Raw genomic sequence first — 221,539 nt, 5'->3', positions numbered from 1 at the left:
CGACCAGCATGTCGTCGTCCAGTTCCACGCGGGTGGAGCGGGAGCCGTCCGTCAGCGATTCATGGAACAGGTCTGAGAGTTGCAGGTTGTCTTTGAGCCACTTGCTGCTGGCGGTGTGCGACAGGTTGAAATGCAGCCACACAAAGCCGCCCGGTACCGTCGGTGGACTCTGCAGCCACTGCAGTGCCTCGTCGCTGCCGGTGGGCGTACCGGCACCCTCGGCATCAAACACAAATCCGTAAATCAGGCCGCTGGGGTCTGCACCGTAATTCTGGGAGGGGTGGTTCATCGGTGGGCGGGGCGTGGGGGCTTCAAGTGGCGAGCGCACATGGTAGCGCCTCTGTGTTTCACAACAGGCCCAAGCCTTGGGCCAGCGAGGCCACGGCATCTTGCGTGAATGCGCCGGCTTCTATTTGTGCCAAGGTCTGCGCAGCGTTCATGCACACAAAGCCAGTTACTTCACCGTCCTGGTTGGCAGGCTCCCAGCCGTCCGCGCACGCCCAGTTGTAGACCAGCAGGGTTTCGTCATGCCAGCCGCCGGCGTCCATGCGAGCAGTGCGCACCAGCCCGGCGTCGTGCAGGGTGTGGGCGTCTTCCAAGACGGCGCCTGCTTCTTCCTGCAACTCGCGCAGGGCACAGCCCAGGGGCGATTCATCGGCCGGCAAGCCGCCAGCGGTCACGTTGTCCAGTAGTCCCGGGTCGGTGGCTTTGGTGAGTGCGCGGCGCCCGCACCACAGGCGGCCGTCCGGGGTGAAGCCGTTGATATGCACCGCATGGCTGCGCATCCCCAGAAAGCGAAAACCCGCGCGCTCCACCGCCAGCAGCGGCGGCTGTTCATCATCGGGCGGCATCAGACAGTCGTGGTGCCAGAAGGCAAAGGCTTCCTTACGCCAGCCGTGCACCAGGCCGCGCGCATGGCATTGCTCCAGGGCGGCTTGCAGCAGGGTGCTGCGTTCATTTGCAGGCAAGGCCAGCACCTGCCAATGAAGGCCTGCGGTTTCGCCGTCAGCCTGAAAGTGGCAGTCCGGCAACAGGGTGGCGAGCAGAGCGGCCCGTTCCGGTTCCACGCGTCCCAGTTGCAGCGGCTCTGCAGGGCCGCCGCCGCTGATCCAGAAGGTGTTCAGATGAAGCGGTGGTTCGGCATTGGCGCGCCGTGCAGCGTCCGCCAGAAACTCGCGCTGGGTGGACGTAAGAGCGTCGGCAAAGGCCCGCGCTCCCCGCAGGCTCATACCTTGCAGGGTCAAACCTGCGCCCCTTCGACCAGAAAGCGCACGCGGCGCACGCCGTTCCACTCGTCCGCATCCAGGCGGAAAGCCAGTGTGACCTTGGGTGGCAAAGGCTCGGTGTGCCCGAACCAGATGCCGTCCACCGGCTCGCCCTGGTGCTTGAGTTTGAGCGCGAGGTGTTTTTCACCCACCAGGCGCTGGGAGACGACTTCGACCTCTTCGCTGAAGGTGGGGGCGGCAAAGCCCTGGCCCCACACCTCTTTGTGCAAGGCGTCCACCAGATCCACGCGGCGGTATTCGGCAGCCAAGGGGCCATCGGTTTCCATGCGGCGGGTCAGCGTGGCGGCGTCCAGCCATTCTTGGGCCACCTCGTTCATGCCGTTCTCAAAATCGTCAAAAAACTCTTCCGCCACCGTGCAGCCTGCGGCCATGGCGTGGCCGCCGAAGCGCAGGATGACGCCGGGGTGGCGCTTGGCCACCAGGTCCAGCGCGTCACGTAAATGGAAGCCAGGAATGCTGCGGCCAGAGCCCTTAAGTTCGTGCTCTTTGCCTTCGGCGGCGCTCGCGGCGAATACGAAAGTGGGGCGATGCAACTTGTCTTTGATGCGGCTGGCCACAATGCCCACCACGCCTTCGTGGAAGTCGGGGTCGAACACGCAAATGGCGGGTGGAGGCTCATCGCCTTCGTCGAACAGGCTCTCGGCAATCATCATGGCCTGTTCGCGCATGTCGCCTTCAATTTCGCGGCGCTCACGGTTGATGCCGTCCAGCATCTTGGCCAGCTCATCGCCGCGCCCAGCGTCGTCCGTCAGCAGGCATTCGATGCCCAGAGTCATATCGCTCAAGCGGCCGGCGGCATTGATGCGCGGCCCCAGTGCAAAGCCGAAATCGAAGGTGGTGGCCACTTCTGCTTTGCGTCCCGCTGCTATAAAAAGACTAGCTAGTCCCGCAGGCATGGCGAGCGCCCGAACCCGTTTGAGCCCTTGGGCTACGAGGCGTCGGTTGTTGGCATCCAGCTTGACCACATCGGCCACCGTACCCAGCGCCACCAAAGGCAGCAGGGTGTCCAGTTTGGGTTGTGTGGCGGCATCAAACACAACGCGGTTGCGCAACTCAGAGCGCAGCGCCAGCAGGGTGTAGAACATGACGCCCACCCCGGCCATGGACTTGCTCTCAAACGTGCAGCCCGGCTGGTTGGGGTTGACGATCACGTCCGCATCCGGCAACTCACTGCCGGGCAAATGGTGGTCGGTGACCAGCACTTGCAGGCCCAGTGCCTTGGCACGGGCCACGCCGTCCACGCTGGCGATGCCGTTGTCCACGGTGATTAGCACATCGGCGCCGGATTTCTTGACCCGCTCGCTGATGGGGGCTGTCAGGCCGTAGCCATCTACCACGCGGTCGGGTACCAGATAGTCCACATGGCGGGCGCCCAGCAGGCGCAGTCCGCGCACGGCCACGGCACAGGCGGTGGCTCCATCACAGTCATAGTCCGCCACCACACAGAGCTTTTTGTCTTGCGCAATCGCATCGGCCAGCAGCACGGCTGCACGGTCGGCACCCAGCAAGCCTTGCGGTGGCAGGAGTTTGCCCAAGGCGTCGTCCAGCTCGTCTTTGCCGGTCACACCGCGTGCGGCATACAAGCGGGCCAGGAGCGGGTGCAGGCCGGCTTGCTCGAGGGCCCAGGCGGCGCGGGGGGGAATGTCGCGGGGAACGATTTTCATAAGCTCAAAATTCTCACGCTCAGAGTGTGGCCAGCAATTCAGCCGGCGTGGGCGTGGTGAAGCGGCGCTGAATGCGGTTCCACCAGGCCGTGTTTTGCAGCACAAAGCTGGCGGCCATGCGCTCACCGCACAGAGTCAGTTCAAAGGCTTGGCCCGCTTTGGCCTGGCGCAGCAGGGTTGAAAGCAAAGTTGCATCCAGCGTTTGCCAGGCTTGTGTCCAGGCGTGAGCGTCGTCGCGCAGGGCGGCCGCTTCGAGGCTGTGCTGCACCGACATGGTGTCGGACTTTTCCAGGGCACTCTGGGGCAAAGCGCCGGTGCCGCTGATCCAGAAGGAGTTGACCGTGAGCCGCCGCTGGGCCGCTCGCGCGTCGTTCACCGGGTGGCGGTAGAGCAGCATCTGCATTTCGTTTTGCAGGCGGCGCAGGCTGCGGGCCTGCGGGGCGCGGGGCATCCATTGGTCCACCCGTGGGCCACAGGCCCGGGCCAGCGAGGCCGTGGGCAGCTCGCGCAGCAGCTCGCCCTGGGCCAGCCAGGTGCTGTGGTTCAAGGCATGCAGGGTGATGCCGTCTTCGGCAAAGTAGGGCTGCATGGCAGCGCGCAGGGCATCAATCTCGTGGACGTCCAGCGCCAGGGATTCGGGGTGGTCCATGGCCACGTGGTCGGCGTTGATCTGCCAGTGGCAGGGCGTGATCCAGGCCCAGCCCGTGTCGCCGTGGGTGCGGGTGAGGCCCAATTGGCGGGCATCCAACGCAGCCCAGGGCAGCAAACCGTCAGCCCCTTGCAACCCCAGGCTTTTGGCATGCACCCGCTCAAACAAGGGAGAGAGTGAGTCTTCTGCACCCAGCAGCGGCGGGGTGGGGGTCAACAATTCGAGCAATTCGGCCAGATACGGGAGCTCCAGGCGGGGCAGGGCTTCCTGGCACTGCGGGCCGGCCGGTGCTGCGAAGGGAATAAGGGTGTGCATACACAGGATTGTCCTGCATGGATGCCACAATCCGCCGGTTGAAGCACTTTGTAACCTTCCATGCAACTCCCTTTTGAGCTGACGATTGGCTGGCGCTATACCCGCGCCGGTCGCGCCACCCGGCGTAACGGCTTTATCTCTTTCATCTCCGGCGTGTCCATGCTGGGCATTTCGCTGGGCGTTGCCGCCCTGATCATCGTGCTCAGCGTGATGAACGGCTTTCAGAAAGAAGTGCGCGACCGCATGCTCGGTGTGGTATCCCATATCGAGGTGTATGCCGCTGATGGGCAAGCCTTGCCCAATGTGGCGACCACCATGGCCCAAGCCAAAGAGAATCCTCAGGTCATAGGCGCGGCCCCCTTTATTGCGGCGCAAGCACTGATCGCGCGCGGGGAAGAAATGAAGGGCGCCATGGTGCGCGGCATAGACCCGGCCCTGGAGCCCCAGGTGAGCGACTTTGCCACCGGCGCCCAGCAGGAGGCACTGGCCTGGCTGGTGCCCGGCGAGTTCGGGGTGGTGCTGGGCGGCGAGCTGGCCCGCAGCATGGGTGTGCGGGTGGGCGACAAGGTCACCCTGGTGGCGCCTAATGGGCAAGTTACACCGGCCGGTGTGGTGCCACGCTTGAAGCAAATGACGGTGGTGGGCACCTTCGATTCCGGCCACTACGAATACGACTCGGCGCTGGCCCTTTTGCATTGGGAAGATGCCGCCCGCATCTTCCGGCTCGAGGGCCCCAGCGGTGTGCGCCTCAAACTCAAGGACCTGCACCAAGCGCGTGAGGTGGCCGACCAGCTCGCCCGTAGCCTCAGTGGCGACCTGGTGCTGCGCGACTGGACGCGCCAGAACCGAAGCTGGTTTGCGGCTGTGCAAGTCGAAAAACGCATGATGTTCATCATCCTCACCCTCATCGTGGCAGTGGCTGCGTTCAACCTCGTATCCACCTTGGTGATGACGGTGACGGACAAGCGCGCCGATATTGCCATCCTGCGCACGCTTGGCGCGAGCCCGGGCAGCATCATGGGCATTTTTGTGGTGCAGGGTGCCATGGTGGGCGTGATCGGCACCTTGGCCGGTCTGTTGCTGGGGCTGGGCGTGGCTTTCAATATCGATGTGATCGTGCCCGCGCTGGAGCAGGCGCTGGGTGCGAGCTTTCTGCCCAAAGACATTTACCTGATCAGCCGCATGCCGAGCGAGCCGCAGCAGGGTGACATCGTCCCGATTGCCGTGATCTCCTTGTTGATGGCCTTTGTGGCCACCCTGTACCCGAGCTGGCGCGCCAGCCGCGTGAACCCGGCGGAGGCCTTGCGTTATGAATAAGCCCGTGTCATCGGTAGAACAAGCACTGGCTGCGGCCCAGTACCAGCAGGTGGCGGAGTTGACGGCTCCCGTCCCAGTTGTCCCTGGCGGTGAGGTGGTGCTGCAAGCACGCGGCCTGACCAAACGCTTTGAAGAAGGCCGCCTGGACGTGACCGTGCTGCAAGGCGTGGACTTGCAGGTGCACCGCGGCGAAACGCTGGCGATTGTGGGCGCCTCCGGCTCCGGCAAAAGCACCTTGCTGCATCTCATGGGCGGGCTGGACGCGCCCAGTAGCGGCAAGGTGGAGCTGCTGGGCCAGTCGCTGGCCAGCCTTACGGCCGCTGAGCAAGGGCGCTTGCGCAACCAACACCTTGGTTTTGTCTACCAGTTTCACCACTTGTTGCCTGAGTTCAGCGCGCTGGACAATGTGGCCATGCCATTGACAATTCGGCGTCTGGCGCCCGCCGAATGTGCGCAAGCAGCTATGAAAATGCTAGCGCTGGTGGGGCTGGAGCACCGCCTGCACCACCGCCCGGCCGAACTCTCGGGCGGGGAGCGCCAGCGTGTGGCGATCGCCCGTGCACTGGTCACCCGGCCCGACTGCGTGCTCGCCGACGAGCCCACCGGCAATCTGGACCGCAGCACGGCAGACGGCGTGTTTGAGCTCATGCTCCAGCTGGCGCGCGAGCAGGGCACCGCGTTTGTGCTGGTCACGCACGATGCTACGCTGGCGGCGCGCTGCAGCCGGCAGCTCAAGCTGGTCTCCGGCCGTCTGGTGGACTAATTTGCAGGCTTGCAATTTGCTGACGTAACCGGTTTTTCCCCTGTGCTTCTGAGGGTTCACGCGCATACGCGCTTCAATCCGCCCGGCCTATGCTCCCGCCACATTTGCCGGGGGACACTATGAAACAACGTTGGAAGCGGCAGGCACTGATCTGCGTGGCGGTGGTTGCATGTTTGTGGGGTGCGAGGTCTGAGGCTGATACGCCCAAACCTTTGCGCATAGGCCTGATCGGTCCGTTCAGCGGGCCGTCTTCGGACTTTGGCATTCCCATGATGAACGGCGCCAAACTGGCTGTGGATGAAATCAATGCCGCCGGCGGCTACCTTGGCCGGCCGATTGAGCTGGTGATCAAGGACGACACAGCCAACCCGGATGTGGGTCTGCAGCTCTCGCAAGAGCTGATGCGTGAAGGTGTAGTGGCGACGGTGGGCTTTTGCAATACCGGCGTGGCCATGAAGTCGCTGGACGTGTACCAGCAAGCCCGTTCTCCCTTGATCGTGCCTTGCGCCACCGGCTCTCCCATCACCGCCAAGTTCCCGGCGCCGGACAGCTATATCTTCCGCACCTCGGCACGCGATGCCATCCAGGCCCCGTTCGTGGTGAACGACATCGTGTCCCGCGGCTGGAACCGGGTGGCCATCCTGGCCGACAAAACCGCCTACGGAGAAGGAGGCATGAACGACGTGACCAAAGCGCTGGCGGCCAAACAGTTGACGCCGGTGTACGTGGGCCGCTTCGACACGGGAGTCAAAGACTTGCAAGCCGAGCTCAAGGCTGCGCAGGCCGCCGGTGCGAATGTGGTGTTCAGCTACACCGTAGGTCCAGAGAACGCTGTCATTGCCAAAGGCCGCCAAGCCCTGAAGTGGAATGTGCCGCAGGTGGGGGCCTGGCCTCTGTCTTTCCCGTTCTTTATCGACGGGGCCAAGGATGCCGCCGAAGGCGCACTCATGGCCCAGACTTTTATTGCCGAGCCCAGCAATGAGCGACGCATCGCATTTTTGACCGCCTGCAACCGCAAGTACGGCACCAAGAAGATTGCTGTGCCCATGGCCGCCGCGCAGGCCTATGACTCGGTCTACCTGCTTGCGTACGGGATACTGTCCATCCGCAATGGCGATCTGTCAGGGCCATCGGTCAAGATGGCGCTGGAGAACATTCCCCGGGTGTATTACGGGGTGACGGCTACCCACGAGCGGCCCTTCAGCAAGGACGACAAAGATGCCATCACCAGCAACATGCTGGTGATGGGCCTGATCAAAAACGGGGCCGTCACCTTCGCGTATCCTGAAGACCGCACCCGTAATCTTTTCGTTCAACGCAAGCAATGACCTTTTCCGGAGTTCCATGCGCTGGGTAGATACCCATGTCCACCTTGATGCGCCCGAGTTTGATGCTGACCGCAGCGCGGTGCGGCAGAAAGCCCGTCATGCCGGTGTAGCACATTGCGTGATACCGGCAGTGGAGCGCAGCAACTTCGATACCGTCCGCACGCTGGCCCACGCAGAAGGCGACAGCTATTGCCTTGGTATCCATCCTTTGTATGTAGCCGGTGCACAAGATGCGGACCTGGTCGCGCTGGACGAAGCACTCACGGCGCATGCCGCCGACCCGCGGCTGGTGGCGGTAGGCGAGATTGGGCTGGATTACTTTGTGCCCGCCCTGTGCAAAAGCCCCTTGCGCGAGCGACAGGAGTCCATCTACCGTCAGCAGCTCAAGCTGGCCCGCAAACATGGTCTGCCCGTAGTGCTGCATGTGCGCAAATCGTCTGACCGGGTGCTCAAGCACCTGCGTGAAGTCGCCGGCCCGAACGGCCGCTGGCAGGGCATAGCCCATGCTTTCAATGGGAGCGAGGTGCAGGCCGCGGAATTTATCAAGCTCGGGTTCAAGCTGGGGTTTGGCGGCGCGGTTACGTTCGACCGCGCGCTGCAACTGCGCCATCTGGCCAAAACGCTGCCGCTGGACGCCTTGGTGCTGGAGACCGATGCGCCCGATATCCAGCCGCATTGGATATACACCACCGCAGAGCAGCGGGCCGCCGGCCATCCGCAAGGCCGCAATGCACCGGCCGAGCTGCCCCGCATTGCTGAATGCATCGCAGAGATCAGAGGCATCAGCGTGGACGCATTGGCTGCGGGAGCTTTACACAACAGCCTGCAAGCCCTGCCGAAGCTGGTGGCGCTGCTGGTATAAATCCCCATGGCAAGAAAAGCACCGATTACCCTCCCCGAAGTCAATTTCTCTGAAGAAGGCCCCATCCGTCATCTGCACCTGGGCAGTGAATGGATACAAGGCTCCATGCTGGTCGATGCACCCACGGTGCTGGTGCATGAATATATCCAGCGCATGATGGCCTGGATGCTGTTCATGGACCCCCACACCTTGAACAAGCGTCAAGCGTTGCAACTGGGCTTGGGCGCAGGTTCGCTCACCAAGTTCTGTCACAAAGAACTCAAGATGAAAACCACCGCCATTGAACTCAACCCGCAGGTGCTGCACGCCTGCCGCGGCTGGTTCAAGCTGCCGGCCGACAACAGCCGCATGCAGGTGGTTCTGGCCGATGCGTCGGAAGAAATCAAGCAGGACAAATGGCTGGGCGCTGTAGACGCCTTGCAGGTCGATCTGTACGACGAAGAGGCCGCTGCCCCCGTGCTCGACAGCGCCGAGTTTTACGCCAATTGCCGCGCCACTCTGACCGAAGAAGGCTGCATGACCGTCAACCTGTTCGGTCGCTCGTCCAGCTTTGACAACAGTGTCGACAAAATTGCCGAGGCCTTTGGTGAAGAAGCCATCTGGGCCTTCAAGGCCACCCGCGAAGGCAACACGGTGGTCATGGCCCAGCGCACGCCCAGCCGCCCCAAACGTGCCTTGATGCTGGAGCGCGCAGAGTTCATTCAAAGCGAGTGGGGCCTTCCTGCCGACAAGTGGGTCCGCGTTTTCAAACCGGTGAAGTCATGAGCCCCCATTCCAAAAAGTTGCCCACCTCGCAAACCTACAACGGCTCGCTGGATTGGCGCCTGCTGGTCGAATGGCTCAAGCAAGACAAAGTCATTTCCGAAGATGAGGCGGTGCGTACGATTGCGCGCTGCTCCCAAGCAGAAAGCGCGCAGCATCCGCTGGTGCGACTGGCTGCGGTATCCATGCGGCGCGCAGCGGACCAAAAGCCTTTGGATATCGAGATATTGACCCAATGGCTTTCGTTGCGCGCCGGGCTGGACTATTTGCGGATTGACCCGCTCAAGGTCGATGTGGGCAAGGTGGCCGACGCCATGGGCGCAGCCTACGCTGAGCGGCACAAGATATTGCCGGTGGTGGTCACGCCCAGTGAAATCACGGTGGCCACGGCCGAGCCATTCATCACCGATTGGGTGTCCGAAGTGGAGCGCCAGAGCCGCCGCAGCGTCAAGCGCGTGGTGGCCAGTCCGCAGGAGATCACCCGCTACACCGCCGAGTTTTATGCGCTGGCCAAGAGCGTGCGCGCCGCCAGCAAATCCGGCGTGAACAACGGTGCCAGCTTTGAACAGCTGGTGGAGCTGGGCAAGAGCAACAAGCAACTCGACGCCAACGACCAGGGTGTGGTGCAGGTGGTGGACTGGCTGTGGCAATACGCCTTCGACCAGCGTGCCAGTGACATCCACTTGGAGCCCCGGCGCGAGCAGGGCGTGATCCGCTTCCGTATCGACGGTGTGCTGCACCCGGTGTACCAAATGCCCATGGGCGTGCTCAATGCCATGACGGCGCGTATCAAGCTGTTGGGCCGCATGGACGTGATTGAAAAGCGCCGCCCGCAGGACGGCCGCATCAAGACGCGCAACCCGCGTGGCGATGAAATTGAAATGCGTATCTCTACCTTGCCCACGGCGTTTGGCGAGAAGATGGTGATGCGTATTTTTGACCCCGACAACGCAGTCAAAGACCTGGACGCCTTGGGCTTCAGCAGCCACGACGCCACCCGTTGGGAACAGCTGGTGAAGCGTCCTCACGGCATCATTTTGGTGACCGGCCCTACGGGCTCCGGCAAGACCACCACGCTGTACTCCACCCTCAAGCGTGTGGCTACCGAAGAGGTGAACGTGAGCACGGTGGAAGACCCTATCGAAATGATTGAGCCGTCTTTCAACCAGACGCAAGTGCAGCCGCAGCTGGACTTCGGTTTCCCGCAGGGCCTGCGCGCTCTGATGCGGCAGGACCCGGACATCATCATGGTGGGAGAAATCCGCGACTTGGAGACGGCTGAAATGGCGGTGCAGGCCGCACTGACCGGCCACTTGGTGTTTTCCACGCTTCACACGAACGACGCGCCCTCTGCCGTAACGCGCTTGATGGAGTTGGGCATCCCCCCGTATCTCATCAACGCCACACTCCTGGGGGTGTTGGCGCAGCGCTTGGTGCGCACGCTGTGCAAGCAATGCAAGGTGCGCGACGAAGAAGCCACGCGCGAGGCCCTGAGTGACATGGTCAAGCCTTGGCAGATCAACGGTGGCTACAAGCCGTACAAGGCGGTGGGCTGTGTGGATTGCCGCATGACCGGCTACATGGGGCGCATGGGTTTATACGAATTGCTTGTGGTCACAGACGGGTTCAAATCGCGGGTCAGTGGCGAGCCGGGCATTGACGCCCTGCGCCGTCAGGCGGTCACAGACGGAATGCGTCCCCTGCGCCTCGCGGGGGCACTACGTGTGTCCGAAGGGCTCACGGTGATGGAGGAAGTCATGTCCGCCACGCCACCACTCACCGGCTAAGCCCGCGGATCATGCAAAATAGTTACTATTTATAACTAGGAGACAAACAGTGAATATAAAAAGTCAAAAAGACTTCTTCTCGGGCCTAATGTTCATGGGCGTAGGCGTTGCCTTCGCTTGGGGCGCCAGCACCTACACCATCGGCAATGGCGCCCGCATGGGCCCCGGCTACTTCCCGCTGGTACTCGGCGTGTTGCTGGCCATTCTGGGCATTGCCATCACTTTCACTGCCCTGGTGGTGGAAACTGAAGACGGCGACAAGGTAGGCAAGTTCGCCTGGAAGCCCCTGTTCTTCATCATTGCTGCCAACCTGGTGTTCGGTGCATCCATCGGCGGCCTGCCCTTGATTGGCTTGAAGCCCCTGGGCCTGATCGTGGGCATCTATCTGCTCACCTACATCGCCAGCCACGCAGGTGAAGAACACAACTTCAAGGAAGTCGCCGTACTGGCCACCATCCTGGCGCTCTTGAGCTACGTGGCCTTCATCGTTCTCCTCAAGCTGCAGTTCCCCGTTTGGCCTGCTTACTTCACTGCTTAATCACCGCCTACTGAGACTGCAACATGGAACTCTTTGAACACCTCTCCTTAGGTTTCGGTGTGGCCTTCACCGGCCAGAACCTGATTTATGCCTTCATCGGCTGTCTGCTGGGTACGTTGATCGGGGTACTCCCCGGCATCGGCCCCTTGGCCACCATTGCCATGCTGCTGCCAGCGACCTATGCGCTCCCGCCGGTAGCTGCCTTGATCATGCTGGCCGGTATTTACTACGGTGCCCAGTACGGTGGATCGACTACTGCCATTCTGGTGAACCTGCCCGGCGAGTCTTCGTCGGTGGTGACCGTCATTGACGGTTACCAGATGGCCCGTAACGGACGCGCAGGTCCTGCACTGGCTGCAGCAGGCTTGGGTTCTTTCTTTGCCGGTTGCGTGGGTACCTTGATCCTGGCGGCCTTTGCAGGCCCCTTGACCGAGCTGGCCTTCAAGTTCGGCCCTGCCGAATACTTCAGCCTGATGATTCTGGGCTTGATCGGTGCGGTGGTGCTGGCCTCAGGCTCCCTGCTCAAGGCCATTGCCATGATCGTGTTGGGTCTCTTGCTGGGCATGGTGGGCACGGATGTGAACTCCGGTGTGGCCCGTTTCAGCTTTGATATCCCTGAGCTCACCGACGGTATCGGCTTCATCGTGATCGCCATGGGCGTGTTCGGCTACGGCGAGATCATCAGCAACCTGGCCAAGAGCGAGAGTGAACGTGAAGTCTTCTCGGCTTCTGTGTCCGGTCTCTTGCCTACCAAACAGGACTTCAAGGACATGTTCCCCGCCGTGTTGCGTGGTACCGCTCTGGGTTCGGTGCTGGGTATCTTGCCCGGTGGTGGTGCGGTGATGGCGGCCTTTGCGGCCTACACCCTGGAGAAGAAGACCAAGCTGCGTCCCGGTGAAGTTCCTTTCGGCAAGGGCAACATCCGTGGTGTGGCCGCTCCCGAGTCGGCGAACAATGCAGGTTCGCAAACGTCTTTCATTCCCTTGCTGACCCTGGGTATCCCACCGAATGCGGTGATGGCTTTGATGGTGGGTGCGATGACCATCCACAACATCCAGCCCGGACCGCAGGTGATGACAAGTAACCCCGAGCTCTTCTGGGGTCTGATTGCTTCCATGTGGATCGGCAACCTGATGCTGGTGATCCTGAACCTGCCTTTGATCGGTATCTGGATCAAGCTCTTGACCGTGCCTTACCGCTGGTTGTTCCCTTCTATCGTGCTGTTCTGTGCGATCGGGGTGTATTCGACCAACAACAACACCTTCGATATCTGGATGGTGGGTCTGTTCGGGGTGATCGGTTATCTGTTCATCAAGCTGGGGACGGAGCCTGCACCGCTGCTTCTGGGTTTCATTCTGGGGCCGATGATGGAGGAGTATCTGCGCCGGGCGCTTCTGCTCTCCCGTGGGGACTGGAGTGTGTTCGTCACACGACCGCTCTCAGCCAGCCTGTTGGTGGCGGCTCTGGCTCTCTTGGTGGTGGTGATGCTGCCTTCCATCAAGGCCAAGCGGGAAGAGGCGTTTGTGGAGGATTGATTTGCTCTGAAACGCTTTCCAGCAAAAGGCACCTTCGGGTGCCTTTTTTCATGGGGCCAGGAAGTGCCCTAACGTTTCACTGGGTTAAGCCACCGCGCAGGTACTGCAAGGAAAGCACAGGAATAGACTGGTCCCACCGGTTACCGGCATCCTTCCTGGCAGGGGGTTCTATGGCTAACAGCGTGATCCGTTTTCTTCGTTCTGTGTCCCGCGCGGTAGCGCTATGGGTTTTGTTTGCTTTGAGTAGTGCGCTACCTGCGCACGCCGAGGCTGACAAAAACGAAACCGCAGTGATCACGGTCATCCAGCAACAGTTGGACGCATTTGCTGCGGACGATGCCGAGCAGGCGTTCAAATACGCAGCCCCCGGCATCAAAGCCATGTCGGGCAACGCGCAGAACTTCATGGCTCTTGTGAAGACCCGCTACAGCGTGGTTTACCGCAACTCCAATGCTGCATTCCTGAAGCCTGTGATCCATGGCAAGGCTGCTCTCGTGAGGGTGCGCCTCACCGATGAGAACGGCGTGAATTGGATGGCGGCCTACACCCTGGAGCTACAAAAAAACAAGGAATGGCTGATCAGCGGCTGCCAACTTCAAGGCGAGCAGGGTACTTTCGTGTGAATTTATGCGGGGGCTAGTGCCTCCTTCGGGGCTCTATGATCCGGTAACGCTGCAATGCAGCATGCCTTCATCGAAGCCGCCATGACACAGCTACCTCCCCAGCACCGCCTGCGCCTTTCGCTGCACAACGAAGTGCATGCCCGCCCGCCCGAACCCATGGGCATGCCCATGGCGCTTTCGCATGTCGTCATGGCCTGCAACACCGAGCAGCGCGATGCCAGCCGCGCGCACATGGCTGCATTGGCACGCGACCACCACCTGCCGGCGCCAGAGGAAGGCTCCATCCATATGCGCATGGATTTCGGCCCCTTCAAAGTGCGCTGGGAACTGCACACCGAGTTTGTGACCTGGACTTTCATGCGCAGCATTGCCGCCCAGGGCGGCACGGAGCGGGACCCTGAAGTCGCGCTGGACGCAGTGCCCCAACAGTGGTTTGCCGAGCTGCCCGGCGAGTGCTTGGCGTGCCTGCACTTGTGGGTGTTGCCCGCCAAGGAAGAAACCGTGATGCCGTGGCTGCGCCATGTGCTGCACGAAGAAACGCTGGTGGCCTCCACGGTGGCCGATGGCTTGGGCGAGGTGTACACCGACTTTTCGGTGCATGCCGATGGCTTCTCTCGCATGGTGCTACTGGCCGGTGGCATGACGCCACGCCGCTTGGGTCGCTTGGTGCAGTGCCTGCTGGAAATCGAGACCTATCGCATGGCCGCCTTGCTGGGCCTGCCCGCAGCGCGCGAAGCCTCGCACGTGCTGGCCAGCGCGGAACGTGAACTTGCGGAATTGGCCGAAGCCATACGCTCCGCCACCCGCAATGACGAACCCATGTTGCTAGACCGGCTGACCCGCCTGGCAGGGCAAGTGGAGAGCCAGCACGCTGCCACCCATTCGCGCTTTTCGGCCAGTGCGGCCTACTTTGAATTGGTGGACAAGCGTATTGAAGACATTGCCGAGTCGCGCCTGGCGGGCATGCAAACCATCCGTGAATTCATGGACCGGCGCCTCACCCCCGCGCGCAGCACCTGTGCGTGGTCCAGCCGGCGGCAGGATGCTCTGTCGCAGCGCGTGTCCCGCATCAGCAACCTGCTGCGTACGCGGGTGGAGATCGAGCAGCAGCAAAGCAGCCAGGCGCTCCTGGCCACCATGAACACCCGCCAGGGCCTGCAGCTGCAGTTGCAGTCCACCGTGGAGGGGCTTTCGGTTGCGGCCATCACCTACTACATCGTCGGTCTGGTGAGCTACATGGCCAAGGCGGCCTCTCACCACGGTTGGCCCTTGAGCCCTGAGATAACGGCTGCAGCCGCCATTCCGGTGGTGGCAGGCAGCGTTTGGTGGTCTTTGCGGCGCTTGCACCACCGGCTGTTCACATCGGTGTCATAAGCCCATGGAAGATTCCTATGGGGTGTGGGGCAGGCTTATAGGTTTTGCCAATCTACTCCATTGGATCAATCAACCCTGAACATGGCAAAGAAGGCCTAAGATTCACCCCGTTCACTTCACGAACAACCTATTTCTACAGGAAGTCACCATGTCTTTGATCAACACGCAAATCCAAGCTTTCAAGAACGAAGCTTTCCACAACGGCAAGTTCGTCACCGTGTCCAACGAGTCCATCAAGGGCAAGTGGAACGTGTTCATTTTCATGCCTGCCGCTTTCACCTTCAACTGCCCCACCGAAGTGGAAGACGCAGCTGACAACTACGCTGAATTCCAAAAGGCCGGTGCCGAGGTTTACATCGTGACCACCGACACCCACTTCGCACACAAGGTGTGGCACGAAACCTCCCCCGCAGTGGGCAAGGCCAAGTTCCCCCTGATCGGCGACCCCACACACGCCCTGACACGCGCTTTTGACGTGCATATCGACGAAGAAGGCCTGGCACTGCGCGGCACCTTCATCATCAACCCAGAAGGTCAGATCAAGACCATGGAAGTGCACTCCAACGAGATCGCACGTGACGTCAAGGAAACCCTGCGCAAGCTCAAGGCTGCCCAGTACACCGCCGCTAACCCCGGCCAAGTGTGCCCAGCCAAGTGGAACGAAGGCTCCAAGACCATCACTCCTTCCCTGGACCTGGTCGGCAAGATCTAAGCCAACGGCTCTCAAGGTGGAGCGCCCGGTGCGCTCCCCCGGCCGGACAGCGTCCTTGTGCATGTGCGCGAGGCCGTCCGGCTTTTTTTTACCCGAAATATGGCTCTAGCGCCCATAAAACCGGCGCGAACAGCTACGAAATTGATAGTAAGTAAGACGAGGAATCACCATGCTTGACGACACACTCAAATCCCAGCTCGGCGCCTACCTGGAACGCGTGACGCTACCGATCGAGATCGTGGCGTCCCTCGGTGAGGACGACAATTCGGTGGAAATGCGCGACCTGCTGCAAACCATCCAGAGCTTGCGTGCCGACAAAATCTCGGTCGCCTACGACGGCACCGATGCCCGCAAACCCTCTTTCAGCCTCAAGCGCGGTGGCACTGACACCAGCCTGCGCTTTGCCGGCTTGCCTTTGGGCCACGAATTCACCTCGCTGGTGCTGGCCCTGCTGTGGACCGGCGGCCACCCGCCCAAGGTCGAACAAGACGTGATCGACCAGATCAAAGGCCTGGACGGCGACTTCAATTTCGAGGTCTACATGTCCCTGACCTGCCACAACTGCCCGGACGTGGTGCAGGCCCTGAGCCTCATGGCCATCCTGAACCCCAAGGTCAAAACCACCGTGATCGAAGGCGGCGCCTTCCAGGAGGAAATCAACGCCCGCGAAATCATGGCGGTGCCCAGCGTCTACCTGAACGGCGCGCTCTTCGGCAACGGCCGCATGCTGGTCGAAGAAATTGTGGCCAAGCTCGACACCGGCGCGGCCGACAAAGACGCTGCCAAGTTGAGTGCCAAAGAAGCGTTTGACGTGCTCATTGTCGGCGGTGGCCCCGCAGGTGCGGCTGCTGCGGTGTACGCCGCCCGCAAAGGCATTCGCGTGGGTGTGGCGGCCGAGCGCTTTGGCGGCCAGACCAACGACACCATGGCCATTGAGAACTACCCCTCGGTGCAAGAAACCGATGGCCCCAAGTTCGCCGCCGCCCTGGAAGCCCAGACCCGCTCGTACGGCGTGGACATCATGAACCTGCAGCGCGCCGACAAAATCGTGCCCGCCGCGGAAGCCGGTGGCTTGACTGAAGTGGTGTTGGCCAACGGCGGCACGCTCAAGGCCAAGACGGTGATCTTGTCCACCGGCGCCCGCTGGCGCAATGTAAACGTGCCCGGCGAAGCCGAGTACAAAAACAAAGGCGTGGCTTACTGCCCGCACTGCGACGGCCCCTTGTTCAAGGGCAAAGACGTGGCGGTGATTGGCGGGGGCAACTCCGGCATCGAAGCCGCTATCGACCTGGCCGGCGTGGTGAAGTACGTGACCGTGATTGAGTTTGCCGACCAACTGAAAGCCGACGCCGTGCTGGTCAAAAAGCTGCACAGCCTGCCCAACGTGACCGTGCACACCAACGCCCAAACCACCGAGATCACCGGTGCCGACGGCAAGGTCAACGGCCTCAAGTACAAAGACCGCGCCACTGGCGTGGAGCACCATGTGGCGCTGGAAGGCGTGTTTGTGCAAATCGGCCTGGTGCCCAACACCGAGTTCCTGAAGGGCGTGGTGGACCTGAGCAAGTTCGGCGAAATCGTGGTGGACGCCAAGGGCCACACCAACGTGCCCGGCGTGTTTGCCGCAGGTGACTGCACCACCGTGCCCTACAAGCAAATCGTGATTGCAGCCAGCGAAGGCTCCAAGGCCGCGCTGAGTGCGTTTGATCACTTGATTCGGCACTGAGTCTTAGAGCCAGTGTTTGAATGAAAAGGGCGCAGCGGCGCCCTTTTTTATTGCGTTCCCACGGTGATATAAATTTCGCCTGAGGGAGTGGCTACGACAATGGAGACCGACAAGAACTCGACATGGCATTCTGAGAATGAAGCTGAGACTGATGTCAAGAAATATGTACCTAATGAAGTTCCGCTAAAAGAGCGCTGGTTCAATTTGCTATCTTCAGTTGTACTCCTCTCCTATGGGACTTATGGGGTTTGGATCAACGATCTCTACATTCCTGCCAAAAGAGGCGGTGGCGTCCATCTTCATGATCTCCCTGCGTGGGTCATGTTCGCGGCGTTCTTTAGCGCTGTTGTCGTCATGATTTCCGAGTGCATCGATCATTACGACAGGCGTAACAACGAAATCAGATATCAGTGGTTTGCTCGTGTAGTAAAGCTGGTTGGATGGTGCTTTTTTTGTCTTTCGTTCAGCATTCAGGTTTCGGGCTACGTAGGCGGATTGAAGGGGCTCGGACTTATGTCGGCAGTCTTCTCTGTGTCTATGGCTTTTGTATGCTGGCTTGGCTTTATGTTTTTGAAAAGAGACAGGGAAAATATTGCTCGGATAGCGGATTGGAGAACCGATGAAACCACGGCGCTGGCTATGACGAGTGGCTATCCCGGAGCTGAGCGATTTCATAACAAAGCTGAAACCATGCAGTACACAGAGGAACCCCGCTATAACGAAAGCACGCTCCAGTCTTTGGTGATTAAACGGATACTGAGAAACGCTTCTGGCGACTATTTCTTTTGGATGTGGAGCTCAGATAGTCCGCAGTACTTGAAGCAAATCACCCAAGTAAATGCAAAGATTCTTTTGAAGCAGAAATATGCAGAGCCCAAATAGCGCTAATCCGCGCTGAGTAACACTTCTATAGTGAGATTCCCCATGCCCAAACTCCGCGTAGAAAGTTTCACCATCTCCCTCGACGGCTTCGGTGCCGGGCCTGACCAGGATTTGAACAATCCTCTGGGCATTGGCGGCACGACCTTACACGGCTGGGCGATTCCTACCAAGACGTTTCAGAAAAACCTGTTCGGCAACGACAGTGGTGAGACGGGGGTTGACGAAGACTTTGCGGCACGTGGCTTTCAGAATGTGGGCGCCTGGATTCTGGGGCGCAACATGTTCGGCCCGGTGCGCGGGCCATGGCCGGACGAGAGTTGGCGCGGGTGGTGGGGCGACAACCCGGTGTACCACGTGCCGGTGTTTGTGCTGACGCACCATGCGCGCCCACCGCTCGTCATGGAAGGTGGCACCACCTTCCACTTCGTGACCGAAGGCCCTGTGGTTGCGCTGGAGCGCGCCCGTGCGGCAGCGGGTGGCAAAGACGTGCGCGTGGGCGGTGGCGTCAACACCATTCAGCAATACCTGCGCCTCGGCTTGATTGACGAGATGCACATTGCCATTTCGCCCGTGCTGTTGGGCGCTGGCGAGCGGCTGTTTGAGGGCGTAGACCTGCCTGCATTGGGTTACACCTGCACGCAGCATGTGGCGTCAGCCCGGGCGACGCACATCGTGTTGTCCAAGCAGTGAGCTGGCCTGTGGCGCGCTTGGGTCCAAGTGCAATGGTTCTGCTGCTGCCGGCCTTCAGCATCGCAGCACCCACCCATTGCACGCCCGCCGAAGAGGTGGTGTTCAGCTGCCAGCTGCAGCGCACGGCCAAGGTGGTGTCGGTGTGTGCGTCGCCGCGCTTGCTGGCCAGCCCAAGCAAGGGCTATCTGGTCTACCGCTTTGGCAAGCTGGGGGCTGTGGAACTGCAATTTCCCAAAGACAAGGCGGGCTCGCCCGCCAAGTTTGTGCACTCGCATTACTTTCGCGCCCAGACGGACCGCACGCAGCTGCGGTTCACCTCGGGCGATTTCATCTATGAGCTGTTTGACGAATACGAGCAGGGCGCAAAGCCGCCCAGCGCGGTGGGCGTTCGGGTCATCCAAGAACGCACGGGGCAGGTCACCCAGCTGGCCTGCGGCAAGGGCGTGACCGCGCACTGGAACCTGATTGACGGCGCTGTACCCGTGAATGACGACTAACGCCACGCGCAGGCCCGAAATTGGAATGCGGTGACAATGCGCCCCTGATTCCCCCAGAGCCGCATCTCACCATTCCAGTGCCCGTACGTATCTACCTCGCCCCCATGGAGGGGCTTCTCGACTTTGTGTTGCGCGACATCCTGACCCGTGTGGGTGGGGTGGAGAAGTGCGTGTCGGAGTTCATTCGCATCACCCACTCGCTGATGTCTGAGAAGGCGCTCCTTCGTACCGTGCCCGAGCTGGAGTTCGGCGCGCGCACCTTTGCAGGCGTGCCGGTGTGGCCGCAGCTGCTAGGGTCGGATGCACCCTGCATGGCCGAGAACGCAGCGCGCCTGGCCGAAATGGGCTCGCCCGGCATTGACCTGAACTTCGGCTGCCCGGCCAAGGTGGTCAACCGCCATGGCGGTGGCGCCACGCTGCTGCAAGACCCCGAGATTCTTCACACCATCGTGGCCGCCGTGCGCGCAGCGGTGCCGGCCCAGATTCCCGTGACCGCCAAGATGCGCTTGGGCTACAACGACGACAGCCTGGCCCTGGACTGCGCCCGTGCACTGGAGGCCGGGGGTGCTGCCGAGATCGTGGTGCACGCCCGCACCAAGGCCCAGGGTTACCGCCCACCCGCCTACTGGGACCGCGTGGCCGATGTGCGGGGTGCGGTGCAGGTGCCGGTGGTGGTGAATGGTGAAATCTGGAACGTGCAAGACGCCCAGGCCGCCGTGTCGCAAAGCGGTTGCAACGCGCTGATGCTGGGCCGCGGCATTGTGGCCCGCCCGGCTCTGGCCCGCAGCATTCTGGCGGCCATGGGCACCGCAGAGGGCAGCATGGCCCAGCCGGGGGACGACTGGACGTGGCAAGACCTGGGCCCGCTGATGCACGCTTTCTGGCAAGTGGCCAGCACGCGCCTGGAGCAAAAGCAGCAGGCCGGTCGTGTGAAGCAGTGGCTCAACCTGCTGCGCCGCCACTACCCTGAAGCGCAGGTCGCGTTTGACGAAATGCGCACGCTGGTCAAGCCCAGCGATGTGGATGCATGGATACGCAGTAGAGTCCCGCAGATATGAATATTCATCTCGGTTACCGCCCCGGTTGTATCGGCCGCATCGTCGAGTTGCACGCCGGCTACTACGCCCGCACCGCAGGCTTTGGTGTTTCCTTTGAAGCCAAGGTGGCCTCTGGCTTGGCGGCGTTTTGCGTGGACTACCAAGAGGGCCGCGATGGCCTCTGGCTGGCCGAGCAAAACGAGGTGATTCACGGCTCCATTGCCATCGATGGGTCGCACCACGAAACCAAGGGTGCGCATTTGCGCTGGTTCATCACCTCAGTCGCTTCACGTGGCCAAGGCATAGGCTCGCAGTTGCTGACGGCTGCGCTGGAGTTTTGCGCGCAGCGGGGCTACCGGCAGGTGCACCTGTGGACGTTTGAAGGGCTGCTGGCGGCCCGACATTTGTATGAGAAACATGGCTTTGAACTAGCCCAAAGCCAGCCGGGGTCCCAATGGGGCAAAGAAGTGACCGAGCAGCTGTTTATAAAGAAAATAGGCCTCTAGCGCCCGTGGAATATGCGCGAGCAGCTTCTGATTTTGTAGCAATCTGCGCGGCACTCAACTCCACAAACTCTCCAGCGGGCCTTCGGGCACAAAGCGCTTGTTGCGCACCACCATGCGGGTAGGGCCGGGTAGGGCGCGCGCTTGCACCGAGTGGCGCGGGTCACCGGGGTAGCTGAGGATGACGGTGCCGTCTTCCTCAAAATTTTCAGGGCAGATGCAGGGTGGCACTTGTGCCCGGGCTGCAGTCATTGCCTCTGCCGCTGTGGTGTAACGTGCCAGGTGGCCGAGGCTCATGATCTGGGGCGGAGCCATTTCGATCTCGCCCCGGTGGTAGCGCTGCAGGGCTTCTACCGGCGGCAGCCAGATGCTGGCGGTGGTTTCATAGTTGTCGTGGCTGGCGATTTGGTCACTGGGGGCCAGTGCGAGGAAGAGGCGTGTGTCAAACCGCTTTTTACTCAGCGCCGCCATGCGGGGCGTGATCCAGCGGCTCCAGGGCACCAGTGCGCTGGCTGCAAGCTGAGCGGCAGACGCGTCCACCCAGGCCTGCCAGTCGGCACTTTGCAGGCTGGCCGGGCGGCGCTCGCCACGTGCCAAGAGCACACCGGCCTCTTCGTATAGCTCGCGCAGGGCCGCTACATACAAGCCGGCAGCCAACTCGGGGCTTTGGTCCGCCTCGCCCAGGCGCTGCGCCAAGGCGGTGGCCGGCTCGTCCAGAGCTGCCAGGGCGGCAGGGCTGCTGTCGTGCGCGTCCAGCTTGCCACCCGGGAACACATAGGCCTCGCCAAAGGTGTCTGAGAGGCCGCTGCGCTTCATCAAAAACACCTCGAGGCCGTGACGGGCATCGCGCAGCAGCACGACGGTGGAGGCATCGCGCGGCGTGCCGCTGGCGGGGGCGAGGGTGTCTTGCATGGGACTGTTATTTCTGTTTTGTTTTTTGGTGAGCAACTGCTTGAATTAAAGTACCTGCAGCTGACTGGGGGCCTACGGACTTGCCCTTGGTCGGAACCCACAACCCGAGGAGACGAGTCATGAATCTAGATTTCAAAGGCCGCGTGGCCATCGTAACGGGCGCAGGCGGCGGCTTGGGTCGCCAACATGCGTTGGCCCTGGCCGCACGCGGTGCCAAAGTGGTGGTGAACGACCTGGGCGGCGCGCGCGATGGCTCCGGTGGCTCGCTCTCCGCAGCCGAGTCCGTGGTGGCCGAAATTCGTGCGGCCGGTGGCGAGGCCATGGCCAATGGCGCATCGGTCACTGACTTTGAGGCCGTGCAGGCCATGGTGCAGCAGGCCATGGATGCCTGGGGCCGGGTAGACATATTGGTGAACAACGCCGGCATCCTGCGCGACAAGAGCTTCGCCAAGATGGAGATTGCCGATTTCCGCACCGTGGTGGACGTGCACCTCATGGGCGCAGTGCATTGCTGCAAGGCCGTGTGGCCCCACATGACCGAGCAAAAGTACGGTCGCATTCTCATGACCACCTCCAGCTCCGGCCTGTACGGCAACTTCGGCCAGAGCAACTATGGCGCTGCCAAGCTGGCGCTGGTGGGTTTGATGCAAACCCTGGCACTGGAGGGCGCCAAAAATAACATCCACGTCAACAGCCTGGCTCCCACGGCCGCCACCCGCATGACCGAAGGCTTGATGCCGCCCCAAGTGCTGGCAGCCCTCAAGCCCGAAGCCGTGGTGCCCGCCATGTTGGTGCTGGTGTCTGAGGACGCGCCCACCCGCACCACGCTGTGTGCTGGTGCCGGCAGCGTGGAGGCCGCGCACATCACGCTCACCCAAGGCGCGTGGATTGGGCTGGATGCGCAAGCGCCAGAAACTTTGGCCGCGAACCTGCGGCAAGTACTGGCCCGTGCTGGTGACATGGTGCCGGAGAGTGGCGCTGCGCAAGGCAGCCAGGAAGTGACTCGCGCTTTGTCCCACCTGGCCGGCAAGGCCTGAGCATGGAGCACGCTGCCCCTAGCGCAAGGGGGCAGCGGCGGTAGATGCAGTTGCAGAGTCCATCTCGGGCAGCATTTCGCCGTTGATGTGGGCCAGTGCGCGCTGCTCGGTCTCGTCCAGCACTTCCTGAGGGCGGGCGGTGCCTGGCACCAGCCGCGAGATGCCCACGCCGTATTGCGGTTGGAAGTGGTGCATGCCTGCACGCGGGTCAGACACCATGAGCGGCTTGTTGAGCAGGGCACGCATACGGAAGATCAGGCGGTCCACCTCTTTGGGGTTGGGGCCTGCCGATATGACCACCACAAAGCAGCGCGGGTGGTACAGCCCCACCACGTAGCGAAAACCCACTGCACGTCGCAAGCGCGCCGCCATGGCCGACAAAATTTGTTGGTCTACCGTGTGGCCGGCGGCCTCGCTCATGGAATAGAGGTTGCGCAAGTGCAGGGCCACCACAGTGCATTGGGCATGGGCACGCTCAGCGCGCCAGAGGGCGTCATCTACCTTGGCCAGTAGCACAGAGCCTGTGGGCAGGCCGGTGGCGCGGTCGAAACCCTTGTCGTCCCCTGCCAGCATCTTGAGCCTTCGGTTGTGCCGGTTGCGACGCGCCGTGAGGGTAATGCCCACCAGAAAGTGCGCCACGGTGCCTACCGCAATCAAGGCCTTGGCGGGCAGGCTGATGGCGTCTGGCCACAGTGCGCAGGCATACAGGCCCAGCACCATCACGCCCAGGAAAGCGCAGGCCAGCACCATCCAGCGGGCGAGGTCGTCACCCAGCATGCTGGCGCGCACACAAGCCTGAAAGGCCAGCAATACGCCCAGCGCACTCACGCAAGCAGATACCAGCAGCGGGTTCAAGCCCGACAGCTCCAGCCAGCCAGCGCCGACTATCGCCAAATAGCCCGACACCACTACCAGCAAGGTAGCGCCCCACATGATGGTGTTGTGCACCAGGCGGTCCACCAGCGCGACACCCAGCCACAAGCCGAGGTAGCGCAGCACCAGTGCGCCGCTCAAGGGCCCGAAGGTGGATTGCAGCAGCAACAGCGTATGGGCTTGCAAGCCCGGTATCAGGGTCATGGGCAGGCCCGACATCAGCACGCAGCTGCTGCCCATGACCAGCACATAAGCCAGCCCGCGCCAGGAGGCGATGGAGTTGTGGACCAGGATTTCGCTCAGGGCTCCGCAAGCCAGCGTGATCAAACCGCCCAGCATGCACGACCAGATAAAGACTTCCATGGCAACCATGCGCCCATTATTTATGTCTGGTCTGTAAATTGAAACCTTGAAAAACCCTGTATTTGCACCAAATGAAGGCCAATGCGAAGGGAAAGCCGGCGTCCTGCACGTTTCATCCGCCTGTGGTACCTTTGCGCCCCCGTCAAAAAGTTAAGGGCCATTGGTAATGGACAGAACACAAGAGGCCCTTAGTGCCCTGACCCCCGAGCGTCTGCGCGGCATTCGCCGGGGTCTCGAAAAAGAAAGCTTGCGCGCACTCCCCGGTGGCAGTTTGGCCATGACGCCGCATCCCCATGCAATGGGCTCGGCTTTGACGCATCCGCACATCACCACCGATTTCAGTGAGTCGCAGGTGGAGCTCATCACCGGCGTACACGCCCAACCTGAAGACTGCCTGCAAGAGCTCACCGATGTGCAGCGCTTCACCCTGCAAAGCATGGGCGAGGAGCGCCTCTGGGTGTCCAGCATGCCTTGTTGTCTTCCGGATGACGACGCCATTCCCCTGGGGCAATACGGCAGCTCCAACGTGGGCCGCTCTAAAACCGTGTACCGCATGGGCCTGGGCCACCGCTACGGGCGGCGCATGCAAACTATCTCGGGCATTCACTACAACTGGTCGTTGCCGGATGTGTCCAGCGAGGCCTACTTCGGCCTGATCCGCAACTTCCGTCGCCATGCGTTTTTGCTGCTGTATTTGTTCGGTGCATCACCGGCGGTGTGCTCCACCTTTGTGGCAGGTCGCCAGCACCAATTGCAGCCCCTGAGCGACGGCACCATGTATTTGCCCTATGCCACCTCCCTGCGTATGGGCCGGCTGGGCTACCAGAGCGATGCGCAATCGTCGCTCGCAGTGAGCTACAACAGCCTGGAGGGCTACGGCCATTCCTTGCAGGGTGCGCTCACGCAAGCCTACCCCGCCTACGAGGCTATCGGCGTGCAAGGCCCGGACGGTGAATACCGCCAGCTGGCGACCAGCTTGCTGCAAATCGAGAACGAGTTTTACGGCACCATCCGCCCCAAGCGGGTCACTTTTCCGGGCGAGCGCCCCCTGCACGCATTGCGCGAGCGCGGTGTGGAGTATGTGGAAGTGCGGCTGATGGACCTGGACCCCTTCGAGGTGGTGGGTATCAACAGCAGCACCATGCGCTTTCTGGATGTGTTCCTGTTGCACAGCCTGGCTGCAGCCAGCCCGGACGACACCCCTGCCGAGATTGCTGCCTTGGCCCGCAACCAGCAGGACGTGGCCGAGCGCGGCCGCCAACTCGGCTTGCAATTGCAACGCAACGGACAAGCAATATCGTTGGTGGACTGGGGGCGCGAGCTTCTGGCCCAGATGCAGCCGTTTGCGCAAGCGCTCGATGCTGCGCATGGCAACACTCTGTACACCCAAGCGTTGGCCCATGCGGTTATCGGCCTGGAGCAGCCGGACACACTGCCATCCGCCCGCGTGCTGCAAGCCATGCAGCAAGATCACCAAGGCTCGTTTGCGAAGTTTGTGTTGGCGCAAAGCAACCGCACCCGCGACGCCATGTTGGCGCAGCCTTTGGCGGCAGAGGTGCAGGCACAGTTTGAGCAGGAATCGGCGCAATCCTGGGAAGCCCAGCGCGCCATTGAGGCGGCAGACACCATGCCCTTTGGTGTCTACCTCAAGGAGTTTCTGGCACCCCACCGCTTGGTGGCGGGGCGCCGCACCGTGGCTGCCTAAACAGCTATTAAACGGCTACGGTTGCTTCAACAGCGGCTGCAGCCTTGCGCACGCGGGGCGCAGCCTTGCGGGCTGTCTTTTTCACAGCGCGCTTGGCGCCAGCCACTTTGGCCTTGACCTTGGAGCCTGCAATGCGGGCCACCAGATCGCCGCTCTTGGCTTCCAGCTTGGCAGCCACTTTGTTCACAGCCACCACAGCGGGCACGGCGGCGTTGGCCACAGTGCTCAGGGTGTTCAGGCCGGTGCTTTGCTTAAAGCGGGTGGCGTTTACGGCGGCTTGTTCCAAGCCCTTGCCGGCCAGCTCAACGGCTTTGTTGACAGCGGTGTCTGCGGTGTCGGTGGTCAAGGTGACGCCTTGCACGTAGTAGCCGGTGATTTTCTTCTGAGCGCTCAGGGCGTTGGTACGCACTTCGCTGCTGATGCGCTTGCCGGCTTTTTGCACGGCGGCAGACCAGGTCTTTTCCACGTAGCCGGCAGCGCGCTCGTTGCCCAGGCGGTAGGCGTTGATCACGTTCTTGGCCGTGTTGCCGTAGCTGGCGATCAGGTCATTGGTAGCGCTGGTGAGGGTGGTGCTCATGGAAAACTCCTGTGGAAAGATGAATCAATAGGTCTATGGCTGGATTCTCAAGAAGCCCCCTAGTGAAGACACCTTAAATCCGGCCTCTTTCCTAGGGGCGGCTGTCTAAGCGGTGCATGCGGGCCACATACGGGACAATGCAGGGTTTAGCGCAGCGACAGAAAGACATACGGCATGGCAATTCAGTGGTTCCCGGGGCATATGCACCTGACCCGCAAGGCAATTCAGGAACGCATCAAGGAGATTGATGTCGTCATTGAGCTGCTCGATGCACGCCTGCCCGGGTCGAGCGCCAACCCCATGCTGGCTGAGCTAACGGCGACCAAGCCCGCACTCAAAGTGCTTAACAAGCAGGACTTGGCGGACCCTGAACGCACCGCGCTCTGGCTGGCGCACTACAACGCTATGCCCGGCGTGCGTGCGCTGCCGCTGGATGCCAGCATGACCACCCCTGCCAAGGCGCTGGTGGCCGCCTGCCACGAACTGGCCCCCAACCGGGGCGGTATGGCTAAACCCATGCGGGTGCTGATTTGCGGCATTCCCAACGTGGGCAAGTCCACGCTGATCAACACCCTCAAGGGCAAGCGCGCTGCCAAAACCGGCGACGAGGCCGGGGTGACCAAAATCGAGCAGCGCATCACCATTGCGGACGACTTCTACCTCTACGACACCCCCGGCGTTCTGTGGCCCCGCATCATCGTGGCCAAGAGTGGCTACAACCTGGCGGCCAGCGGTGCCATCGGCAAAAATGCCTTCGACGAAGAAGAAGTCGCCCTCGAACTGCTGGACTACCTCCGTCAGCATTACGCCGGCACGCTGGAGGCGCGCTACAAGCTGACCGGTGTGGCGGGTCAAACCGACGAACAGCTGCTGGACGCCATTGGCCGCAAGCGCGGTGCCTTGCAGTCGGGGGGGCGCATCAACCTGAACAAGGCTGCAGAGATCGTGATCCACGATTTCCGCAGTGCGGTGCTGGGCCGCATTACCTTGGAGACGCCGGAACAATTTGCCCAGTGGCTGGCCGAGGGCAAGCAAATCGACGCAGAGCGCCAGATGAAGAAGGACGCCATCGAGATGGCCCGCCTCATCCGCCTCAAAAAGGTGAAGCGCCCTGATCAACCCCGTCACAGCGATGCCCGTGAGGCTGCGGCCGACAAGCCCGCTCCCTCAGACGAGGAATAGAGAAAAAGTAGCCGTAAGCGCCCGTCGAATATGCGCGAACAGCTCCTGATTTCATAGCGTTGAAGCCATGTGCACCAACTTCATCCCTTCTGCGCGGGTCGATTTTCTGGAGCAACGGCTGGGGCCTGTGGCTTCTTTGCCTGTGGGGGCTGCAAGCTGGCCTGCTGAAACTTTTCCCGGCTATGCCGCACCTGTCGTGGCACGCAGCGGGCAGGGCAGAGTGGCCTTGCAAGTAGCCCAGTTCGGGCTTATGCCCGCCTGGAGCAAAGATGCGCAACATGCCCGTGAACTGTCCCGCGGCACCTACAACGCACGCAGCGAAACTGCAGCCATCAAACCCAGCTTCCGCCATGCGTGGGCTGCCCGGCAGTGGGCGCTGGTGCCCATGGAGTGTTTCTTTGATCCCTGCTGGGAAGATGCAGCTGCAAATGGTGGCCGTGCGGTTCGCTGGCGCATTTCCATGCCCGACGGTGAGCCTTTTGCGGTGGCGGGTTTGTGGGAGCGCTGGACGGACAAGGCCAGTGGCGAGCAGGCGGACAGCTTTACCTTGCTGACGGTGAATGCTGATGGTCACCCCCTTATGGGCCGCATGCACCGACCCGGCGATGAGAAGCGCATGCCGGTGATCGTGCCGCCCGGGCGCTACGCCGATTGGCTGGATGCCAGCCCGCAGCAGGCCATGGAGTTCATGCAATGCTTTCCTGCGCAAGAGATGCGGGGCGAGCCCGCACCCTTGGAGCGTGCCAACAAAACACCACGCGCTGTGACCCGCAGCGACAGCCCACCGCCGCCCGAGAACCTGTCCTTGTTCTGAGTCGCGTTCAGCGCAGCTCGGCTTCCAGGTTGTCCCATAGCTCCTTGTCTGCCAAGGGTGTCTCTTTGGACAGCGTGGGGTTGGCAATGCGGATGACTCTGCGGCCCGAGAGGTTGATATCCGAAAGAATGCTTTTCTTGAATTGCAGGTAACGCTTCTGGAACTTGCCATTGCGCACCAGTAAGCGTATTCCCTCGTCAGCGCGCTGGGCCAGCTTTTCACCTTCCGGCGTTCTGGGGAAAAAGAAATAGCGCGGTAGTGGGTAGTACAGCACCAGCTTTTTCTCCACCGTCAGGTCGGGGTAGGCCGGGATGTTGCTGGCGAGTTCTGCGCTGATTTCGTTCACTCCGCGCGAGAACAGGTCAAACCTTCCTGCGTCCAACATTGGAAACAGGCTTTCGTAGGTGGGGCCGGTCACCACGTCCAAACCGGCGTAGCGCAAGATGTCCACATCGATCCAGCTTGCCGCCTGTCCGATGCTGAATTGCCGGAGTTCGCTCGTGCCGCGTATGCCGCTGAAGGCGGCCTGGTTGATGCCCTTGATCAAAAACAGGCGGTAGCCGGTGAGCCCCTTGTCGAGCGGAATGCGGATCGGGAGCAACTTTTTCTCCCTTTCCATGCTGGTGGTGCGGGCCATGACGCTGATGTCCTGGCTGTTGCCCAACTGCATTTCGGCGCGGGCGGGTGTCATCACTTTGGGGCTGGGCTGCAGTTCGTACGGGCCCCACTTGCTCTGGGTTTCGTCGAGCGCCAGTTGCAGAATGTCCCAGTAAAAATTCATGCGCACATCCGCTCCGCTTTCGGGTGGCGGATAGATGTATTGCATGGGTGCAGCCCACGTGCTGACGTGCAGCAGCGCAGTCAAAATCAGGCCAACGACGGCGTTTCTCTTCATGAGTCGCAGCATCTCTGCTCTCGGTTTATTTGGAGCCGAGTTTAGCGCTGCGATATGACAAGGCGAAGAAGTCTATTTGCCCATGGCCTTGCGTGAGCCGTCCTCAAACAACTCGTCGTCACTGCGCAGGGTGCCGTCTGCATCCCACACGCGTTGGCGTTTGATGTTGCCTTGGGTGTCGTAGGTGTTTTCGAGTTCGGTTTTACCGTTCTCGAAGAAGCTCAAGTGCACGCCGATTGCCCGTTCGCTGTAGCGACCATCCGTTACAAAGCTGCCCTGGAAGCGCAGCTTGCCGCTGTCGGTAAAACGCTGCCATTCGCGCACTTCGGTGCTGCCTTCAAGCGTAAACTTTTCTTTGCTTTGGGGTTGGCCATTCAGGAAGTAGCGTGCGTCCAAAGCAAGGCGGCTGCGTTTGCGGCCGTTGCTCTCTGCCAGGGTGTACAGCCGCTCCCGCACCAATGTGCCAAAGGCGTGGAACTCGGCATCACGCAGCAAGAGTGCAGGGCGACTGCTTTCGTCCCACAGCTTTTCGCGACGCTTGATGCCGTCCTCGGCGTAAAAGCCTTCTTTGACTTGGGTACCGTTGCGTTCCAGGTCGTCCGACGGCTTGCCACTGGCGTAAAAGCGGGTGGACTTTTGCACCACGCCGGCTAGGAGGGTCTGGGTGCCACGCAGGGTGCCGTCGCTGCCAAACGTGGAAACGGTAGATGCTTTTCCACCAAAGCCGCACAGGGCAGCATCGTCCACATGGGGCGCCAACAAGGGCTTGGGGCCACAGCGCAATTCGCTGAGCTGCTTGTTGGCCGTGAAGTGGGCCGCTGCGCCCTCCCGCTCGGTATCCGCCACGAACTCCACGCGTTTGGGTGCGCCACTGTCGTACCAGCTGCGCCGCAGGCCACGGGCGTTGCCGTTCACGTTGGTGAACTCTTCGATGAGCTGGCCATTGGCGGCCCACTCGCGCTCCAGACCCACATGGGGGCCATTCGGTGTGGTGGTGAATTCCTTGTTCAGCTTGCCGTCGCGGTAGTAGCGCATCAGGCCGTAAGAGTCGCCATTGCGCAGCTCGTATTCGCGCTCCAAGCGGCCCGTGTCCCGGTCTTTGCAGCGCACCATGCCGGTTTTACCGGCGGTTTCCGCGCCATTGTTGGTGTTGATGGATTGGCCGTTGAACTCACAGTCCTGCACCGCAAAGGCAGCAGGGGTGATGCAGATCAAAAGTGTGGCGAGGAGGCGGTGTCGCATGGTCGTGCTGATGATGTAGGTCAAGGAATGTAGCGCAGTGGGCGCGCACAGTGGTGGCATCCCAATACAGGAGGACACCATGTTCAAACACATTCTGCTGGCCACGGACGGCTCGGCCTCTTCAGAGCACGCAGCCCAACTGGCTGTCAACCTCGCCCGCACCCACGGCGCCAAACTCACGGCCCTGTATGTGGCTGACCCATACCCCTATATTGGCATCGGCGAAATGAACCCTGCGGGTCTGCAGGCCTATGCATCTGCCGGGCAACAACTGGCAGCTCAAGCGCACGCGCATGTGGATGCTCTGTGCCGCAACGGCGCACCTGTGGAGCTCGAAGCCCGCTTCGTGGAAGATGCGACGGCGGTCAACGGCATTGTGCAAAGCGCGCAGACCGTGGGTGCAGATCTCATCGTCATCGGTTCACACGGCCGCTCCGGCGTGGCGCGCCTGGTGCTGGGCAGTGTGGCCGCCAAGGTGGTGGCGCAAAGCCCCGTGCCTGTGCTGGTGGCACGTTAAGTCCCACGCGTCTGTGGGCGCTTGAAAAAGGCCGCAGGGCCTCCAGTTACAGTGTTCATGCAACGCCGCTAACGGGAGACCTGTGGCCTTTACTTTGTTTTGTATCGCCGCATTTGCGCTCTTGGCCGGCTTCTTGTGGTACCCGCGCTGGTTGGCTTGGCGGCGCAGCCGCCTGCAGGAACAACCTTTTCCGGCGGCATGGCGCAAGCATTTGCGCAAGCGGGTGCCCCTGTTTGCGCGCCTGCCGGCTGACTTGCAGCTGCAACTCAAAAAGCACATTCAGGTGTTTGTGGCGGAGAAGGCGTTCATCGGATGCGACGGCCTGCGCGTCACCGACGAAATGCGGGTAGTCGTGGCCGCCCATGCCTGCCTGCTCCTGCTCAATCGCACCCGGGGTGTGCCGGCGGACTACTTCGCAGGGGTTCGTCAAATCCTGCTGTATCCGGCGGCGTTTCTGGTAGACCGCAGCCACACCGATGCTGCCGGCGTGCACCATGCCCAGCGCCAGGCGCTGGCAGGCGAATCCTGGTCGCAGGGGCAAGTCATCCTGTCCTGGCAAGACGTATTGCAGGGTGCTGCCGACCCGCAGGATGGCCGCAATGTCGTGATTCATGAATTCGCCCACCAGCTGGACCAGGAAAACGGCCAGGCCATGGGTGCACCTTTGCCGTTGGCGGGCGACGCCAGCTACAACCCCCAGCGCTGGAAAGCCGTGTTGAGTGCGGCCTTTGATCGCTTGCAGGGCGAAGCCTTTATGCACCAGCAAGTGCTGCTGGACCATTACGGTGCGCAGGACCCTGCAGAGTTTTTCTCTGTTGTGTCAGAGGTGTTTTTTGAGCAGGGCTCCGCATTGCTCGGCTATGACGCGGCGCTGTACCGGGAGCTGCAGGGCTACTACAAGGTGGATCCGGCCAGCTGGTAAGGCGCGCGTCAACCGCCGTGGCCCGGCGGGCGGCACAATGCTTGCTCCGTCCGGTTCATGTCTTCTTCCATGCCTCTATCCCCTTCCGACAAGCCCGCCAGCGGGCCGGTTGATCTGCCTGCCGCCTTGCAAGGCGATGTGCAGCAGCACACCTTGTTTGAGGATGCGCAGGCCATCTTTACCGGCACCTTGTTTGTGAGCCTGGCGCTCATCCTGTTCGGGCAGGCCGGCTTGCTCACTGGCGGTACGGCCGGTGCGGCTTTTGTGCTGCACTACGCGACCGGGGTGAGCCTGGGCAAGCTGTTCTTTTTGATCAACCTGCCGTTTTACTGGTTTGCCTGGCGGCGCATGGGGCGGGAATTCACGGTCAAGACCTTCGTGGCCATCACGTTTTTGTCGGCCATGGCCGAATGGTCTCCACGCCTGTTTGCCATTGAGCGGCTGCATCCCGCCTATGCGGCCGTGCTGGGCGGCCTGCTGCTGGGCTCGGGGTGCTTGTTTCTGGCGCGGCACCGTGCCAGTCTGGGTGGTGCCACCATCGTGTCGCTGTACCTGCAGCGCGCGCGTGGTTGGCGCGCCGGCATGGTGCAAATGGGCATGGACTGCACCATCGTGCTGCTGGCGCTGACCGTGGTCGACCCGGTGCGGGTGGCGTACTCGGTGTTGGCGGCGGTGGTGATGAACCTGTTCATCGCGGTCAACCACCGCCCCGGCCGCTACGCAGTCCTCTAACGCCTTCAGTTCACACCCAGAAACTCGGCAAGTGCCGCGGTCTCCATGGCGCCTGCGTTGGTGACTACCTGGCCGGATTTGATGTTCTTGGCCACCACATAGGGCACAGACTCCACCGCCAGCTTGTTGAACAACTCGGTATTGGCCTTGATGATGGCTTCCACCTCTGGCGCTACAGAGGTCGGCAGAGGTGTGCCGCCTGTGCCGGCGAGGATGGAGGTTTCATGGGCTGCCATGAATTCAGCCGGGTTGGACGCACTCAGGATGGCCGCGCCTTGAGGTGCGCTCTTTCCGTTGATGAAGGACACGGGGATCCACACAAACTTTGCCTTGGGCAACAAGGCCTGGGACGATTGCCACAGGTGGCCGCAATGCGGGCACTGGGGGTCAAACAACACATACACCGGGTTGGCAGCCATCATGGCACCCACGGTGAAGCCTTTGCCCTCAGCGGCGATCTTTTCGTAAGCCTGTGCAGGTGCCAGGGCCGAGGCTTTCTCCGCAGGCTTGGCACCGGCTTCTTCTTGTTTGCCGCAAGCGACCAAACTGCCCAGCGCTAATGCCATGGGCAGGGCCAACAGGCGAAGGCGGTTGCGATCAGGAGAAGCCGGGTGGGCGATAGGCAAAGACGTCATGGACATAGGTGTTGCAGGTTGTAAAAGTGTCAGCGTGGGTAGAGTCGGTGAAAGCGGCAATGGTTCCCACAGTGGCTACTTTACAGGCACCCTCTGCAAAGCCCCTGTTGGTGCGGGTTTTGGGGCTTGTAAACATAGTTATCCACAAAGTGGCGCACAGTTTTCGGGGGTAATGCGGTGCAGACTGAAGTCGTTTTCTTCAGCTACACCGAATTTCAAAAAGTGCTAACACAAAACTTTCCCTCATTGACAAATCACAGATTTTTCATTTTGGAGAGACGTGAATTTGCCTAAATATTAGGCATCGTGTCGCAGCCCAATACTGGCGCGGATTTCGCGGCTTGTACCTTGTGTTATCCACAGCGTGGCCCACACGGGAATGGGGTAAGTTTTTTGGGCTCTGGTTGTTACGAATCGGTCCTTCTGCCATAGTGGCATCGGGGAAGGTTCAAAAACTACAGAGGCAGGTACAACATGCCAAACCAGTTACGGGTCCGTCGCAGTGTGTCGCTGCGGCGTGCCTTGCGAATGCTTGTGGTGTTCAGTGTGCTACCCACGGCCATCGTGGGCATGTTGCTGGCGTACGCCAACTACCGGCTGCAACGCGAAAACGTGGAGCAGCAAACGGTGTTGGTCGTCAGGGCCATCCAGTCAGACCTCGAGCGGGAGATGGCGGCCATCGAATCGGCACTCAAAACACTGGCTACCGCCCCGGAGTTGGGGAATGGCAATCTGCCGGGCTTTTACCATCGGGCCACCCAGGCGCTGGGTTCAGGATCGGTCCTGAACTACATCCTGACGGACCGTGAAGGCCGGCAGGTTCTAAACACCTTGCTTCCATTCGGAACCGCCTTGCCAACCCGCGGTACACCAGCCCAACTGGGTAAAGTGTTCGATTCACAGACCACTGTGCTGACCGACATGTTCACGGGCGTGACTACCAAGGCGCACATCATTGCCATGGGAGTGCCGGTGGTGTCAGGCGGCAAGGTGATTTACAGCCTCAATATCGGACTCACGCCCGACCGGATCAACAACATCATCGCCCGCCACCCCATGCCTGAGGGGTGGCTGGTGGCGGTGCTGGACAGCAGCCGCACGATCGTGGGGCGCTCCCGCGAGCCGGAGCGCTTTGTGGGCCAAAAGGCGGTGCCGGAGTTGGTCAACACGCTCGCGCAGCGCGACTCCGGTTTCATGGAGTCCGTCACCAAAGAAAACATTCCAGTGTTTACCGCTTTCAGCACCTCACCTTTGTGGGGCTGGACAGTGGTGAGCGGTGCTCCCAAGGCAGAACTGCACCGCGAATTGCTTATTCAGCTCGCCCAGGTGATGGCGGGCCTGTTGGCTGCGCTCATGCTGGGGCTCTGGTTGGCCCGCCGCGCCGGTCTGAAAGTGCTCTCTTCCGTCGGTGAACTGAATGATGCAGCCCTGGCGCTGGGGCGTGGCGATGACATCACCCTGCCGACCCTGGAGCTGCAAGAAGCCCAAGCCGTGGGCACGGCGATGCTGCAGGCGGCTGACGCCATGCGCAAGGTGAAGTTCTTTGCCCAGCACGACGCGCTGACCGAGCTGCCCAACCGCCTGCTGTTTGATGAGCTGGCACAGCGCAGCATGTCCATGGCCCTGCGCCGTGACAGCGAACTTGCCTTGCTGGCGCTGGACTTGGACGGATTCAAGGCCGTCAACGACAGCTTGGGCCATTCCATGGGCGACGAGGTCCTCAAGACCGTCGCCCTGCGGATCGCTCAAACCATTCGTGGCTCGGATGTGGCGGCCCGCATCGGGGGGGATGAATTCATCATCCTGCTGTCCGATGTATCTGCCGAGACGGCCATGCAAAGTGCTGAGCGCTTGGTGGAAGTGCTGTCAGCGCCATACCCCGGGGTCGGGCTGCCGCTGGGGGTGAGCATCGGGGTGGCAATGTTCGCGCGCCACGGTACCGAAATGAAGACGCTCATGCTCGCTGCAGACCGGGCGCTGTACGCAGCCAAAGCGGGTGGCAAGGGGCGTGCAGTTCTGGCGTCGGGTTAATGCCTGCTAGCACAGAAAAACGGCTACAAAAACAGGGTCGTCCGAACTGCCTGTTTTTTGAGCATCGCGTCCAAAGCCAATGCGGGCGAGGGTTTCAGGCCTTGTGAACACGCTTATCCACAATGCAGTCCACATGCGAGTGGGGTAAGTTTTTTTCAACTTTTTTTGCCCCGCGCGCGCTCAAGCCATGGCTGGTTTGTGCTAGACCGAAATCACTCTTCCAGGAAGTTGGCAATCGTCGACCCGGCAGCCGGATCGCGAGGCTTGCGCACACCGTGTTTGGCCAGAATCTCGATATAGAACTGCTTGCCGCCTTCTTTGGCGATGGCGTCGACCAGGCCGATCAACTCGGCAGAGTGGGCCACCACAGCGTCCTGTTCGGTCGCGCCGAAGCGGCAGTCAAAGTCCCAGAAGTCCACGCCTTCGGGCAAGGCGCGGTTGCGTTCGCGCTTCATGTATTTGCGGATTTCGTGCTTGGTTGCATCCAGCAGGCGGTCGGGGTGCTTGCCTTCAACGTGAAGGGGGAATGTTTTTTTCATGGGGAAATCCTGGAGCGTGCGGCCGCTGAAATGCAGCCGGCAGGTCGTTGAGGCCAAAGGGTGGCAGGTGGGCGATGATACGCCCCATGCAACATCACCCTCGCGAACAGCACCCCACGCCCGACAAAGACGCCATTGCCCTGCTGCCCGAATTCGGCCGCTTGGGTCTGGACCGCATCACGCTGGTTAGCACCGGTCCGCAGGCACTGGCGGCGCTAGACCAGCTGCGTTCTGCCCGCGCCTGGGGCTTCGACACCGAGTCCAAACCCACCTTCAAGGTTGGTGAGTTGTCAGATGGCCCGCATGTGCTGCAGTTGTCCACGCCACAGCGCGCCTGGGTGTTCCAGTTGCATGACCCCGAATGCAGGGCGGTAGCTGCGCAGTTGATGGCCTTGCCCGGGGTGGTGAAAGCAGGTTTTGGCTTGGGGGATGACCGCAAACGCATCCTGCACAAACTGGGGGTAGAGCCGGTGGGTGTGCTGGAGTTGAACCACGTTTTCCGCGAGCAGGGCTACCGCAAGGACATGGGCGTCAAAGGCGCCGTGGCGGTCTTGTTCCACCAGCGGTTCATCAAGAGCAAGAAGGCCGCAACCAGCAACTGGGCTGCACCGCGTCTGACAGAGGCACAGCTGGTCTACGCCGCCAATGACGCGTATGCCGCTATCCGGGTGTACGACGCGTTGGGTCTGTGAGGCCCCACACCAGCAGCAGGTTGTTGGCCGGCATCTCGTGGCGTGCCTTCAGCCGCAGGCCGGCTTTTGCAGCCTCGGCCTCAATGTCGCTCAGCTCTCGGATACCGAAGCTCGGGTCATGGGCCCGCAGGCTGGCATCAAACTCGAGGTTGCTGGTGGTCGGAGCGACCCCAGTCTCAAAGTAAGGCCCGTACGTGACTAACACGCCTTCGCCGGCAAGATGCTGCGCTGCGCCCCGCATGAGTGCACCGCAAGAGGCCCATGGCGCGATGTGCAGCATGTTGATGCACAGCATCAGGTCATAGGGACCGGTAAGTTCGGAATCGGTGTCAAACCAGGGCTCCTGGCATACATCCAGCTGCTGCGCGATTTCAATATTGCTGAGATCTGCCTCGCTGGCACGTACTTCAATGTTGTAAAGCGCGCCGCGGTGCACCTCAGTAGGCTGCCAGATCCACTGCGGCAAGTGCCGGGCGAACCAGACCACGTGTTGCCCGGTGCCCGATGCAATCTCCAGCGCCCGCCCGCTGGGGGGCAGTAGGGATTGCAACACCTCCAGAATAGGTTGCTTGTTGCGTTCGGCAGAGGGGCTGTGGTCCGGTTGAGCCATGGCGCTTGCAGCGGTGGGTGTGGGCTTAGTGCGTGACGAATTCATAGCTGACTTCTTCGCTCTCGACCATATCGAGAATGTCGTTCAGCTCGTCTTCGCTTTCGGTGCTGCTCCAGGTGTCTTCCGGGTCAGCGGCAAACAGGGGTTCGATGGCGATGTCCAGAAACTGGCCATTGGGCAGGCTCAGCACCGGGGTGCCTTCCGAGGTTTCGACCAGCGACCAGTCGTCCGGTACCGACATTTCCAGTTTGATGGTGACGTTGAGTTTTTTCATGGAAAAGTCCTATGGGGGTTCATTGTGTGAGCCGGCGAGGTTAACCGACTTGGGTGACGCAAGCCAATTTGCCACTTTGCGAATACCCCTTACCACAGGTTTTTGAGCCTGCAAGCGAGTGCTTTTGCACTGCCTGTTTTTTAGGCGCGCTTGTCAAACCCAATGCCGGCGCGGATTTCGCCGCTTGTAAACACGCTTATCCACACAACAGCCCACAGGCGCTTGGGGTAAGTTTTTTTCAACTATTTTTGCACCGGCATGTGCATCTTGACCCAGCGCAGGATGTCGGCCTGGCCCATGGCGCCGGGTTGGCGGGCGACCTCGCTTCCACCCACAAACAAAGCCAGCGTCGGAATGCTGCGGATCTGGAAGCGCGCGCCCAGTGCCTGCTGGGCCTCGGTGTCTACCTTGGCCACGCGGATGTGCGGCTCCAGCTGCGCCGTAGCTGCTGCATAGGCCGGGGCCATGGAGCGGCAGGGGCCGCACCACGGGGCCCAGAAGTCCACCAGCAGCGGTATGTGGCTGCGGTTCAGGTGTTTATCAAAGGTGGCCGTGGTCAGGTCCAGCGGTTTGCCGGTGAACAGGGCGCCTTTGCAGCTGCCGCAGTCGGGGGCGCTGCCGAGCTGGTCGGCAAGCACGCGGTTGGTGGTGTGGCAGTGGGGGCAAACGATATGGAGTGCGTCAGTCATGCCGCTTAGCTGGCGGCATGGGCAGCTTTCTCAAGGCACGGGTGGGCAGGACTTAGGCCTTACTCCCTAAGAAACAACGGGTATTAGGGTTAACCCTTGCATTGCATCTAGGGTTAACCCTATACTGCGGTGCAACATCACACGGTTTTACTTAAGGAGTCCACCATGACCAGCACGACACTCAACGCAATCTCTCTGCCCCAGAACGCACAACCCACCGTGGGCGCTTCCTTGCAGGCGCTGTGGGTGGCCGGCAAGAATCTGGCGGTAGCCCTGTGGCAAGTTTCCTTCGGCACGGGCCAGTCGCAAGCCACGACCCGCTTTGCAGAAGCGGAAGAGCTGCGTACCTTTGCTGCCAGCATCCAGAAGTCGGACCCTTCGTTCGCGCTGGAGCTGTTTGCAGCCGCTGACCGTCACGAAGGTCTGTAAACCCGGCCTTCCAAGGCACCCCCCGGCCGTGCTGACCGGGTGGTGCCTGCCTGACGATTACATCGTCGGGTAGTCGGTGTAGCCCTGTGCACCTGGTGTGTAGTAGGTGCTGCTGTCAGGCGTGTTCAACGCCGCACCGGCTTTCACGCGTTCCGGCAGGTCCGGATTGGCAATGTATGCGTTGCCGAACGCCACAGCATCCAGTTTTCCGTCCTTGATCGCTTGCTCAGCCTCTTCAGCGCTGTAGCCCATGTTGCCGATCAACACACCCTTGTAGTTCGTACGTGCCACGGTCACCACGTCGGCCTTTTGCACGCCGAAAAAGTCCGCACGCATCAGGTGCAGGTAGGCCAGCTTGAAGTCGTTGAGCTTTTCGGCCAGGAAAGCGGTCAGGCCCACGGGATCGCTGTCGACCATGCTGTTAAAGCTGTTCAGGGGCGACAGGCGCAGACCCACGCGGTCGGAGCCGATGGCTTCGCTTACCGCCGTCAGCACTTCAAACAAGAAGCGCGCGCGGTTTTCCAATGAGCCGCCATAGGCATCGGTGCGCTTGTTGCAGCCGTCACGCAGGAACTGGTCAATCAAATAGCCATTGGCGCCATGCACTTCCACGCCGTCAAAGCCTGCAGCGATGGCATTTTTTGCGCCCTTCGCAAAGGCAGCCACGATGTCCTTGATCTCTTCCACACTGAGTGCGTGCGGCACCACGTGCGGCACTTTGCCCGCGGGGGTGTGGATCTCGCCGTCAATGGCCAGCGCGCTGCTGGACACGGTGCGCACACCGCCATTGATGCCGGGGTGGGCTGCACGGCCTGCGTGCCAGATCTGCATGAAGATGCGGCCGCCCTTGGCGTGTACGGCATCGGTGGTTTTTTTCCAGCCGGCAATTTGCGCTTCAGAGTAGACGCCGGGCTCAGCCACGAAGGCAGAGGTACCTTCCTGCACCATGGTGCACTCGGTGATCAGCAGGCCGCCGCTTGCGCGCTGGGCGTAGTACTCGGCCATCAAGTCATTGGGCAGGTGCTCCATGCCCGCGCGGGTGCGGGTCAGTGGCGCGAGGACGAAACGGTTGGGCAGAGTCAGCGCGCCGACTTGGAGGGGGGTGAAAAGCATGTTCAAAACCTGTAAACGTAACAACAAGGGGCGCGAGTGTGGCACCGGGCCAATAAGCCCGGTGTGGTGGGGTTACTCGGTTTTGGGTTAGGCCAGCGGCACAGTCGATCAGCTGCAGCTCAGTGTTGCCAGGTTCTTGCCCACACCAACCACTGCTGCCAGGTTGGCTTTGACGCACGCCGGTGTTTGCGCCGTATAGGTGTAAGGCAAAGTCAGCGGAAATGCTTTGGTGCTCGTCCAGCTGTCTGCGTTGATATAGCCGGAGCCTGTGGTCCACGTGATGTTGTAGGTGGCGTTGTCCGCCGCACTTTGGGTGTTGTTACCACGCAGATCCCACCAGCCGCAGTTGCTGGAGTCGTAGCGGCAGGTCACGGGGTTCTTGGCGTTTTCGAACCAGTTTTTTTCAATCAGTGCGTATCCGGCTTGGCGCACGTTGATGCCGGAATCGGTGATGCCGGTGTACAGGTTGTTGTACATGTGCGTCCAGCCACCACGCTGTAGCGGCAAGCGGGCGTTCACGTTGCTGTAGATGTTGTGGTGGTAAGTGATCTCGCGGCCGCCGGCGATGTCCGTGCTGGAAGACCCGTCCAATCCCACCTTCTTGTTGTCGTGGATGTAGTTGTACGACACCGTGATGTTGTGAGAGTCCTTCTTGATATCGATGGCACTTTCGAACGTCAGGTCGCCGTCCGGTGACCCATTGCATTCGTTGTTCACTGCAAACAGCTCGTTATGGTCTATCCAGACATTGGAGGAGGTGTCGATGCGCAACATGTCCGCGTCGTTGGCAGCGCCGGCCAGCGCACCGATCTTCATGTTCCGCACCACCACGTTGTTACTGCGGATCAAGGTAATGCCGAAGTTGGCCGACGAGCCGTTGGCTCCCAGGATGGTCAGCCCGACGTTGAAGTCTTTGATCTGCAACTCGCGGTAAGGGTCGTTCCAGTGCGGGTTGGGGCAGTTGTGATTGGCATCCACCGTGTGGTCACTGATGATTTGGGCAATCAATGTGTCTTCGTTGCCGGTGTAAGTCAGTATCAGGGGCTTCCCGGCGGCCTTGGCCGCCGCCACCTCGTTGATCATGTCTTGCAGGGTGGCCGCACTTCGCACCAGGGCGCCTGTCACATTGCCGCCGGATGTGGTGGCAAAGCCGCCCGAGCTGCTGGCCACAGTACCTGAGGTGGAGCCTGAGCTTGAACCGGTCGATCCTCCGGAAGTAGCGCCTGTGGAGGGGTTTGCAGTCACTCCACCAGTAGATGCCGAGCCAGAGGCCCCCGAGCCGGACGATGCCGTGCTGCTGCCACTGTCCCCGCCACCGCCTCCATCGCCCCCACCGCAACCGCCGGCAGCCAGCAAAACCACAACAAAAAGGAAGCAATAGCGACGCAGCACAGGGAGCATGGGAGTACAAAAATTAAACAGGCCTACATAGAGCCCCGAAAATTCTACGAACGACCGTTCGCTTTACGCCTTGGAAATTGTCAAAGGCCTGTTTGGTTTGTATGGAGATGTAAGGCTGCCTGGCCCTTAGTACGTAGCCAGAGCTGCATTGCGCACGCGGGCCAGCAGCCGCTGCCGGATTAACCCGCTCACCGGGCGTATCAGCCACCAATAGGGCGTGAAACGGCGCAACGAAGCGTGGTCGTTACAAAACACCCGCGTCTCGGTGTGCAACCAGGTGCCACCCTCTGCGGCGGGGCGGGTGCTGAAGTTGAGCACGAGTTTGGCAAAGCCCGGCTCGTTGAAATTGGCAAACTGGTCCGGGCTGGCCATACGCACCTGACCGTAGTCCGCCTGCCAGAACTTGCCCACCAGCCCGAGCGCGATTTCACGGTCGCCATCGCGGCCCAGCAGGATGAAATTGTCGATGCCAAAGGGCGCTTGGGTCGCCAGACGGCTGCGTCCACCCAGTGCACCCCGCAACCGGTCCGGCAACTCACGCAGTTGGATGAAGCGGCGCGCCCAGGGGTCTTCGCTCACGCCCGGCTGCAGCACCGCGTCCAGCAAGGCGCCGGGCTGGGCCGGCGTCAGCAACTGGTGCTTTTCGCTGAACTGGTACTGCGGCATCAGCCGCTCCATCAACTCCATGCGCTTGCTTACTTGGCCGCGAATTGGGCGTAGTAGGCCTTGATGGCCGGTGTCTCGGCAATGCGCTGCATGTGTGCATTCAGCGCAGGGGCCACGCGCGCTACCAGGTCAGTGGGCACATGGTCGAAGCGGCCGGAGTTCAAGGCACGCACATCGATAAACACTTTCAGGTCTGCCACGGTGAGTCGGCCGTCGGCAAAAAACTCGCCGCCTTGTGCATGCAAGCGCTGCTGCAGCCAGCCCAAATACACGGGCATGGAGCCATTCACCAGCGCTAGGCGTGCAGCCTTTTGCTCTTCGCCGCTCATGCGGAACGTGGGGCCCATCTTGACGCCTGCGTCTTCCACCACATAGGTCACTTCATCGCAGTACAAGGCTTGCAAGGGGTCGGTGGGGTACAGGCCGGCCAGCTTGCCCGCAAAGCGCAAGAGCGCATCGCTCTGGGTGAACTGGGTGCCATCCACATCCAAAGTCGGCACTTGGCCGAACGGAGTGGATTTGCGGATTTCTGCAAACTGAGGGAAGGTAAAGCGATGGTCATCAAACGCCACACCGCCCAGGTGCAGGGCCAGGCGCACAGGTTCAGCGCGGCCGCCGTGCATGTCAAAGTAGCTGAGTTTCAATTGGGGCATGGTGTCTTCCTTCTAGGCTGTTGTTTCGGGTCCGCACTTCGGGTGTGCAGGGCGTAGCGCATTCTATGCAGGCGGGCCTCTGCGCATAGCCCATGCATAAAAAGCCCTCTAGCGCCCGAATAATGTGCGCGAGCAGCTACTAAAATCGTAGCAAACAGATCGCGCTAAGAAGCTACATTCATGACTATCCCCCGTTTCTATCCTCTCGGCACCCCCGGCCAAGCCTGGGGCCCCGCCGAAGTTCAGCAGTGGCGCGCCCGCCAGGTGCGCCAGCGCAGCTATGCCGACGACGTTCTCTCTGCGGTGGAGCAGCTGCGTGCGCAGTGGGACGTCGAAAGCTATGGCGAAGTCGTCTATGCGGATTCCGTGCACAGCGAAGAGCGCTTCCCGCTCATGGCCTTGCGCAGCCATAGTTGGAGCAGTGCGTTGCCCACGGTGTTGGTCACGGGCGGAGTGCACGGGTACGAGACCAGTGGCGTGCATGGCGCATTGCGCTTTGCGGCCGAGCACGCTGCCGCCTACGCCGGCCGCGTGAACCTGCTGGTGGCGCCGTGTGTGAGCCCCTGGGCCTACGAGCGCATTCAGCGCTGGAACTTTGACGCGCTGGACCCCAACCGCAGCTTCCGCGCCAACAGCCCCTCCCAAGAGAGTGCAGCCCTCATGCGTTTGGTGGCACCCCTGCTGGGTCAGTTTGCCGCCCACATCGACCTGCACGAAACCACCGACACCGATGAGAGCGAATACCGCCCCGCTGTAGCCGCGCGCGATGGCAAACCCTTTGAGCCCGCCACAATTCCCGATGGCTTCTATCTGGTGGACGACACCGGCAACCCCCAGCCCGCATTCCAGCAAGCCATCCTGCAGGCGGTAGAGCGTGTCACGCACATCGCGCCCACCGACGGGGAGGGCGGCATCATCGGCACACCTTTGGTGGCGCGTGGTGTCATTGAGTACGACATGCGCGGCCTGGGCCTGTGCGCCGGCATCACCGGCGCGCGCTACACCAGCACCACCGAGGTCTATCCCGACAGCCCCCGCGCCACGCCCGAGCAATGCATTGCCGCGCAAGTGGCAGCGGTGTGTGCAGCTTTGGACTTTGTGGGCTGAATCGATCGTTAGAATTTCCCCAAACAGGGAGATTCAACAATGAGCCAAGACACGGCGGGCACTTGGACGCCCAAACAATCTGCGCAACTCGCGCAGGCCATCGTTCACAACGTCGAAAAAGTGCTTCAGGGCAAGCGCCAGCAAGTGGAGCTGGCCCTTGCTGCCGTGGTGGCCGGCGGTCATGTCCTGATTGAAGACGTGCCCGGCTTGGGCAAGACCATGCTGGCCCGCGCGTTGGCAGTGTCCGTGGGCCTGTCGTTCAAGCGCGTGCAGTTCACGGCCGACTTGATGCCTTCCGACATCGTGGGCGGGCCCATCTACAACCCCAAAGACGGCAGCTTCACCCTTCGCCCCGGTCCGGTGTTCGCCAACATCGTGCTGGCCGATGAGATCAACCGTGCCAACCCGCGAGCGCAGTCCGCGTTGCTGGAATGCATGGAAGAAGGCCAGATCACCCTGGACGGCCAGACGCTCCCGCTGCCTGCTCCGTTTGCGGTGCTGGCGACACAAAATCCCATCGACATGGCAGGCACGTACCCTTTGCCCGAAGCCCAGCTGGACCGGTTCCTGATCCGCCTGTCTTTGGGTTACCCCGATGCCAGCGTGGAAGCCGATTTGGTGGCCTCGCAGCAGTTTTCGCACCCTATTTCCCGCTTGCAAACCGTGTGTGCTCCCGGCGTGTTCGCCCGGCTTGCCGCCGGTGCGCGGGAAGTGACAGTAACCCCCGAGGTTGCGGCTTTTATGGCCTCCATCGTGGGGGCTACGCGCAAGCATTCGTCTATTCGTTTCGGTGCCAGCCCACGTGGCACATTGGGCTTGGCGCGCATGGCCCGCGCATTGAGCTGTGTCCGTGGATTGCCGTATGTGGACCCCGCCATCGTGCGTGAAGTGGCAGTTCCCGTGCTGGCGCACCGCATCATCGTGCAGACGCAGGGTGCCAAGGGCAAGAGCGCGGAAGCCCTGATCCAGGAAATTCTACAGACACAAGCCACTCCGCAATAAGTCACGCCATGGAACGCTGGCTTACCAAGTCGAGGGTGTTGCTCGGGCTGTGCGGCGTCTTGCTGATTGCAGCCTTCAACCGCCACGACCCCATGGTCTTCGGCATGTTCCTCATGCTCGCGGTTGTGAGCATGTTGGGCTTTCTGGTGCCTTGGTTGTCGCTGCGGACCATGAGCATCCAGTTCGCGGGCGAGTTCGATCAAGAAGTGCAAGAGGGGGAGGCGTGCGACATGGGCCTGCTGGTCCGGCGTACAGCGCCTTGGCCGGCCTTCATGGTGGACATTGAAACCGAATGGGAATGGGCTTCCAGGCGCCTCATCCTTAAGCAAACGGTGCCTGTCATCCGTGCCAAGCAGGCGCCGGCCTTGGGCCAAATGGTGCGCTTTCCCTGCCGGGGGCATTACGAATTGGTGGCCGTGAGGATGTCCAGCGGCTTCCCGCTGGGTTTGATGCGTGCGCAGCACAGTCTGTCGCGTCCGGATGTTCAGGTCCGGGTGCTGCCACGGGCGCAAGCTGTGCAGTGGCCGCTGCCTTGGGATGTGGCGGACGACCCGCTGGGCGAGCTAACCACCCGCCGAATGGGCCAGTCCTTTGAGTTGGGCATGCTGCGCCCTTACCAACACGGAGAACCGGTCGGTCGCGTGAGCTGGCGGGCATCTGCCAGAGCCGGTGAACTGGTGATTCAGCACTTTCAGCAAAGCGGCTCCATCCGCCTGCGCCTGGTGATGGATCTGCCCCGCGAGCCGGTGCTTGGCGATGCCGAGTCGCCCGGTGAAAACGTGGTGCGTGTAGCCATCGGTGTCGGTGATACCGCGCTGGCTCACGGCGCGCAGTTGTTTTTGTATCTGTCGCCTGAGGCCATGAAAGTCGACGATGGTGTGGCTCTGCGCCATGCCTTGGCCGAAGCCGTGCCCAGTGTGAGTCTGCAAACCACGCTGAACCAGCTGGCGCAAGAGGTTGCGCCGGGCGAACAGGTGGCAATGGTCGTGGCCTGCGACTACCCGGCAGCCCAGCTGTTGGCGCATTTGCAGCCCATCGCGGCACGCGGTTGCCATGCGGTGGTGTGCATTGCCTTGGGGCGCAACCCTTCTGGCATTCAAATGCCCCAAGCGCTGGCACTGCAAAAGGCCATGACCGAAGCAGGTTTTGCCACGGTATTGGAGTCCACATGGCGTTAATCGCATCCTCTTTACCCGCAGCGGCGAACGACTCCCCACCGCTGCAAAGCCGTGGTGTGCTCGTGCTTACGGGGCTGTCTTATGCGTGTGTGGGGTTGGCTTTTTCTTATCTGGACAGACGCTACGGCCACTTCGGTTTGGAGGGCACGCTCTGGGTGCTGTGGGCTTTTTTCGGGTTTGGTGCAGGTGCTTTGCATGTGCTGAAGCCACAGGGCAAAGGCGGGCAAGTCCAGTGGGCTGTCATGGGGTCTGTGGGCGGCTTGCTGGCTGTGTTTCCGGGCTTCCTCATGTTCAACTTGCTGCGCTGGATCTGCCTGCTCATCATGGTGGTTATGGGTGCGCGCGCAGCGGTCATGCGCACCCGGCGCGACTTCTACTTCACCCTCATGGTGATCTTCTCGGTGAGTTTTATGGCCGGTACCCATGGCAACGCCGACTGGACGCTTTGGATGTACCTCGGCCCCGCTTGGGCCTTTGGCGCGTTGGCCTTGGCGTGGGAGCACGCAGCCGGTAACCCCATCTCACGGTGGACCAAGCTGCTCATGACTGGCGGCTTTCTTGCCACTGCACTGCTGCTGACTGCCTTGTTGTTTTTGTTCATGCCGCGCCCATCCACACTGGGCTTTGGTTTCCTGCCGCCGGGTACCGATACACCGGGCATGTTCACGACGCCTGCGGGTGGCGGCAACCAGGACGGCAACCAGGGCGGCGGCAACGGCGCTGGCAGTAACGCTTCGGCCGGATCGTCTGGCGCATCCGGCCAGCCACAGCCGGGCGGCACCTTGGGCCGTTGGCAGGGCATGCTCAAGGAGATGCGCTCATCGCTCAAAGATGCGTCCATTCCTCAGTGGCAGCGCAATGCACTGGGTAATGTGATTGGAGCCGGTGAGTGGGTGCTGAGCGCTTTGGGTGATGAGCCGGGCAATGAGGTCAAAGGCCCCAAAAACTCAGACTTGAACCCGACCATAAAAGTCCAAAAATTTCAACTCACTGCGCAGCAATTGTTCGACTGGCTCACGGCGTTGCTGCTTGCATTGGTGCTGTGCCTGCTGGGGTACTGGCTCTGGCGGCGGCGCTACCACGTGGGCATGGTGCTTACCTTGAACGCGGCGCAACTGCTGGCACACCGTTATCCCATGCGATCCATCCAGCTTTCGGCCTGGGCGCTGAAATGGAGTCTTCGTGTTCATGGTCATCACCAGAAAGCCGGGCAGTCCATCCGCGAGTACGTGAGCACTGCGCGGGGCCTGCCTCCGCTGGCGAAAAAATGGATGGGTTACGCAGTGGAAGACTACTGTGCCGTGCGATTCGGCGGAGTCCCGGCGACGCCCGCACGTGCCACTTGCATGCAAGAGTCTGTTCGGGGTGCCTACGAAGTCGCCACTGGCTTGATGCCGGAGCTCAGCAAATAACTGTAAACATGCAATAACAAGGGAGAAGCATGAACAAAGGACTGCCCCAGTGGCTGCTGATAACACTGGTCTTGGCATTTGCCGGGCTTGGTCTGATGCTTTTCGATGCGCGCGAGGATTTGCATACCTACCAGACCTACTTCCGCGACAAATCTCCGGATGTCAGCTTGCGGATCGGTGAACTGTCTACCCGCATGGATGAGGCTGCCTTCCGCAAGCACTTTGAAAGCGTTCCTATCCAATGTGTTGCAGAACAGAGTACGCTGGGCGACCGCCTGTGCTACAGCTCCATCGATAGCGCCGATGGTCTTCCCGCCCTGACACTGCTCGCCTTCCTGAACAAAGGAAAGCTCGCATTCGTGATTGTGCAAGTGCCTTGGTGGCGACATGGCGCCTGGCTGAAATCACTCAAACTGAAGTTCGGGTCTTTTCAAAAGGCAGGTGTGACCGGGGACGAGCGGGGCGCTGTGTTGCGTTGGGCATTGGACAACGGATTCTTGGAAATGAGCCAGAAACGCGCTTTCAATCCACTGGCTTGGAGCACCGTGATGTGGACGGGCACTCCGAGCCAGTGAAGTGATTCAAGACAAGCGGTAGGCACCAGCGCTAGCAATACACCGCTGATTGATCTCGATTAAACCGGCGCGGCCGTGCGCGGCCAACAATGCTTCTATCAACCTTGGAGGCATTCATGACCCGCACCGCCGAACAGCCCGCTTTTGACGCTCTGGACGTTTGCCACCGGCAGATTCAGGAGTATCTGTTGGCCCTGAAAGGCTTGTCTGCGCGATTGGCCACGCATGGGGTGGACGATGTGGTGCGCGCCCAAGCCGGGGCCATTGAGGCGTTCTTCTCCAGCACCTCGCGCGAGCACCATGCAGAGGAAGAAGCCAAAGTCTTCCCTGCGCTGCTGGCCAGCGACAAGCCCGAGCTGGCCACGGCCGTGCGCACTTTGCAGCAAGACCATGGTTGGATCGAAGAAAACTGGCTGGAGCTGGCCCCACGCTTGCGGGCCATGGCCTCAGGCCAAGGGTGGATCGATGAGGCCGAGTTTTTGAACTACGCCGACGTTTTTGTGGCCCTGATGGAAGGCCACATCGCGCTGGAAGAAACGCTCATCTACCCCGAATCCAAAGCCCGCTGGGCACAAGCCGTGGCCGGCCGGCTGAAGCGGCTGGATGCCGCGCAGGGCGCTTAGCCGCGCTCCAGGTCCTGAATCAGGGTCTTGACCTTGGTGGTGATGATGTCCACCGCGGGGTCGTTGGCGCCGTGGGGCAGGATGACGTGGGCGTGCCGCTTGGTGGGCTCGATGAACTGCTTGTGCATGGGGCGCACGGTCTCCAGGTACTGCGCGATCACGCTCTCGGTGCTGCGGCCGCGTTCGGTAATGTCGCGCTGCAGGCGGCGGATAAAGCGAACGTCGGCGGCCGTATCCACAAAGATCTTTAGCGACATCATCTTGCGCAAGTCGGGGTCAAACAGCGCAAACAGGCCTTCAATCACGATCACCGGCGCCGGGTTCACCACCACGGTGGTGGGGGCGCGGTTGTGCTTCACGAAATCGTAGGTGGGCATATCAATGGCTTCGCCGCGGCGCAGTGACTGCATGTGCTGCACCATCAGGGGCCAGTCGAAAGCGTCGGGGTGGTCGTAATTGGTTTTGACGCGCTCCTCGGGCGAGAGGTGCGTTTGGTCGCAGTAGTAGTCGTCCTGGTACACCACCGAGGCCATCTCGGGGCCGATGGACGCCAGCACCTGGCGCGTGACGGTGGACTTGCCACTGCCACTGCCCCCGGCAACGCCGATCACGAAAGGTTTGTTATTGGTTTTAGGCATGGGGTGTTCCGGTTCCGTGACGACAAAGCGCGCTATTTTACGAGCGGGGCCTATGGGCCCACTGCAAGTAGTCGCGCGCTTACCTCGGTGGCATCGGGCGCGGTGAACTGCATGTTGTGTTGATCGGTGAGCGGGCCCCCACCGGGCTCCATGCCGCCGGCCGCGTCGTAGCCCATGGCCTTGAACTTCCAGACAGCGCCAATCTTCTTGAGCGAACCCACATGCGCGCCATCGGCCGTGTGCACGGCCAGCACGTCGGCGTTGACGGGCAGCAGCTGCAAAGGGCCGGCCACAGGGCCATCGGGCAGGTGGATGAACTTGGGGGTTAGAGCCATTACTCGGTGTTCGCTACGGATAAAAAGCAGTGCTAGCGCTCGTGGAATATGCGCGAATAGCTACAAAAAGCGTAGCGCTGGCTACTGGAGTTCGTCCAGCAGTTTTTGCACTGATGCAAGCAGTGGAGGCAGAGCGTTCTGCGAAATGTTCCACACGGTGCTCACGCTGACCGTGGCATAGCCATGGATCAGCTGGTTGCGGAAGGCCACGATTTGGGGCAGATCGGGAATGCGTGAAGCCAAGGCTTCATCAAGTTTGGACAACTGGTTCAGCGCTTCGCCAATGATTTCAAACTTGCGCTCCACCGCAGCCTGTGCCATTGCGTTGCCCATGTAGGCGGCAACATCCAACCCGGCAGTGAATGACTGAATAGCCAAGGCAGCTTCGCGGACGTCCCACAAGAAGGCGCGCGGGTCACGCTGCATAAATAGCTTCGCGATTTCCGTTAATGCTGGCCAGCACGTAGGGGTTGCGGATGGCGCTAGGTTCTACCAAGTCCACCCCGCGTCCTAGCAAAGCTTCCAGGTCTGCCTTAGCGCCGTAAAGCGCCCTAAGCCCTGGCTGCACACCCGGTGCGAATTCCACCAAAAAGTCTGCGTCGCTGCTTAAGGGGTCAAAGTCCACCTCGCGCGCTGCCGAGCCAAACACCTCCAGGCGCTGAATCTGATAGCGCTGGCAAATGGCGGAGATGCCGGTACGGTGTTGAGCAATAGCGGGATGCATGCGTGGGAGTTTACTGGAGGGACCTAAGCCTGCCAAACCCCGAACCCGGCGGATTGCAGGTCTATGGCGACTTCTATTTCTTTGTCTACCGCGTCGTCGTAGCTCATGGGGTTAAAGCCCTCGTACAAGTCGGGCAGCAGGCGCAGGCCGTATTGCTGGGCGAAGCGGTTGGCCTGGATGCCGGCTTTGTGTTTGTCGAAGCGCACATCCGGGTCCAGCCCGGTCATGCCCACGTACACGCAGGGCTTGCCGTCCACATAGCCCGGGTTGTTTTTGCGAAAGCGGGGCTCCAGCAGCACGTCTTTGTGCAGCTCAATCACATAGACGTGGTGGTGCTTGCGGCGGGCCATGGGGCGTGTTGCTTTTGCGCCGTTACAGCACCCAGTGCGTTTGCAGCATCTGTGCGGGGGTGCGGGGCTCGTCGGGGTCGGTTACCAGGGTGATCTGCCAGCCACCGTCCGCGGCTTGGGCGGCAATGCCTTCGACCTTGGGGGCGCCTGCCAGCAGCTGCAGCTTTACCTGCCCGTCGGGGGTGACGATGCCAATGGCGGAGCCCACGCAGGCGCCGTCGTGGTAGCTGTCGTCGGTGCTTTCGGCCACGGCGCAAAAGGCCCAGGCGCCGCCGTGCAGGGGCGTGCCATCGGTCAGGCTCAGGGGCACACCGTCCACCTCGCCCAAGTCCATGGTCTGCACTTCGTGGGGGGAGGGCGGCTGGGGCTGCAGGCCTGCCAACCAGGGGGCAATGTGGTTCCACTCGTAGCGAATGCACGCGCTCAAGGTGTTGCCCTTGTTGCCCCGCTGCAGCAAGAGCAACTCGTTGCCCAGCAGGAAAGCGCCCTCAATATTCAGGTCTGCAAACCGCTCGCGCAGCGGCGCATACAGCGGCGCCAGATCGACGGTGTCCACCTGCCCAAGCGGAGTTCCCTGCGCATCCAGCGGCAGCAGCACAGCGGTTTCACGCTGCGGCTTGGAGCCAGACCCCAAGGCCAGCAAGGCCCCGTGGGCGTGGCCGGGCAGGGGCAGCAGTTGGGCCAGGGTTTCGAAGTCGGGTTTGGCTTTTTTGCGCGCGCCCTTGTCGTGCGGCAAGTCGCCGTCCAACAAGCGCAGCAGCGCGCCGGGGGCGTGAATGGCGCTGCTGTCAAACACGCCCAGGTGCACCTCGTCGTCGGCCACCACATACAGGCGATCACCCACGCGCACCAGGCCGCTGGCCGCACTCAAGTGCGCCACACCGCGCGGGTGGTCTGCCGGGTTGAGCGTTAGCTGGCGCAGCAGCTGTGGGGTGAGGATGGGGTGGGCTTGGGGCATGCGGCAGTATAGAGCGCGAGACGGCCTTTTCTAGGCGAAATATGCCTGTAGCGCCCGTGGAATATGCGCTAGCAGCTACCAAAAGCGTAGCAAAACTGCTGCAGAAAATATTTGGCGAAACCCCGGTCTGCTGACCGCGAGCCCAGATTTCCTTGTGGCTTGCAGCGCCGGCTTCTTAACGACCTGCCGTTTGCTGGGGACCCGAGCGGATTCGCGTGCCGCTAGACAAGCGGAATAAATATTTGTATGATGAGCATCATGCGAAACGAAAGACTCAACGCCAGAGCTGCCGCCAAAGAAGAAACCCACGCCCGCATTGTGGCGGTGGCCGCGCGGGCCATTCGTCGCAGTGGATATGACGGCACGGGCGTTGCAGACATCATGAAGGAAGCGGGTCTGACCCACGGCGCTTTCTATGCGCACTTCGACTCCCGCGAGGCCATGTTGGCCGAAGCTGCGGGCCAGGCCTGCGCCGAGTCGGCTGACGCTATTGCCGGGGTGGTGGGCAGCGTGCCCGCTGACAAGACTGTGGAGGCCATGTTGCGCGCTTATCTGTCCAAGGAGCACTTGGACAATACCGAGGTCGGCTGCCCTCTGGCGGCATTGGGGTCCGAGACCTCGCGCCAGGCGCCCGACGTACGCCGGGTGACCACCCGGCACATCAAGGCAATGGTGGACCTTGCCGCCCGGCAATCCCCTGACTGGGGCCAGCCCGCTGCACATGAGCGCGCCATGGTCACTGTGGCCACCATGGTCGGCGCCTTGCTACTGGCGCGCGCGGTGGACGAGCCTGCGCTGTCTGACAGCCTGCGCGAAGCCGCGCTCCAGCATTTGCTCACCACCACCACGACCACTTCCTGACAGACACAAGGCACAACCATGACCCGCATATTTTTCGCCTTTACATATGACGACCGTCATGTGAAATGAATTTCAACCCACTCACCACTCACCTATCCACAAGGAATAACACCATGACTCTCCAGAAAAAAATCGCGCTGGTTACCGGCGCTTCATCCGGCATCGGCGAGGCCACAGCGCAGCAGCTTGCGCAGGCCGGCTACCAGGTGTACGGCACCAGCCGGCGGGGTGGCACTGCCAAAGGCGGGTCGTTTGCCATGCTGCCCCTGGATGTGACCAGCGATGCGTCGGTAGACGCCGCTGTGCAGCAACTGATGAAGCGCGAAGGCCGCATCGACTTGCTCGTCAACAACGCGGGTTTCGGGGTCGCGCCCGCTGCGGCTTAAGAAAGTTCGCTCGACCAAGCGCAGGCCATCTTCGACACCAACTTCTTTGGCATCGTGCGCATGACGCGCGCCATGGTGCCGCACATGCGAGCGCAGGGCAGCGGCCGCATCATCAACATCGGCTCGGTACTGGGCTTTTTGCCCATGCCTTACATGGCGCTGTATTCCGCCACCAAGCACGCCGTGGCGGGCTACTCGGAGGCGCTGGACCATGAGCTGCGCACGCTGGGCATCCGCGTCTCTGTGGTGGAGCCGGCGTATATCAACACGCCGTTTGAAGCGAACCTGATGCAACCCGACTCGCCTCTGGAGGTGTACCGCGCCGTTCGAACTAGTGTGGACAAGCGGGTGAAACAGGTGGTGGTTAACGCAGACGGCCCCGAGGTGGTGGCCGAGATGGTGCTCCAAGCTGCGCAGGCCGCCCGCCCTAAGCTGCACTACACCCCGGGCCTTGCCAAGCGCATGCAACTGCTGCGCCGATTCGCCCCCGCCAGCGTGCTCGATGCCGGTGTGCGCAAAGACCTGCGTTTGCCCGCCTAACCCTAAAGACCCACACAAGGAATCACCATGAAAGCATTTGTTCTCAACGGCTATGGAAAGAAACGCGCCCTGAGCCTGGCCGACATACCGCCCCCGGAGTTGCGTGACGACGAGGTGCTGGTGCAGGTGCACGCTGCGGGCGTCAATCTGTTGGACTCCAAGATCCGCGATGGCGAGTTCAAGCTCATCCTGCCGTACCGCATGCCGCTGGTGCTGGGGCACGACGTGGCCGGCGTGGTGGTGAAAGTAGGCCCGCGGGTTCGGCAGTTCAAGGCGGGCGATGCAGTCTATGCACGGGTCGATGACTTCCGCATCGGCACCTTCGCCGAGTTGGTTCCGGTCAAAGAAACCTCACTGGCGCACAAGCCCGAGGGCCTCACCATGGAAGAGGCGGCGTCCATCCCCCTTGTGGGCCTGACCGCCTGGCAGGCGCTGGTCGAACGCGCCCAACTGAAGAAAGGGCAGAAGGTCTTCATCCAAGCCGGTTCTGGCGGCGTGGGCACCTTCGCCATCCAGCTCGCCAAGCACCTAGGCGCCACAGTGGCCACCACCACCAGCACGTCCAATGTGCCCTTGGTGAAGGGGCTGGGCGCAGATGTGGTGATCGACTACAAAACGCAAGACTTCGAAGACGTGCTGAGCGACTACGACGCGGTCTTGCACAGCCAGGACAGCAAGGCGCTAGAAAAATCCCTTCGCGTGCTCAAGCGTGGCGGCAAGCTGGTGTCCATCTCCGGGCCCGCCGATCCTGCGTTCGCCCAGCAGATCGGGGCATCAGCGCTGGTCAAGCTGGTTATCCGCATGCTCAGCGCCGGTGTGCGGCGCAGGGCCCGCGCACTGGGTATCGACTTTTCGTTCCTGTTTATGCGAGCCAGTGGCAGCCAGTTGGGTGAGATCACCCGCCTGATCGACGCGGGTGCCATCCGACCGGTGGTCGACAAGGTATTTCCGTTCGAGTCCACGAACCAGGCCATGGCCTACGTGGAGTCAGGGCGCGCCAAGGGTAAGGTCGTTATCAGCGTTAAATGATGCCGAGTCGTTGCTGGTAGTTCTAGGCCATTTATGCATCAAACCGGCACTTAGCGCCCGTCGAATATGCGCGAGCAGCTACCAAAAGCGTAGCAAACCTGCCGCCGCAAACCTAGAACGAAGACCCCGGCTCACTCAAGAAAGCCAGCTCCTCAGGCGTGGAGGTGCGGCCCAATAGGGCGTTGCGGTGGGGGTAGCGGCCGAAGCGGTCGATGATCTCTTTGTGGCGCAGCTCAAAGCGCAGAGTGTCTTCCATGCCCGGCTGCGAAAACAGGGCCACGGCTTGCGCGTGCACCAGCGCGGACTCGCTGTGCATGTAGGGCATGTAGGCAAAGCTGCGCTGCGCCAGGGGCAGGCTGCGGTCCTGCCCGCTGGCCACCAGCTCTTGCGCCAGCACCAGAGCCAGCGCGTCCTGCGCAAAGGCGCGGGCGGTGTCGCGGTACACATTGCGCGAGAACTGGTCCAGCACCAACACCTCCGCCAGCCGCCCCTCGGGCGTGGCGCGCCAGGCAAACAGCTCACACCGCGCCGCAGCCTCCAGCGTGGCGCCAAAGCGGGTGTGGATGGCTTCGTCCAAGGCAGCGTCCTTTGCGAAGTGCTGCTTGGGGGTTAGCTCGGTGAACCAGAAGTGGAGGATGGATTGGTGTTGCATAGATCAAGTGTCACGTGCAATTGCGTTCTAGCCAGCCAACTAAGTGAAAGCGAAATAAGCGTAAAGGTCGGCCTTACTCGGACTCTTTTACGGTCTGGCGTTTGACCTCGTCTAAAGTTTTTCCCCTCGAGTCTTTCCACTCGACCCAACCGTTGGCCGAGCGGCCTTGGAGCGCTACAGCCGCCAAACTGGGGCTTGAAAACAAGTAATCGCGAGTAAGGAGCACTCCATCACCTTCAACAATGAGGATGCCTTCATCTAGTAGCTTTTGTCGAAATCTCTCGTTGGATCTGCCTTTGATCGAAGCTACGTTTTCAATGCGACCGCGAGAGCCTTTGTGAACTACGAAACCTTCTGATGTGTATTCGCCTACGCCATCCGCTCCAGAGCCCCTGCAATAAAACAACTCTTTCTCGCCTTTTGCACTGGGGGCATTGGTCAGGGGTTCAAAAATAGGTTGCCCCAGAGTCGCGAGCAAAGTCGCAGCAGTCTCATGTATTTCGTGGCAGTCAGCCTGAAGCGGCGCAGGCGTATAGGGTTGTGAACCGGTGTTTCCGTTTTCTAGACTGTATCGTCCAGCCTTGGTTGCCTCTGCTATGGCGATCCATTCAAGAAAGAGCGCATGGGTTTGCGTCATGCTATTCGTTAGCGATATGACCACCATGGCCCGGTTCCAAAAGTCCTTCCCTTGGTTGTGCTGCACCAATCTGTTGCCAACGTTGCCCGACTGGCCGATATAGGCTCGTGGCAATCCAGCCTCTGACAGCTCACCCATTAAAAAATAAACACCTACCTGCTGCGCCTCTGGCATTTTCAGGAAGTCGGCAAGTTGGCTACGCGGCACTTCGATCACCCGGACGATGCGCGTTGTAATTTCAGCCACCCTCATTCCGCGTGGATCGCCTGCAGGAAGAAAAATTTGGATAGTTTGGGGACGCATCGATGGGTAAGTCACAGTTTGTTGGAGATCGTAAGTGAAACTGGCATGTGATCGCTGGAGTTGAGCCAAGCGCTTGAATCGCCTACGTCTAGGCGGGCTTGGTCCAATAGGTCATCAGACACGAATACATAGTCGATGTGATAAGCCTTCTCAACGTTGCGGTGGAGAAAGAAGGTTGGCGTACTCTCCTGTCCTTGAGCCTCACCAGTTTGTCTGTGATACGCGCTTTGCAGTCCGATAGCTCTTAATTCCTCAACCACGTCTGAATGGTTCCACCAACGATCTGGCTTGTCCCAAATACTGTTGCTATTGAGGTCCCCAAGCAAGATTGTTCTTTCTTGTCGGAGCTGGGCTCTGTGAATCTGCAGGTATTTCCAAAGTTGACCGATGTAACTAAATACATCGGCTCCTTCTGCCTTTGTCCAAATCCCCAAAAATTTGAAATCTTCGTTCAGAGTGAACGGAAGGAACAGCTTGAGGTCCGCAGTTGACCAGCTTGTTGACGAATTGCTGTTGATGACACCTGCTTGCTTAAAAGTTCCAAACCACTCTGTCAATTTCACGGTGTTGCCCTTTTTGGGGAAGACGCCTAAACCCTTGTTCTTTGACGTTCCAACCCAAAGGTACGAACCGGCCCATTCTCTGAAGACATCCGTTGACTGAGCAGGATCCTCGCACTCCTGTATTACATAGACATCCGCATCAAGTGTGTCCAGTTGCTCTGTTTTCTTGCGAAGCGCCCCATTGCAATTCCAAGTGACAATTTTCATGGGGCTTTAAAAGGGTCTGTTGAGGTTCACTTCCCCCAAGAATCCTTCAACCCCACCGCCAAGTTAAACACCGGCTTGTCCGCCTTGTGATCCACGCGGTCGGCCACAAAGTAGCCGTGGCGTTCAAACTGGAACTTCTGGTCGGGCTGCGCGTTGGCCAGTGATGGCTCCACGATGGCGGTTACCACCTTCAGGCTGTTGGGGTTCAGGCTTTCCAGGAAGTCTTTGCCGCCCGCGTCGGGCTGGGCGTCGCTGAACAGGCGGTCGTACATGCGCACTTCAGCGTGCACGCCGTCGGCCACGCCCACCCAGGTGATGGCGGCTTTCACCTTCACCAGGTCGGCGCCGGGGGTGCCGCTCTTGGTGTCGGGCACTACGGTGGCCAGCACTTCGGTAATGACGCCATTGGCGTCTTTGGTGCAGCCGGTGCACTCGATCACGTGGCCGCCCTTCAGGCGCACCTTGTTGCCGGGGAACAGGCGCTTGTAGCCCTTGGGGGGCACTTCTTCAAAGTCTTCGCGCTCGATCCACACTTCTTTGCCGATGGTGAAGTGGCGTACTGGTGATTCGGTTCCCTCGGGCGGCTGGGGCAGGGCGGGCATGCTGCACGCGTCCAGATAGGCGTCGCCACCTTGGGCGGCAAACACCTCGCCCCAGTTGGTCAGCACCAGCTTTACGGGGTTCAGCACGGCCATGCCGCGGTGGGCGGTGTTTTCCAGGTCTTCGCGCAGGCAGCCTTCGAGGGTGCTGTAGTCGATCCAGCTGTCGCTCTTGGTCACGCCAATGCGCTCGGCAAACAGTTGGATGGCGGCGGGTGTGTAGCCACGGCGGCGCAGGCCCACGATGGTGGGCATGCGCGGGTCGTCCCAGCCGCTGACCTTGCCTTCGTTCACCAGCGCGGCCAGCTTGCGTTTGCTGGTAATCACATAGGTGAGGTTCAGGCGGGCAAACTCATATTGCTTGGGCGCGGGGGCAGCCAGCAGGCCGCTCTCGCACAAGCGGTCCATCAGCCAGTCGTAAAACGGGCGCTGGTCTTCAAACTCCAGCGTGCAGATGCTGTGGGTGATTTGCTCCAGTGCGTCCTCAATCGGGTGCGCAAAGGTGTACATGGGGTAGATGCACCAGGTGTCGCCCGTGTTGTGGTGCGTGGCGCGGCGGATGCGGTAGATGGCCGGGTCGCGCATGTTGATGTTGGGGCTGGCCATGTCGATCTTGGCGCGCAGCACCATCGATCCATCCTCATGCTTGCCGTCGCGCATTTCGCGAAAGCGGGCCAGGTTTTCAGCGGGCGTGCGGCCCCGGAATGGGCTGTCCACACCGGGCTTGCCGAAGTCGCCACGGTTCACGCGCATTTGCTCGGGCGTTTGCTCGTCCACATAGGCGTGGCCGGCTTCAATCAGCGCCTCGGCGGCGCGGTACATAAAGTCAAAGTAATCGCTGGCCTGGTAGGGGGCCACGCTGTAGTCGCCGTGGCTGCCGTTCCAGTCAAAGCCGAGCCACTTCACCGCGTCGATGATGCTGTTCACATACTCGGTGTCTTCTTTTTCGGGGTTGGTGTCGTCAAAGCGCAGGTGGCACACGCCACCATAGTCGCGCGCCAGCCCGAAGTTGATGCAGATGCTCTTGGCGTGGCCTACGTGCAGGTAGCCGTTGGGCTCGGGCGGAAAGCGGGTGCGGATTTTTGCGGGGTCGGGCTCGCCGGAAGCGTGGTGTGCGGCGTCGCCGGGGGTGCCGGCCCAGCGGCGTTGGGCGTAAGTGCCTTTTTCCAGATCAGACTCGATGATCTGGCGCAAAAAGTTGCTGGGCTTGACGGAATCAGTAGCTGTGTTCGCGGGGGTGGGGGTGCTCATTCGGTGATTTTAGACGCCGCATCTGCGCCGCCTGGGTTCCGCCGTGCGGCAGGGGTGTGAAGTGTCGGGGTGGATGTCTAAAATCGGCGCCACAACAATGATTTCTGCCCTCACAAGGGGCGCAACGTATGGCACACATCTCGGGTATCGCGGACAGCGTTTCGCTGGTGGCGCATTTCGCAAGCTTGTATGAGCATTCCCCCTTGCATGTGGTGCTGTACGACCCGCAAGACATGGTGCGCTATGCCAACCCCGCGCATTGCACCGATTTCGGCATGGCAAGGGATGCGGTGATGTCGTGGTCCGACATGATGCGCCACAGCTACCAGAACCAGGTGGGCGCCGCCATCAACACCGACGACCTTGAGGCCTGGCTCGTGTCTGCCAAGGCGCGCCGGGGCAAGCTGCCGTTTCGCACTTTTGAGACGGACCTGCGCAACGGCCGCTGGATGTACATCACCGAGACCATGGACGACCAGGGCTGGATGCTGAGCGTGGGCTTTGACATTACCGCCCTGCGCGCCAACGACCGGTCTTTGCGCCAGGCGCGCGATGGTGCTTTGCGTGCCGCGCAGGTGGACACCCTCACCGGGGTGAGCAGCCGCGCACACGTGCTGGAGCAGCTTGACTTGCGACTGAACCAGCTGCGCAGCACCCAGCAACCTTGCGGGCTGGTGCTGCTGGACCTGGACTACTTCAAGAAGATCAACGACACCTACGGCCACACCGCGGGCGACGAGGTGCTGCAACGCTTTTCGCGCCTGGTGGTGGGCACGCTGGGCCGCAACGATGGCTTCGGGCGCATCGGGGGCGAAGAGTTTTTGCTGCTCTTCCCCATGGTGACTGCACCCGAGATGGAGGCCAAGGTGCAGGGCATTCTGGAGCTGGTGCGGGAGTCTTCCCCCCTGCCCGAGGTGCCGCGCTTTCACCATACCTGCTCTGCCGGCCTGGTGATGCTGGACCCGGCCCTGAGCGCCATAGAAAACATGCGCAACGCTGACCGCGCACTCTATGCCGCCAAAGGCGCAGGCCGTGACCGGCTGATCTGGGCCTGAGTCCGGCCCGGTGATCTGTCGGCCGCTCAGGGGGCGGGTGGAACAATCTCACGCACGGAGGGCAGTGCAAAGTCCATGCTGCGGTAGCCATCCATGCGCAGGGTGGTTTGCCAGCCGCCCCAGTCGGCCAGGGTGTCGTAGTGGCGGCCGGTGCGTTTGCCTTGCACATCGGTGTATTCGCTGAGCAGCTGCCAGCCGTTGGCGGGGCGGCCTGCCGCGTCAAAAGGTGTAGTGTCCAGGTAGAGCTGGTTCAGCACTTCGCCGGGCACGCCGGGGCGGCTGTAGCTGATGAGCTTGAGGCCATACCACTGCCCGGGCTGCAAGGCCACGTCCAGCAGGGGGCGCAGCACCACGTAGTCGTACAGCGGGTGGGTAAGCTCTTTGGCAAAGCGGGTGATGCCGCTGGGCCCGCCGGGGCCGAAGGTCATCATGGTGCAAGAGGCAGCGTCGCCATCTTTCTCGCTGTGGTGGCCACCGCGGATCTTGAGGGTGACTTGCGCATTCAGCGGCGTGAGCGGCTCATGCACCCGCACATACACCGTGAACTCCTGGTTGCGCACGTCTTGCGGGCTGCTGAGGTAGCCACGCTGCGTTTTCCAGTTGAACTGTTGTTTGCCGCCGCTGGCAAACAGGTGCAGGCGCGCGGTGTAGCCCTTGCCGCCGCTGCTGTAGGTGAGCGGGGTGGCAGGCAGATTCCAGAAACGCAGTTCACCCTCTTGCGCGGCGGTGGCGGCTGCTTTGTAGTCAAAGCCGAAGCGCTTGTCGGTGTTGGGGTTGCTGCCGCCGGGCTGGGTGGGCAGCAGGGATTGCACACCATCTGCATCCAAAGCATTGCCATGTGCGGCTGCGCTTGCGCCCAGCAGGGTGGCTAGCAACAGGGTGGCAATTGCAGGGTGGTGGCGCATATCAGGTGTGGTTCCAGCCGGTGAGCTGCACCAGTCGCTCCAGCGCAAAGGCGCCCAATACCGAGTTGCCTTTGGCGTCCAGCTCAGGCGCCCACACGGCAATGGTGCCCACGCCGGGGGCTATGGCGACAATGCCGCCGCCCACACCGGTTTTGACCGGCAGGCCGATGCGGTAGGCAAAGTCGCCGGCGGCGTCATAGGCGCCGCAGGTGAGCAGCAAGGCATTTACGCGGCGTGCGTCGTCAGCGCTCAAAAACTGTTCGTCGGGCCGGCCATCGCGGCCCAGGTCGCGCCCGCCATTGGCCAGAAACATGGTGGCTTGGGCGAGCTGGGCGCAGTTCATTTCGGTTGCGCACTGGCGGCAGTAGTTGTCCAGCACCAGCTCGGGCGGGTTGGCGAAGTTGCCGTGGCTTTTCATGAAGTAGGCCATGGCCATGTTGCGGTGGGCGGTGTCGCGCTCGCTTTTGGCCACGGCCGCATTCCAGCTCAGCTCCGGGTCGTCGGTCAGGCGGCGCAGGGCGCCGAGGAGCGCGTAGTCCAGGTGGGCGTAGCGGGTGGTGAGGATGTCGGTAATCACCAGCGCCCCCGCGTTGATGAACGGGTTGCGCGGAATGCCGTGCTCGGTTTCCAGCTGCACCATGGAGTTAAACGCTGCGCCTGAAGGCTCGCGGCCCACGCGCTTCCACACGTCGTCGCCAATGGCTTTGAGCGCCAGCACAAAAGTAAACAGCTTGGTAATGCTTTGCAGCGAAAACGGGGTGTGCGCATCACCCACTTGGTAGGTGCTGCCATCCACCAGCGCCACGGCCATGCCGAACTGGCGCGGCTGCACTTGCGCCAGTGCCGGTATGTAGTCAGCCACCTTGCCTTGGCCGAACAGGGCGCGGGCTTCGGTGTCGATAAGGGCTAAGGCCGCATGCAGCGATTCGGCAGCCGGCAGACCAGTGGTAGTGCGGGGGGTAAGCATGGTTTCATTCTAGAAGCGGCCCTGTGGTACATATGCAGCCAAACGACAGCGGGGATGCGCAATGGACATCAAGGACTTCACCGACACCAGCAATTTGACGTTTGAGCTGCGCCTGCAGGACCTGAAGCAGGCCGCACGCGATGGCCTGATCACCGAGCAGCAAGCCCAAGCCCTGTGGCAGCGCTGGAGCCAGGGGCAACATTGGCAGGCCACACGGCCTGTAGACCCCAACGCGTCCCAGTCCGCTCAGCCGGCCGTGGCGGCTGTGGCGGCCGTGGCGGCCGTGGCGGGCGGCCCGCGTTTCAGCTTTGTGAATGTGTTGTATTACTTTGGCGGCCTGCTGGCCATTGGCGCCATGACGCTGTTCATGACACTGGGCTTCCAGCAGATGGGCCCGACTGCACTGATGGTGCTGGGAGCCTTGTACCTGTTTGCTGCGCTGAAGGTGGCGGACTATTTCAAGGCGCGCAGCCTGCCGGTGCCGGCGGGTTTGATGGCTACGCTGGCGGTGTTTCTGGTGCCGCTGATTGTGTGGGGCGCACAGCACCTGATGGGCTGGTGGCCACCGGGCGGGCCGGACTCGCTGGCCAGCTACCACACGCGCATTGACTGGCGGTGGATCACGCTGGAGTTCGCCACGCTGCTGGCCGGTGTGCTGATGCTGTGGCGCTACCGCTTGCCCTTTATGGTGATGCCGCTGGCGCTCACCCTTTGGTACATGAGCATGGACGTGGCCAACATGCTGCTGTTCGACCACCGCTGGGAATGGGAGTTCATGCGCGACATGTCGCTGGTGTTCGGCATAGGCACCGTGGCGGTAGCCATGTGGGTGGATGTGCGTACCCGCTTGTCCAAGACGACGGAGTGGCGGCAGGACTTTGCCTTCTGGCTCTACATCTTCGGTACCACCATGTTCTGGTGCGGCCTGAGCCTGAACGACTCTGGCTCTGAGCTGGCCAAGCTGGGCTACTGCGCGCTGAATGTGTTGTTGGTACTAGTGGGCGCGGCCATCGGGCGGCGCGTGTTCACGGTGTATGGCGCCTTCGGGGTGATGTTCTATTTGGGCCACCTGTCGCATGAGGTGTTTCGCGAGAGTTTTATGTTCCCGTTTGCGCTTACGTTACTGGGCTTGGGCCTGGTGGCGCTGGGCGTGTGGTGGCAGCGCCATGAAAGCGCCATAGCGGCACATTTGAGCCGCTATGTGCCGCAAGGGTTGCAGCCTCGGGCCTGAGAGTTACATGCCGCATGAAAGCGGCGCACATAAAAAAAGCGCACTGCATGCAGTGCGCTTTTTTGTCGTCTGGCAACTTGCGTTGCCGAGAGACCTGCGGTGATTAGCGGATCACAGCGATGTCAGACAGCTTGCCGCCCTTGACGGTCTTCAGTGTCAAAGCGCCGTTCAGGATGTCGCCCTTGTTGTCAAAGGAGATGGTGCCTGTCACGCCCTTGTAGTCCTTGGTAGCTGCCAAAACAGGCAGGTACTTGGCTGGGTCGGAAGAACCGGCCTTGACCATGGCAGCGACCATGACCTTCACGCCGTCGTACACGTAGGGTGCGTACACTTGAACTTCAGTACCGAACTTGGCCTTGAACTTCTTCTTGAAGTCTTCCATGCCGACCTTTTGTTGGCCTTCCACGCCACCGGCTTCCGCGCAGTAGACTTGGTTGTCAGCAATCGCGTCGCCACCCAACTTCACCAATTCGGTGGAGCAGATGCCGTCGCCGCCCATGAACTTGGCGTTGATGCCCAGGGACTTCATTTGACGCAGCATGGGGCCTGCAACAGCGTCCATACCGCCGAAGAACACGACGTCAGCTTTCTTGCCCTTGATGGTGGTCAGGATAGTGGAGAAGTCAGTTGCCTTGTCGGTTGTGAATTCCTTGGCAACCACGGTGCCGCCGGCAGCTTCAACAGCCTTGGTGAATTCTTGAGCAACGCCTTGGCCGTAAGCAGTACGGTCGTCGATCACGGCGATAGCTTTGCCCTTCAATTCCTTGACAGCGTACTTGCCCAGTGTGCCGCCCAATTGAGCGTCGTCAGCCACCAAACGGAAGGCTGTCTTGAAGCCTTGGCGTGTGTACTTGGGGTTGGTCGCGGAAGGAGAAATCTGGGGGATGCCTGCATCGGAGTAGATGCTGGAAGCAGGGATGGTGGTGCCGGAGTTCAAGTGACCGATCACGCCAGCAACTTTGGCGTCAGCCAGCTTCTGGGCAACAGCAGTACCTTGCTTGGGGTCAGCTGCGTCGTCTTCAGTCATCAGCTTCAGGGTGACTTTCTTGCCACCGATGGTCACGCCAGCTGCGTTGAGTTCTTCCACGGCAAGGATGGCGCCGTTTTCGTTGTCCTTACCCAAGTGGGCGATAGCGCCACTGGTGGGGCCAACGTGAGCGATAGTGACAACCGCGTTTTGTGCGAAGGCCATACCGGTAGACAAGGCGATGGCTGCGGCTGCAACAATTTTCAACTTCATAAAAACTCCAAATTAAAAAAGTGTGAATAAATTTCTCACCGGGGCGAACATTAGCGCAAGTCTTGAAAGGTGAGCATCAGGCTTGTACTGATATGTTACTAGTATTTAAATCTCTAATGGGCCATGAATTAGATTGCTCCCAAAACAGGGATTTCCCCTCTGGAGAAAGTCTTTATTTGGTGCCATGAGAATACAAATGCACAGTTCTAGTGCGTGTAAACCACTAGAAATTGACCCCGGGCAAAACGGGGAGTGCCGGGCAGGGAGGCTCAGTCGAGCAGGGTGCGCGCAAAGGCGTTGATGGCGTCCACATCCGGCGCTAGGGATGTGAAGTGCAGGCCTTCACTGACCAGCGTGGCACGCAGGCCGCGGTCGACCTCGCGGGCCTGTTCTTCATCCTGGAAGCGGCCGGTGTGCACGTATTTTTTCTCGCCGCGCTCGACCAGGATGTTGATGTTGTTGTGCTGCTTGTACCACTCCAGAATTTGGGCGCGGGTCTTGCCCACATCGCAAATGTTCTCGGGGTAGTGCTCGTTGTAGTAGAGCACCTGGGGCAGCGAGCACTCGGTGATCAGGAACTGCACCTGCCCGTCGAGCAGGTTGAGCATCTCGAACTGGCGCTGAGCGATGAAGTACTGGTTCTTCAGCACCTCGAAGTTTTGTTGCCAGACCAGGGACTTGGCGTAGTCCGGAATGGTCTCCACGGTTTTGTTGTGGAGGTTGAGGAACAGGATGATGGCTGCGGAGAACAGCGACTTGTCGCTACCCGGCCCGCCGATGATGTTGATCACCTTGGTGGGGTACATGCGCATCTTGCTCTCGGGCAAGGTGTTGGGCACGGTGGTATAGCGCAAAGTCATACTGTTCTCCTCAGTGGTCTTTGCCGGGGCGGTTTACCAGCTGTCGGACCGCATTTGGGATTCCCAGAGCCCGCCATTGGCACTGTACACCCCGATCACGCCGTATCGCTGCTCGCCCTTGTCGTCCCATTTCATGGAGCCGGTCACAGGCGCGTAGCCGTCGATCTTCTTGAGCATGGCCACGATGTCTTTGGGCTTGGCCGATTCCGCACGGCGGATGGCAGCAGCCACCACGTACATGGCGTCGTAGGTGTAGTGGCCGGCGTAGGCGGGGTCTTTTTTGAACTTGGCGCGGTACTTGTCCAGGAAGGCGGCGCCTGCGGTGAACTCGCGGGCGTCCAACACCGGAGAGGTGGCGTACAGACCTTTGACCACGCCAGTGCCTTTGAGCATGTCGGTGGTCTTGATGGTGTCGGCACCCAGGATGGTGATCTTGGTGTAGTCGATCTTCTTGAGTGCCTCGATGAGCGCGATGATCTGGAAGTCGCTCACGGTCGTCACCAGCACTTGCACGTTCTCGGCCTTGAGCTTGGCGGCAAAGTCGTCAAACGCGACGGTTTTGTCGTCAAAGCTTTGCTTGACCAGAATTTCGCGCTTAGCAGCCTTGAGCTGCACTTCGGCACCGGCAGCCAGGTCTTTGCCGTACACGGTGCCGTCGTCCTGCAGGGCGTAGCGTGTGCCCGGGAACTGCGAGGACGAGTAGCTGCCGATGGCTTTGGCCTGCAGGGTGTCGTTCGCCACCAGGCGGAAGGTAGTGGGCAGACCCAAAGCCGTGAACTTGGGGTTGGTGGAGATGGCCAGCTGCGGGATGTCCTTGTCCGCGTAAATCGGGGCCGCGGCAATGCTCTGGCCGGAGTTCAAATGCCCGATAACCGCGACCACACCCGCATCCACCAGTTGCTGCGCCACTTGCTTGGCAGTGGCTTCGTCGGCCTTGTCGTCCACAGCCACGATTTCAAATGTGACGGTTTTCCCCTTGACCTTGTAGCCTTCCTTGTTGAGCTCTTCCACCGCCAGCGTTACGCCGTTGAGCAAGTCCTGCCCCAGTGCCGCGAGGTTGCCGCTCAGGGGCTGGGCCACGCCGATCTTGATGACGGAGGGGGTGGAGTCGCAGCCTTGCAGCAAAGCGGCAGGGGCGGCAGCGCCCACGGAGAGCAGACGCAGGGTGTGGCGACGCGAGAGTTTCAATTGCATGGAAGGGGTCCTGGTGAATCGATGGCGCATTGTAGGGACCAATGCCCCGCAACACCCATGCCAGCAGCCACTGGTTTACCCGATGTGTCTGCCTGTGGCTACGCGCCTTACATGGCTTTGAAGCGCTGGGCGTAGAGACGGCTGACGGCGAGTTTGTCGTCCCGGTTACGCAAACTCAAGGTGAGGCGGCCTGCATCGTCACGGCTGACGGTGTCGATGGCGGTGGCACGCACCACCGTGCCCCGGTGCACCTGCCAGAAGACGTGCGGGTCCAGTTGGGGCAGCAAGTCTTTGAGGGCGGTGCGCAGCAGGTGCTCGCGGTCGCGGGTGAGCACCCGCACGTATTTGTCGGCCGCCTCAAAGTACAGCACTTCGTCTATGGGCACCATGCGTATCTGGCTGCCTGCGCTCACTTGCAGCACCTGCAGCAGGGGTGTCGTGCCGCCCGCGTCCGCCGCTTGCGCCGGCATACCCGTATGGGCTTGCAGCAGGCCGCGCAGCTGGCTGAGGGCGGCTTCCAGCGCCGGGTCCGTGGCCGGGTTTGCTATGGTTTCAGGAGCTGCCCGCGCAGATTCGGCGAGCGCCAGCTGCAGTTTTGACACGGTTTTTTGCAGGCGTGCAGGCTGCACGGGTTTAAGCAGGTAATCCACCGCTTGGGCCTCAAAGGCCTGCACGGCGTATTGGTCATAGGCCGTCACAAACACCAGTGCCGGGAAGGGCTTCTGCGGGGCGTGGGCGGGCGGCCACAGGTCGGCCAATTCGAGGGCGGCATCCAGACCGCTCATGCCCGGCATGCGGATGTCAAAAAACAGCAGTTGCGGCACCAGCTCCAGCGCGGCCTTCACGGCGGAGGCTCCGTCGCCCACGGTGCGTAGCACCTGCAGTTCCGGCCACGCACGGGCCAGCTCGGCTTGCAATGCTTGGGCCAGCAGGGGTTCGTCTTCTGCGATCAGAGCGGTGGGCATGGTGTGCTTACGCTTTCAAGGGAAAAGTGATGCTGGCGCTCATGCCACCTGCGGGAGCAGCTACCAAAACCATAGCGCCACGCTCGCCGAAGGCGGTGGCCAACCGTTCGCGAACCTGCTGCAGCCCGAAACCGTGGCCGGTGGTATGGGGGGCCGGAGGCAGCAGTTCGGCAGGGTCTGCGCCCAAGCCGGTGTCTTCCACATCGAGCCTCAGCACGCCGTCGGATGCAGAGGCGGCAATGCGGATGCTGCCGCCCTCCACCTTGGGCTCCAGCCCGTGCTGAATGCTGTTTTCCACCAGCGGTTGCAGCAGCAAAGGGGGCACCGGTTGGGCACGCAAGGCTTCCGGCAGGTCCAGGTTGAATTGCAAGCGCGGGCCCATGCGGATGGCCATGAGCTCCAGGTAATCCTGCAGGCGGGCGAATTCGTCGGCCAGGGTGTGGGTGTTGCCGCCTGAGGGTGCGCGTGAGGCGGACAGCGTTGCGCGCAGGTAGGCAATCATGTGGTCCAGCATGGTCTGGGCCCGTTGCGGGTCTACCGCAATCAGGGCGCGCAAGTTGGCCAGGGTGTTGAACAGCATGTGCGGTTCCAGTTGCGCTTCCAGCAGTTTGAGCTGTGCCTCGCTGGCCTGGCGGCGCGCGACTTCGAGGTTCTGGCGCTCGGCAGCCAGTTGTTCACGGCTCACGAATACCCAACAAATGGTGCCTCCGGCGACCAGGCTGACAAACAACATGCCAAAGGCCATGCGAGGGGTCTGTTTCCAATACTGAAACGAGGTGGTGCCCAGAATCAGGTCGGTCAGCAGGTGGCCGCTGAAGTAGCCCAGCACCACCGCCACCGGCACGATGTAGAGCAGACGGTGCAGATGCATCTGCCAGTTGCCCACAAAAAAATGGATCGCTCCTTCGATGAAGGCCCAGATGCTGATGCCGATGCAGTGCGAATACACCAGGTTCAGGCCGAAGGAATGGTTGTCAAACAGCGTGATGGCAATGGCGATCACGGTGTTGAGCGCTAGGACTTTCAGGCCGCGCAGGACCATCGCGTGGGAAAAAAAGGAAGGCATAGAGCCCGCAGTATGCCGCGCTTACCAGGGGTCGCGCAGGGTTTCGAGGCGCTGGCGTTCGCGCTGCAGCAGGGTGTGAAAGAGGCTGAAGTTCTGCAGGCTCAGGTACACCACCACGCCGTGCACCGCAAGACCCAGGCCCCAACCCATGGCGGGGAACACCGCCCAGTGCTGGCCTTGCAGGGCCGACAAGGCCGCCAGTCCGGCATTGACCAGCACGAACACCAGGGCATGGATGTACCAGCCCATTTTGGCGCCGGCGCGTTTGCGGGCCAGGCGGTCGAGTTCAGCGGGGGAGAGGTGGGTGAGTGCGTTCATGGTGTGCTCCTTGAGAGATGCGGTGGGTTACAGGAGACCGAGCCACTGGCCCCAGACCAGTTGGCCCAGGTAGCGGCCGGGCAGCAGGGTGAAGGCACCTGCGCCTATGCAGGCCCCGAAATAAAGGCCTTGCATGATCTTTTGGTGGCGGCTGATGTCTTTCAGGTACAGCGCGCGGAAAGCCCCGAACAGACCTGCCAGCGTGAGCGGCACGAACAGGTGGATCCAGGTGTAGCCCGCGATGTTGAACTGCAGGTAATCGCGGATGAACAGGGCGCTGAGCGCGGTTGCCAGCATCAAGGTCACCCAGGCATAGCCAGCGGCACGGTGCAGATGAGTGCGCTGCACGCGGCCTTTGCGGGCCCAGAGGGCAACGGGGCCGATGGCCAGTGCGGCCAACGCGGCAGTCATGTGGATGGCGATAACGGGCGTGAGTTGCATGGCGAGGCTTTCGTGGTCTGGTGGCGTGACTGTGCCGGCAGCACTTCGCCCTGCCCACCGGTTTGCGACGGAATGCAGAGCGGGAGGAGCGAAATGCAGCCGCGTGGCGTGAATGGCAGCCGGAAAAAGGGGGCTCTGCCGGCGTGCCACGTGCGTGCCACAGGGGCTTTCTAGAATCGGGGCATGAATAAACAACGCATAGGAGCCGCCGCTGTCCTGGTGGCTCTGCTGGCCGCCGGCGCTTGGTGGTGGACCCAGCAGTCCGGCACGGGCCGGGTGGAATACCGCACCGCCGCCATTACGCGGGGCAACTTGCAGGCCACGGTGGCCGCCAGTGGTGCTGTCAGCCCCGTATCGCAGGTGAGTGTGGGCACCCAGGTCAGCGGGCAGATCCGTGATGTGCTGGTGGATTTCAATAGCGAAGTCAAAGCCGGCCAGTTGATCGCCCAGATCGACCCCGAGACCTTTGAATACCGTGTGCGCAGCGCGCAGGCCGATGTCGATGCCGCCCGCGCCGCCGTGCTGACCGCGCAGGCCAACGCGCTGGCCGCGCAAACGCAGGTATCGCGCGCACAGGTGGACCTGGACGAAGCCCGCCGCGACTCCGACCGCAAACAAAGCCTGGCTGACAAACAGTTCATCGCCACTAGCGAGGCCGACAAGGCCCGTGCTTTGGTGAACACCAGCATGGAGGCCATGAAGAGCGTGCAGGCCCAGGTAGGCGTGGCGCAGGCGCAGGTCAAAACTGCGCAGGCCAATGTGGCCCAGCGCGAGGCCGCTTTGGCGCAGGCACGTATCGATCTCGCCCGCACCCGCATTACGTCCCCCGTGAACGGCATTGTGATCAAACGCACCATCGAGCGCGGCCAGACGGTGGCCAGCAGCCTGCAGGCGCCTGAGCTGTTTGTGATTGCCCAGAACCTCTCGGACATGCAGGTGGAAGCTGCGATTGACGAGAGCGATGTGGGTCGCCTGCAAACCGGCCAGAAGGCCAGCTTTACCGTGGATGCCTTCCCCGGCCAGACCTTTGAGGGCAGCATCCGCCAGGTGCGCAAGGCGGCCACCAATGTGGCGAATGTGGTGACCTATGTGGCCATCGTCGGTTTCAAGAACGAAGGCGGCAAGCTGCTGCCCGGCATGACGGCCAATGTGCGCGTCATCACTGACCAGCGCGACAAAGCGCTCAAGGTACCCAATGCTGCACTGCGCATGCGCATCGAGGGCGTGGACGCCCCGGCAGGCGCGCGTGGGCAAGGCAAGGGCCGGGTCTACACCCTGGGTGCGGATGGCAAGCCCCAGGCAGTGGCCGTGCGCATTGGCGTGTCAGATGGCAGCAGCACTGAAGTGCTGGAGGGCGGTGAAGGCGGCCCGGCATTGGCAGAGGGCACCGAGGTGATCACCGGCATCAAGACCGCGGCGACGGCCAAGGCCGGTGGTAGTGGCCCGCGTCCGCCGTTCTGAGGCGACAAGCATGTTGATTTCGGCCCGCGAGCTGACCAAAACCTACGCCATGGGCGACCAGACGGTGCACGCCCTGCGCGGCGTGTCGCTGGACATTGCCGAGGGCGAGATGGTGGCCATCATGGGCACTTCGGGCTCGGGCAAATCGACCTTGATGAACATTCTGGGCTGTCTGGACCAGCCCGGCAGCGGCAGCTACCTGTTGGCCGGCGAAGCCGTGCAGGGCATGGCGCCGGATGCGCTGGCCTCCATCCGCAACCGGCGCATCGGCTTTGTGTTCCAGCAGTTCAACCTGCTGGCCCGTACCAGCGCGCTGGAAAACGTGGAGCTGCCCATGGTGTACGCCGGCGTCAAGGCGCCCGAGCGCCATGCCCGCGCGATGGAAGCGCTGCAGCGCGTGGCCTTAAGCGAGCGCGCGCACCACACACCCGCCGAGCTGTCGGGCGGACAGCAGCAGCGCGTGGCGATTGCGCGTGCGCTGGTGAACCGGCCGCAGCTCATCCTGGCCGATGAGCCTACCGGCGCGCTGGACTCGGAGACCAGCGAAGACATCATGCAGCTGCTCACCGACCTCAACCGCCAGGGCATGACCGTGGTGTTGGTGACCCACGAACCGGACATCGCCGCCTGGGCCCGCCGCAAGCTGGTCTTCAAGGACGGCCGCATGGTGGAAGACACGGTGCAGGCGGGGGCTCCGAAATGAATTTTTTTGCCGCATTGCGCAGCGCCTGGCGGTCCCTCGCGGCCAACACCCTGCGCAGCTTTTTGACCATGCTGGGCATCATCATCGGGGTGGCGGCGGTGATCACCATGATTGCGGTCGGCCGGGGTGCGACCGACCGGGTGCAGGAGCAGATGAAGGGGCTGGGCTCCAACATCATGCTGGTGCTGCCCGGTGGCGTGTCTCAAGCCGGTGTGCGCCTGGGGGCACAGACCCGCCAGCGACTGACCGAAGAAGACGCCACCGCCATCGGACTCGAAATTCCCGAGGTGCAGGTGGCAGCACCCACGTCGCGCACCAGCGGGCAGCTGGTGTTCGGCAACACCAATTGGAGCTCCACCATCTTCGGGGTAAATAATGACTATCTGGAAGCGCGCGACTGGCCGCTGGCCACCGGCCGCATGTTCGATGCAGGCGAGCTGGCCGGCTCCGCCAAGGTGGCCTGGATAGGCAGCACGGTGGCGCGCGAGCTGTTCGGCGACCAGGATCCGGTGGAACAGGTCATCCGGGTGCGCAACATCCCGATGACGGTGATCGGCGTGTTGGCGCCCAAGGGCCAGAACTCCATGGGACAGGACCAGGACGACGTGGTCATGGTGCCGCTGGGGACGCTGCGCAACCGTATCTGGGGCGGCGACGCCACCAGCCGGCTCAAGCGCGTGGGCAGCATCAGCGTGAAGGTGCGCGAAGGTCAGGACATGCGGGCGGTGGAAGACAGCATCAAAGACCTGCTGCGCCAGCGCTTCAAGGTGCAGGAAGGCACGGACGATCCCTTCGTGGTGCGCAACCTCACAGAGATCTTGCAGGCGCAGGAGGAGAGCAGCCGCGTCATGACTTTGTTGCTGGCGGCAGTGGCGGGCATCAGCCTGGTGATTGGGGGCATCGGCATCATGAACATCATGCTGGTCAGCGTGACCGAGCGCACCCGCGAGATCGGGCTGCGCATGGCGGTGGGTGCGCGGGGGCGCGACATCCTGGCCCAGTTTTTGATTGAAGCCGTGACTTTGAGCCTTTTGGGTGGTGCCATCGGGGTCGCGTTCGGGGCGCTGGCTACCTGGGGTGTGGGACACTTCGCGGGTTGGCAAGTGAGCTTAAGCGCCGGCTCGGTGCTGCTGGCCGTGGGCTTCTCGGCGGCGGTGGGCGTGTTTTTCGGCTACTACCCGGCGCGGCGCGCGGCGGGGTTGCTGCCTATCCAGGCGCTGCGCTACGAATAATTGCTATCAAAAGGTGAGCTGCTCGCGCATATTCGATGAGCGCTAGCGGCCGATTCGGCTTGTATTTCAGGGAGAGTTGTTTTGGATATTGTGTTGTTGATCAAGGCCGCCATCATGGGTGTGGTGGAAGGGCTGACCGAGTTTTTGCCGATTTCCAGTACCGGCCACCTGATTCTGGCGGGCTCGCTCCTGGGTTTTGACGACGAGAAGGCCAAGGTGTTTGACATTGCGATCCAGACCGGCGCCATCTTTGCCGTGATTCTGGTGTACTGGCAAAAGATCCGTGACACGCTGGTGGCCCTGCCCACCGACAAGGCAGCCCAGCGGTTTGCGCTGAATGTGCTGATCGGATTCTTCCCCGCTGTCATTCTGGGCCTGCTGTTCGGCAAGGCTATCAAGGCGCACCTGTTTACACCGGCCGTGGTGGCCACTACGTTCATCGTTGGCGGCTTCATCATTCTGTGGGCGGAACGCCGCCAGAGCGCGGGCGGCAATGCCGTGCGGGTGCATAGCGTGGACGACATGACCGCCTTGGACGCTCTCAAGGTCGGTCTGGTGCAGTGCCTGGCCATGATTCCGGGGACCAGCCGCAGTGGCTCCACCATCATCGGGGGCATGTTGCTGGGCCTGTCCCGCAAGGCGGCGACCGATTTTTCGTTCTTTCTCGCGATACCCACCCTGATAGGCGCGGGTGCCTACAGCCTCTACAAAGAGCGCGCGCTGCTGTCGATGGCAGATGCGCCCATGTTCCTTGTGGGGCTGGTGTTTTCGTTTATCAGTGCGTGGCTGTGCGTGCGCTGGTTGCTCAAGTTCATCTCCACCCACAGCTTTGTGGGCTTTGCGTACTACCGCATCGTGTTCGGGTGCGTGGTGCTGGTTACCGCGTGGACCGGGCTGGTAGTCTGGGCGGAATAAGCCTCAGATCACGGGGTCGCTGACAGCCGGGTAGGTCGCAAATCCGGCAAACGCGGTGGCAGCCTGATCGGCGGGCACCGGTTTGCTGAACAGATAGCCCTGCACGTCCTCGCAGCCCAGAGCGCGCAGGAATTCCAGCTGTGCGATGGTTTCCACGCCTTCGGCGATCACGGACATGCCGAAGCTGTGGGCCATGGCCACGATGGCGCGGGTGATGGCCATGTCGCCCTGGTCCTGCGGGATGTTGCGCACAAATGCCTGGTCGATCTTCAGCGCATCCAGCGGGTAACGCTTGAGGTATGACAGGCTGGAGTAACCGGTACCGAAATCGTCCATCGCCAGCTTCACGCCCAGCGACTTGCAGTCGTGCAGGATGGCCAGGGTGGTGGCTACGCTGTGCAAGGCCAGGCTTTCGGTCACTTCCAGCTCCAGCATGTGGGGGGGGCAAACCGGTTTCTTTGAGCACGGTGTCCACCAGCTGTGGCAGGTCCTGCCCCACGAATTGGCGCACTGAAATATTGACCGCGATGCGGAAGTTGCGGTGCCCGCGCGCGAGCCACTGGGCTGCCTGACGGGCCGCGGTGTGCATCACCCATTCACCGATCTGCACAATGATGCCGCTTTGCTCTGCCACCGGAATGAACTCGGCAGGCGAGATCCAGCCCATCGTTGCGTGCTGCCAGCGCAGCAGGGCTTCAAAGCCCACCAGTTCGCCGGTGCTGATGCGCACCTGGGGCTGGTAGAACAGCTGCAAATCGCCGTTCTCCAGCGCGCGGTGCAATTCGTTGTGAATGAGGAGTGAGCGGGCCACGCGGCGGTTCATGGCCGCATCGAAGTACACATAGGTGCCCGGTCCGTCGGGCTTGGCATGGTGCAGGGCTGACTCTGCATTGAGCAGCAGCGCGTGCACGCTGTCGGCCTGCTCGGGGTAAGCGCTACCGCCAATGCTGGCCGTCAAAAACAGGGTGTGTCCGGACACGTTGTAGGGCTGGGATAAGGCGCGCAGCAGGTTGCCCGCGTGGGCGGCCAGGGCTGCCGAATCGGGCAGGTCCGCCAGGCACACCGCAAACTGGTCGCCACCCAAGCGGCCTACCGCGTCATAAGGCCGTGTGCGATCGCTTTGCAGGGTGCACTGATGCAGGCGCTTGCCCACCTCGCGCAACACCAGGTCACCCACACCGGTGCCCAAGGATTCGTTGATCTTGGAAAAACCATCCAGCCCGAGGCACAGCAAGGACACGGTGGGACAGGCATTGAGTGCGTTGTCCAGTTGCTGCTCGAACAGGTCACGGCCAGGCAAGGCGGTGAGCGTGTCGATTTGCATGGCCTGGCGCACTTCCATTTGCATGCGTTGTGCGGCCAGTTGCTGGATGCGGCTTCGCTCCAGCCGGGCGTGCACCGCCTCCAAAAGCTCTTCGCGCCGGCAGGGTTTGGTGAGGTAGTCGTCCGCACCCAAGTTCATGCCGGTGCGGGTGTCGGTCCGGTCCGCCCGCGCGGTCAGCATGATGATGGGCAATGTCGAGCTGCCGGGGTTCTCGCGCAGCGCCTTGACCAGGCCGAATCCATCGAGCCCGGGCATCATTACATCCGTGAGCACCAAGTCCGGCTTGTGGGTTTGCGCCATCGCCAGGGCTTCCAGCCCGTCGCAGGCGGCCAGCACCTCAAAGCCTTCGAGCTCCAGCATCCATTGCAGGTTCTCTCGCAGGGAGGGCTCGTCTTCGGCGATCAGGATCTTCACGGGACACTCTCCTTGGGCGCTGCAGGGGCGGTCAATACGACGGTGAAAGTGCTTCCCTCACCAGGCGTGCTCTGCAGAGAAATGCTGCCGCCATGGCACTGAACTGCATCCCGCACGATGGCCAGACCCAGGCCCGTGCCCGAGATATTGCCCACATTGCTGGCACGGTGAAAACTCTCGAACAGCTGCGGCTGATCCGCAAGGGGAATGCCAATGCCCTGGTCTGACACGGTGATCACCAGTTCACCCGGACGGGGCCTTACCCGTAAGGTGACCTGTCCTCCATGGGGCGAGTACTTGATGGCGTTGGACAGCAGGTTGCCTACGATGTTGCGGATCAAGACCTCGTCGACGAGGTAGGCGTCCGTATCCCGTGGCAGATCCATCGCCATCTGAATGCGGCGGAAGGGTTCCGCCATGGCGCTGCGCAGCTCGTCGACCAGGCTTTTGCAGAACACCGCCACCTGAGAGGGCTGCGGCTTGAACTGCAGGCGGCCTGCGTCCGAGCGACCGATGACCAGCACGTTTTCCAGCATGTGGGTCATGCGCTCTACCGCATCGTCAATCTTCAGAAGGGTCAGGCGCTTCTTGTCCACGGGCATGCGGTCGTCGTAGTGCATCAGCAGGTCGACGGAGCCGTGGATGGTGGCTAGCGGCGTGCGGAACTCATGCGACGCCATGGTGATGAAACGGCTCTTGAGGTCGTTGAGCTCAATCTGTTGTTGCAAGGCGCGCTTCTGGTTTTGCTCCGCCTCCACCCGGGCCGTTGCGTCCACAACGAACAGCAGGGTGGCGTCTCTATGGCCCCATTGCAGCAGCACAGCTGACAAGTCCAGGGTGCGGACCTCGCCCTTGTCCGTGATGATGCGGAAGCTGTACATCTCCTCCACCGGCTCCCCGCGCAAACGCCGCTGGTGCCGCTCCACCACAGCCGGTACATCGTCGGGGTGGATGGTGCCGGTGAAGGGCATAGCCATCAGGGCTTGGGTAGAGTGCCCCACGATGCGCTCCATGCTGGGGTTTACAAACACCATGCGCCCGTCTTGCACGACCACCACGCCGACGCCCACGTTTTCAATCACCGAGCGGTAGCGGGCTTCGGACTTGCGCAGTTCTTCAATGGCCTGGTAGCGCTCAATGGCTGCGCTCACGTGGTTGGCAAAAAAACCGAGGATGTTCACGTCATCCTCGTCGTAAATCACATCCGGTGTGTAGCCCTGCACCACCAGTACACCCCCCATGCGGCCGCGGATTTGCATGGGTACGCCCAGCCAGGAGCTGAATGTCAAATCGCCGGTCGCCTCGGCCATAAATCCGCTTTTGCGCAACTCCAGGAAGCGGTGCGTATCCATCAACTGCGGCTTGCCGCTTTCCAGCACAAATTCGGTCATGCCCCGCTTGTAGGGGACACCTTCCCGTTGCATGATGTCGCCGTCTTTTTCGTCGACGTAGTAAGGGTAGTCCATCAACCCCCTGTCGTGGTCGTGCAAGGCGACGTAGAAGTTGTCGGCAAACATCAACTCACGCAGCAACTGGTGCACGACCCGCAGAAAGTCATAAAACGACAAGCCGGCCGTCGCGCGCTCGGCAATGCGGTAAAACACCCGCTGCATGGCCTCGGCGCGCCGCTGTTCCTCGGCGTCGTGTTGCAGTTCAGTGGTGCGGCGCAGCAGCCATTGGCGGGCCTGGATTTGCTGTTGGTTCAGCAGCGAGCGCAGCGTTTCATTGTCAGCCTGCAACTCCCGGATCTGTGTTTGCAGTGAGGCAAGCAGGTCGGGTTCAGGCTTGGTCATAGCTGCTTAGTGGCCCATGTTGCGCAGGGCCGCTTCCAGGGCAGCAGCCGTCGCCAGCGGTTTTTCCATCGGGAAAAGGTGGGTGCCATCCAGCATCATGTTGCGCCCTTTGGTGATCTTGTTGGTCAGGTCCATGCCGACTTGCTTCATTTCGGCAGACTGGTCGCCGCCGATAAACGTCACCGGGCACTTCAAGGGGTGGCGCGCCAGCAGGCGGTCCAGGTTGTCGGGCAGGGTGTTGTAGAAAGCGGTTTCCACATCGCGATCGAAGGCTAACACCCGTTTGCCGTCGGCGTCCTCAGGGAAATCATCTACATAGTCCTGTAGCACCTGCGGGTCCCAGCGGGCAAAAGCCTTTTTGTGCCGGAAGTGTTCGAGCGCAGCCTCGGCATCAGGCCAGCTATGGCGACGTTTGCGGCTCACTGCGCCGGGGGAGATGGACCCCACCAGCTGGGTGGTTTTGGCCAGGCCTACCATGCGTGAACGCCAGCCACCCACCAGGGGGGAGTCAATCAGCACCACACCTTTGGCCAGTGCGGGCTGCTGGGCCGCGGCCATGAGGCTCAAAAAGCCGCCCAAAGAATGGCCCACCAGCCAGACGGGCTCGCCCGCCTTGTCGACCACTTTGGAGGCAAAGTCCACCAATTGCTGCACGATATGCGGCCAGTTGTCACTGACCGGGTAGCGTGCATCGTGTCCGTACTTTTCTATGGCTTTGACGCTGTAGCCGCGGGCCCGCAAGCTTTTGAAAAGCACCTTGTAGGTGGCGGCGGGGAAGCTGTTGGCGTGAGAAAAAACGATGGTCGACATGCAGGCGAGACTAAATCAATTTCTCGTCGGGAGTGGTGATCTTCTTCAAAGGCAGGCTGCGGGTGCTGGGTATCAATAGCGGCACCTCGGTTTGGCCGCCGTTCCACATCGGGTCCTCGATGCTGTCGAACACCTCGCGCAGCTTTTGGCCCCAGTTGTTGTGCAGCATCTTGAAGTAGGGGTTGTTTTCGTCGATGCACACCACCTTGTCGGTCTGGAAGCTATTGGCTTCGTACACCACCATGTCCAGCGGCAGGCCAACCGACAGGTTGGACTTGAGGGTGGAGTCCATGGACACCAATGCGCACTTGGCGGCTTCGTCCAGCGGGGTGTTGGGCGTGATCACGCGGTCCAGCACCGGTTTGCCGTACTTGGATTCGCCCACCTGGAAGTAGGGCGTCTCGGGGGTGGCTTCAATGAAGTTGCCGGCCGAGTAGACCTGGAACAGACGCATGCCTTCGCCCTGGATCTGACCACCGAAGATCAGCGACACGTTGAAGTCCACGCCCGCGTTTTTGAGCGCTGCACCGTCGCGCTCTTGTACCTTGCGGATGGCGGAACCCAGCACACGGGCAGCGTCGAACATGCTCTTGGCGTTCCAGATGGTGATGCCTTCGTCGTCCTCGTGGTCCTTGAGCTTTTCTATCTGCAGTATCTCGCGGACTGACTGGGAGATGCTGAGGTTGCCGGCCGAGAGCAAGACCATGAAGCGGTCGTTGGGCTTCTCGTACACGATCATTTTGCGGAAGGTGCTGATCTGGTCGAGTCCGGCGTTGGTGCGAGAGTCGGAGAGGAACACCAGTCCGGCGTTGAGTTTGATGGCGACGCAGTAGGTCATTTTTATTGTCGTTTGGGGCAAAACCTAGAGTGTATCGGGGTGGGGCGGTAGGTCTGTGCGGGAGCAGTCCTTGCCGGGCGGGGAGGCGGTGTGCGGGCCGGGGGCTCATGAACCTTCGGTTTTTAAAATCGCCCCCAACCCGCACACCGCCTCCCCGCCCGCCAAGGACATGGGGTATGCGGGACGCGCCCTTGGCGCTGCGCAAACGCTTCGCCTCTCCGGCGAGACGTGTCACGCCGCCCTACCGGAGCGAAAGAGCTAAGCCTTGTTAGCCAGTGCTTTCAATTGATAAAGCGCGTCCATCGCTTCTCTGGGGCTCATCGCATCAGGGTTAATGGCCGCTAGCGCCGTCTCTACAGCGCTGGCAGCTACTATTTCTGTAGCAGGGGGCGCAGCGAACAGGTCCACCTGGGCTTGCGATTCACTGGCCTGGGCTTCCAGCGCGTCCAGGGTGTGACGGGCGTGGTTCAACACGGCGGCGGGCATGCCGGCCAGGCGGGCCACTTGCACACCGTAGCTCTTGCTGGCCGGGCCGGGTTCAATGGCGTGCAGGAACACGATGTCGCGGCCCGCTTCGGCGGCGCTCACGTGCACGTTCAGCGCCGCATGGTGGGTGGCGGGGAACTCGGTGAGTTCGAAGTAGTGGGTGGCAAACAGGGTGAACGCCTGCGTTTTGTCGTGCAGCTGCGTGGCAATCGCGCTGGCCAGTGCCAGTCCGTCGAAGGTGCTCGTTCCCCGGCCGATTTCATCCATGAGCACCAGGCTGTGCGGCGTGGCGCTGTGCAGGATCTGCGCAGCCTCGGTCATTTCCAGCATGAAGGTGGACTGGGCGTTGGCGAGGTCGTCGGCAGCACCTATGCGGGTATGTATGGCGTCAATCGGGCCCAGCCGGCAAGCCTGCGCGGGTACGTAGCTGCCGATGCTGGCCAGCAGCACGATGAGCGCGACCTGGCGCATATAGGTCGATTTACCGCCCATGTTGGGCCCGGTGATGACTTGCATGCGCTGCTTGACACCGAGGCGCGTGTCATTCGCGATGAAGTTACCGCTGCTGAGTTCTGCCAAGCGCGCTTGCACCACGGGGTGCCGGCCTTGGGTGATGTCGATGCAGGGCTCAGTCACAAACTGCGGGGCATTCCAGTCCAGTGTGAGCGAGCGTTCGGTCAAGGCGCACAGGGTGTCCAGTGCGGCGAGCGACTGGGCCACGGCGGTGAGGGCGGGAATGTGTGCTTGCAATTGGTCCAGCACCTGCTCGAACAACCATTTCTCGCGGGACAGGGCCCGCTCTTGAGCACTCAGGGCTTTGTCTTCAAAGGCTTTGAGTTCGGGGGTGATGAAGCGCTCGGCGTTCTTCAGCGTCTGGCGGCGACGGTAGTCCTCAGGCACTTTATCGACCTGGCCAGTCGTGACCTCGATGAAAAAGCCGTGCACCTTATTAAATTGCACCCGCAAATTGGCAATACCGGTGCGGGCTTTTTCGCGAACTTCGAGGTCCAGCAAAAAGGCATCGCAGTTGGTCTGGATCGCGCGCAGCTCGTCCAGATCGGCGTCAAAGCCGTCGGCGATCACGCCACCGTCGCGCACCAGTGCAGCAGGTTCGGGCGCGATGGCGCGACCCAGCAGGGCAATGGCCTCAGCCGGTGGCTGAAGGTGGCTGCAAATATGAGCCAAATAGCCCTCTAGCGCCCGCAGATTATGCGCGAGCAGCTCTGTTTTTTGTAGCGTTTGCACCAGCGCTACCAGCTCGCGCGGGCGCACCTGGCGCAGGGCGATGCGGGCGGTGATGCGTTCCACGTCCGCACAGCCCTTGAGCTGGCTGCGCAGGGTTTGCCAGATATTGTTCCGCAGGGTGGCAATCGCCAGCAGGCGGTGCTGTGCCTCGGTGCGTTCGCGCAGGGGCTCCAGCAGCCAGCGTTTGAGCAGGCGGCTGCCCATGCCTGTCATGCAGGTGTCGAGCAGACTGAAGAGTGTGGGGCTGTCCTCGCCGCGCAGGGTCTGCACCAGCTCCAGGTTGCGGCGGGTGGTGGCGGGCAAGTCGATGAGTGCATCGTCCCTTTGCACCTGCACGCTGTGGATGTGGGTTAGGGCACGGCCCTGGGTGTGTTCAGCGTAGCCGATCAGGGCACCGGCCGCGGCGTGGGCCAAGGCCAGCTCTTGCGCGTTCCAGCTGGTCAGACTGGCAGCTTGCAGAGCGTCCAGCAGTTTGCGCTGGCCCAACGCGCTGTCGAACTGCCATTCGGGGCGGGCCGTCAGGTACACGGCGGTGCCATGGCGCAGGCGCTTGATGCGGTCTTCGAAGCTGGTGGTGCAGCCCGCGCTATAGGTCAGCTCGCTGGGGGCAATGCGGCTCACCCAGTCGGGCACCTCGTCGGGCGTGCATTCGGCCAGAAAGACGACGCCCTGGGTGACGGACAGCCAAGCCAAGCCACAGCGGTTGCGCGGGCCTTGGTGCACGGCCATCAGCATGGACTCGGTTTTCTCGGACAGCAGTTCGGCGTCTGTCAGCGTGCCGGGGGTGACGACCCGCACCACTTTGCGCTCGACCGGGCCTTTGGTGGCACCCACTTCGCCGGTTTGCTCGCAGATGGCCACCGACTCGCCGTGGCGTATCAATTTGGCCAAGTACCCTTCCATCGAGTGGAATGGCACACCTGCCATGACCACCGGTTGACCGGCGGACTGGCCACGGGTGGTGACCGTAATGTCCAGAATGCGGGCCGCCTTCTCGGCATCGGCGTAAAACATCTCATAGAAGTCGCCCATGCGATAGAACAGCAGCGTGTCCGGGTAGGCGGCTTTGAGCCCCAGATACTGCTGCATCATGGGGGTGTGCTGGTCGAGCGGAGCGGTTGCGAGGGGAGATGTCACGGCGGGGGAAATCGGGTATTCGGGGAGCGGCCCATCTATGGCGCAGGCCTGCTACAGGCCCTATCATAAGGAGTCACACCTTATGGCCCATTCCCCTGTGCAACTTCCCCCGGTCTCCCGACCCGACGAGTCCGCTGCCCTTGAGGCCGTGGCCAGCGCAGCGCCTGTGGGCCTGGGGTTATCGGTGTTCCAGTCCATCTTTGAAAGCAGCCCCGAAGCGATCGCTTTGACGCGTGTGCGCGACGGGGTGCTCGTCCAGGTCAACAGCGAATGGTTGTTCATGACGGGCTACACGCGTGACGAAGCCTTGGGCCGCAGTGCGGTGGAACTGGGCCATTGGCTGGACCCGCAGGAGCGGGACCGGGTATTCGGCGGCATGAAGGTGGGCAGCCGGGTGGTCGATACCGATGTAACGCTGGTGATGAAAGACCGCATTCCCCGCGTGGTGCGACTGAATGCCGCCATGCTGGAAGAGTCCGGCGAGCTCTATTTGCTGATTTACCTGCGTGATGTCACCGCCGAGCAAATGGCCCGTGATGCCTTGAAAGCCGGTGAGCAGGCCTTGGAGCATGCCAACGAAACCATGAACCGCCAAGTCAAGCTGCATGAGCTGACTGAATCGGTGGCCAAGGTGGGGCACTGGGTGTCATATCCGGACGATGACCGGGTTCAACTCTCCCGCGGCTTGGCGCTAATGGCGGGTCTGGGCGATGTACCTTTGGCCACCAACCAGTCTCTGTGGGGTTCCGTGCATCCGGAAGACTTGCCCCGCTTGAAGGAGGCGCGAATCAGGATGGATGGCAGCGTTGTCGAATTCCGGTGGCTCTCCAAGGAAGGCCGCACTCTGTGGGCACGCTCCCGCATGCACCGGCAGATGGCGGAGGGCCGCGTGCTGGCAGACTTTGGTGTGGTCCAGGAATTCACCGAGGAGCGGGACGCACGTGATGCCTTGCAAACCCAACTCGATTTCATCCACAAAATTACCAGTCGTGCGCCAGGCATGGTGTACGAATTCCAGATGTGGCCGGATGGCCAATTCAAGTTTCCTTTTGTGAGTGCGGGCGTCGCGCAGCTTTTCGGCGTGTCGATGGAGCAGGCGCGTGAAGATGCCAACGCCTTGATGCGGCGCATTCACCGCGAAGATGTCCCTCGCATCATTAAAACCAGCCTCGCCAGCCGCGACACCCTGCAACCTTGGAACTGCGAGTTCCGCACGCGTGATGCCGGCGCCGACATGCGTTGGCTGCTGGGCACCTCGGTGCCGGAGATCAAGCCGGATGGATCAGTGCTGTTCACCGGTTCCATTACCGACATCACTCCGCAAAAGAAGGCCTTGGCCCAGTTGCAGGAAAGTGAGGAGCGTTTCCGCAGCCTGTCCAGCCTGTCCTCGGACTGGTACTGGGAGCAGGACGCAGAGTTTCGCTTTGTACGTATCGATGGCAATGGGATCAACTCGGACCGGTTGGCACCGCAAGGAGCATTGGGCCGCACCCGTTGGGACTCTGGCGGGCGCGGTGTGACACCGGCTCAGTGGAAGGCCCACCAGGACCTGCTGGAGGCGCATCAGACTTTCCAGGACTTTGAAATGCAGCGCGTCCTGTCGGACGGCAGTTTCATGTGGGTGTCCATCAGCGGGGCGCCCATTTTTGATGCCCAAGGCAAATTCTGCGGCTACCGCGGAACCGGGCGCGATATTTCTGCCCGCAAAGCCGCAGAGGCCGAGATTGAACGCTTGGCGTTCTTCGATGCGTTGACCGGCTTGCCGAACCGCCGCATGTTGATTGACCGTTTGAAGCATGCGTTGGATTCGAGCACCCGCAATCGCCAACACGGAGCGCTGTTGTTCATTGATCTGGATAACTTCAAGGTCCTCAATGACACCTTGGGTCACCACATGGGGGATTTGCTGCTGCAGCAAGTGGCCCAGCGATTGCAAGATTGCGTGCGCAGCGCCGACACGGTCGCGCGGTTGGGAGGCGATGAGTTCGTGGTGATGTTGGAAGAGCTGGATGCCGACCCACTGTTGGCCGCGACCCAGGCAGAGTTGGTGGCCAAAAAAGTGTTGGGTTCCCTGAACAAGCAGTTTGCAATGGGTAATCACAATATGCACAGCTCGCCGAGCATCGGTGTGACGCTGTTTTTCCAACACAACGACAGCATTGAGGAGCTGCTCAAACGCGCTGATCTGGCCATGTACCAGGCCAAAGGGGCAGGGCGGAATACCTTGCGCTTTTTCGATCCTGACATGCAGGCAGCGGCCTCAGAGCGCGCCGACATGGAGGCCGACCTGCGCCGTGCGCTGCAGGAAGAGCAGTTCACGCTCTATTACCAGCCGGTCGTGGACCAAGCTGGCACGGTGACGGGGGTGGAGGCGCTGCTGCGCTGGCTGCATCCGCTCAGGGGCATGGTGTCTCCGGCGGTGTTCATCCCGGTGGCCGAGCAGACCGGGCTCATTCTTCCGCTGGGCCAATGGGTGCTGGAGGCGGCGTGTGCGCAGTTGGTTGCCTGGAACGACGACTCGCAGACCCAAAAGCTCAGTATTGCGGTCAATGTGAGCGCCCGCCAGTTCCGGCATCCTGATTTTTCTACCCATATTCTGGATTTGTTGCGCACCAGTGGTGCCAACCCCTATCGCCTGAAATTGGAACTTACCGAGAGCCTGCTGCTCACCGATTTTGAGGAGGCTGTGATCAAGATGGGAGAGCTGCGCTCCATCGGCGTGAGTTTCTCGTTGGACGACTTCGGTACCGGGTATTCGTCGCTTGCCTATCTCAAGCGATTGCCCTTGGATCAGCTCAAGATCGATCAGTCATTTGTGCGCGATGTGCTGACAGACCCCAACGACGCCGCCATCGCCCGGACGATTTTGAACCTGGCCAAAAGCCTGGACCTCGGGGTGGTGGCGGAAGGTGTCGAAACAGCCGGTCAGCGGGATTTCTTGTTGCGAGAGGGGTGCAGGGCCTTCCAGGGGTATTTCTTCGGGCGCCCGGTGCCTGTCGAGCAGTTGCATTTGACGGGGCCGGCATGACCAGCAAATCAACACCTTCTGAGCTGCCGGGTATTGACGCTTTGCAGGCGGAGCTGCGCTCTCTGGAGTTGGTGAGCCGCCGCCAGTACGACATGCTGGAAGCGCTGTTTGCCCAAAGTCCGGCCGCTATCTCGGTGCAGCGCCTGGATGACGGGGCCCTCATCGACGTGAATGCACGCTGGCAGCAGCTCACCGGCTACACATGGGAAGAGGCCACCCGCAGTACCTCAGTGTCCCTGGGGTTCTGGCCCGATATTGAGGCACGCAACGCCGCTTTGCGTGAGATGCAAGCCAATCCCATGGCCGGCGGCGTTGAGATCAATTTCCTCACGCGCAATGGCGAGGAGCTCTTGCTGGAATGGCGCGGCTCCATCATGCACATTGCCGGAGAGCCGCATGTGCTGGTGTATCTCTCCGACATCACCGCCCAGCGAATTGCGCAGGAAGCAGTGGCCGAGAGCGAGCAGGCGCTGCAGGACGCCAACGACGAATTGCGCGGGCAGCTGGAACTGTTTGAGGAAACAGAGAGCCTGGCGCAGGCGGGACATTGGATTGTCCCGCAAGGCCAAACCGTTCCGCGATGGTCACGTGGCCTGTTCCGTCTGACCCAAACGCCTTGGACTGAAAAGCTCACTCTGGAAAAATCCCGTGTGGGCATTCACCCGGAGGACAAGGAGGTCTACCTCGCCGCCCGGGAAGCCATGGACGGCCGATTGCTGGAGTTCCGGTGGATTCGTCGGGATGGCGACGTGCGCTGGGTGCGCAGTCGCATGCACCGCTACCACCGCCAGGACGACAGCTATGTGGACTTCGGTGTCGTCCAGGATTTCACGGAGGAAGCAGAAGCCAAGCTGGTACTGCAGCGCCGGCTCGACGTGATCCAGCGACTGACCAGCCGCTTGCCTGAAATGGTGTTCCAGTTTGAGATGTTCAGCCGGGACAGCGGGCGGTTTTTGTTTGTGAGCGACGCCTGCACCGCCATATTCGGAGTGACACCGGAAGAGGCCCGTGCAGCACCGGAAAACGTGTTCAGGCTGATCCATCCGGATGACATCGTGCAGACCCTCAAATCCATGAACGCAGCGGCAGTGGACGGCATGACGTGGGCGCAGGAGTTCCGCATCATCGGCAAGGACGGGCACGTCCGGACTTTGTTCGGCAAAGCCATCACGTACCGGGAGACTGACGGCAAGTACAACGCCTACGGCTCGGTGACCGACATCACCGAACACAAAGCGTCTCTGGCCATTTTGCAGGAGAGCGAAGCCCGTTTCCGGGCGTTGACAGAGCTGTCTTCCGACTGGTACTGGGAGCAAGACGCCGAATACCGGTTCACCCGTTTTCATGGCGCGATCCAGGCCGGGCGAAACAAGACGGGTCAACACAGCATTGGCAAAACCCGATGGGAAAACGGCGCACTGAACATGACCGAGGCTGCATGGGCGGCGCACAGAGCGGTACTCGACGCGCGCCAGGAATTCCGTGAGCTGGAGCTGCGGGACAAGGACGAAGAGGGGCGCGTGTTCTGGATATCCACCAGTGGCGCGCCCATTTTTGACTCCCACGGCGTTTTCAAGGGCTATCGCGGTATCGGCCGCAACATTACCGAACGCAAAGAGGCGGAAGAAAAAATCGAACGTCTGGCCTTCTATGACGTACTGACCGATTTGCCTAACCGCCGCTTGCTCATGGACCATCTGCAATATGCCGTCGCGTCTTGCGCACGGGGCCGCTTGCATGGTGCGCTTTTGTTCATTGATCTGGACAACTTCAAGGATCTGAACGACACGCGGGGCCACGATGTGGGTGACGGGCTGTTGCGCGTCGTGGCACAGAGGCTGAAGGCCTGTGTCCGGGAATCAGACACGGTCGCCCGTTTCGGAGGTGACGAGTTTGTGGTTCTTTTGCAGGATCTCGACGGCACTTTGGCTGATGCCGGCGTTCAGGCCGAATTGGTCGCCAGAAAAATATTGCAACAGCTCAACATCCCTTACGAACTGCCCGGTGGCTCGCACCACAGCACGCCCAGCATCGGCGTGGTGTTGATTCATGGCTTGCGGCAGTCAGTGGACGAATTGCTGAAACAGGCTGACTTGGCCATGTATGAAGCCAAATCTGCAGGCCGCAATACGCTGCGCTTCTTTGACCCCGCCATGCAGTCCATGGTGGCGGAGCGGACCGAGCTCGAGTCTGATCTCCGCGCGGGACTGCAGCGTGGCGAACTGATGTTGTATTCCCAGCCGGTGGTCGATGCGGATCGTCGGGTGGTGGGCGCGGAAGCCTTGCTGCGCTGGCGGCATCCGGTGCGCGGCATGGTTTCCCCCATGCAATTTGTCCCTTTGGCTGAACAAACCGGCCTCATTATTCCCTTGGGCGAATGGGTGCTGCAAACCGCATGTGCCCAGTTGGCCGCTTGGGCGCACAGCCCGGACAGTGCCCACCTCACATTGGCAGTGAATGTGAGTGCCCGCCAGTTCCGCAGCCCCGAGTTTGTGGTTCAAGTACAAAACGCCATTCAACAGAACGGAGCGGACCCGAAGCTTTTGAAGCTTGAGCTCACCGAGAGCCTGTTGTTGACCGACAGCCAGGAAGCCATCATGAAGATGACAGCGCTGCGCAGCCTGGGCGTGCGGTTCGCGTTGGACGACTTCGGTACCGGCTATTCGTCCCTGTCCTACCTGAAGATGCTGCCTTTGCAGCAACTGAAGATCGACCAGTCTTTTGTTCGGGATGTGCTCACCGACGTGAACGATGCAGCCATTGCCAGCACCGTGCTGGCGCTGGGGCGCAGCCTGGGCTTTGATGTGGTCGCCGAAGGCGTAGAGACGGAAGGGCAGCGCCAGTTTTTGTTAAACCAGGGCTGCGTCTTCTTTCAGGGCTACCTGTTCGGCCGACCAGTACCGGTGGCCGAATTCAGCGTAGGCTGATCAGAAGGGCGCGTCTTCAGCGCCGGCAGCGGGAGCGTCTTCTGTTGTCGTTTCCGGGTTGTCAGCGGCGATGGCGGCTTGGCGCAAAGCGGCCTTCTCGCCGGCAGGTGCGAACTTGCTGTACTTGCCCAACAAGCTGACCAACTGGCCATAGATGCGCGGGTTGCCTGCGAGGCACTCATGCTGCTCGAGGAAGTCAGCCTCGCCCGTGAAGTTGCCCACCAGACCACCGGCTTCGGTGACCAGCAAGGAGCCGGCAGCCACGTCCCAGGGTTGCAAACCGAGCTCGAAGAAACCTTCGGTGTAGCCGGCGGCCACATAGGCCAGGTCCAAAGCTGCAGCGCCGGGGCGGCGCAAGCCGGCGGTACGCTGCATCACGTCGCCCATCATCTGCAGGTACTGGTTGAAGTTGTCACCGGGGCGGAAAGGGAAGCCGGTGGAAATGAGCGACTCTTTGAGCTGCGTGCGCTTGGAAACGCGGATGCGGCGGTCGTTCAGGTAAGCGCCACGGCCTTTGGTGGCCGTAAACAAGTCGTTGCGGGTAGGGTCATACACCACGGCTTGTTCGATCTTGCCGCGAACCGCCAGTGCAATGCTGACGCAATACACAGGCAGGCCGTGGATGAAGTTGGTGGTGCCGTCCAGCGGGTCGATGATCCAGACGTATTCGGAGTCGCGGGCGCCGAATTCGCTGCCCGATTCTTCGGCGAGGATGCCGTGGCCGGGGTAGGCCGTCAGCAGGGTTTCTATGATCGCTTGCTCTGCAGCTTTGTCCACTTCAGTGACAAAGTCGTTGGCCTTCTTCTGGGATACACGAACGGATTCGATGTCCAGCGCGGCACGGTTGATGATGGAACCGGCGGTACGGGCGGCCTTGATGGCCACGTTGGCCATGGGGTGCAGATTGAGCGTCATAGATTGTGGGGGAAGAACTGGAAGGACCGGCTGGCGATGCAGGCGGCGACAATAGGCGTATTTTAACGGTTCGGCCTCGGTTGCGCACCCCATTTTTGTGCGGTTGCAGCAATCCGGCCCCTTTCAGTCTGCATGCACACCCGATTTATCCTTATCAACACCAGCCACGCGGGCAATGTGGGCGCTGCCGCCCGTGCCATGAAAACCATGGGTTTTGACGACCTCGTCTTGGTCGCTCCCCGCTGGCCCAATGTGCTACGCCGCGAAGAAACCATCCAGCGCGCCAGCGGTGCCCTGGATGTGCTGGACAAATGCCGCATTGTCGAAACCCTGGACGAGGCGCTGGACGGCATCACCCATTTGTGCGCCACCGCCATGACCCCGCGCGACTTCGGCCCGCCTACGACCACGCCGCGCGAGCACTTCGAAGTGCTATCAAAACAGGAGCTGCTTGCGCATATCCCATCAGCACCAGGTGCCGATTTGATGTCTGAGTCTTCCCCGAAGGGGCAGCAGGGCATTGGATTTTTGTTCGGCTCCGAGCGCTTCGGCATGCGCAATGAAGACGTTTACCGCTGCCATGTCTGCCTGTCGATTCCCAGCAATCCGAGCTTCGGTTCCCTCAATATCGGCGCGGCCCTGCAGGTGATTGCCTATGAATGGCGTTTGGCCCTGGGCGGCTTTGGGGTGCATGCGGCCACTACGCCTTCGCATCTGGCTGATGCGGCGCAGGTGACGGGCATGTTGACGCACTTGGAGCAGTCGCTGGTGCATCTGGGCTTTTTGGACCCTGCCTCACCCAAAAAGCTGATGCCACGGCTCAACGCCTTGTTCAACCGGGCCCAGGTGACACAAGAGGAAATCCACATCTTGCGCGGAATTGCCAAAGCCATCTTGCAGCAGGGCCCGCAATCGCCTGCCCGCAGTGCGGATTTGGTGGCTATGGACGGCGAGCCGACCTTGAAGGGATAGACTGACACCATGTTTGCCCGCATCCGCTCCGACATCCAGTGCATCCTCGACCGCGACCCTGCTGCCCGCAGTACTTGGGAGGTCATTACCTGTTACCCCGGTTTGCATGCCGTGGTGTTGCACCGCCCTGCGCACTGGTTCTGGAACCACGGCCTGAAATGGCTGGGACGCTTTACCTCTCACATCGCCCGTTTTCTCACGGGGATTGAGATTCACCCGGGCGCCAAGCTCGGTGAACGCGTGTTTTTTGACCATGCCATGGGCACCGTGGTGGGCGAAACTGCCGAAATCGGCGATGGCTGCACGATTTACCAAGGCGTGACCTTGGGTGGCACCAGTCTGTACAAGGGCGCCAAGCGCCATCCCACACTGGGCAGAGACGTGGTCGTCAGCGCGGGAGCCAAAGTATTGGGCGGGTTTGAAGTGGGCGATGGCGCCAAGATCGGCAGCAATGCCGTCGTGATCAAGCCCGTGCCGGCCGGTGCCACGGCGGTGGGCATACCGGCGCGCATTATCCCCAGCAAAGAGGGTATGAGCGCGGATGTGACCACGCAAGACCGCAAGTTCACCGCCTATGGCATCACCCAGGACGACGATCCGGTAAGTCAGGCTTTGCGCGGCTTGGTAGACAGCGCCTCCGGTCAGGACCACCAGATTGCCATGCTGTGGAAGGCCGTGGAGCAACTTTCAGCCCGTTTGGCAGATAGCGATTGCGTGCCCAAAGACGCCGCCCGCAAAGAGTGCTTTGAGGCCGCGAAGATTAACGAGCTGATTGGGAAGTAGGGCTCACCCCCGAGCGGCTTTGCCGCTTCCCCCTTGCAGGGGGCAACACCAGCAGGCCGGCAGAGCCGATCCTGCGGTGTTTTTGGGTCAAGACACGCGCGCCGGGAGGTGACGCTTTCCGAAACGAAGATCTTCCTCAGTCCCGTGGAGGGCGAATAGCACTTTTGGGGCGGAAAGCCTTGCAGACGGTGTCTAGGGTTTCGATGTAGGGGCCACCGATCAGGTCTACGCAATAAGGCACGGCCGCAAATATGCCGGGTACCACTTGCTTGCCGTCGGCATCCTTCACACCTTCCAGCGTTTCTGCAATGGCTTTGGGTTGGCCGGGCAGGTTGATGATGAGGGTCTGGTCGCGGATGACGGCGACCTGACGCGACAGAATCGCTGTGGGCACAAAGTTCAGGCTGATAGCGCGCATCTGCTCGCCGAAACCCGGCATTTCCTTGTGTGCCACAGCCAGCGTGGCCTCAGGCGTCACGTCGCGCAGGGCAGGGCCCGTGCCACCGGTGGTGAGCACCAAGGCACAGCGCGCATCCACCAGCGCAATCAGGGTGTCCTGAATCGTCTGCTGGTCGTCCGCGATCAGGCGAGCCTCAAACACCACAGGGTTTTGCACGGCACGCAGCACCCATTCCTTTAGGGCGGGAATGCCTTTGTCTTCATACACTCCGGCCGATGCGCGGTCGCTGATGGAGACAATACCGATGCGGACTTCATCCAACGTAGCGCTGCTCAATCTTCATCTCCGTCTTCTACGTCATTGTCTGCAGCAGCGGATTGCGACGCCTCCTGATTCGCAAGCAGCGCCTCTCGCACGAGTTGGAAAATTTCGCGGTACGAACGGCCATGGCGAACGGCTTCGCCCGGCTTCTCGGGTTTGGCATCTTTGCGCGCTTGGCGAACCAACGCGCGCAACTGCTGGCTGTCGGTGTCGGGGCTGAGGTTGAGCCACTGGCCCACGGCATCGTCGTCGGCAATCAACCGGTCACGCCATTGTTCGGCCTGGTGCAGCACCATGGTTTCCTGCACAGAGGGCATGTGCTGTTCTTCCAGCGCGGCACGGATCTCGTCCCATTTGACGGGATCGAGCTTGCGCATCAGCTTGCCGATGAATTGCATCTGGCGGCGTTTGCCCTCGAAATTGGTGATGCGTTTGGCCTCGGCCACGCCATCCACCAGTTTGTCGGGAAGGTCCAACTTGGTCAGAAGTTCTGCGCGCAGCGTCAGCAGGTCTTCACCCAGCTTTTGCAGTGCATCGCTTTCCTTTTTGAGATCGGTGCGGGTCGGTTCATCCGTGCCCTTGAGTTCGCGCTTGTACTCCAGATCGAGCGCGCTGCCTTCGGCAACGAACAAGCCCCGGACGTAATAGCCCTTTTTTAGTTTGCGTGACATAGCCAAGTATCATAGCCGTCGCCATGAAGAAACCCACCTCCGCCCGTCCCCAGTCTTCCCCTGAATCCACCAAACCCGCCGACAGCGGCTTTGCGTACACCCGGGCTTTTTTTGAAACCCGTGTAGATGCTGCCCTTGCCCATGCCAAAAAACTTGGCGCCAGCGATGCAGGAGCCGAAGTGTCTGAAGGCTGTGGCTTGAGCGTTTCGGTGCGGAATGGCGAGCTGGAAAATGTGGAGCGCAACCGCGACAAATCTCTGGGTGTAACCGTCTACATCGGCAACCGCCGGGGGAATGCGAGCACTTCCGACTTTTCGGATGCGGCGATTGAACAAACTGTGCGCGCCGCCTACGACATTGCCCGCTTTACTGCTGAAGACCCTTTCGCCAGCCTGCCGGATGCGGATGACATCGTTCCCGTCAACGAGCGTGAGCGGAATCTGGACCTGTTTTTTCCCTGGGCCATGACCAGTGAAGAAGCTGCCGTTTTGGCTTTGGAGTGCGAAGCAGCAGCGCTGGGTGTGAGCAAGCGCATCACCAATAGTGAAGGCGCTGCAGTGTCCGCACAGCAATCGCATTTTTTCAGTGCACATACCCGCGGCTTCCGCGGTGGCTATGCCTCTTCACGCCATTCGTTCTCTGTGTCTCCCATTGCCGGCAAGGGCAAGGACATGCAGCGCGACGCGTGGTACAGCTCCATGCGCTCCGCCGATGAACTGGCGTCCCCACAGGCGGTGGGCCGCTATGCCGCAGAGCGCGCGTTGAGTCGCCTCAAGGCCCGCAAGATCGCCACGGTGGAGTGCCCGGTGTTGTTTGAGTCGCCTTTGGCCGCCGGTTTGTTGGGTGCCTTTGTGCAAGCAGTGAGCGGCGGCGCCCTGTACCGCAAGAGCACCTTCCTGCTGGATTCCTTGGGTAAGCAAGTGCTACCCAAACACATCGACATTCAAGAAGATCCCTTTGTGCTGCGTGGCAAGGGCAGTTCCCCCTTTGATGATGAAGGCGTGCGCGTGCGCCCCCGCAAGGTGGTGGATGCCGGTCGTGTGCAAGGCTATTTTCTGAGCAGCTACTCCGCCCGCAAACTGGGTATGCGCACGACCGGCAATTCCGGTGGTTCGCATAACTTGACCTTTACCTCGCGCCTGACCAAGGCAGACGACAACCTGGATGCCATGTTGCAAAAGCTGGGCACCGGTCTGTTTGTGACCGAGTTGATGGGCCAGGGCGTGAACTACGTGACCGGTGACTATTCCCGCGGCGCCAGCGGTTTCTGGGTGGAGAACGGCCGCATTGCTTACCCGGTGCATGAAATCACCATCGCTGGCAACATGAAAGACATGCTCAAGGGCATCGAAGCGGTGGGCGCCGATACCTACAACTACGGCGCGAAGACCGTAGGTTCCATTCTGCTCAACCGGATGAAGGTGGCCGGTAGCTAAGGGGGGTTTCATGCGTCGATCGGCATTGGGTGTGGGCGTACTTGCCCTGCTTGCTGCAAGTACGGTTTGTTCCCAAACACCGTTGAGCTCTGCCCGTACCTTGCATCCTTGGCAAGCCCCCATGCCTGCCGGGAATGCGGAAGCCTACTTCACCAACCTTAAGTCCGGCGACAGCATTGAAACCCCGTTTGTATTGAAGTTCGGTTTGTCCGGCGGGTGGGGTCTCGCGCCGATTTCCAAACCTATGGGGGGGTAAAAGTGGCCATCACCATCTGCTGGTGAACCGCGATTTGCCACTGGATTTCAAGGCCGCACTCCCGTTTAACGAGCAATACATCCATTTCGGCAAAGGGCAGATGGAAACCGTGCTCACCCTGGAGCCGGGGACGTACACGCTGCGGATGCTCTTGGCGGATAACAAGCACCTGCCTCATTTTGTGTACAGCAAGCCGATGAAGGTCACGATCACCAAAAAGAATGCCGTAGACCCGAAGTCTTTGGTTCAGCCGGGGCTGTCCTTGATGCTGGCCGGGGCTGAGCAAAAAGGCCCATTCCGTGTGCAATTCCATGCATCGGGCCTGAATGTTGCTCATGTGGCGCAACAGGAAAAAGGCACGGGGCATTTCAAACTCACGGTCACCAGCAAGTCGGGAGCTGTGGCAGAAATGGAGTTTGCGGAGGGGCAAACCGAAACCTGGTTGGCCCCTCCGCCCGGGGATTACGCGCTCAAGCTGGATTTTGTCGACAACCTGAATCCCAAACAAATGTTGACAGGGTCAGTCGCGACCACAGTCAAAGTACTGCCTTAGCCTGCCAGTGCTGCCTTGACTGCGGCGGATACGGTGCCCATTTCGGCTTTGCCAGCCAACTTGGTTTTGACCAAGCCCATCACCTTGCCCATGTCGCCGGGGCCGGAGGCTCCCAGTTCGGCTACGATGGCCTTGACTTCGGCCAGGACCTCATCGGCGCTCATGCGCTGGGGCAGGTAAGTTTGCAGGACCTTCATTTCGGCTTCTTCCTTGTCCGCCAGATCCGCACGCTCTGCTTTTTTGAAGGCTTCGATGCTGTCTTTGCGCTGCTTGATCAGTTTGTCGACGATGGCCACCACCATGGCGTCGTCCAGCACCACGCGCTCATCCACCTCTTTCTGTTTCATCGCCGACAGCAGCAGGCGGATGGTGCCCAGGCGCTCGCTGTCTTTGGCGCGCATGGCAGTTTTCATGTCTTCGGTGATCTGGTCTTTGAGGGACATAGCGTTGCTTCCTGAGAGTGGAACAAAAAGTGTGGGGTCAAAATGAAAAAAGCCCGCCGGAGCGTCCCCAGGCGAGCTTGTGTGGGCTGGGTGCTCGTGAGAGCGACCGTGCCGCGAAGCTTAGTACAGCTTCTTAGGGAGTTGCATGCTGCGGATGCGCTTGTAGTTGCGCTTCACCGCAGCTGCCTTCTTGCGCTTGCGCTCGGCAGTGGGCTTCTCGTAGAACTCGCGTGCACGCAGGTCAGTCAGCAAGCCCAACTTTTCGATGGTGCGCTTGAAGCGACGCAGTGCTACGTCAAAGGGTTCGTTTTCTTTTACACGGATCGTTGTCATTACGTAATGAATTCCAAAATATGCCGGCGGATTGCTTGGGGGAAGATCGGGCCCCACATGCCTCGCTCGGCGGTTTCCCCGTCTTTAACTAGTATTGGCCGACGGGGGTTCTGCCAGAATAGCCCGCGATTATAGCGTCTTCAGGCGGCCTGCCAAGCCGTGGGCACATGCAAACGCACTTGCCCAGGCCCATTGGAAGTTGTATCCGCCCAGCCATCCCGTCACATCGGTTACTTCGCCGATGAAAAACAGGCCAGGCTGCTTGCTTTCCATGGTCTGGCTGGAGAGCACTTTGGTGTCCACCCCGCCGGCGGTGACCTCCGCTTTGCGGTAGCCCTCGGTGCCGGTAGGCGTAAGTTCCCAGCGGGAAAGGCGCTCTGCCAAGGCGTTCAGCGCCTTGTCGCTCGCTTCATTAACGGGGCGCTGCCAGTCGTGGCCCCAGGCCTGTCCCTGGCTGACCCAGGTGTCCGCTAGGCGGCTGGGGACGATGCCTGCCAGTTCATTGGCAATGCGTTTGCGGGAAGTGCCCTTGGCCTCCGTCAGATGTTGTGCCAAGTCCACAGTGGGTGCCAGATTGAGGCGTATGGGGGTGCCCTCTGCCCAGTAGCTGGAGATCTGCAGGACGCCCGGGCCCGAGAGCCCGCGGTGGGTAAACAGCAAGTCTTCGCGGAATGACATGCTGTTTTTCTTGGCTCCTGTGGCAATGTCGACCGGTAGTGACAGGCCGGAAAGTTCTGCGAACGGCGCCCACGCCGTCTCGTCAAAAGTCAGCGGCACCAGCGCGGGGCGGGGCGTGACCACAGGCAAGTCGAATTGCTTGGCAATTCGGTAGCCAAAGTCTGTGGCGCCGATCTTGGGAATGGATAAACCACCCGTGGCTATTACCACGGCTGCACAATGGATGGTGCCACGATCACTATCGATTTCATAGCTGCTCGCGCTGATTCCATGAGCGCTGGAGGCCGAAAAGCGTATGGCTTTGACGGCACAGGGCTGCCAGCGCTCTACGCCACCTGCTGCACATTCAGCCAGCAGCATGGCGATCAGGTCTTCCGCAGAGCGGTCGCAAAACAGTTGGCCTTTGTGTTTCTCGTGGAAAGCGATGCCATGCTTTTTGACCAAGCCGATAAAGTCCGATGGCGTGTAGCGTGAAAGCGCGGACTTTGCAAAGCGCGGGTTCTCGCTGATGAAGTTGGCAGCACTCACATCCAAATTGGTGAAGTTGCTGCGGCCGCCGCCGGAGATGCGGATTTTTTCGGCCACTTTCTCGCTGTGGTCCAGCACCAGCACCTTCAGGCCCAACTGGCCTGCGACCCCGGCACAAAACAAGCCGGCAGCTCCGGCACCCACGATGACCACGTCAAAACTATGCATAGGCGCGCAGTGTAGGCGACGGTGACGTTCGCCAAGTAGCCGAGTGGCTGGCTCCGCAGACTGGCGCGATTTGGTGAGCGCAGCGAGGTTGAGCGCCAGGCTGTGGGGCCAGTCGCACTGCGTTCTCTCTGGAGACGAGTAGAGGGCACAGACCGCCTGGGCCTACAGCCCGGGGCTCACACTCGCTGCGCTCATCAAATCGCCCCAAACTGCAGGCCCAGACGTTCTGTGCCCTCATTGGGAAATTACGCGTGCTGCTTGCGATCTGACAGATGCAGGGCCTTCTTCGTCAGTCCATCAATCTCGGTGCTGATGCCTGAGAGCACATTGGCCACCACGGCAAACTCCCGCCCATGGTCGCCGGCCCGCGCCGCGATGACCTGGGCATTGAAGCTCACGATTTTGGCTTCGCGCGCAATGGTGTGGATGTCCGAGACGATGGTGCCCAACTCTTTGAACAAACGGTCGGATTTGGCTTTGGCAATGGTGTCAAACGTGCTGGTGGCCTTGTTGAGCGCTTCCAGCACTTCATCGGTGGAGCCCACGATGTCGCTCAGCAGCGATTGCACCTGGCCACCACGTTCTATGGTCTCCAGGGCTTTACGCATCCGGTCCATGAATGTTTCTATGGTCACGCCGATTCCCTGCGGTCCTTCATATACAGCCCGCAGTTGGCGCGCGCTGACTTCGTCGTAGTGAGTCAGGGTCGTGAGCAGCTGGGCCTCGCTGTCACAAAACAATTGAAGGGTTTTGCGGGCGGCTTCAAGGTGCTTGCTGTCACCGGCTGCAGCCAGCAGGGTTTGCATGACCACCCGTTGAGACAACATGCGCTGACGTGCTGCCAGGTTGAGGTCGGACAAGGGTGCCGGTGCGGTGGTCGTGCTGACGGATATCGGACTGATCCCTGTGCGACCAGGGATGACGGCAACAGAAGGTGGCATGGTGCAACTCCGGCATGGTGGCGATGCACCGGGTGCCGCAAGTTGCATGCCGCGTTCAGCGCATTTGCAGTGCGTCCAGGGTGTCGTTCTGGTCTGCAGCGGCCAGCATGCCGCTCATCACATCGCCCACCACGATCACACTGGGGCTCGCAAGCCCTTCGCGTGAGATGGTGGCTTGCAGTTCGCCCAGGGTGCACACTGCGTGGCGCTGCTGGGGCAGGCTTGCGTTCTGGATGACGGCCACCGGTGTGCTCGCGCCCAGACCTTGCAGCAGGCCAGCCTGGATGTCAGCCGCACCACTCACGCCCATGTAGATCACCAAGGTGAGCTTGGCTTGGCGCGCGGCTTCGGCAAGGGCGGGCCAGTCGGTGCCGCTGTCGCCGGGTTTGGCATGGCCGGTCACAAATACCACGCCGTGCGCGTGCTCGCGGTGGGTCAAGGGCACGTTCAGGGATGTGACCGCAGCCAGCCCGGCGGTGATGCCGTTGATCACCGATACGCGGATGCCGGCTTCTTCGAGGTGTTCCACCTCTTCGCCGCCACGGCCGAAGATGAAGGGATCGCCGCCCTTGAGACGCACCACGTTTTCGCCTTCCTGGGCGGCGGTAATCATGAGGCGTTCAATGAAAGACTGGGGGGTGGATTTGCAGCCGCCGCGCTTGCCCACATGGACGATGCGGGCCGCCGGGTTGGCATGGGCCACGATAGCGTCGTTTACCAGGTCGTCCACCAGCAGCACGGTGGCTTGCTGAATGGCTTTCAGGGCTTTGAGTGTGAGCAACTCCGGGTCGCCGGGGCCCGCGCCCACCAAAGTGACGTGGCCGGAAGCCGGGGTGTGGAGACGGTTTTTCATGGTGCGCGGTGCAAACTTCGGTGCAGTTGCAGGATGTGTGCCACCTGCTCGGCAATCGGTGCCGGAACGGGGCTGTGGCCCTGCAACACTGATTGAATGTAGGCGGCGGTTCTCGCAGCATCTATGGCTGTGGGCAGCTCAGGCAGGGTAGTCAATGAACCAGCCTGGTAAGCCTGCAGGTCCGTCGCTTGGCCCGCCACAAAAGCTCGCATCTTGGGGGTGCGGCGGGCGTCGGCCACAGCCTCGCCCTCCGTGCCGCGGATCAGCAGGGCGTGGGCCTGCACCAAGGCAAAGGTGTCTGCCATGGACACTGCGTATTCGGGGTGGGTGTAGCTGCTCACCAGCAGGGCGGGGCCGTCCACCGGGTTCATGAGCTTGACCAGGCTGTGCGCCGGGTTGCGCAGGTTCACCACGCGGCGCACATCCAGCAGGCGCTGCAGGCCGGGCAGCAGTGTACCGGTAGGCACAAACGCCACGCTGCCGGTTGCTATCTTTTTAGTAGCTGCTTGCGCATGTATTCCGAGTGCTGCGAGCACTTCTGACACAAAAACACGCTTGTCTTCGGTGGCGGTGCCGTGGATCAGAACGGGCAGGCCTTCGCGGGCCAGCAACAGGGCCAACAGCGGCGTCAGCAGGGGCAGCTTGCGCGCACCGTTGTAACTGGGGATGACGACCACCGGCACATCGCTGGCGGGCAGCAGGGCCATGCGGCTGCGCACAGCGTCCAGAAACCCGGCCATCTCACTGGCGGTTTCCCCCTTGATGCGCATAGCCAGACAAAAAGCGCCCACCTCCAGGTCGGTGACCGTGCCGTCCAGCACCTGGCCCAGCAGGTCAGCTGCCTGCTCGCGGTTGAGCGCGCGTGCGCCGTCTTTGCCGCGACCGATTTCCTTGATGTAGTTGCCAATAGCCATCTGCTGATTGTCGGTGAAGCCTGATAACTTTCGGCTATGTCCTTATGCCTCGGCGTGGGGCTCAACTACCGGGGTGGCCCTGACCATGCGTTGCAGTTGCGGAATGCAGGAGCCACAGTTGGTGCCGCATTGCAGTGCTTTTTGCAGTTGACCCAAGCGCTCGGGGTCACTGCCGTTGCAGCGGGAGAGCGTGTCGCTGATGGCAATGTCACTCACGTTGAAGCAGGTGCAGACGGTTTTGCCTTTGCTGAGCACGGGCAGGGGTGGTTGGGCGCCGCCGGCCAATAGGGCGCGGCCGTAGTTCTGGGCGGGTTGCTCTTCGCGCAGCAGGGCAGCCATCCAGTCGCGGGCCTGGGTATCGCCACTGAGCAAAAAGCCTTCCAGTGTGGCGTTCACGGTGCTGCGCTGCAGCCGCACCACACGGCGCTGGCCGCGCTTGGGGTCGGCATAGCGCACGGCGTCTTGCCCCTGCAGGTCCAACAGGGCCTCGATCTGCGCCAGCAGCGCCTCATCCGGCGGGGCACTGCCCGCCGCGCGGAACATGACGCCGGTGCGCCCGGCTTGGCCTAAAGCAGCATCGTTGCCGAAGAGCACGCAGCTGGCGAACTCAAAGCGCTCCATCAGGGCTTGCAGCTCGGCGCGGCGCGCCAAGACCTTGTCGTCGGGCAACCAGGCCAGAGCTGTCACCCCCCAGGGCATGTCGGCCTTGAGCACTTTGACGGCCGCGTGTTTGAGCTCGGGTTGTTTGGAGTCAGGGCAGAACATGGGGCTGGTCAACGCGTTGACGCCGCCCAAGCGCTCGCCGGTGTTGCTCTGGCCGCTCAAAAATTCATCGCCCCAGTGCATGGGCAGAAACACCTGGCTCAAGCCCACTTCGGTGCTGGCCTGCACCGGCGCGAGGATGGAGCCGCGCTTGCTGGTGATGTGCACCAGATCGCCCTCGGCAATCAAGCGCCGCGCCATGTCTTGCGGGTGCATGTGCAAGGCAGGCTCGCGCACATGACCGAACAAGCGGCCCAGTGTGCCGGTGCGACTCATGCCGTGCCACTGGTCACGCAGGCGGCCGGTGGTGAGGGCAAAGGGGTAGCGCGCTTCGCGTTGCTCGGCCACTGGGGTGTAGGGCGCGGCTACAAAGCGGGCGCGGCCAGTGGGCGTAGGAAATATGCCGTCTTCGTACAAGCGCACTTTGCCGCTGGCGGCGCCTTCGGGCATGGGCCATTGCAGCGGTGTGGCTTCCAGTTGCGCGTAGCTCATGCCGGTGATGTCCAGGTCCCGGCCCCGGGTGCTTTCGCGGTGCTCGTTCCACACCGATTCGGGCGTGGGGTAGGGGAATAGCGTAGGCAATGCGGGCGTGCGGCCCAGTGCAGATTCCAAGCGCTGCGCAAAGTCCACAGCAATGGCCCAGTCGTGGCGCGGGCCCTTGTCTTGCGGGCCGGGTGCCGCGACTGCGGCGCGCACTCGGGAGATGCGGCGTTCGCTGTTGGTGACCGTGCCTTCCTTCTCCCCCCAAGTGGTGGCTGGCAGCAGCAGGTCGGCGTAGCGGGCGGTGGCGGTGGTGGCAAATGCTTCTTGCAGCACCACGAACTCGGCGCGCTCCAAGGCGCGGCGCACGGTGGCCTGGTCGGGCAGGCTCTGGGCCGGGTTCGTGCAGGCAATCCAGAGGGCCTTGATCTCGCCATCGGCCGCGGCTTGGAACATCTCGATCGCGGTTTTGCCGGGCTTCTCGGGCACGGCAGGCACGCCCCAGAGGGCCGCCACTTCGGCGCGGTGGGTGGGGTTGGCCAGGTCGCGGTGGGCGGAGAGCAGGTTGGCCAAGCCACCTACCTCGCGCCCGCCCATGGCATTGGGTTGGCCGGTCAAGCTGAAAGGGCCGGCGCCCGGCTTGCCGATCTGGCCGGTGGCCAGGTGCAGGTTGATGAGGGCGGTGTTTTTGGCGGTGCCGGCGCTGGACTGGTTCAGCCCCATGCAATACAAGCTCAACGTGGCCGTGGATTGGGCAAAGAGGCGCGTGGCCTCCATCAGCTCAGCCTTGCGGATGCCGCAGACCGCAGCCACCGCATCAGGCGTGCAGTCGCGCACCAAGGCCTTGAGGGCGTAAAAGCCTTCGGTATGGGTGGCGATATAAGCCGCGTCCGTCCAGCCTTCCCACAGCATGAGGTGCAGCATGCCGTTGAACAGCATCACATCGGTGCCGGGCTGGATTTGCAGGAACAGGTCCGCGGCCTCGGCCGTGTCGGTGCGGCGCACGTCCACCACCACGATTTTCAGCTCGGGGTTGGCGGCCTTGGCGTCTTCGATACGGCGGAACAGGATGGGGTGGGCATAGGCGGCGTTGGAGCCAGCGATAAAAAGCGTGCTCGCGAGCCCCAAGTCTTCGTAGCTGGCAGGTGGCGAGTCGGCGCCCAGCGTTTTCTTATAGCCCGCCACCGCGCTGCTCATGCACAGGCGGGAGTTGGTGTCAATGTTGTTGGTGCCTATCAGCCCTTTGGCCAGTTTGTTGAAGACGTAGTAGTCCTCGGTAAGCAACTGGCCGCTCACGTAAAAGCCCACGGCGTCCGGCCCATGGTCCCTGATCACTTGGGCAAACTTCGTGGTGGCGGTGTGCAGGGCGCTGTCCCAGGTCACCGGTTCTGGCACGGCGCCCCGTTGCAGGCGCTGCAGGGGCTGCAGCAGGCGGGTTTGCAGGGTGACTTCGGCGGTGGCCGTCAGGTGCAGGGTGCTGCCTTTGGAGCACAGCCGGCCGAAGTTGGCCGGATGCTGCGGATCACCCTTGACGCCGGTGATCTGGTTCCCCGTGCTCTGGATGATGACGCCACAGCCCACACCGCAGTAGGGGCAGGTGGAACGGGTTTCTTTCACTTGCATGTGCCCCTACGGAGGTGTTTTCCATTGCTCGCAAAGCGATCCGCTGCGACAGCAGCGAGATCGCAGTTGGGGCAGGTGGAGCGGGTTTCCTTGACCATGACCATCAGCAATCAGGCCGCGGTGGAGGAGCGTTTCTTCGGCCCGGCGATGGGGCGCACCAGATCGGTGGCGTGACCTTGGAGTTCGGCGGCATCCAGGTACACCACGCCGTCCTCCAGCTTGACGCTGAATTTGGGGGTGCAGCCCTCATCGGGCGCGCTGGCCTGGCCGTCGCACAGGCCTATGGTCCAGTTGTGCAGGGGGCAGGCCACGCTGGTGCCGAACACAATGCCTTGCGAGAGCGGACCGCCCTTGTGCGGGCAGCGGTCCAGCAGGGCAAACACCTCGTCCTGGCTATTGCGGAAGACGGCCACATCCAGCCCGCTGGCACGCTCCACGCGGCGGGAGCCCAACACGGGGATGTCTTCAAGGGTGCAGATGCGGGTCCATTCGGTCATGTCGATCTTCCGGTTTGCTATGGTTTCAGTAGCTGCTCGCGCATATTTAATCGGCGCTACAGCATGAATTTGTATGTCATCAAGCCTTGACGGCGGCGTACAGACCGGTCACCCGGTCCATCACGCTGAGCAGGTTCTCGCTAGCCAGAAACACGTCGGCCATGGGGCGGGGGCGTTGTGCGCCTTCCTGCAGGTTGTTCAGGGCGCTGTCAAAAAATACCCATTGCGCATCGGCCAGTGCCAGCTCGTTTTTGATGCGCTCGGTGGCTTCCGGTGCATTCTTCAGCAACACCATGGCCGCGGTGAATTCACCTCGCGCTTTGTTGATTTCCAGGCCGGCGGTAGCGGCATCTACCGGTAAGGTGGTGGCCAGGTAGTACTTGGCCATACGCTGGCTCAGCATGCGCTGACGTCCTGCGATGTTCACCAGTTTGCCGACCGGCTTGGCCAGTGCTGCTTCGTACTGTTGGGTGCCCTGGTGGGCCAGTGCGAGCACCTTGGCATCCTGCTGCAACAGGGCTGCTGCGGCCTCTCGGGATGGGGCTTTGCCAACCAACAGGGTCTTGTAGTCGCTCCAGGCGCTTTCCAGCTTGGTGTACGTGGCCAGCACCTCGGGGTTGGGCGCAAAGGCCTTGAGCTCCACTAACTGCCGGTCAAAGAGGGCAATGGACTTGTCCAGCACCATCTGGGCGCTGGTTTTCTCCACACTCAGCAGCAAGGCCAGCCAGGCCTTGCCCATGCGCTGGCTGAGCATGCGCTGGCGACCGGCTTTGTTGATGGCATCGCTCAGGTCTACGACTTGTGCGTGTGCAGCGGGCAGGGTCAGTGCCAAGGCGCCCGCAGCAGCGACGGTGATCAGATTTCGGCGTTGCATATCGGTTCCTCCCAAGGTCAGGCCACGGCCACCGGCGCGAACTGGCGGGTGTCCACCTGCGCGTCCTGGAAATCGAACCACGGATCGGGCTCTCCATCCAGCGCGAACAGTAGCTCTTCGTTCAGGGCCTTGCGGCCTTCGGCGTCTTCCAGGATGCGCTTCTTGATGTAGTCCAGGCCTACCCGGCTCACAAAGTGCACCGTGCGCTCCAGGTACCAGCCCTCTTTGCGGTAGAGCTGCATGAAGGCGCCGGTGTACTCCAGCACTTCTTCTGCGGTTTTGAGCTTCACAAAGAAGTGCGCCACTTCGGTCTTGATGCCGCCGTTACCGGCGATGTACATCTCCCAGCCGCTGTCCACGCCGATGATGCCCACGTCCTTGATGCCGGCCTCCGCGCAATTGCGCGGGCAGCCTGACACGGCGTATTTCACCTTGTGCGGTGCATACATACGCCAGTGGGCGCGCTCCAGGTCTTTGCCCATCTGGGTGCTGTCCTGGGTGCCCATGCGGCACCACTCTGACCCGACGCAGGTCTTCACGGTGCGCAGGGCCTTGGCATAGGCGTGGCCGCTGGGCATGCCTATGTCTTTCCACACCGCTTGCAGGTCTTCCTTTTTGACTCCGAGCAGGTCGATGCGCTGGCCGCCGGTGACCTTGACGGTGGGGATCTTGAACTTGTCCACCGCGTCCGCAATGCGGCGCAGTTCGTCGGCCGTGGTCTCGCCGCCCCACATGCGCGGGATGACGGAGTAGGTACCGTCCTTCTGAATGTTGGCGTGGCTGCGCTCGTTGATGAAACGGCTTTGCGGATCGTCCTTAGCCTCTTTGGGCCAGCTGGAGATCAGGTAGTAGTTCAAGGCGGGGCGGCAGCTGGAGCAGCCGTTGGGCGTTTTCCAGCCCATACCTTTTTGCACGGCGGCAATCGTGAGGTATTTTTCTTGGAAGATGGCGTCACGCACTTCCTGGTGGCTGTGGTCGGTGCAGGCGCACATGGCCTTCTTTTTGGGTGTGGCGGAGTAGTCGCCACCGGCGGTGAACATGATGATTTGCTCTACCAAGCCGGTGCAAGAGCCACAGGACGCGCTGGCCTTGGTGTGCTTTTTCACCTCATCCAGGGTGAACAGGCCTTTCTCCTTGATGGCCTTGCAGATGGTTCCCTTGGTGACTCCGTTGCAGCCGCAGACCTCGTCGCTGTCGGCCATGGCTGCTGCTTTGTTCTGGCCCTGGTGGCCCACGTCGCCGATGTTGGCGCCGCCTTCGCCGAACATCAGCTTGTCGCGGATGTCGGCCACGTTGCGGCCCTCGCGCAGCAGCTTGAAGTACCAGCTGCCGTCCACGGTGTCGCCGTACATGCAGGCGCCTACCAGTTTGTCGTCCTGGATGACCAGCTTTTTGTACACGCCGCCGAAGGGGTCGCTCATCACGATCTCTTCAAACCCTTCACCACCGGTGAAGTTGCCGGCAGAGAACAGGTCGATGCCGGTGACCTTGAGCTTGGTAGAGGTCAGCGAGCCCTGGTAGCGGCCGATGCCGTACTCGGCCAGGTGGTTGGCCGCCACTTTGGCCTGCTCAAACAGGGGCGCGACCAGGCCATAAGCAATGCCGCGGTGGGCAGCGCATTCACCCACGCTGTAGATGCGGGCGTCGGTCACGGTCTGCATGGTGTCAGTGACCACAATGCCGCGGTCCACATGCAGGCGCATGCTCTGCGCCAGCTCGGTGTTGGGGCGAATGCCCACTGCCATGACGACGAGGTCGGCAGGCACTTCCGTACCGTCTTTGAACTTGATGGCTTTGACGCGCCCGTCCTCTCCACCTACCAGCTCCTGGGTTTGGGCCCCCATCAAGAACTTCAGGCCGCGCTCTTCCAGCGACTTTTGCAGCAGGCCGCCGGCCACAGTGTCTAGCTGGCGTTCCATCAGGGTGGGCATCACGTGCACCACAGAGACCTGCATGCCGCGGAGCATCAGGCCGTTGGCGGCTTCCAGGCCCAGCAGGCCGCCGCCAATGACGACAGCATGCTTGTATTTGGTGGCCGCCTCGATCATGGCGTTGGTGTCGGCAATGTCGCGATAGGCGATCACACCTTGCAGGTCCTTGCCGGGAACCGGCAGGATGAAGGGGTTGGAGCCCGTGCAGATCAGCAAGCGGTCGTACTCGGCCTCGGTGCCGTCGGACGCCCTCACCACACGTTTGACACGGTCTACCTCGGTCACTTTTTTGCCGGCGTAGAGCGCGATGTGGTTCTCTGCGTACCACTCAAAAGAGTTGAGCACGATCTCGTCCAAGGTCTGTTCACCAGCGAGCACGGGGCTCAGCAAAATGCGGTTGTAGTTGGGGTGCGGCTCGGCACCGAAGACGGTGATGTCATACAGGTCCGGTGCGACCTTGAGCAGCTCTTCAATGGTCCGCACACCGGCCATGCCGTTGCCGATCATGACCAGTTTTTGTTTTTGTTTGACTCTCATGTCCATGGTGCTCTCCAAACTGCGGCGACGGAAAACAGGCGTTTCAGGGAACCTTCACGGTCCGTGGAAGCCTGGTCGACGCGAACAAATCAAATGTGGCTGTTAGCCCCCCTTTCCGCCCTGGCGGGGGTGGAAAGGGGCTTGGGGATAGGGGGGGAGTCCGCCTTAAGCGGCTTTCTCCACATGCCCCTGTCGGGTGTACAAAAAGTCAATCACCGCCTTGCGATAACCCAGGTATTCGGGGCTGTCCGCCAAAGCCACACGGTTACGGGGGCGGGGCAGGTCCACGCTCAGCACTTCGCCGATAGTGGCGGCCGGGCCGTTGGTCATCATCACGATCTTGTCAGACAGCAGCACGGCTTCGTCCACATCGTGGGTCACCATAACCACCGTGCTCTCAGTGCGGGCCACGATCTCCAGCAGCTCGTCTTGCAGCTTGGCGCGGGTCAGCGCATCCAGCGCGCCGAAGGGCTCGTCCATCAACAGCACTTTGGGCTCCATGGCCAGCGCACGGGCAATGCCCACGCGCTGCTTCATGCCACCGCTAATTTCACCGGGGCGCTTTTGCGCTGCGGCGGTCAGGCCCACCAGAGCCAGTGCGGCATCGGTGCGGGCCTTGAGCTGGGCTTTGGTTTCGGCCGGCGCGCCAGGGTTGCGGGTGCCGAACACGCGCTCCACGCCCAGATAAATGTTCTCGAAACAGGTCAGCCAAGGCAGCAGCGAATGGTTCTGAAACACTACCGCACGCTCGGGGCCAGGGCCGGCAATCTCGCGGCTTGCGCAGATGAGCGAGCCCTGGGTGGGCATGGTCAGGCCGGCGATCAGGTTGAGCAGGGTGGACTTGCCGCACCCGCTGTGGCCGATGAGGGCCACAAACTCGCCCTTGGCCACGTTGAGGTTGATGTCGCGCAGCGCGGGGAACAGACCTTTCTTGGTCTTGAAGGTCTGGTCCACGCCCTGGATTTCGATGTACTTCGTGTTCATGGATTCCATGCTCATGACTTCACCTCTTCAAATGTGAATGCAGTTGCCAACTTGATGAGCGCGTACTCGAGCAGCAGACCCACGATGCCGATCACGAAGATGGCGATGATGATGTTCTTGACGTTGAGGTTGTTCCACTCGTCCCAGACCCAGAAGCCGATGCCCACGCCGCCGGTCAGCATCTCGGCGGCGACGATCACCAACCAGGCCGTACCGACCGCCAGGCGCACGCCGGTCAGCATGTAGGGCAGCACGGAGGGAAAGAGAATCTTGGTGACGATCTTCCACTCGCTAAGGTTGAGCACGCGGGCCACGTTCATGTAGTCCTGCGGTACGCGCTGCACGCCCACGGCGGTGTTGATGATCATGGGCCAGATGGAGCAGATAAAGATGGTCCAAATGGCAGCCGGGTTGGCGCCCTTGAACACCAGCAAACCGATAGGCAACCAGGCCAGTGGCGACACAGGTCGCAGCAGGCTGATGAGCGGATTGAACATTCGGCTCAAGAACTCAAACCGGCCGATCATGAAACCCACCGGAATCCCCACGACTGCCGCCAGGCCGAAGCCCATGGCCACGCGCTTGAGCGAGTACAGAATGTTCCAGCCCACACCCTGATCGTTGGGCCCTTTGCTGTAGAACGGGTCGCTAAAGATCACCACGGCCTGCTTCCAGGTCTCCAGTGGGCTGGGGATGGAACTGGCCGTCCCTATGCTCACCATCGCCCAGATGCCGATCAGCAATGCCAGCCCGAACAAGGGTGGCAAGACTTTCAGCAACAGGCCGCTCCAGTCGTAACCGGGGGTCGCTTGCTCTTGCCATGCCGGTTTTGCGGATTGTGCTTCCTTCAGGCTTCCAGCGCCCGCAGAATGTGCGGGAGCAGCTTCTGTTTTGATAGCAGTGCCATCCGCGGCTGCTGCGATCGGTGAGTGGAATACGGCGCTGACCATGTGTGTTCCTTAGGCTTTGATTTTGAAACCGTCGGCGTATTTCTTGGGGTCTTTGCCGTCCCACACCATGCCGTCGATCAGCTTGCTGCTGCGCATGTCGCTCTTGGGCAGGGGTGTCTTGGTGGCGGTTGCAGCCTGCTTGTAGATCTCGATCTGGTTGATCTGTTTGGCAACTGCCAGGTAGTCAGGGTGGTCTTTGAGCAAGCCCCAACGCTTGTGCTGTGTCAGGAACCACATGCCATCCGACAGGTAGGGGAAGTTCACCGCGCCGTCGTTGTAGAACTTCATGAAGTTCGGGTCATCCCAGGTCTTGCCCAGACCGTTCTGGTAGCGGCCCAGGATGCGCTGGTTGATGGCGTCCACGCTGGTGTTCACGTAGCTCTTGTCGGCAATGGTTTCGGCCATCTTGTTCTTGTTGGACAAGCCGGCGTCAATCCACTTGCTGGCTTCCAGAATGGCGGCGGTCACCGCGCGTGCGGTGTTGGGGTACTTCTTCACGAAGTCACCGGTGGTGCCCAGCACTTTTTCAGGATGGTCTTTCCAGATGTCCTGGGTGGTTTGTGCGGTGATGCCGATGCCGTCGATGATGGCGCGGTGGCCCCAGGGTTCGCCCACGCAGTAGCCGTCCATGTTGCCCACACGCATGTTGGCCACCATCTGGGGGGGAGGCACGGTGATGGCCTTGGCATCTTGCAGCGGATTGATACCGTGGGTTGCCAACCAGTAGTACAGCCACATGGCATGGGTGCCTGTGGGGAAGGTTTGCGCAAAGGTGTATTCGCGCTTGTCGGTCTGCATCAGCTTGGCCAGGCTGGGGCCGTCGATCGCGCCCTTTTCAGCCAGCTTTTTGGACAGGGTGATCGCCTGGCCGTTGTGGTTCAAGGTGGCCAGCACAGCCATGTCTTTCTTGGGGCCGCCGATGCCGAGGTGTACGCCGTAAACCAGACCGTAGAGCACGTGGGCGAAGTCCAGCTCGCCGTTAACCAGTTTGTCGCGCACGCCGGCCCAGCTGGCTTCCTTGGTGGGGATGATCTTGACGCCGTATTTCTGGTCGATGCCCAGGACGGAGGCCATCACCACGCTGGCGCAGTCGGTCAGCGGGATGAAGCCGATCTTGACTTCTGTTTTCTCAGGAGCGTCGGAACCTGCGGCATACACCGCAGCGCGCAGCGCAGGGTCAATGCCGATGGCGCCCACGGCAGCGGTTTGCAGAACAGCGCGGCGGCTGAGTTTGGCTTTCAGAAGATCCGTCATGTCAGTAGCTCCAGAAGGTTTAAACACACAAAACAAAGGCAGAAAACAAAAAGGCGTCCACACGGGGTTCGACGCGCTGTGCGCAATCGAACCCGTGGGGACGCCTTTGTCCTTTTGCATTCACCCAGCCCGCCGTTGGACGGGGCGTTTGCATGACCGTTACCGGTCTTGTCAGGACTAATGCAATGTCTGTGCCAGGTGCTTTGGGTGTCTGCCCTTGCTTTTCTGAAGAGTTTGAAAATGCCTGTTTGCTATAAAAATATGAGCTGCTCACGCAGTATTTTCGGGCGCAAAGGCCGCTTTTCGCGCAGAACTTCGAGGCAATCGTCATCATGGCGGGGCACGCACTGCTTGTGTGCAGTGCACCATTCCGGGCCTTAGGCCGTCGTTTAACCCAGCAAGTCCGCCACGTCGAGCATGCGCTGGGCGACTTCCACAATCTTCAGGTTCTTGTCCATCGCGGTTTTGCGCAGCTTGGCGTAGGCGGCCTCTTCGCTGAGCTGCTGGCGCTGCATCAGCAGGGTTTTGGCCCGGTCTATGACTTTGCGGTCCTGCAGGGCGGAGGAGAGTTCGTTCAGCTCATTGCGGGTGTCGGCCAGCTCGCGGCGCAAGGCCTGGTCCTGCTCAAAGCGTGCCATGGCCACATCCAGAATCGGCCGGATTCGCTCGGCTTGCAGGCCAGCCACAATGTAGGCCGACACACCAGCCGCCACGGCTTCGCGGGCGGTGCGGGTGTCGTGGTCGTTGGTGAACATCACGATAGGGCGGCGCTCATCGCGGGTGGCCATCACCACATGTTCCAGGGCGTCCCGCGCATCGCTTTCCGCGTCCACGATGATCATGTCAGGCTGCAACTGCGCGAGTCGCTCGGTCAAAAACACGTCAGCGGGCAGGGATGCGATCAGGTTGAAGCCGCTCTCCAGCAGCCCGATGCGCAAGCTGCGCGATCGCTCGGCCTGGTCAAGCGCGTGGGTGTCCTCCGGGTCTTCCACGACCAGGTCAGAGGTGATCACAACAATACGCAGGGGCTCGGACATGAAAAAACGGCGTGCAAGATTTGAGCCAATTCTAGTTAGCGGGCCAGCTGCACCTTGGCTTTATGGGGCCATCCTCTACACTCGGCGCCTCTGAAGGAAACAAGCATGCTGGTGTTGGGGATCGAGTCGTCGTGTGATGAAACAGGTGTGGCCATGGTGCAGTCGCAGGGCGACGCGGTGCCCACGCTGTTGGCGCACGCCCTGCATAGCCAGATCGAGATGCACCAGGCCTTCGGCGGCGTGGTGCCCGAGCTGGCCAGCCGCGACCACATCCGCCGCGTGTTGCCCCTGACCCGCCAAGTGTTGGCCGACAGCGGCCGCAATTTGCAAGAGGTGGATGTGGTTGCCTACACCCGTGGCCCCGGTCTGGCCGGCGCTTTGCTGGTGGGCGCCGGCGTGGCTTGTGCGCTGGGTGCAGCCCTGGGCAAGCCCGTGCTGGGGGTGCACCACTTGGAAGGCCATTTGCTTTCGCCGTTTTTGAGCGAAGACCCGCCTGAATTTCCGTTTGTGGCCTTGCTGGTCTCCGGTGGTCACACCCAATTGATGCGGGTCGATGGCGTCGGGCATTACGAATTGCTGGGAGAAACTATCGATGACGCAGCGGGCGAGGCCTTTGACAAATCCGCCAAGCTGATGGGGCTGGCGTATCCCGGCGGGCCTTTGCTCTCCAAGCTCGCGGAGTCGGGCGACCCCAAAGCGTATGCACTGCCACGGCCCTTGTTGCACAGCGGTAATCTGGATTTTTCGTTCGCCGGGCTCAAAACCGCAGTACTGGTGCAGAGCCAGCGCATTTTGGCGGCAGGTGGTGTCACCAGCTTTCAGGCACTGCCTGCGCAACAGCAGGCGGATCTGGCGGCGTCTACCCAAGCGGCCATTGTGGAAGTCTTGCTTAAGAAGGCGGTCGCCGCCCTGAAGCAGACAGGGCTCAAGCGCCTGGTGGTGGCGGGTGGCGTGGGCGCCAATCGCCAATTGCGCGAGCAGCTCAATGCCGAATGTGCCAAACGGGGCGTGCGAGTGCACTACCCTGAGTTGCATCTGTGCACCGACAACGGCGCCATGATTGCCATGGCAGCCGCCATGCGCATGCAAAGCGGCCTGCAGCAGGCCGTGACCGACTACGCGTTCGACGTCAAACCCCGCTGGCCCCTGCATTCACTGTAAAAGTACTGCCAGCGCCCGTCCATGGTGCGCGGGAAGCTCCTTATTTGATAGCGGATGCGGGGCTCTGCGGCGAATGCGCTTACTGGATGCTGAGTTCGGCGGAGGTGTCCACCGGCACTTTTTTGGCCAGTTTGAGGGTCAGCACGCCGTTTTCCAGCTTGGCTTCGCTCAGGGCGCTGTCCACTTCCTGGGGGAATTCGTAGGCGGCGCGGTACCGGCGGGGTGCGTCGTCTTTGCTTTGGATGCGGACCACCGCGCCGTCGATGGCGATGCGCAGATGTTCCTTGGCGATGCCGGGCACATCGAGGCTCAGGGTAAAGCTGGTTTCGTCTTGGGTATAAGCAGCGCCGGACTGGCGGGCGGAGAGCAGCGCGTCATTCAAAAAACGCTCTACGGTGCGACCGCCGTGGGCGTAGGCGGGGCGGCGCAAGGAGGCTTGGAAGGCAGCAGGGGCAGTGGCGAAGAACATATGGGATTTCCTTAACAAGGGCGGCGCTCACCGTGATTGCCGCATGGTCCCTAACTGCGCTCCGCACCCGGCATTTCAAGCAAAAAATGGCAACTTTATTGTTGGCCTTGTCCTCTTGAAAAAGCGCACAGAGTCGTTATCTGGCGCGGGTTCCGGGAGGATTTGATCTTTGGCTCCTGCCTTGGTATTGGGTTGGGGCCGGGGGGCGCATTTCGCCAGCAGCCCGCTTCGGGATATAATCGACAGGCTTTGCATTGGGCAAGGCGCACGCCAAGAGCCGTTCCAGCACCTGGCGCAAGTCAAAACATCAAAAGGAAAAACACATGATCGCTTCCAGCATCAAAGCTGCCGTTGTCAAAGACAACGCCCGTTCCGCTACCGACACAGGTAGCCCAGAAGTGCAAGTGGCACTGCTGACAGCCCGTATCAACGAGCTGACTCCTCACTTCAAGACCCACGCCAAAGACCACCATGGTCGTCGCGGTTTGCTGCGTATGGTGAGCCGTCGCCGTAAGCTGTTGGACTACTTGAACTCCAAGGACCACGACCGCTATGTGGCCCTGATCGCGAAATTGGGTCTGCGCAAGTAAGCGACTGACTGAATGACGAACGCCTGAGTTAGGTCACTAGCTCAGGCGTTTTTTACTTCGGAGACTGCAAAAACAGAACGAAGCTGTGTCATTCCAAAGCCGTTGCTCCGAAAAGGGCAGTGTTTCTGGAATGGCATCGTGGACTGTGTTGTGGAATCCGGGCTGTGGCGGGATGGCCTGCATCCCCCGAACAACTTGATACTCACAGGAGATTCACCATGAGCATTTTCAACAAAGTTACCAAGACTTTCCAATGGGGTCAGCACACCGTGACCATGGAAACCGGCGAAATCGCTCGCCAATCCACCGGCGCCGTGTTGCTGGACATGGACGGCACCGTGGTTTTGGCCACTGTAGTCGGCAAGACTGAAGGCAAGCCCGGTCAAGACTTTTTCCCCTTGACTGTTGACTACCTGGAAAAGTCGTACGCCGCTGGCAAGATCCCCGGCAGCTTTTTCAAGCGCGAAGGCCGCCCCAGCGAATTTGAAACGCTGACCAGCCGTCTGATCGACCGCCCCATCCGCCCCCTGTTCCCAGAAGGCTTCTTCAACGAAGTGCACGTCGTGGTGCACACCGTGTCCTTGAACCCCGAAGTGGATGCAGACATTGCAGCCATGATCGCGGTGAGCGCGGCTCTGTCCGTGTCTGGCATCCCGTTCAACGGCCCCATCGGCGCTGCCCGCGTGGGTTATGTCAACGGCGAATACGTGCTGAACCCCGGCCAGACCGCACGCAAAGATTCCATCATGGACTTGGTGGTTGCAGGTACCGAAGCCGCGGTGTTGATGGTTGAGTCCGAAGCACAACAGCTGTCCGAAGAAGTGATGTTGGGCGCTGTGGTTTACGGCCACGAGCAGAGCAAGACCGCTATCAACGCCATCCACGAACTCGTGCGTGACGCCGGCAAGCCCGTGTGGGACTGGAAGGCTCCTGCCCGTGATGAAGCCTTGATCGCCAAGGTCGATGCCCACGGCAAAGACAAGCTGGTGGCTGCTTACCAAATCCGCAACAAACAAGCCCGTACCCAAGCCTGTCGCGCCGCTTACGCAGACGTGTTTGCCGGTTTGAAGGCGGACGGCGTCGAGTTCGACAGCGTCAAGGTCGAAGGCATGCTGTTTGACATTGAAGCCAAGATCGTGCGCGGCCAAATTCTGGCAGGCGAGCCCCGTATCGACGGTCGCGATACACGCACGGTGCGCGCTATCGAAATCCGTAACGGCGTGCTGCCCCGCACCCACGGTTCTTCCCTGTTCACCCGTGGTGAAACCCAGGCTTTGGTGATCGCCACTTTGGGTACCGAGCGTGATGCACAGCGTATCGACGCCTTGAGTGGCGAGTACGAAGACCGCTTCATGCTGCACTACAACATGCCCCCCTTCGCCACTGGTGAAACCGGCCGCGTGGGTACGCCCAAGCGCCGCGAAATCGGTCACGGCCGTTTGGCCAAACGTGCTTTGGTCGCCGTGTTGCCGACCAAAGAAGAGTTCCCTTACTCCCTGCGCGTGGTGTCGGAAATCACCGAGTCCAACGGCTCGTCTTCCATGGCTTCTGTGTGCGGTGGCTGCTTGTCCCTGATGGACGCAGGTGTGCCTTTGAAGGCACACGTGGCCGGTATCGCTATGGGATTGATCAAGGAAGACAACCGCTTCGCGGTGTTGACCGACATCCTGGGTGACGAAGATCACTTGGGCGATATGGACTTCAAGGTTGCTGGTACCACCAACGGTATCACCGCGCTGCAGATGGACATCAAAATCCAGGGCATCACCAAGGAAATCATGCAAGTCGCGTTGGCACAGGCCAAAGAAGCGCGCGTGCACATCCTGGGCGAAATGCAAAAGTCCATGGCGGAAGCCCGTACCGAAGTGTCCAACTTTGCACCGCGTCTGTTCAGCTTCAAGATCAACCCCGAAAAGATCCGTGACGTGATCGGCAAGGGCGGTTCTGTGATCCGTGCGTTGACCGAAGAAACCGGCACCCAGATCAACATCGAAGAAGACGGCACCATCACCATCGCTTCCAGCGATCCAGCCAAGGCGGAAGAAGCCAAGCGCCGCATCGAGCAGATCACTGCAGAAGTCGAAATCGGCAAGGTGTACGAAGGCCCGATCACCAAGATCCTGGATTTCGGTGCACTGGTGAACCTGCTGCCGGGCAAGGACGGCTTGTTGCACATCAGCCAGATCGCTCATGAGCGCGTCGAGAAGGTCACGGACTACCTGTCTGAAGGCCAGATCGTGAAGGTCAAGGTTCTGGAAACCGACGAAAAGGGCCGCATCAAGCTGTCCATGAAGGCTTTGATCGAGCGTCCTGCGCAAGAGTAAACCTTCCGTCTGCTATTGATTTGGTAGCTGCTCGCGCATACTTGGCGAGCGCTGCCGGTCGATTCGATATGAGAGCATTTGAAATCACATCTCCCGGTGCGCCGGACGTTTTGCGTCTGGTGGATCGCCCTGCGCCGAAGTTCGGGGCAGGGGAGTTGTGCATCCGTGTGAGCGCCAGTGGCGTCAACCGGCCCGATGTGTTGCAGCGGTTGGGTAAGTACCCGGCACCTGCAGGCGCATCCGACATCCCGGGTCTGGAGGTGGCGGGCATGATCGTCGAAGGTGATGCCGAGGCCTTGGCGCAAGCCGGGCTCAAGCTCGGAGATCGTGTGTGCGCGCTGGTAGCGGGTGGAGGCTACGCCGAGTTGTGTGTAGCTCCCGTAGCCCAGTGCCTGCCAGTGCCGGATGGCTGGTCTGACGTGGAAGCAGCAGGTCTGCCGGAAACCTACTTCACGGTGTGGAGCAACGTGTTCGAGCGTGGCCGCTTGCAATCCGGTGAGGTCTTGCTGGTGCAGGGTGGTACCAGTGGTATCGGGGTCACAGCGATCCAGTTGGCCAAATCGCTGGGCGCTACCGTCATTGCAACGGCCGGATCGGATGAGAAGTGCGCGGCGTCCCTGAAATTGGGTGCCGACTTCGCGATCAACTATCGCACCCAGGATTTCGAGGCGGAAGCGTTGCGAATCACGGGTGGGCGTGGTGTCGATGTCATCCTGGACATGGTGGCAGGGCCCTACGTGGCCAAAGAAGTCCAGTGCCTTGCAGAAGATGGTCGATTGGTCATCATTGCCGTGCAAGGCGGTGTGCAGTCTGAAGTCAATGCCGGTTTGATACTGCGTAAACGGTTGACTGTCACGGGTTCCACCTTGCGTGCACGGCCTGTGGCCTTCAAGGCGGCGATCGCCAGCGCTTTGCGCAAACATGTCTGGCCGCTCTTGGCGGACAAAAACGTTCGCCCTGTCGTACATCAGGTGTTTGCTGTAGGTGCCGCACAGACTTCAGAGGCTGCAGCACAAGCGCATGCAGTAATGGAGAGCAATGCGCATATCGGAAAGCTAGTTTTGAATTGGGAACCCGCATGAAAAAGAAATTGATTGCCGGCAACTGGAAGATGAACGGTAGCTTGGCTGCAAACGCGGCTTTGCTGGACCAACTGCATTCCGGCTTGCCTGCGGCCTCCTGTTTGGTTGCGGTATGTGTGCCGGCAGCGTATTTGCACCAGGTCATTTCAGTAATTAAACCGGTGGGCGCGCTTGCTGTGGGGGCGCAAGACGTGTCTGCATTTGATTCAGGTGCCTACACCGGCGAGACATCGGCAGCCATGTTGCGTGACCTCGGTGTGCACTATGCCATCGTCGGCCACTCCGAGCGTCGTCAATACCATGGCGAAACCGATGCCATCGTTGCGACCAAAGCGCAAAAGGCCTTGGCAGCTGGTGTGACGCCCATCGTGTGTGTGGGTGAAACTTTGGAAGAGCGTGAAGCCGGCAAAACAGTGGAAGTGGTGAAGCGTCAATTGGCTGCTGTGATTCATGCCAATGGACATTGCATCAGTGAAATTGTGGTGGCGTATGAACCTGTTTGGGCGATTGGCACCGGCAAGACCGCCACCCCTGAGCAGGCGCAAGAAGTCCATGCAGTGTTGCGTGGGCAGCTGGCAGCGGCTACGCCTCATGCGGACCGCGTTCACATCTTGTACGGGGGCAGCATGAATGCAGCCAATGCCCAGCAATTGCTGGCGCAGAAGGATATTGATGGCGGCTTGGTGGGCGGTGCATCACTCAAGGCGGCAGACTTTTTAACCATCATCACTGCCGCGTCGGCAGCCTGATTGAATTTGAATTTAGGAGTAGTTTATGAACATCGTTATCACCATTATTTTGACTGTCCAATTGCTGGCTGCAGTAGCCATGATCGGGTTGATCCTGGTGCAGCACGGCAAGGGTGCTGACATGGGCGCTGCTTTTGGCAGCGGCGGCTCCGGTAGCCTGTTTGGAGCCAGTGGAAGTGCCAACTTCCTTTCCCGCACCACCGCCGTGTTGGCGACCGTGTTTTTTGTCTCCACCCTTGCATTGGCATACTTCGGCAACTTGCGCCCTGCCAGTTCCGGTTCGGTCCTGGAAGGCGCAGCTGTAGTGGCCCCGGCCGTTGCGCCCGTGGCCGAAACTGCACCTGCGACCCCTGCATCCGGCGCGGCACAGATTCCAGCGAAATAAACCTCCTTTTAAAACCCTTCCCCCCGCTGTGAAGAGGGGAAATTCAGGGTAAACTCTAGGGCTGGTGAATAAGCAAATGCCGAAAGGCTCCTCACGCAAATTCATCAGCTGAGAGCCGCCGTCGTGGTGAAATTGGTAGACACGCTATCTTGAGGGGGTAGTGGCGAAAGCTGTGCGAGTTCGAGTCTCGCCGACGGCACCAGAAAAAATCAGCTTGCGCGGGTTCTACCCCTGTAGCAGGCATTCACGGTGATCAGAATTTCAAGATGAACCTCGATCAATATCTCCCCGTTCTGCTGTTCATCTTGGTCGGTATCGGCATCGGTGTGGTGCCTCAGGTGCTCGGCTACATACTCGGGCCCAACAAGCCCGATGCGGCAAAAAACTCCCCCTATGAATGCGGTTTCGAGGCATTTGAAGATGCCCGGATGAAGTTCGACGTTCGGTACTACCTCGTCGCGATTTTGTTTATCTTGTTTGACTTGGAAACAGCCTTTCTGTTTCCATGGGCGGTATCTCTCAAGGAACTTGGTCTCTTCGGGTTCCTGATCGGTGTCGAGTTTGTGGTTATCTTGACCATCGGATTCGTCTACATGTGGAAAAAAGGCGCTCTGGACTGGGAGTAACGCAATGATTGAAGGCGTTTTGAATGAAGGCTTCGTCACGACGAGTTACGACTCGGTTGTGAATTGGGCAAAAACCGGTTCTATTTGGCCCATGACCTTCGGGTTGGCCTGCTGTGCTGTGGAGATGATGCATGCCGCTGCAGCGCGCTACGACATCAGCCGCTTCGGCTCAGAGGTGTTTCGCGCAAGCCCCCGCCAATCCGATTTGATGATCGTGGCGGGCACCCTTTGCAACAAGATGGCCCCCGCACTCCGCAAGGTGTACGACCAGATGTCAGAGCCCCGTTGGGTCCTCAGCATGGGCTCGTGTGCCAACGGTGGTGGCTACTATCACTACAGCTACTCGGTAGTCCGCGGGTGCGATCGTATCGTTCCTGTTGATGTGTACGTGCCTGGCTGCCCCCCCACCGCAGAAGCGCTGCTTTACGGCATATTGCAGCTGCAGCAGAAAATTCGTCGTACTCAGACGATTGCCCGGGCCTAAGGCTGTCTATGACCACTTTTGCAATTCATCCCGAAGTCACTAAAGCAGCTGTTGAGGCTGTATTGGGTGACAAAGTGAAGCACATCGATATCGCTCTGGGCGAGGTTACGGTTCTGGTTTCTGCCCAGCATTACCACGCCGCAGCCGAGATTCTGCGTACTGCGCCAGGATGCCAGTTCGAGCAGTTGATCGATCTGTGCGGCGTTGATTACTCTGAATACAAAGAGGGTGCCTACGATGGTCCCCGTTATGCAGTCGTCAGTCACCTGCTGTCCATCAGCTTGAACCAGCGGCTGCGCCTCAAAGTGATGGCGCCCGATGACGATATGCCCTTGGTGGCTTCCGTGAACGACATCTGGAATTCGGCCAACTGGTTTGAGCGCGAGGCATTCGATTTGTTTGGCATCATTTTTGAAGGGCATGACGACTTGCGCCGTATCCTGACGGATTACGGCTTCATCGGCCACCCCTTCCGCAAAGATTTTCCTATGACCGGTCACGTGGAAATGCGCTATGACGCGGAGCAAGCGCGAGTGGTGTATCAGCCGGTAACGATTGAAGCGCGTGAAATAACGCCTCGCATCATTCGTGAAGACAAATACGGAGGCCTGCAGTAAGCAGTTGACGCATGGCTGAAATTAAGAACTACACATTGAACTTCGGCCCGCAGCACCCTGCGGCGCACGGAGTTTTGCGCTTGGTGCTCGAGTTGGATGGGGAAGTTATCCAACGAGCGGATCCGCACATCGGTTTGTTGCATCGGGCTACTGAAAAGCTGGCCGAAAGCAAGACGTATATCCAGTCGCTTCCCTACATGGACAGGTTGGATTACGTGTCGATGATGTGCAATGAGCATGCCTATTGCCTGGCTATCGAAAAGTTGCTGGGTATTGAAGTGCCGATTCGTGCGCAGTACATCCGCGTCATGTATTCCGAAATCACCCGTTTGCTGAACCATCTGATGTGGTTGGGTTCGCACGGGAATGATTGCGGCAGCTCGACCATCCTCATCTACACCTTCCGTGAGCGCGAAGACCTGTTTGACATGTACGAGGCGGCCAGTGGCGCCCGTATGCATGCGGCGTATTTCCGCCCGGGCGGCGTCTATCGTGATCTGCCTGACACGATGCCGCAATTCAAGGCAAGCAAGGTCCGGAATGCCAAAGGTGTCGAGGAGCTCAACCGCAACCGCCAAGGCTCGCTGTTGGACTTCATCGATGACTTCGCTCAACGTTTCCCTGCGTGCCTTGACGAGTACCACACGCTCTTGACCGAGAACCGTATCTGGAAGCAGCGTACTGTCAATATTGGTATCGTTTCACCAGAGCGCGCTTTGAACATGGGCTTTTCCGGCCCGATGTTGCGTGGTTCTGGCATTGCATGGGATCTGCGCAAGAAGCAACCGTACGATGCCTACGATAAAGTAGAGTTTGATATTCCAGTGGGCAAAACAGGTGACGTGTACGACCGTTACCTCGTGCGCATGGAAGAAATGAAGCAATCCAATCGCATCATCAAACAATGCGTCGATTGGTTGAAAGCTAACCCCGGTCCGGTGATTACTGACAACCACAAGGTTGCACCTCCATCGCGCGAAGCGATGAAGACCAGCATGGAAGAGCTGATTCACCACTTCAAGTTGTTCACCGAAGGCTTCCGCGTTCCCGAAGGTGAGGCCTACGCAGCTGTAGAACACCCGAAGGGTGAATTCGGCATCTACATCGTGAGCGATGGAGCAAACAAACCCTATCGTTTGAAGATCCGTCCACCGGGCTTTGTGCATCTCGCCGCCTTGAACGAGATGGCAAAGGGTCACATGATCGCTGACGCCGTTTCCATTATTGGAACCATGGATATCGTTTTTGGAGAGATTGATCGATGATCTCCGCTGCCACCAAATCGCGCTTTGATCGCGAAGTCGCCAAATACCCTGCAGATCAAAAGCAATCTGCAGTGATGGCTTGTTTGGCCATCGTTCAGCAAGAACTGGGTTTCGTCAGTGCCGAGAGCGAGAAAGTGATTGCCGAGCATCTCGGCATGGCACCTATGGCTGTCCATGAGGTGACCACTTTTTACAACATGTACAACCAACGTCCCGTTGGTAGATTCAAACTGAACGTTTGCACAAACTTGCCTTGTCAATTGCGTGATGGACAAAAGGCGCTGCACCATCTGGAATCCAAATTGGGTATTCAAATGGGTGAGACAACACCCGACGGTCTGTTTACTCTGCAACAGAGTGAATGCTTGGGTGCCTGCGCAGATTCCCCAGTGATGTTGGTGAACGATCGTGCAATGTGCAGCTTTATGTCGAACGACAAGCTGGACCAACTGGTCGACGAACTGCGTGCCTCGGAAGGACAAGCATGAGCGCAGATACGATTTTGGCGAAGTTCAGTGCCAAGGGCACTGAGACTTGCTTTCATGACCGTCACATCAATCCACAGATTTATGCGGGTTTGAATGGATCCAATTGGAGCTTGCAGGACTATGTGGCCCGTGGCGGCTATCAGGCGCTTCGCAAGATTCTGGGCAAGGATGGCGGTGAGGGTCTGACACAAGACCAGGTCATTGCCACTGTCAAAGAGTCTGGCTTGCGTGGTCGAGGCGGTGCCGGTTTCCCAACTGGATTGAAATGGAGCTTCATGCCCCGTCAGTTTCCAGGTCAAAAGTACTTGGTTTGCAATTCTGACGAGGGTGAACCTGGTACTTGCAAAGATCGTGACATCCTGCAGTTCAATCCGCACATAGTGATTGAGGGAATGGCGATTGCAGCCTACGCGATGGGAATTACTGTCGGGTATAACTACATCCACGGTGAAATTTTCGCGTCCTACGATCGCTTCGAAGCGGCACTGGAAGAGGCAAGAGCAGCCGGCTTTCTGGGCGACAACATTCTCGGCAGCAACTTCAGCTTCCAGTTGCATGCGGCGCACGGGTTCGGTGCCTACATCTGTGGTGAAGAAACCGCGTTGCTGGAGTCCCTGGAGGGGAAGAAGGGCCAACCACGATTCAAGCCACCGTTCCCGGCAAGCTTCGGCTTGTATGGCAAGCCGACGACCATCAACAATACAGAGACGTTTGCGGCCGTTCCATGGATCATTCGCAATGGTGGTCAAGCCTATCTCGAGTGTGGAAAGCCCAATAACGGCGGGACAAAGATTTACTCTGTGAGTGGTGATGTGGAGCGCCCCGGGAACTACGAAATTCCGATGGGAACTCCTTTCTCCAAACTATTGGAGTTGGCTGGCGGTGTGCGTGGTGGTCGAAACCTCAAGGCGGTTATTCCCGGAGGTTCTTCATCCCCGGTATTGCCCGCTTCCATCATCATGGAATGCACGATGGACTACGACTCGATCGCAAAAGCCGGTTCCATGTTGGGGTCGGGTGCAGTGATCGTCATGGATGAAACCCGTTGCATGGTCAAAGCGCTTCAGCGTTTGAGCTACTTCTATATGCATGAATCCTGCGGACAATGCACGCCTTGCCGTGAAGGTACGGGATGGTTGTCTCGCATGGTTGACCGCATCGAAGGTGGACAAGGTCGTCCTAGCGACATGGATTTGCTGGATAACGTTGCAGAGAACATCCAAGGCCGCACGATTTGCGCGCTGGGTGATGCGGCGGCGATGCCTGTGCGCGCCATGATCAAGCATTTCCGTCATGAATTTGAGTACCACGTAGAGCACAAGACCTGCATGGTCCCAGCTTACGTTTGAGCGAGTCCACAAGATGATTGAAATCGAACTCGACGGCAAGAAGGTGGAAATTGCTGAAGGCAGTATGGTGATGCATGCTGCCGACAAGGCGGGCACCTATATCCCCCATTTTTGTTATCACAAAAAACTGAGCATTGCGGCGAACTGCCGTATGTGTCTGGTGGACGTGGAAAAAATGCCCAAGCCAATGCCGGCCTGTGCAACTCCTGTCACCAACGGAATGATTGTCCGAACCAAGAGCGACAAAGCTATCAAGGCGCAAAAGTCTGTGATGGAGTTCCTCTTGATCAATCACCCGCTGGACTGCCCGATCTGCGATCAAGGCGGTGAATGCCAGCTTCAGGATTTGGCGGTAGGCTATGGTGGATCTTCTTCCCGATACGAAGAAGAGAAGCGAGTCGTGTTCCACAAAGACGTGGGCCCCCTCATTTCCATGGAAGAAATGAGCCGATGCATCCATTGCACACGTTGCGTGCGTTTCGGTCAGGAAGTGGCCGGCGTCATGGAACTGGGTATGTCACATCGCGGGGAACATGCCGAAATTGAAACGTTCATCGGTCAAAGTGTTGATTCCGAACTTTCCGGCAACATGATCGATATCTGCCCGGTCGGTGCATTGACTAGCAAGCCATTCCGATACAGCGCACGTACTTGGGAATTGTCTCGACGCAAGTCAGTGAGCCCCCATGATTCGACGGGCGCCAATCTGATTGTTCAGGTCAAGAACAATCAGGTGATGCGTGTAGTGCCCCTGGAAAACGAAGCGGTCAACGAGTGCTGGATTGCGGATCGGGATCGGTTTTCTTACGAAGCTTTGAACGGTGCTGATCGCTTGACATCGCCCATGATAAAGCAGGGTGGTGAATGGAAGACGGTCGACTGGCAAACCGCCCTCGAGTATGTCGCCAATGGCATGAAGCAGATTAAGGCCAACCATGGTGCGAATACTGTGGGTGCTTTAGTAAGCCCGCACAGCACGCTAGAGGAGCTTTTCTTGGCGAAAAGCCTCATGAATGGCTTCGGATCCGACAGTTTGGATTTCCGTTTGCGCCACGCAGAGTTTGCACGTCCAAATGGTGTTCCTTATTTGGGTACCTCTATCTCGGCTTTGAGTACTTTGCAGCGTGTGTTAGTTGTGGGCGCAAATCTCCGCAAGGACCACCCCTTGTTTGCTCAACGCATCCGCCAAGCTTGCAAGGCGGGAGCCCGTGTACATGCGATCGCAGATTCTGCTCAAGATTGGGCTATGCCGCTGGCTTCCATGCAAGTGATTGAGTCCGCGGTGTGGGCTCAAGCCCTGGCCGACATTGCTACAGCAGTCGGCGAGCAGGCTGGCGTACAAGCACCCGTATCGGGAACCGCAACAGACGCTGCGCGGGCTGTTGCTGCTTCGCTGCTGGGTGGTGAGCGCAAGGCCATTTTGTTGGGTAACGCTGTCGCTCACCATGCCAAATCCAGCAGCTTGGCGACCATTGCCAATTGGATTGGTGCTCAGACAGGTGCGACAGTAGGATTTTTGACGGAAGCCGCCAACACAGTGGGTGCCTATGCAGTTGGTGCATTGCCAGCCGCTGATGGATTTAGTGCAGGTCAGATGCTGACCGGTGCACTCAAGGCAGCAATCTTGTTGAATGTGGAGCCTGAGTTTGATTCAGCAACCGGCGCAGCTGCCAAGCAAGGCTTGATGGGTGCTGAAATGGTAGTGACCTTAAGTCCATTCAAATCGAACATGACCTTCAGTGATGTGCTGCTCCCCATTGCGCCATTCACTGAGACATCCGGTTCTTTCGCCAATGCTGAAGGACGTGTTCAAAGCTTCCATGCGGTAGTCAAACCCCTGGGTGAGACCCGTCCCGCATGGAAGGTATTGCGCGTATTGGCTAATTTGCTGGATGTGCCAGGGATGAGTTTCGAATCTACGCAGGACGTGCTGTCCGCGATGGCCACGACCGGAATTGATAGCAAAACCGTCGCAACAGATCGGCTCAACAATACCTTCAACGGCAGTATTGATTTGACCCCCGCTGAAGTCCGACCAGCGGTAGCCAGCATTTATCAGTTGGACGGCATGGTGCGCCGCTCCGGATCATTGCAGTTGACTGCCGATGCGCGCGCTGCACAAGAGGTGGCCGCATGATCGATGCAATCTACAACTTTGGATTGGGCTTGTTTGCGGCTCCTGCTTGGGCTGCTGCGATATGGCCGGTAATTTGGACACTCATCAAGATTGTCGTCTTGGTTTTGCCGCTGATGGGCGCCGTCGCATATCTCACTTTGTGGGAGCGCAAATATTTGGGATGGATGCAGGTGCGCCTCGGGCCGAACCGTGTGGGCCCCGGTGGTCTGTTGCAACCTATTGCCGACGCCCTCAAGCTCTTGACCAAGGAAATTTTGGTTCCTACCGCTGCGAGCAAAGGTTTGTTTTTCATTGGCCCCATTCTCACCATCATGCCCGCATTGGCTGCTTGGGCGGTGGTTCCGTTTGGTCCCGATGTGGCCCTGGCAAACATTAATGCCGGCTTGCTTTTCTTGATGGCCATCACCTCGCTGGAGGTGTACGGTGTTGTGATCGCCGGGTGGGCCTCAAACTCTAAGTACTCCTTCCTGGGGGCTTTGCGCGCGTCTGCGCAAATGGTGAGCTATGAAATCGCGATGGGGTTTTGCTTGGTCATCGTCCTGATGGTCGCGGGTTCCATGAACATGACTGAGATAGTCCTGGGTCAGGGCAAAGGTTATTTCGCAGACAAGGGTCTGAGTTTCTTGTCTTGGAATTGGCTGCCTTTGCTACCAGTCTTCGTGGTGTATTTCATTTCCGGCCTCGCAGAGACCAACCGCCACCCGTTCGACGTTGTCGAAGGTGAAGCTGAGATCGTTGCGGGACACATGGTCGAGTATTCGGGAATGTCCTTTGCCATGTTTTATTTGGCCGAGTACGTGAACATGTGGCTGGTCTCCATTTTGGCGGTAGTGATGTTCTTGGGCGGCTGGTATTCACCGGTGGCTGCCTTGGATTTCATCCCCGGATGGATCTGGTTAGGAGCCAAAACATTTTTCATGGTTAGCCTGTTCATCTGGATTCGCGCGACTTTTCCCCGATTCCGGTACGACCAAATCATGCGTCTCGGCTGGAAGGTATTTATTCCTGTGACCCTGGTCTGGCTGCTGGTGGTTGGCGTCTGGATGCAGACACCTTTCAACATCTGGAATTGAAAGGGCAATCGAAATGACCGCAACTATTCAACGTTCTACACCTGCATTTTCTTTGAAAGATTTCCTGAGCAGCTTCCTTTTGCTGGAGCTGATGAAGGGAATGGCTTTAACGGGACGCTACTTGTTCCGTCGCAAGGTAACGGTTCAATTCCCTGAAGAGAAAACTCCTCTTTCTCCTCGTTTTCGCGGATTGCACGCTTTGCGACGCTATGAAAACGGCGAAGAGCGATGCATCGCATGCAAGCTGTGTGAGGCTGTTTGTCCAGCCATGGCGATCACGATTGAATCGGATGTTCGCGATGACGGTTCCCGTCGTACAACACGGTACGACATCGACTTGACCAAGTGCATCTTCTGCGGCTTTTGTGAAGAAAGTTGTCCAGTCGACTCCATCGTGGAAACCCACATTTTGGAATACCACGGTGAGAAGCGTGGCGACTTGTACTTCACCAAGGACATGTTGCTGGCAGTCGGTGATCGCTACGAATCCGAAATTGCTGCCAACAAGCAGGCTGATGCCAAATACCGATGAATTGCCGCAAGAAAGCCCTTGAATCATGAACGTAACGACTGGACTTTTTTACGTCTTTTCTGCGGTGTTGCTCTTCGCCGCATTCCGCGTAATTACAGCGCGGAATCCGGTGCATGCAGCGCTGTATCTGGTTCTGACCTTTTTCCAAGCTGCCATGATCTGGATGCTGTTGAAGGCCGAGTTCCTGTCCATCACGCTGGTGCTGGTCTATGTGGGTGCTGTCATGGTGTTGTTCCTGTTCGTCGTGATGATGATGGATATCAACGTTGAGAACCTGCGCGTTGGCTTCTGGAAGCATTTTCCTCTGGCTGCCATCGTTGGTGTAGTGATCGCACTGGAAATGGCCGCAGTCTTGATGGGCGGATTCCGCGTCGTCGATGATCCTAATGCTGTAGCGACCGCTGCCGAAGCGAACAATGCCAAGGAACTGGGCAAGTTGCTTTTTACGCAATATCTGGTGCAGCTTGAGGTGGCAGCTGCCATTTTGTTGGTAGCGATGATTGCTGCGATCGCTTTGACATTGCGTGCACGCAAAGACAGCAAATACGTCTCCCCTGGCGATCAGGTCCGTGTGCGTTCTGCAGACCGTATGACCGTCGTCAAAATGGACGCAACCCAAGCAGCGGTTGCGCCAGTTGCTGAAGTTTCGGAGCCAAAAGCATGATCTTGACCCTTGGACATTTTCTCTCGTTGGGTGCGATGCTGTTCGCGCTGTCAGTGGTCGGAATTTTTTTGAATCGGCGGAACCTGATCGTGTTGCTGATGGCAATCGAACTGATGTTGTTGGCTGTCAATACCAACTTTGTGGCTTTCTCTCACTACCTGCACGACATGCACGGTCAGATTTTTGTTTTCTTCATCTTGACCGTTGCTGCTGCTGAGTCTGCCATCGGCCTTGCGATTTTGGTCTTGTTGTTCCGTAACAAGTCCAGTATCAGCGTGGATGAGCTCAATACCTTGAAGGGCTAATCGAATGAGCCAGACCCTTTCTGCTTCCACATTGCTGGCGGTGCCCCTTGCACCGTTGGCAGGTGCGGTTCTCGCCGGTGTGTTCGGTACTAAATTTGGTGGTAATTGGATTGGCCGTAAGCTCAGTCACAGCCTCACCATTCTGGGTGTTTTCGTTGCATTCGTCTTGTCTGCGATGACCTTGATGTCTGTGGTGAACGACGGTGCACGTTTTAACGAAACGATCTACACGTGGATGATCGTCGGCGGTTTGAAGATGGAGATCGGCTTCCTGGTCGACTCCTTGACTGCCATGATGATGTGTGTGGTTACCTTCGTTTCGCTGATGGTGCACCTCTACACCGTCGGTTACATGGAGGAGGATGAGGGATACAACCGCTTCTTTGCCTACATCTCCCTGTTCACTTTCTCCATGTTGATGCTCGTCATGAGCAACAACCTGTTGCAGTTGTTTTTCGGTTGGGAAGCAGTGGGTCTGGTGTCTTATTTGTTGATTGGATTCTGGTTCAACAAGCCGACAGCCATCTTTGCCAACATGAAGGCCTTCCTGGTCAACCGGGTAGGTGACTTTGGCTTCATTCTTGGCATTGGTTTGATCGGTGCCTATACCGGTAGCCTCAACTACTCTGAGGTGTTCGCAAAATCTGCCGATCTGTCAGCGCTGGTGTTTCCGGGTACCGATTGGATGTTGGTCACGGTGATTTGCATCTGCCTGTTCATTGGGGCCATGGGTAAATCTGCGCAGTTCCCACTGCATCTGTGGTTGCCTGACTCCATGGAAGGTCCCACACCCATTTCTGCGTTGATTCACGCTGCCACCATGGTGACCGCCGGCATCTTCATGGTGTCCCGCATGTCTCCTTTGTTCGAGCTAAGCGATACGGCCCTCAACTTCATCTTGGTAATCGGGTCCATCACCGCGCTTTTCATGGGTTTCCTCGGGATCATCCAAAACGACATCAAGCGTGTGGTGGCCTATTCCACGCTTTCCCAGCTCGGGTACATGACGGTCGCCCTCGGCGTCTCGGCCTACTCCGTTGCAGTATTCCATTTGATGACCCACGCGTTCTTCAAGGCGTTGCTATTTTTGGGCGCGGGTTCGGTGATTATGGGCGTTCACCACAACCAGGACATTCGTTGGATGGGTGGTCTGCGTAAATACATGCCAGTGACTTGGATCACCTCCTTGCTGGGATCGCTGGCCTTGATTGGTACGCCTTTCTTCTCGGGTTTCTACTCCAAGGACAGCATCATTGAGGCTGTCCACGCAAGTCACTTGCCAGGAGCTGGATTTGCGAATTTTGCGGTCCTCGCCGGTGTGTTCGTGACAGCGTTCTACTCCTTCCGGATGTATTTCTTGGTGTTCCATGGCAAGGAAAGATTCGATCAGAACCCCGACGCGCACCATGATGACCATCACGGCCATGATCATCACCATGACGCGAAGCCACATGAATCTCCTTGGGTGGTGTGGGTACCCCTTGTCCTCTTGGCGATTCCGTCGGTTCTGATCGGTTATTTCACGATTGAACCCATGTTGCATGGGGACTTCTTCAGGGGGGTGATTTTCGTCAATCACGAACTACATCCTGCAATGGAAGAATTGTCTGCCGAGTTCCATGGAGCCGCAGCGATGGCGTTTCACTCGCTTACAACCCTGCCACTGTGGTTGGCCATTGCCGGTGTGGTGACGTCGTATGTTTTCTACATGATGTATCCAGCCATACCCGCTGCCATCAAGCGTGCGGCCCATCCGGTCTACACCCTGTTGGAGAACAAGTATTACCTCGACTGGATCAATGAAAACATTCTGGCACGTGGTGCACGCATGCTCGGTACCGGGCTTTGGAAAGTCGGTGACCAGACGTTAATTGACGGTGCTGTTGTCAATGGTTCCTGGAAGCTGGTGGGACTGTTTTCTGGTTTGGTTCGCAAGGCTCAGTCCGGATATCTGTACCACTACGCGCTGATCATGATTCTCGGCGTGTTTGTGTTGATGACATATTTCGTCTGGCTCAAGTAGGAGAAAAAGAATATGGGTTTGTTGAGCCTTTCTATTTGGGTGCCGATTGCCTTTGGTGTTTTGCTGCTTGCGCTCGGGCGTGATGAGCAGGCAAATGCAGTGCGATGGGTGGCGTTGATCGGTGCTGTTGTGAGCTTGTTGTTGACCCTGCCTTTGTATGGACAGTTCGACAACAGCACAGCCGCCATGCAGTTTGTTGAGAACGTTCCTTGGATTGAACGTTTTAATGTCAATTACCACCTCGGGTTGGATGGCATTTCGTTCTGGTTTGTGCCCTTAACCGCGTTTATCACGGTGATCGTCGTGATTGCCGCGTGGGAGGTGATTACCCAACGCGTGAATCAATACATGGGCGCGTTCCTCATATTAAGTGGGCTCATGATCGGTGTGTTTTCCGCGTTGGACGGCATGCTGTTTTATGTGTTCTTTGAGGCGACCTTGATCCCGATGTACCTGATCATCGGTATCTGGGGTGGTCCCAACAAGATCTATGCAGCGTTCAAGTTTTTCTTGTACACGCTTCTTGGCTCTTTGTTGATGCTGATTGCGTTGATTTTCCTCTACACCCAGTCGGGCGGCAGCTTTGAACTGGCGAAGTGGCATGCGCTGCCCTTGGGGCAGACGGCACAAACGCTGCTGTTCTTTGCATTTTTTGCGGCCTTCGCCGTGAAGGTTCCCATGTGGCCCGTCCACACTTGGCTGCCTGACGTGCACGTGGAAGCACCTACGGGTGGCTCTGCAGTGCTGGCTGCAATCATGTTGAAACTGGGTGCCTACGGTTTCTTGCGTTTTTCAATGCCTATCGCACCTGATGCTGCGCATGCTTATGGCGGCTTCATGGTGGCGCTGTCGTTGATTGCCGTTGTGTATGTGGGCCTGGTCGCGATGGTTCAACAGGACATGAAAAAGCTTGTAGCCTATTCGTCTGTTGCGCACATGGGTTTTGTGACCCTCGGCTTTTTCATCTTCAATGACTTAGGTGTTTCAGGAGGATTGGTGCAGATGATCGCGCACGGTTTTGTGTCCGGCGCCATGTTCCTGTCTATTGGTGTGTTGTACGACCGTGTTCACTCCCGTGAAATTGCCAGCTACGGCGGTGTCGTGAACACCATGCCCAAGTTTGCTGCCTTTGCCTTACTGTTTGCCATGGCGAACTGCGGCTTGCCGGGAACTGCAGGCTTCGTCGGTGAGTGGATGGTCATTCTGGGTGCAGTCAAGTTCAATTTCTGGATTGGTTTTGCGGCAGCCAGTGCTCTGATTTTCGGTGCGGCATACACACTTTGGATGTTCAAACGCGTGTACCTGGGCCCTGTAACCAATGATGATGTCAAAGAACTCACAGACATCAACGCCCGTGAATTTCTGATGCTTGGCTTGTTGGCAATTGCGGTGCTCGCTATGGGCTTGTATCCCAAGCCCTTCACGGATGTGATGGACGTGTCGGTGGCAGAACTGCTAAAGCATGTTGCCATTTCCAAATTGAACTGATCAAACTGAATTGAGAGACGAATGATGATTGACACAATCAGTTGGATCACGGTGTATCCAGAGATCGTTTTGATGGTGATGGCGTGCGCTATCCTGTTGATCGATCTGGGAGTAAAAACGCCCTTGCGTAACCTCACCTATGTCCTGACCATGTTGACCTTGGCGGTAGTTGCCGCCTTGGAAGCACACTTGGCAACGGCCGGACAGACCTACTATGGTTTTGGAAACATGGTCGTAAGCGATGCAATGGGTAATTGGCTCAAGTGTTTCGCTGCGATCGCCGTCATGGTGTCTCTGGTGTACGCGCGTCCTTACGCAGGTCATCGCGACATGCTTCGTGGTGGCGAATTGTTCACGCTGAACATGTTGTCTCTGCTTGGCATGTTCGTCATGATTTCGTCCAACAACCTGTTGTTGACGTACATGGGTCTGGAATTGTTGACTTTGTCCAGCTATGCCTTGGTTGCATTGCGTCGTGACAATGTGTCGGCCACTGAAGCGGCGATGAAGTATTTCGTTCTGGGGGCCATGGCTTCCGGTTTCCTGCTGTATGGCATGTCCATGTTGTATGGCGCCACCGGCACACTGGATATCACCCAGTTGTTCAAATCCATCTCAAGTGGGCAGATCCGTCCGGATGTATTGGTGTTCGGTCTGGTGTTCATCGTCGCGGGTCTCGCGTTCAAATTGGGTGTAGTGCCATTCCACATGTGGATTCCCGACGTTTATCAGGGTGCGCCTACAGCTGTCACCTTGATGATCGGTGGTGCACCCAAGCTAGCCGCTTTTGCTATCTGCATCCGTTTGTTGGTGGAAGGGATGCGTCCATTGGCTGGCGACTGGCAACAGATGTTGATGGTTCTGTCAGTAGGCTCCTTGTTGATTGGCAACTTGGCTGCCATTGCCCAGACCAATCTGAAACGCATGTTGGCGTTTTCCACAATTTCCCAAATGGGTTTCGTATTGTTGGGTCTGATGTCCGGCGTAGTGAACGGTGATGCGGTTACCTTTGCCGCCAACGCCTACAGCTCTTCGATGTTTTACGTCATCACTTACGTGCTGACTACGCTGGCTACTTTCGGTGTCATCCTGCTCTTGTCCCGCGAAGGTTTCGAGAGCGAAGAAATCTCCGACTTTGCCGGCTTGAATCAGCGTAGCCCGCTGTATGCCGCCGTCATGGCGATCTGCGCATTCTCTCTGGCAGGTATTCCTCCGATGGTCGGGTTCTATGCCAAGCTATCAGTGTTGCAAGCCTTGGTGGTTTCCGGTCAGCCACTTTATTTGGGAATGGCGATCTTTGCAGTCTTGATGTCGCTAGTGGGTGCTTTCTACTACCTGCGTTTGGTAAAGGTCATGTATTTTGATGAGCCGATTACCGCGACAACCGTTAATGCGCCCGCTGACGTGCGCGTGGTGCTCTCTATCAATGGTGCATTGGTCCTGATTCTCGGATTGGCCCCAGGCAGCCTGATGGCACTGTGTGCATCATCGGTGCGGCAGATGCTGGGCATGTGATCGCAACCAGCCTTCGTCTGGGTTCTTTCAAATGATGGGTAATTCGCCGTACGTGCTGGTCCTGTTGTTGGCCGGGCTGATTGCGGCGAATTTGCCGTTTGCGACCTCCCGCTTTTTCGGCTTATTTGGTTCAGCTTCGAAGTCGCTCGCTCTGCGTTTGGTGGAGTTGGTGGTCCTCTATTTTCTGGTTGGTGGTTTGGGGCTGCTTCTGGAAAAGAATGCGGGTCAGATTGCTCCCCAAGGCTGGGAGTTTTATGCCATCACCGCGACGCTTTTCCTGACTTTCGCGTTTCCGGGTTTTGTCTATCGTTATCTCCTCAAGCACCATGACTGATTCCAGTGGCATAGCCCACTTGCTCGAAACCCAAGTTTCCAGCGAAGACATGGTCAAAGGTAGCTTTTTGCATGCCCGGCGCGACATCGTCTCGTTGCCAGATGGGAACCACGCTACCCGTGAATATGTGGTGCATCCCGGGGCAGTCATGGTCGTGCCTTTGATCGAATCCCCGGGGCAACCTTTGCGTGTGGTACTGGAGCACCAATATCGTTACCCCGTGCAGCGAGTCATGATTGAGTTTCCTGCCGGCAAGTTGGATGCAGGCGAGAGCACTGCCCACTGTGCCCAGCGGGAGCTCTTTGAGGAAACCGGCTATCGAGCTTCAGATTGGTCCAAAGCAGGTGTCATTCACCCCGTCATCGCTTATTCGACCGAATTCATTGAGGTTTGGTTTGCCAAAGGACTTGTTGCCGGAGAGCGCAAATTGGACAGCGGTGAATTTTTGGATGTCTTCACAGCTTCTGCAGATGAATTGATTAGATGGTGTCTGGACGGCCGGGTGACAGACGCCAAGACAATTGCTGCAGCGATGTGGCTTCAAGGCTACCAGTCTGGAGCATGGACTCCGGTTTGGTCGTCCACTTCACCGGACTAACGGTTTCTGCGATGCCATGAAAGTGCTGGACTTGCAATGTTCCGCCGGACACACGTTTGAAGGGTGGTTTGGCTCGGAGCAAGATTTTGTGTCCCAGGTGCAGCGCGCACTGGTTCAGTGTCCCCTGTGTGGTGATGCCGCAGTTCAAAAGAAGCTCAGTGCCCCGAGACTGAATCTCTCCGGAGTCAAGGCTCCGGCAGTGTCACACCCGCCACCTCCACCTGTTGCGGATGCTGTGAGCGAGGGCGGCCCCGCTCTGAATCCAGAGTTACAAAATGCGCTGCATCAAGCATGGGTTCATATGGCCAAGCAGGTGCTGGCCAATACCGAGGATGTGGGTGACCGGTTCGCCGACGAAGCCCGGCGCATCCATTACGGTGAGGTCGAAGAGCGCGGCATTCGTGGCAAGACTACGCCCACCGAAGCGCGTGAATTGATGGAGGAGGGCATTGATCTGGTGGCCCTCCCCATTCCTGAACACCTGAAAAAGCCGCTGCAGTAAGTTTTCCCGCAACGGCTTCTTTGCGCTTATCAGGGGTACAGACCGCGCAATTCGCGGGCGTGCAGAATTCGCTTGCACGCGACAATGAACGTCGCGGTGCGCAAGCTCACCTTGTAGTCCAGGGCCACCTCCCATACGGCTGCAAACGCATCTTTCATGATGCGCACCAGGCGTGCATTGATTTCATCCTCACTCCAGAAGAAGCTGGAGAAATCCTGCACCCACTCGAAATAGCTGACCGTCACCCCCCCGGCGTTGGCAATCACATCCGGTACCACCAGAATATTGCGCTCCTGGAGAATGTCGTCTGCCGCAGGCGTCGTAGGGCCATTCGCACCTTCGATGATCAGTTTGGCCTGGATGCGATTGGCATTGGCTGCTGTGATCTGTTGCTCCAGGGCGGCAGGGATCAGGATTTCGCATGGAATATCCCAAAACGCGTTCGCATCCAAAGCCTCTGCACCGGCAAAGCCGCCTACCGTACCGTGACGGGAAACGTGGGTTAACAGGGCCGGCACATCAATCCCCGCTTCGCGATAGACCGTGCCGCCATGGTCTTGAACGACAACCACCTTGGCACCGGCTTGTGCGAACAGTTTGGCCGCAATGCCGCCCACGTTGCCGAAGCCTTGCACAGCCACACGTGCCGTACTGATATCCATCCCGAGATGGCGCGCCGCTTCTACACCCACGGTGTACACACCGCGTCCGGTGGCTTCCCGGCGACCTAGCGAGCCGCCCAGATCAATCGGTTTGCCGGTCACCACGCCCGTTGCGGTGGCGCCTTCGTTCATGGAGTAGGTGTCCATCATCCACGCCATGATCTGCTCATTGGTGTTCACGTCCGGAGCGGGAATGTCTTTGGACGGTCCGATGATGATGCCGATCTCGCTGGTGTAGCGGCGGGTCAGGCGTTCCAGTTCTCCCATGGACAGAGTCTTGGGATCGACACGGATGCCGCCCTTGGCGCCGCCGTAGGGCACGTTGACTGCTGCGTTCTTCACCGACATCCAGGCCGACAGGGCCATGACTTCAGACAACGTGACATCCTGATGGAAACGTACGCCACCTTTGCCGGGTCCGCGGGAAGTATTGTGCTGAACGCGATAGCCTTCAAAGTGGGCCACGGTGCCATTGTCCAGCTGGATGGGTACGTCAACGATCAGCGCACGTTTGGGGCGCTTGAGCGTCTCTGCCCAACGGGCGAGGTGTCCCAGGTAAGGTGTAACGCGATCAACCTGCTGGAGGTAGATGCCCCAAGGACCGAGGTGATCGGCCTGAAGGTAGGAAGGCAGCGCATGGGTAGTGGCTGCGGGTTGCACGGGAAGCGTCGGGTGGACGCCGGGGTGTTGCGACATGAATGCTCCTTATGGTTGTCGTCAAGGCCCGCAATGTAGGCCTGCTCCGACGACCTGTCCAAGGCCGCTTCATATGCAAACTATGCAAAAAATTAATAGATTGTCAAATGCTCAGGTTGACGATGCGACCGGTGGGCTCTCCCAAGGTGTTGATAAATGGCCGCCCATTGAGGCTGGACTTGAGTGCATTCCCACTGGCGGCAAACTTCGCAGAGGTAGCCGCATACATCCGTACCAAAAAATCCTGGGTGGCCGGCGCTACGGCCGAACGTGCGGCGCGCAGCTGGCCCATGTACGTGGTGTCTTCCAGTGCAGTGCGGGTGCTGAGCTCGCGCACGTTTTCCCTTTTTGCCTGCACTTCCTGCTCAGCTTGCTCTGTCTGCTGCTGCAACGCCTCCACCTTGGTTTCGGCGTTTTCAGCCTCGCGCTTGGCCTGCTCCAAGCGCGCCTTGCTCAGCATAGCCTGTAGCGACGGTGTTGCGCTGGTAGTTGCAGTTATCGCCATGGCGCGAGGAAAGGGGTGTCAGGCGCTTACATTGAGGCGGGTGCCGATGACCTGCCCTTGGCCATTGACGACTGGTTTGCGTTCCGCCTCTTGTGGCTTGGCGGGCTTCTGCTCGCGGGCTGCTGCCTCACGTACGGCTTCGCGTTGGATAGCCTCGGTTCGCTTGGCAGCTTGCACCTGTTCGGGTTGCTGCACTTTGGCGCGGGTAATTTCCATACGGGCCTCCTGGGTCAGAAAGCCCGATTTTAGGAGGTGTATGCCCCGTTGATCAACCGAATAAAGGAGGGCGCTTCATGCTAAGCATGCGCACCCGCCCGAGGTTCAGGCGTTGAATTGCAGCGCTGCCAGTCCTGCATACACGCCCCCACGGGCCACCAATTCGGCATGCGTGCCTTGTTCGACCAGCACGCCGTGGTCCAGCACCACGATCAGGTCCGCCTTTTGCACCGTAGCCAAGCGGTGGGCAATGACAAGGGTGGTGCGGTCGCGCATGGCGCTTTCCAATGCGGCTTGCACCATGCGTTCACTCTCTGCGTCCAGCGCACTGGTGGCCTCGTCCAGCAACAGCAGGGGAGGGTTCTTCAGCATCGCGCGGGCAATGGCAATGCGCTGGCGCTGACCACCTGACAGGCGCACCCCTCGCTCACCCAGGAAGGTGTCGTATCCCTCAGGCAATGCTTCAATAAACTCGTGCGCAAAGGCAGCATGCGCGGCGGCCTTCACCTCGGCATCGCTAGCGTCAGGCTTGCCGTAACGTATGTTCTCCATCGCAGAGCTGGAAAAAATGACCGCATCCTGCGGCACGATGCCCACGCGTTGTCGCAAAGCGTCAAGTGCTTGCGAACGCGTCTCCACGCCATCCAAGGCGATGCTGCCGCTTTGCGGGTCGTAGTAACGCAGCAGCAGCTGGAACACTGTGCTCTTGCCGGCACCGCTTGGGCCCACGATGGCCACGGTCTGGCCGGGCTTCACATCAAGGCTGAAGTTCTGCAATGCCTGCTGGTGCGGGCGCGAGGGGTAGTGAAAATTGATTGCTTCAAATTTGATAGCGCTTCCCGCAGAAGGCATGAGCGCCAGAACAGGATTTGATGGTGAAGTAATCGGCGACTGGGTCCCTAGAAGTTCCATGAGCCGCTCTGTCGCACCCGCGGCACGCAGCAGGTCGCCATAGACCTCGCCCAGCACGGCGAAAGCACTGGCCAGAATGATCACGTACACCACCGTCTGTCCCAAGTGCCCCGCAGTGATGCGCCCTTCGGCTACCGCTTGCGTGCCCTGGTACAAGCCCCACAACAAAGCTGCGGAAGTGGCAATGATGATGAAAGCCACCAGGCCCGAGCGCATCAAGCTACGCTTGGTGGCAGTGGCAAAAGCGTTGTCGGTAGATGCCACAAAGCGCCCGGTTTCACGGCCCTCTGCGGTATAGCTTTGCACCACGGGGATGGCGTTAAGCACCTCAGCGGCAATCGCGCTGGAGTCTGCCACGCGGTCCTGCGACGCGCGGGAGAGCTTGCGCACCCTCCGGCCGAACCACAAGCTGGGCAGCACGATGAGTACCAACACCACCAAGACCTGCAACATGACCACCGGGTTGGTCCACACCAGCACTCCTAGCGCGCCTATGCCCATGACCGCATTGCGCAAGCCCATGGACAAGGAAGACCCCACTACGGTTTGCACCAGGGTGGTGTCGGCCGACAAGCGGGAGAGCACTTCGCCGGTCTGGGTGGTCTCAAAAAACTCGAGGCTTTGCTTGAGTACGTGGCCGTAGACCGCGTTGCGCAGATCGGCCGTCACGCGCTCCCCCAGCCAGCTCACCATGTAGAAGCGCGCCGCCGAAAACAGGCCCAGGGCCACCGCTACCCCGAACAGGGCTGCAAAGTGGCCACGCAGCGCCATCATCTGTGCGCCCTTGTCGGTCTGCACCAGGCCACCGTCGATCAGGCTGCGCAGAGCCACCGGAAACGCCAGCGTCGCACCGGCCGCCAGCACCAGAAACACCAGTGCCATGCCAATGCGGGCCCGGTATGGCCGCAAAAAAGGCAGCAAGCCGGAGAGCGATTTGGGGTTGGTCGATTTGGGGCGGTCGGAGGAGCTCATGGAGATTCAGGTGAGGGTGGGAGGCGCGGCTGCAAGGCGGGGCGAAAAAATAAAGAATATGCGTGCTTGGCGCCCGTAAGTATTGCGCAAGTAGCTATTGGTTTTATAGCGCCTGATTTTCGGTTTGTTTCACTTTGTTGCATAACTGCCGAGGTAAGCTCTAGGAAAAAATGCAGGAGGACAGATGGCATCCCAGGAAATGCAAGTTAACGGCATCACCGTACACATCGAAGGTCAGGGGCTGCGTACCGTGCTGATGCTGCATGGCTGGCCTGACACTTTGCGTGTCTGGGACGGCACGGTACAGGCCCTGCAGGCCCACCACCGCTGTGTGCGCTTGACCTTGCCGGGATTTGGTACCGCCGAAGGTGCGGCACCTACACCCACGGTGGACGAGATGGTGGCCTCGTTGCTAGCAGTTATCAACGCCGTCAGCCCCGGCGAGCCTGTGACACTGCTGCTGCACGACTGGGGTTGTATCTTCGGCTATGAACTGGCCATGCGCCATCCGGAGCGGGTGGCTGCCATCGTGGCGGTGGACATCGGTGATTACAACGCAGGTGCTTTTCTGGCGTCGCTGTCAGTCCGACAAAAGCTTTTTGTCGCCAGTTACCAGCTCTGGTTGGCGACAGCATGGGGCCTTGGTCGCTATGTTCATGGCGGCTTGGCCGACCGCATGACCCGCTTTATGGCGCGGACCATGCGCTGCCCTGTGCCTCCCGATCAGCTGCGCTGGACCATGAATTTTCCCTATGCCATGAGCTGGTTCGGCCTGCGCGGCGGGCTCAAAACGGGTCCGGTGAAACCCACGTGTCCGGTGCTGTACGTATTCGGGGAGCGCAAGCCCTTTATGTTCCACTCACCACGCTGGGTGCACACCCTGCGTGCCTCGGAGGATGGTGCGGCGCACGCACTGCGTTGCGGTCACTGGGTCATGCTGGACCAGCCTGAGGCCTTCCATGCCTTGCTATTGCGTTGGCTGGCAGGACGCGAGCGCCGCAAATCCAGCCGCTGAGCCTACAGTTTCAAAGTGGCGGCGTAACCCGTCATTTCCAGGTAGCCGCGGCCGACCAAACGGTTGTTACTGTCCCACACCTCGCTCAGGCCTTCCCAGTAAATGGCTCCGGTGGAGCCCCGGCTGTCAAGCTCCTGGTTGTCCAACACAGCCCTCACGGTGTAGTAGTCCGCCGGCGTACGCACCATCCACTCCACCGGATAGCTGGCCTGGCTGAGAGGGCTGGTCCAGCGCCTCAGCGGCTTGAACATTACTTCTCCACGTGTGAATCCAAAGCGCTGTCCGCTCCCGCTGCGAAACGACCCGCCATCCCACATCGCGTTGCCTGCCTGGTCCCTGAGTTGAAAGGCGGTGAGTGCACTTCCGTCAAAGAGGTTGATGCCTATCCAATCCCAGCCTACCGCCTGCGGGTGCAGCACTTCCTGGCTCCACTCGTGGTCCATCCAGGCGACGCTACCGCTTTGCAGCGTGTGGGCCTGGCCCTGCACTCGGATGCTGCCGCTGGTTTGCAACTGCGGCTGGCTGTAGTAGTAGCTGGCTTGTTTCTCTTCCGGGCCCTTGCGGGACAGCCCGTCCACCCCTTGCAGGAGAACAGGCTGGGTAGCCTGAAAGCGGAGTTGGATCGCAAAGTCTTTGCCCGCAATGTCCGCCTGCAAATCAGTCCCGGTGCGTCTAAGGCTCCAGTTGCGCAGGGTCACGTTGGTGTCTGTGCTGCTGGCGTGCGCCGTGTCGGCCGGGTTGGTGCCCGGCGCGTCGCCGGACCATCGAGCAATGCGCTGGTCGTGCCAGAGTTTTTTGCCGTCCACATCGGTCACCGCCGCATGGGCAAACAGCAGTTGCCGTGCGGCGAGTCGCGACTGCATGCCTTGGGTCGCGTCCACCCGGCTGCGAAAGAAAGTGACCTGAAAGCCCAGAAGGCGCGGCTTGTCTTTGGCGTCGCCTGGAGTGCCCGGCACCTGAGCCACCCCGGTCACGTACCACCACTCCGTCTTGAAGTCGTTGTGGCTGCCGGCGTCCCGCGGAAAGCGCAGAGTGGTGCGCGGCAATGCCTGCGCCGCAGGCAACAGGCCAGCCAACGCAGGTGCCAGCAGCAGTTGCCGACGACCCAATCCGGGGTGCTTCATGCGGCCTGCCGCTTTACCGCCCCACACCGCGCGCCAAACGCTGGGCGATGGTGAGCGAGGGCTTGCCGGAATAGGCATCCAGACGCTGCCCCATGGCCAGTTCCAGTTGGTCCAGGCGCACCTGGGTGGGCGGGTGGGTGCTGAGCTGCAGGCTGAACATTGGGTTGTCCGGTGCAGCGGTTCGCAGTCCCTGCAAGACGGCCACCAAACCATAAGGATCAAAGCCTGCGCGCGCAGCCAATGCGACGCCCACGCGGTCGGCTTCGAGTTCGTCACTCTGGTCCAGGCCTTTGGAATACATGTCTTTGCCCAACATCAACAGCTGCTCGTGCAACGCACCATTGGTTCGCTCACTGAGGCGGGCAGCGATGAGGCTGGTCAGCAAACCTGCCTGGGCACTTTTGCGCATGGCTTTAAGGTGGTGCTTGCCCACCACGTGCTGGATTTCATGCGCAAGAATGCCGGCCAGTTCCGACTCGTCGTTCAGGGCGTCCACCAGTCCTTTGGTCACAAACACATAGCCCCCGGGAGCCGCGAAGGCATTGAAGCCCGCGTCGTCCAGTACCCCGAAAGTCCAAGGCAGGTCCGGCCGGGCAGATTGCAGGGCAATCCAGCGACCCAGCCGGTTCACGTAGCGTTGCAACGCCAAGTTGGGTAGCAGTGGTTTCGCGCCAAGCAAAACAGCAGCCAGTTGCTTGCCCATTTCGATTTCTTTGGCTTCGTCAATCTGCTCGATGGATTGGCTGAACAGACTTGCAAGATCCCCTGAGTTGGTCGCTACTGAGTGTTGGGCCCCCGTTGCAGGGGCAGGTGCCGCAGTGCCTTGCTTCAGCAGGTTTTGAAACAGATTGCCCAGCGCCTTTCCGGGCTCCTCAGCATGTACAGCAGGCAGGGCACAAAGTAACGAAAGAGCCGCCACGCCGAGCGCGCGCGCGATGGTGCCGTAGTGAGTCGTGCGCATCAGTTGTTGCTCTCCATACGACGGCCTGCAGGACCTGCCGGTGGTGTCGGCGGAGCGGGGACTGGCAAGGGTTCTACCGCTTGCACCTGCAAGGCAGCGCTGTCCGCAAATCGTCTGGCTTGGGTGGCGTCCTGGCGCTGGCCTTCCAGCTGTGCCAGCGCCGCCGTGTTGGGCTGTGCGTTGGCAATATCTTCTGCGCCCAATCCCCGGATACCTACGGTGGTCGAGGCGGTGCTGTTGTGGGACTGCGCGCTACCGCGGTTGAAAAAGTTGGTCAGCCCCCGTAGCGCGCCCGTTGCAGTGGCGGCCACGCTGCTTTGTTCGGAAGGGCTGCTCACATCAAACAAATGCATCCAACCGGTGGTGCCATTGGCCGTGCGTACTTGCACATAGGGGCCTTGGCGTACCGGCAGGCGTGTGAGTGGGGTTTGTGCAGGCAGGCTGGCCAAAGTGCCCGCTGTATCTGCGGGCGCATCCCGCAAGGTGCTGGGCCGCTTGGTGATCAGTGCGTCGTTCTGCGCCAGGGTCGGGAATGCGATTGCACCGGCCAAGGCCAGTAGCAAAGCGCGTACGAGTGTGATGTGTGACATGGAAAGCATTGTCAGGGATGCGTTGCTGCACCGCAATCCGCGGTTGATTCCTTTTGCTAGCCCTTAGTCCGGGTGCGCCTGGGTTTCGGGGTCCGGTACCTCGCCGATGGCTTTGCGCGTAACAGCGGCTTGGGCCAGCAGCCAGTCGCAGAAGGCCTGAATTTCCGGGCGGCTGCTGTTGCGAGCGCCGACCAAAAGCCAATAGACCATGGGCGTGTCAATGCGGCCGCCGGGCAGTACCTCCACCAAGTCGCCACTCGCCAGGCTGTCCGCCACCAGCGGCATGCGTGCCAGCGCGATGCCTTGGCCGGTCAGTGCGGCCTGAGCGATCTGGTGCGCGTAGTTGAAATACATCCAGCGCTTGGGTTCCAGCCGGGGTTGTTGGTTGAGCTCCAGCCAACGCCTCCAAGTGAGCCACTCCAGGTTTTGCACGCGGTGGGTGTCGCTGGCCTCCAACAGGGCAAAGCGGGCCAGGTCTGCAGCCTTGCGCAGCGGGGCGCCGCTTTTGAGTAACCATGGGCTGGCTACCGGGGTGAGCTGCTCGCCGAACAGGCGCACTGCGTCGGAGTTCACCCCGCCGGGCTGGGTGTAGCGGATGGCGAGGTCCACATCGCTGGTGTCCAGATCCACGGGGTTGTCCGTGGCGTCGATGCGGATGTCGATGTCGGGATATTCCGCCTGAAAGGCCTCCAGGCGCGGGATCAGCCACATGGAGGCGAACGAGGCCCAGGTCGAAATGGCCACACTTTTACGCCCCGCGGTGCGCCGGATTTGCCGCACGGCGGAGTCGATGCGCTCCAGGGAAGGCACTGCTGCACGCAACAATTGCCCCCCCGCACCGGTGAGCTCCACGGCCCTCGTGTGGCGCAAAAAGAGGGGTACCCCCACCTCATCCTCCAGTGCCTGGATCTGCCGGCTCACAGCACTCTGCGTGAGGGCCAATTCCTCGGCAGCCGCCCTGAAATTCAGGTGTCGGGCCACGGCTTCCAGTGCGCGCAGGTGGCCGACAGCGATCGGGCGGGTACGCAGGCGGATCTCGGTATTCGGGGCGATGGCATCAGACATGGCGGGAGGCTCGCAAAATGCAATTCATGCGTAAATGGAATGAATAGCATAGCCCGATTTCATTGGACGGGGAATGCGGGGCGGGAGGATCATCCGTTTGCCCATCCACACTTTTCAAGGAGTTTTCCATGTCATCGCAAAGCCCGTCTTCCTCTTCCTCGCTGCAAGAATTCGTGTCTGCCTCCCTGTCCGGCGTGAACCTCGCCGCACCGGCAGCACCCGGTGTGGATGTCGCGATGGGCAAGGTGGCGCTCTGCGAGAACACCCGCTGGACTCTGCCGCAAGGCCGCGCGGTGACCCTGAAGCCCCGCACCGCCGGCGTGCTGCGCGTCATCAGTGGTCGCGCCTGGGCGACGCTGGACGTGTCGCGCAACACACCGGTTACAGAGACCGGTGACCACTTTGTGGCGCTGGGCCATGATCTGCAACTGCGTGCCGGGCAGCGCGTGGTGGTGGAAGCTTGGGCCTACAAAGGGCAGGATGGCATTCAGCTGCAATGGGTGCCAGCGCCGGAAAATTGCGCGGCCAGCCGTTGGCAAGTGGCCGTCGTGGACCCGGTGTGTGACATCGGTCATGGCATGGCTTTGGTAGCTCGTGCCATGTGGCGACTGGTGGCAGGTTTGGCCGGTTATGCCGAATATCTGACGGCAGGCCGCGGCCGGGTGTTGCGCGGTTTGGAGTCCAACGCTCCCTGAGCGCTTGCGACTCCGGTGCGCTTCAGGTGCTTTGCCGTACCTGGAGCGCGTAGCCCAGGTTCACCGCTTCGCTGGGCACGGTATCGCCCTGCATCAGTCGGATCAGCATTTGCGCAGCTGCATGGCCGATTTCGGCACGCGGGGTGCGCACGGTGGTGAGTGGCGGCACCATCTGGTCACTGCCGGTCAGGTCATTGAAGCCGGCAATGGCCACACGCTGCGGGACTGCAACGCCCGTACGCATGGCCGCCAGCAAAGCGCCTTGTGCCAGGTCGTCGTTACAGAAGAATATGGCGTCCACCGGTGGCGTCTGCCCCATGATCTGCTCAAACATGCGAGCCCCCAAGCCCAACGAAGAGGGGGCTGGGTTGAGCCACTCCAGTACTTCGTCATACAGACCGGCCTCTTGCAAGGCACTGCGCCAGCCCTGCAGGCGTTGCAGGGTCCGCGGGTCCAGCTGGGCCGCGGCAAAGGCAATGCGCCGGTAACCCTTGCTTATCAGGTGGCGGGCCATGTCGCGGCCTGCATCCATTTGCGAAAAGCCTACGCAATGGGCGCCTTGCGGGGCCTCGGTGGTCATCAGGTGGACGCAGGGCACCCCGCTTTGTGCGATCAACTGTCGGGTGGTGTCATGGCGCTCCAGTCCGGTCACGATCAGGCCGGCTGGGCGGTGCAGCAGCTGCTCGCGCAACAAACTTTCTTCTTCACTGGGGTCGTAGTGGGTAATACCGATCAGGGTTTGAAAACCGGCTTGCCTGAGCGTTTGCTGCAATGCCTCCAGCAAGTCCACAAACAAGGCGTTGGACAGCATGGGGATGAGCACAGCCACATGGCTGCTCTGGCCTGAGGCCAGGGCGCGCGCGGCAGGGTTGGGCACATATCCCAGCGTGTCTGCTGCAGCGCGCACTTTGGCCACCAGGTCGGGCGCCACCGCGCGCTCCCCCCGCAATGCGCGCGACACGGTGATGGGGCTGACGCCGGCCAACTGCGCCACATCGGACAGGGTGACGCGGCCTGTGGCGCGCGGCCGGAGAGGGTTGTTCATGGCCTAGGGAAACTACTGAATGGGTTTTTGAAATCTTCTCATAGGATAGCGCTATCCGAAAGCGATGGATCAGGGTAGTAACCCGCATCGTTCTAAGTAGCGGCACTTTGCGCATGTATTTGTGGAATGCCGCCATTTTTTGAAGACTATTGGATAGCGCTATCCAAAAAAATGGAAGCTATGAAATCAATTGTGATCATGGGGGTGGCCGGGTGCGGCAAGTCCAGCGTCGGTGCCCGGGTGGCAGCGGCGACCGGCATGCCGTTGGTGGAAGGGGACGACCACCACAGCCCGGCCAACCGCAGCAAGATGCAGCAGGGCATTGCGTTAACGGATGCCGACCGCGAAGGCTGGCTCGCCACCTTGAGCGAGCAAATCCGCCTGCATCCGCAGGGTGCGGTGGTGACCTGCTCTGCGCTCAAGCGCACGTACCGTGACCGGCTGCGCGCGGCAGCACCCGATTTGCTGTTTGCATTTCTCGAGATCAGTCGAACGGATGCCCAAGCCCGCGTGACCGCCCGGGCAGCCAGCCACTTTTTCTCTACCAGCCTGGTGGACAACCAATTTGCCACCTTGCAGTCCCCCACCGGTGAAGCCGGTGTGTTGACCCTGAACGCCATGCAGCCCTTGGACGACTTGCAGGCTGCCGTGACTGCATGGCTCGCAACCTACGAGGAAACTTTATGAGTGCCCCCCATACGCCGGACACACCGGTCCGCAACAGCGGCTTTGTCCGTACCACCAACGTGCTGATGGCGATCTGCCTGGGTGTTATGGCTTTGGCGGTGTTCGTCAACGTCGTATTGCGTTATGGCTTTGGCAGTGGGGTGGCTGCGAGTGAAGAGTTGTCGCGCCTGCTGTTTGTCTGGATGGTGTTCATTGGTGCCACGGCGGCCTACCCGGCCGGTGAACACATGGCATTCACCAGCCTTTTGGCAGCATTGCAAAAACGACCCAAAGCACTGGCCTTTATGACCCTGTTGATTCGTCTGTTGGTGTTGCTGGCTTGCGGGTTGTTGGGCCGTGGTGCCTGGCAGCAGGTGGTGGTCGGGATGGACAGCACCTCGGTCGTGCTGGGCTATCCGAATGCATTGCTTCCCCTGCCCGCGCTTTTGTGCTCCTTGTCCATCGGCGCCATGGCGCTGTGGGAGTTGATTCAACGTGCCCCGCTGGACCTGGGCCACACCGCCGACGTGGAGTAAGGCCATGAGCAACGAAGGACTCTCATTTATTGTTTTCTCCGTAGGCATGCTGGCCCTCATGGGTATCGGCATGAACATGGGCTTGGCGCTGGTACTGACTGGTGCCGGCATGGCTTGGGTGCTGGATTTCTGGGACACCCAGTTGCTCGCGCAAAACCTGGTGGCGGGGGTGGATAGCTTCCCCCTGTTGGCGGTGCCTTTTTTCATTCTGGCTGGCGAGCTGATGAACAGTGGCGGCATCAGCCGGCGCATCATCACCATGGCCCAAGCCTGGGTGGGGCATATCCGCGGTGGCTTGGGCTTTGTTGCCATCGGTGCGGCGGTCATGATGGCCAGCATGAGTGGCTCGGCCTTGGCCGACACCGCAGCACTCGCCACCATCCTGATGCCCATGATGCGCCAGCAGGGTTACCCCATGCACACCTCTGCGGGGCTGTTAGCGTCGGGCGGCATCATCGCGCCCATCATTCCGCCCAGCATGCCGTTTGTGATTTATGGTGTGACTACCAACACGTCCATCTCGGCCTTGTTCCTCTCCGGCATCGTGCCAGGTTTGATCATGGGCGCGGGATTGATCGTGGCCTGGAAGCTGGTGCTGCGCAACATCGAGTTGCCCGAAGGGCAGCCGCTGCCCATGCGTGAACGCCTGCAGGCCACGCTGAAAGCCTTCTGGGCCATGCTGATGCCCGTCATCATCATCGGCGGCATGAAGTCGGGTGTGTTTACGCCCACCGAAGCTGCCGTCGTGGCGGCGTTTTATGCCCTCGTGGTGGCCTTGTTGGTTCACCGCGAAATGAAGGTCGCAGAGGTTTACGGGGTGCTGGTCCGGGCTGCCAAGACCACTGCCATCGTGATGTTCTTGTGCGCAGGGGCTCAGGTGGCCAGCTACATGATCACCCTGGCGGATTTGCCCAGTGTGCTCTCCGGCTGGTTGGGCCCCTTGGTGGAGAGCCCGCGCCTGTTGATGCTGGTGATGATGTTGGTGTTGATCCTCGTGGGTACCGCGCTGGACTTGACGCCCACCATCCTGATTTTTGCGCCGGTGATGTTGCCCATCGCCGTCAAGGCCGGTATTGACCCCGTGTACTTCGGGCTGATGTTCGTGCTCAACGGCGCCATCGGGCTGATTACACCGCCCGTGGGCACGGTGCTCAACGTGGTGGCCGGGGTAGGGCGTTTGCCGCTGCACCGCGTGGTGCAGGGTGTGAATCCGTTCCTGATCACCTACACGCTGATTTTGTTTCTCTTCGTGCTTTTCCCGCAGATCGTGACCGCGCCGGTGGCGTGGATGCGCTAAGCGTTTTTCCCTTTCGCAACACAACAACACTTACTCTGGAGACATACCATGAAAGCTTCCCCCCAACTGTTCCGTCGCGCCGTTCTGGCCGTGGCTGGTGCTGCTGTATTCAGTGCCGCGCTGCCTGCATTGGCCCAAGACATCAAGCCCCGCCTGATTCGCTTTGGCTACGGCCTCAATGAGCAGAGCAACCAGGGCCGCGCTGCCAAGGTGTTTGCCGAGGCCGTGGAGAAAGCGTCCGGCGGCAAGATGAAGGTTCGCACCATCGGTGCCGCCGCTCTCGGACCCGACGTCCAGATGCAAAACTCCCTGATCGGGGGCGCGCAGGAAATGATGGTCGGGTCAACCGCCACCCTGGTGGGCATCACCAAGGAAATGGCACTGTGGGACACCCCTTTCCTGATCAGCAACGCCAAGGAAGCGGACGCACTGCTGGATGGCCCGGTCGGCGACAAGATCCGCAATAAGCTCCAGGACAAAGGCCTGGTCGGTCTGGCCTATTGGGAAAATGGTTTCCGTAACCTGACCAACAGCAAACGCGCCATCAACAAGGTGGAAGACCTGGAAGGCATCAAGTTGCGTGTGATGCAGAACAACGTCTTCCTCAACAGCTTCAAGACGCTGGGTGCCAACGCCGTACCCATGGCCTTCTCAGAGCTCTTCAGCGCACTGGAAACCAACACGGTAGACGGCCAGGAAAACCCCTTCAACACCATCTTGTCGAGCAAGTTCTACGAGGTGCAGAAGTACGTGACCGTGACCAACCACGTCTACAGCCCCTGGATCGTTCTGGTGAGCAAAAAGTGGTGGGATCAGTTGTCCAAGGATGAGCAAAAAATCCTGAGTGATGCTGCCAAACTGAGCCGCGACTTCGAGCGCAAAGACACCCGCGAGGAAGCCGCCAAGGCCGTGGCTGACTTGAAGGCCAAGGGCATGCAGATCAACGAGTTGTCGCCCGCCGAGTCTGCCCGTATGCGCGACAAGCTCACCCGTGTGTACGCCTCCATTGGCGCAGATATCGGCATGGATCTGTGGAATGAAGCGCAGGCCGAGCTGGTGAAAATCCGCGCCAAAAAGTAAGTGTTGTCAGTGGGCGGTGAAGGCCGGCTTACCAGTCTTCCTTCACCGCCATCACTGCGTCCCGCCCGGCAGCAGCGCGACCGGACAACCAGGCGGTCAGCGTCCCCGCCGCAATCACGGCAGCTCCCAGCGCTGCCAGCCGGCCCCTAGGCAGGGCTAGCTCCATGGTCCAGTGGAAGCTCTGCGGGTTGACCACATGCACCAACACCACGGCGACTGCCAGGCCCAGCGCGATGCCGGCCAATGCGCCCAATGATGTCCACGCAGCGCCCTCCATGGCCACCACCCGCAGAATCTGCCGACGCGTGAGCCCCAGGTGCACCAGCAGCCCGAACTCCTTGCGCCGTGCCAGCACCTGCGCACTGAAGCTGGCCGCCACCCCGAAGAGCCCGATGGCAATGGCCACAGCCTGCAGCCAGTAAGTGACTGCAAAACTGCGGTCAAAAATCTTCAAGCTGGTCGCGCGTATCTCGCGGGCGGAGCCGAATTCCAGCAGCCTGCCGGCCTCGCCACCGGGCGTGCCGGCTAGGCGGTCGGCCAGGCTGCGCATGGCGCTCTGCAGGGCCTCGGGGGACGCGCCTTCCTCCAGCCAGAACGCCATGTCATTGACCCGCGTGTCCCGGGTCCAACGCAAGTAATCCGCGCGGTCCAGGGTAATAGTGCCGCTCTGGCGTGCATAGTCCCGCCAGACGCCTGCTACAAAAAAAGGAGCTGCTTGCGCATATTCCGCGGGCGCCAGGGCCTGATTTGGCTTGAAGGCCAGAGACAGGGCCGGGAAAGGTTCCCCCACCCTGGCGCCGTACAAATCCACCATCGCCTCACTCACATAAATGGCGATGCTCCCCTGTGGGACCTTGGCTACGTCTCCCACCAAGGGCAGATTCAGCTGGCTACTCTGCGGGTCCCGCAAGGGGCGGGCAATCAGCGCTACGGCAGGTTTGGCCGAGTCCAGGGAAAGGTTCAGGATGCGTTGGTTGGTGGCGCGTGCCACTCCGGGCAGGGCGCCGGCTTGGTCCACAAAGGCGGGGTCCAGGTACGCGGTGTCCAGCGCGGTGCTGCTGGTGGCGGTGCGCAGGTACAGGTCAGCGGGCAGCACCTGGTCCAGCCAGTCCATCACCGAGCCGCGAAAGCTGGCCACCATCACGGTAAGGGCCACGGCCAGGCTCAGGGCCGCGACAACGCCACTCACGGCAACCGCCGCACTCTCGCGCACGCGCCGGGCGCGCTCTACGGCCAGCTGAGGCAACAGCTGGCGTGTCAGAAGCGGTGCCACGCGGTTGAGCACCACGCCCACGAGCGCAGGCAGGCTCATAATGCCGCCCAGCAGCAGGGCCGCCACACTCAGGTAGGCGGCCAGCGGCATATCCCACACCGGGGGCAAGAGGGCTAGCAGACCGCCCGCCGCCAGCAACGTCGCGCCCCAACGCACACCGCTGCCACCGCCTTGGCTGTGCCCCAATCCCTTCAGGGTTTGGGCGGGTGGCAAGGCTTGGGCCAGTCGGGCAGGGCCCCATGCGCCGAGCAAAGCTGCGGCAGTGCCCAGTGCCCCAAATACCAGCGCAGCCCAAGGGCTCCATTGCAAGGCTGGTGTGGCGCCGCTGAAGTAACCGCCACCCAAGTCGCCACCCAACAAGCGCAGGGCCAGGGCCGCTAATGCAGTGCCCAGCAGCAGACCGAGCGCGCTGCCGAAGGCGCCCAAAGCAGCGGCTTCCCACAACACCAATTGCAGACGTTGCCGACCGGTCAGGCCCAGCACCGCCAGCAAAGCAAACTGCTGCGAGCGCCGCGTCACGCTCAAGGCGAGCACCGAAAACACCAGAAAGCCGCCGGTAAACAAGGCCACCAGCGCCAGCACCGTCAGGTTCACCCGATAGGCGCGTGAGAGATTGCTGACCCGGGTGACCGCATCGCCAGGCTCGCGCAGTGTGGCACCTGCCGGCCAATCGGCCTCGCTTTGCAGCCGTTGCACCAAAGCCTTGCGGTCAACCCCGGCGCGCAGACGCAGGTCGACCCGCGTTATGCGTTCTCCCAGGCCGAAAAGGTCTTGCACAGCCGCAATATCCATCACGGCCAGCGCTCCGCCGCCCGCCGCCACGCTGCCCGCCACCCGCACCGCTTGCATGCGCAAGCCAATCTGCAACTGCAGCGTGTTGCCACCTAGGGACTGGCGTGCCAGCGGATTCAAAAAAACGGTATCGGGCGCGAAGAAGGACAGTCTGTCTGTGCCTTCGGCCTTGTCCGGCCGCGGCAGCAAGTCCGGGGCCATGGCTGCCACTTGCAGAGGGTCTATGCCGATCACCCGCAGCAGCGTGCGCTTGGGCTCGGCGCTGGAGTTGGTACTTGTGGTGGACGAGGCGGGCAGGGCGTACGTGCTGATTTCCAGCACCGGTGAGGCCAGCGCAATGTCCGGATCGCGCTGCAAGCGGCCCCATAGTTCAAGAGGCACGCCCTCGGTGCTGTTGGCGCTGCGCAGCTCCAGGTCAGGCTGGCCGCCCACCGAGCGCACTGCCTGCGAAAACTCGTCCAAGGCAGAGGCGTTGATCAGGTGCACCGAAAACGCCAGCGCGACCCCCAGCATCACCGACACCACCGCTGCCGCATTGCGCCAAGGATGCTGGCGCAGCTCCTGCCAGGAGAAGCTGCAAAGTAGGGGCCACAAGGGCCCGGCGGGGCGCCGGAAGTTCTGGAACATGGGGCGATTGTGCAATTTCACCGATACCGCAGGCTCTATAGTGGAGATCGGACAGTTGCCAACAACAAAGCACAGGGAGCGGGCATGCGGGTCATGGTTTTGGGCGGGTACGGGAATTTCGGCGCACGTATTTGCCGGGCATTGGCGGGGTCACCCTCCATAGAGCTGCTGGTTGCCGGCAGGGACGGGCTCTCGGCACAAAATTTTGCGGAAACCATACCCGCACGGGACCGTGCCCGTGGTGTGGCGGTGGATATGCACAGTCCCGATTTCTCACGGGTCTTGGTCGATTTGAACGTTGAATTGCTGATTCACACCGCAGGCCCCTTTCAGGGTCAGCATTACTCGGTGGCGCGTGCTTGTGGGCAAGCCGGCGCACACTACATCGATCTGGCGGACGGGCGGCGTTTTGTGTGCGATTTCGCACCGGCCTTGGACGCGGAATTCAAAGTGCTAGACCGCGTAGCCATCTGTGGCGCCAGCACAGTGCCTGCGTTGTCGTCAGCCGTGGTGAATGCACTCTGTGGCGGATGGCAAGCTATAGAGACCATCGACATTTGCATCGCTCCCGCCCAGACCGCTCCACGGGGCGTGGCCACCATGCGGGCGGTGCTCGGCTATTGCGGGGAAGCGATTCAGGTCTGGCGCAACGGACAGTGGCAGTCGCTCACCGGTTGGGGCGATCCGCAGCCTGTAGAAATACGCGGCTTGAAGGCCCGCCTTGGTTCGCCCTGTGATATCCCGGACCTGGAGCTATTTCCTTCGCACTACGCCGTGCGCAATCGTGTCGAATTCCGTGCGGCCGTAGAAGTGACCTTGGCGCAGAGAGTATTTGCCGCCATGGCTTGGCTGCGTCGGCATCGGGTGTTTCCCAATCCCGCTGTTCTTGCCGGGGCCCTGAACGCGGGTGCAAAGTGTTTTGACCCCTTTGGCTCGGCGTTGGGTGGGATGGTCGTCCGGGTTTCCGGGACGGGTGTGGATGGCAACTCCCTGAAACGGTCCTGGCACATTGCAGCGGACCATGACCATGGGCCGGAAATTCCTTGCTTGGCCGCCATTCTGCTGGCCCGGAAACTGGCTTCAGGTCAGCGCTTCACGGCGGGGGCTTACCCTGCCATGGGCCTTTTGGCCTTGGATGAATTCAGCCCAGAGTTTGCAAAATGGGGCATGGTGACTCAGGTCGTAGAGGAGCGTTGAGGCCATGGCTCACGGCACATTTGAGTTTCAGATGCCCGCTCCGTCAGCAGTGGTGTTTGATGCATTTCACTACCACGCATGGCGGCTACGCTGGGACTCATTGGTCAAGAACACGCGGGTTGAAGGTGGTGCTCCGTGTCCCTCGGTCGGGGTGGTTACGGTCAGCGGTGGCAAGGGCTGGATGCAAAGCTTATCCATGCACACCCGATTCGTCAGCTACTCGCCCCCCTCATTAGCGGCTGCGACCATGGTGGGGACCGCATTTCCATTCTCGCGTTGGGCCGCTTCCATGCGCCACAGGGACAGTGGGGAAGGTCGTTCCATTCTTTTGTACACCTACACACTGGAAGCCGGTCCCGGGTTTCTGATGCGATGCATCGAACCTTTGATTGACGCCGTTTTCAGGTACCAGACGCGGAAGCGCTTTGCGCGTTTGCAGTCGTTTTTGGCCCAACATGCTTCTGACGTAGAACAGTGGCAAGCCGGAGGAAGACGCAATGTCTCTTTCTGATCGAAATTTGCTGCGCTATAGCTTGGTGTTGGTGTGGCTACTCACCGCAATTTGCAGTGTGTGGGAGTTGGAAGGGCAGAGCCGCGCGTTGTTGCTTGCAGGTGGCATTGCGGATCCGCTTCTTGCCAATGTCTTGGTGTGGAGTGGCGCTGCGCTAGACCTGATTCTTGGCGTGCTCTTGTGGTGGAAACCGCGCCGCCGTGTCTTTCTTGCAGCACTTATTGCCATGTTGCTCATGACAGTTGTCGCTACGCTTCTGACACCGGCTTTGTGGTTGCATCCTTTGGGGCCCCTCTCCAAAAATTTGCCCATTGCAGCCATCCTTTTTGTTTTGATGAGGAGTACCAAATGAGTGGCTTTTTGCTGGTCAAGTGGATCCATATCCTGTCCAGCACAGTTCTGGTTGGTACCGGCTTTGGCACCGCGTTCTACATGTTTTTCGTGAACCGCAGCGGGGTCGTTGCAGCACAGGCGGTGGTGACCCGATTGGTTGTTCGCGCCGACTGGTGGCTTACCACGCCCGCAGCGGTGGTCCAGCCGGTGACAGGGTTCATGATGGTCTATCTCGCGGGGTACCCCTGGGACTCGCCTTGGCTGGTGGTGTCTTTTGCGCTTTACCTGATCACCGGTGCCTGCTGGATGCCGGTGGTCGGTTTGCAGATCCGCATGGCGGCTCTCGCCAAAGAGGCCCATGAGAATGGGCAGCCCTTGCCCGGGGAGTACTGGGACCATGCCCGCCGTTGGGAAGCCTTGGGCTATCCGGCCTTTGTGGCCATGCTGGCCGTGTTCTATCTCATGGTCCATAAACCGGTTCTTTGGGGCTAGCGCGTGCAGCCATGGGCTGAAAGCCTACAATCACGGCTTCCACCGGGGGTGTCCGTCACAGGACTGAGAAATACCCCATGTACCTGATCTGGGTTATGCCAGCGTAGGAAGTGTGAGAAGCCAGAGTCCCGTTTGCGGATGCAGGTTTTTGATGCAGCCTTCGCCGGCGCATTGAAAGAGAGCACACCATGCAATACGGGATTTTTTCGTTTCTGAAGACCACTCTGGGCGCCGCCTTTTTAGCCGCTGGTCTTACCGCTGGCCTCACCGCTGCACATGCTGCCGACCTGCGTGTACTGACACACAGCTCCTTCACCGTCCCCAAGCCATTGCTGGCCCAGTTTGAAAAAGAAAATGGCGTGAAGCTGCGAATCACCAAAGCGGGTGATGCCGGCGAGATGCTCAACAAGCTCATCCTCACCAAGGCCAACCCGATTGCCGACGTGGTGTATGGCATTGACAACGCTTTGGCCCCCAAGGCACTGGCGGCTGACGTGCTGGAAGCCGGTGCCCCAGTTGCGGCCGGCCGCAAACCCGTGGCTGAATTGCCCGCGCCCCTGGTGCCGGTGGACTACGGCTATGTCACCCTGAACTACGACAAAGCCTGGTTCGCCAAAAACGGTGTGGCCTTGCCCAAAACCCTGGACGACTTGACGCAACCGGCCTACGCCAAATTGCTGGTCGTGCAAAACCCGGCCACCAGCAGCCCCGGCTATGCGTTTTTGCTCTCTACCATCGCCACCTTGGGCGAAGACAAGGCCTTTGATTTCTGGGCCAAGCTGCGCGCCAATGGCCTGAAAGTGGCCAAGGGCTGGACCGAGGCCTACTACACCGAGTTCAGCCAGAACGGCGGCAAGCACCCCATGGTGGTCAGTTATGCCACCAGCCCGGCGGCCGAGCTGTTCTACAGCAAGACCAAATTGGTCGAACCACCCACCGGCTCCTTGAGCTTGCCGGGTGCGGTGTTCCGCCAAGTCGAAGGCGTGGCGCTGGTCAAGGGCGGCAAAAACCGCGCCGCCGCCGAGAAGTTTGTGGACTTCATGCGTTCTGCCCCTGTTCAAACCGGCATGCAAACCGAAATGTGGATGTTCCCCGCCGAAGCTGGTGTGGCCAAGGCTGAGGCCTTCAAGTTCGCGCCTGAGCCCACGGCGTTCAGCGCCCCTTCGGATGCGGACATTGCGGCCAAGGGCGCAGAGTGGGTGGCGCGCTGGACCAAGGCGGTCTTGAAGTAAGTGCTGTCACGGTGCGCGGTGCGTGGAGCGTAAAGGCGGGATGCAAGCTGTAGCGAGGCGGTCCGGCGTCTTTGCGCGCTGGTGGCTGGCAGCAGTGCCCCTCGCGTTTCTCGCTGTGGTCTTGGTAGCGCCGGCGCTGCGCTTGGTCGCGGAGGGTTGGGGTGTAGAGAGCTTGTGGGCACCTTGGCAGGATGACTATTTGCGCGGGCGCCTGCTTTGGTCACTGGCGCAAGCGGCTCTGACCTGCGTTGCTACTTTTCTGCTGGGCTTGCCCATGGCTTGGGTGCTGGCACGCTGGGAGTTCCCCGGTCGGTCACTCCTGTTGCGAGGGCTGATGCTGCCCTTTGTGGTGCCGACTCTAGTGGCTGCCATGGGGGTGTTGGCGCTTGCAGGACCGAACGGTTGGCTCCCCCGCTGGGGTGGGCCGGACCTGCAGGGCACACCCTGGCTGCTGCTGTACGGCAACCTGTTTTTCAACCTGTGTGTGGTGGTGCGTGCCGGCGTCGATGCGCTTTCCAGTGTGAGTGCCGCGCGAGTGGCCGCGGCCCGCAGTCTGGGGGCCACACCCTGGCGGGCTTTCTGGCGGGTGGAGTGGCCGGCCGTTGCGCCGTGGTTGGCCTCCGCCCTGTGCCTGGTGTTTCTGTATTGCTTCTCGGGGTTTGGTCTGGCCTTGGTGCTGGGCGGGCAGGACTACGCCACCGCCGAGGTCGAGATCTACACCTTGGTCGCCCACGAGCTGCAGCTCGGGCAGGCCGGTGTGCTGTCTTTGTGGATGCTGGCACTCACCGCCATCGTGGCCTGGGGCTATGCCTTCATGGAGCGCCGTTTGGCCACACCCGCGCGTGCAGACGCCATACCCCGCCGCCGCCCGCAGGGCTGGGCCGCTTGGGGGACAGTGGTCGCTGTTGTGTTGATATGGATGCTTATTTGTGCTGCGCCGCTCGTCAGCATTGCGCGAGGCGCTATGAATTCAGGAGCAATCGCGTGGACCGTGTTGACCGATGAAGACACACTCTTGGCCTTGTCCAACACCGCGCAATTCTCCGCACTGGCGCTGGCGCTGGCTACTGGCTTGGGGCTGGCTCACGCCTTGGCCGCGCAGCGCGTGCTGTGGCTGCGCACGCTGGTGTTTCTGCCCTTTATCGTGTCACCGGTGATGGTGGCATTTGGATTGCTGCTGCTGTACCCGCAGTGGAGCGGCAGCTTCGGGGTGCTGGTAGCGGCGTATGCGTTGTTGGCCTATCCCTTCGTCGCCAAGTCGCTAGCCGCGAGGCTAGACAGCCTGCCCGCGCACTACCTGGAGGCCGCGCGCAGCTTGGGCGCAAGTCCGTGGCGCTGCTTCTGGCGGGTGACCTTGCCATTGCTGGCACCGGCCTTGCGCCGGGGAATGGCATTTGCCGCTGCCACCGCAGTGGGGGAGTTTGCGGTCAGCCTGTTTTTATCGCGCCCTGAGTGGGCCACGCTCACCACCCTGATCTACCAGCATCTGGGCAAACCGGGGGCGGACAATCTGGCAGCTGCACAAGTGTTGGCCTGTGTGTTGATGGGGCTAGCTTTGCTGGCCTTTGTGTTGATTGAATGGCCCACGGATGAGGACGAAGCGCGTGCTTGAGCTGCTGAACATTTCCAAACAATGGGCACCGCCGCGCGGTGCGCCGAAAGCCTTGCTGCGTGGTGCATCGGTGGCAGTGGCCGCTGGCGAAACCGTGGCCTTGCTCGGACCCAGCGGCAGCGGCAAAAGCACCTTGTTGCGCATTGCGGCCGGGCTGGAGCAGGCGGATGCCGGCATGGTGCGCATGGATGGCGCAGACATTTCTGCCACACCGCCCGAGCGGCGCGGCTTTGCGCTCATGTTCCAGGATTTCGCCCTGTTCCCGCACCTCAACGTGCAGGACAACGTAGCGTTCGGGCTGGTCGAGCAGCGCATACCCAAAGCGGCTGCGCGCGATCAAGCGCGGGCCATGTTGGCGCGCTTCGGCTTGTCGGCCTACGCTTTGTCCAAAGTCTGGCAACTCTCCGGCGGCGAGCAACAGCGCGTGGCGCTCGCCCGTGCGCTGATCACCCGCCCCCGGGCCCTGCTGCTGGACGAGCCTTTCTCAGCGCTGGATGCTGACTTGCGCTTGCAATTACGGGACGAATTCAAGGCCCATATCGCTGAACACCGGATGGCTACCTTGTGGGTCACGCATGACGAGTCGGAGGCGCGGGCAGTGGCCGCGCGAGGATACCGGCTGCAGGAAGGACTACTTGTTCAGCAGTGGTAAGAGGTGATTGGGCGGCCCTAAGGGGCCGTCTTTTCGAGCGGCTTGATGCTGTCCTTGAGCACCTGCGGCGGGTAATAGGCCGCGAAGCCTTTGTGCACAGTACCGGCCTGTGCGGTGCGCTGCATCGCAGACTGCAGGAACTTCATCAGGCCGGGTTCCAGTGAGGTCTTGGAGAGGTAGACGCCACTCTCTCCCCATGGAATGTTGTCCAGGGGTTCAAAACGCAACTTTTCCAATTGGTCGCTCAATCGCACATCTTCCTGCATGGCACCGTAGATGATGGTGGGCACCATGATGGTCACATCGTTGGAGTTGGTCTTCATCAGACGCGCTACCGCGTTGGGATCGGCCTCCAGAAGAACCCGGTTCTCTTTGCCCATCGCCTCGATCAGCTCGTGGTACGCGTTGCCATAGTCGTAGCCGCGCACCACCACCAAACGGACCTCTTTGTTGTTCAGTACGTCCTGCGTCGTTTTGAAGGGTGCACGTTGCAAGTCGCCCAAGGAAATCACCATGGCTCGGCTCCGCACCATGGGGACGAATACACCGAACTCATCCCGCCTCACAGACCGGGTGCTCGCCACAATCATGTCGGCCTTGCCGCTCTCGTACAGTTTTTCAAGGCGGGCGCGGGGAACCGGCATGACAACAAAGCGGCATTTCTCTTTCGTGGAAATGGCGTTGAGGATGTCGGGGTAAATGCCGCGCACGGCATCGCCATCAATGACTACGCTCTGGCCCGTGGCAGACACGGGCACTTGGATGGCGCGGTTGCAATGTGCCGTTGCGAGGCCTGACACGCTGATGCCCAAGCTTGCCATGGCGATGCGACGGTTGATGCCTGCTGGTGACTTCAAGATGTGGGCTGCGCTTGCGTTTTGTTACAAATTTCGCACTCAGTCTAACGCAGCGCCTGGCGTTTGTCAGCCACGAGCGTCCGTCATGCCTTCGGCGCGCAAATGCAGTACCCGGTCGGCCTGTTCGGTCGCGGCCAGTGAGTGGGTCACGAGCACCAGTGCGCTGCCATGTTCGCGGGACTGGTGCACCAAGGCCTCCATCACTTTGGCCGCGGTGCCGGGGTCCAGGTTGCCGGTGGGTTCGTCCGCCAAAATAAGCGCCGGCTGATGCACCAATGCTCGGGCGATAGCCACGCGCTGTAACTGCCCGCCGCTGAGTTGCTGGGGCAGTCGTGCGCCCAGATCGCCCAAGCCCACGGCCTGCAGCATGGCGTTCACACGGTCCGGTTCATCACGTCCCAGAAGCAGTAACGGGAGAGCCACATTCTGGGCGACGTCGAGGTGCGGCAATACATGGAAGGCCTGGAATACAAACCCCACACTCTCCCGGCGCAGCAGCGCGCGGCCGTCGTCGGACAGGGTGCCAAGGTTCTGGCCCGCGAGTTCCACCATACCGCTGTCCCAGCTGTCCAAACCCGCCATGCAGTTGAGCAAGGTGGACTTGCCCACGCCGGACTCGCCCACGATAGCGACAAACTCACCAGGCGCCACGTCCAGATGGACGTTCTTGAACACCGGCGTGGTGCCGTAGTGCTTGGCCAAACCGGAAATGCGCAGAATCATGGGGTCTTCCGTTGACGTAGCGCGGCGCGTACAGCAGCCAGCAGTGCGCTTTGCGCGTCGGGCTGGTCTGCCGCAATCACTTGGCGCTGCGGCATGGAGCGCAACCACGTAATCTGCCGTTTGGCGAGCTGGCGTGTCGCGAAGATACCTTTGTCGCGCAGCTCGGCCATGGGCGAGGTGCCGGCCAACGCTTCCCATGCCTGGCGGTAGCCCACACAACGCATGCTGGGCAGGTCGGGGTGCAAGTCGCCCCGGGCCATGAGGGTTTTGACTTCATCCAGAAAACCGCCCTGCAGCATCAGGTCAAAGCGCTGGGCGATGCGCGCATGCAGCCAGGCGCGATCCTCCGGTTCCAAGGAAAAAAGGGCGCTGGCGCCCGTTTTATCTGCGCGAGCAGCTTCTTTTTTGATAGCGTCCTGCTGCGCATGAAAGGTGGAGAGTGGCTTGCCCGAGACACGGTACACCTCCAGCGCACGCTGGATACGCTGGCTGTCGGCTGGTGCCAAGCGGGCTGCGGTTACGGGGTCTACCGCAGCCAGTTGGGCGTGCATGGCGGGCCAGCCCAAGTCTGCGGCTTCGGCCTCCAGGGCGGCCCGGACTTCGGGGCTGGCTGCGGGCATGTCATCCAGCCCGTCAAACAAGGCTTTGAAGTACAGCATGGTGCCGCCCACCAGCAGCGGCAGTTTGCCGCGGGCGTGGATGTCTGTGATCAAGGCCTTTGCGTCCTTGACAAACTCGGCGGCGCTGTAGGCCTCCAAGGGGTCGCGGATGTTGATGAGGTGGTGGGGGACGGCGGCCAGCTCATCGGCTTCGGGTTTGGCGGTGCCGATGTCCATGCCCCGGTAGACCAGGGCGGAATCTACGCTGATGATTTCGGCGTTGTGCTCTGCGGCGATGGCCAATGCGGCGGCGGTTTTGCCGGCAGCGGTGGGGCCGGCCAGACACAGGTAAAAAGGCAAAGCTTGGCTCATGCACGGGCCCCCGCTTGGATACGCGACCGCGTTACACGCTGGAGCAAGAGCAGCAGTCCGACGGCTGCCACTGTGAGACCCACCACTAACGCGATCCAGAACCCTTGGGCGCCCATGGCCTGCGCAGGCCGCCATGGCAGCCACTGTGGCGCCAGACCCAGCACGCAACCCAGGGGCAGTGAGAAACCCCAGAATGCGGTGAGGTGTATCACCATGGGGCTGCGGGAGACCTTATAGCCCCTGATGGCACTGCTGATGACGACCTGCGCAGAGTCCGACATCTGGAACACTGCCGCCAGAAACAGCAACTGGGCAGCCAGAGCTGCCACGTTCGCATCGTTCGTGTAAGCCCAAGCAATCTGGTGTGCGCCTGCTGCAATGCCGATGGCAGACAGCAGCCCGAAGCCCAGCCCGGCCTTCACGCCCACCCAGGCCCGGAACTTTGCAGCGACTGGATCGCCTGCGCCCAGGCTTTGGCCCACGCGGGTGAGCAGGGCAATGCCCAGACTCAGAGGCACCATGAACACGAGGGAAGTGAAGTTCAGGGCAATCTGGTGGGCGGCCACTTCCCGGCTGCCGAAGCCGGCAATCAGCAGGGCGATCAGGCCGAAAGCACTGGTCTCGGCAAAGTAGGTCACCCCGATGGGGAAGCCCAGTCTCCACAAAGCGGCAAGTTTTTCAGGGTGCGGGCCTTCCCATTGCGCGAACGGCCAGGTGCTGCGGTAGGCGGGTGCCAAGCGCATCCACACCAGCAGACCCAGGAAGTTGAACCACACGCAGATGAGCGTGGCCCAGGCACAACCCAGGCCCCCCAGCCGTGGAAAGCCCCAGCTGCCGAACACCAGCAGCCAGTTCACCAGAATGTTGAGCAGCAGTGCCGCCACTGACATGACCATGAGCGGCTTGGTCTGGTTCAGGCTGGCGCTGTAGCCGTAGAGCACCCGGTAGCAGGCAAACGCCGGAAGCGCGAAGCTGATGATGAACACAAAACCGGTGGCCACCTCGTGCACGTGGGGCTCGATGTCCATGTAGTCGAACACCAGTGCGGAGAGCTGAGTGAGCACCATAGCTACGGTGCCCACGCCCAGCGCTTTCCACATGCCTTGGCGTACCAAATGCGGCACTAGCGTGAACTCTCGAGCACCCACATGGTGGGCCACCATGGGGGCCACGGACATCATCAGGCCCATGAGCGTGATGATGACGATGTTCCAGATCGACACCCCCAGCGATATGCCTGCCAGGTCGTGGGCCGACGCATGGCCTGCCATGGCCACGTCCACCACCGACATACCCACATTCGCCAGCTGCCCGATCAGGATGGGCCAGGCCAAAGCCCAGAGAGCCGCGAGTTCAGTGCGGGTGTTGGTGCGGGGGGGGACTGATTCAGGCGGGAGGGGGCTTGCAAGCGGGGCGGTCATGTGCCGGCCATTTTACGGGGCACCTTCCGCTTTGCGGGCGCCGGCAAGAGTGGCCTTGCGACGCGCTTGCCTGGTAGCTTGTTCTGCCAAAAAAAACAGCGCCGAAGCGCTGTTTTTGTGAGGACTTGCGGATGCTTACTTGCCGTCGCGCGCGGACACCGCGGTATCCGGGAAGTCACTGAACAAGCCATCCACGCCGAGGGCATAGAAACGCTTGTATTCGGCCTTGGGGTCACCTTTGTAGTCCGACAGCAAGCCGGGGGCTTCGCTGCGGAAGGTGTAGGCGTGCACGAACAAGCCGGCGGCGTGGGCGTTCTTCACCACGTCAGTCGGGGGCAGGGCCACGCGATCAGCGTCGGTGATCTTGCCGTCGCCATTGAGGTCGCGCGGTTTGCCGTCAGCACCCATCACATGGGCGGCGCTGGCCAGATAGGGCTTCCAGGGGCCGATGCCATCTGCGTAGGTTTTGACTTCCGCCAGACCTTTGGGCGTCAGCAGGTCGGGGAAGGTGCGGCTGTCTTTGGCTATAGCAAAGTCATAAGGCTTGTCGAAAGGAGCGACCAGGGTCACATTGCCTTTGGAGTCCACATCGTCCGCATCCACCAATTGGACCAGGCGCACTTGGGTGAGCTTGCGCAGCGCTTTGAGGTTGGAGACTTCAAACGACTGGATGATGACTGGAGAGTCTTTCTTGGTGTAACCGTATTCGGCCAGCATGGCCAACAAGCGTGGCTCGATAGGCAGACCGGCATCCACGTGGTAAGTGGGGTGCTTGGTCTCTGGGTACACGCCGATGGTGCGGCCGGTGCGGGCCGACTCGGTTTTGGCAAGCTCCAGAATTTCGCGGAAGGTCGGGATCTGGAATTGGCCATCAAACGACTTGTCGCGCGCAGCATTCGGCTGCTTAGCGCGCAGGGTGCGCAGTTCGGCGAGGGTGAAGTCGGTGACGAACCAGCCGGTCTCGTTCACGCCATCGACCTTGCGGGTGGTTTTGCGGCTGGCAAATTCGGCGCGGGTGGAGACGTCTGTGGTGGCGGTGATGTTGGGTTCGTGGCGGGCTACCAGCTCACCGTCTTTGGTGACGACCAGATCAGGCTCGATGAAATCGGCGCCCATTTCAATGGCCTTTTTGTAAGACGCGAGGGTGTGTTCGGGCAAGTAGCCGCTGGCGCCACGGTGGCCGATGACCAGGGGCTTGGCGCCATTCAAGGTGGGGTAGCCGCTGGTGGCTGTTCCCATGGTGGTGCAGGCAGCGAGCAAGGTCGCGATCGACACAGCGACGGCAGTAGCTGCAAAACGGATGGTTTTCATGAAGTCCCTTGTTGTGAAATAAACCAACGCGGGATCATGGTGGGGCCGGATGACTGTTGCGTGACAGGCCCTAGGGCTTGGCGTCAATCAGGTCCAGCCAACGCTGCAAGGGGTTGAAGCCGGTGATCAGCGCGCTGGCCACCAGCACCAGGCTGCCGCCCAGCAGCAAGCCGTGCCCTAGTTCCTCACCCAAAAAAAGATGTCCCCACAACACTCCGAACACCGGCACCATGAAGATGGGGCTCATCGCAGCGACAGGTGTGACGTGACGCAGGATCCGCAAATGGGCCCAGTAGGCCAGGCCCGAGGTGGCGATGCCCATCACCGCCACTGCGCCCAATGCCTGCCAGCTGAAGCGGGCATCCGGCAAGCTGTAGGCAGCGCCGGGGAGCAGCATTGCCAAAGACAAGACGTGAATACCTGCTGCAATTTGCAGAGGCTGCATGTGGCCCACTGCACGTTTGGTGATCGGGGTGGAAAAGCCATAACAGGCTGACGCCGCTACACAGGCCAGCACCGCCAGCACCACGTTGAGCGAGGGCTCCACAGGCCCCAGGCTCACGATCAGCGCCACCCCCGTAAAGCCGCAGGCGCAGCCCAGGAGCTTTTTGAAGGTGATGGTGTCCTCGCCCATGCGGGCGGACGCAAACATGCCAAAGATCACCGCCGTGGAGTTCAGCAGCGCGCTGTAGCCCGCAGGCAGTTGCAGCCCGGCCCATGCGAATAGCAAGAACGGCATGGCCACTGACAAGGCGCCGATGGCGGCCAGGGAACGCCAGTGTTGCCATGCCCAGCGCTGGCCCATCAAGCTCATCAGCACGGCCAGTGTGGCGGTAGCCATGGCTACCCGCAGCAGGGCGAGCACGTTGGGGCCGAACACCGGGCTGGCAATGCGGATGAATAGGAAAGACGCGCCCCAGAGTGATGACAGCGCCAGCAGCTGCAGGAAATATTTGGTTTTCATGGGTGCTGACATTGTGCGTTGGTTGATGTGGGTCAAGGTTTTCGCGGCCGCTTTTGCAGGTGGCATCAGGATAATTCCGGGATGACGTTTCCCGCCGCTCCCACCCCCCCCAAAAACACCTGAACTCCTGGCCCCTGCTGGCTCGCTGGCCATGTTGCACACCGCGCTGGCTTTTGGTGCCACCGCAGTGTATGCGGGGCAGCCCCGCTATTCCTTGCGCGTGCGCAACAACGACTTCGGCAGCCTCGATGTGCTGCGTGCGGGCATTGAGCACACGCACGCGCAGGGGAAGAAGTTTTACCTGGTGTCCAACATCTTTCCGCACGGCAACAAGACGCAGAGCTATGTGAAGAACATGCAGCCGGTGATTGACCTCAAGCCCGACGCCATGATCATGTCTGACCCCGGCCTCATCATGCTGGCGCGCGAAGCCTGGCCGGAGATGGAAATTCACCTCTCGGTGCAGGCCAACACAGTGAATGCAGCGGCGGTGAAGTTCTGGAGCAAGGTGGGTATTAGCCGCGTGATCCTCTCGCGCGAGTTGTCGCTGGACCAGGTGGCCCAGATTCGTCAGGACTGCCCGGACACCGAGCTGGAAGTGTTTGTGCATGGCGCGCTGTGCATTGCCTATTCGGGCCGCTGCCTGCTCTCGGGTTACTTCAACCATCGTGATGCCAACCAGGGCAGTTGCACCAATTCCTGCCGCTGGGACTACAAGACGCATGTGGCCCAGGTGGATGCGAGTGGTGATGTGCTGAGCCCTCAGCGCAGCGGCCACGCCTGCGGACAGGGCAGCACAGTGCCCGCCGAGGCCCATCAAAGCATTGCTTACTTGCTGGAAGAGAGCCAGCGCCCCGGTGACTACATGCCTATCGAGGAAGACGAGCACGGCACCTACGTGATGAATTCCAAAGACTTGCGCGCCATCGAGCATGTGCAGCGCTTGGTGGAAATCGGCGTGGACTCGCTCAAGATCGAAGGCCGCACCAAGAGCCCGTATTACGTGGCCCGCACTGCGCAGGCTTATCGGGCAGCCATTGACGACGCCGTGGCCGGTCGCGCGCTCAACCCCGAGCTGCTGGGCCAGCTCGAAGGTCTGGCCAACCGGGGTTACACCAGCGGTTTCTTCCAGCGCCACACGCCTGAGGCCACCCAGAACTACCTGCGCGGCTACTCCGAGAGCGGGCGCAGTCTGTACGTGGGCGATGTGCTGGCGTTTGATGCAGAGCGGGGGCTGGCGCAGGTGAATGTGCGCAACAAGTTTGCAGTGGGCGACCGGTTGGAAATCATCTACCCCGCAGGCAACTTCGATGCGATTCTGACCCGCATGGAAAACGCAGACTGCTCCGCGATGGACGTGGCTCCTGGCAGTGGGCACACCGTATGGGTGGATTTGCCAGAGACCAGCGTAGGTGGGTTTGTTGCTCGCTATCTGGCCTGCGCGGAGCCGTCTGCCCCTGCCCAATTGGAAGATGTGGTGCTATCTATTTAGGAGCTACTCGCGCATATTGGGTGAGCGCTACCGATCGTTTTGACGATGAATTTCAATCTTTGAAGCGGCCGAGAAGGAATTCCTTCCTTTTAGGGGCATCAAATCTTTCAATTGCATAGCGCAGCGAGGTGCGGGGCAGGGCGGCGTAGTGGGTTTGCAAGAAACCAAGTAGACGGGCTTCGTCCCGTTTGCCCAGCTCGCGCAGCATCCAGCCGCAGGCTTTGTGCATCAGGTCGTGCGGGTCGGCGAGAAGCTGTGCGTAAAGCTTCAGCGCATCGTCGAAGTCTCCCGCGCGGATAAAGGCGAAGGTGCTGAGCACTGCGATGCGCCGGTCCCACAGTACAGGGGAGTTTGCGAGTTCCCAGAGGATGCCCCGGTCGCGTTTCAGCAGATACGGGCCGCTAATATAGGGCGCCGAGCCGTCCACCAAGTTCCAGTTGTTGATACGGTCGCGGTGCTGCATGAAGCATGCATAGACCGCGGTCTGCACATCCGCCTTGCCCTTGGTGAAGCGCCTCACCATCACGTCCAGGGTCAGTAAGCGCACCTCGTTGTAAAGGGACTGCAGCAATGCCGCGCAGTCGGCTAGCGTGAGGGTGTTGAACTGGCGCGCGATCTCGCGGATCACCGGCACGCGGATGCCCAGAAACTGGTCGCCTTCGCCATACTGACCCGGTCCGCTTTGGAAGTAGCGTGCCGCTGTGGCGGCCTTGCCGGTATCGGCCAGTGCGAACAAGGCACTCTGGGCCGCGCAAGCCTCGGGGCTCAGGCCTGGCACCGGGGTGTGCATTTATCGTCCGCGCAAAAACAACGAGTCCAGCTCCTTGAGCGTGAGCTGGCGCCAGGTGGGGCGGCCGTGGTTGCACTGGTCGCTGCGCTCGGTGGCTTCCATGTCGCGTAAGAGCGCGTTCATCTCTTCGAGCGTGAGCTTGCGGTTGGCGCGCACCGCGCCGTGGCAGGCCATGGTGCCGAGGATTTCGTTTTGGGCGCGCTGGATGACAGTGCTGGCGTCGTGCTGCGCCAGCTCGGCCAACACACTGCGGGCCAGTTCTACCGCGTCACCTTGTGCCAAGGTGGTGGGCACGGCGCGCACGGCCAGGGTTTTGGGTGAGAAGGGGCTGATCTCCAAACCCAGAGTGTTGAGCGTGGCCACATGGGCTTCAGCGGTGGCCACTTCATCGGGGGTGGCGGCGAAGGTGGCGGGGATGAGCAGGGGCTGGCTGGCCAGTGGGTGCACAGTGCCGTCGGGGGCGGTGAGGCTGATTTGCTGTTTGAGTCTCTCGTAAACGATGCGTTCGTGTGCGGCGTGCATGTCCACGATGACCAGACCTTGGTTGTTTTCAGCGAGGATGTAGACGCCTTGCAGTTGGGCAATCGCTCGGCCCAGGGGCCAGGCTTCTTCGCTCGCCAGACGGCTGGGTGACTGCGCGCTCTGCTCCGTGTCCCCCGCCCGCTTTGCGGGCTCCTCCTTGACCTGCGCAGAGCCCGCAGTCGCCCAGCCATCTTGGGTTGCTGGGTTACGCTGCCAGAGCAGGCTGATGTCGTTGACGCGGTGGCCTATCAGACCTTCTTCTGCTTCGAATTTGATAGCTGGTTGCGCACTGTACATGGGCGCTACGGGCTTGTTGGGTATATAAATTCCCGGTGCGGGCAGGGCGCTGCCTTCGCTGGTGGTGCCGAAAAGGCTGGGCGCTTGGGTCTGGCCCGCTGTGGCGCCAGCTGCGGCTGCAGCGCGTGGGGCAGCCAGGGTGTCTTCCACCGCATGGCGCACGGCCTGGTGGACTTCGCGGCTGTCGCGAAAGCGCACTTCAATTTTGGTGGGGTGCACGTTCACGTCCACGCGCGTCGGGTCCATGGCCACGTAGAGGGCATAGACCGGTTGGCGGTTACCGTGCAGCACGTCTTCATAGGCGCTGCGGGCGGCGTGGGTGAGGACCTTGTCGCGCACAAAGCGGCCGTTGACGTAGCAGAACTGCTGGTCGGCGCGCGAGCGGGCGGCGTCGGGCACACCCGCGCGGCCCCAGACGCGAAGGGCCGGTTGGCCGAATTCGTTGGCTTGCTTGCTGTGCCAGTCCACCCGCACGCTCTGCGCCAGAAACTCCGGGCCCAATACATCGGAGAGGCGTTGGTCCAAGGCGGCGAGTGCGGCGTCCACCGCCGCATCCGCCAGCGGCACATCCAGGCAGCGGCGCCATTGCTCCACCAACTTGCCTTCGTGCCAGATGGCAAAGCCCACGTCGGGGCGAGCCAGGGCGTGGCGGCGTACGGATTCGATGCAATGCGCGAGTTCGGTGGCGTCAGTTTTAAGGAATTTGCGGCGCGCAGGGGTGCTGTAAAACAGCTCTTTGACCTCAACGGTGGTGCCCTGGCCCCGCGCCACCGGGCGCAGTTCGCCGGTGCGGCCATCGAGCAGATAGGCATCATTCAGGCCGCTGGCGCGTGACAGGATTGCGCAGTCCGCTATGGAATTAATAGCAGCCAATGCCTCACCCCGGAAGCCCATCGTGGCCACGCTTTCCAGGTCCTGCAGATTCCCGATTTTGCTGGTGGCGTGGCGCTTGAAGGCAATGGGAAGCTCATCGCGCAGGATGCCCTGGCCGTCGTCTTCCACGCTGATGAGGCGCACCCCCCCCCGGCCAGCAGGCGCAGGGTGACTTGGGTGGCGCCGGCGTCCAGCGCGTTGTCCACCAGCTCACGCACCACACTGGAGGGGCGCTCCACCACCTCACCGGCCGCAATCTGGCTGATGAGTTCGTCGGGGAGTTCGCGGATGGGGCGGCGGGGGGCGGTGGTCAATGGTGCGTTCACACAGGCATTTTAGGCGCCCGACCTTTTTGTAGTGGCACCGTGGGCTCTACATTAGGATGACGAAACACCAGGCGTTTCACCGCGGAGGACATTCATGGAGTTTTGGCAGTATTTGCAAGCCGGGCCATGGGGCGATTTGCAGGCGTGGCGATGGTTGGCGAGCCGCTTTGTAGGCAATTTTCTGAATGAAGGCATCTTTTATCTTGTAGCGGCCAGCTTCGTGTGGGGGCTTTTGCATGTGGCACTGCGCAGGCGACTGGCACACCGGCTCATTGCGCAATGGCCAAGCTCCGCCGATGTGCGTCGCGAGATGCTTTACTCGCTCAGCACCCTGTTGGTGTTTTCCGCAGTGGGCCTGGCAGTACTAGCGTCCGTGATTTCCGGCAAGGCTGATGTGTACTTCCAAGTGCGTCAGCACGGCTGGGCATGGTGGGTGCTCAGTTTTCCGTTGATGTTGCTTTGGCACGACTTCTATTTTTATGTCACTCACCGGTTGCTCCATACCCGCTGGTGGTTCCGGCATGTGCATGGGGTGCACCATCGTTCGCGAAACCCGTCCCCTTGGGCAGCGTATTCCTTTCATCCGGTAGAGGCATTGATCAATGCGATGGTCACGCCGCTGGCCCTGGCGTTAGTGCCTTTGCATGTCAGTGTGCTGCTGGCATTCACAGTGCACCAGATTCTCCGTAATGCGCATGGGCATGCCGCTGTAGAAACCATGCCTTCGGGATTTACCCGCCATTGGCTGTGGGGGCGATTCACCACAACCACCCATCACCATTTGCACCACGAGACCGCCAAAGGGAACTATGGCCTGTGGTTCACCTGGTGGGATCGCTGGCTTGGTACGGAGAGTGGGCAATATCACCAGCGTTTTGCAGAAGTGACTGGCAGGGCACAGCCATAATCAAGCCATGGACATCATCAGTACCCTCTTTGATTTCATCCTTCATGTAGACAAACACTTGGAGGTTTTTGTGCAGACCTACGGCCTGTGGGTCTATGCCTTGTTGTTTGCCATCGTTTTTGTGGAAACAGGTGTCGTGGTCATGCCGTTTCTGCCGGGTGACTCATTGTTGTTTGTAGTGGGTGCCATGTGCGGTGTAGGCTTGATGGACTACACCATTTCCGTCAGCCTATTGTTCGCGGCAGCCGTCTTGGGTAACCAGAGCAATTACACGATCGGACGCTTTATCGGGCCCAAAGTGTTTCAGTGGGAAGACTCTCGCTTCTTCAACAAGCAGGCTTTCAATCAGGCGCATGCGTTTTACGAAAAGTACGGCGGCATCACGATCGTGGCAGCACGCTTCATGCCTTTTCTGCGAACCTTTGCGCCTTTTGTGGCCGGCGTTGCACAAATGACACGTTCCAAGTTCACTTTTTTTGACGTGACAGGTGGAGCGCTGTGGGTAGGCGGTATCGTGACGGTAGGCTACTTCTTCGGAAATTTCCCCTGGGTAAAGGCGCACTTGGACAAAATCATCTGGGCCATGATCCTTATCCCCGGTTTCTTTGTGATGTTGGGAGCGCTGAAAAGCCGGGCCAAGCGGCCAGCCTGAACGTATCTGACCACTGTGCAAAAACTTGTTGGACCTCTGCTAGAGCGACTGACGACTTTCGTCTTTCCTTTTCTGTTGATCGGACTGGCCGCTTTTGCGTTAGTGATGCAGGCCGGTCGCGTCGAGAACTCTGCAGGTCGACAGCTGGAGCTGAGAGTCTGGGAGGACAGTAGTCCGTCAGGCACTTCGAGTGCGCAATTGGCGTCAGCCAAGCTGAATGCTGTTTCGCCCACAAAACTCCTGGAGACCCATCTTTCGACACGGCCGTTCTGGGTCGCTTTGAGCGTCGCCCGCGATACGCCCGTCATCGATTTTCCGTCCCGGCATGCAATGGCTTTGTCCTGTTGGGATGCGGAATCGGGCGTGGTTCTGGGATCCGGAAATAGATCTACTACGGATCGACGCATGTCGACCAGCAGGGCCGGTTTCTCTTTGGACTTGGAGGGTGTCGCAACCCGATCGCTGCTTTGTATTGCAAGCTTCCGGGGGCCAGCCAAGATTTCGGCGGAAGGCTGGACGCATGAGTCGCTAGAAAGTAGCCAGTTAGCACATCACCGCTCCGGGATCATGATTGAGGCGGCGATTGGAATGCTGGCAGTTTTCATGCTCTTGACCGCGCTCGTCAACAAAAGCCGTTTGTATCTCACATTTGTTGGCTGGTTGCTCTTGAACATGCGTATGGCAGGTATCTCTGCGGGAACCGATTTCGTGTTTTTCGGTTATCAGATTCCTGCGGACTACCTGATAGCGGTGAGACAACTCACGGTTTGCTCGTACTTTGCAATCACCATCGTTTTGTTCAACTTGCTATTCAGCAAGGAGCTGAAAAAATTCGCTTTTCAGCTGCCACTGCATCTCTTGCAAGTGTCTGCATTGACTGCGCTTGTCTTGGGACCACTTCTTCCATTTGAGGCGATGTTGGTTGGAGTTTGGCTGGGAACAGTGATTGGTGTCGCGGTCATTTTTTGTTACTTGATACTCATCTTGGTCGGCAACCATTCACGGGTTGCTGGATGGTATGTCGCTTCTATGGCAGTGACCTTGGGCGCAAGCCTTAACGAAGTGATTGCTGCTGCTTTAGACCAGCGGGCATTGCTTATTGGGCTAAACAGTGTTTCTGCGGCGATTGCCTCTGCACTTTTGGCATCCGCTGCAGTAGCCGAGCACATGCGAACGCATCGTCTTCAGACATTGAGAGCCCAGCAATTGCTTGAAGCTGCCTATCAGGATTCTCCAATAGGCTTGTTTTCCGTGGGTGACGGCGTCCTCATCAGCAAGATGAATCCCGCATTTGAATCATTGATGAGGGCAGAGCCACAAAGCAGCCCTATCCGTTTGCCGGAATTTTTTGATTCCGAGACGGTAAAAAGAATTGCTGCTCTGCACCTTGAAATAGCAGGTGGAACCATCGAGTTACAAACCAGCGTTGAGAGCGAGGACGGCCTCACACGACGTTGGTTTGCGATCCGCGCATCCACGGTAGACGGCAGCATCATCGAATGCTCCTTACAAGATATCACCGAGCGTGTTTCCGCCACAGAGCGGCTGGAATTTTTGGCCAGCCATGATCCACTTACCGGGTGCCTGAATTTGCGGGGCTTGGGGCAGCAAGCGGGCGCCGCCCAACAACGTCCAGTGGCCTTGGCGTATTTTGATCTGGACAGGTTCAAGCTGATCAATGATCTGTATGGTCATACCGCAGGTGATTTGGTTCTTAAGCAGGTGGCTGAGTGCATGCGACGCGTTTTGCAGACCGGGGACTTGTTGGCCCGCATTGGCGGTGACGAATTCGTTGTCGTTTTCTATCAGGGCAAGATGCCGGAATGCGAGGTCAAGTGCAACACCATCACTACGCTGATCGGCTCGGCACCATTCCAGATTGAAAGCCAGAGCTTTGCGTTGGATGTATCTGCCGGCTTGGTGGGTACTGACCAGTTCAAGTACTCGGAACTCAAAGAGATTGTTTCCGCTGCAGATACCCTGTGCCGGATGGCCAAGAAGCGGTCCCACCAGCGCATGGTGGTCATGGAGTCCGGGGACCGGTTTTTCCAACAGCACCAGGATGAGTTAGACCTCATCAATTGTCTGGAGCGTGGAGAAACGCCCGAGGGCTTGTTCCTTGTGATGCAACCGGAGGTGTCACTCAGCCGGCCCTTCGATTCTTTGAACTTTGAGATGCTGATTCGCCTTCGCAAGGCGGATGGCACGATAGTGCCAGCGGGCACCATCATTGAAGCTGCGGAGGCCCACGGCAAAACCGCCATCATCGATCGTTGGGTGGTAAATACGGCTATCCGTTGGCTAGAGGCTCACACGCACGAACTGCGCAACACCCATTTCGTAGGGGTGAACCTTTCCGGGGGCTCACTCAATGACGAGCTGTTCACCGAAGAGTTGTTTGCGTTGTTTAAGCAGCATCCGGTAGCGCTCGAAAAAATATGTATCGAGATTACCGAGACAGTGGCCATCACCGATATGCGCAATATGCAGCGCTTCATTGACCGGGTTCGCTCCATGGGCGGCAAGGTCGCGCTGGATGACTTCGGAGCCGGATACTCGTCTTTCGGCTACCTCAAAGGTTTGTCGGTGGATTCCCTGAAGCTGGATGGTTCATTGGTCCGGGACGCTGTCAGAAGCCAAGCCGGACAGGCCATCATCGTGGCAATCGCTGGCTTGGTAAGCAGTCTGGGAATGAAGTCAGTCGGCGAGTTCGCGGAGGACCTGCCTACTATCAAGGTGCTCTATGAAGCAGGTATTGACTATGCCCAAGGCTATGGCCTTAGCAAACCGGTCGAGGCGGACCGGATCCTGGCTGCAAGAAGTGGTGCGGATTTCGTTGAAGACCCTGAAATACTCGCGTTCCTGAAGCAATTGCAAAGTCAAGAGGAACCTAGCATGCGCTTGTTCTCTGATTCGGCTTTTTCTTCTGTTCAGTAGCTACGACTGTAATTATTGGGCCCTGTTGAAAGCTGCTGCTACGGGTTCTATTGCGCGTGTAAACAGAGTTGAATTCTCGGGAGTGACGGCCAAAGGTCGCGCTTTAGAAAGATCGATATCGGGATGAACAGTTTCAAATACGAAACTGTGGAGCGGATGCTGATGGGTCAGCCAAAGTGCATTGGCTTCTTGAGGCGAAAAATACATCACGCGGTGTGGAACCATTCCGGCATGTTGCATGGGAAAGAACATCGACTTTTCCGAAACGTCAGAGAAAAGTAGCCAGTCATAAATCTTGTCTACTGGTTTCCGGCCGGCAGCTAGCATCCAATTCACGCCCTGTTCCATGCAGTACTGATGAAGTGCTTTAAACAGTGCGGACCTGACTAGTGATCCCTGAGAACTACCTTTAATGCAAAGGCGAGTAGTTTCGACCATCAATGTATCGTCGAACTTTTCAGGGAGAGTCATGGAAGCCTCCAATGGCAGCGGTGCCATCACATTGGCATGGGTGCGCAAGGTGCCGAGTACGGAGCCGTCGAGTTTGGAGGTGGCGACCAGTACTTCGCAGCCGAGTTCGAAGTCGGCGGCTTCCGCCTTGCGCAATTTGGCGCCCAGTTCCGGCAAGTGCTTGCCGTAGGAGGCAGCACGCAATTGGATGACCCCGTCCATCTGCGCTTCAGTGGCGATTTCAACCTTGAACGGCAACGTCTCGGTGCGCGCGACTGCTGCCTGAATCCTCTCCACCAAAGCCATGACAAGCCCCTTTCCAATGCGTTGAAGAAAAGGTCAGTCTAGGGTTCCTACTTAGTTCCAAAGAGCTAATCAACGCCTGCTTTGGGGCACAGTTTCTCGCCAAAAACAAAACAATCAGTTTTCTTGATTTTGATTTGACTGACTTTTGAAGTCAGCTCGTGGTCCGGTTCCGGGCCAAAGGTGGGTTCTTGGCGAAGTAGGCTTCAATGCCCCGCATCAAGGCATCAGCCAGCTGATTTTGGTAATCCTCGCTGTTGAGCTTGGTCTCTTCCGTGGGGTTGCTGATGAAAGCAGCTTCCACCAGCACGCTGGGGATGTCCGGTGCCTTCAGTACCGCAAACGACGCCTGCTCCACACGGGGTTTATGCAGCTTACCCACCCGCTTGATTTCGCCCAGCAGGTTGCCGCCCAGTTTCAGGCTATCGTTGATCTGGGCCGTGGTGCTCATGTCCAGCAGGGCGCGCTGCACGGTCGCATCCTTGGCTTTGACGTTGAGGCCACCAATCAGGTCAGCCTTGTTTTCTTTGGCTGCCATCCAGCGTGCGGCGCTACTGGATGCGCCGCCTTGGCTGAGCGCGAACACGCTGGCCCCTTGCGGGTCCGGGGTAAAGAAAGCATCTGCGTGGATGCTGATGAACAGGTCTGCCTGCACCCTGCGGGCTTTTTGGACGCGGGTGCCCAGCGGAACAAAAAAGTCGGCATCGCGCGTCAGGAAAGCGCGCATGGCGTTGCCATTGACGCTGGCGGCGTTGATGCGCTCGCGCAGCAGATGCGCCAACTTGAGCACCACATCTTTTTCTTTGGTGCCGCCCGGGCCGATTGCACCGGGGTCCTCGCCCCCATGGCCGGGATCCAGGGCAATGATGATGAGCCGGTCGGTGGTGGTACCTGCTGTCGGTGAGTTGGAGTCTTTTTGATTGCTTGCGCCCGTGGAATCAGCGCGGGTAGCTCCTGTTTTTGTAGCGTCTTGCGCTTTGGTACCGGCGGTTCCACTCGAGTTAGTGCCTGTCCCATTTGCAGCGGGGCGCTGGCTGTGCTGCGCAATCAGCAGTTCCAGTGGGTCCTGGGCTGCAGCTTTAGCGGCCTGCGCAGCCTTGCTCTCAACCGCCCGGTCAGCAATCAGCGCTTCGAGCGGGTCGATTTCGGCGACAGGGTACAAATCCAGCACCAGCCGGTGCTGGTAGGCCGCCACCGGCGCGAGGCTGAAGACCTGGGGGCGGATAGGGTGCTTGAGGTCGACTACCAGGCGAACGATGTCGGGGGTGAACTGACCTACCCGGATGCCGGCAATGTTGGGGTCATCAGGTTTGACCTTGGCCACCAGCTCTTTGAGTGCGGGGTTCAGGGTGATGCCTTGAATGTCTACGGCCAGCCGGGGCGGGCTGGGCACAAACAACTGCTTGGCGCTCAGCGCGGTATCCGACTCGATGGTCACCCGCGAATACTCGGGTGCCGGCCAGACCCGCACAGTCATGATGGCCGCACCCTTGGCAATCTCGGCCGCGCCTAGTGTGAGCACCAGGCCTCCGGCTTGCAGCAGGGTACGGCGCTTCACGCGCGGGCCTCCAGTGCGCTGCGCACCAGCGCCCGGCCACGAGGCGTGCCGGGCGTGAGAGTGACCTCGCGGCGGCTATCGTTCAGCGTACGCAGGTGCAGGGCCACGTCGGCCATGGGAAGCACGCTGGCAGCCCTGTCCGGCCACTCGGCCAATTTGAGGCCGGGGCTGGCGAAGATGTCGCGAAAGCCCGCTTCTTCCCACTCGCGCGGGTCGTTGAAGCGGTAAAAGTCAAAGTGCCAGATATTCCGGGCGGGCAGCTCGTAGGGCTCCACCACCGCATAGGTCGGGCTTTTGATGCGGCCGGTCACGCCTAGCGCCCGCAAGAGGTGGCGCACCAGCGTAGTTTTGCCGGCCCCCAGATCGCCATGCAGCGCGATGAAGGCATGGGCCAGTTCGGGCTGTGTCGCCCAGTGCGCAGCGAAAGCGGCGGTGGCGGCTTCATCTGCCCACACCAGCACAGGGGCGGGGGCAGCGCTTTCTACAATGGGGTCGTGACGATCAACAGCACTCAAATCAAGGCTCAATTCGATGGCGACCATGTGGTCGCCTTGATGCAGGGCTGGGCCCGGGAACTCGGATTCTCCCAAATTGGCGTGGCCGGTGTGGATTTGTCCTCTGCGGAGGCCGGTTTATTGGCGTGGTTGTCGCACGGTTTCCACGGTGAGATGGGCTACATGGCCCACCACGGCCTCAAACGTGCCCGCCCCGCCGAGCTGGTGCCCGGCACAGTGAGCGTGATCACCACCCGCATGGACTACCTGCCCATGGGCACGAACGACGGATGGGCGGATGTGGAGTTGGCCCGCCTGCAGCGTCCGCAAGAGGGCATCGTGTCGCTCTATGCCCGCGGGCGGGACTACCACAAGGTGCTGCGTAACCGCCTGCAAAAGCTTGCCGACCAACTCTCCGCCCACATGGGCCCTTTGGGCTACCGCGTGTTCACGGATAGCGCCCCGGTGCTGGAGGCTGAGCTGGCTGCGCGAAGTGGCCAAGGCTGGCGCGGCAAGCACACCTTGCTGCTCAACCGCGAGGCCGGCTCCATGTTCTTTCTGGGTGAAATTTATGTGGACGTTGCTCTGCCTGCCACGGCGCCCACCGAGGCCCACTGTGGCAGCTGCAATGCCTGTATCACAGCCTGCCCCACCCAGGCCATCATCGCGCCGCACCGCTTGGATGCCCGGCGTTGCATCTCTTACCTCACCATCGAGCACGACGGGCCTATTCCGTTGGAGCTGCGCCCGCTGATCGGCAACCGCATTTACGGCTGCGACGATTGCCAGCTGGTCTGCCCCTGGAACAAGTTTGCGCGACGCAGTAGCCTGCCGGATTTTGATGCCCGCGAGGGGCTGGCGGGTGAGGCACTGGCCACTCTGCTTGACTGGACAGAAGACACGTTTTTGAAACGCACGGAAGGCAGCCCTATACGCCGTATCGGCCATGTGCGCTGGTTGCGCAATGTGGCTGTTGCCATGGGCAACGCCTTGCGTTCAGAGCGCTTGGGGGACATTGAGCGACTTACGCTGGTCCGGTCCTTGCAACGCCGCATCCATCATCCCGACCCGCTGGTGCAAGAGCACGTTCAGTGGGCCATGCAAGCCTTTCAACCTGTTTCACCTGATTGAGATCCCACCATGTCTGATTACAACTTGTTGATCATTGACCCCCAGAACGACTTTTTGGACATAGAGGGTGCGGCTTTGCCGGTGCCCGGTGCAAATGCAGACATGCACCGGCTCGCAGACTGGCTGACCCAGCACGCAGAGCGAGTTCGCCACATTACCGTAACCCTCGATTCACACGCCAGTGTGGGTGTGGAGCGCACCACTTTCTGGCAGCAGGCGGATGGCGGTGATGTGGCTCCATTCACACTGATCACAGCCGCACAGGTTCAGCAGGGTGTGTACCGTCCGAGGCACGTTGGGTTAACCGATGAGGTGGTCACTTATCTGCAGGCTTTGGAGGCGACAGGCCAGCGCCAACTCATCGTCTGGCCGGTGCATTGTGTGCTAGGCACCTGGGGTCACAACATCCACAGTGGATTGAGCGAGGCCATCGCCGCCTGGGAACTGCAGACCGGGCGGGTGTGCCACAAGGTGCTCAAAGGCCAGAATCCGCTGACCGAGCAGTACAGTGCATTCAAGGCCGAGGTGCCGCGACCGGACGACGAGCGTACCTTGCTCAATCGGCCGCTGATGCAGGCGCTGTCTGCGCAAGGTGCTACGCTTTTGGTAGCGGGGGAGGCTTTGAGTCATTGCGTGGCGGCTTCGGTGACGGACCTGATGCAAGAGTTGCCGGTGGAGCGTCTGCGTCAGACGGTGCTCCTCACCGATTGCATGAGTACCGTCTCCGGCTTTGAGACCGCCGGCGCCGACTTCCTGGAGGGAGCCCGGGCTGCGGGTTTACAGACACGGTCCTTGGTGGAGTTGCCGTAAGCAAACTTGCTGTGCGCTAGCGCCTCAAATCTTCCCAGACGTCCATCGGAGTCCAAGCCGCGGGCATGCGGATATCGACCCCTTGCGTTGCGCCTTGGTTTTGCAGGAAGGCCATGGAAGCATCAAAGTCATCCAGTGGTTTGGGCATAGGCTGCATGGGCGAGGTGGAGGGAATCCAGAAATCATCCCAATGGATGGGAATCACGCGCTTGGCCCCGACCGCCACTACGGTTTCGTTCCAGTAGGCGAGTTTGTGCTCCGCGCTGCGTGGCCCCATGGCACCAATTCCGAGCAGCACCACATCAGCCTTTACGCCTTGCAAGGCGCCCGGCACAAAGCCGGCGGTGCCGGTGATCAGCAGCGTGTGTCCATCGTGCTCTACCACCATCGCGTAGCTTTGTCCTTCTTTGTAGTCTGTGGCTCGCACAGGCGGGACCAAGGGGCTGTCGATGACGCCACCTGTGAAGCCGGTGGGCGTGTGCAGGGCAGGGTAGAGCGTCACAGTGAAGCGGCCGAAGCGGTAGGGCTTGCTCAGTTCAGCCTGTTGCATCTGTTTGTCGTCGAGGCCCCAGCCTTTCCCCACCATGAGGGTGGAACTGGAGCCCATCAACACAGCGCCGGTAAGTTTGGCAACTTCGGGCGCATCCATGGCGTGGTCGTAGTGGGAGTGCAGGGGGATGATTGCTGCCAACTTGCTGCCTGTGGCTCCAGCCAGCGTGATGCGTGCGCGTTGCAAACCGTCTGCAATCGCCTGCGTGTCAGGTGACACTTTGCGCAGGAAGACGGTCATTTTGTCGGGGCGGGAGAAGAAGCCGTCAGTCAACAGAGCCGTCTCACCATCGTCCAGCAAGACAGTTGCGACGCCCAGAAAACTGACTTTGAGAGGAGAGCCGGCCGGAGCGGCCTTCTGCCAAAAAAGGCTTTGAACTGCAGAGAGTCCGGGGGGATGGCTCAGTTGCCACGCCAACGTGGCGGCTGCCGCTATCAGGGTGGCGGGAATCAGCCAAAGAAGTTGTCGTTTGCGCATGCGCACAGTCTAGGCGCGCTGCGCCCGGCGGTTAATGGTGGTTACGCCGAAGTGCCAGAAATTCTGATGCGCCCTGCAGCATTGCCAGCGTCAAGGCCAGCCATGTTTTAGCGCTGCGGCGCGTGGCCGAGTGGCGCGTTTTCATACTTCGATCAACACAATGGGGTCCAGCCATTCGTCGTCAAAGAGTTCATCCAACAGTCGTTGCAAGCCCAGCAGTTTGAGGATCATGACAGCTCCCGGTTACGTTTTGCTGAAACGAATTTATGCGCTTAGTGTGACTGTTTGATGGCACTGTGGTGTAAACGATGCAGGCCTTTGAAACGAGTGTTCCGCTGTGTAAGCTCAGGCCTTCAGGAGACACTTTTGCTGCATTCCCCCTTGCCGGCCTTGGCAGAACTTGAACGCATTCTTCAGCTCGCTGGTGACCGGGTGGATGTGCGGGTGGCCCACGACGTCGCGCTCGACGGAAGCACCTTGCCGGTGTATGTGATCTCCATGGGTAACCCCGCTCCGGAGGTGCCCGCCATCGGTTTTTTCGGTGGCGTGCATGGCCTGGAGCGCATCGGCACCGAAGTGGTGTTGGAGTTTCTCAACAGCCTCGTCATGCGCATGGCGTGGGACCACACCTTTCACCAGCAGTTGGAAACCATGCGCATCGTCTTCATGCCCCTGGTCAATCCGGGTGGCATGCAGCGGGGTACCCGCGCCAACCCTGCGGGTGTGGACCTGATGCGCAATGCTCCGCTGGATGCGGTGGAGCCGGTGCCCGCGTGGGTAGGCGGTCAGCGTGTCAGCGCTCGGCTGCCATGGTACCGGGGAGCCGAAGGCCAGGCTATGCAACCGGAGGCTGCCGCCCTGTGTGAAGTCGTGGAGCGGGAGCTCAGCCATCGGGCGTTCAGCATGTCTGTGGACTGCCATTCAGGTTTCGGGGTGAGGGACCGTTTGTGGTTTCCGTATGCCCACACGCGACAGCCCATGTCGCACTTGGCGGAGATGTACGTGCTGCAACGCATGTACCGCCAGAGCTACACCCATCACCCCTATGTGTTCGAGCCCCAAAGCCTGCAGTACCTCACCCATGGAGACCTGTGGGACCATTTGCACACGCGACTTGCAGACCCAGTGCAACAGGTGTTTTTGCCACTGACGTTGGAGATGGGTTCCTGGCTATGGATCAAGAAGAACCCGCGCCAGATCTTCAGCCGATACGGCATCTTCAATCCATTGATAGGGCATCGCCAGCAGCGGGTGCTACGCCGGCATGTGACTCTGCTGGACTTTCTGGCTCGTGCTGCTTGCAGTGTCTCTAGCTGGTTGCCTAAGGGGAGCTATCGCCATGCCATGCATGCCGAAGCCTTACAACTCTGGTACGAGTAAATCCAGTCTAAATGGCTCGCAACACGCCCAGGGCAAAGGGAAGGCTCACCACCCCGAGCAGGGTTGATAGGGTGACCAACCCGGCGACATAAGCACCGTCGTAACCCATGCGTGCGGCGAGCACATAGCAGCTGGATGCTGTGGGTAGCGCGGAGAAAGCGAGAAGCATGGTGGTTTGTGTGGTGTCCAGTGCAAACAAACGGGACACCAACAGTGCGATCACCGGGGTAATCAGGTGACGGATCGTCAACACGGATACTGCGAGGGTCTTGGCCCGCGCCAGAGCGCCGAATTGCATGCCGGCACCTGCGGCCATCAATCCCATGGCCAAAGATGCAGCACCCAGACGGGTGACAGTGGGTTCCAACCACACCGGCATGCGAAAGCCGGCAAGGTTGCTGATCAGTCCGGCGACCGTAGCAACTATGAGGGGGTTGCGCACCAGTTCACCCAAAAAGCCACGCTGAGCGTGACGGGCCATGGGCCAGACGGCGGCGACGTTAAAAAGGGGAACGCAGACACCGATCAGTACCGCGATCAGTTGCAACCCCTGTGGACCTGCAAGACGTTCTGCAATGGCTAATCCGATGAAAGAATTGAATCGGAATGCAATTTGGGCACTAGCCGCATGGTCGGGGCCAGGGATGTAGCGCTTCAAGAAGGGGGTGTGGGGCAACAGGTAAGCCAGTGCAATACCGGCAAAGCCCAGGGTCCAGCCGGCAGCCATCAGTTTGGAGGCCAGTTGCAAATCCAGCGGGCTTTTCACAATGGAATGAAACAGCAGCACCGGAAACAACAAGTAGTACACCAGAGCCTCTACCTTTTCCCAAAGCGGGCGGTTGAGCTGGGTAAACCGGCACACCAGATATCCGAGGAGAATGAGCGAAAAATCGGGGAAAAGGAGCTGGGCGTAGTTCACACCAAGAGGATACCAGCCGCCTAATGGTTCTACCGCATAGACCGGTTGAGTGGCCCCGCATTACCATTACTCCAAGGCGTGCCGGGTAGGCATGCTTCCACCCTGACTGAGGAGTATCAAAAGATGTACCGTAGAGTGTTGCTGGCGTGTGGTCTTGTGGCTGTTTCTGGAGCAGTCATGGCGCAGGGTTATCCCAACAAGGTGATCAAACTCCAGGTGCCTTTTGCGCCGGGCGGGACGACGGACATTGTGGCGCGCATCATTGCGGACCCATTGGGCAAAGTGCTTGGGCAAAGTGTGATCGTGGAAAACAAGGCAGGCGGAGGTGGCGTCGTTGGTGCGAACGAAACCGCAAAGTCAGCCCCGGATGGCTATTCGCTGGGGGTGGCAACGGTATCTACGGTGGCGGCCAATCCCGCCATCAATCCTAAAAATCCGTACAACCCTTTGACGGATTTCACCCCTATCATCAATGTGGCGGCAACACCTAATGTGATTGCGGTGCACCCTAGTTTCCCCGCCAAAGACTACAAGTCCTTTTTGGAAGAAATCAAGAAGAACCCGGGCAAGTACTCTTATTCCTCGTCAGGCACGGGCGGTATCGGCCACATGCAGACCGAATTGTTCAAGAATCTGACCGGTTCATTTATTACCCATATTCCTTACCGCGGCGCCGGCCCGGCACTCAATGACACCGTGGGTGGACAGGTTCCGATGATTTTCGATAACCTGCCCTCCGCGCTCCCATTCATCACCTCAAACCGCTTGATTCCCATTGTGGTGGCTGCTCCACAGCGCCTGAGCCAAATGCCCAATGTGCCCACTTTCAAGGAAGTCGGGCTGGAACCGGTAAACCGCATGGCCTTTTACGGTATTTACGGCCCCAAGGGATTGCCCAAAGAGGTGGTGGACAAGGTGAATGCTGGTGTGCGCAAAGTGTTGGAAGACCCCGCTGTGCGCAAGCGCATCGAGGATACCGGCTCGCTGGTCGTCGGAAATACGCCTGAGCAATTCACCGCGCAGATCAAGGCAGAGTATGAGGTTTACAAAAAAGTGGTGGATTCCGCCAAGTTGCGTTTGGACTGATGGAGCCATTTGGTGAGTGACACGGCATCAGTGGATGCATTCATTGATGCCCTGTGGCTGGAGGAGGGGCTCTCCAAAAACACCTTGCAGGCTTACCGGCGTGACCTGACCCTTTTTGCGGGACATTTGGCACCAAAGCCCTTGTATGGCGCTCAGGAGCATGACCTGCAAGGTTATTTCGCGGCACGGCATGCCGAGACTAAAGCCACTACTGCAAATCGCCGGCTGACGGTTCTCAAACGGTTCTTTCGTTGGGCATTGCGGGAAGGGCACATCGCCCAAGATCCGACGTTGAAGTTGCAAGCCGCCAAACAAGCCCTGCGCGTACCCAAGACCTTGACGGAGGCACAGGTTGAAGCGCTGTTGAATGCTCCAGACACCAACGAGGCCTTGGGTATTCGGGATAAAGCCATGTTGGAGCTCCTCTACGCCAGCGGCCTGCGCGTGAGTGAATTGGTTACTTTGAGGATGGTGCAACTGGGCCTGAACGAAGGCGTGTTGCGGGTGACCGGCAAAGGTTCCAAAGAGCGCTTGGTGCCCTTTGGCGAAGTCGCCGGCCTCTGGCTGAGTCGCTATCTGGCTGGTCCCCGGGCGGAGTTGCTTGCCGCTAAGCAAAGCGCAGATGTTTTTGTGACAGTGCGGGGCTCCAAATCCGGTACAGCCATGTCTCGCATCATGTTCTGGGGTCTGGTCAAGCGCTACGCTCTGCAGGCCGGTATTCGGGTGCCGCTGTCACCGCACACCCTGCGCCATGCTTTTGCGACGCACCTTTTGAACCATGGAGCAGACTTGCGTTCGGTGCAGATGCTTCTGGGGCATGCTGATATCTCGACGACCACCATTTACACACACATTGCCCGGGACCGCTTGGCCTCGCTGCACGCGCAGCACCATCCCAGGGGCTAACTCCGTCGCTTATTCTTGCCCTAGCGTTTCCGCCCAAGCCAACGCTTGGAGATGGGCCCAATTAATTTGCTTTTCGGTCAATTGCAATGCCTGGGCCGCTTTGGCGAAAGCTTCATCGTCACCGTTCTCACAGGCCAGTGTGAGCTTCAAGTAGTCGGCTAACGGACCTGTTTGGTAAAGCAAGGCATGGGTTACGGAGTTGGGCAAGGACAGGTTTGCCAGAGCTGCAGGCATCGGCATGCCCAGCAAGCTGTCCAGCAAGGAGAAGACACCGATGACAAATGCATGATCGCATTCCTCGGGGGGCAAAGCTTCGGCGGCAAGCAATTCCATCAGTCGGCCACGGACCACAGCGGTAGTGCCCACTGCCGGTGCCACGCCGCCACCAGTCGAGGTCGTCATCAACAGAGCCGCCCATTTGAAGAGCTTTTTGAGCCCCAGCAGCATCACCGCGTGTTTGAAGGATGTGACTTCGGTACGCAATCCGAATCCCGCTGAATTGATGAATCTCAACAGGTTGAAGGACAGGGTCGGATCTCGCTTGAGGACTTCTTCAATCTCTGCTGTACTGGCTTGCTTGCGAACGAGATTGATGAGCTGGAGGATGGCAGCCTGGCTGGGGCGCAGTGTTTGGCCTTCGATGATGGTTGGTTGTGCGAACCAGTAACCCTGAAACAGGCCTACACCTAAGTCCTTGAGTTGCTTGTACTGGATTTCAGTTTCAACTTTCTCTGCAATTAACTTGGCTTTGGTCTTGACTTGCGCAAGTTGAACAAAAGACGCCAGTGAAGGTGGCTTGAGAATGCTCACATCAAACTTGATATAAGAAGCTAAAGGCAACCAGTCTTCGTACGAGCGGGTCAACACCGAATAGTCGAACGCCAGCTTGAAGCCCCGTGTATAGATGGCTTGCAAGGTGGGAAGGCGCAAGGCGATCTGCTCCACTTGCGAGGCGGGCAAAGAAGGAATTTCCAGCACTACATGTTCCGGCGCTACGAGGTCCAAGTGGCCCCCGGCAAGGCTATCGTGCGTGCAATTGACGAACAGCAGCGTTTTGCCGATCAGCGTCTCCCCTTCGGCCAACGACAGCAAATTGAAGAGCATCTGCGCATCGGAGGAGGCGGTGTGTGCGTCAGCTTTGACACTTCGGTCAAATAGCTCATACCCCATGATGGAGCCCGAGTCATTGACGATGGCTTGCCGGGCCATCGAGATAGCGGACGAGGTGGGTTCCGGGGGTTGTGGGTGATCGGTGGACATCAGTGAATCGCTAATCCGGTGGATGAGGTTGCCTCAGGTCATTCTAGGTTGAATGGGCGGCAATCTCCGTGAGACCAGCGTCAGAATCCAGCTTCTCCAACTCTTGGGGGCTGAAGCCGGCAGCCAGTCTGGCGGCGTAGTTAAAGGGCGGCTTGGGCCGGGGAGCCGCGTATTGAATCGCGGCCAAGGCATAAAACGCAGCAGGGTCTAACTCATGCCGGGCACACAGCCAGTGGTACCAGCGATTCCCTGCGGCGACATGTCCCACTTCCTCGGTGAGGATGACTTGCAGGATCGCTTGTGCCTCCAATGCCGCTGGACTGCCAACTTTGGCGAGCTTGGCTTGAATCAGGGGTGTTGCATCCAGCCCGCGCGCTTCCATGGTCCGAGGCACCAAGGCCATGCGGGCAACGATATCGTCAGCTGTGTTGGCGCACATCGTCCACAGCCCTGTGTGGGCAGGAAAGTCGCCGTAGCGATAGCCTTGTGCACTCAGGTGTTCCTCCAGCAGCGTGAAGTGATTGGCTTCTTCAGTGGCAACCAAGAGCCAGTCCCTGTAGAACGCTTCAGGCATTCCGGCGTAGCGCCACACGCAATCCAGTGCCAGATCGATGGCGTTGAACTCAATATGGGCGATAGAGTGCATCAAGGCAGCGTGACCTGCTGCAGTGAAAGGGGAGCGCCGGGGTACCTCTTTAGGCTCAACCAAGATAGGCAGGTCAGGCCGGCCCGGGCCGGCATCATGAAAAAGAAGCCGTTCGCAGTCGAGCTTTCCCTCTTTCAACAAAGGTCCTATGGCCAAAGTTGCCTTCACCTTGCTGCGGGGCGATGAGGTCTTGAAGGCTGACAAAGCCCGTTCTCGGAGTTCCATCTTTACAATTCTAGTTTTGACGGCCTGAGGGGCAGCGATGGCAGTGTATGAATTGGATGGTGTGGCTCCTAAATTGGATGTGGGAGCTTGGGTAGCTGATAGCGCTGAAGTGATGGGCGCTGTTGAAATCGGCACAGATGCCAGCATATGGTTTGGAGCAGTCGTTCGTGGCGATACCGAGACCATCCGGATCGGAGCCGGTACCAATATCCAAGACGCGAGTGTGTTGCATGCGGATATCGGCAAGCCGTTGACGATTGGCGAGAACGTAACGGTGGGGCACCAGGTCATGCTCCATGGTTGCACCATTGGTGATGGTTCCTTGATTGGAATCGGTGCCATCGTCCTGAATGGCGCGCGTATCGGCAAAGGGTGCCTGGTCGGTGCCGGCGCGCTGGTGACCGAGGGCAAGGAGTTTCCGGATGGCAGCATGATCATCGGCAGCCCGGCCAAAGCGGTGCGGGAGTTGACCGAGGAACAGAAGCAAGGCTTGCTTGCCAGTGCGCGTCACTATGTGGCCAACGCTCATCGATTCAGGTCAGGCCTCAAAAAGATCGCCTAGTTTCCGCCCCGAAAGGGGCCTATTTTTTGGAGAGTGTGCATGTCAGAGTTGCACAAGTTTTTGTTCGATGGGTTGCCGGTGCGTGGTGCGATTGTCCGCTTGACGGATTCCTGGCAGGAAATTTTGCGCCGACGTGCATCCAATACAGAGCATGGTCCCTACCCGGCAGAGGTTCAGTCTCTCCTGGGTGAAATCACAGCCGCAGCAGCTTTGATGCAATCGAATATCAAGTTCGATGGTGCATTGGTGTTACAGATTTTTGGCGATGGACCGGTCAAGTTGGCGGTCACCGAAGTGCAGCCTGATTTCAGTCTCCGGTCTACTGCCACGGTGGTGGGCGAAGTGCCGAATGGCACCTCCTTGAGCCAGATGGTAAACGCCACCAACAAGGGCCGATGTGCGATTACGTTGGACCCCAAGACGAAGTTCCCGGGGCAACAACCCTATCAAGGTGTAGTTCCCTTGTTTGACGACACAGGTGCTCCTTTGGAGCGTATCAGTGAGGTTCTGGAGCATTACATGCTTCAGAGTGAGCAGTTGGACACCACATTGGTGCTGGCGGCTGACGACAAAGTAGCAGCTGGATTGCTGATTCAGCGCCTTCCCTTGGAGGGGGTGGGGAACCTGGCGGGTAGCATGGTTTCGCGAGAAAACGAAGACCAGATTGGTCTGAATGAGCACTACAACCGCATCGCCATTCTGGCCAAGAGTCTGAAAGCCGAAGAGCTATTGCAGCTCGACGTGGATACCGTGCTGCGCCGCTTGTACTGGGAAGAGCCGTTAACCCGTTTCGAACCACTCATGGGCGAGACAGGGCCGAAATTTCAATGCAACTGCAGCCGAGAGCGTGTTGGAAAAATGATCGTCAGTCTAGGTCGAGAAGAGGCCGAGAGCATTCTGACGGAACGCAGCGACATTGAAGTGGGATGCGAATTTTGTGGCGTGCAGTACCGGTTTGACCCAGTAGATGCAGCCCAGTTGTTTACGGACGCGGTCCTGCTGCAACGGGGTAATTCAGGGACGCACTAACCGTCTGTGAGCTCGCGGAACAGGCTGTGTTCGCAACGGGCGTCCGAGCATTTTTCACATTTGGCCATCCAGCGGTTGTAGGTCTCTGAATCAGCGTTGGAGCTGAATTGTGATGGCATGATCAAAGCAAGTGCCGCCCGGGTGCGCTGTCCGCCGCTCCCATAGACCATTGAGTAAGCTATTCCATGGTCCCTGAGTACTTCCTGCAGCCTCAGATGGATGGCTTGTTGCCCGTGAGGGCTGTCTCGAAAATAGCTGTCCGCGACCCATGGTAGGTCCGTAGCGGTCACCAATACGTGATGAAAGCTCCGTAGATCCTCAATGCCGAAGGAGTAGAGGCCGGGGTCTTGAAAGAGTATGTCGCTGTAAATGGCAGTCATGAGTGCGGTGGTGTCGGCAACCACCGTGGCACTTTGCACAGCATCAATGCGCTGAGTTTGCGTCCGCGCAATGGCGGCTTGCTCGTGAGGCTGAGGCGTGCGCATCATGGTGGCACACCACTCCCGCAAATACTCATCAACGACGACGACATCGCTGCCTGCTTCACGCATGCTTGCCGCCAACGCGTGGCACAGGGTGCTCTTGCCAGTTGATTCCGCACCCAGAATCGCGATTTTCATCGAATGCTCAGGCTCTAGCGGGCGATCTGAACGTAAATTTCGTTCGCCTTCACCATTCCCAGTTCGGAGCGTGCTTTCTCTTCCACGATTTCCAGGCCCTCTTTCAGGTCATGGATTTCAGCTTCCAGACGCTCGTTGGCCTGTGAAGCTTGGGCATTCCGTTGCTTTTGCTCTTCCAGTTGCCTAGTTAGTTTGGAAACATTCGGAATGCTTCCGCGACCGAACCACAGCTGTCCGTGCAGGATCAGCAGTAGTGCGATGAGCACGGCAGGGACCCAACGGTTACCCATGGCAGTGGTTCGGTCAGTGAGGGTTAACGCAGGTTATAGAACGCAGCGCGGCCGGGATACACGGCCACATCACCCAAGTCTTCTTCGATGCGGAGCAACTGGTTGTATTTGGCCATGCGGTCAGAGCGGCTCAGGGATCCGGTCTTGATCTGGCCTGCATTCGTGCCCACAGCGATGTCGGAGATGGTGGAGTCTTCGGTTTCGCCGGAGCGGTGGCTGATCACTGCGGTGTAGCCGGCGCGCTTGGCCATTTCGATCGCAGCAAATGTCTCGGACAAAGTGCCGATCTGGTTGATCTTGATCAGGATGGAATTGGCAATGCCCTTGTCGATGCCTTCTTTCAGGATCTTGGTGTTGGTCACGAACAAGTCATCACCGACGATCTGAACCCTCTTGCCCAAGCGGTCGGTCAGGACTTTCCAGCCGTCCCAGTCACCTTCGGCCATGCCGTCTTCAATGCTGATGATGGGGTATTTGTCTACCCATGTGGCGAGCATGTCTGTCCATTCCTGGGCGGTCAAGCTCAGGCCTTCACCTTCGAGCTCATACTTGCCATCTTTGTAAAACTCGGAAGCTGCGCAGTCCAGACCCAGGGCAATTTGCTCGCCGGCCACATAGCCGGCTTTGTCGATCGCTTCCAGAATCATCAGGATCGCGGCTTCGTGGTTTTCCACGTTGGGGGCAAAGCCACCTTCGTCGCCGACGGCGGTGCTGATGCCCTTGTCGTGGAGGATCTTCTTCAGGGCGTGGAACACTTCAGCACCCCAGCGCAGGGCTTCGCGGAAGCTGGGTGCGCCCACGGGGATGATCATCAACTCTTGCAGGTCGAGGTTGTTGTTGGCGTGCTCGCCGCCGTTCATGACGTTCATCATAGGTACGGGCATCTGCACGCTGCCCATGCCACCAAAGTAGCGATACAAAGGCAGACCAGCTTCTTCGGCTGCAGCCCGGGCCACGGCCATGGACACGGCCAACATGGCGTTGGCGCCAAGGCGGGACTTGTTCTCGGTGCCGTCCAAGTCAATCAATGTCTTGTCCAGGAATGCTTGCTCGGAAGCGTCCAGGCCCAACACGGCTTCAGAGATTTCGGTGTTGATGTGCTCAACGGCCTTCAAGACGCCCTTGCCTAGGTAGCGCTTCTTGTCGCCATCACGCAGTTCAATGGCTTCACGGGAACCGGTGGATGCGCCCGAAGGAACGGCTGCACGGCCCATGGTGCCGGATTCCAGCAACACGTCGCATTCAACGGTAGGGTTGCCACGGGAGTCCAGAATTTCGCGGCCGACGATGTCAACAATAGCGCTCATTAGTTTCTTTCCAGTTCAAAAACACACAAACAAAAAACGTCAGATTCCATCATGCAGCCGTTCACTGGAAATCATCTTCCAGGAACGGGGTTTTTTTGGTTACGGAATCCAGCGCCACCAAAGTTTCCAACAATGTTCTCATGTGACGCAGCGGGACGGCATTCGGACCATCGGACCAAGCGTCCGCTGGCCGGGGGTGGGTTTCCATAAAGAGGCCGGCCACACCTGCTGCCACTCCGGCACGGGCCAACACAGGCACCATGTCGCGCGCACCACCACTGCTGCCACCCAAACCACCCGGCTTTTGTACCGAATGCGTCACATCGAATACCACTGGGGCACCTGATTTGCGCATTTCAGCCAGGCTGGTCATGTCGGCAACCAGATTGTTGTAGCCAAAACTCACACCACGTTCACAAGCCAGAAAACGGTCCGGAGTAAGGCCGGCTTCTGTTGCAGCCGCGCGTGCCTTGTCAATCACGTTCTTCATGTCCCAAGGCGCGAGGAACTGCCCCTTCTTGATGTTTACCGGCTTGCCGCTTTGCGCGACTGCACGGATGAAGTCCGTCTGGCGGCAGAGGAAAGCGGGGGTTTGCAACACGTCCACCACGCTTGCGACTTCGGCTATATGCGACTCGTCATGCACATCGGTCAGGATAGGAACTTGGAGTTGGCGCCGCACTTCGTCCAAAATTTTTAGACCGGCGTCTATACCGACGCCGCGCTTGCTGGTGCCCGAGGAGCGGTTGGCCTTGTCAAAGGACCCTTTGTAGATCAAGGGAATGCCCAGGGCGGTGCAAGCCTCTTTCAGCTGGCCTGCCACCTCTATGGACATTTCCAGTCCTTCGATGGAACAAGTGCCAGCAATCAGGAAAAAGCGTTGATCCAAACCAACGTCGAAGCCACACAGTTTCATCAGGCGACTGCTTTCAGGTTCTTGCCACCGTTCTGATGTTCAACAGCTGCCTTGATAAAGGCATTGAACAACGGATGGCCATCCCAGGGGGTGGACTTGAACTCAGGGTGAAATTGCACGCCCACAAACCAGGGGTGAACGCTCTCGGGCAACTCAACGATTTCAGTCAGCTGTTCGCGTTGAGTCAGGGCGGATATGACCAATCCTGATGCCCGCAGAGCATCCAGGTAGTTGACGTTGGCCTCGTAGCGATGGCGGTGACGCTCTGTCACCACATCGCCGTAAATGCGGTGGGCCAGCGTGTCTTTCGCGACGTCCGAGCTTTGGGCGCCCAAGCGCATAGTGCCGCCGAGGTCGGAGTTGGCATCTCGCGTTTTGATGGTGCCGTCCGCGTCTTTCCACTCGGTGATCAGTGCGATCACGGGATTCGGGCTCTCCGGCTCAAATTCGGTGCTGTTGGCATCCTTCAACCCGGCCACATGGCGGGCGAATTCGATGGTCGCGACTTGCATGCCCAAGCAGATGCCAAGGTAGGGCACTTTGCTTTCACGGGCAAAGCGTGCGGTACTGATCTTGCCTTCAATGCCGCGCTTGCCGAAGCCACCGGGCACCAGAATCGCATCGTACTTGGCCAGCTGATTCACGCTGGCGCTGTCGATGGTTTCAGAGTCCACGTGTTCGATCTTGACGCGCACATGGTTCTTCATGCCGGCGTGGCGCAGGGCTTCGTTCACCGATTTGTAGCTGTCAGTCAGGTCCACATATTTGCCGACCATGGCGATAGTGACTTCGCCCTGAGGGTGTTCGGTCTCGTAGACCAAGTCATCCCAACGCTTGAGGTTGGCGGGTGGCGTGTTCAGGCGCAGTTTGTCGCAGATCAGGCCGTCCAGGCCTTGCTCATGCAGCATGCGGGGCACCTTGTAGATGGTGTCCACATCCCACATGGAGATCACGCCCCACTCAGGCACGTTGGAAAACAAAGAGATCTTTGCGCGCTCTTCGTCGGGAATCGGACGGTCTGCGCGGCAAAGCAAAGCATCCGCCTGAATACCAATTTCGCGCAATTGCTTGGCCGTGTGTTGAGTGGGCTTGGTCTTGAGTTCGCCGGCCGCGGCAATCCAGGGCAAATAGCTCAGGTGCACAAAGGCGCTGTTGTTGGGGCCGAGCTTGAGGCTCATCTGGCGTACGGCTTCAAGGAAGGGGAGCGATTCGATATCCCCCACAGTTCCACCGATTTCGACAATCGCCACGTCTACTGCATCGGCCTCGCCGAAGCGTGCCCCACGCTTGACGAACTCCTGGATTTCATTGGTAACGTGGGGAATGACCTGTACGGTCTTGCCCAGGTAGTCACCACGGCGCTCTTTGTCGAGCACGCTCTTGTAAATCTGGCCCGTGGTGAAGTTGTTGGTCTTGCGCATGCGCGTTTCAATGAAACGCTCATAGTGTCCGAGATCGAGGTCGGTCTCAGCACCGTCGTCGGTGACAAACACCTCGCCGTGCTGCAGGGGCGACATGGTCCCGGGGTCAACGTTGAGGTAGGGGTCCAGCTTGATGAGGGTGACTGTCAGGCCCCGCGATTCCAGGATCGCAGCAAGGGAGGCTGAGGCGATTCCCTTTCCAAGGGAAGACACCACACCGCCGGTGACGAAGACAAATTTGGTCATGTCAGGGGCGAACCTGAGGGTTCGATGAGGTGGTAAAGCGAGATTATAGGCGTCTGCTACATTGCGGCGGTCTGCGGTGGCACCATCGTGCTTGCCGTCATCACGAAATGAGTACGACATGGACCTTTCCGGTAAGCACATTGTTCTGGGTTTGACAGGTGGAATAGCCTGCTACAAAGCAGCCGAGCTCTGCCGCGCATTGATCAAGCAAGGCGCTACGGTGCAGGTGGTCATGACAGAAGCAGCCGCACAATTCATTACCCCTGTGACCATGCAGGCCCTGAGTAACCGCACGGTGTACGACTCCCAGTGGGATGCGCGTGAGCGGAACAACATGCCGCATATCAACCTGAGTCGGGAAGCTGATGCCATTCTGATCGCGCCCTGCAGCGCCGATTTCATGGCGAAGTTGTTGCATGGCCGTGCCGACGACCTTCTCAGCCTGATGTGCCTTGCGCGCCCCATCGAAACGGTGCCCCTGCTGATTGCACCCGCCATGAACCGCGAGATGTGGGCCCACCCAGCGACTCAGCGCAATCTATCGCAGTTGCGGGCAGATGGCACCCATGTGTTGGGTGTTGGGAACGGTGACCAGGCCTGCGGCGAGACGGGCGACGGGCGCATGCTGGAGTCTGAGGAGCTGTTGCAGGAAGTCATTGCATTTTTTCAGCCCAAATTGCTGGTGGGGCAGAAAGTGGTGGTCACTGCTGGTCCTACCTTTGAAGCGATTGACCCTGTGCGTGGAATCACCAACCTTTCCAGCGGAAAGATGGGCTTTGCGATTGCACGTGCCGCGCAGGAGGCGGGAGCGGAAGTGACCTTGATCGCCGGTCCGGTGTCTTTACCTACACCACGAGGTGTAGCCCGTATGGATGTGAAATCTGCATTAGATATGCATGCAGCGACCATGGAATGTGCGCGAGCAGCTACTGTTTTTATAGCAACGGCGGCGGTGGCGGACTGGCGTCCCGCGACTGCGGCAGATCAAAAGCTCAAAAAGGACGGCAGCGGCGCGACCCCGCAGCTGGAGTTTGTGGAGAACCCGGACATCTTGGCAGAAGTGGCATCCAGCCCGCGTGCGATCGAGGGGAAGTTATTCTGCGTGGGTTTCGCGGCCGAAAGTCATGATCTATTGGCTCACGCGACAGCCAAGCGGCTCCGTAAAAAAGTGCCTCTGCTGGTGGGTAACATCGGACCCGCAACCTTCGGCCAAGACGACAATGCCCTGCTGTTGGTGGACACCCAAGGCGCCACCGAAATCCCTCGCGATACCAAGCTTCAACTCGCGCGCCAATTGGTGGCCGAGATCGCCAAGCGCTTGCATTCTTATTGAAAGAGTTTCATGAAAATCGACGTCAAGATCATTGATCCCCGCCTGACCAACAATCTGCCCACCTACGCCACGCCGGGCAGCGCTGGCCTGGACCTGCGCGCTTGCCTGGATGCGCCGCTCACCTTGGCGCCCAATGCGTGGCAACTGGTGCCCACCGGCATGGCCATCTACCTCGAAGACCCAGCTTACGCCGCTTTGATCCTGCCGCGCTCCGGCTTGGGGCACAAACATGGCATTGTGTTAGGTAACTTGGTGGGTCTGATCGACAGCGATTACCAGGGGCAGCTGATGGTGAGTGCCTGGAACCGCAGTGAGGTCCCGTTCACTATCGAGCCGATGGAGCGGATCGCACAGCTGATGATTGTTCCGGTGGTGCAAGCCCAATTCAATGTTGTCACCGAGTTCCCCGCGTCACAACGCGGGGAAGGTGGCTACGGCTCTACCGGAAAAGCTTGATCGGCTCAGTGCAGGTGTCCGCTCCCGGGCCCTTGCTCGTGCAAGGGTTGGATGCGGAAAAAACCAGTACCGAGGGTGCCGGAGCCGATTTCTTCCTCCGTCGCTTCGCGCACTGACTCCACCTTCATCTGGATGCGAATCGCAATGCCAGCTAGAGGGTGATTGCCGTCCAACACCACGTGCTCAGGGTAGATGTCGGTGATGGTGTAAAGCGCGTCTCTGGGCGCGTCCGGGTTGCAGCCTTCAGGCAAGGCATAGCCTTCCATGGTCAGGCCCTCTTGCAGGTCGGCCGGGAACAGGGTGCGTGGCTCGAGAAAGATCAGCTGGTCATTGAAGTCGCCAAACGCCTGGTCCGGTTCAATCTGCAAATGCACCTTGTCGCCAGCCACATGGCCTTGCAAGGCGGCTTCAATCGAGGGCAGCAAGTCACTGCCGCCCAACAAAAACTCGACCGGCTCGTCCAAAACGTCCAGCTCTTCGCCCAAAGTGTCTTTCAGCGTCCATGTCAGGGCAACGACGCATTGTGTGGTGATTTCCATAGGCGAGAATTGTCCCATGAACATTCAAACTCCTCTCCAGCTGCTGGGCGGCATCAGCCCGGAAACCTTCATGCAACGCTATTGGCACAAAAAGCCTTTGGTGATCCGGCAGGCCATTCCCGGGTTTGCACCTTTGTTGGAACGCATCGAGTTGCTGGAGATGGCGGCACAAGAAGACGTGGAATCGCGTCTGGTGGTGCAGGATGCTTCGGGCAAAGGCGCAGGATGGAAGTTCAAGCACGGACCGTTTGCACGCAAAGCCTTGCCACCTTTTAAGCAAGTAGGCTGGACCTTGCTGGTGCAGGGCGTGGACATGCATGACGAACGGGTGCACAGCTTGATCAACCAATTCCGCTTCGTGCCGGACGCGCGCCTCGACGACCTCATGATCAGCTATGCCACTGACCAGGGCGGCGTGGGCCCTCACTTTGACAGCTACGACGTGTTTCTCTTGCAGGCGCATGGGCGGCGCCGCTGGCGCATCGGTCGCCAGAAAGACTTGTCCCTGAAGCCGGACATGCCCCTCAAAATTCTTGCCAACTTTGAGCCTGAAGAGGAGTTTGTGCTCGAGCCCGGCGACATGCTGTATCTCCCGCCGAAATATGCCCACGACGGTATCGCTGAAGGCGAGTGCATGACTTATTCCATCGGCTTCCGTTCCCCCTCGCAGTCTGAGTTGGCGCAGGAAGTTTTGCAGCGACTTGCGGAGCAGGCTCTGGATGAGTTGCCAGCGACCTTGTATGCCGATCCCAAGCAATCAGCAGTAAAAGCGCATGCGGCTCTACCTCCAGCCATGCTGGAGTTCGCCCAGTCCGCGGTGCACGCCGCTCTCAAAGACCCCAAGGCAGTTGCACGTGCTTTGGGAGAGTATCTGAGTGAGCCCAAAGCGAATGTCTGGTTTGATGGAGAGGGCCAGGATGTTGATGGCGCTATCCGCTTGGATCGCCGGACACGCATGCTCTACGACGAGCATCACGTCTTCATCAATGGCGAAAGCTTCAACGCCTCAGGACGGGATGCGCAGTTGATTAAGCGGCTGGCCGATCAGCGTTACTTGGAAGCCAAAGAGGTTCAACGTCTGAGTGAGGGCGCACGGGACCTTGTGCAAGACTGGTGTGATGCGGGCTGGTTACATGTCGACCAATGAGCCTCCTGTGTTGAGCGCAGGCACTTTTTCCGGCCCCACGGAGTTTGCCCAGCGCTTCCGCGATTCCATGGCGGTTGCAGCTGCCCAGAAATGGCCACACATGGTGTGGAGTGATGTCAACTTTGAAGACTGGCCTTTGCGTGAAAAGGCGGTCGTCGAGGCCTTGAATGCTTGGGCCGGGCCGGGTCGCAAACTCACCATGCTCGCTAAGCGTTACAACCAAGTCACGCTGCTCCATCCCCGTTTTGTTCAATGGCGTGGTACCTGGAGCCACCTAGTGGATTGCCGTGTGGTGAAGCATCTGGACGACAGTGAAATGCCCAGTGCATTGGTGGGGCCTGAGTGGTTTTTGCATAGACGCGAACTCACCCGATCTATCGGCGTATTCGGTAACGAGCCTCGCGTGCGTGTCGAATTAACAGAACTGTTAGACGAGTGCAGACGCCAAAGCTCGCCCGGATTTCCTGCAACAACATTGGGTCTCTAGGGCTTCAAGAGGGTTTACCCGAATGCACTGTTTTGGGTCTTGTATAATTTCAAGCTCTGGTGGAAAGAGACCGAATGCTTTTCGTCAGGGCTGGGTGGCTTGCCATCCAGACAATTTCCGGAAATTGTTTCGTTAACTCACTGAAGTCTTTAAAAATGAACAAGTCTCTCGTTTTGGCAGCTTTGATCGCTGCTGCTGCCCTGGCTGCTTGCGGTAAAAAAGAAGAAGCTGCTCCTGCTGCCGCTCCTGCTGCTGTTGAAGCTCCTGCCGCCGCTGCTTCCGCTCCTGCTGCTGACGCATCTGCTCCTGCTGCTCCCGCAGCTGCTGCTTCCGAGCCAGCCAAGCAGTAATCTGCTTGCAGACGAAAAAAAACCACCGCAAGGTGGTTTTTTTTCGTCCCCGCATCACCCGCCAAGGTGATGTAAAAATTTACTTGATGTCGTCCGCAATCACTTTGACGATGCGTTGAGCTGTTGCAGAGCTCTCTGCATTGCCATCGGCATCCAGTACGCTGACGGTGGATTTCTCCCCCACGCTGCGCACTGCAATGCGGTACTTGGTAGCTTCATTGGCTTTTTTGGAGCCACTGAACATTTTGCTAAAGAATCCAGGCTCGGAGTTCTCTGAGGTCAGATTCTGGTACCGCACAAAGTAGATGCCTTGTTTGCGATCCCGGTCTTCCACCGTGAAACCAGTCCGATCCAATGCCAGACCCGTGCGGCGCCATGCGCGGTCGAACCCTTCTTCCAATTGCACTACGGGTTGCCCATTCACATTCCCCACCACGGCCACGGGTTTCGGAGTGCTGTTCGCAACCAAAGCTTTGGACTGCTCTTGAGAAACTCCCAGTTTCACCATCAGACGGCGGAGAAATTCAGCTTCCAGTTCAGGGTCTGCTGGGCGTGGCTGCCACACTGTCTGGTTGGTGCGGTCAGCCGTGTAAACCTCGGCCATGCCACGGTGGCTGATGAAAATTTCTGTATTTCCATTTGCGTCCCGCTCCAGGCGTGTACGGAACTTGTCCCGTTCCGGGGTGGAGTAGAACGAATCCAGCAGTTTGCCCAAAGAGGCTCGGATGAAGTCTTGTGGAATCTTGGCCCGGTTTTCCGCCCAGTCGGTTTCCATGATGCCCAGCTTGTCCTGGTCCATCGCCAGCAAAAATCCGTTTTCCTGCCAGAAGTCCTTGACCGGTTCCCATAGCTTCTCCGCTGGGCGGTTCACAACAAGCCAACGCTGGTTGCCGGCACGCTCAATGCGCACGTCACCCACTGCGACCGCGGCGATTACAGCCTTGGATGTCTCAACCTGCCCCGCTTTGGACGCATTGGCAGATACTGCGCCGCCCACTACGGTGTAAGGCGTTTCCTTGCTGAGTTGGGTCAAGTCCGGTGGCACGTCCAGCTTGGGAGCCTTGGCCGCGGATCGGTAATCCACTTTGTCAGTTTCGAGCGCAGAACAGGCCCCAAGGGCCAAGGTCGCGCCTAGCAAAATCACTTTAGAAATGGAATTCACGGATTTCCTCAAAAAAGGGTCAGGAGCTCAGATCAGTCCGGCGGACTGCAGGGCACGCTCAAGAACCGGTTGGCTCGCGTCCGTCAAAGGCGTCAAGGGCAAACGTAACGCAGGCTTGCTCAGGCCCATGCGCGACACAGCCCATTTCACCGGGATCGGGTTGGACTCAACGAATAGAGCCTTGTGCACGGGCAAAAGTTTCATTTGAATTTCCATCGCGCGGGCCACATCGCCGGCAATAGCTGCCACACACAACTCATGCATGAGGCGGGGCGCCACGTTCGCAGTGACGCTCACATTGCCATGTCCACCGCACAGCATCAATGCCACCGCAGTCGGGTCATCACCGCTGTAGATGGAGAACTCTTTGGGGGCGTCCTTGATCAACCATTGCGCCCGTTCGATATTGCCGGTGGCCTCCTTGATGCCCACAATGCCTGGCACCTGTGTCAAACGCAACACGGTATCGTGGGCCATATCGGCCACAGAGCGCCCGGGTACGTTGTAGAGCACGATAGGCAAATCGCCGGTGGCTTCAGCAATGGCCTTGAAGTGCTGGTATTGGCCCTCTTGCGTAGGCTTGTTGTAGTAAGGCACGACTTGCAGTTGGCAATCGGCGCCCACCTGTTTTGCAAATTTCGCCAAGGCGATTGCCTCGCGGGTGGAGTTGCCGCCGCAACCTGCCATGATCGGTACGCGACCCGCGGATTGCTCGACGGACACGCGGATGATTTCGCAATGTTCTTCAACACTGACAGTGGGGGATTCACCCGTCGTACCCACCACGCCGATGCAGTCGGTGCCTTCGGCGATATGCCAATCGATGAGTTTGCGCAGCGCGGGGTAATCCACGGAGCCGTCATCAAGCATCGGAGTGATAAGGGCTACGATGCTGCCCCGGATTGGACCTTTAGAAGCGTTCATGTCGAGTGTTGAATCAGTAAACAAACATTTTAACTAGAGTGCATAACGCGCCGGAGCGTCACTGTGTGCACCGGGGGTAAAGTTGCGCAGGGCCGCAATGCGCTGAACGAATCGGTCGGGCTGATCCACAAAACCGTTTTCATACGCCACGATGTGCAAGTCTTTGCACATGTCTAACAACTCTCCGTTTTTCAGCAGAAAGTCGGGCCGGGCCGGGCGCCCCACCGTTTCGTTGCCGGCGGCAAATGTCTCATAAAGCAGAACACCGCCCGGAGCGAGGCTGGCCATCAGTGTACCCATCAAAGGACGCCACAAGTAATTGGTCACTACAACGGCATCGAACAGTTCAGGTTCGGAAGCTCCATCTCTAGCAAGCGGCCACAGCCCGTTCTCAATGTCAGCTTCTATCAGTCTGGCAAGTGGCACCAATTGGCGCGCGCCGCTTAAGTCTCTATCGACCCCCGTCACTTTGCAACCGAGCCTCGCAAACCATTCCAAATGGCGGCCGCTCCCGCAGGCAACGTCCAAAACCGAAGTGCCCGAGGGAATGAGGTGGCTCCAGCGCTGAATCCACGGCGATGGCGCGGACACTTGCTTATGCGGTTTGTGCATCACTTGGGTTTCACTTCATCTTTCAGCGCTGCCATAGCCATGTTTTCCACCACACCCGGAAGCAGAAGCTTCAAAAAACGCCCCAGCTTGCCTTGGGCCGTCATGACTACTTCATGTTGGCGCTTTTGCATAGCTGTGGCTATCAGGTAGGCGCACTCGGAAACGGTCATGGCTTTGTCTTCCTTGAGGCCACTGGATCCGGCTACTTCGCCCTTGGCATTCAGTCCGTGCGCACGGATGTCAGTCAACACCACGCCGGGGAAAGCCGTGGTCACGCTGACGCCGGAAGGTTTGAGCTCTGCACGCAAAGCTTCGAAAAAGCCTGTCATCGCAAATTTGGAGGCGCTGTAAGCCGTGCGCCCGGGCACGCCGATCAGACCCGCAAGTGACGACACCGCGACGATGCGCCCTTGGGTTTGCTTGATGTGCGGCAGCGCAGCGTGGGTGCACCACACGCTGCCCCACAGGTTGATACGCATGAGGTCTTCATACCAATGCAGGTCTTGGGCATCAACATCCTGAAACAGCGCTTGGGCAGAGACGCCCGCGTTGTTGACCAAGGTGTCAATGCGCCCGAAAGCATCAATCGTGGCTTGAACCAGGCTGCGGCATTGTGCTTCGATCGACACATCCGTGGGCACCACCAGAACTTCACTTCCCTTGGCGCGACAAGCATCTGCCACCGCGTCCAAACGCTCGCGTTTGCGGGCGGCCAACACGAGGTTCATTTCAGCGCCGTAGCGTGTAGCCAGTTGACGCGCGAGCTCGGCACCTATGCCCTCAGAAGCGCCGGTAATGATGGTGACAGGGATGTTTTTGGTCATAGCAGGAAAACTCAAAAGCAGGCCCAAAGCTGATTGGCCATCTGCACCATGAAATCAGGTTGGGCGTACAAGGTGAAAACAGCGGTCAGCAGCACGCACAAGGCCAGTGTGATCGCAGTTTTTTTGAGCATGGAGGTTGGTTTCAAGCGGCTTGAGGAGTGCGGGTAATGGGCGCTTCACGCACCGGCAGATTTACCAGTGCAGCGGCCACGCCCAGTGCGATGGCGATGTACCAGACGATGTCATAACTTCCGGTGCGGTCATACAGGTAGCCACCCAGCCACACGCCCATGAAGGATCCGATCTGGTGGCTGAAGAATACGAATCCTCCCAGCATGGACAAATGCGCCACACCGAAAATCTGGGCAATGGTTGCATTGGTGGGTGGAATGGTGGACAGCCACAGCACCCCCATGACAGAAGCAAACACATACACACTCATGGGGGACAGCGGCACCAGCAAAAACAGGCTGATGGCTACCGCCCGCGCGAAGTAGATAAATGCCAGGATGTACTTCTTCGGCAGCTTCTGGCCCAGCACACCTGCTGCATAAGTGCCGAACACATTAAAAAGGCCGATCAACGCCAAGGCATAGCTCGCGACCTGGGGTGACAAGCCTTTGTCTTTCAGGTAGCTGGGCATGTGCACTCCGATAAACACCACTTGGAAGCCGCATACAAAGTAACCTGCCATCAGCAACTGAAAGCTCGGGTACTTGAAGGCCTCGCGCAGCGCTTGGACAATGCTTTGCTGACGCGCCGGGGCTGAAGCTCCGCCGAAGGCGGGCTCTTTCAGCCCGCGCGCCAGCGGAATCATCAGCAGAGTGGCTGCCGCCAAGGCCAGCAAGGCCTGCTGCCAGCCAAAGTGGCTGATCAAAAAGCCTTCCGTCGGTACCATCAAAAATTGGCCGAACGAGCCTGCTGCCGCTGCGACCCCCATGGCCCAGGAACGCTTCTCTGCTGGCACATTGCGGCCGATCACGCCGTAAATCACGGCATAGGTCGTGCCCGCTTGCGCCATGCCGATCAGGGCGCCGGTAGCCAAGGTGAACATCAATGGGGTAGTGGTCAATGCCATGCCGCACAAGCCCAGCGCGTACAACAGCGCCCCGATGATGATCACCCGGAATGCCCCGAACCGGTCGGCGGCCATGCCCGCAAAAATGCCGCTCAAGCCCCACGCCAGGTTCTGGATAGCGATGGCAAAAGCAAAAGTCTCGCGCGTCCAGCCCTGGGCCTGGGTGATAGGCTGCAGCCAGAGGCCGAAACCGTGACGGCTGCCCATGGACAGCGTCACGATGGTGGCGCCGCACACCAGTACCTGGGACATGGAGAGGGTTTTAGGGGAAGAGCTCATCCTGCAAATGTAGCCAGTTTCGGCGGATCGTTTGCAGCGGGCGGGACACAGAGCGCCCCTGTCTTGGTTCTAAAAATCGGTATTTGCATGTATGCATATACAGTGGATTGCCGCAGTTCCCCTACAATCCGCCGCTATGGCTGTCAAACCCACCCCCGAATATTCTGAATCGTCGATCCGCGTGCTCAAGGGCCTGGAGCCCGTCAAACAGCGCCCGGGCATGTACACCCGCACCGACAACCCCCTGCACATCATCCAGGAAGTGCTGGACAACGCTGCCGACGAAGCCTTGGCCGGATACGGCAAAAAAATCAAGGTCACCCTGCATGCGGACGGCTCCGTCAGCGTGGAAGACGATGGCCGCGGCATTCCTTTCGGCATGCACCCGGAAGAAAAAGCACCCGTCATTGAGCTGGTGTTCACCCGCTTGCATGCGGGCGGCAAGTTCGACAAAGGCAAGGGCGGCGCCTACAGCTTCTCCGGCGGCTTGCACGGCGTGGGCGTGTCAGTGACCAACGCGCTGGGCAAGCGCCTGGAAGCCACCAGCTACCGCGAAGGTTCCGTCGCTCATCTGGTGTTTGAAGGAGGCGACGTGACCGAGGCCCTGCAAGTGCGCAAGGCCGGTGACGGCGACCGCAAACAGGGCACCACCGTGCGGGTGTGGCCGGACGCCAAGTATTTTGAATCCGCCGTCCTGCCCATGGGCGAGCTGACCCACTTGCTGCGCAGCAAAGCGGTGCTGATGCCCGGCGTGAGCGTGACGCTGGTGAATGAAAAGACCAAGGAAAGCCAGAACTGGCTCTACAAGGGTGGCCTGAAAGACTATCTGGGCCAGACCCTGAGCGCCGACCCCGTCATCCCCATGTTTGACGGTGAAGGCTTTGCCGATGGCAACAACGACACCTTTGCCGAAGGCGAGGGCGCAACCTGGTGCGTGGCCTTTACCGAAGATGGCGCGCCGGTCCGCGAAAGCTATGTGAACCTGATTCCCACCAGCGCGGGCGGCACGCACGAAAGCGGCTTGCGCGATGGCTTGTTCCAAGCCGTCAAAAGCTTTATCGAGTTCCACAGCCTGCTGCCGAAGGGCGTCAAGCTCATGCCCGAAGATGTGTTCGCCCGCGCCAGCTATGTGCTGAGCGCCAAGGTGCTGGACCCGCAGTTTCAAGGTCAGATCAAGGAGCGCCTGAACTCGCGCGACGCGGTGCGTCTGGTGAGCAGCTTTGTGCGCCCCGCGCTGGAACTGTGGCTGAACCAGCATGTGGACTACGGCAAAAAGCTGGCCGAGCTGGCTATCAAAGCCGCCCAAACCCGCCAGAAGGCCGGTCAGAAGGTCGAAAAGCGCAAGAGCAGCGGTGTAGCCGTGCTGCCCGGCAAGCTTACCGACTGCGAGAGCCGCGACATTGCCTACAACGAGGTGTTTCTGGTCGAGGGCGATTCCGCCGGTGGCAGCGCCAAAATGGGCCGCGACAAAGAAAATCAAGCGATCCTTCCCCTGCGCGGCAAGGTGCTTAACACCTGGGAGGTGGACCGCGACCGCCTGTTTGCTAACACCGAAATCCACGACATTTCGGTCGCTATTGGGGTAGACCCGCATGGCCCCAACGACACGCCCGATCTTAGCGGCTTGCGATACGGCAAGGTCTGTATCTTGAGCGATGCCGACGTGGACGGCTCGCACATCCAGGTGCTGTTGCTCACGCTGTTTTTCCGCCATTTTCCCAAGCTGATCGAGACCGGCCATGTGTATGTGGCCCGCCCCCCGCTGTTCCGGGTGGATGCGCCAGCGCGTGGCAAAAAGCCTGCGAGCAAGGCCTACGCGTTGGACGAAGGCGAGCTCACCGCCATCCTGGACAAGTTGCGCAAAGAGGGTGTGCGTGAAGGCGCTTGGTCCATCAGCCGCTTCAAAGGCCTGGGCGAGATGAACGCCGAGCAGCTGTGGGACACCACGCTCAACCCCGACACCCGCCGCCTGTTGCCGGTCATGCTGGGTGCCATCAACTTCGGAGACACCGAAGCGCTGATTACCAAGCTCATGGGAAAGGGCGAGGCATCGTCCCGCCGCGAGCTGATGGAGCTGCACGGCGACTCGGTAGAGATCGACGTCTGATGCACCTGCGTGCTGCCGCGTCCCGTTTTGCTATGAAAAAAGTAGCTGCTTGCGCACTATGGATGTGCGCTATGGCCACTTTTGATGCCAAAGCCGATGTGTGGGTCTATGTGGATCCGCAGGGTAAAACGTATCTTTCCACCGAGCAAGTGGACGAGCGCTACACGCTGTTTTTCCGCGCTTCTATCCGTAGCCTGCAGTCGGGCGCTGATGCCACTGCCCCGCAGGTCGTGGTGCCGGATGCGCCCGAGCTGTCCCCCAAACTGGCGGCGTTTTTTGACAATTCCCCGCGCTACCGCAAAGCCCAGCCCTTGTTGCAAGAGGCCGCCCGCAAGTACCGCCTGGATTACGAGCTGCTCAAAGCGTTGGTGACGACCGAGTCCGGCTTTGAGCCTAGTGCCGTGTCGCCCAAAGGCGCTATCGGGCTCATGCAGGTCATGCCCGATACGGCACGCCGCTTCGGTGTAGACAGCGACCGCTGGATGTCGGTGGAGGCAAAGCTGGCTGATCCCAAGATCAACGTCGGCATCGGTGCGCGCTATCTGCGCTTGTTGCTCGACATGTTCCCGGGCCGCACCGATCTGGCACTTGCGGCGTACAACGCAGGCGAGGGCGCGGTGCAAAAGGCGGGCAACAAAGTGCCTAATTTCAAAGAAACCCAGAACTACGTCGCCACCGTTACGGAGCTCTACGCCGCGCTCAAACCACCCGCCACAACCAGTACGTCCGTGCCGCAAGTGGTGGGCGTCAAGCCGGTGCTCAACCCTTACGGCGACGGCTATGTGTTGTCCGGCTCCCGCACGGCCTATGTGCTGGCACCCGGCGCCATGCCTGGTGGAGCAATCGGACGCGGCAACATGATCACCCCGGCCCTGCCTGTGGCCCCTGAAGATTCCCGGATTGCAGTGGACTGAACTGAAGAAACATGACTGACCAAACCACGCTTGATTTGATCCCCGACCCCGCTGAACCGACAGGTCCCGTGCCGCCCGGCGACGATGGCGAACTGAACCTGGCCACTTACGCCCAGCGCGCCTACCTTGAATACGCGCTCTCCGTCGTCAAGGGCCGTGCCCTGCCCGACGTATGCGATGGACTCAAGCCGGTGCAGCGACGCATTCTGTACAGCATGGGCCGCATGGGCCTGGGCTTTGGCGGCGCCAATGGCAACGCCGGTGCCAAGCCGGTCAAGAGTGCCCGCGTGGTGGGCGACGTACTGGGCCGCTTTCATCCGCACGGCGACCAGTCGGCCTACGACGCCTTGGTGCGCATGGCGCAAGACTTTTCGCAGCGCTACCCGCTGGTCGATGGTCAAGGCAACTTCGGTAGCCGCGACGGCGACGGTGCCGCTGCCATGCGCTACACCGAAGCCCGCCTAGCCAAAATCACCACGTTGCTGCTGGACGAAATCGACCAAGGCACGGTGGACTTTCAGCCCAACTACGACGGCTCTACCGAAGAGCCCAAGCAGTTGCCTGCGCGCCTCCCGTTCAGCCTGCTCAACGGCGCCAGCGGCATTGCCGTGGGCCTGGCCACCGAGATCCCCAGCCACAACCTGCGTGAAGTGGCCGACGCATGCGTCGCGCTCATCAAGAACGACAAACTGTCGGACGACGAACTTTTCACCCTGATCCCCGGCCCGGACTTCCCCGGTGGTGGTCAGATCATCAGCAGCGCCAGCGACATTGCCGATGCCTACCGCAGCGGCCGCGGCAGCCTCAAGGTGCGCGCCCGCTGGAAGATTGAAGACCTGGCCCGCGGCCAATGGCAGCTGGTGGTCACCGAGCTGCCGCCCGGCGTGAGCAGCCAACGCGTGCTGGAAGAGATTGAAGAACTCACCAACCCCAAGGTCAAAGCCGGCAAAAAGGCCCTGAGCCAGGAGCAAACCCAGCTCAAGGCCAGCATCCTCAGTGTGCTGGACGTAGTGCGTGATGAGTCCAACAAAGACGCCTTGGTGCGCTTGGTGTTTGAGCCCAAGAGCCGCACGGTGGAGCAGCAGGAGCTGATTACCGCGCTATTGGCCCACACCAGCCTGGAAACCTCGTCGCCCATCAACCTCACTATGGTGGGGCTGGACGGTAAGCCGGTACAAAAATCACTGCGCCAGATGTTGGTGGAGTGGGTGGCCTTCCGCGCCAGCACCATCGAGCGCCGCAGCCGCCACCGCCTGGGCAAGGTGCTGGACCGCATCCACATCCTGGAAGGCCGCCAGACGGTGTTGCTCAACATCGACGAGGTGATTGCCATCATCCGCAACAGCGACGAGCCCAAGGCTGCGCTGATTGCCCGCTTCAACTTGAGCGACCGCCAGGCTGAAGACATTCTGGAAATCCGCCTGCGCCAATTGGCGCGCTTGGAAGCCATCAAGATCGAGCAAGAGCTGTCAGAACTGCGCACCGAGCAAGGCAAGCTGGAAGAAATTCTGGGCAGCCCCGCCGCGCTGCGCCGCTTGATGGTGAAAGAGATTGAGGCGGACGCCAAAGTGTTTGCCGACGCGCGCCGCACACTTATCCAGGCCGAGAAAAAGGCCGTGGCCGAAGTGAAGGTGGTGGACGAGCCGGTGACGGTGGTGGTGTCTGAAAAAGGCTGGGTGCGTGCGCGTACCGGCCATGGCCATGAGGCGTCTACCTTTGCCTTCAAGGCAGGGGACGGCCTTTATGGCACTTTTGAGTGCCGCACGGTGGACACGCTCTTGGTGTTCGGCTCCAACGGGCGCATCTACACCGTGCCGGTGTCAGCACTGCCCGGCGGGCGGGGTGATGGCCAACCGGTCACCACGCTGCTGGAGTTGGAGGGCGGCACGCAAATCCTGTACTACTTTGCTGGCCCGTCCAGCGCGCAGCTGCTGCTTTCCAGCAGTGGCGGCTATGGGTTTATTGCCAGCGTAGAGAACATGACCTCGCGCCAGAAAGCCGGCAAGGCTTTTGTCGGTGTGGGCGAGGGCGAAACCCCGTGCGCGCCCTCGGTGGTGTCGGGTGCGCAAGGCAAGGTTACGTTCGCAGGCAAAGAAGGTTCAACCGCACCCGGTGCCGCGGGTGCTCAGGCAACGTTGTTGGCACCAGCCACCCACGTAGCCTGCGCGTCAACCGGCGGGCGCATCCTGACCTTTGAGATCACCGAACTCAAGACCATGGCCAACGGTGGACGCGGCTTGATGCTGATTGACCTGGAAGCCAAAGACACCCTGGCCGGTGCTGCCGCCTACACCCGCAGCATCCGCATCGACGGTATCGGCCGCGGTGGCAAAGAGCGCGACGAAACCCTGGAAATCCGCAGCCTCAACAACGCCCGCGCAGCCCGTGGCCGTAAAGGTAAAGCGGCGGATTTGGGCTTCAAGCCGAACCGGATTACGCGCGTGGAGTGATGAGGGAAGCAGCCGGCAGAGCCGGCTGCGTGGCAGTGCTTGCTGAGTTGTACGAATTCATTCCGATGCCGAAAGTGGCTCCGGACGCGGCCAGCGAGAGATCTTCCTGTGCGAGGCGTTCTTTGGCGAGGCTGCTGGCCAACTCGAGCGTAATCTGAGCTTCTTTCTTGGCCACTTGCAGAACTTTTTTCGCAGCGCTGCTCGCAACTTGCAAAATTTGCTTGGCGTACTCAGTCGCCTCTTGGGTGCCAACGTTCCCTTTTGCTGCCATGGCCATCGCGGCGGCTTCAAGTGCATGGTCCACAATGGCCTCGGCCCTCGCCACATCCAAAGCAACGAGTTCCGCCTGCTTCAAAATTTCCTGCATCGACAGCTCGTTTGTGTTCTGTGCTCTCGCCATATCGTTCTCCAATCTTGATTGAAGTCAATATTAGTAAGCCTATGTCGGGCGCGTATGTGCGTTGGCCCACACAGGACAGAGGGCAGCGCAGCAATCCCGCCGCTCTTTTCACTTGGCCCCGGTCGATGTGTTGGCTTCGGTGTTTCAAAGCAGAGCTGCGGGAAACTTGCTCTACACGTCTGAGAGGTCTCAGGCTATCACGGGGAGCACGCCATGTGTCCTGCGCTGTTTTCGGCGTGTTTGTCGCTCATGGCGCGAATGCATCCGGCATGCATCCGGCATGCATCTATTCTCGGACTGCTCCTGAATCAATAGCATCTCGCGCAAATTCCATGGGCGCTAGAGCCCTATTTCACTAAGAACAAACTCCCACCATCCGGCCTGTCCATTTGCCGTACAGCTTCACGGGAACTGCCTGGCCACCGGCTGCGGGGGGCATCATGATGGTGCTGGTGGAGACGAGGTCGATGTCGTAACTCCGGTTGTCGTAGCGGCCGTCGACTTTCATCTGCACTTGGTTTTCGTTGGCGCAACTGATGGTGCCGCTGATCTTGCCCATGCTCACGGTCAAGCTTTGTACCGAGCATTGCGCAGCTGCAATTTGCTGGCGCGCATTGCTCTCCCAATCCGTTGCATCTTCTTTGGTCATGCAGCCCCGTGTGTCGCTCATGGTGCGCCAGTTGGTGCGGTCGACCGATAGTTTGGTGACACCCACCCACATGCCGGGGTCGGGGCGGATGTTGTCACCTGCGTGGGCAAATGTGCTCACCAGGAGCAGGGCGAGGGCGGTGGGGGCGATGCGTGACATGCGTGCAATTACTTCCGGCAAAAAGAAAGCCCGCAGTCTATGGACTGCGGGCTTGGGTGCCTATCCCCCAAACGGGTGATTTACGCCTGCTCACACTTGCTCCTGATTCAGGAGCTGCGCGCGCATATTCCACAAGCCTCGCCTGATTTCAAGAACAGAATTTCCGTCACATTTTTGGCACGTAAAAAGCCCTTCAAGAAGAGGATGTTGACGGTCAGTAAGGCCTTGCTGACCAATGAATAGTGGTGCCTTCACAGTTCTTTCCTGACGCCACGTTTAGCGATCACTTTGATTTGTTTGCAATTTTTTTCGCCACCTTACGCCGCTATGATCTGGCACAAATTTTTACAGGGAGATCATGATGAAGTTGGCTTTTGGTGCCGCAACTTTTGCTTGTGCTGCGTTGCTTTCGGCATGCGGTGGAGGGGGCGGTGGGAGTTCCGCAGGGGGGGCGAATAGCCTCACCGGAGTCTTCTCGGACAGTGCCGTATCCGGTTTGACCTATGTGATTGGCGGGGTAGCTGCAAAGACGGATGCGTCAGGACATTTCACCTACAAGTCCGGCGATACGGTCACCTTCAAAGTCGGTGATGTGGTGCTGGGCTCTGCTGTGGCTCAAGCATTTATGAGCCCTGTCACGCTGATCAGCGGTGCGACGGACGAAACCAACGTTACTGTAACCAACATCGCCAAGTTCTTGCAAACGGTGGACGATGACAATAATCCGTCCAACGGCATCCAAATCACCAGCGGTATTCACTCAGCGGCAGTCGGCCGTACCATCAATTTTGCCCAGACTAGCAGTGCCTACGATTCAGACACGGCAGTTACGAACGCCTATGCGGCACTGAATGGTGCATCCACCTCAGGCACCCATGCGGCAGTAGGCGACTCGAACGCACAAACTCACTTGCAAGGCACGTTGTTGGCGGCCATGGCCGGTACCTATAACGGCAACTACAGCGGGTCAAGCAGTGGCACGTTTACGTTCACTGTGAATAGTGGCGGCCAAATTACTTCCGGCACGATATCGAACACTGGCGGCGCCGTGATGACCGGCAACATTGCAAGTGGCGGCGGATTCAGTTCGAGCAACCCCGGAACATTGGGCGGGAATCCGGTCACTGTGTCATTCAGCGGAACCATCAGTGCCGGGGCCTCCACGGTTTCGGGTAACTGGTCGGTTTCCGGATCCGGATACAACTTTTCGGGTACGTTCAGCGGCAAGAAGTAAAAACGCGAGCGCTCCTGATTCAGGAGCTACTCGCGCATGTTCCACGGGCGCTAGCGCCCGTTTTTACTTTAAGGCTGGGCTGTTGTTTGCACGTCGGCAGCTTCGGTCCATCCACCGCCCAGCACTTTGTACAAGGTCACCAGGTTTTGCAGTTGCTGGGTTTGCACCTGCACCTGCGCCTGTTGAGCTGCGAACAAAGAGCGCTGAGCTTCCAGAACCTCGAACGAGCTGGCCGCTCCAGCTTTGAAGCGCAGGTCGGTCAGTTGCATGGTGGTTTGGGTAGCGACGAGCTGCGCGGTCTGGGCTTGCAGTTGTTCGCCCAGGGTGGCGCGGCCGGCCAAAGCATCGGCCACTTCCTTGAAGCCGGTCTGAATGGCTTTTTCGTACTGGGCGATGGCGATGTCTTTGTTCACCTTGGCAGCTTCCAGGTTGGCCTTGTTGCGGCCCGCATCAAAGATGGGCATCAGCAGCTGGGGCACAAAGGTCCAGGCGCTGGTGCCGTTGCTGAACAAGGTGTCCAGGTCGCTACTGGCCACGCCTGCGCTGGCAGTGAGCGTGATGCGCGGGAAGAAGGCTGCACGTGCTGCACCGATGTTGGCGTTCAGCGCAAGGAGGTTTTGCTCGGCTTGGCGTACATCAGGGCGGCGCACCAGCAACTCCGACGGCACCCCGGCCGGCAGGTCGCTCAAGAAGCCTTGCTCTACCAGGCCCAGGCCGGCCGGCAGGTCCGCCGGCAAGGGCTGGCCTACCAGCAGCACCAGAGCACTTTCGTCAGTCGCACGTTGGCGGGTTTGTTGGGCCAGTGACACTTTGGCAGCTTCGAGCTGGCTCTGGGCGGTGCTCAGGTCCAGCTTGGAGGCAGCTTCGTTGTCGTATTTGAGCTGCATCAGGCGCAGGCTCTCTTGCCGTGTCTTGAGTGTTTCGCGGGTCACGCGCAGCAGCTCGTCGTCGGCCAAGAGCGTGAGGTAGGTGTTGGCGACCGACGCAATCAGGCTGATCTGCACGGTCTTGCGGGCTTCCTCGGTCGCCAGCAGTTGCGACTGGGCCGCTTGGCTCAGGGCGCGCACGCGGCCGAAGAAATCCAGCTCATAGGCCGTGACGCTCAGGCCGGCGGTATAGCTGCTGGTTATGGCGCCGCTGGCAGCCGGGCCGCGGCTGCCGTTGATGCCAGCATTCACGGTGGGCAACTGGTCGGCACGGGCCACTTGCAGCTTGGCCCGGGTCGCTTCGATGTTGAGGGCTGCCACGCGCAGGTCGCGGTTGTTCTCCAAAGACAGCTCAATCAGGCGCTTGAGGCGTGCGTCTTTGAAAAAGCTTTGCCATTCAATGTCTGCCGCCGCTTTGGCGTCGGCAGTGGGTGTGCTGGCTACCGCAACTTGGGGGAAGGCAGGCGCCACGGGAGCAGCGGGCCGGGTGAAGGTAGGAATAAAGCTGCAACCAGCCAGCCACAGCGCCGCCGACAGGGTGGCCAGACGCAGGGCAGGGCGTTGGAAAGAATGCTTACTCATGGGATTGCGCTCCGATCTGGTGTCCGTGTTCAACGTCGAATTGGTGTTGGCGTTCGCTGCCCTTGAAGATGCTGCGCACCACCACGAAGAAGATCGGCACGAAGAACACCGCCAGGATGGTGCCCGCTACCATGCCGCCGATCACGCCTGTGCCGATGGCACGTTGGCTGGCCGAGCCCGCACCGCTGGCAATCGCCAGAGGCAACACACCTAACATGAACGCCAGCGACGTCATCACGATGGGGCGGAAGCGCAGGTGCGCTGCCGACAAGGCGGACTCGATCACGCTCTTGCCTTGGGCTTGCAAGTCCTTGGCGAACTCGATAATCAAAATCGCGTTCTTGGCTGACAAACCGATGATGGTGATCAGGCCCACCTGGAAGTAGACGTCGTTCGCGTAGCCGCGGAACAAGGTGGCCAACACGACACCGAACACACCCAAGGGCACGACCAGAATCACCGCCAGTGGGATGGACCAGCTCTCGTACAACGCAGCCAGGCACAAGAACACCGCCAGGATCGCGAAGGCATACAACACCGTCGCTTGCGAGCCGGCCTTCTTCTCTTCGCGGGACTGGCCAGTCCACTCAAAGCCGAAGCCTTCGGGCAGCTTGGCTGCCAGTTGCTCCATTTCGGCCATGGCCTCGCCGGTGCTGAAGCCGGGAGCTGCTGCACCGCTGATGCGCACGGCGGAGTAGCCGTTGTAGCGCACGGTTTGCATCGCGCCGGTCACCCATTGCGTGGTGGCAAAGGCAGACAAGGGCACTGCTTTGCCGCTGCTGTTGATGGCGTTGAACTTCAGGATGTCATCCGGCTGCATACGCGCCGTGCCTTCAGCTTGCACCACCACCCGTTGCAGGCGGCCCGCATTCGGGAAGTCGTTCACATAGCTCGAACCCAGCGCCGTGGAGATGGTGCTGTTGATGGCGCTGAAGCTCACACCCAAAGCGCTCGCTTTGTCGCGGTCGATGTCGATTTGCAGCTGCGGCGCATCTTCCAGACCATCAGGGCGCACTTGGGTGAGTACCTTGCTCTTGGATGCCATACCCAGCAGCTGGTTGCGTGCTCCGATGAGCGCCGCGTGGCCCTTGCCTCCGCGGTCTTGCAGGCGGAAGGTAAAGCCGGTGGCATTGCCCAATTCAGGAATGGGAGGCGGCGCCAACGGGAAGATGAATGCATCACGGATGCCCATGAGTGCACCGAAGGCGCGGCCGGCCAATGCCTGCGCCGAATGCTCGGGGCCCACGCGCTGCGACCAGTCTTTCAGGGTCACGAAAGCCAATGCGGCGTTCTGGCCCTGGCCGGAGAAGCTAAAGCCCAACACAGCCACCATGCCTTCGACTTCAGGTTGCTTGAGGATAAAGCCTTCCACTTGCTCCATCACTTTCAAGGTGCGCTGTTGGGTGGCACCCGGGGGCAGCTGCACGTTCACGATGATGTTGCCCTGGTCTTCACCCGGCAAAAAGGAAGTGGGCAAGCGCAGGTACACCACAGCCACACCGGCAATGATGGCCACATAGATCACCAGGTAGCGGCCGGCTTTTTTCAGCAAGCGGGCCACTAGGCTTTCGTAGCCTTTGGCGGTGGAGTCAAAGCGGCGGTTAAACCAGCCGAAGAAGCCGGTCTTGGCGTGCGCGTGGCCGGCCTCGACAGGCTTGAGCAGCGTGGCGCACAAGGCAGGGGTCAGCGACAAGGCCAGGAAGGCCGAGAACGCAATCGAGCTCACCATTACCGCCGAGAACTGGCGGTAGATGTTGCCCACCGAGCCGGCAAAGAAAGCCAGCGGTACGAACACGGCAATCAACACCACGGTCACACCGATGATGGCGCCCGAGATCTGGCCCATGGCCTTCTTGGTGGCTTGCAGTGGTGGCAAGCCTTCTTCGCTCATGATGCGCTCGACGTTTTCCACCACCACGATGGCATCGTCCACCACGATACCGATCACCAGCACCATGCCGAACATGGTGAGCACGTTGATCGAGAAGCCCAGCGCCAGCAGGGTGGCAAAAGTACCCAGCAGCGCCACCGGCACCACGATGGTCGGGATGATGGTGTAACGCCAGTTCTGCAAGAACAGGAACATCACCAGGAACACCAGCACCACGGCTTCGACCAGGGTTTCGGCCACTTGCTTGATGGAGATGTTCACGAAACGCGAGCTGTCGTAAGGAATGCTCCAGCTCATGCCTTTGGGGAAGTAGGCCTGCAGCTCGGTCATGCGGGCGCGCACGGCTTTGGCTGCGGCCATGGCGTTGCCGCTGGGGGCCAGCTGCACGCCGATACCGATGGCAGGCTTGCCATTCAACCGGGCTGAGGTGGCATACGCCTGGGCGCCGAGCTCAATGCGAGCCACGTCTTTCAGACGCACGGCCGAGCCGTCGGCGTTGCTGCGCAGCGCGATATTGCCGAACTGCGCCACGCTGGCGAGCTGGCCTTTGACCACCACGGTTGCTGCAATGCTCTGGCCGGTGATGTTGGGCAGGTCGCCGATGGCGCCGGCAGACACCTGGGCGTTTTGCGCGCTGATGGCTGAGTTGACTTCTGCGGTAGACAGGTTGAACGAGGCCAGCTTGGCCGGGTCCAGCCAGATGCGCATGGCGCGCTCGGTTCCGAACAGCTGGGCTTGGCCGATACCGGGCAAGCGTTGCAACTCGGGCACGATGTTGCGCGAGGCGTAGTCGCCCAGTTCAATCGTGCTGGTCTCCGGGTTGTCGGAGGACAGCATGGTGAACATCAGAAAATTGGAGCGTGATTTGTCCACGCGCACGCCTTGCTGCGTGACCGCCGCTGGCAAGCGCGGGGTGGCGCGTGACAAGCGGTTCTGCACATCCACCTGCGCGAGGTCGGGGTTGGTGCCGGTCTCAAACGTCAAGGTGATGCTGCCGGAGCCGTCCGCTTGCGCGACCGACTCCATGTAGATCAGGCCAGGGGAGCCGTTCATTTCGCGCTCTATGACGGACAGCACGCTGTCCTCCAGCGTTTGGGCTGATGCACCGGGGTAAGCGGTGTTCACGACGATGGACGGTGGTGCCACCGGCGGGTACTGCGAGATCGGCAGCTGGGTGATGGCCACGCCGCCCATCACCAGGATGAACAGCGAGATCACCCACGCAAAGATGGGGCGGTTGATAAAAAACTGAGCCATGGAATGTGCCTCTAGCGATTTATTTGGCAGCTGCAGACGCGGCTGCAACGGGGGCGGAAGCGGATGCGCCCGGGGCGCCAGCGGGTGCCGCACCGGGAGTCCATGGCACGGGCTTCACGGGGGCGCCGGGCACCATCATTTTCTGGAAGCCGTCCACGATGACCTGGTCGCCTTCTTTCAAGCCGTCCAGAATCACCCACTGGTTGTTGATGGCATTGCCACCGAGCTTCACGGGGCGCGGACCGGGCTTGCCGCCTTCGCCGACCACCAGTACGGTGTCGCCCTGGTTGGTGCGGGTCACCGCTTGCTGCGGAACCATGATGCCGGAGGGCAGCTCTGCCTGGGACAAGCGCACGCGCACGTACTGGCCTGGCAACAGCAGGCCGTCGGCGTTGGGCACTTCGGCGCGCAGGGTGATCTGGCCGCTGGTGGCGTCCACTGTCAGGTCGCTAAACAGCAGCTTGCCGGCCTTGGGCAGCTCGCTGCCGTCTTCCAGCACGATGCGCACCGGCACTGAGCCGTCGCCCGAGGCGCGCAATTGCTTGGAGGCAATGGCTTTGCGCAGGCGCAGCACTTCGGTGCTGGACTGGGTGAAGTTCACATAGACCGAGTTGGTCTGCTGAATGGTGGCCAGGGCAGTGGTGTCAGAGGCTCCTACCAATGCACCTTCGGTCACAGACGATTGGCCGATGCGACCGGAGATGGGGGCCGTGATGGTGGCGTAAGCCAGGTTGATGCGCGCGGTCTCCACTGCGGCTTTGGCAACACCCAGATCGGCTTCTGCCTGACGCTGGGCGGTTTGCAGGGTGGTGAACTCTTGCTTGCTGATGGCGTTGGCTTCTACCAGCGCCTTGTTGCGCTCCACTTGGGCGGTGGCTTGCGCCAGCGTGGCCTGGGCTTTCACCACGGTAGCTTGGGCACTCTCGAACGCAGCGCGGTAGGGGGCCGAGTCCAGTTGGTACAGCACCTGGCCAGCTTTGACTTCGCTGCCTTCGCGGAAGGCACGTTGCAGCACTAAGCCGCTCACACGGGCGCGCACTTGTGCCACGCGCAGGGCGCTGACGCGGCCCGGCAATTCCGATTGCAAAGCCACCGCTTGGCTGGACACGGTCACTACACCGACTTCAGCAGGGGGCATGCCGCCACCGGGCGGTCCGCCGGCGCCTTGGGCACCGTCTTTGGCGCCGCAGGCCACCAGGGCTACAGCCAATGGAATGGCCAACAAGGCCACACGGCCGGAGGAGAGAGCGGGTGAGGCACCCTGGGTCTGACGGAACAGCGACATACAGATTTCCCTTGTGACAGAGGTAGTTGGGGCGGTAATCGGGGGTGAGACTTGCCGGCGGCTTGATCTAGGGCAAACCCTCAAGAAATAGCGAAGCAGACCGCGACAATGGAGGTTAGTATACATACATTCACGAATGTATGTTTCGAAAAAACTACAATACCCGCACATTTTTATGAGGTCAATCTATGGCCCGCCGCACCAAAGAAGAAGCCTTAGCCACCCGCGAACTGATCCTTGACGCTGCTGAACGTGTATTTCACCAGCGCGGAGTGTCGCGCACGTCCCTGCAGGAAATTGCCAAGGATGCGGGCCTGACCCGGGGCGCGATTTACTGGCATTTTGAAAACAAGGGCGAACTCTTTCACGCCATGATGGAGCGGGTCACATTGCCGATGATGGCCCGCATGACAGAGATCACCCCGGACGACGAAGCCCGTCCGCTGGACAAAATCCGCCGCAATACCGCCACCGCCTTGCGCCAGGTCGCCAGCGACGCGCAAGTACGCCGCGTGTTTGAAATCGCGATGCAGAAGGTGGAGTACGTCGATGAAATGCAGGAGATGCAGCAGCGCAAGATCAGCGGCCGCAACGAGTGCATGGATGACATGCAGCGCCTGCTCCAGATCGCCCAACAGCGGGGCCACATCAAGGCCGATGCTCACTTGCGCAACGCCACCATCGGCCTATTTGCGCTGGTGGGGGGCATCAAATACAACTGGCTGCTGGACCCGGAGGCCTTTGACCTCGAAGCCGTGGGCTTGGCTACGCTGGACGCCTACCTGGCCGGCTTGAAGACTTCATCGGTAGTGTGATTGCTATCAAAAGAATAGCTGCTCGCGCATATTCCAAAGGCGCAAGACGCGCTTTTTACTTGAAAAGTCCCTGCAGCGCGTCACCCGCACGGTTCAGTGCGCCGCCGACCGACTGAAGCAACTTGTCAAAGCTGACCGCAGCGGTCAGCCGCTTTTCCATGGCAGCCGCAATCCTCTGGCCCAGCTGCGCCGGGGTCAGGCCACCTTCGGCTTTGCCCAAGTCACGCAGTTGCAAGTCGGGCAAAGTCACTGTGACGGTTTTTCCGCTCAGGAAGGCCGCGCTGGCTTGCGCGCGGGCATTGCGCACCACCAGCTCCTGCACGATCAGTTTCTTACCGGGGCTTGTGTTGGAAGACTGGCCTACGGCCTTGGCAATCTGGGCCTGTAGCGCATCAAAGTTGGTTTGCCGCTCACCCTTTTCATAAATCACATCCGCTGCAATGACCGCAATTTTGCGGATCACCACCACGTCCGAGGCGAGTGAGCTGAGATCCAGCTCCAGCTCTATGCGGTCTGCCTGCACTGCATAGGGCGTTTTGAAGCCTGCTGGGTTACCGATGCGCAAGCCCCGCAGCTCGCCGCGGCCATTGGTGGGCTCCAGCCTGGCGGCTGCCACACTGACTGGCGCACCGGTGATCTCGCTGCCATAGCGGGTAATGGCTTGCCGCACCAGCCGGTCCAGGTTGCCATGCAGCCAATAGGCGCCACCGGCCAGTGCCGCCAGGAGCAAGGTGGTCAGGGCCAGCAGAAACCGGGTGCGACGGGTCATGGACATGGTTACGAAGGAAAAAGACGATGCAGGCGGAATCTACACTCCGGTCATGGCGCACACGATAGCAAAACCCAGCAACAGCGAACTCATCGTCAAAAAGAGCCGGTTTATCGGCCGGGTGCAAGCGGTGGCGGATCGCGTTACAGCGCAAAAGGTGGTGGCGGACTTGTGGGCCGAGCACCCCACCGCCACGCACGTGTGTTGGGCGCTGATGGCGGGTGGGCATTCGGCGGCAGTGGACGACGGCGAGCCTAGCGGTACCGCCGGACGGCCCATGCTGGACGTACTACGCCATCAGGATCTGGAAGGAGTGCTGGCCACGGTGGTGCGTTACTACGGTGGCGTGAACCTGGGTGCAGGCGGGCTGGTGCGCGCTTACACCGACACGGTGGCGCAGGCTTTGCTGCAAGCCGAAAAAGTAGCTATTGTGAAAATGCAGGCGCTGAAGTGCGCAGTGCCCTACCCGCTGGAAGGTCGCATGCGCCGCGAGCTGGACGCTGCGGGTGCCACCTTGGGTGAGGTGCGCCATGGCGAGCGGGTAGAGCTGGAGTTCGCGCTGCCCGCCCACGCTGCTACCGCTTTGGTGGCCCGCCTCAACGATGCTGGTAGCGGGCAAGTGGAATGGATAGACCTGACCGCTGCAGAACCGGCAGAGCGAGCTGCCGGCCGCCAATGGCGTTCAAGCCGCCATGAACACGCCCGCAACCACCGCGACCAACAAGCCCAACAGCGGAAAGGCGCTGAGTGAATAGCCCAAGGTGCGGGTTTTGGGGTCGGAGACATAGGCGCGCAAATAAATGAAGCGGCCCACCACGTAGACGGCGCCCGCGGCTGCCACCCACACCGGCGACCAGTAGCGCGCCGCCAGGTACATGGCTGGCACCATAGGCACCAGCAGCTCCAGGGTATTCATCTGCACGCGGTAATAGCGCTCAAACGTTTCATGGCCGGTGACGGCCGGTGCATGCACCCCGTAACGTCCACGGGCTTGGCCTACCAGCACTCCAAACCAGATGTACTGCGCAATCGCCACTGCGGTGACCAGATCCAACCAATTCATATTTGTCTCCTTGATGAAAGAGCGCTGAGCCTACAGCACAGTCGCTTGCGACCACAAGCTGTAGGCGATGTGGCCCATCATCGCCGCGACCAGGAGGTCCAGCACCCGCCAGGCCACGGGGCGTTCAAACAGCGGGCTGAGAAGCCGCGCGCCGAAGCCCAGGGTGATGAACCACAGCGCGCTGGCGCCACCGGCTCCCACCAGAAACCAGCCCTGGGTGCCGGCAGCCTGCTTGGCACCGACCGCACCCACCAGAATCACGGTGTCCAGATACACATGCGGGTTCAACAGGCTGATGGTCAAAACCTGAATGACGGTTTTGCGCAGGGTTTGCGGCGCTCCCTGGAGCTGCGCATGCATGGCATGCGGTGCCAGCGCCCGGCGCAAGGCCGAGAGTCCGTACCAGCCCACTACAGCAGCGCCGGCCAGTGCCAGCGCGTTCAAGGCACGCGGATAGTTGCCCAGGGTAGCGGCCAGCCCGCTCACGCCGATGGTCATCAAGGTGATATCCAGCAGGGCGCATACGGCCACCACCGCAGCCACATGCTCGCGGCGCAGCCCTTGGCGCAGCACAAAGGTGTTTTGGGCACCGATGGCCATGATGAGTGACAGGCTGAGCGTCAGGCCGGTCATGACGCTGGGCAGTGCGGTGGTAAGAGTGGCCAGGAAGTCGGAGGGTTCTTGCATGGCGCAAGTATCGGGTTGAAGTGCTGAAAATCACATGAAATCTGCTACGCTGGAATTAGCCATACTTCATAAAGCTTGACCATGCTGGAATCCACATTGCTTGCCACTGTCGCCGCTGTGGTGCGCGAAGGCAGCTTCGAGCGCGCCGCGCGGGTACTGCACATCACGCCATCGGCTGTGTCGCAGCGCATCCGCCAGATGGAAGAGCGGGTGGGGGCGGTGCTGATCGTGCGGGGGCAGCCATGTACTGCCACCGAGGCAGGTGCCCGCATCTGCCGCCACGCGGATTCGGTGGCCATGCTGGAGCACGATTTGCGGCGTGACCTGCCGGCCTTGGCCCCGGAAGATGCGCAGGCCGAGCACACCACCATTCGCATCGCCATCAATGCAGACAGCCTGAGCACCTGGTTCGTGACTGCCATGCGCGACTTCTGCGCGCAGAGCCGGGTGCTACTGGATGTGGCGGTGGACGATCAGGACCAGACTAACGAATGGCTGCGCCGTGGCCATGTGTTGGCCGCAGTGACCTCACATGCCAAGGCGGTGCAGGGCTGCAAGGTGCGCAAGCTGGGTACCTTGCGCTATTGCGCCACGGCCTCGCCTGCCTTCATGCAACAGCACTTCGCCGGGGGGGTGAATGCCGACACCCTGGCCCGCGCGCCCAGCATCGTGTTTGACCGCAACGACCGCCTGCAGGAGCGATGGGTGCGCCGCCAGCTGCGCCGCGATGTGATGCTGCCGGCCCACCGCTTGCCTTCATCGCAGGCTTTTGTGGATGCTGCGCTGGCCGATGTGGGCTGGGGCATGAACCCGCTGCTCTCGGTGCAAGAGCATATGGACAAGCGCCGTCTGGTGGAGCTGGTGCCGGGTCGCGCGCTGGATGTGCCGCTGTATTGGCAAGTCGCCCAGCAGCCCTTGCCGGAACTGGAGCGCCTCACCCGCAGTGTGGTGGCTGCGGCAGGGCAGGCACTGCTTTAGGCATTCTCTGGAGCGAGGCAGGCTTTCGCGCCGGAATGAATCAGGGGCGTATCAGCGTACAGAACGCTCTACGCCGTATTTTTTGAAGATCCGGTCATACGTGCCATTGGCTTTGATGATCTCCAGCCCCTTGTTGAAGGCACTGATGATTTCCTGAGCCAACGGGTTTTGCATTCCCGCGGTGATGTAGAGGGGGTTGACTGCCAAAGGCGTTTTCACGAATTCAATCTGTTCCAGCATGTCGGGGCCGTCTGCAAAGAGGGCCGCGCGAGCCACGGTTTCGTCTTCGATCGTCAGGTCTAGGCGCTTTAGCAGGAGCTTGTGGACATTGGTGGGAAGGTCTTTTCCGTTTTCCCGCATGAAGCCGGTGGACTGCGCAAAAGCATCGCTATACCCATAGCCTTGGATAACGCCTATGCGCTTTCCTTCCAGACTTTCCATTCCCTGAAAATTGAAGGGGTCGCCCTTGCGTTTGATGAAGCGGACATTGCCTACGGCAAACGGTGCGCTGAAAAGTAGCACTTTCTCTCGGGCATCTGTTCGCCATGTGAAGGGGAGGATGTCGTAGGTCCCGTTCTTGACCCCGGCTTCTGCCCTGGCCCAGGGCACATATTCCATCGTGACCTCATGGCCTTGCGTCTTGTAGGCCGCGCGGATGATCTCGATTCCCAAGCCGCCATCGGGATGCTTGGGGTCACCATAGGGTGGGTAAGGATCGCTCGCTGCGCGGAAAGTCAGGGCGTGGGCGGCCAGCGTCAGGGACATGACCAGACAAGCCGTAGCCAAACGCAACGCTGTTCTCATGGGGCTTTCCAACCTATTCTCGAAGTGGCCGGACATCCTAAATGCCTTTTCAACCTGAGAGTAGAGTCCGCCCCTCCAATCTTGACTATCTGGCCTTAGTTACCTTCATGCAGCTTCCATAGTGATGGCCACGCCGCCCAGCACGGCGTTGCCCGACAGCGGGTCCCGAAGTTGGTCATCGAGCAAGGCATTGATGTTGGCGCCCGGGCGCTCTGCCGCTACCCGCAGCTGCGCGCCCGGCAGGTTGTGGCCCCAGCCGTGCGGCAGGCTGACCACGCCGGGCATCATGTCGGTGCTGACCTGCACTTGCGCCTGCACACTGCGGTGCCCGTTGCGCAGGGTGGCCATGCCGCCGTCCTCCACTCCGTAGCGCACAGCATCGTCAGGGTGGATCAGCGCCGTGCAGCGGAAAGGACCTTTGGCCAGCGTGGGCAGGTTGTGCATCCAGCTGTTGTTGGTGCGCACATCCCGCCGACCGATGATGACCAAATCGGGTGCTGGCGCCCGCAGATCCTGGGCGGCGCGCTCCAAATCTTGTAGCAAAAGCGGAGGCGCGAGCTCCACTTTGCCGCTGGGGGTGCGCAGCATTTCGGGAATGCGGGGTTGCAGCTCGCCCAGGTCAATGCCACCGCTGTCGCTGGCGGCCATGACCTTTTTCAGATTCAAACCTTCAGGCTTCAGGCCGAACTGGTCGCCGTAGGGGCCGCTGCGCAGTGCCACGTCCAGCCCGCGCTGGGGGCCGCGCAAGCTGCCGGTTGCTGCGATCACAGCAGCGGCATGGGGGCCGAACAGGCGGTTGGCGTCATCGGCAAACTGCTGGTCGTCGAGCAGGTCGGCGTCCTGCCGGGCGCTCTGGCCTTGCACGATGGCCGTGAGCTTGAGCAGGGTTTGCCACTCTTCGGGCTGGCCTTCGGGGCGGGGCAACACGGGTGCGCTGTAGCGCGCGTGGTTGCGCCACGAGAGCTGGGGGAAAGCCACGTCGTAGTGCAAGTCTTCGAGCGGCGAGAGGCCGGGCAGGATCACATCCGCATGGCGGGTGGTTTCGTTCAGGTAAATGTCCAGGCTGATCATGAAGTCCAGCGAGTCCAACGCTTTGGCAAGGCGCGGGCCGTCCGGGCTGGAGAGTACCGGGTTGGTAGCCACGGTAATCAGTGCACGCACCTGGCCCTCGCCCGGTGTTTCGATCTCTTCGGCCATGCAGGTGATGGGCAGTTCGCCGTATACCTCGGGTGCGCCGCTCACGCGGGCATGGTGGCGGCCTGTGCTCACGCCTTTGCCAATGCCGGGTTTGCCGACGGTGTTGCTGGCAAAGGCGGCAGATTTGGCAAACAGCATGCCGCCTTCCATGTCCAGGTGGCCGGTCAGGGTGTTGAGCACATCCACCAACCAGCTCGCCAGCGTGCCGTACTGCTGGGTGCAGGTGCCAATGCGGGCATACACCGCCGCCTTGGGCGTGCTGGCAATCTGGCGCGCCAGGCTGCGGATGGTGTCGGCCGGCATGCCGCAACGAGACGCCGCAGCTTCAGGCGTGAAGCCGGCTACCGCTGCGCGAACCGCCTCAGCCCCTTGCACCCAAGGGGCCACGCGTCCCAGGTTCACCAATTTTTCCTCAAACAGCACCTGCACCATGGCCGCCAGCAAAAACACGTCGGCCCCCGGGCGGATGAAGTGGTGCGCGTCGGCCACGGCGGCTGTTTCTGTGCGGCGCGGGTCGATCACGATGAGCTGGCCCCCCCGGGCCTGCAGCGCTTTGGCTTTGCCCTTGAAATCGGGCACGGTCCACATGCTGCCGTTGCTGGCCAGCGGGTTGGCCCCAATCACCACCAGCAAATCGGTGCGGCTGATGTCGGGCAGGGCAGTGGAGAGCCAGTGGCCGAACATCAGGCCACTGGCCAGTTGCTTGGGCATCTGGTCCAGGGTCGATGCGGAAAACACGTTGCGGCTGCCGATGGCGCGCGCCAGCTTTCCGAAGTAGGTGAGCAGGCCGATCTTGTGGGCAGACGGGTTGCCCACGGCCATGGCCACAGCGTGCTTGCCGTGCGCGGCCATGAGGGGGGGGAGGCGCTTCTCGATTTCGGCAAAGGCCTCGTCCCAGGTCGCGGGTTCGTGTTTGCCGTTGCGCTTGATCAGCGGGGTGCGCAGGCGGTCGGGGTCTTCATGCAGGTCTTTGAGGGCAATCGCCTTGGGGCAGATATAGCCGCGACTCAGGACATCGGCCTCGTGCCCGCGGATGCTGATGACCTTCTGGTCCTGGACCTTGATTTCCAGCCCGCAGCAGGCCTCGCACAGGGGGCAGATACGGTGGTGGGTGTGCACTGGGGGGCTTGTCTCGCTCATGATTCTGGTGCTTTTGGTTGCGATTGCGCTTTATTGCCGGGTGGCGCCAACTTGTCCAGAACCCATGCGACAGGGCTGGCGTGCCGGTCTAGCGATTGGTGCTGGGGACAAAGCCTGGAGGGAATGCTAGTATGGGTTTTTCGGGTTATCCGGCTCTTGTGCTTCTTGGGACAATGTATGAATAACGAGTTGTTGGCTTTTGATACTCCCGGACTGTGCGCGACCTTGAATGCCTTGCCGGCAGAGGAGTTGGACGCGTTGCCCTACGGGGTCATCGGGTTTGATGCCAGTGGCCACATTCAGCGTTACAACGCCCACGAATCCAAAGCCGCCATGTTTGACCCCAAGGTGGTCGTCGGGCAACACGTGTTCGTGGAACTCGCCCCCTGCTTCAACAACTATCTCGTCGCCACCCGCTTTGAGGACGCCGCTGCAGCCAATGAGGCACTGGACGAGACCATGCCCTACGTGCTGACCTTCCGCATGCGACCCACAAGGGTTCAGGTGCGGCTTTTGGCCCAGCCCGAAGCCAGCTTGCGTTTTATTCTGGTGTTGCGCACACCAGCACCTGCCAAGGCCTGAGCCATGGAGCTTGGTGAAGACTCCGAAAGCGGCTTGAGCGACAGCGAGCTGAGGCTGGAGTACAGCGCGCTGCTGCAGTTTTTGCATCTCGCACCCATAGGTTTGGTACGAGCCCGCTTTTCGGGTGAGATTGTGCTGATGAACCCCATGGCTTCGCAGCTGCTCAGCACCATCGGTATGCATGATGTGGAGTTCAATATCTTCGACATCTTCGACAAGGTGTCGAAAGACGTGCGCATGCTGGTGCAGGAGTTCCCCAATTCCAAAGACGTCATCTTGTGTGAAGACTTCCAATTGCTGCTACCCGAGAACAAGGCGGCCAAAGACGCCCCTATTGCCTTGGGCGTGACCATCATGCGCTTGCCAGCAGACCCAGACACTCTGATGGTGGTCATCACCGATGCATCCGGCGCTTGGCGGCTCAAGCGCTTGCAAGCCGCCTGGATTCGCTAAAGCGCATGGCCCCCGGCGAAGCGCTTCTCTGGTGGCGTGAGCCCGGGTTGCTGCAGCGCTTTGTGGCCGACCTCCTTCAATCTGAAATGGCCTTGCTCAGGCCCGGGGGTTGGGCTTGGCCGGCCGCGGTGCAAACTGATATCCATTGGGTGCGCGATCTGCAAGCAGACTCCCTGGAAATGATGTCGCTCTTCGCCGCGTTTGCCGACGCGTTACCCACGCAAACCCCGGACATGGTGGACGCCATGCATGAGCATCCCACATGGCACGGGTGGTCCGGAGTGCTCGCGACTGCCATGGAAGCCGCGTATGCCGAAAGCGGTGCCCGCATGTCCATGCGCTTTCGTACATCGGGCAGCACCGGTACCCCCAAGAGCTGCGTGCATCCGCTGGGTGACTTGGTGCAGGAAATGCATGCCATGGCTGCAGTGCTGGCTGAGCAGAGTGTACCTGTGGAGCGCGTGGTTTCCACGGTCCGCAGCCACCACATCTATGGTTTTCTATTCACGGTGCTGTTGCCACGCATCCTGCGTCAGCCTGCTGTGCCGGTCTTGAACATACAGGGACGCGCGCCGCTGGGGCTTGAACAGTCGCTGCGACAGGGGGATCTGGTGGTGGCCTTTCCTGACTGGTGGCGCGCAGCGCTGCGAACGCCTCCCCGTTTTCCTGGGGGTGTGACCGGTGTCAGCTCCACCGCACCGTGCCCCGAAGATGTCGCGCAGACGGCGCTGGGGGCTGGCCTGCAGGAGTTTTTGCATGTTTACGGTAGCAGCGAAACTGCAGGCGTGGGTTGGCGAGCGTCCGGTGCCGGAGTGGACGGTTTCAAGCTTCATGCGTTCTGGCAACGAGTGACGGAGTCCCCCCACTTGCAGCGTACCCATTTCGACGGTAACACCAGCCTGGTGGCCCTGCAGGATGCATTGACGTGGCTGGATGGCGGGCGCTTTGTACCTGGCTCGCGTTTGGATGCGACCGTGCAAGTTGGCGGGGTGAATGTGGATTTGGCGCAGCTACAGGCCAAGTTGCAAGAGCACCCTGCGGTGCAGGCTGTGGCACTGCGTTTGCACGCCTTTGCAGGCACGCCGCGCATCAAAGCCTTCGTGGTTCCGGCAGAACCGGCCTCATCCTATGAGGCTGTGCGTGAGGAACTGGGTGCTTGGTGCCGCAAGCATCTTGCACCCGTTGCGCGACCGGCGCACATGGCGTTCGGAAGCGCATTGCCTGTGAATGCCCAAGGCAAGCCCACAGACTGGCCGGTGGACACCGTTCCTTAATTGACAAAGCCACTGGTCACAGAACAGTCATTGCGCTGCTGACAGAATGTTTCTTTCATGTCCTTGGGGAGCCCCTAGTGCCACACGCATTCGCATCCACCCTCCGGCCTTTTGAAACTGCCTCCGGCAAAGCCGGGCAGCTTTACTCCTTGCCGCATCTGGCGCGGCAGTTTCCCAACATCCGGCGTTTGCCTCTGTCCTTGCGTATCGTGCTGGAGAGCGTGCTTCGCAACTGCGATGGTCGTAAGCTCACGCCTTCCCATGTAGCCCAGCTGGCCAACTGGCAGCCCCAAGCCGAGCGCACGGCCGAAATTCCGTTTGTGGTGAGCCGCGTGGTGCTGCAGGACTTTACCGGTGTGCCCCTGTTGGCCGACCTGGCCGCCATGCGCAGCACCGCCGCCGCGCTGGGTGCGGACCCGGCGCGCATCGAGCCGCTGGTGCCGGTGGACCTGGTGGTGGACCACTCCATCATGGTGGACGACTACGGCCACAAAAACTCGCTGGACCTGAACATGAGGCTGGAATTCCAGCGCAACCGCGAGCGCTACGAATTCATGAAGTGGGGCATGCAGGCCTTTGACACCTTTGGCGTGGTGCCGCCGGGCTTTGGCATCGTGCACCAGGTGAACCTGGAGTTTCTGGCGCGCGGCGTG

215 protein-coding genes, 1 tRNA gene, 4 pseudogenes and 1 riboswitch (2 of these 221 cut by a window edge) are annotated in these 221,539 nt (G+C 60.2%); of the genes and pseudogenes, 113 read left to right on the top strand and 107 right to left on the bottom strand.

Translation table 11 applies throughout. The features are described from left to right. The 4 genes in view from ACOAP0_RS04175 to ACOAP0_RS04160 are tightly spaced (at most 58 nt apart) and all read right to left on the bottom strand, a layout consistent with a single transcriptional unit that may run on beyond the window. A protein-coding gene (locus ACOAP0_RS04175; protein ID WP_498375467.1) for a transporter crosses the window boundary here: on the bottom strand, nt 1-289 show its 5' portion. The gene continues 725 nt to the left of window position 1, outside the view; only the first 289 of its 1,014 coding nucleotides appear in the window; the start codon lies at nt 287-289; its stop codon lies off the left edge, out of view. A 58-nt stretch (nt 290-347) separates the two neighbouring features. Then, nucleotides 348-1,244 carry an NUDIX hydrolase gene (locus tag ACOAP0_RS04170; protein ID WP_498375468.1) on the bottom strand — a complete coding sequence of 299 codons (897 nt, stop codon included), beginning with the start codon at nt 1,242-1,244 and terminating at the stop codon, nt 348-350. Further along, a complete protein-coding gene (gene recJ / locus ACOAP0_RS04165; RefSeq protein ID WP_498375469.1) occupies nt 1,241-2,950 on the bottom strand; it encodes a single-stranded-DNA-specific exonuclease RecJ in 1,710 nt (569 codons plus the stop codon). Before recJ ends, ACOAP0_RS04170 begins: the two co-directional genes overlap by 4 nt. A gap of 19 nt (nt 2,951-2,969) precedes the next feature. Then, on the bottom strand, nt 2,970-3,914 hold the full coding sequence (locus ACOAP0_RS04160; protein ID WP_087494630.1) for a hypothetical protein: 945 nt from the start codon (nt 3,912-3,914) through the stop codon (nt 2,970-2,972). A 60-nt stretch (nt 3,915-3,974) separates the two neighbouring features. On the opposite strand from ACOAP0_RS04160, the gene ACOAP0_RS04155 reads away from it, so the two are divergent. The 17 genes from ACOAP0_RS04155 (at nt 3,975) to ACOAP0_RS04075 (ending at nt 20,853) form a co-directional block, all read left to right on the top strand. Beyond that, nucleotides 3,975-5,231, top strand: a complete 1,257-nt coding sequence (locus ACOAP0_RS04155) for a lipoprotein-releasing ABC transporter permease subunit (protein ID WP_498375470.1) — start codon at nt 3,975-3,977, stop codon at nt 5,229-5,231. 94 nt (nt 5,232-5,325) lie between these two features. Beyond that, the gene (gene lolD / locus ACOAP0_RS04150) at nt 5,326-5,994 is read left to right on the top strand and encodes a lipoprotein-releasing ABC transporter ATP-binding protein LolD (protein ID WP_498376098.1); all 669 of its coding nucleotides are present in this window, start codon (nt 5,326-5,328) and stop codon (nt 5,992-5,994) included. A gap of 119 nt (nt 5,995-6,113) precedes the next feature. Then, on the top strand, nt 6,114-7,322 hold the full coding sequence (locus ACOAP0_RS04145; protein WP_498375471.1) for an ABC transporter substrate-binding protein: 1,209 nt from the start codon (nt 6,114-6,116) through the stop codon (nt 7,320-7,322). 16 nt (nt 7,323-7,338) lie between these two features. Next, complete coding sequence (locus tag ACOAP0_RS04140; RefSeq protein WP_498375472.1) at nt 7,339-8,184, top strand: TatD family hydrolase; 846 nt, start codon at nt 7,339-7,341, stop codon at nt 8,182-8,184. A gap of 6 nt (nt 8,185-8,190) precedes the next feature. Continuing rightward, nucleotides 8,191-8,949, top strand: coding sequence for a class I SAM-dependent methyltransferase (locus tag ACOAP0_RS04135; protein ID WP_498375473.1), 759 nt, complete (start codon nt 8,191-8,193; stop codon nt 8,947-8,949). Beyond that, nucleotides 8,946-10,733 (top strand): type IV pilus assembly ATPase TfpB, encoded by a 1,788-nt coding sequence (gene tfpB, locus ACOAP0_RS04130; RefSeq protein WP_498375474.1) that lies wholly within the window; start codon nt 8,946-8,948, stop codon nt 10,731-10,733. Before ACOAP0_RS04135 ends, tfpB begins: the two co-directional genes overlap by 4 nt. 49 nt (nt 10,734-10,782) lie before the next feature. After that, nucleotides 10,783-11,271: a tripartite tricarboxylate transporter TctB family protein gene (locus ACOAP0_RS04125; RefSeq protein WP_498375475.1), complete on the top strand. Its 489-nt coding sequence runs from the start codon at nt 10,783-10,785 to the stop codon at nt 11,269-11,271. Nucleotides 11,272-11,294: 23 nt separating this feature from the next. After that, nucleotides 11,295-12,806, top strand: coding sequence for a tripartite tricarboxylate transporter permease (locus tag ACOAP0_RS04120; RefSeq protein ID WP_313866265.1), 1,512 nt, complete (start codon nt 11,295-11,297; stop codon nt 12,804-12,806). A 170-nt stretch (nt 12,807-12,976) separates the two neighbouring features. Then, a complete protein-coding gene (locus ACOAP0_RS04115) occupies nt 12,977-13,429 on the top strand; it encodes a DUF4864 domain-containing protein (protein ID WP_498375476.1) in 453 nt (150 codons plus the stop codon). Nucleotides 13,430-13,510: 81 nt separating this feature from the next. Beyond that, a complete protein-coding gene (locus ACOAP0_RS04110; protein WP_498375477.1) occupies nt 13,511-14,803 on the top strand; it encodes a DUF3422 family protein in 1,293 nt (430 codons plus the stop codon). 148 nt (nt 14,804-14,951) lie between these two features. After that, nucleotides 14,952-15,515 carry an alkyl hydroperoxide reductase subunit C gene (gene ahpC / locus ACOAP0_RS04105; RefSeq protein WP_087494620.1) on the top strand — a complete coding sequence of 188 codons (564 nt, stop codon included), beginning with the start codon at nt 14,952-14,954 and terminating at the stop codon, nt 15,513-15,515. Nucleotides 15,516-15,684: 169 nt separating this feature from the next. Further along, the gene (gene ahpF / locus ACOAP0_RS04100) at nt 15,685-17,241 is read left to right on the top strand and encodes an alkyl hydroperoxide reductase subunit F (RefSeq protein WP_498375478.1); all 1,557 of its coding nucleotides are present in this window, start codon (nt 15,685-15,687) and stop codon (nt 17,239-17,241) included. Between the two features lie 99 nt (nt 17,242-17,340). Further along, a complete protein-coding gene (locus ACOAP0_RS04095) occupies nt 17,341-18,123 on the top strand; it encodes a hypothetical protein (protein ID WP_498375479.1) in 783 nt (260 codons plus the stop codon). A 42-nt stretch (nt 18,124-18,165) separates the two neighbouring features. Beyond that, nucleotides 18,166-18,813, top strand: coding sequence for a dihydrofolate reductase family protein (locus ACOAP0_RS04090; protein ID WP_498375480.1), 648 nt, complete (start codon nt 18,166-18,168; stop codon nt 18,811-18,813). 32 nt (nt 18,814-18,845) lie between these two features. Then, entirely contained in the window at nt 18,846-19,310 is a 465-nt protein-coding gene (locus ACOAP0_RS04085) for a hypothetical protein (protein ID WP_498375481.1), read from the top strand. Nucleotides 19,311-19,414: 104 nt separating this feature from the next. Beyond that, the gene (locus ACOAP0_RS04080; protein ID WP_498376099.1) at nt 19,415-20,368 is read left to right on the top strand and encodes a tRNA dihydrouridine synthase; all 954 of its coding nucleotides are present in this window, start codon (nt 19,415-19,417) and stop codon (nt 20,366-20,368) included. After that, nucleotides 20,365-20,853 (top strand): GNAT family N-acetyltransferase, encoded by a 489-nt coding sequence (locus ACOAP0_RS04075; RefSeq protein ID WP_498375482.1) that lies wholly within the window; start codon nt 20,365-20,367, stop codon nt 20,851-20,853. The genes ACOAP0_RS04080 and ACOAP0_RS04075 overlap by 4 nt, the downstream gene beginning before the upstream one ends. 54 nt (nt 20,854-20,907) lie before the next feature. Here ACOAP0_RS04075 and ACOAP0_RS04070 read toward each other — a convergent pair whose 3' ends face one another. Continuing rightward, on the bottom strand, nt 20,908-21,762 hold the full coding sequence (locus tag ACOAP0_RS04070) for an NUDIX hydrolase (protein WP_498391321.1): 855 nt from the start codon (nt 21,760-21,762) through the stop codon (nt 20,908-20,910). A 119-nt stretch (nt 21,763-21,881) separates the two neighbouring features. On the opposite strand from ACOAP0_RS04070, the gene ACOAP0_RS04065 reads away from it, so the two are divergent. Beyond that, nucleotides 21,882-22,799: an SDR family oxidoreductase gene (locus ACOAP0_RS04065; RefSeq protein WP_498375483.1), complete on the top strand. Its 918-nt coding sequence runs from the start codon at nt 21,882-21,884 to the stop codon at nt 22,797-22,799. A gap of 18 nt (nt 22,800-22,817) precedes the next feature. On the opposite strand, the gene ACOAP0_RS04060 is transcribed toward ACOAP0_RS04065, so the two are convergent. Next, nucleotides 22,818-24,035: a GGDEF domain-containing protein gene (locus ACOAP0_RS04060; RefSeq protein ID WP_498375484.1), complete on the bottom strand. Its 1,218-nt coding sequence runs from the start codon at nt 24,033-24,035 to the stop codon at nt 22,818-22,820. A 166-nt stretch (nt 24,036-24,201) separates the two neighbouring features. Between ACOAP0_RS04060 and gshA the strand changes: the two genes are divergently transcribed. Continuing rightward, entirely contained in the window at nt 24,202-25,740 is a 1,539-nt protein-coding gene (gene gshA, locus ACOAP0_RS04055) for a glutamate--cysteine ligase (RefSeq protein ID WP_498375485.1), read from the top strand. 7 nt (nt 25,741-25,747) lie between these two features. On the opposite strand, the gene ACOAP0_RS04050 is transcribed toward gshA, so the two are convergent. After that, nucleotides 25,748-26,317, bottom strand: a complete 570-nt coding sequence (locus ACOAP0_RS04050) for a hypothetical protein (protein WP_498375486.1) — start codon at nt 26,315-26,317, stop codon at nt 25,748-25,750. A 174-nt stretch (nt 26,318-26,491) separates the two neighbouring features. On the opposite strand from ACOAP0_RS04050, the gene ylqF reads away from it, so the two are divergent. Together ylqF and ACOAP0_RS04040 are read left to right on the top strand one after the other, a co-directional pair. Then, nucleotides 26,492-27,499: a ribosome biogenesis GTPase YlqF gene (gene ylqF, locus ACOAP0_RS04045; protein WP_087494609.1), complete on the top strand. Its 1,008-nt coding sequence runs from the start codon at nt 26,492-26,494 to the stop codon at nt 27,497-27,499. 67 nt (nt 27,500-27,566) lie between these two features. Next, entirely contained in the window at nt 27,567-28,313 is a 747-nt protein-coding gene (locus tag ACOAP0_RS04040; RefSeq protein ID WP_498375487.1) for an SOS response-associated peptidase, read from the top strand. A gap of 7 nt (nt 28,314-28,320) precedes the next feature. Here ACOAP0_RS04040 and ACOAP0_RS04035 read toward each other — a convergent pair whose 3' ends face one another. Both ACOAP0_RS04035 and ACOAP0_RS04030 read right to left on the bottom strand, forming a co-directional pair. Next, nucleotides 28,321-29,208, bottom strand: a complete 888-nt coding sequence (locus ACOAP0_RS04035; RefSeq protein WP_498375488.1) for a transporter substrate-binding domain-containing protein — start codon at nt 29,206-29,208, stop codon at nt 28,321-28,323. Between the two features lie 72 nt (nt 29,209-29,280). Beyond that, nucleotides 29,281-30,450: a toxin-antitoxin system YwqK family antitoxin gene (locus tag ACOAP0_RS04030; protein WP_498375489.1), complete on the bottom strand. Its 1,170-nt coding sequence runs from the start codon at nt 30,448-30,450 to the stop codon at nt 29,281-29,283. Nucleotides 30,451-30,529: 79 nt separating this feature from the next. Here ACOAP0_RS04030 and ACOAP0_RS04025 point away from each other — a divergent pair, with 79 nt between their 5' ends. The 3 genes from ACOAP0_RS04025 to ACOAP0_RS04015 all read left to right on the top strand — a co-directional run bounded on the left by ACOAP0_RS04025 (nt 30,530) and on the right by ACOAP0_RS04015 (nt 32,621). Continuing rightward, a complete protein-coding gene (locus ACOAP0_RS04025; RefSeq protein ID WP_481873052.1) occupies nt 30,530-30,967 on the top strand; it encodes a universal stress protein in 438 nt (145 codons plus the stop codon). Nucleotides 30,968-31,049: 82 nt separating this feature from the next. Next, complete coding sequence (locus ACOAP0_RS04020; RefSeq protein WP_498375490.1) at nt 31,050-31,889, top strand: M90 family metallopeptidase; 840 nt, start codon at nt 31,050-31,052, stop codon at nt 31,887-31,889. 69 nt (nt 31,890-31,958) lie between these two features. Beyond that, nucleotides 31,959-32,621, top strand: coding sequence for a YitT family protein (locus ACOAP0_RS04015; RefSeq protein WP_498391320.1), 663 nt, complete (start codon nt 31,959-31,961; stop codon nt 32,619-32,621). Between the two features lie 5 nt (nt 32,622-32,626). Here the strand turns inward: ACOAP0_RS04015 and ACOAP0_RS04010 are convergent, their stop codons facing one another. Further along, nucleotides 32,627-33,256, bottom strand: coding sequence for a thioredoxin domain-containing protein (locus ACOAP0_RS04010; protein ID WP_498375493.1), 630 nt, complete (start codon nt 33,254-33,256; stop codon nt 32,627-32,629). Nucleotides 33,257-33,730: 474 nt separating this feature from the next. Here ACOAP0_RS04010 and ACOAP0_RS04005 point away from each other — a divergent pair, with 474 nt between their 5' ends. Beyond that, nucleotides 33,731-35,287, top strand: coding sequence for a sensor domain-containing diguanylate cyclase (locus tag ACOAP0_RS04005; RefSeq protein ID WP_498375494.1), 1,557 nt, complete (start codon nt 33,731-33,733; stop codon nt 35,285-35,287). Between the two features lie 212 nt (nt 35,288-35,499). On the opposite strand, the gene ACOAP0_RS04000 is transcribed toward ACOAP0_RS04005, so the two are convergent. After that, entirely contained in the window at nt 35,500-35,826 is a 327-nt protein-coding gene (locus ACOAP0_RS04000) for a DUF6172 family protein (protein ID WP_313867241.1), read from the bottom strand. An 86-nt stretch (nt 35,827-35,912) separates the two neighbouring features. Here ACOAP0_RS04000 and ACOAP0_RS03995 point away from each other — a divergent pair, with 86 nt between their 5' ends. After that, nucleotides 35,913-36,518 carry a 3'-5' exonuclease gene (locus tag ACOAP0_RS03995; RefSeq protein ID WP_498375495.1) on the top strand — a complete coding sequence of 202 codons (606 nt, stop codon included), beginning with the start codon at nt 35,913-35,915 and terminating at the stop codon, nt 36,516-36,518. On the opposite strand, the gene ACOAP0_RS03990 is transcribed toward ACOAP0_RS03995, so the two are convergent. The 3 genes from ACOAP0_RS03990 to trxC all read right to left on the bottom strand — a co-directional run bounded on the left by ACOAP0_RS03990 (nt 36,487) and on the right by trxC (nt 38,091). Then, nucleotides 36,487-37,128 carry a DUF938 domain-containing protein gene (locus ACOAP0_RS03990; protein WP_498391319.1) on the bottom strand — a complete coding sequence of 214 codons (642 nt, stop codon included), beginning with the start codon at nt 37,126-37,128 and terminating at the stop codon, nt 36,487-36,489. The two genes, ACOAP0_RS03995 and ACOAP0_RS03990, sit on opposite strands and share 32 nt — an antisense overlap. A gap of 25 nt (nt 37,129-37,153) precedes the next feature. Continuing rightward, nucleotides 37,154-37,402 (bottom strand): hypothetical protein, encoded by a 249-nt coding sequence (locus ACOAP0_RS03985; protein WP_087494599.1) that lies wholly within the window; start codon nt 37,400-37,402, stop codon nt 37,154-37,156. 242 nt (nt 37,403-37,644) lie between these two features. Continuing rightward, a complete protein-coding gene (trxC, locus tag ACOAP0_RS03980) occupies nt 37,645-38,091 on the bottom strand; it encodes a thioredoxin TrxC (protein WP_498375498.1) in 447 nt (148 codons plus the stop codon). A 165-nt stretch (nt 38,092-38,256) separates the two neighbouring features. Between trxC and ACOAP0_RS03975 the strand changes: the two genes are divergently transcribed. After that, nucleotides 38,257-38,520 carry a hypothetical protein gene (locus ACOAP0_RS03975; RefSeq protein ID WP_087494597.1) on the top strand — a complete coding sequence of 88 codons (264 nt, stop codon included), beginning with the start codon at nt 38,257-38,259 and terminating at the stop codon, nt 38,518-38,520. Between the two features lie 57 nt (nt 38,521-38,577). On the opposite strand, the gene ACOAP0_RS03970 is transcribed toward ACOAP0_RS03975, so the two are convergent. The 4 genes from ACOAP0_RS03970 to ACOAP0_RS03955 form a co-directional block, all read right to left on the bottom strand. After that, nucleotides 38,578-39,633: an alkene reductase gene (locus ACOAP0_RS03970; RefSeq protein ID WP_498375499.1), complete on the bottom strand. Its 1,056-nt coding sequence runs from the start codon at nt 39,631-39,633 to the stop codon at nt 38,578-38,580. A 108-nt stretch (nt 39,634-39,741) separates the two neighbouring features. Beyond that, complete coding sequence (locus ACOAP0_RS03965; RefSeq protein ID WP_498375500.1) at nt 39,742-41,034, bottom strand: pectate lyase family protein; 1,293 nt, start codon at nt 41,032-41,034, stop codon at nt 39,742-39,744. 126 nt (nt 41,035-41,160) lie between these two features. Further along, nucleotides 41,161-41,721 (bottom strand): hypothetical protein, encoded by a 561-nt coding sequence (locus tag ACOAP0_RS03960; RefSeq protein ID WP_498391318.1) that lies wholly within the window; start codon nt 41,719-41,721, stop codon nt 41,161-41,163. An 8-nt stretch (nt 41,722-41,729) separates the two neighbouring features. Continuing rightward, a complete protein-coding gene (locus ACOAP0_RS03955; RefSeq protein ID WP_498375502.1) occupies nt 41,730-42,353 on the bottom strand; it encodes a glutathione S-transferase in 624 nt (207 codons plus the stop codon). Between the two features lie 180 nt (nt 42,354-42,533). Between ACOAP0_RS03955 and ACOAP0_RS03950 the strand changes: the two genes are divergently transcribed. From ACOAP0_RS03950 to ACOAP0_RS03925, 6 genes are all read left to right on the top strand, one after another. After that, nucleotides 42,534-43,460: a M14 family metallopeptidase gene (locus ACOAP0_RS03950; RefSeq protein WP_498375503.1), complete on the top strand. Its 927-nt coding sequence runs from the start codon at nt 42,534-42,536 to the stop codon at nt 43,458-43,460. Between the two features lie 39 nt (nt 43,461-43,499). Beyond that, nucleotides 43,500-44,462, top strand: a complete 963-nt coding sequence (locus ACOAP0_RS03945; protein ID WP_498375504.1) for an AAA family ATPase — start codon at nt 43,500-43,502, stop codon at nt 44,460-44,462. An 8-nt stretch (nt 44,463-44,470) separates the two neighbouring features. Then, nucleotides 44,471-45,640: a DUF58 domain-containing protein gene (locus ACOAP0_RS03940; protein ID WP_498375505.1), complete on the top strand. Its 1,170-nt coding sequence runs from the start codon at nt 44,471-44,473 to the stop codon at nt 45,638-45,640. Then, nucleotides 45,631-47,052, top strand: a complete 1,422-nt coding sequence (locus tag ACOAP0_RS03935; protein ID WP_498375506.1) for a transglutaminaseTgpA domain-containing protein — start codon at nt 45,631-45,633, stop codon at nt 47,050-47,052. The genes ACOAP0_RS03940 and ACOAP0_RS03935 overlap by 10 nt, the downstream gene beginning before the upstream one ends. A 29-nt stretch (nt 47,053-47,081) precedes the next feature. Continuing rightward, nucleotides 47,082-47,627: a hypothetical protein gene (locus tag ACOAP0_RS03930; protein WP_498375507.1), complete on the top strand. Its 546-nt coding sequence runs from the start codon at nt 47,082-47,084 to the stop codon at nt 47,625-47,627. A 116-nt stretch (nt 47,628-47,743) separates the two neighbouring features. After that, nucleotides 47,744-48,250 (top strand): hemerythrin domain-containing protein, encoded by a 507-nt coding sequence (locus ACOAP0_RS03925; protein ID WP_498375508.1) that lies wholly within the window; start codon nt 47,744-47,746, stop codon nt 48,248-48,250. Here the strand turns inward: ACOAP0_RS03925 and udk are convergent. The 6 genes from udk to ACOAP0_RS03895 form a co-directional block, all read right to left on the bottom strand. Continuing rightward, nucleotides 48,247-48,888 carry a uridine kinase gene (gene udk, locus ACOAP0_RS03920; RefSeq protein WP_498375509.1) on the bottom strand — a complete coding sequence of 214 codons (642 nt, stop codon included), beginning with the start codon at nt 48,886-48,888 and terminating at the stop codon, nt 48,247-48,249. The two genes, ACOAP0_RS03925 and udk, sit on opposite strands and share 4 nt — an antisense overlap. Nucleotides 48,889-48,938: 50 nt before the next feature. Beyond that, nucleotides 48,939-49,223 carry a hypothetical protein gene (locus tag ACOAP0_RS03915; protein WP_498375510.1) on the bottom strand — a complete coding sequence of 95 codons (285 nt, stop codon included), beginning with the start codon at nt 49,221-49,223 and terminating at the stop codon, nt 48,939-48,941. Nucleotides 49,224-49,304: 81 nt separating this feature from the next. Then, the gene (locus tag ACOAP0_RS03910) at nt 49,305-49,649 is read right to left on the bottom strand and encodes a HepT-like ribonuclease domain-containing protein (protein WP_498375511.1); all 345 of its coding nucleotides are present in this window, start codon (nt 49,647-49,649) and stop codon (nt 49,305-49,307) included. Then, nucleotides 49,639-49,947, bottom strand: coding sequence for a nucleotidyltransferase family protein (locus ACOAP0_RS03905; RefSeq protein ID WP_498375512.1), 309 nt, complete (start codon nt 49,945-49,947; stop codon nt 49,639-49,641). Before ACOAP0_RS03905 ends, ACOAP0_RS03910 begins: the two co-directional genes overlap by 11 nt. Nucleotides 49,948-49,970: 23 nt before the next feature. Beyond that, nucleotides 49,971-50,297: a hypothetical protein gene (locus ACOAP0_RS03900; protein WP_498375513.1), complete on the bottom strand. Its 327-nt coding sequence runs from the start codon at nt 50,295-50,297 to the stop codon at nt 49,971-49,973. 22 nt (nt 50,298-50,319) lie between these two features. Then, on the bottom strand, nt 50,320-51,255 hold the full coding sequence (locus tag ACOAP0_RS03895; RefSeq protein WP_498375514.1) for a DUF6929 family protein: 936 nt from the start codon (nt 51,253-51,255) through the stop codon (nt 50,320-50,322). A gap of 246 nt (nt 51,256-51,501) precedes the next feature. On the opposite strand from ACOAP0_RS03895, the gene ACOAP0_RS03890 reads away from it, so the two are divergent. The 3 genes and pseudogenes from ACOAP0_RS03890 to ACOAP0_RS03880 all read left to right on the top strand — a co-directional run bounded on the left by ACOAP0_RS03890 (nt 51,502) and on the right by ACOAP0_RS03880 (nt 54,071). Next, nucleotides 51,502-52,116 carry a TetR/AcrR family transcriptional regulator gene (locus ACOAP0_RS03890; protein ID WP_498375515.1) on the top strand — a complete coding sequence of 205 codons (615 nt, stop codon included), beginning with the start codon at nt 51,502-51,504 and terminating at the stop codon, nt 52,114-52,116. Nucleotides 52,117-52,229: 113 nt separating this feature from the next. Further along, nucleotides 52,230-53,042 (top strand): annotated as a pseudogene (locus ACOAP0_RS03885) (oxidoreductase). Between the two features lie 27 nt (nt 53,043-53,069). After that, on the top strand, nt 53,070-54,071 hold the full coding sequence (locus ACOAP0_RS03880; protein WP_498375516.1) for an NADP-dependent oxidoreductase: 1,002 nt from the start codon (nt 53,070-53,072) through the stop codon (nt 54,069-54,071). Between the two features lie 112 nt (nt 54,072-54,183). On the opposite strand, the gene ACOAP0_RS03875 is transcribed toward ACOAP0_RS03880, so the two are convergent. The 4 genes from ACOAP0_RS03875 to ACOAP0_RS03860 all read right to left on the bottom strand — a co-directional run bounded on the left by ACOAP0_RS03875 (nt 54,184) and on the right by ACOAP0_RS03860 (nt 58,283). Next, entirely contained in the window at nt 54,184-54,723 is a 540-nt protein-coding gene (locus ACOAP0_RS03875) for a DUF924 family protein (RefSeq protein WP_498375517.1), read from the bottom strand. 73 nt (nt 54,724-54,796) lie between these two features. Further along, nucleotides 54,797-55,612, bottom strand: a complete 816-nt coding sequence (locus ACOAP0_RS03870) for a GIY-YIG nuclease family protein (RefSeq protein WP_498376100.1) — start codon at nt 55,610-55,612, stop codon at nt 54,797-54,799. A 62-nt stretch (nt 55,613-55,674) separates the two neighbouring features. Further along, nucleotides 55,675-56,433 (bottom strand): endonuclease/exonuclease/phosphatase family protein, encoded by a 759-nt coding sequence (locus ACOAP0_RS03865; protein WP_498375518.1) that lies wholly within the window; start codon nt 56,431-56,433, stop codon nt 55,675-55,677. 26 nt (nt 56,434-56,459) lie between these two features. Next, nucleotides 56,460-58,283 carry a glutamine--tRNA ligase/YqeY domain fusion protein gene (locus ACOAP0_RS03860; protein WP_498375519.1) on the bottom strand — a complete coding sequence of 608 codons (1,824 nt, stop codon included), beginning with the start codon at nt 58,281-58,283 and terminating at the stop codon, nt 56,460-56,462. Between the two features lie 128 nt (nt 58,284-58,411). Between ACOAP0_RS03860 and ACOAP0_RS03855 the strand changes: the two genes are divergently transcribed. Next, complete coding sequence (locus ACOAP0_RS03855) at nt 58,412-59,338, top strand: GGDEF domain-containing protein (protein WP_498375520.1); 927 nt, start codon at nt 58,412-58,414, stop codon at nt 59,336-59,338. Nucleotides 59,339-59,364: 26 nt separating this feature from the next. Here the strand turns inward: ACOAP0_RS03855 and ACOAP0_RS03850 are convergent, their stop codons facing one another. Then, nucleotides 59,365-60,243 carry a hypothetical protein gene (locus tag ACOAP0_RS03850; RefSeq protein WP_498375521.1) on the bottom strand — a complete coding sequence of 293 codons (879 nt, stop codon included), beginning with the start codon at nt 60,241-60,243 and terminating at the stop codon, nt 59,365-59,367. Between the two features lies 1 nt (nt 60,244). Beyond that, complete coding sequence (locus tag ACOAP0_RS03845; RefSeq protein WP_498375522.1) at nt 60,245-61,210, bottom strand: glutaminase; 966 nt, start codon at nt 61,208-61,210, stop codon at nt 60,245-60,247. A 61-nt stretch (nt 61,211-61,271) separates the two neighbouring features. Here ACOAP0_RS03845 and ACOAP0_RS03840 point away from each other — a divergent pair, with 61 nt between their 5' ends. Next, nucleotides 61,272-62,441 (top strand): DUF2157 domain-containing protein, encoded by a 1,170-nt coding sequence (locus ACOAP0_RS03840; protein WP_498375523.1) that lies wholly within the window; start codon nt 61,272-61,274, stop codon nt 62,439-62,441. A gap of 103 nt (nt 62,442-62,544) precedes the next feature. On the opposite strand, the gene ACOAP0_RS03835 is transcribed toward ACOAP0_RS03840, so the two are convergent. The 7 genes from ACOAP0_RS03835 to ACOAP0_RS03805 form a co-directional block, all read right to left on the bottom strand. Next, on the bottom strand, nt 62,545-63,681 hold the full coding sequence (locus ACOAP0_RS03835) for a branched-chain amino acid ABC transporter substrate-binding protein (protein WP_498375524.1): 1,137 nt from the start codon (nt 63,679-63,681) through the stop codon (nt 62,545-62,547). A 269-nt stretch (nt 63,682-63,950) separates the two neighbouring features. Then, nucleotides 63,951-64,541, bottom strand: a complete 591-nt coding sequence (locus ACOAP0_RS03830; protein ID WP_498375525.1) for a hypothetical protein — start codon at nt 64,539-64,541, stop codon at nt 63,951-63,953. 33 nt (nt 64,542-64,574) lie between these two features. Beyond that, a complete protein-coding gene (locus tag ACOAP0_RS03825; protein ID WP_498375526.1) occupies nt 64,575-65,735 on the bottom strand; it encodes a branched-chain amino acid ABC transporter substrate-binding protein in 1,161 nt (386 codons plus the stop codon). Between the two features lie 107 nt (nt 65,736-65,842). Next, on the bottom strand, nt 65,843-66,700 hold the full coding sequence (locus ACOAP0_RS03820; protein ID WP_498375528.1) for a LytR/AlgR family response regulator transcription factor: 858 nt from the start codon (nt 66,698-66,700) through the stop codon (nt 65,843-65,845). A 7-nt stretch (nt 66,701-66,707) separates the two neighbouring features. Then, complete coding sequence (locus ACOAP0_RS03815) at nt 66,708-67,766, bottom strand: sensor histidine kinase (protein WP_498375529.1); 1,059 nt, start codon at nt 67,764-67,766, stop codon at nt 66,708-66,710. A 21-nt stretch (nt 67,767-67,787) separates the two neighbouring features. Beyond that, nucleotides 67,788-68,084 carry a 2TM domain-containing protein gene (locus tag ACOAP0_RS03810; protein WP_087494572.1) on the bottom strand — a complete coding sequence of 99 codons (297 nt, stop codon included), beginning with the start codon at nt 68,082-68,084 and terminating at the stop codon, nt 67,788-67,790. 27 nt (nt 68,085-68,111) lie between these two features. Then, nucleotides 68,112-68,525, bottom strand: a complete 414-nt coding sequence (locus tag ACOAP0_RS03805) for a DUF2306 domain-containing protein (protein WP_498375530.1) — start codon at nt 68,523-68,525, stop codon at nt 68,112-68,114. Nucleotides 68,526-68,708: 183 nt separating this feature from the next. Here ACOAP0_RS03805 and ACOAP0_RS03800 point away from each other — a divergent pair, with 183 nt between their 5' ends. From ACOAP0_RS03800 to ACOAP0_RS03785, 4 genes are all read left to right on the top strand, one after another. Next, nucleotides 68,709-69,986, top strand: coding sequence for an efflux RND transporter periplasmic adaptor subunit (locus tag ACOAP0_RS03800; RefSeq protein ID WP_498375531.1), 1,278 nt, complete (start codon nt 68,709-68,711; stop codon nt 69,984-69,986). 10 nt (nt 69,987-69,996) lie between these two features. Further along, the gene (locus ACOAP0_RS03795; RefSeq protein WP_498375532.1) at nt 69,997-70,689 is read left to right on the top strand and encodes an ABC transporter ATP-binding protein; all 693 of its coding nucleotides are present in this window, start codon (nt 69,997-69,999) and stop codon (nt 70,687-70,689) included. Further along, entirely contained in the window at nt 70,686-71,921 is a 1,236-nt protein-coding gene (locus ACOAP0_RS03790) for an ABC transporter permease (RefSeq protein ID WP_498375533.1), read from the top strand. The genes ACOAP0_RS03795 and ACOAP0_RS03790 overlap by 4 nt, the downstream gene beginning before the upstream one ends. 81 nt (nt 71,922-72,002) lie before the next feature. Beyond that, nucleotides 72,003-72,836, top strand: coding sequence for an undecaprenyl-diphosphate phosphatase (locus ACOAP0_RS03785; protein WP_087494568.1), 834 nt, complete (start codon nt 72,003-72,005; stop codon nt 72,834-72,836). Between the two features lie 3 nt (nt 72,837-72,839). Here the strand turns inward: ACOAP0_RS03785 and ACOAP0_RS03780 are convergent, their stop codons facing one another. From ACOAP0_RS03780 to mutS, 6 genes and pseudogenes are all read right to left on the bottom strand, one after another. Next, the gene (locus ACOAP0_RS03780; RefSeq protein WP_498375534.1) at nt 72,840-73,271 is read right to left on the bottom strand and encodes an EAL domain-containing protein; all 432 of its coding nucleotides are present in this window, start codon (nt 73,269-73,271) and stop codon (nt 72,840-72,842) included. 28 nt (nt 73,272-73,299) lie between these two features. After that, nucleotides 73,300-74,574, bottom strand: a pseudogene (locus tag ACOAP0_RS03775) (putative bifunctional diguanylate cyclase/phosphodiesterase); the annotation flags it as partial. Next, the gene (locus tag ACOAP0_RS03770) at nt 74,571-76,367 is read right to left on the bottom strand and encodes a sensor histidine kinase (RefSeq protein ID WP_498375537.1); all 1,797 of its coding nucleotides are present in this window, start codon (nt 76,365-76,367) and stop codon (nt 74,571-74,573) included. The pseudogene ACOAP0_RS03775 and the gene ACOAP0_RS03770, both read right to left, overlap by 4 nt. 6 nt (nt 76,368-76,373) lie before the next feature. Beyond that, nucleotides 76,374-77,177: an alpha/beta hydrolase gene (locus tag ACOAP0_RS03765; protein WP_481873009.1), complete on the bottom strand. Its 804-nt coding sequence runs from the start codon at nt 77,175-77,177 to the stop codon at nt 76,374-76,376. A 10-nt stretch (nt 77,178-77,187) separates the two neighbouring features. Beyond that, the gene (locus tag ACOAP0_RS03760) at nt 77,188-78,015 is read right to left on the bottom strand and encodes a proteasome-type protease (protein ID WP_087494564.1); all 828 of its coding nucleotides are present in this window, start codon (nt 78,013-78,015) and stop codon (nt 77,188-77,190) included. Between the two features lie 258 nt (nt 78,016-78,273). Continuing rightward, the gene (gene mutS, locus ACOAP0_RS03755; protein WP_498376101.1) at nt 78,274-80,838 is read right to left on the bottom strand and encodes a DNA mismatch repair protein MutS; all 2,565 of its coding nucleotides are present in this window, start codon (nt 80,836-80,838) and stop codon (nt 78,274-78,276) included. Nucleotides 80,839-80,965: 127 nt separating this feature from the next. Between mutS and ACOAP0_RS03750 the strand changes: the two genes are divergently transcribed. Further along, nucleotides 80,966-83,911, top strand: a complete 2,946-nt coding sequence (locus tag ACOAP0_RS03750) for a sensor domain-containing protein (protein WP_498375540.1) — start codon at nt 80,966-80,968, stop codon at nt 83,909-83,911. After that, complete coding sequence (locus ACOAP0_RS03745; RefSeq protein ID WP_498375541.1) at nt 83,908-86,838, top strand: sensor domain-containing protein; 2,931 nt, start codon at nt 83,908-83,910, stop codon at nt 86,836-86,838. The genes ACOAP0_RS03750 and ACOAP0_RS03745 overlap by 4 nt, the downstream gene beginning before the upstream one ends. Here the strand turns inward: ACOAP0_RS03745 and ACOAP0_RS03740 are convergent, their stop codons facing one another. After that, a complete protein-coding gene (locus ACOAP0_RS03740) occupies nt 86,839-87,753 on the bottom strand; it encodes an inositol monophosphatase family protein (protein WP_498375542.1) in 915 nt (304 codons plus the stop codon). A 132-nt stretch (nt 87,754-87,885) separates the two neighbouring features. Between ACOAP0_RS03740 and ACOAP0_RS03735 the strand changes: the two genes are divergently transcribed. Continuing rightward, nucleotides 87,886-88,725: an RNA methyltransferase gene (locus tag ACOAP0_RS03735; protein ID WP_498375543.1), complete on the top strand. Its 840-nt coding sequence runs from the start codon at nt 87,886-87,888 to the stop codon at nt 88,723-88,725. Between the two features lie 9 nt (nt 88,726-88,734). Further along, nucleotides 88,735-89,508 (top strand): serine O-acetyltransferase, encoded by a 774-nt coding sequence (gene cysE / locus ACOAP0_RS03730; protein WP_087494559.1) that lies wholly within the window; start codon nt 88,735-88,737, stop codon nt 89,506-89,508. A gap of 136 nt (nt 89,509-89,644) precedes the next feature. Here the strand turns inward: cysE and mog are convergent, their stop codons facing one another. Further along, nucleotides 89,645-90,244, bottom strand: coding sequence for a molybdopterin adenylyltransferase (mog, locus tag ACOAP0_RS03725; protein WP_498375544.1), 600 nt, complete (start codon nt 90,242-90,244; stop codon nt 89,645-89,647). Continuing rightward, nucleotides 90,241-90,900, bottom strand: coding sequence for a ribosome biogenesis factor YjgA (gene yjgA / locus ACOAP0_RS03720; RefSeq protein ID WP_498375545.1), 660 nt, complete (start codon nt 90,898-90,900; stop codon nt 90,241-90,243). Before yjgA ends, mog begins: the two co-directional genes overlap by 4 nt. A 23-nt stretch (nt 90,901-90,923) precedes the next feature. On the opposite strand from yjgA, the gene pmbA reads away from it, so the two are divergent. From pmbA to ACOAP0_RS03705, 3 genes are read left to right on the top strand one after another with little or no spacing between them, the layout of a single operon-like run. After that, nucleotides 90,924-92,336, top strand: coding sequence for a metalloprotease PmbA (gene pmbA, locus ACOAP0_RS03715; RefSeq protein WP_498375546.1), 1,413 nt, complete (start codon nt 90,924-90,926; stop codon nt 92,334-92,336). A 10-nt stretch (nt 92,337-92,346) separates the two neighbouring features. Then, entirely contained in the window at nt 92,347-92,592 is a 246-nt protein-coding gene (locus ACOAP0_RS03710) for a hypothetical protein (protein WP_498391316.1), read from the top strand. 22 nt (nt 92,593-92,614) lie between these two features. After that, the gene (locus tag ACOAP0_RS03705; protein ID WP_498391315.1) at nt 92,615-93,145 is read left to right on the top strand and encodes a DUF4399 domain-containing protein; all 531 of its coding nucleotides are present in this window, start codon (nt 92,615-92,617) and stop codon (nt 93,143-93,145) included. On the opposite strand, the gene ACOAP0_RS03700 is transcribed toward ACOAP0_RS03705, so the two are convergent. The 14 genes from ACOAP0_RS03700 to ACOAP0_RS03635 all read right to left on the bottom strand — a co-directional run bounded on the left by ACOAP0_RS03700 (nt 93,142) and on the right by ACOAP0_RS03635 (nt 108,932). Continuing rightward, nucleotides 93,142-93,588 carry a GatB/YqeY domain-containing protein gene (locus tag ACOAP0_RS03700; RefSeq protein WP_498375548.1) on the bottom strand — a complete coding sequence of 149 codons (447 nt, stop codon included), beginning with the start codon at nt 93,586-93,588 and terminating at the stop codon, nt 93,142-93,144. The genes ACOAP0_RS03705 and ACOAP0_RS03700 overlap by 4 nt on opposite strands. A 120-nt stretch (nt 93,589-93,708) precedes the next feature. Further along, nucleotides 93,709-93,921, bottom strand: coding sequence for a 30S ribosomal protein S21 (rpsU, locus tag ACOAP0_RS03695; RefSeq protein ID WP_006296472.1), 213 nt, complete (start codon nt 93,919-93,921; stop codon nt 93,709-93,711). 129 nt (nt 93,922-94,050) lie between these two features. Continuing rightward, nucleotides 94,051-95,295, bottom strand: a complete 1,245-nt coding sequence (locus ACOAP0_RS03690; RefSeq protein ID WP_498375549.1) for a BaiN/RdsA family NAD(P)/FAD-dependent oxidoreductase — start codon at nt 95,293-95,295, stop codon at nt 94,051-94,053. A gap of 245 nt (nt 95,296-95,540) precedes the next feature. Next, nucleotides 95,541-96,236 carry a methyl-accepting chemotaxis protein gene (locus tag ACOAP0_RS03685; RefSeq protein WP_498375550.1) on the bottom strand — a complete coding sequence of 232 codons (696 nt, stop codon included), beginning with the start codon at nt 96,234-96,236 and terminating at the stop codon, nt 95,541-95,543. Nucleotides 96,237-96,291: 55 nt separating this feature from the next. Then, the gene (cobA, locus tag ACOAP0_RS03680; protein ID WP_498375551.1) at nt 96,292-97,089 is read right to left on the bottom strand and encodes a uroporphyrinogen-III C-methyltransferase; all 798 of its coding nucleotides are present in this window, start codon (nt 97,087-97,089) and stop codon (nt 96,292-96,294) included. Continuing rightward, nucleotides 97,086-98,003, bottom strand: coding sequence for a DNA-binding protein YbiB (gene ybiB / locus ACOAP0_RS03675; protein WP_498375552.1), 918 nt, complete (start codon nt 98,001-98,003; stop codon nt 97,086-97,088). Before ybiB ends, cobA begins: the two co-directional genes overlap by 4 nt. Nucleotides 98,004-98,045: 42 nt before the next feature. After that, entirely contained in the window at nt 98,046-100,862 is a 2,817-nt protein-coding gene (locus ACOAP0_RS03670; RefSeq protein ID WP_498376102.1) for a nitrate reductase, read from the bottom strand. A gap of 116 nt (nt 100,863-100,978) precedes the next feature. Next, nucleotides 100,979-101,365 (bottom strand): nitrite reductase small subunit NirD, encoded by a 387-nt coding sequence (gene nirD / locus ACOAP0_RS03665; protein ID WP_498375553.1) that lies wholly within the window; start codon nt 101,363-101,365, stop codon nt 100,979-100,981. 79 nt (nt 101,366-101,444) lie between these two features. Continuing rightward, nucleotides 101,445-102,239 (bottom strand): type IV pili methyl-accepting chemotaxis transducer N-terminal domain-containing protein, encoded by a 795-nt coding sequence (locus tag ACOAP0_RS03660; protein WP_087494549.1) that lies wholly within the window; start codon nt 102,237-102,239, stop codon nt 101,445-101,447. 17 nt (nt 102,240-102,256) lie between these two features. Next, the gene (nirB, locus tag ACOAP0_RS03655) at nt 102,257-104,713 is read right to left on the bottom strand and encodes a nitrite reductase large subunit NirB (RefSeq protein WP_498375554.1); all 2,457 of its coding nucleotides are present in this window, start codon (nt 104,711-104,713) and stop codon (nt 102,257-102,259) included. Nucleotides 104,714-104,872: 159 nt separating this feature from the next. After that, on the bottom strand, nt 104,873-105,700 hold the full coding sequence (locus ACOAP0_RS03650) for an ABC transporter ATP-binding protein (protein WP_498376103.1): 828 nt from the start codon (nt 105,698-105,700) through the stop codon (nt 104,873-104,875). A 2-nt stretch (nt 105,701-105,702) separates the two neighbouring features. Beyond that, nucleotides 105,703-106,641, bottom strand: a complete 939-nt coding sequence (gene ntrB / locus ACOAP0_RS03645) for a nitrate ABC transporter permease (protein WP_498375555.1) — start codon at nt 106,639-106,641, stop codon at nt 105,703-105,705. A 9-nt stretch (nt 106,642-106,650) separates the two neighbouring features. Beyond that, complete coding sequence (locus ACOAP0_RS03640; protein ID WP_087494546.1) at nt 106,651-107,895, bottom strand: CmpA/NrtA family ABC transporter substrate-binding protein; 1,245 nt, start codon at nt 107,893-107,895, stop codon at nt 106,651-106,653. Nucleotides 107,896-108,284: 389 nt separating this feature from the next. Beyond that, a complete protein-coding gene (locus ACOAP0_RS03635; protein WP_498375556.1) occupies nt 108,285-108,932 on the bottom strand; it encodes an ANTAR domain-containing response regulator in 648 nt (215 codons plus the stop codon). A 105-nt stretch (nt 108,933-109,037) separates the two neighbouring features. Here ACOAP0_RS03635 and tsaD point away from each other — a divergent pair, with 105 nt between their 5' ends. Next, the gene (gene tsaD / locus ACOAP0_RS03630) at nt 109,038-110,093 is read left to right on the top strand and encodes a tRNA (adenosine(37)-N6)-threonylcarbamoyltransferase complex transferase subunit TsaD (protein WP_498375557.1); all 1,056 of its coding nucleotides are present in this window, start codon (nt 109,038-109,040) and stop codon (nt 110,091-110,093) included. A gap of 79 nt (nt 110,094-110,172) precedes the next feature. On the opposite strand, the gene ACOAP0_RS03625 is transcribed toward tsaD, so the two are convergent. Further along, complete coding sequence (locus ACOAP0_RS03625) at nt 110,173-110,562, bottom strand: Hsp20/alpha crystallin family protein (protein ID WP_498375558.1); 390 nt, start codon at nt 110,560-110,562, stop codon at nt 110,173-110,175. Nucleotides 110,563-110,885: 323 nt separating this feature from the next. On the opposite strand from ACOAP0_RS03625, the gene rpsO reads away from it, so the two are divergent. From rpsO to ACOAP0_RS03510, 23 genes are all read left to right on the top strand, one after another. After that, entirely contained in the window at nt 110,886-111,152 is a 267-nt protein-coding gene (rpsO, locus tag ACOAP0_RS03620) for a 30S ribosomal protein S15 (RefSeq protein WP_293659965.1), read from the top strand. A gap of 218 nt (nt 111,153-111,370) precedes the next feature. Beyond that, entirely contained in the window at nt 111,371-113,476 is a 2,106-nt protein-coding gene (gene pnp / locus ACOAP0_RS03615; protein WP_087494538.1) for a polyribonucleotide nucleotidyltransferase, read from the top strand. A gap of 68 nt (nt 113,477-113,544) precedes the next feature. Continuing rightward, nucleotides 113,545-114,558 (top strand): NAD(P)H-quinone oxidoreductase, encoded by a 1,014-nt coding sequence (locus tag ACOAP0_RS03610; protein ID WP_498375559.1) that lies wholly within the window; start codon nt 113,545-113,547, stop codon nt 114,556-114,558. Further along, nucleotides 114,555-115,307: a triose-phosphate isomerase gene (gene tpiA, locus ACOAP0_RS03605; protein WP_498375560.1), complete on the top strand. Its 753-nt coding sequence runs from the start codon at nt 114,555-114,557 to the stop codon at nt 115,305-115,307. Before ACOAP0_RS03610 ends, tpiA begins: the two co-directional genes overlap by 4 nt. Nucleotides 115,308-115,332: 25 nt before the next feature. Beyond that, a complete protein-coding gene (gene secG / locus ACOAP0_RS03600; RefSeq protein WP_481872981.1) occupies nt 115,333-115,692 on the top strand; it encodes a preprotein translocase subunit SecG in 360 nt (119 codons plus the stop codon). 117 nt (nt 115,693-115,809) lie between these two features. Continuing rightward, nucleotides 115,810-115,894 (top strand) — tRNA-Leu (locus ACOAP0_RS03595). 64 nt (nt 115,895-115,958) lie between these two features. After that, entirely contained in the window at nt 115,959-116,318 is a 360-nt protein-coding gene (locus ACOAP0_RS03590) for an NADH-quinone oxidoreductase subunit A (protein ID WP_087494534.1), read from the top strand. Nucleotides 116,319-116,322: 4 nt separating this feature from the next. Continuing rightward, nucleotides 116,323-116,802, top strand: coding sequence for a NuoB/complex I 20 kDa subunit family protein (locus tag ACOAP0_RS03585; RefSeq protein ID WP_087494533.1), 480 nt, complete (start codon nt 116,323-116,325; stop codon nt 116,800-116,802). Between the two features lie 8 nt (nt 116,803-116,810). Then, nucleotides 116,811-117,419: an NADH-quinone oxidoreductase subunit C gene (locus tag ACOAP0_RS03580; protein WP_498375561.1), complete on the top strand. Its 609-nt coding sequence runs from the start codon at nt 116,811-116,813 to the stop codon at nt 117,417-117,419. 11 nt (nt 117,420-117,430) lie between these two features. Next, nucleotides 117,431-118,684 carry an NADH-quinone oxidoreductase subunit D gene (locus ACOAP0_RS03575; RefSeq protein ID WP_087494531.1) on the top strand — a complete coding sequence of 418 codons (1,254 nt, stop codon included), beginning with the start codon at nt 117,431-117,433 and terminating at the stop codon, nt 118,682-118,684. Continuing rightward, nucleotides 118,681-119,172 (top strand): NADH-quinone oxidoreductase subunit NuoE, encoded by a 492-nt coding sequence (nuoE, locus tag ACOAP0_RS03570; RefSeq protein WP_498375562.1) that lies wholly within the window; start codon nt 118,681-118,683, stop codon nt 119,170-119,172. The genes ACOAP0_RS03575 and nuoE overlap by 4 nt, the downstream gene beginning before the upstream one ends. Next, nucleotides 119,169-120,521: an NADH-quinone oxidoreductase subunit NuoF gene (gene nuoF, locus ACOAP0_RS03565; RefSeq protein ID WP_087494529.1), complete on the top strand. Its 1,353-nt coding sequence runs from the start codon at nt 119,169-119,171 to the stop codon at nt 120,519-120,521. The genes nuoE and nuoF overlap by 4 nt, the downstream gene beginning before the upstream one ends. Nucleotides 120,522-120,534: 13 nt before the next feature. Next, on the top strand, nt 120,535-122,658 hold the full coding sequence (gene nuoG / locus ACOAP0_RS03560; RefSeq protein ID WP_498375563.1) for an NADH-quinone oxidoreductase subunit NuoG: 2,124 nt from the start codon (nt 120,535-120,537) through the stop codon (nt 122,656-122,658). Beyond that, entirely contained in the window at nt 122,655-123,731 is a 1,077-nt protein-coding gene (gene nuoH / locus ACOAP0_RS03555; RefSeq protein WP_087494527.1) for an NADH-quinone oxidoreductase subunit NuoH, read from the top strand. Before nuoG ends, nuoH begins: the two co-directional genes overlap by 4 nt. A 13-nt stretch (nt 123,732-123,744) precedes the next feature. Next, the gene (nuoI, locus tag ACOAP0_RS03550; protein ID WP_313867174.1) at nt 123,745-124,263 is read left to right on the top strand and encodes an NADH-quinone oxidoreductase subunit NuoI; all 519 of its coding nucleotides are present in this window, start codon (nt 123,745-123,747) and stop codon (nt 124,261-124,263) included. Nucleotides 124,264-124,288: 25 nt separating this feature from the next. Next, nucleotides 124,289-124,927 carry an NADH-quinone oxidoreductase subunit J gene (locus ACOAP0_RS03545; RefSeq protein WP_087494525.1) on the top strand — a complete coding sequence of 213 codons (639 nt, stop codon included), beginning with the start codon at nt 124,289-124,291 and terminating at the stop codon, nt 124,925-124,927. Beyond that, on the top strand, nt 124,924-125,232 hold the full coding sequence (nuoK, locus tag ACOAP0_RS03540; protein ID WP_087494524.1) for an NADH-quinone oxidoreductase subunit NuoK: 309 nt from the start codon (nt 124,924-124,926) through the stop codon (nt 125,230-125,232). Before ACOAP0_RS03545 ends, nuoK begins: the two co-directional genes overlap by 4 nt. Before the next feature lie 4 nt (nt 125,233-125,236). Next, nucleotides 125,237-127,255 (top strand): NADH-quinone oxidoreductase subunit L, encoded by a 2,019-nt coding sequence (nuoL, locus tag ACOAP0_RS03535; protein ID WP_498375564.1) that lies wholly within the window; start codon nt 125,237-125,239, stop codon nt 127,253-127,255. Nucleotides 127,256-127,267: 12 nt separating this feature from the next. Next, nucleotides 127,268-128,743, top strand: a complete 1,476-nt coding sequence (locus tag ACOAP0_RS03530; protein ID WP_087494522.1) for an NADH-quinone oxidoreductase subunit M — start codon at nt 127,268-127,270, stop codon at nt 128,741-128,743. Between the two features lie 24 nt (nt 128,744-128,767). Beyond that, nucleotides 128,768-130,258 carry an NADH-quinone oxidoreductase subunit NuoN gene (nuoN, locus tag ACOAP0_RS03525; protein ID WP_498375565.1) on the top strand — a complete coding sequence of 497 codons (1,491 nt, stop codon included), beginning with the start codon at nt 128,768-128,770 and terminating at the stop codon, nt 130,256-130,258. 34 nt (nt 130,259-130,292) lie between these two features. Next, nucleotides 130,293-130,592 carry a DUF2818 family protein gene (locus ACOAP0_RS03520; protein ID WP_087494521.1) on the top strand — a complete coding sequence of 100 codons (300 nt, stop codon included), beginning with the start codon at nt 130,293-130,295 and terminating at the stop codon, nt 130,590-130,592. Continuing rightward, nucleotides 130,585-131,190 (top strand): NUDIX domain-containing protein, encoded by a 606-nt coding sequence (locus tag ACOAP0_RS03515; RefSeq protein WP_498375566.1) that lies wholly within the window; start codon nt 130,585-130,587, stop codon nt 131,188-131,190. Before ACOAP0_RS03520 ends, ACOAP0_RS03515 begins: the two co-directional genes overlap by 8 nt. 16 nt (nt 131,191-131,206) lie before the next feature. Continuing rightward, nucleotides 131,207-131,692 (top strand): DUF1178 family protein, encoded by a 486-nt coding sequence (locus tag ACOAP0_RS03510; protein ID WP_498375567.1) that lies wholly within the window; start codon nt 131,207-131,209, stop codon nt 131,690-131,692. 29 nt (nt 131,693-131,721) lie between these two features. Here the strand turns inward: ACOAP0_RS03510 and ACOAP0_RS03505 are convergent, their stop codons facing one another. From ACOAP0_RS03505 to ACOAP0_RS03490, 4 genes are all read right to left on the bottom strand, one after another. Then, nucleotides 131,722-133,050: a Glu/Leu/Phe/Val family dehydrogenase gene (locus tag ACOAP0_RS03505; RefSeq protein WP_498375568.1), complete on the bottom strand. Its 1,329-nt coding sequence runs from the start codon at nt 133,048-133,050 to the stop codon at nt 131,722-131,724. A gap of 103 nt (nt 133,051-133,153) precedes the next feature. Continuing rightward, nucleotides 133,154-133,555 (bottom strand): hypothetical protein, encoded by a 402-nt coding sequence (locus ACOAP0_RS03500; RefSeq protein ID WP_498375569.1) that lies wholly within the window; start codon nt 133,553-133,555, stop codon nt 133,154-133,156. Between the two features lie 18 nt (nt 133,556-133,573). Further along, complete coding sequence (locus tag ACOAP0_RS03495) at nt 133,574-133,771, bottom strand: hypothetical protein (RefSeq protein ID WP_498375570.1); 198 nt, start codon at nt 133,769-133,771, stop codon at nt 133,574-133,576. 105 nt (nt 133,772-133,876) lie between these two features. Next, nucleotides 133,877-135,655, bottom strand: a complete 1,779-nt coding sequence (locus ACOAP0_RS03490) for an ABC transporter transmembrane domain-containing protein (protein ID WP_498375571.1) — start codon at nt 135,653-135,655, stop codon at nt 133,877-133,879. A gap of 184 nt (nt 135,656-135,839) precedes the next feature. Here ACOAP0_RS03490 and ACOAP0_RS03485 point away from each other — a divergent pair, with 184 nt between their 5' ends. Next, nucleotides 135,840-136,670 (top strand): alpha/beta fold hydrolase, encoded by an 831-nt coding sequence (locus ACOAP0_RS03485; protein WP_498375572.1) that lies wholly within the window; start codon nt 135,840-135,842, stop codon nt 136,668-136,670. Nucleotides 136,671-136,672: 2 nt separating this feature from the next. On the opposite strand, the gene ACOAP0_RS03480 is transcribed toward ACOAP0_RS03485, so the two are convergent. The 4 genes from ACOAP0_RS03480 to ACOAP0_RS03465 form a co-directional block, all read right to left on the bottom strand. Further along, a complete protein-coding gene (locus ACOAP0_RS03480; RefSeq protein ID WP_498375573.1) occupies nt 136,673-137,794 on the bottom strand; it encodes a lipocalin-like domain-containing protein in 1,122 nt (373 codons plus the stop codon). A gap of 13 nt (nt 137,795-137,807) precedes the next feature. After that, complete coding sequence (locus tag ACOAP0_RS03475; RefSeq protein ID WP_498375574.1) at nt 137,808-138,755, bottom strand: M48 family metalloprotease; 948 nt, start codon at nt 138,753-138,755, stop codon at nt 137,808-137,810. After that, nucleotides 138,755-139,345, bottom strand: coding sequence for an SH3 domain-containing protein (locus ACOAP0_RS03470; protein ID WP_498375575.1), 591 nt, complete (start codon nt 139,343-139,345; stop codon nt 138,755-138,757). Before ACOAP0_RS03470 ends, ACOAP0_RS03475 begins: the two co-directional genes overlap by 1 nt. 63 nt (nt 139,346-139,408) lie before the next feature. Beyond that, nucleotides 139,409-140,410 carry a LysR substrate-binding domain-containing protein gene (locus ACOAP0_RS03465; RefSeq protein ID WP_481872967.1) on the bottom strand — a complete coding sequence of 334 codons (1,002 nt, stop codon included), beginning with the start codon at nt 140,408-140,410 and terminating at the stop codon, nt 139,409-139,411. A gap of 128 nt (nt 140,411-140,538) precedes the next feature. Here ACOAP0_RS03465 and ACOAP0_RS03460 point away from each other — a divergent pair, with 128 nt between their 5' ends. Next, nucleotides 140,539-141,105: a DUF2917 domain-containing protein gene (locus ACOAP0_RS03460; RefSeq protein ID WP_498375576.1), complete on the top strand. Its 567-nt coding sequence runs from the start codon at nt 140,539-140,541 to the stop codon at nt 141,103-141,105. 22 nt (nt 141,106-141,127) lie between these two features. Here the strand turns inward: ACOAP0_RS03460 and gntR are convergent, their stop codons facing one another. After that, nucleotides 141,128-142,150 (bottom strand): HTH-type transcriptional regulator GntR, encoded by a 1,023-nt coding sequence (gene gntR / locus ACOAP0_RS03455; protein WP_087494508.1) that lies wholly within the window; start codon nt 142,148-142,150, stop codon nt 141,128-141,130. A 180-nt stretch (nt 142,151-142,330) separates the two neighbouring features. On the opposite strand from gntR, the gene ACOAP0_RS03450 reads away from it, so the two are divergent. The 4 genes from ACOAP0_RS03450 to ACOAP0_RS03435 are packed head-to-tail and all read left to right on the top strand — an operon-like array spanning nt 142,331 to nt 145,729. Continuing rightward, nucleotides 142,331-142,837 (top strand): gluconokinase, encoded by a 507-nt coding sequence (locus tag ACOAP0_RS03450; protein ID WP_313867158.1) that lies wholly within the window; start codon nt 142,331-142,333, stop codon nt 142,835-142,837. Continuing rightward, entirely contained in the window at nt 142,834-143,352 is a 519-nt protein-coding gene (locus ACOAP0_RS03445) for a TRAP transporter small permease (protein WP_087494507.1), read from the top strand. Before ACOAP0_RS03450 ends, ACOAP0_RS03445 begins: the two co-directional genes overlap by 4 nt. A 4-nt stretch (nt 143,353-143,356) precedes the next feature. Beyond that, entirely contained in the window at nt 143,357-144,649 is a 1,293-nt protein-coding gene (locus tag ACOAP0_RS03440) for a TRAP transporter large permease (protein WP_087494506.1), read from the top strand. A gap of 48 nt (nt 144,650-144,697) precedes the next feature. Continuing rightward, the gene (locus ACOAP0_RS03435) at nt 144,698-145,729 is read left to right on the top strand and encodes a TRAP transporter substrate-binding protein (RefSeq protein WP_087494505.1); all 1,032 of its coding nucleotides are present in this window, start codon (nt 144,698-144,700) and stop codon (nt 145,727-145,729) included. A 28-nt stretch (nt 145,730-145,757) separates the two neighbouring features. On the opposite strand, the gene ACOAP0_RS03430 is transcribed toward ACOAP0_RS03435, so the two are convergent. After that, nucleotides 145,758-148,421 (bottom strand): ABC transporter permease, encoded by a 2,664-nt coding sequence (locus tag ACOAP0_RS03430; RefSeq protein WP_498391314.1) that lies wholly within the window; start codon nt 148,419-148,421, stop codon nt 145,758-145,760. Nucleotides 148,422-148,505: 84 nt separating this feature from the next. Here ACOAP0_RS03430 and ACOAP0_RS03425 point away from each other — a divergent pair, with 84 nt between their 5' ends. From ACOAP0_RS03425 to ACOAP0_RS03395, 7 genes are all read left to right on the top strand, one after another. After that, entirely contained in the window at nt 148,506-149,618 is a 1,113-nt protein-coding gene (locus ACOAP0_RS03425) for a saccharopine dehydrogenase family protein (protein ID WP_498375577.1), read from the top strand. A gap of 4 nt (nt 149,619-149,622) precedes the next feature. Next, nucleotides 149,623-150,129, top strand: coding sequence for an SRPBCC family protein (locus ACOAP0_RS03420; RefSeq protein ID WP_498375578.1), 507 nt, complete (start codon nt 149,623-149,625; stop codon nt 150,127-150,129). Next, complete coding sequence (locus ACOAP0_RS03415) at nt 150,116-150,481, top strand: DoxX-like family protein (protein WP_498375579.1); 366 nt, start codon at nt 150,116-150,118, stop codon at nt 150,479-150,481. Before ACOAP0_RS03420 ends, ACOAP0_RS03415 begins: the two co-directional genes overlap by 14 nt. After that, a complete protein-coding gene (locus ACOAP0_RS03410) occupies nt 150,478-150,954 on the top strand; it encodes a DUF2269 family protein (protein ID WP_498375580.1) in 477 nt (158 codons plus the stop codon). Before ACOAP0_RS03415 ends, ACOAP0_RS03410 begins: the two co-directional genes overlap by 4 nt. A 34-nt stretch (nt 150,955-150,988) precedes the next feature. Then, a riboswitch (TPP riboswitch) is annotated at nt 150,989-151,082 on the top strand. A 60-nt stretch (nt 151,083-151,142) separates the two neighbouring features. After that, the gene (locus tag ACOAP0_RS03405; protein WP_498375581.1) at nt 151,143-152,186 is read left to right on the top strand and encodes a thiamine ABC transporter substrate-binding protein; all 1,044 of its coding nucleotides are present in this window, start codon (nt 151,143-151,145) and stop codon (nt 152,184-152,186) included. A gap of 40 nt (nt 152,187-152,226) precedes the next feature. Beyond that, complete coding sequence (locus ACOAP0_RS03400; RefSeq protein WP_498375582.1) at nt 152,227-153,798, top strand: ABC transporter permease; 1,572 nt, start codon at nt 152,227-152,229, stop codon at nt 153,796-153,798. After that, on the top strand, nt 153,791-154,450 hold the full coding sequence (locus ACOAP0_RS03395) for an ABC transporter ATP-binding protein (RefSeq protein WP_498375584.1): 660 nt from the start codon (nt 153,791-153,793) through the stop codon (nt 154,448-154,450). Before ACOAP0_RS03400 ends, ACOAP0_RS03395 begins: the two co-directional genes overlap by 8 nt. A gap of 17 nt (nt 154,451-154,467) precedes the next feature. Here the strand turns inward: ACOAP0_RS03395 and ACOAP0_RS03390 are convergent, their stop codons facing one another. The 6 genes from ACOAP0_RS03390 to ACOAP0_RS03365 form a co-directional block, all read right to left on the bottom strand. Beyond that, the gene (locus tag ACOAP0_RS03390) at nt 154,468-155,307 is read right to left on the bottom strand and encodes a substrate-binding periplasmic protein (RefSeq protein WP_498375585.1); all 840 of its coding nucleotides are present in this window, start codon (nt 155,305-155,307) and stop codon (nt 154,468-154,470) included. Nucleotides 155,308-155,373: 66 nt separating this feature from the next. Then, nucleotides 155,374-156,030 (bottom strand): ABC transporter ATP-binding protein, encoded by a 657-nt coding sequence (locus ACOAP0_RS03385; protein WP_498375587.1) that lies wholly within the window; start codon nt 156,028-156,030, stop codon nt 155,374-155,376. Beyond that, the gene (gene miaA / locus ACOAP0_RS03380) at nt 156,027-157,001 is read right to left on the bottom strand and encodes a tRNA (adenosine(37)-N6)-dimethylallyltransferase MiaA (RefSeq protein ID WP_498375588.1); all 975 of its coding nucleotides are present in this window, start codon (nt 156,999-157,001) and stop codon (nt 156,027-156,029) included. Before miaA ends, ACOAP0_RS03385 begins: the two co-directional genes overlap by 4 nt. After that, a complete protein-coding gene (locus tag ACOAP0_RS03375; protein ID WP_498375589.1) occupies nt 156,998-158,422 on the bottom strand; it encodes an MATE family efflux transporter in 1,425 nt (474 codons plus the stop codon). Before ACOAP0_RS03375 ends, miaA begins: the two co-directional genes overlap by 4 nt. A 135-nt stretch (nt 158,423-158,557) precedes the next feature. Then, nucleotides 158,558-159,733 carry a glycerophosphodiester phosphodiesterase gene (locus ACOAP0_RS03370; protein WP_498375590.1) on the bottom strand — a complete coding sequence of 392 codons (1,176 nt, stop codon included), beginning with the start codon at nt 159,731-159,733 and terminating at the stop codon, nt 158,558-158,560. Nucleotides 159,734-159,803: 70 nt separating this feature from the next. Continuing rightward, a complete protein-coding gene (locus ACOAP0_RS03365; RefSeq protein ID WP_498375591.1) occupies nt 159,804-160,697 on the bottom strand; it encodes a DMT family transporter in 894 nt (297 codons plus the stop codon). 151 nt (nt 160,698-160,848) lie between these two features. Between ACOAP0_RS03365 and trhP the strand changes: the two genes are divergently transcribed. Then, nucleotides 160,849-162,189, top strand: coding sequence for a prephenate-dependent tRNA uridine(34) hydroxylase TrhP (trhP, locus tag ACOAP0_RS03360; protein WP_498375592.1), 1,341 nt, complete (start codon nt 160,849-160,851; stop codon nt 162,187-162,189). 52 nt (nt 162,190-162,241) lie between these two features. Here trhP and ACOAP0_RS03355 read toward each other — a convergent pair whose 3' ends face one another. Then, nucleotides 162,242-162,979: a DNA alkylation repair protein gene (locus ACOAP0_RS03355; RefSeq protein ID WP_498375593.1), complete on the bottom strand. Its 738-nt coding sequence runs from the start codon at nt 162,977-162,979 to the stop codon at nt 162,242-162,244. Beyond that, a pseudogene (gene mutL, locus ACOAP0_RS03350) lies at nt 162,980-164,997 on the bottom strand (DNA mismatch repair endonuclease MutL). 94 nt (nt 164,998-165,091) lie between these two features. On the opposite strand from mutL, the gene ACOAP0_RS03345 reads away from it, so the two are divergent. Genes ACOAP0_RS03345 through ACOAP0_RS03335 form a run of 3 tightly spaced genes read left to right on the top strand, consistent with a single transcriptional unit; the run spans nt 165,092 to nt 169,493 of the window. After that, nucleotides 165,092-165,904 carry a sterol desaturase family protein gene (locus tag ACOAP0_RS03345; protein WP_498375594.1) on the top strand — a complete coding sequence of 271 codons (813 nt, stop codon included), beginning with the start codon at nt 165,092-165,094 and terminating at the stop codon, nt 165,902-165,904. 7 nt (nt 165,905-165,911) lie between these two features. After that, on the top strand, nt 165,912-166,556 hold the full coding sequence (locus ACOAP0_RS03340) for a VTT domain-containing protein (protein WP_498375595.1): 645 nt from the start codon (nt 165,912-165,914) through the stop codon (nt 166,554-166,556). Nucleotides 166,557-166,571: 15 nt separating this feature from the next. Further along, nucleotides 166,572-169,493: an EAL domain-containing protein gene (locus tag ACOAP0_RS03335; RefSeq protein ID WP_498375596.1), complete on the top strand. Its 2,922-nt coding sequence runs from the start codon at nt 166,572-166,574 to the stop codon at nt 169,491-169,493. A 12-nt stretch (nt 169,494-169,505) separates the two neighbouring features. Here the strand turns inward: ACOAP0_RS03335 and ACOAP0_RS03330 are convergent, their stop codons facing one another. The 3 genes from ACOAP0_RS03330 to tsaE all read right to left on the bottom strand — a co-directional run bounded on the left by ACOAP0_RS03330 (nt 169,506) and on the right by tsaE (nt 172,319). Beyond that, complete coding sequence (locus ACOAP0_RS03330; RefSeq protein WP_498375597.1) at nt 169,506-170,249, bottom strand: N-acyl amino acid synthase FeeM domain-containing protein; 744 nt, start codon at nt 170,247-170,249, stop codon at nt 169,506-169,508. Between the two features lie 151 nt (nt 170,250-170,400). Next, the gene (locus ACOAP0_RS03325) at nt 170,401-171,804 is read right to left on the bottom strand and encodes an N-acetylmuramoyl-L-alanine amidase (protein WP_498375598.1); all 1,404 of its coding nucleotides are present in this window, start codon (nt 171,802-171,804) and stop codon (nt 170,401-170,403) included. Then, the gene (tsaE, locus tag ACOAP0_RS03320; RefSeq protein WP_498375599.1) at nt 171,801-172,319 is read right to left on the bottom strand and encodes a tRNA (adenosine(37)-N6)-threonylcarbamoyltransferase complex ATPase subunit type 1 TsaE; all 519 of its coding nucleotides are present in this window, start codon (nt 172,317-172,319) and stop codon (nt 171,801-171,803) included. Before tsaE ends, ACOAP0_RS03325 begins: the two co-directional genes overlap by 4 nt. A gap of 39 nt (nt 172,320-172,358) precedes the next feature. Here tsaE and queG point away from each other — a divergent pair, with 39 nt between their 5' ends. After that, nucleotides 172,359-173,429, top strand: a complete 1,071-nt coding sequence (gene queG / locus ACOAP0_RS03315) for a tRNA epoxyqueuosine(34) reductase QueG (RefSeq protein ID WP_498376104.1) — start codon at nt 172,359-172,361, stop codon at nt 173,427-173,429. A gap of 9 nt (nt 173,430-173,438) precedes the next feature. Further along, nucleotides 173,439-174,239, top strand: coding sequence for a cysteine hydrolase family protein (locus tag ACOAP0_RS03310; protein WP_498375600.1), 801 nt, complete (start codon nt 173,439-173,441; stop codon nt 174,237-174,239). A gap of 16 nt (nt 174,240-174,255) precedes the next feature. On the opposite strand, the gene ACOAP0_RS03305 is transcribed toward ACOAP0_RS03310, so the two are convergent. Further along, nucleotides 174,256-175,266 carry an MBL fold metallo-hydrolase gene (locus ACOAP0_RS03305; protein WP_498375602.1) on the bottom strand — a complete coding sequence of 337 codons (1,011 nt, stop codon included), beginning with the start codon at nt 175,264-175,266 and terminating at the stop codon, nt 174,256-174,258. Nucleotides 175,267-175,632: 366 nt separating this feature from the next. Between ACOAP0_RS03305 and ACOAP0_RS03300 the strand changes: the two genes are divergently transcribed. After that, nucleotides 175,633-176,646, top strand: coding sequence for a M14 family zinc carboxypeptidase (locus ACOAP0_RS03300; RefSeq protein WP_498375603.1), 1,014 nt, complete (start codon nt 175,633-175,635; stop codon nt 176,644-176,646). 7 nt (nt 176,647-176,653) lie between these two features. On the opposite strand, the gene ACOAP0_RS03295 is transcribed toward ACOAP0_RS03300, so the two are convergent. Further along, entirely contained in the window at nt 176,654-177,565 is a 912-nt protein-coding gene (locus ACOAP0_RS03295) for an AEC family transporter (protein ID WP_087494480.1), read from the bottom strand. A gap of 123 nt (nt 177,566-177,688) precedes the next feature. Between ACOAP0_RS03295 and ACOAP0_RS03290 the strand changes: the two genes are divergently transcribed. Together ACOAP0_RS03290 and xerD are read left to right on the top strand one after the other, a co-directional pair. Next, nucleotides 177,689-178,651 (top strand): tripartite tricarboxylate transporter substrate binding protein BugE, encoded by a 963-nt coding sequence (locus ACOAP0_RS03290; RefSeq protein ID WP_087494479.1) that lies wholly within the window; start codon nt 177,689-177,691, stop codon nt 178,649-178,651. Nucleotides 178,652-178,660: 9 nt separating this feature from the next. Continuing rightward, on the top strand, nt 178,661-179,557 hold the full coding sequence (gene xerD, locus ACOAP0_RS03285; RefSeq protein ID WP_481872935.1) for a site-specific tyrosine recombinase XerD: 897 nt from the start codon (nt 178,661-178,663) through the stop codon (nt 179,555-179,557). A 9-nt stretch (nt 179,558-179,566) separates the two neighbouring features. Here the strand turns inward: xerD and ACOAP0_RS03280 are convergent, their stop codons facing one another. Next, the gene (locus ACOAP0_RS03280; RefSeq protein WP_498375605.1) at nt 179,567-180,817 is read right to left on the bottom strand and encodes an EAL and HDOD domain-containing protein; all 1,251 of its coding nucleotides are present in this window, start codon (nt 180,815-180,817) and stop codon (nt 179,567-179,569) included. 43 nt (nt 180,818-180,860) lie between these two features. Continuing rightward, a complete protein-coding gene (locus tag ACOAP0_RS03275) occupies nt 180,861-181,688 on the bottom strand; it encodes a ferritin-like domain-containing protein (RefSeq protein ID WP_498375606.1) in 828 nt (275 codons plus the stop codon). Nucleotides 181,689-181,725: 37 nt separating this feature from the next. On the opposite strand from ACOAP0_RS03275, the gene ACOAP0_RS03270 reads away from it, so the two are divergent. Both ACOAP0_RS03270 and hslO read left to right on the top strand, forming a co-directional pair. Next, entirely contained in the window at nt 181,726-182,250 is a 525-nt protein-coding gene (locus tag ACOAP0_RS03270; protein ID WP_498375607.1) for a gamma carbonic anhydrase family protein, read from the top strand. Between the two features lie 39 nt (nt 182,251-182,289). Then, nucleotides 182,290-183,279 (top strand): Hsp33 family molecular chaperone HslO, encoded by a 990-nt coding sequence (gene hslO, locus ACOAP0_RS03265; RefSeq protein WP_498375608.1) that lies wholly within the window; start codon nt 182,290-182,292, stop codon nt 183,277-183,279. Here hslO and ACOAP0_RS03260 read toward each other — a convergent pair. From ACOAP0_RS03260 to pyrG, 5 genes are all read right to left on the bottom strand, one after another. After that, nucleotides 183,276-183,899 (bottom strand): AAA family ATPase, encoded by a 624-nt coding sequence (locus ACOAP0_RS03260; RefSeq protein ID WP_498375609.1) that lies wholly within the window; start codon nt 183,897-183,899, stop codon nt 183,276-183,278. The genes hslO and ACOAP0_RS03260 overlap by 4 nt on opposite strands. 14 nt (nt 183,900-183,913) lie before the next feature. Continuing rightward, nucleotides 183,914-184,189, bottom strand: coding sequence for a septum formation initiator family protein (locus tag ACOAP0_RS03255; RefSeq protein ID WP_087494472.1), 276 nt, complete (start codon nt 184,187-184,189; stop codon nt 183,914-183,916). Nucleotides 184,190-184,212: 23 nt separating this feature from the next. Then, nucleotides 184,213-185,496 carry a phosphopyruvate hydratase gene (gene eno / locus ACOAP0_RS03250; protein WP_498375610.1) on the bottom strand — a complete coding sequence of 428 codons (1,284 nt, stop codon included), beginning with the start codon at nt 185,494-185,496 and terminating at the stop codon, nt 184,213-184,215. 61 nt (nt 185,497-185,557) lie between these two features. After that, nucleotides 185,558-186,412, bottom strand: a complete 855-nt coding sequence (kdsA, locus tag ACOAP0_RS03245) for a 3-deoxy-8-phosphooctulonate synthase (protein WP_498375611.1) — start codon at nt 186,410-186,412, stop codon at nt 185,558-185,560. Beyond that, complete coding sequence (pyrG, locus tag ACOAP0_RS03240; protein ID WP_087497200.1) at nt 186,412-188,079, bottom strand: CTP synthase; 1,668 nt, start codon at nt 188,077-188,079, stop codon at nt 186,412-186,414. Before pyrG ends, kdsA begins: the two co-directional genes overlap by 1 nt. A gap of 118 nt (nt 188,080-188,197) precedes the next feature. Here pyrG and coaBC point away from each other — a divergent pair, with 118 nt between their 5' ends. Together coaBC and dut are read left to right on the top strand one after the other, a co-directional pair. Then, complete coding sequence (gene coaBC, locus ACOAP0_RS03235; RefSeq protein ID WP_498375612.1) at nt 188,198-189,412, top strand: bifunctional phosphopantothenoylcysteine decarboxylase/phosphopantothenate--cysteine ligase CoaBC; 1,215 nt, start codon at nt 188,198-188,200, stop codon at nt 189,410-189,412. 9 nt (nt 189,413-189,421) lie between these two features. After that, nucleotides 189,422-189,868, top strand: coding sequence for a dUTP diphosphatase (gene dut / locus ACOAP0_RS03230; RefSeq protein ID WP_481872926.1), 447 nt, complete (start codon nt 189,422-189,424; stop codon nt 189,866-189,868). Nucleotides 189,869-189,873: 5 nt separating this feature from the next. Here dut and ACOAP0_RS03225 read toward each other — a convergent pair whose 3' ends face one another. Continuing rightward, nucleotides 189,874-190,407, bottom strand: coding sequence for an FKBP-type peptidyl-prolyl cis-trans isomerase (locus tag ACOAP0_RS03225; protein WP_498376105.1), 534 nt, complete (start codon nt 190,405-190,407; stop codon nt 189,874-189,876). A gap of 16 nt (nt 190,408-190,423) precedes the next feature. Between ACOAP0_RS03225 and ACOAP0_RS03220 the strand changes: the two genes are divergently transcribed. From ACOAP0_RS03220 to ACOAP0_RS03210, 3 genes are all read left to right on the top strand, one after another. Next, nucleotides 190,424-191,554, top strand: coding sequence for a JmjC domain-containing protein (locus tag ACOAP0_RS03220; RefSeq protein WP_498375613.1), 1,131 nt, complete (start codon nt 190,424-190,426; stop codon nt 191,552-191,554). Next, nucleotides 191,541-192,041: a hypothetical protein gene (locus ACOAP0_RS03215; RefSeq protein ID WP_498375614.1), complete on the top strand. Its 501-nt coding sequence runs from the start codon at nt 191,541-191,543 to the stop codon at nt 192,039-192,041. Before ACOAP0_RS03220 ends, ACOAP0_RS03215 begins: the two co-directional genes overlap by 14 nt. A 155-nt stretch (nt 192,042-192,196) precedes the next feature. Further along, nucleotides 192,197-192,391: a hypothetical protein gene (locus tag ACOAP0_RS03210; protein WP_087494464.1), complete on the top strand. Its 195-nt coding sequence runs from the start codon at nt 192,197-192,199 to the stop codon at nt 192,389-192,391. 79 nt (nt 192,392-192,470) lie between these two features. Here the strand turns inward: ACOAP0_RS03210 and bamC are convergent, their stop codons facing one another. From bamC to ACOAP0_RS03185, 5 genes are all read right to left on the bottom strand, one after another. Beyond that, nucleotides 192,471-193,553, bottom strand: coding sequence for an NlpB/DapX family lipoprotein (gene bamC, locus ACOAP0_RS03205; RefSeq protein WP_087494463.1), 1,083 nt, complete (start codon nt 193,551-193,553; stop codon nt 192,471-192,473). A 27-nt stretch (nt 193,554-193,580) separates the two neighbouring features. Next, nucleotides 193,581-194,477, bottom strand: a complete 897-nt coding sequence (gene dapA, locus ACOAP0_RS03200; protein ID WP_087494462.1) for a 4-hydroxy-tetrahydrodipicolinate synthase — start codon at nt 194,475-194,477, stop codon at nt 193,581-193,583. Nucleotides 194,478-194,510: 33 nt separating this feature from the next. Continuing rightward, entirely contained in the window at nt 194,511-195,089 is a 579-nt protein-coding gene (locus ACOAP0_RS03195) for a class I SAM-dependent methyltransferase (protein WP_498376106.1), read from the bottom strand. Further along, entirely contained in the window at nt 195,089-195,913 is an 825-nt protein-coding gene (locus ACOAP0_RS03190; RefSeq protein ID WP_498375615.1) for an SDR family oxidoreductase, read from the bottom strand. The genes ACOAP0_RS03195 and ACOAP0_RS03190 overlap by 1 nt, the downstream gene beginning before the upstream one ends. Nucleotides 195,914-196,055: 142 nt before the next feature. Next, entirely contained in the window at nt 196,056-197,270 is a 1,215-nt protein-coding gene (locus ACOAP0_RS03185; RefSeq protein ID WP_498375616.1) for an MFS transporter, read from the bottom strand. Nucleotides 197,271-197,406: 136 nt separating this feature from the next. Between ACOAP0_RS03185 and ACOAP0_RS03180 the strand changes: the two genes are divergently transcribed. The 3 genes from ACOAP0_RS03180 to parC all read left to right on the top strand — a co-directional run bounded on the left by ACOAP0_RS03180 (nt 197,407) and on the right by parC (nt 202,741). Further along, on the top strand, nt 197,407-199,377 hold the full coding sequence (locus ACOAP0_RS03180) for a DNA topoisomerase IV subunit B (RefSeq protein WP_498375618.1): 1,971 nt from the start codon (nt 197,407-197,409) through the stop codon (nt 199,375-199,377). A gap of 71 nt (nt 199,378-199,448) precedes the next feature. Next, entirely contained in the window at nt 199,449-200,291 is an 843-nt protein-coding gene (locus tag ACOAP0_RS03175) for a lytic transglycosylase domain-containing protein (protein ID WP_498375619.1), read from the top strand. 11 nt (nt 200,292-200,302) lie between these two features. Continuing rightward, nucleotides 200,303-202,741: a DNA topoisomerase IV subunit A gene (gene parC / locus ACOAP0_RS03170; protein WP_498375620.1), complete on the top strand. Its 2,439-nt coding sequence runs from the start codon at nt 200,303-200,305 to the stop codon at nt 202,739-202,741. On the opposite strand, the gene ACOAP0_RS03165 is transcribed toward parC, so the two are convergent. Both ACOAP0_RS03165 and ACOAP0_RS03160 read right to left on the bottom strand, forming a co-directional pair. Next, complete coding sequence (locus ACOAP0_RS03165; protein ID WP_498375621.1) at nt 202,725-203,153, bottom strand: hypothetical protein; 429 nt, start codon at nt 203,151-203,153, stop codon at nt 202,725-202,727. The two genes, parC and ACOAP0_RS03165, sit on opposite strands and share 17 nt — an antisense overlap. A 343-nt stretch (nt 203,154-203,496) precedes the next feature. Further along, on the bottom strand, nt 203,497-203,949 hold the full coding sequence (locus ACOAP0_RS03160) for a DUF3617 domain-containing protein (protein ID WP_498375622.1): 453 nt from the start codon (nt 203,947-203,949) through the stop codon (nt 203,497-203,499). Between the two features lie 358 nt (nt 203,950-204,307). On the opposite strand from ACOAP0_RS03160, the gene ACOAP0_RS03155 reads away from it, so the two are divergent. Beyond that, nucleotides 204,308-205,183, top strand: a complete 876-nt coding sequence (locus ACOAP0_RS03155) for a hypothetical protein (protein WP_498391312.1) — start codon at nt 204,308-204,310, stop codon at nt 205,181-205,183. Between the two features lie 68 nt (nt 205,184-205,251). Here the strand turns inward: ACOAP0_RS03155 and ACOAP0_RS03150 are convergent, their stop codons facing one another. From ACOAP0_RS03150 to ACOAP0_RS03140, 3 genes are read right to left on the bottom strand one after another with little or no spacing between them, the layout of a single operon-like run. Continuing rightward, nucleotides 205,252-206,691 carry an efflux transporter outer membrane subunit gene (locus ACOAP0_RS03150; protein WP_498375624.1) on the bottom strand — a complete coding sequence of 480 codons (1,440 nt, stop codon included), beginning with the start codon at nt 206,689-206,691 and terminating at the stop codon, nt 205,252-205,254. After that, a complete protein-coding gene (locus ACOAP0_RS03145; RefSeq protein WP_498375625.1) occupies nt 206,684-209,839 on the bottom strand; it encodes an efflux RND transporter permease subunit in 3,156 nt (1,051 codons plus the stop codon). Before ACOAP0_RS03145 ends, ACOAP0_RS03150 begins: the two co-directional genes overlap by 8 nt. A gap of 19 nt (nt 209,840-209,858) precedes the next feature. Beyond that, on the bottom strand, nt 209,859-211,124 hold the full coding sequence (locus ACOAP0_RS03140; RefSeq protein ID WP_498375626.1) for an efflux RND transporter periplasmic adaptor subunit: 1,266 nt from the start codon (nt 211,122-211,124) through the stop codon (nt 209,859-209,861). Nucleotides 211,125-211,312: 188 nt separating this feature from the next. On the opposite strand from ACOAP0_RS03140, the gene ACOAP0_RS03135 reads away from it, so the two are divergent. Beyond that, complete coding sequence (locus tag ACOAP0_RS03135; RefSeq protein ID WP_498375627.1) at nt 211,313-211,939, top strand: TetR family transcriptional regulator; 627 nt, start codon at nt 211,313-211,315, stop codon at nt 211,937-211,939. A 55-nt stretch (nt 211,940-211,994) separates the two neighbouring features. On the opposite strand, the gene ACOAP0_RS03130 is transcribed toward ACOAP0_RS03135, so the two are convergent. Then, the gene (locus ACOAP0_RS03130; RefSeq protein WP_498391311.1) at nt 211,995-212,708 is read right to left on the bottom strand and encodes a hypothetical protein; all 714 of its coding nucleotides are present in this window, start codon (nt 212,706-212,708) and stop codon (nt 211,995-211,997) included. A gap of 52 nt (nt 212,709-212,760) precedes the next feature. On the opposite strand from ACOAP0_RS03130, the pseudogene ACOAP0_RS03125 reads away from it, so the two are divergent. Next, nucleotides 212,761-213,351: pseudogene (locus tag ACOAP0_RS03125) on the top strand (IMPACT family protein); the annotation flags it as partial. Between the two features lie 39 nt (nt 213,352-213,390). On the opposite strand, the gene ACOAP0_RS03120 reads toward ACOAP0_RS03125, so the two are convergent. Both ACOAP0_RS03120 and ACOAP0_RS03115 read right to left on the bottom strand, forming a co-directional pair. Next, nucleotides 213,391-213,771: an MAPEG family protein gene (locus ACOAP0_RS03120; RefSeq protein ID WP_087494445.1), complete on the bottom strand. Its 381-nt coding sequence runs from the start codon at nt 213,769-213,771 to the stop codon at nt 213,391-213,393. A 30-nt stretch (nt 213,772-213,801) separates the two neighbouring features. Further along, the gene (locus ACOAP0_RS03115; RefSeq protein WP_481872910.1) at nt 213,802-214,458 is read right to left on the bottom strand and encodes a LysE/ArgO family amino acid transporter; all 657 of its coding nucleotides are present in this window, start codon (nt 214,456-214,458) and stop codon (nt 213,802-213,804) included. Nucleotides 214,459-214,539: 81 nt separating this feature from the next. Here ACOAP0_RS03115 and ACOAP0_RS03110 point away from each other — a divergent pair, with 81 nt between their 5' ends. After that, nucleotides 214,540-215,436: a LysR family transcriptional regulator ArgP gene (locus ACOAP0_RS03110; RefSeq protein WP_498375629.1), complete on the top strand. Its 897-nt coding sequence runs from the start codon at nt 214,540-214,542 to the stop codon at nt 215,434-215,436. Between the two features lie 51 nt (nt 215,437-215,487). Here ACOAP0_RS03110 and ACOAP0_RS03105 read toward each other — a convergent pair whose 3' ends face one another. Together ACOAP0_RS03105 and ACOAP0_RS03100 are read right to left on the bottom strand one after the other, a co-directional pair. Further along, a complete protein-coding gene (locus ACOAP0_RS03105) occupies nt 215,488-216,240 on the bottom strand; it encodes a substrate-binding periplasmic protein (RefSeq protein WP_481872908.1) in 753 nt (250 codons plus the stop codon). Nucleotides 216,241-216,345: 105 nt separating this feature from the next. Beyond that, the gene (locus ACOAP0_RS03100) at nt 216,346-218,577 is read right to left on the bottom strand and encodes a molybdopterin-dependent oxidoreductase (protein WP_498375631.1); all 2,232 of its coding nucleotides are present in this window, start codon (nt 218,575-218,577) and stop codon (nt 216,346-216,348) included. A 177-nt stretch (nt 218,578-218,754) separates the two neighbouring features. Here ACOAP0_RS03100 and ACOAP0_RS03095 point away from each other — a divergent pair, with 177 nt between their 5' ends. The 4 genes from ACOAP0_RS03095 to acnA form a co-directional block, all read left to right on the top strand. Further along, nucleotides 218,755-219,159, top strand: a complete 405-nt coding sequence (locus tag ACOAP0_RS03095) for a phosphonate transporter (protein WP_498375632.1) — start codon at nt 218,755-218,757, stop codon at nt 219,157-219,159. Between the two features lie 3 nt (nt 219,160-219,162). Beyond that, on the top strand, nt 219,163-219,612 hold the full coding sequence (locus tag ACOAP0_RS03090; protein WP_498375633.1) for a hypothetical protein: 450 nt from the start codon (nt 219,163-219,165) through the stop codon (nt 219,610-219,612). A 5-nt stretch (nt 219,613-219,617) separates the two neighbouring features. After that, the gene (locus ACOAP0_RS03085; protein WP_498375634.1) at nt 219,618-220,886 is read left to right on the top strand and encodes an AMP-binding protein; all 1,269 of its coding nucleotides are present in this window, start codon (nt 219,618-219,620) and stop codon (nt 220,884-220,886) included. Between the two features lie 77 nt (nt 220,887-220,963). Beyond that, nucleotides 220,964-221,539: the beginning of an aconitate hydratase AcnA gene (gene acnA, locus ACOAP0_RS03080; protein ID WP_498375635.1), read on the top strand. 2,286 nt of this gene lie beyond the right edge of the window; only the first 576 of its 2,862 coding nucleotides appear in the window; the start codon lies at nt 220,964-220,966; its stop codon lies off the right edge, out of view.

This window comes from Curvibacter sp. Hmag1.1, assembly GCF_059769165.1.
This window is presented reverse-complemented; position numbering and strand designations above follow the sequence as displayed.

Coding starts and splice junctions, on each gene's coding strand:
- recJ (WP_498375469.1), bottom strand. CDS start 2,950: ATGAAAATCGTTCCCCGCGACATTCCCCCCCGCGCCGCCTGGGCCCTC.
- ACOAP0_RS04160 (WP_087494630.1), bottom strand. CDS start 3,914: ATGCACACCCTTATTCCCTTCGCAGCACCGGCCGGCCCGCAGTGCCAG.
- ACOAP0_RS04155 (WP_498375470.1), top strand. CDS start 3,975: ATGCAACTCCCTTTTGAGCTGACGATTGGCTGGCGCTATACCCGCGCC.
- ACOAP0_RS04145 (WP_498375471.1), top strand. CDS start 6,114: ATGAAACAACGTTGGAAGCGGCAGGCACTGATCTGCGTGGCGGTGGTT.
- ACOAP0_RS04140 (WP_498375472.1), top strand. CDS start 7,339: ATGCGCTGGGTAGATACCCATGTCCACCTTGATGCGCCCGAGTTTGAT.
- ACOAP0_RS04135 (WP_498375473.1), top strand. CDS start 8,191: ATGGCAAGAAAAGCACCGATTACCCTCCCCGAAGTCAATTTCTCTGAA.
- tfpB (WP_498375474.1), top strand. CDS start 8,946: ATGAGCCCCCATTCCAAAAAGTTGCCCACCTCGCAAACCTACAACGGC.
- ACOAP0_RS04120 (WP_313866265.1), top strand. CDS start 11,295: ATGGAACTCTTTGAACACCTCTCCTTAGGTTTCGGTGTGGCCTTCACC.
- ACOAP0_RS04115 (WP_498375476.1), top strand. CDS start 12,977: ATGGCTAACAGCGTGATCCGTTTTCTTCGTTCTGTGTCCCGCGCGGTA.
- ACOAP0_RS04110 (WP_498375477.1), top strand. CDS start 13,511: ATGACACAGCTACCTCCCCAGCACCGCCTGCGCCTTTCGCTGCACAAC.
- ahpC (WP_087494620.1), top strand. CDS start 14,952: ATGTCTTTGATCAACACGCAAATCCAAGCTTTCAAGAACGAAGCTTTC.
- ahpF (WP_498375478.1), top strand. CDS start 15,685: ATGCTTGACGACACACTCAAATCCCAGCTCGGCGCCTACCTGGAACGC.
- ACOAP0_RS04095 (WP_498375479.1), top strand. CDS start 17,341: ATGGAGACCGACAAGAACTCGACATGGCATTCTGAGAATGAAGCTGAG.
- ACOAP0_RS04090 (WP_498375480.1), top strand. CDS start 18,166: ATGCCCAAACTCCGCGTAGAAAGTTTCACCATCTCCCTCGACGGCTTC.
- ACOAP0_RS04085 (WP_498375481.1), top strand. CDS start 18,846: ATGGTTCTGCTGCTGCCGGCCTTCAGCATCGCAGCACCCACCCATTGC.
- ACOAP0_RS04080 (WP_498376099.1), top strand. CDS start 19,415: ATGGAGGGGCTTCTCGACTTTGTGTTGCGCGACATCCTGACCCGTGTG.
- ACOAP0_RS04075 (WP_498375482.1), top strand. CDS start 20,365: ATGAATATTCATCTCGGTTACCGCCCCGGTTGTATCGGCCGCATCGTC.
- ACOAP0_RS04070 (WP_498391321.1), bottom strand. CDS start 21,762: ATGCAAGACACCCTCGCCCCCGCCAGCGGCACGCCGCGCGATGCCTCC.
- ACOAP0_RS04065 (WP_498375483.1), top strand. CDS start 21,882: ATGAATCTAGATTTCAAAGGCCGCGTGGCCATCGTAACGGGCGCAGGC.
- ACOAP0_RS04060 (WP_498375484.1), bottom strand. CDS start 24,035: ATGGAAGTCTTTATCTGGTCGTGCATGCTGGGCGGTTTGATCACGCTG.
- gshA (WP_498375485.1), top strand. CDS start 24,202: ATGGACAGAACACAAGAGGCCCTTAGTGCCCTGACCCCCGAGCGTCTG.
- ACOAP0_RS04050 (WP_498375486.1), bottom strand. CDS start 26,317: ATGAGCACCACCCTCACCAGCGCTACCAATGACCTGATCGCCAGCTAC.
- ylqF (WP_087494609.1), top strand. CDS start 26,492: ATGGCAATTCAGTGGTTCCCGGGGCATATGCACCTGACCCGCAAGGCA.
- ACOAP0_RS04040 (WP_498375487.1), top strand. CDS start 27,567: ATGTGCACCAACTTCATCCCTTCTGCGCGGGTCGATTTTCTGGAGCAA.
- ACOAP0_RS04035 (WP_498375488.1), bottom strand. CDS start 29,208: ATGAAGAGAAACGCCGTCGTTGGCCTGATTTTGACTGCGCTGCTGCAC.
- ACOAP0_RS04030 (WP_498375489.1), bottom strand. CDS start 30,450: ATGCGACACCGCCTCCTCGCCACACTTTTGATCTGCATCACCCCTGCT.
- ACOAP0_RS04025 (WP_481873052.1), top strand. CDS start 30,530: ATGTTCAAACACATTCTGCTGGCCACGGACGGCTCGGCCTCTTCAGAG.
- ACOAP0_RS04015 (WP_498391320.1), top strand. CDS start 31,959: ATGCCTCTATCCCCTTCCGACAAGCCCGCCAGCGGGCCGGTTGATCTG.
- ACOAP0_RS04010 (WP_498375493.1), bottom strand. CDS start 33,256: ATGACGTCTTTGCCTATCGCCCACCCGGCTTCTCCTGATCGCAACCGC.
- ACOAP0_RS04005 (WP_498375494.1), top strand. CDS start 33,731: ATGCCAAACCAGTTACGGGTCCGTCGCAGTGTGTCGCTGCGGCGTGCC.
- ACOAP0_RS04000 (WP_313867241.1), bottom strand. CDS start 35,826: ATGAAAAAAACATTCCCCCTTCACGTTGAAGGCAAGCACCCCGACCGC.
- ACOAP0_RS03995 (WP_498375495.1), top strand. CDS start 35,913: ATGCAACATCACCCTCGCGAACAGCACCCCACGCCCGACAAAGACGCC.
- ACOAP0_RS03990 (WP_498391319.1), bottom strand. CDS start 37,128: ATGGCTCAACCGGACCACAGCCCCTCTGCCGAACGCAACAAGCAACCT.
- ACOAP0_RS03985 (WP_087494599.1), bottom strand. CDS start 37,402: ATGAAAAAACTCAACGTCACCATCAAACTGGAAATGTCGGTACCGGAC.
- trxC (WP_498375498.1), bottom strand. CDS start 38,091: ATGACTGACGCACTCCATATCGTTTGCCCCCACTGCCACACCACCAAC.
- ACOAP0_RS03975 (WP_087494597.1), top strand. CDS start 38,257: ATGACCAGCACGACACTCAACGCAATCTCTCTGCCCCAGAACGCACAA.
- ACOAP0_RS03970 (WP_498375499.1), bottom strand. CDS start 39,633: ATGCTTTTCACCCCCCTCCAAGTCGGCGCGCTGACTCTGCCCAACCGT.
- ACOAP0_RS03965 (WP_498375500.1), bottom strand. CDS start 41,034: ATGCTCCCTGTGCTGCGTCGCTATTGCTTCCTTTTTGTTGTGGTTTTG.
- ACOAP0_RS03960 (WP_498391318.1), bottom strand. CDS start 41,721: ATGGAGTTGATGGAGCGGCTGATGCCGCAGTACCAGTTCAGCGAAAAG.
- ACOAP0_RS03955 (WP_498375502.1), bottom strand. CDS start 42,353: ATGCCCCAATTGAAACTCAGCTACTTTGACATGCACGGCGGCCGCGCT.
- ACOAP0_RS03950 (WP_498375503.1), top strand. CDS start 42,534: ATGACTATCCCCCGTTTCTATCCTCTCGGCACCCCCGGCCAAGCCTGG.
- ACOAP0_RS03945 (WP_498375504.1), top strand. CDS start 43,500: ATGAGCCAAGACACGGCGGGCACTTGGACGCCCAAACAATCTGCGCAA.
- ACOAP0_RS03940 (WP_498375505.1), top strand. CDS start 44,471: ATGGAACGCTGGCTTACCAAGTCGAGGGTGTTGCTCGGGCTGTGCGGC.
- ACOAP0_RS03935 (WP_498375506.1), top strand. CDS start 45,631: ATGGCGTTAATCGCATCCTCTTTACCCGCAGCGGCGAACGACTCCCCA.
- ACOAP0_RS03930 (WP_498375507.1), top strand. CDS start 47,082: ATGAACAAAGGACTGCCCCAGTGGCTGCTGATAACACTGGTCTTGGCA.
- ACOAP0_RS03925 (WP_498375508.1), top strand. CDS start 47,744: ATGACCCGCACCGCCGAACAGCCCGCTTTTGACGCTCTGGACGTTTGC.
- udk (WP_498375509.1), bottom strand. CDS start 48,888: ATGCCTAAAACCAATAACAAACCTTTCGTGATCGGCGTTGCCGGGGGC.
- ACOAP0_RS03915 (WP_498375510.1), bottom strand. CDS start 49,223: ATGGCTCTAACCCCCAAGTTCATCCACCTGCCCGATGGCCCTGTGGCC.
- ACOAP0_RS03910 (WP_498375511.1), bottom strand. CDS start 49,649: ATGCAGCGTGACCCGCGCGCCTTCTTGTGGGACGTCCGCGAAGCTGCC.
- ACOAP0_RS03905 (WP_498375512.1), bottom strand. CDS start 49,947: ATGCATCCCGCTATTGCTCAACACCGTACCGGCATCTCCGCCATTTGC.
- ACOAP0_RS03900 (WP_498375513.1), bottom strand. CDS start 50,297: ATGGCCCGCCGCAAGCACCACCACGTCTATGTGATTGAGCTGCACAAA.
- ACOAP0_RS03895 (WP_498375514.1), bottom strand. CDS start 51,255: ATGCCCCAAGCCCACCCCATCCTCACCCCACAGCTGCTGCGCCAGCTA.
- ACOAP0_RS03890 (WP_498375515.1), top strand. CDS start 51,502: ATGATGAGCATCATGCGAAACGAAAGACTCAACGCCAGAGCTGCCGCC.
- ACOAP0_RS03880 (WP_498375516.1), top strand. CDS start 53,070: ATGAAAGCATTTGTTCTCAACGGCTATGGAAAGAAACGCGCCCTGAGC.
- ACOAP0_RS03875 (WP_498375517.1), bottom strand. CDS start 54,723: ATGCAACACCAATCCATCCTCCACTTCTGGTTCACCGAGCTAACCCCC.
- ACOAP0_RS03870 (WP_498376100.1), bottom strand. CDS start 55,612: ATGAGGGTGGCTGAAATTACAACGCGCATCGTCCGGGTGATCGAAGTG.
- ACOAP0_RS03865 (WP_498375518.1), bottom strand. CDS start 56,433: ATGAAAATTGTCACTTGGAATTGCAATGGGGCGCTTCGCAAGAAAACA.
- ACOAP0_RS03860 (WP_498375519.1), bottom strand. CDS start 58,283: ATGAGCACCCCCACCCCCGCGAACACAGCTACTGATTCCGTCAAGCCC.
- ACOAP0_RS03855 (WP_498375520.1), top strand. CDS start 58,412: ATGGCACACATCTCGGGTATCGCGGACAGCGTTTCGCTGGTGGCGCAT.
- ACOAP0_RS03850 (WP_498375521.1), bottom strand. CDS start 60,243: ATGCGCCACCACCCTGCAATTGCCACCCTGTTGCTAGCCACCCTGCTG.
- ACOAP0_RS03845 (WP_498375522.1), bottom strand. CDS start 61,210: ATGCTTACCCCCCGCACTACCACTGGTCTGCCGGCTGCCGAATCGCTG.
- ACOAP0_RS03840 (WP_498375523.1), top strand. CDS start 61,272: ATGGACATCAAGGACTTCACCGACACCAGCAATTTGACGTTTGAGCTG.
- ACOAP0_RS03835 (WP_498375524.1), bottom strand. CDS start 63,681: ATGAAGTTGAAAATTGTTGCAGCCGCAGCCATCGCCTTGTCTACCGGT.
- ACOAP0_RS03830 (WP_498375525.1), bottom strand. CDS start 64,541: ATGACTTTGCGCTATACCACCGTGCCCAACACCTTGCCCGAGAGCAAG.
- ACOAP0_RS03825 (WP_498375526.1), bottom strand. CDS start 65,735: ATGCAATTGAAACTCTCGCGTCGCCACACCCTGCGTCTGCTCTCCGTG.
- ACOAP0_RS03820 (WP_498375528.1), bottom strand. CDS start 66,700: ATGCCCACCGCTCTGATCGCAGAAGACGAACCCCTGCTGGCCCAAGCA.
- ACOAP0_RS03815 (WP_498375529.1), bottom strand. CDS start 67,766: ATGCCTTCCTTTTTTTCCCACGCGATGGTCCTGCGCGGCCTGAAAGTC.
- ACOAP0_RS03810 (WP_087494572.1), bottom strand. CDS start 68,084: ATGAACGCACTCACCCACCTCTCCCCCGCTGAACTCGACCGCCTGGCC.
- ACOAP0_RS03805 (WP_498375530.1), bottom strand. CDS start 68,525: ATGCAACTCACGCCCGTTATCGCCATCCACATGACTGCCGCGTTGGCC.
- ACOAP0_RS03800 (WP_498375531.1), top strand. CDS start 68,709: ATGAATAAACAACGCATAGGAGCCGCCGCTGTCCTGGTGGCTCTGCTG.
- ACOAP0_RS03795 (WP_498375532.1), top strand. CDS start 69,997: ATGTTGATTTCGGCCCGCGAGCTGACCAAAACCTACGCCATGGGCGAC.
- ACOAP0_RS03790 (WP_498375533.1), top strand. CDS start 70,686: ATGAATTTTTTTGCCGCATTGCGCAGCGCCTGGCGGTCCCTCGCGGCC.
- ACOAP0_RS03780 (WP_498375534.1), bottom strand. CDS start 73,271: ATGCTGGAGCTGGAAGTGACCGAAAGCCTGGCCTTGCACAGCGTAGCC.
- ACOAP0_RS03770 (WP_498375537.1), bottom strand. CDS start 76,367: ATGACCAAGCCTGAACCCGACCTGCTTGCCTCACTGCAAACACAGATC.
- ACOAP0_RS03765 (WP_481873009.1), bottom strand. CDS start 77,177: ATGTCGACCATCGTTTTTTCTCACGCCAACAGCTTCCCCGCCGCCACC.
- ACOAP0_RS03760 (WP_087494564.1), bottom strand. CDS start 78,015: ATGACCTACTGCGTCGCCATCAAACTCAACGCCGGACTGGTGTTCCTC.
- mutS (WP_498376101.1), bottom strand. CDS start 80,838: ATGATGCAGCAGTATCTGGGGCTCAAAGCCGCCTACCCGGACACGCTG.
- ACOAP0_RS03750 (WP_498375540.1), top strand. CDS start 80,966: ATGGCCCATTCCCCTGTGCAACTTCCCCCGGTCTCCCGACCCGACGAG.
- ACOAP0_RS03745 (WP_498375541.1), top strand. CDS start 83,908: ATGACCAGCAAATCAACACCTTCTGAGCTGCCGGGTATTGACGCTTTG.
- ACOAP0_RS03740 (WP_498375542.1), bottom strand. CDS start 87,753: ATGACGCTCAATCTGCACCCCATGGCCAACGTGGCCATCAAGGCCGCC.
- ACOAP0_RS03735 (WP_498375543.1), top strand. CDS start 87,886: ATGCACACCCGATTTATCCTTATCAACACCAGCCACGCGGGCAATGTG.
- cysE (WP_087494559.1), top strand. CDS start 88,735: ATGTTTGCCCGCATCCGCTCCGACATCCAGTGCATCCTCGACCGCGAC.
- yjgA (WP_498375545.1), bottom strand. CDS start 90,900: ATGTCACGCAAACTAAAAAAGGGCTATTACGTCCGGGGCTTGTTCGTT.
- pmbA (WP_498375546.1), top strand. CDS start 90,924: ATGAAGAAACCCACCTCCGCCCGTCCCCAGTCTTCCCCTGAATCCACC.
- ACOAP0_RS03710 (WP_498391316.1), top strand. CDS start 92,347: ATGCGTCGATCGGCATTGGGTGTGGGCGTACTTGCCCTGCTTGCTGCA.
- ACOAP0_RS03700 (WP_498375548.1), bottom strand. CDS start 93,588: ATGTCCCTCAAAGACCAGATCACCGAAGACATGAAAACTGCCATGCGC.
- rpsU (WP_006296472.1), bottom strand. CDS start 93,921: ATGACAACGATCCGTGTAAAAGAAAACGAACCCTTTGACGTAGCACTG.
- ACOAP0_RS03690 (WP_498375549.1), bottom strand. CDS start 95,295: ATGCATAGTTTTGACGTGGTCATCGTGGGTGCCGGAGCTGCCGGCTTG.
- ACOAP0_RS03685 (WP_498375550.1), bottom strand. CDS start 96,236: ATGCCACCTTCTGTTGCCGTCATCCCTGGTCGCACAGGGATCAGTCCG.
- cobA (WP_498375551.1), bottom strand. CDS start 97,089: ATGAAAAACCGTCTCCACACCCCGGCTTCCGGCCACGTCACTTTGGTG.
- ybiB (WP_498375552.1), bottom strand. CDS start 98,003: ATGGCTATTGGCAACTACATCAAGGAAATCGGTCGCGGCAAAGACGGC.
- nirD (WP_498375553.1), bottom strand. CDS start 101,365: ATGACCGAATGGACCCGCATCTGCACCCTTGAAGACATCCCCGTGTTG.
- ACOAP0_RS03660 (WP_087494549.1), bottom strand. CDS start 102,239: ATGCAACGCCGAAATCTGATCACCGTCGCTGCTGCGGGCGCCTTGGCA.
- nirB (WP_498375554.1), bottom strand. CDS start 104,713: ATGGACATGAGAGTCAAACAAAAACAAAAACTGGTCATGATCGGCAAC.
- ACOAP0_RS03650 (WP_498376103.1), bottom strand. CDS start 105,700: ATGGAATCCATGAACACGAAGTACATCGAAATCCAGGGCGTGGACCAG.
- ntrB (WP_498375555.1), bottom strand. CDS start 106,641: ATGGTCAGCGCCGTATTCCACTCACCGATCGCAGCAGCCGCGGATGGC.
- ACOAP0_RS03640 (WP_087494546.1), bottom strand. CDS start 107,895: ATGACGGATCTTCTGAAAGCCAAACTCAGCCGCCGCGCTGTTCTGCAA.
- ACOAP0_RS03635 (WP_498375556.1), bottom strand. CDS start 108,932: ATGTCCGAGCCCCTGCGTATTGTTGTGATCACCTCTGACCTGGTCGTG.
- tsaD (WP_498375557.1), top strand. CDS start 109,038: ATGCTGGTGTTGGGGATCGAGTCGTCGTGTGATGAAACAGGTGTGGCC.
- ACOAP0_RS03625 (WP_498375558.1), bottom strand. CDS start 110,562: ATGTTCTTCGCCACTGCCCCTGCTGCCTTCCAAGCCTCCTTGCGCCGC.
- rpsO (WP_293659965.1), top strand. CDS start 110,886: ATGATCGCTTCCAGCATCAAAGCTGCCGTTGTCAAAGACAACGCCCGT.
- pnp (WP_087494538.1), top strand. CDS start 111,371: ATGAGCATTTTCAACAAAGTTACCAAGACTTTCCAATGGGGTCAGCAC.
- ACOAP0_RS03610 (WP_498375559.1), top strand. CDS start 113,545: ATGAGAGCATTTGAAATCACATCTCCCGGTGCGCCGGACGTTTTGCGT.
- tpiA (WP_498375560.1), top strand. CDS start 114,555: ATGAAAAAGAAATTGATTGCCGGCAACTGGAAGATGAACGGTAGCTTG.
- secG (WP_481872981.1), top strand. CDS start 115,333: ATGAACATCGTTATCACCATTATTTTGACTGTCCAATTGCTGGCTGCA.
- ACOAP0_RS03590 (WP_087494534.1), top strand. CDS start 115,959: ATGAACCTCGATCAATATCTCCCCGTTCTGCTGTTCATCTTGGTCGGT.
- ACOAP0_RS03585 (WP_087494533.1), top strand. CDS start 116,323: ATGATTGAAGGCGTTTTGAATGAAGGCTTCGTCACGACGAGTTACGAC.
- ACOAP0_RS03580 (WP_498375561.1), top strand. CDS start 116,811: ATGACCACTTTTGCAATTCATCCCGAAGTCACTAAAGCAGCTGTTGAG.
- ACOAP0_RS03575 (WP_087494531.1), top strand. CDS start 117,431: ATGGCTGAAATTAAGAACTACACATTGAACTTCGGCCCGCAGCACCCT.
- nuoE (WP_498375562.1), top strand. CDS start 118,681: ATGATCTCCGCTGCCACCAAATCGCGCTTTGATCGCGAAGTCGCCAAA.
- nuoF (WP_087494529.1), top strand. CDS start 119,169: ATGAGCGCAGATACGATTTTGGCGAAGTTCAGTGCCAAGGGCACTGAG.
- nuoG (WP_498375563.1), top strand. CDS start 120,535: ATGATTGAAATCGAACTCGACGGCAAGAAGGTGGAAATTGCTGAAGGC.
- nuoH (WP_087494527.1), top strand. CDS start 122,655: ATGATCGATGCAATCTACAACTTTGGATTGGGCTTGTTTGCGGCTCCT.
- nuoI (WP_313867174.1), top strand. CDS start 123,745: ATGACCGCAACTATTCAACGTTCTACACCTGCATTTTCTTTGAAAGAT.
- ACOAP0_RS03545 (WP_087494525.1), top strand. CDS start 124,289: ATGAACGTAACGACTGGACTTTTTTACGTCTTTTCTGCGGTGTTGCTC.
- nuoK (WP_087494524.1), top strand. CDS start 124,924: ATGATCTTGACCCTTGGACATTTTCTCTCGTTGGGTGCGATGCTGTTC.
- nuoL (WP_498375564.1), top strand. CDS start 125,237: ATGAGCCAGACCCTTTCTGCTTCCACATTGCTGGCGGTGCCCCTTGCA.
- ACOAP0_RS03530 (WP_087494522.1), top strand. CDS start 127,268: ATGGGTTTGTTGAGCCTTTCTATTTGGGTGCCGATTGCCTTTGGTGTT.
- nuoN (WP_498375565.1), top strand. CDS start 128,768: ATGATTGACACAATCAGTTGGATCACGGTGTATCCAGAGATCGTTTTG.
- ACOAP0_RS03520 (WP_087494521.1), top strand. CDS start 130,293: ATGGGTAATTCGCCGTACGTGCTGGTCCTGTTGTTGGCCGGGCTGATT.
- ACOAP0_RS03515 (WP_498375566.1), top strand. CDS start 130,585: ATGACTGATTCCAGTGGCATAGCCCACTTGCTCGAAACCCAAGTTTCC.
- ACOAP0_RS03510 (WP_498375567.1), top strand. CDS start 131,207: ATGAAAGTGCTGGACTTGCAATGTTCCGCCGGACACACGTTTGAAGGG.
- ACOAP0_RS03505 (WP_498375568.1), bottom strand. CDS start 133,050: ATGTCGCAACACCCCGGCGTCCACCCGACGCTTCCCGTGCAACCCGCA.
- ACOAP0_RS03500 (WP_498375569.1), bottom strand. CDS start 133,555: ATGGCGATAACTGCAACTACCAGCGCAACACCGTCGCTACAGGCTATG.
- ACOAP0_RS03495 (WP_498375570.1), bottom strand. CDS start 133,771: ATGGAAATTACCCGCGCCAAAGTGCAGCAACCCGAACAGGTGCAAGCT.
- ACOAP0_RS03490 (WP_498375571.1), bottom strand. CDS start 135,655: ATGAGCTCCTCCGACCGCCCCAAATCGACCAACCCCAAATCGCTCTCC.
- ACOAP0_RS03485 (WP_498375572.1), top strand. CDS start 135,840: ATGGCATCCCAGGAAATGCAAGTTAACGGCATCACCGTACACATCGAA.
- ACOAP0_RS03480 (WP_498375573.1), bottom strand. CDS start 137,794: ATGAAGCACCCCGGATTGGGTCGTCGGCAACTGCTGCTGGCACCTGCG.
- ACOAP0_RS03475 (WP_498375574.1), bottom strand. CDS start 138,755: ATGCGCACGACTCACTACGGCACCATCGCGCGCGCGCTCGGCGTGGCG.
- ACOAP0_RS03470 (WP_498375575.1), bottom strand. CDS start 139,345: ATGTCACACATCACACTCGTACGCGCTTTGCTACTGGCCTTGGCCGGT.
- ACOAP0_RS03465 (WP_481872967.1), bottom strand. CDS start 140,410: ATGTCTGATGCCATCGCCCCGAATACCGAGATCCGCCTGCGTACCCGC.
- ACOAP0_RS03460 (WP_498375576.1), top strand. CDS start 140,539: ATGTCATCGCAAAGCCCGTCTTCCTCTTCCTCGCTGCAAGAATTCGTG.
- gntR (WP_087494508.1), bottom strand. CDS start 142,150: ATGAACAACCCTCTCCGGCCGCGCGCCACAGGCCGCGTCACCCTGTCC.
- ACOAP0_RS03450 (WP_313867158.1), top strand. CDS start 142,331: ATGAAATCAATTGTGATCATGGGGGTGGCCGGGTGCGGCAAGTCCAGC.
- ACOAP0_RS03445 (WP_087494507.1), top strand. CDS start 142,834: ATGAGTGCCCCCCATACGCCGGACACACCGGTCCGCAACAGCGGCTTT.
- ACOAP0_RS03440 (WP_087494506.1), top strand. CDS start 143,357: ATGAGCAACGAAGGACTCTCATTTATTGTTTTCTCCGTAGGCATGCTG.
- ACOAP0_RS03435 (WP_087494505.1), top strand. CDS start 144,698: ATGAAAGCTTCCCCCCAACTGTTCCGTCGCGCCGTTCTGGCCGTGGCT.
- ACOAP0_RS03430 (WP_498391314.1), bottom strand. CDS start 148,421: ATGTTCCAGAACTTCCGGCGCCCCGCCGGGCCCTTGTGGCCCCTACTT.
- ACOAP0_RS03425 (WP_498375577.1), top strand. CDS start 148,506: ATGCGGGTCATGGTTTTGGGCGGGTACGGGAATTTCGGCGCACGTATT.
- ACOAP0_RS03420 (WP_498375578.1), top strand. CDS start 149,623: ATGGCTCACGGCACATTTGAGTTTCAGATGCCCGCTCCGTCAGCAGTG.
- ACOAP0_RS03415 (WP_498375579.1), top strand. CDS start 150,116: ATGTCTCTTTCTGATCGAAATTTGCTGCGCTATAGCTTGGTGTTGGTG.
- ACOAP0_RS03410 (WP_498375580.1), top strand. CDS start 150,478: ATGAGTGGCTTTTTGCTGGTCAAGTGGATCCATATCCTGTCCAGCACA.
- ACOAP0_RS03405 (WP_498375581.1), top strand. CDS start 151,143: ATGCAATACGGGATTTTTTCGTTTCTGAAGACCACTCTGGGCGCCGCC.
- ACOAP0_RS03400 (WP_498375582.1), top strand. CDS start 152,227: ATGCAAGCTGTAGCGAGGCGGTCCGGCGTCTTTGCGCGCTGGTGGCTG.
- ACOAP0_RS03385 (WP_498375587.1), bottom strand. CDS start 156,030: ATGATTCTGCGCATTTCCGGTTTGGCCAAGCACTACGGCACCACGCCG.
- miaA (WP_498375588.1), bottom strand. CDS start 157,001: ATGAGCCAAGCTTTGCCTTTTTACCTGTGTCTGGCCGGCCCCACCGCT.
- ACOAP0_RS03375 (WP_498375589.1), bottom strand. CDS start 158,422: ATGACCGCCCCGCTTGCAAGCCCCCTCCCGCCTGAATCAGTCCCCCCC.
- ACOAP0_RS03370 (WP_498375590.1), bottom strand. CDS start 159,733: ATGAAAACCATCCGTTTTGCAGCTACTGCCGTCGCTGTGTCGATCGCG.
- ACOAP0_RS03365 (WP_498375591.1), bottom strand. CDS start 160,697: ATGAAAACCAAATATTTCCTGCAGCTGCTGGCGCTGTCATCACTCTGG.
- trhP (WP_498375592.1), top strand. CDS start 160,849: ATGTTGCACACCGCGCTGGCTTTTGGTGCCACCGCAGTGTATGCGGGG.
- ACOAP0_RS03355 (WP_498375593.1), bottom strand. CDS start 162,979: ATGCACACCCCGGTGCCAGGCCTGAGCCCCGAGGCTTGCGCGGCCCAG.
- ACOAP0_RS03345 (WP_498375594.1), top strand. CDS start 165,092: ATGGAGTTTTGGCAGTATTTGCAAGCCGGGCCATGGGGCGATTTGCAG.
- ACOAP0_RS03340 (WP_498375595.1), top strand. CDS start 165,912: ATGGACATCATCAGTACCCTCTTTGATTTCATCCTTCATGTAGACAAA.
- ACOAP0_RS03330 (WP_498375597.1), bottom strand. CDS start 170,249: ATGGCTTTGGTGGAGAGGATTCAGGCAGCAGTCGCGCGCACCGAGACG.
- queG (WP_498376104.1), top strand. CDS start 172,359: ATGCAGGGCTGGGCCCGGGAACTCGGATTCTCCCAAATTGGCGTGGCC.
- ACOAP0_RS03310 (WP_498375600.1), top strand. CDS start 173,439: ATGTCTGATTACAACTTGTTGATCATTGACCCCCAGAACGACTTTTTG.
- ACOAP0_RS03305 (WP_498375602.1), bottom strand. CDS start 175,266: ATGCGCAAACGACAACTTCTTTGGCTGATTCCCGCCACCCTGATAGCG.
- ACOAP0_RS03290 (WP_087494479.1), top strand. CDS start 177,689: ATGTACCGTAGAGTGTTGCTGGCGTGTGGTCTTGTGGCTGTTTCTGGA.
- ACOAP0_RS03280 (WP_498375605.1), bottom strand. CDS start 180,817: ATGTCCACCGATCACCCACAACCCCCGGAACCCACCTCGTCCGCTATC.
- ACOAP0_RS03275 (WP_498375606.1), bottom strand. CDS start 181,688: ATGGAACTCCGAGAACGGGCTTTGTCAGCCTTCAAGACCTCATCGCCC.
- ACOAP0_RS03270 (WP_498375607.1), top strand. CDS start 181,726: ATGGCAGTGTATGAATTGGATGGTGTGGCTCCTAAATTGGATGTGGGA.
- hslO (WP_498375608.1), top strand. CDS start 182,290: ATGTCAGAGTTGCACAAGTTTTTGTTCGATGGGTTGCCGGTGCGTGGT.
- ACOAP0_RS03260 (WP_498375609.1), bottom strand. CDS start 183,899: ATGAAAATCGCGATTCTGGGTGCGGAATCAACTGGCAAGAGCACCCTG.
- ACOAP0_RS03255 (WP_087494472.1), bottom strand. CDS start 184,189: ATGGGTAACCGTTGGGTCCCTGCCGTGCTCATCGCACTACTGCTGATC.
- eno (WP_498375610.1), bottom strand. CDS start 185,496: ATGAGCGCTATTGTTGACATCGTCGGCCGCGAAATTCTGGACTCCCGT.
- kdsA (WP_498375611.1), bottom strand. CDS start 186,412: ATGAAACTGTGTGGCTTCGACGTTGGTTTGGATCAACGCTTTTTCCTG.
- pyrG (WP_087497200.1), bottom strand. CDS start 188,079: ATGACCAAATTTGTCTTCGTCACCGGCGGTGTGGTGTCTTCCCTTGGA.
- coaBC (WP_498375612.1), top strand. CDS start 188,198: ATGGACCTTTCCGGTAAGCACATTGTTCTGGGTTTGACAGGTGGAATA.
- dut (WP_481872926.1), top strand. CDS start 189,422: ATGAAAATCGACGTCAAGATCATTGATCCCCGCCTGACCAACAATCTG.
- ACOAP0_RS03225 (WP_498376105.1), bottom strand. CDS start 190,407: ATGGAAATCACCACACAATGCGTCGTTGCCCTGACATGGACGCTGAAA.
- ACOAP0_RS03220 (WP_498375613.1), top strand. CDS start 190,424: ATGAACATTCAAACTCCTCTCCAGCTGCTGGGCGGCATCAGCCCGGAA.
- ACOAP0_RS03215 (WP_498375614.1), top strand. CDS start 191,541: ATGTCGACCAATGAGCCTCCTGTGTTGAGCGCAGGCACTTTTTCCGGC.
- ACOAP0_RS03210 (WP_087494464.1), top strand. CDS start 192,197: ATGAACAAGTCTCTCGTTTTGGCAGCTTTGATCGCTGCTGCTGCCCTG.
- dapA (WP_087494462.1), bottom strand. CDS start 194,477: ATGAACGCTTCTAAAGGTCCAATCCGGGGCAGCATCGTAGCCCTTATC.
- ACOAP0_RS03195 (WP_498376106.1), bottom strand. CDS start 195,089: ATGCACAAACCGCATAAGCAAGTGTCCGCGCCATCGCCGTGGATTCAG.
- ACOAP0_RS03190 (WP_498375615.1), bottom strand. CDS start 195,913: ATGACCAAAAACATCCCTGTCACCATCATTACCGGCGCTTCTGAGGGC.
- ACOAP0_RS03185 (WP_498375616.1), bottom strand. CDS start 197,270: ATGAGCTCTTCCCCTAAAACCCTCTCCATGTCCCAGGTACTGGTGTGC.
- ACOAP0_RS03180 (WP_498375618.1), top strand. CDS start 197,407: ATGGCTGTCAAACCCACCCCCGAATATTCTGAATCGTCGATCCGCGTG.
- ACOAP0_RS03175 (WP_498375619.1), top strand. CDS start 199,449: ATGGCCACTTTTGATGCCAAAGCCGATGTGTGGGTCTATGTGGATCCG.
- parC (WP_498375620.1), top strand. CDS start 200,303: ATGACTGACCAAACCACGCTTGATTTGATCCCCGACCCCGCTGAACCG.
- ACOAP0_RS03160 (WP_498375622.1), bottom strand. CDS start 203,949: ATGTCACGCATCGCCCCCACCGCCCTCGCCCTGCTCCTGGTGAGCACA.
- ACOAP0_RS03155 (WP_498391312.1), top strand. CDS start 204,308: ATGATGAAGTTGGCTTTTGGTGCCGCAACTTTTGCTTGTGCTGCGTTG.
- ACOAP0_RS03150 (WP_498375624.1), bottom strand. CDS start 206,691: ATGAGTAAGCATTCTTTCCAACGCCCTGCCCTGCGTCTGGCCACCCTG.
- ACOAP0_RS03145 (WP_498375625.1), bottom strand. CDS start 209,839: ATGGCTCAGTTTTTTATCAACCGCCCCATCTTTGCGTGGGTGATCTCG.
- ACOAP0_RS03140 (WP_498375626.1), bottom strand. CDS start 211,124: ATGTCGCTGTTCCGTCAGACCCAGGGTGCCTCACCCGCTCTCTCCTCC.
- ACOAP0_RS03135 (WP_498375627.1), top strand. CDS start 211,313: ATGGCCCGCCGCACCAAAGAAGAAGCCTTAGCCACCCGCGAACTGATC.
- ACOAP0_RS03130 (WP_498391311.1), bottom strand. CDS start 212,708: ATGACCCGTCGCACCCGGTTTCTGCTGGCCCTGACCACCTTGCTCCTG.
- ACOAP0_RS03120 (WP_087494445.1), bottom strand. CDS start 213,771: ATGAATTGGTTGGATCTGGTCACCGCAGTGGCGATTGCGCAGTACATC.
- ACOAP0_RS03115 (WP_481872910.1), bottom strand. CDS start 214,458: ATGCAAGAACCCTCCGACTTCCTGGCCACTCTTACCACCGCACTGCCC.
- ACOAP0_RS03110 (WP_498375629.1), top strand. CDS start 214,540: ATGCTGGAATCCACATTGCTTGCCACTGTCGCCGCTGTGGTGCGCGAA.
- ACOAP0_RS03105 (WP_481872908.1), bottom strand. CDS start 216,240: ATGAGAACAGCGTTGCGTTTGGCTACGGCTTGTCTGGTCATGTCCCTG.
- ACOAP0_RS03100 (WP_498375631.1), bottom strand. CDS start 218,577: ATGAGCGAGACAAGCCCCCCAGTGCACACCCACCACCGTATCTGCCCC.
- ACOAP0_RS03095 (WP_498375632.1), top strand. CDS start 218,755: ATGAATAACGAGTTGTTGGCTTTTGATACTCCCGGACTGTGCGCGACC.
- ACOAP0_RS03090 (WP_498375633.1), top strand. CDS start 219,163: ATGGAGCTTGGTGAAGACTCCGAAAGCGGCTTGAGCGACAGCGAGCTG.
- ACOAP0_RS03085 (WP_498375634.1), top strand. CDS start 219,618: ATGGCCCCCGGCGAAGCGCTTCTCTGGTGGCGTGAGCCCGGGTTGCTG.